Annotated in this window: 220 protein-coding genes, 3 tRNA genes, 1 other RNA gene, 1 pseudogene and 1 riboswitch (2 of these 226 only partly in view); of the genes and pseudogenes, 103 read left to right on the top strand and 122 right to left on the bottom strand. The window is 63.2% G+C overall.

The annotated features are described in order from the left end of the window. The 12 genes from ABDB87_RS04315 to ABDB87_RS04260 form a co-directional block, all read left to right on the top strand. On the top strand, positions 1–71 hold the 3' end of the coding sequence (locus ABDB87_RS04315; protein WP_428715115.1) for a GDP-L-fucose synthase family protein. It extends 937 nt beyond the left edge of the window; 71 of the gene's 1,008 nt are visible here — the last part of the coding sequence; its start codon lies beyond the left edge, outside the window; its stop codon occupies positions 69–71. A gap of 28 nt (positions 72–99) precedes the next feature. Then, on the top strand, positions 100–2,049 hold the full coding sequence (locus ABDB87_RS04310; protein ID WP_345924372.1) for a glycosyltransferase family protein: 1,950 nt from the start codon (positions 100–102) through the stop codon (positions 2,047–2,049). Next, positions 2,046–2,873 carry an ABC transporter permease gene (locus tag ABDB87_RS04305; RefSeq protein ID WP_345924371.1) on the top strand — a complete coding sequence of 276 codons (828 nt, stop codon included), beginning with the start codon at positions 2,046–2,048 and terminating at the stop codon, positions 2,871–2,873. Before ABDB87_RS04310 ends, ABDB87_RS04305 begins: the two co-directional genes overlap by 4 nt. Then, positions 2,863–4,179, top strand: coding sequence for an ABC transporter ATP-binding protein (locus ABDB87_RS04300; RefSeq protein ID WP_345924370.1), 1,317 nt, complete (start codon positions 2,863–2,865; stop codon positions 4,177–4,179). Before ABDB87_RS04305 ends, ABDB87_RS04300 begins: the two co-directional genes overlap by 11 nt. A gap of 18 nt (positions 4,180–4,197) precedes the next feature. Next, positions 4,198–5,385 (top strand): methyltransferase domain-containing protein, encoded by a 1,188-nt coding sequence (locus tag ABDB87_RS04295; RefSeq protein WP_345924368.1) that lies wholly within the window; start codon positions 4,198–4,200, stop codon positions 5,383–5,385. A gap of 27 nt (positions 5,386–5,412) precedes the next feature. Further along, a complete protein-coding gene (locus ABDB87_RS04290) occupies positions 5,413–5,880 on the top strand; it encodes a hypothetical protein (RefSeq protein ID WP_345924366.1) in 468 nt (155 codons plus the stop codon). Positions 5,881–5,907: 27 nt separating this feature from the next. Then, positions 5,908–6,912 carry a glycosyltransferase family 2 protein gene (locus ABDB87_RS04285; protein ID WP_345924364.1) on the top strand — a complete coding sequence of 335 codons (1,005 nt, stop codon included), beginning with the start codon at positions 5,908–5,910 and terminating at the stop codon, positions 6,910–6,912. Between the two features lie 2 nt (positions 6,913–6,914). Beyond that, positions 6,915–8,909: a hypothetical protein gene (locus ABDB87_RS04280; protein WP_345924362.1), complete on the top strand. Its 1,995-nt coding sequence runs from the start codon at positions 6,915–6,917 to the stop codon at positions 8,907–8,909. A gap of 14 nt (positions 8,910–8,923) precedes the next feature. Beyond that, the gene (locus tag ABDB87_RS04275; protein WP_345924360.1) at positions 8,924–9,310 is read left to right on the top strand and encodes a GtrA family protein; all 387 of its coding nucleotides are present in this window, start codon (positions 8,924–8,926) and stop codon (positions 9,308–9,310) included. Between the two features lie 10 nt (positions 9,311–9,320). Further along, positions 9,321–10,403 carry a GDP-mannose 4,6-dehydratase gene (gmd, locus tag ABDB87_RS04270; RefSeq protein ID WP_345924358.1) on the top strand — a complete coding sequence of 361 codons (1,083 nt, stop codon included), beginning with the start codon at positions 9,321–9,323 and terminating at the stop codon, positions 10,401–10,403. Between the two features lie 63 nt (positions 10,404–10,466). Then, positions 10,467–11,630 carry a glycosyltransferase family 4 protein gene (locus tag ABDB87_RS04265; RefSeq protein ID WP_345924356.1) on the top strand — a complete coding sequence of 388 codons (1,164 nt, stop codon included), beginning with the start codon at positions 10,467–10,469 and terminating at the stop codon, positions 11,628–11,630. After that, complete coding sequence (locus ABDB87_RS04260; protein ID WP_345924354.1) at positions 11,519–12,853, top strand: glycosyltransferase; 1,335 nt, start codon at positions 11,519–11,521, stop codon at positions 12,851–12,853. The genes ABDB87_RS04265 and ABDB87_RS04260 overlap by 112 nt, the downstream gene beginning before the upstream one ends. 32 nt (positions 12,854–12,885) lie before the next feature. Here ABDB87_RS04260 and ABDB87_RS04255 read toward each other — a convergent pair whose 3' ends face one another. The 7 genes from ABDB87_RS04255 to ABDB87_RS04225 all read right to left on the bottom strand — a co-directional run bounded on the left by ABDB87_RS04255 (position 12,886) and on the right by ABDB87_RS04225 (position 19,193). Beyond that, entirely contained in the window at positions 12,886–14,118 is a 1,233-nt protein-coding gene (locus ABDB87_RS04255; protein ID WP_345924352.1) for a D-amino acid dehydrogenase, read from the bottom strand. 115 nt (positions 14,119–14,233) lie between these two features. Beyond that, positions 14,234–15,025: a lysophospholipid acyltransferase family protein gene (locus tag ABDB87_RS04250; RefSeq protein WP_345924350.1), complete on the bottom strand. Its 792-nt coding sequence runs from the start codon at positions 15,023–15,025 to the stop codon at positions 14,234–14,236. A 59-nt stretch (positions 15,026–15,084) separates the two neighbouring features. Next, positions 15,085–15,834 carry a GNAT family N-acetyltransferase gene (locus ABDB87_RS04245; protein ID WP_345924348.1) on the bottom strand — a complete coding sequence of 250 codons (750 nt, stop codon included), beginning with the start codon at positions 15,832–15,834 and terminating at the stop codon, positions 15,085–15,087. A 111-nt stretch (positions 15,835–15,945) separates the two neighbouring features. After that, on the bottom strand, positions 15,946–16,443 hold the full coding sequence (locus ABDB87_RS04240; protein WP_345924346.1) for an outer membrane lipoprotein: 498 nt from the start codon (positions 16,441–16,443) through the stop codon (positions 15,946–15,948). Between the two features lie 17 nt (positions 16,444–16,460). Then, entirely contained in the window at positions 16,461–17,396 is a 936-nt protein-coding gene (locus ABDB87_RS04235; protein ID WP_345924344.1) for a carbohydrate kinase family protein, read from the bottom strand. Positions 17,397–17,492: 96 nt separating this feature from the next. Next, entirely contained in the window at positions 17,493–18,722 is a 1,230-nt protein-coding gene (locus tag ABDB87_RS04230) for a glycosyltransferase family 4 protein (RefSeq protein ID WP_345924342.1), read from the bottom strand. A gap of 102 nt (positions 18,723–18,824) precedes the next feature. Continuing rightward, positions 18,825–19,193: a diacylglycerol kinase gene (locus tag ABDB87_RS04225; RefSeq protein WP_345924340.1), complete on the bottom strand. Its 369-nt coding sequence runs from the start codon at positions 19,191–19,193 to the stop codon at positions 18,825–18,827. 109 nt (positions 19,194–19,302) lie between these two features. Here ABDB87_RS04225 and ABDB87_RS04220 point away from each other — a divergent pair, with 109 nt between their 5' ends. Next, entirely contained in the window at positions 19,303–19,902 is a 600-nt protein-coding gene (locus ABDB87_RS04220) for a DUF4254 domain-containing protein (RefSeq protein WP_345924339.1), read from the top strand. 42 nt (positions 19,903–19,944) lie between these two features. Here the strand turns inward: ABDB87_RS04220 and ABDB87_RS04215 are convergent, their stop codons facing one another. Next, a complete protein-coding gene (locus tag ABDB87_RS04215; protein WP_345924338.1) occupies positions 19,945–20,964 on the bottom strand; it encodes a glycosyltransferase family 9 protein in 1,020 nt (339 codons plus the stop codon). Positions 20,965–21,084: 120 nt separating this feature from the next. Between ABDB87_RS04215 and ABDB87_RS04210 the strand changes: the two genes are divergently transcribed. Beyond that, a complete protein-coding gene (locus ABDB87_RS04210; RefSeq protein ID WP_345924337.1) occupies positions 21,085–22,338 on the top strand; it encodes an O-antigen ligase family protein in 1,254 nt (417 codons plus the stop codon). Further along, the gene (locus ABDB87_RS04205) at positions 22,335–23,306 is read left to right on the top strand and encodes a glycosyltransferase family 9 protein (protein WP_345924335.1); all 972 of its coding nucleotides are present in this window, start codon (positions 22,335–22,337) and stop codon (positions 23,304–23,306) included. The genes ABDB87_RS04210 and ABDB87_RS04205 overlap by 4 nt, the downstream gene beginning before the upstream one ends. A 10-nt stretch (positions 23,307–23,316) precedes the next feature. On the opposite strand, the gene ABDB87_RS04200 is transcribed toward ABDB87_RS04205, so the two are convergent. Further along, the gene (locus ABDB87_RS04200) at positions 23,317–24,507 is read right to left on the bottom strand and encodes a class I SAM-dependent rRNA methyltransferase (RefSeq protein WP_345924333.1); all 1,191 of its coding nucleotides are present in this window, start codon (positions 24,505–24,507) and stop codon (positions 23,317–23,319) included. 118 nt (positions 24,508–24,625) lie between these two features. On the opposite strand from ABDB87_RS04200, the gene ABDB87_RS04195 reads away from it, so the two are divergent. Then, positions 24,626–25,132, top strand: coding sequence for a 3'-5' exonuclease (locus ABDB87_RS04195; protein WP_345924331.1), 507 nt, complete (start codon positions 24,626–24,628; stop codon positions 25,130–25,132). Between the two features lie 11 nt (positions 25,133–25,143). On the opposite strand, the gene xerC is transcribed toward ABDB87_RS04195, so the two are convergent. Genes xerC through ABDB87_RS04170 form a run of 5 tightly spaced genes read right to left on the bottom strand, consistent with a single transcriptional unit; the run spans position 25,144 to position 29,421 of the window. After that, on the bottom strand, positions 25,144–26,076 hold the full coding sequence (gene xerC, locus ABDB87_RS04190) for a tyrosine recombinase XerC (RefSeq protein ID WP_345924329.1): 933 nt from the start codon (positions 26,074–26,076) through the stop codon (positions 25,144–25,146). Between the two features lie 6 nt (positions 26,077–26,082). Continuing rightward, entirely contained in the window at positions 26,083–26,733 is a 651-nt protein-coding gene (locus ABDB87_RS04185) for a DUF484 family protein (RefSeq protein ID WP_345924327.1), read from the bottom strand. Between the two features lie 18 nt (positions 26,734–26,751). Beyond that, a complete protein-coding gene (dapF, locus tag ABDB87_RS04180; protein WP_345924325.1) occupies positions 26,752–27,582 on the bottom strand; it encodes a diaminopimelate epimerase in 831 nt (276 codons plus the stop codon). A 49-nt stretch (positions 27,583–27,631) separates the two neighbouring features. Further along, the gene (locus ABDB87_RS04175) at positions 27,632–28,504 is read right to left on the bottom strand and encodes a lysophospholipid acyltransferase family protein (protein WP_345924692.1); all 873 of its coding nucleotides are present in this window, start codon (positions 28,502–28,504) and stop codon (positions 27,632–27,634) included. 5 nt (positions 28,505–28,509) lie between these two features. Then, the gene (locus ABDB87_RS04170; RefSeq protein ID WP_345924323.1) at positions 28,510–29,421 is read right to left on the bottom strand and encodes a lysophospholipid acyltransferase family protein; all 912 of its coding nucleotides are present in this window, start codon (positions 29,419–29,421) and stop codon (positions 28,510–28,512) included. Positions 29,422–29,573: 152 nt separating this feature from the next. Here ABDB87_RS04170 and metK point away from each other — a divergent pair, with 152 nt between their 5' ends. The 5 genes from metK to ABDB87_RS04145 all read left to right on the top strand — a co-directional run bounded on the left by metK (position 29,574) and on the right by ABDB87_RS04145 (position 33,602). After that, positions 29,574–30,734, top strand: a complete 1,161-nt coding sequence (gene metK, locus ABDB87_RS04165) for a methionine adenosyltransferase (RefSeq protein ID WP_345924321.1) — start codon at positions 29,574–29,576, stop codon at positions 30,732–30,734. 126 nt (positions 30,735–30,860) lie between these two features. Beyond that, positions 30,861–30,961, top strand: a riboswitch (S-adenosyl-L-homocysteine riboswitch). A gap of 82 nt (positions 30,962–31,043) precedes the next feature. After that, positions 31,044–32,444: an adenosylhomocysteinase gene (ahcY, locus tag ABDB87_RS04160; protein WP_345924319.1), complete on the top strand. Its 1,401-nt coding sequence runs from the start codon at positions 31,044–31,046 to the stop codon at positions 32,442–32,444. Between the two features lie 34 nt (positions 32,445–32,478). Next, positions 32,479–33,357 (top strand): methylenetetrahydrofolate reductase [NAD(P)H], encoded by an 879-nt coding sequence (gene metF / locus ABDB87_RS04155; protein WP_385918171.1) that lies wholly within the window; start codon positions 32,479–32,481, stop codon positions 33,355–33,357. A gap of 63 nt (positions 33,358–33,420) precedes the next feature. After that, positions 33,421–33,496: transfer RNA gene (locus ABDB87_RS04150), tRNA-Lys, on the top strand. Between the two features lie 30 nt (positions 33,497–33,526). Beyond that, positions 33,527–33,602 (top strand) — tRNA-Lys (locus ABDB87_RS04145). Between the two features lie 43 nt (positions 33,603–33,645). Here ABDB87_RS04145 and ABDB87_RS04140 read toward each other — a convergent pair. Beyond that, positions 33,646–33,873, bottom strand: a complete 228-nt coding sequence (locus tag ABDB87_RS04140; protein ID WP_345924317.1) for a hypothetical protein — start codon at positions 33,871–33,873, stop codon at positions 33,646–33,648. Positions 33,874–34,005: 132 nt separating this feature from the next. Between ABDB87_RS04140 and ABDB87_RS04135 the strand changes: the two genes are divergently transcribed. Continuing rightward, complete coding sequence (locus ABDB87_RS04135) at positions 34,006–35,199, top strand: beta-propeller fold lactonase family protein (protein WP_345924316.1); 1,194 nt, start codon at positions 34,006–34,008, stop codon at positions 35,197–35,199. A 28-nt stretch (positions 35,200–35,227) separates the two neighbouring features. On the opposite strand, the gene zapD is transcribed toward ABDB87_RS04135, so the two are convergent. From zapD to glnA, 9 genes are all read right to left on the bottom strand, one after another. Further along, positions 35,228–35,986, bottom strand: coding sequence for a cell division protein ZapD (gene zapD / locus ABDB87_RS04130; protein ID WP_345924315.1), 759 nt, complete (start codon positions 35,984–35,986; stop codon positions 35,228–35,230). Positions 35,987–36,054: 68 nt separating this feature from the next. Then, positions 36,055–36,681: a dephospho-CoA kinase gene (coaE, locus tag ABDB87_RS04125; protein WP_345924313.1), complete on the bottom strand. Its 627-nt coding sequence runs from the start codon at positions 36,679–36,681 to the stop codon at positions 36,055–36,057. Further along, positions 36,665–37,378, bottom strand: coding sequence for an SPOR domain-containing protein (locus ABDB87_RS04120; protein ID WP_345924312.1), 714 nt, complete (start codon positions 37,376–37,378; stop codon positions 36,665–36,667). Before ABDB87_RS04120 ends, coaE begins: the two co-directional genes overlap by 17 nt. A 45-nt stretch (positions 37,379–37,423) precedes the next feature. Continuing rightward, positions 37,424–38,137, bottom strand: a complete 714-nt coding sequence (locus tag ABDB87_RS04115) for a type III pantothenate kinase (RefSeq protein ID WP_345924310.1) — start codon at positions 38,135–38,137, stop codon at positions 37,424–37,426. A 2-nt stretch (positions 38,138–38,139) separates the two neighbouring features. Further along, a complete protein-coding gene (locus tag ABDB87_RS04110; protein WP_345924308.1) occupies positions 38,140–38,934 on the bottom strand; it encodes a biotin--[acetyl-CoA-carboxylase] ligase in 795 nt (264 codons plus the stop codon). Between the two features lie 90 nt (positions 38,935–39,024). Beyond that, on the bottom strand, positions 39,025–40,446 hold the full coding sequence (gene ntrC, locus ABDB87_RS04105; RefSeq protein ID WP_345924306.1) for a nitrogen regulation protein NR(I): 1,422 nt from the start codon (positions 40,444–40,446) through the stop codon (positions 39,025–39,027). Positions 40,447–40,492: 46 nt separating this feature from the next. After that, positions 40,493–41,569, bottom strand: a complete 1,077-nt coding sequence (glnL, locus tag ABDB87_RS04100) for a nitrogen regulation protein NR(II) (protein ID WP_345924688.1) — start codon at positions 41,567–41,569, stop codon at positions 40,493–40,495. Between the two features lie 36 nt (positions 41,570–41,605). After that, positions 41,606–42,088 carry a DUF4124 domain-containing protein gene (locus tag ABDB87_RS04095; RefSeq protein ID WP_345924304.1) on the bottom strand — a complete coding sequence of 161 codons (483 nt, stop codon included), beginning with the start codon at positions 42,086–42,088 and terminating at the stop codon, positions 41,606–41,608. Between the two features lie 157 nt (positions 42,089–42,245). Further along, positions 42,246–43,655: a type I glutamate--ammonia ligase gene (gene glnA / locus ABDB87_RS04090; RefSeq protein WP_345924302.1), complete on the bottom strand. Its 1,410-nt coding sequence runs from the start codon at positions 43,653–43,655 to the stop codon at positions 42,246–42,248. Positions 43,656–43,979: 324 nt separating this feature from the next. Here glnA and ABDB87_RS04085 point away from each other — a divergent pair, with 324 nt between their 5' ends. From ABDB87_RS04085 to clsB, 4 genes are all read left to right on the top strand, one after another. Then, a complete protein-coding gene (locus tag ABDB87_RS04085) occupies positions 43,980–44,432 on the top strand; it encodes a rhodanese-like domain-containing protein (RefSeq protein WP_345924300.1) in 453 nt (150 codons plus the stop codon). 96 nt (positions 44,433–44,528) lie between these two features. Beyond that, a complete protein-coding gene (nadA, locus tag ABDB87_RS04080) occupies positions 44,529–45,629 on the top strand; it encodes a quinolinate synthase NadA (protein WP_345924298.1) in 1,101 nt (366 codons plus the stop codon). Positions 45,630–45,645: 16 nt separating this feature from the next. Then, the gene (locus ABDB87_RS04075; RefSeq protein WP_345924296.1) at positions 45,646–46,392 is read left to right on the top strand and encodes an endonuclease/exonuclease/phosphatase family protein; all 747 of its coding nucleotides are present in this window, start codon (positions 45,646–45,648) and stop codon (positions 46,390–46,392) included. Then, entirely contained in the window at positions 46,389–47,555 is a 1,167-nt protein-coding gene (gene clsB, locus ABDB87_RS04070) for a cardiolipin synthase ClsB (RefSeq protein ID WP_345924294.1), read from the top strand. Before ABDB87_RS04075 ends, clsB begins: the two co-directional genes overlap by 4 nt. Here clsB and gluQRS read toward each other — a convergent pair. The 14 genes from gluQRS to ABDB87_RS04000 all read right to left on the bottom strand — a co-directional run bounded on the left by gluQRS (position 47,552) and on the right by ABDB87_RS04000 (position 59,853). After that, positions 47,552–48,472 (bottom strand): tRNA glutamyl-Q(34) synthetase GluQRS, encoded by a 921-nt coding sequence (gluQRS, locus tag ABDB87_RS04065; protein WP_345924291.1) that lies wholly within the window; start codon positions 48,470–48,472, stop codon positions 47,552–47,554. The two genes, clsB and gluQRS, sit on opposite strands and share 4 nt — an antisense overlap. A gap of 9 nt (positions 48,473–48,481) precedes the next feature. Then, positions 48,482–49,063 (bottom strand): response regulator, encoded by a 582-nt coding sequence (locus ABDB87_RS04060; protein ID WP_345924290.1) that lies wholly within the window; start codon positions 49,061–49,063, stop codon positions 48,482–48,484. A 353-nt stretch (positions 49,064–49,416) separates the two neighbouring features. After that, positions 49,417–50,553 (bottom strand): helix-turn-helix domain-containing protein, encoded by a 1,137-nt coding sequence (locus tag ABDB87_RS04055; RefSeq protein ID WP_345924289.1) that lies wholly within the window; start codon positions 50,551–50,553, stop codon positions 49,417–49,419. A 4-nt stretch (positions 50,554–50,557) separates the two neighbouring features. Beyond that, positions 50,558–51,151 carry a hypothetical protein gene (locus tag ABDB87_RS04050; RefSeq protein ID WP_345924287.1) on the bottom strand — a complete coding sequence of 198 codons (594 nt, stop codon included), beginning with the start codon at positions 51,149–51,151 and terminating at the stop codon, positions 50,558–50,560. A 256-nt stretch (positions 51,152–51,407) separates the two neighbouring features. Beyond that, the gene (locus tag ABDB87_RS04045) at positions 51,408–52,361 is read right to left on the bottom strand and encodes a hypothetical protein (RefSeq protein ID WP_345924285.1); all 954 of its coding nucleotides are present in this window, start codon (positions 52,359–52,361) and stop codon (positions 51,408–51,410) included. A 611-nt stretch (positions 52,362–52,972) separates the two neighbouring features. Then, the gene (locus ABDB87_RS04040) at positions 52,973–54,205 is read right to left on the bottom strand and encodes a type II secretion system protein GspD (RefSeq protein ID WP_345924283.1); all 1,233 of its coding nucleotides are present in this window, start codon (positions 54,203–54,205) and stop codon (positions 52,973–52,975) included. After that, a complete protein-coding gene (locus ABDB87_RS04035) occupies positions 54,202–55,296 on the bottom strand; it encodes a zonular occludens toxin domain-containing protein (RefSeq protein WP_345924281.1) in 1,095 nt (364 codons plus the stop codon). Before ABDB87_RS04035 ends, ABDB87_RS04040 begins: the two co-directional genes overlap by 4 nt. Before the next feature lie 24 nt (positions 55,297–55,320). Next, positions 55,321–55,608: a DUF2523 family protein gene (locus ABDB87_RS04030; protein ID WP_303563100.1), complete on the bottom strand. Its 288-nt coding sequence runs from the start codon at positions 55,606–55,608 to the stop codon at positions 55,321–55,323. A 9-nt stretch (positions 55,609–55,617) separates the two neighbouring features. Continuing rightward, on the bottom strand, positions 55,618–56,973 hold the full coding sequence (locus ABDB87_RS04025) for a hypothetical protein (RefSeq protein WP_345924278.1): 1,356 nt from the start codon (positions 56,971–56,973) through the stop codon (positions 55,618–55,620). 175 nt (positions 56,974–57,148) lie between these two features. After that, positions 57,149–57,379, bottom strand: coding sequence for a major capsid protein (locus ABDB87_RS04020; RefSeq protein ID WP_303563104.1), 231 nt, complete (start codon positions 57,377–57,379; stop codon positions 57,149–57,151). A 51-nt stretch (positions 57,380–57,430) separates the two neighbouring features. Then, positions 57,431–57,802, bottom strand: coding sequence for a hypothetical protein (locus tag ABDB87_RS04015; protein ID WP_345924274.1), 372 nt, complete (start codon positions 57,800–57,802; stop codon positions 57,431–57,433). A 12-nt stretch (positions 57,803–57,814) separates the two neighbouring features. Further along, positions 57,815–58,201, bottom strand: coding sequence for a hypothetical protein (locus ABDB87_RS04010; RefSeq protein ID WP_303563108.1), 387 nt, complete (start codon positions 58,199–58,201; stop codon positions 57,815–57,817). Between the two features lie 11 nt (positions 58,202–58,212). After that, positions 58,213–59,418, bottom strand: a complete 1,206-nt coding sequence (locus tag ABDB87_RS04005; protein ID WP_345924270.1) for a rep family protein — start codon at positions 59,416–59,418, stop codon at positions 58,213–58,215. A 234-nt stretch (positions 59,419–59,652) separates the two neighbouring features. Continuing rightward, positions 59,653–59,853, bottom strand: coding sequence for a helix-turn-helix transcriptional regulator (locus ABDB87_RS04000; RefSeq protein ID WP_345924269.1), 201 nt, complete (start codon positions 59,851–59,853; stop codon positions 59,653–59,655). Positions 59,854–59,977: 124 nt separating this feature from the next. Between ABDB87_RS04000 and ABDB87_RS03995 the strand changes: the two genes are divergently transcribed. Further along, the gene (locus ABDB87_RS03995; RefSeq protein ID WP_345924268.1) at positions 59,978–60,700 is read left to right on the top strand and encodes a hypothetical protein; all 723 of its coding nucleotides are present in this window, start codon (positions 59,978–59,980) and stop codon (positions 60,698–60,700) included. Here the strand turns inward: ABDB87_RS03995 and ABDB87_RS03990 are convergent. The 9 genes from ABDB87_RS03990 to ABDB87_RS03950 all read right to left on the bottom strand — a co-directional run bounded on the left by ABDB87_RS03990 (position 60,687) and on the right by ABDB87_RS03950 (position 68,749). After that, entirely contained in the window at positions 60,687–61,889 is a 1,203-nt protein-coding gene (locus ABDB87_RS03990) for a tyrosine-type recombinase/integrase (RefSeq protein WP_345924266.1), read from the bottom strand. The genes ABDB87_RS03995 and ABDB87_RS03990 overlap by 14 nt on opposite strands. 227 nt (positions 61,890–62,116) lie before the next feature. Then, the gene (ychF, locus tag ABDB87_RS03985; protein WP_345924265.1) at positions 62,117–63,208 is read right to left on the bottom strand and encodes a redox-regulated ATPase YchF; all 1,092 of its coding nucleotides are present in this window, start codon (positions 63,206–63,208) and stop codon (positions 62,117–62,119) included. After that, entirely contained in the window at positions 63,205–63,798 is a 594-nt protein-coding gene (gene pth / locus ABDB87_RS03980; RefSeq protein ID WP_345924264.1) for an aminoacyl-tRNA hydrolase, read from the bottom strand. Before pth ends, ychF begins: the two co-directional genes overlap by 4 nt. Next, positions 63,798–64,415: a 50S ribosomal protein L25/general stress protein Ctc gene (locus ABDB87_RS03975; protein WP_345924263.1), complete on the bottom strand. Its 618-nt coding sequence runs from the start codon at positions 64,413–64,415 to the stop codon at positions 63,798–63,800. Before ABDB87_RS03975 ends, pth begins: the two co-directional genes overlap by 1 nt. Before the next feature lie 90 nt (positions 64,416–64,505). Further along, positions 64,506–65,462, bottom strand: a complete 957-nt coding sequence (locus ABDB87_RS03970; RefSeq protein WP_345924262.1) for a ribose-phosphate pyrophosphokinase — start codon at positions 65,460–65,462, stop codon at positions 64,506–64,508. 86 nt (positions 65,463–65,548) lie between these two features. Further along, positions 65,549–65,622, bottom strand: a tRNA-Gln gene (locus tag ABDB87_RS03965). Between the two features lie 55 nt (positions 65,623–65,677). Further along, positions 65,678–66,553: a 4-(cytidine 5'-diphospho)-2-C-methyl-D-erythritol kinase gene (ispE, locus tag ABDB87_RS03960; RefSeq protein WP_345924261.1), complete on the bottom strand. Its 876-nt coding sequence runs from the start codon at positions 66,551–66,553 to the stop codon at positions 65,678–65,680. Beyond that, positions 66,541–67,107, bottom strand: coding sequence for a lipoprotein insertase outer membrane protein LolB (gene lolB, locus ABDB87_RS03955; protein WP_345924260.1), 567 nt, complete (start codon positions 67,105–67,107; stop codon positions 66,541–66,543). The genes ispE and lolB overlap by 13 nt, the downstream gene beginning before the upstream one ends. Before the next feature lie 7 nt (positions 67,108–67,114). Then, complete coding sequence (locus ABDB87_RS03950; RefSeq protein WP_345924259.1) at positions 67,115–68,749, bottom strand: tetratricopeptide repeat protein; 1,635 nt, start codon at positions 68,747–68,749, stop codon at positions 67,115–67,117. 117 nt (positions 68,750–68,866) lie between these two features. On the opposite strand from ABDB87_RS03950, the gene mutM reads away from it, so the two are divergent. Together mutM and ABDB87_RS03940 are read left to right on the top strand one after the other, a co-directional pair. After that, a complete protein-coding gene (mutM, locus tag ABDB87_RS03945) occupies positions 68,867–69,694 on the top strand; it encodes a bifunctional DNA-formamidopyrimidine glycosylase/DNA-(apurinic or apyrimidinic site) lyase (RefSeq protein ID WP_345924258.1) in 828 nt (275 codons plus the stop codon). A gap of 129 nt (positions 69,695–69,823) precedes the next feature. Then, positions 69,824–71,788, top strand: a complete 1,965-nt coding sequence (locus tag ABDB87_RS03940) for a dynamin family protein (protein ID WP_345924257.1) — start codon at positions 69,824–69,826, stop codon at positions 71,786–71,788. A gap of 64 nt (positions 71,789–71,852) precedes the next feature. On the opposite strand, the gene ABDB87_RS03935 is transcribed toward ABDB87_RS03940, so the two are convergent. The 3 genes from ABDB87_RS03935 to rsmD all read right to left on the bottom strand — a co-directional run bounded on the left by ABDB87_RS03935 (position 71,853) and on the right by rsmD (position 73,207). Further along, positions 71,853–72,101 carry a YfhL family 4Fe-4S dicluster ferredoxin gene (locus ABDB87_RS03935; protein ID WP_345924256.1) on the bottom strand — a complete coding sequence of 83 codons (249 nt, stop codon included), beginning with the start codon at positions 72,099–72,101 and terminating at the stop codon, positions 71,853–71,855. A gap of 69 nt (positions 72,102–72,170) precedes the next feature. Then, complete coding sequence (gene coaD / locus ABDB87_RS03930; RefSeq protein WP_345924255.1) at positions 72,171–72,659, bottom strand: pantetheine-phosphate adenylyltransferase; 489 nt, start codon at positions 72,657–72,659, stop codon at positions 72,171–72,173. Beyond that, positions 72,656–73,207 (bottom strand): 16S rRNA (guanine(966)-N(2))-methyltransferase RsmD, encoded by a 552-nt coding sequence (gene rsmD, locus ABDB87_RS03925; protein WP_345924254.1) that lies wholly within the window; start codon positions 73,205–73,207, stop codon positions 72,656–72,658. The genes coaD and rsmD overlap by 4 nt, the downstream gene beginning before the upstream one ends. Positions 73,208–73,327: 120 nt before the next feature. On the opposite strand from rsmD, the gene ABDB87_RS03920 reads away from it, so the two are divergent. Then, on the top strand, positions 73,328–74,458 hold the full coding sequence (locus ABDB87_RS03920) for an ABC transporter substrate-binding protein (protein WP_345924253.1): 1,131 nt from the start codon (positions 73,328–73,330) through the stop codon (positions 74,456–74,458). A gap of 14 nt (positions 74,459–74,472) precedes the next feature. On the opposite strand, the gene ABDB87_RS03915 is transcribed toward ABDB87_RS03920, so the two are convergent. Then, on the bottom strand, positions 74,473–75,774 hold the full coding sequence (locus ABDB87_RS03915) for a M16 family metallopeptidase (protein WP_345924252.1): 1,302 nt from the start codon (positions 75,772–75,774) through the stop codon (positions 74,473–74,475). Further along, positions 75,771–77,123 carry a M16 family metallopeptidase gene (locus tag ABDB87_RS03910; RefSeq protein WP_345924251.1) on the bottom strand — a complete coding sequence of 451 codons (1,353 nt, stop codon included), beginning with the start codon at positions 77,121–77,123 and terminating at the stop codon, positions 75,771–75,773. Before ABDB87_RS03910 ends, ABDB87_RS03915 begins: the two co-directional genes overlap by 4 nt. A gap of 72 nt (positions 77,124–77,195) precedes the next feature. Here ABDB87_RS03910 and ftsY point away from each other — a divergent pair, with 72 nt between their 5' ends. Both ftsY and ABDB87_RS03900 read left to right on the top strand, forming a co-directional pair. Next, positions 77,196–78,188, top strand: a complete 993-nt coding sequence (gene ftsY / locus ABDB87_RS03905) for a signal recognition particle-docking protein FtsY (protein ID WP_345924250.1) — start codon at positions 77,196–77,198, stop codon at positions 78,186–78,188. Positions 78,189–78,290: 102 nt separating this feature from the next. Beyond that, entirely contained in the window at positions 78,291–79,388 is a 1,098-nt protein-coding gene (locus ABDB87_RS03900; protein WP_345924249.1) for a dienelactone hydrolase family protein, read from the top strand. Positions 79,389–79,513: 125 nt separating this feature from the next. Here ABDB87_RS03900 and ABDB87_RS03895 read toward each other — a convergent pair whose 3' ends face one another. Then, a complete protein-coding gene (locus ABDB87_RS03895) occupies positions 79,514–81,091 on the bottom strand; it encodes an AAA family ATPase (RefSeq protein ID WP_345924248.1) in 1,578 nt (525 codons plus the stop codon). Between the two features lie 115 nt (positions 81,092–81,206). Here ABDB87_RS03895 and ABDB87_RS03890 point away from each other — a divergent pair, with 115 nt between their 5' ends. From ABDB87_RS03890 to ABDB87_RS03860, 7 genes are all read left to right on the top strand, one after another. Next, a complete protein-coding gene (locus tag ABDB87_RS03890) occupies positions 81,207–81,860 on the top strand; it encodes a cell division ATP-binding protein FtsE (RefSeq protein ID WP_345924247.1) in 654 nt (217 codons plus the stop codon). Next, positions 81,857–82,765, top strand: a complete 909-nt coding sequence (gene ftsX, locus ABDB87_RS03885) for a permease-like cell division protein FtsX (protein WP_345924246.1) — start codon at positions 81,857–81,859, stop codon at positions 82,763–82,765. Before ABDB87_RS03890 ends, ftsX begins: the two co-directional genes overlap by 4 nt. Positions 82,766–82,978: 213 nt before the next feature. Further along, a complete protein-coding gene (gene xylF / locus ABDB87_RS03880) occupies positions 82,979–83,995 on the top strand; it encodes a D-xylose ABC transporter substrate-binding protein (protein WP_345924245.1) in 1,017 nt (338 codons plus the stop codon). Between the two features lie 87 nt (positions 83,996–84,082). After that, on the top strand, positions 84,083–85,654 hold the full coding sequence (gene xylG, locus ABDB87_RS03875) for a D-xylose ABC transporter ATP-binding protein (RefSeq protein ID WP_345924244.1): 1,572 nt from the start codon (positions 84,083–84,085) through the stop codon (positions 85,652–85,654). Then, positions 85,651–86,796: a sugar ABC transporter permease gene (locus ABDB87_RS03870; protein ID WP_345924243.1), complete on the top strand. Its 1,146-nt coding sequence runs from the start codon at positions 85,651–85,653 to the stop codon at positions 86,794–86,796. Before xylG ends, ABDB87_RS03870 begins: the two co-directional genes overlap by 4 nt. A gap of 197 nt (positions 86,797–86,993) precedes the next feature. Then, a complete protein-coding gene (locus ABDB87_RS03865) occupies positions 86,994–88,160 on the top strand; it encodes an S-methyl thiohydantoin desulfurase domain-containing protein (RefSeq protein ID WP_345924242.1) in 1,167 nt (388 codons plus the stop codon). Further along, complete coding sequence (locus ABDB87_RS03860) at positions 88,154–89,938, top strand: putative bifunctional diguanylate cyclase/phosphodiesterase (protein WP_345924241.1); 1,785 nt, start codon at positions 88,154–88,156, stop codon at positions 89,936–89,938. The genes ABDB87_RS03865 and ABDB87_RS03860 overlap by 7 nt, the downstream gene beginning before the upstream one ends. Before the next feature lie 59 nt (positions 89,939–89,997). On the opposite strand, the gene ABDB87_RS03855 is transcribed toward ABDB87_RS03860, so the two are convergent. The 5 genes from ABDB87_RS03855 to ABDB87_RS03835 all read right to left on the bottom strand — a co-directional run bounded on the left by ABDB87_RS03855 (position 89,998) and on the right by ABDB87_RS03835 (position 96,341). Beyond that, on the bottom strand, positions 89,998–92,850 hold the full coding sequence (locus ABDB87_RS03855) for a valine--tRNA ligase (protein ID WP_345924240.1): 2,853 nt from the start codon (positions 92,848–92,850) through the stop codon (positions 89,998–90,000). Between the two features lie 77 nt (positions 92,851–92,927). After that, positions 92,928–93,659 carry a GDSL-type esterase/lipase family protein gene (locus ABDB87_RS03850; RefSeq protein ID WP_345924239.1) on the bottom strand — a complete coding sequence of 244 codons (732 nt, stop codon included), beginning with the start codon at positions 93,657–93,659 and terminating at the stop codon, positions 92,928–92,930. A gap of 8 nt (positions 93,660–93,667) precedes the next feature. Then, entirely contained in the window at positions 93,668–94,441 is a 774-nt protein-coding gene (locus ABDB87_RS03845; protein WP_345924238.1) for a hypothetical protein, read from the bottom strand. After that, positions 94,438–94,860 (bottom strand): DNA polymerase III subunit chi, encoded by a 423-nt coding sequence (locus tag ABDB87_RS03840; RefSeq protein WP_345924237.1) that lies wholly within the window; start codon positions 94,858–94,860, stop codon positions 94,438–94,440. The genes ABDB87_RS03845 and ABDB87_RS03840 overlap by 4 nt, the downstream gene beginning before the upstream one ends. Further along, positions 94,857–96,341 (bottom strand): leucyl aminopeptidase, encoded by a 1,485-nt coding sequence (locus tag ABDB87_RS03835; RefSeq protein WP_345924236.1) that lies wholly within the window; start codon positions 96,339–96,341, stop codon positions 94,857–94,859. The genes ABDB87_RS03840 and ABDB87_RS03835 overlap by 4 nt, the downstream gene beginning before the upstream one ends. 122 nt (positions 96,342–96,463) lie before the next feature. Between ABDB87_RS03835 and lptF the strand changes: the two genes are divergently transcribed. Further along, a complete protein-coding gene (gene lptF / locus ABDB87_RS03830; protein WP_345924235.1) occupies positions 96,464–97,540 on the top strand; it encodes an LPS export ABC transporter permease LptF in 1,077 nt (358 codons plus the stop codon). Next, entirely contained in the window at positions 97,537–98,610 is a 1,074-nt protein-coding gene (gene lptG, locus ABDB87_RS03825; RefSeq protein WP_345924234.1) for an LPS export ABC transporter permease LptG, read from the top strand. The genes lptF and lptG overlap by 4 nt, the downstream gene beginning before the upstream one ends. Positions 98,611–98,622: 12 nt before the next feature. Here the strand turns inward: lptG and ABDB87_RS03820 are convergent, their stop codons facing one another. From ABDB87_RS03820 to ABDB87_RS03805, 4 genes are read right to left on the bottom strand one after another with little or no spacing between them, the layout of a single operon-like run. Then, entirely contained in the window at positions 98,623–99,078 is a 456-nt protein-coding gene (locus ABDB87_RS03820) for an RDD family protein (RefSeq protein WP_345924233.1), read from the bottom strand. 41 nt (positions 99,079–99,119) lie between these two features. Further along, on the bottom strand, positions 99,120–99,728 hold the full coding sequence (locus tag ABDB87_RS03815) for a DUF3106 domain-containing protein (protein WP_345924232.1): 609 nt from the start codon (positions 99,726–99,728) through the stop codon (positions 99,120–99,122). After that, positions 99,701–100,099, bottom strand: coding sequence for a DUF3619 family protein (locus tag ABDB87_RS03810; protein WP_345924231.1), 399 nt, complete (start codon positions 100,097–100,099; stop codon positions 99,701–99,703). The genes ABDB87_RS03815 and ABDB87_RS03810 overlap by 28 nt, the downstream gene beginning before the upstream one ends. Beyond that, on the bottom strand, positions 100,096–100,860 hold the full coding sequence (locus ABDB87_RS03805) for an RNA polymerase sigma factor (protein WP_428715120.1): 765 nt from the start codon (positions 100,858–100,860) through the stop codon (positions 100,096–100,098). Before ABDB87_RS03805 ends, ABDB87_RS03810 begins: the two co-directional genes overlap by 4 nt. Between ABDB87_RS03805 and ABDB87_RS03800 the strand changes: the two genes are divergently transcribed. The 5 genes from ABDB87_RS03800 to ABDB87_RS03780 all read left to right on the top strand — a co-directional run bounded on the left by ABDB87_RS03800 (position 100,762) and on the right by ABDB87_RS03780 (position 106,507). After that, a complete protein-coding gene (locus tag ABDB87_RS03800; protein WP_385918210.1) occupies positions 100,762–102,471 on the top strand; it encodes an acetolactate synthase 3 catalytic subunit in 1,710 nt (569 codons plus the stop codon). The two genes, ABDB87_RS03805 and ABDB87_RS03800, sit on opposite strands and share 99 nt — an antisense overlap. A 13-nt stretch (positions 102,472–102,484) precedes the next feature. After that, on the top strand, positions 102,485–102,976 hold the full coding sequence (gene ilvN, locus ABDB87_RS03795) for an acetolactate synthase small subunit (RefSeq protein ID WP_345924228.1): 492 nt from the start codon (positions 102,485–102,487) through the stop codon (positions 102,974–102,976). Between the two features lie 59 nt (positions 102,977–103,035). Beyond that, positions 103,036–104,052 carry a ketol-acid reductoisomerase gene (gene ilvC / locus ABDB87_RS03790; protein ID WP_345924227.1) on the top strand — a complete coding sequence of 339 codons (1,017 nt, stop codon included), beginning with the start codon at positions 103,036–103,038 and terminating at the stop codon, positions 104,050–104,052. Positions 104,053–104,155: 103 nt separating this feature from the next. Beyond that, the gene (gene pssA, locus ABDB87_RS03785) at positions 104,156–104,947 is read left to right on the top strand and encodes a CDP-diacylglycerol--serine O-phosphatidyltransferase (protein ID WP_345924226.1); all 792 of its coding nucleotides are present in this window, start codon (positions 104,156–104,158) and stop codon (positions 104,945–104,947) included. A 15-nt stretch (positions 104,948–104,962) separates the two neighbouring features. After that, the gene (locus ABDB87_RS03780) at positions 104,963–106,507 is read left to right on the top strand and encodes a 2-isopropylmalate synthase (protein ID WP_345924225.1); all 1,545 of its coding nucleotides are present in this window, start codon (positions 104,963–104,965) and stop codon (positions 106,505–106,507) included. A gap of 33 nt (positions 106,508–106,540) precedes the next feature. On the opposite strand, the gene ABDB87_RS03775 is transcribed toward ABDB87_RS03780, so the two are convergent. Next, a complete protein-coding gene (locus tag ABDB87_RS03775) occupies positions 106,541–106,909 on the bottom strand; it encodes a DUF2069 domain-containing protein (protein WP_345924224.1) in 369 nt (122 codons plus the stop codon). Positions 106,910–106,984: 75 nt separating this feature from the next. Between ABDB87_RS03775 and ABDB87_RS03770 the strand changes: the two genes are divergently transcribed. After that, entirely contained in the window at positions 106,985–108,193 is a 1,209-nt protein-coding gene (locus tag ABDB87_RS03770) for a YihY family inner membrane protein (RefSeq protein WP_345924223.1), read from the top strand. A gap of 9 nt (positions 108,194–108,202) precedes the next feature. Here ABDB87_RS03770 and ABDB87_RS03765 read toward each other — a convergent pair whose 3' ends face one another. Beyond that, entirely contained in the window at positions 108,203–109,690 is a 1,488-nt protein-coding gene (locus tag ABDB87_RS03765; protein ID WP_345924222.1) for a hypothetical protein, read from the bottom strand. Positions 109,691–109,847: 157 nt separating this feature from the next. Between ABDB87_RS03765 and dnaB the strand changes: the two genes are divergently transcribed. Together dnaB and ABDB87_RS03755 are read left to right on the top strand one after the other, a co-directional pair. After that, the gene (dnaB, locus tag ABDB87_RS03760; RefSeq protein ID WP_345924221.1) at positions 109,848–111,254 is read left to right on the top strand and encodes a replicative DNA helicase; all 1,407 of its coding nucleotides are present in this window, start codon (positions 109,848–109,850) and stop codon (positions 111,252–111,254) included. A gap of 127 nt (positions 111,255–111,381) precedes the next feature. Then, positions 111,382–112,005, top strand: coding sequence for a response regulator (locus ABDB87_RS03755; RefSeq protein ID WP_345924220.1), 624 nt, complete (start codon positions 111,382–111,384; stop codon positions 112,003–112,005). 65 nt (positions 112,006–112,070) lie between these two features. Here ABDB87_RS03755 and ABDB87_RS03750 read toward each other — a convergent pair whose 3' ends face one another. The 5 genes from ABDB87_RS03750 to ABDB87_RS03730 all read right to left on the bottom strand — a co-directional run bounded on the left by ABDB87_RS03750 (position 112,071) and on the right by ABDB87_RS03730 (position 117,277). Beyond that, complete coding sequence (locus ABDB87_RS03750) at positions 112,071–113,216, bottom strand: MalY/PatB family protein (protein ID WP_345924219.1); 1,146 nt, start codon at positions 113,214–113,216, stop codon at positions 112,071–112,073. Positions 113,217–113,309: 93 nt separating this feature from the next. Beyond that, on the bottom strand, positions 113,310–114,242 hold the full coding sequence (gene cysK, locus ABDB87_RS03745; protein WP_345924218.1) for a cysteine synthase A: 933 nt from the start codon (positions 114,240–114,242) through the stop codon (positions 113,310–113,312). 171 nt (positions 114,243–114,413) lie between these two features. Continuing rightward, complete coding sequence (locus tag ABDB87_RS03740; protein WP_345924686.1) at positions 114,414–115,643, bottom strand: pectinesterase family protein; 1,230 nt, start codon at positions 115,641–115,643, stop codon at positions 114,414–114,416. A gap of 169 nt (positions 115,644–115,812) precedes the next feature. Continuing rightward, entirely contained in the window at positions 115,813–116,301 is a 489-nt protein-coding gene (gene rfaE2 / locus ABDB87_RS03735) for a D-glycero-beta-D-manno-heptose 1-phosphate adenylyltransferase (protein WP_345924217.1), read from the bottom strand. A 49-nt stretch (positions 116,302–116,350) separates the two neighbouring features. Next, a complete protein-coding gene (locus tag ABDB87_RS03730) occupies positions 116,351–117,277 on the bottom strand; it encodes a MerR family transcriptional regulator (RefSeq protein ID WP_345924216.1) in 927 nt (308 codons plus the stop codon). Positions 117,278–117,402: 125 nt separating this feature from the next. Here ABDB87_RS03730 and ABDB87_RS03725 point away from each other — a divergent pair, with 125 nt between their 5' ends. The 10 genes from ABDB87_RS03725 to ABDB87_RS03680 all read left to right on the top strand — a co-directional run bounded on the left by ABDB87_RS03725 (position 117,403) and on the right by ABDB87_RS03680 (position 125,981). After that, entirely contained in the window at positions 117,403–118,752 is a 1,350-nt protein-coding gene (locus ABDB87_RS03725) for an NAD(P)/FAD-dependent oxidoreductase (protein WP_345924215.1), read from the top strand. Then, the gene (locus ABDB87_RS03720) at positions 118,749–119,513 is read left to right on the top strand and encodes a DUF1365 domain-containing protein (protein WP_345924214.1); all 765 of its coding nucleotides are present in this window, start codon (positions 118,749–118,751) and stop codon (positions 119,511–119,513) included. The genes ABDB87_RS03725 and ABDB87_RS03720 overlap by 4 nt, the downstream gene beginning before the upstream one ends. Next, entirely contained in the window at positions 119,510–120,760 is a 1,251-nt protein-coding gene (locus ABDB87_RS03715; protein WP_345924213.1) for a class I SAM-dependent methyltransferase, read from the top strand. Before ABDB87_RS03720 ends, ABDB87_RS03715 begins: the two co-directional genes overlap by 4 nt. Then, positions 120,757–121,269, top strand: a complete 513-nt coding sequence (locus tag ABDB87_RS03710; protein ID WP_345924212.1) for a chalcone isomerase family protein — start codon at positions 120,757–120,759, stop codon at positions 121,267–121,269. Before ABDB87_RS03715 ends, ABDB87_RS03710 begins: the two co-directional genes overlap by 4 nt. Beyond that, positions 121,266–122,528, top strand: coding sequence for an MFS transporter (locus tag ABDB87_RS03705; RefSeq protein WP_345924211.1), 1,263 nt, complete (start codon positions 121,266–121,268; stop codon positions 122,526–122,528). Before ABDB87_RS03710 ends, ABDB87_RS03705 begins: the two co-directional genes overlap by 4 nt. Beyond that, positions 122,525–123,058 (top strand): DUF3833 domain-containing protein, encoded by a 534-nt coding sequence (locus tag ABDB87_RS03700; RefSeq protein ID WP_345924210.1) that lies wholly within the window; start codon positions 122,525–122,527, stop codon positions 123,056–123,058. The genes ABDB87_RS03705 and ABDB87_RS03700 overlap by 4 nt, the downstream gene beginning before the upstream one ends. Before the next feature lie 52 nt (positions 123,059–123,110). After that, positions 123,111–123,884, top strand: coding sequence for an SDR family NAD(P)-dependent oxidoreductase (locus ABDB87_RS03695; RefSeq protein WP_345924209.1), 774 nt, complete (start codon positions 123,111–123,113; stop codon positions 123,882–123,884). An 8-nt stretch (positions 123,885–123,892) separates the two neighbouring features. Next, a complete protein-coding gene (locus tag ABDB87_RS03690; protein WP_345924208.1) occupies positions 123,893–124,315 on the top strand; it encodes a nuclear transport factor 2 family protein in 423 nt (140 codons plus the stop codon). A gap of 93 nt (positions 124,316–124,408) precedes the next feature. Further along, the gene (locus ABDB87_RS03685; protein ID WP_345924207.1) at positions 124,409–125,056 is read left to right on the top strand and encodes a response regulator transcription factor; all 648 of its coding nucleotides are present in this window, start codon (positions 124,409–124,411) and stop codon (positions 125,054–125,056) included. Continuing rightward, positions 125,049–125,981, top strand: coding sequence for a sensor histidine kinase (locus ABDB87_RS03680; RefSeq protein WP_345924206.1), 933 nt, complete (start codon positions 125,049–125,051; stop codon positions 125,979–125,981). The genes ABDB87_RS03685 and ABDB87_RS03680 overlap by 8 nt, the downstream gene beginning before the upstream one ends. Positions 125,982–126,059: 78 nt before the next feature. Here ABDB87_RS03680 and ABDB87_RS03675 read toward each other — a convergent pair whose 3' ends face one another. From ABDB87_RS03675 to ABDB87_RS03650, 6 genes are all read right to left on the bottom strand, one after another. After that, positions 126,060–126,674: a BON domain-containing protein gene (locus tag ABDB87_RS03675; RefSeq protein ID WP_345924205.1), complete on the bottom strand. Its 615-nt coding sequence runs from the start codon at positions 126,672–126,674 to the stop codon at positions 126,060–126,062. A 1-nt stretch (position 126,675) separates the two neighbouring features. Beyond that, positions 126,676–127,266, bottom strand: coding sequence for a phosphoheptose isomerase (locus tag ABDB87_RS03670; protein WP_345924204.1), 591 nt, complete (start codon positions 127,264–127,266; stop codon positions 126,676–126,678). 1 nt (position 127,267) lies between these two features. After that, entirely contained in the window at positions 127,268–128,224 is a 957-nt protein-coding gene (gene argC, locus ABDB87_RS03665) for an N-acetyl-gamma-glutamyl-phosphate reductase (protein WP_345924203.1), read from the bottom strand. A gap of 139 nt (positions 128,225–128,363) precedes the next feature. Further along, a complete protein-coding gene (locus ABDB87_RS03660; protein WP_345924202.1) occupies positions 128,364–129,137 on the bottom strand; it encodes an SDR family oxidoreductase in 774 nt (257 codons plus the stop codon). Positions 129,138–129,386: 249 nt separating this feature from the next. Beyond that, on the bottom strand, positions 129,387–129,767 hold the full coding sequence (locus tag ABDB87_RS03655; RefSeq protein WP_345924201.1) for an HIRAN domain-containing protein: 381 nt from the start codon (positions 129,765–129,767) through the stop codon (positions 129,387–129,389). After that, complete coding sequence (locus tag ABDB87_RS03650; RefSeq protein ID WP_345924200.1) at positions 129,767–130,207, bottom strand: YraN family protein; 441 nt, start codon at positions 130,205–130,207, stop codon at positions 129,767–129,769. Before ABDB87_RS03650 ends, ABDB87_RS03655 begins: the two co-directional genes overlap by 1 nt. On the opposite strand from ABDB87_RS03650, the gene rsmI reads away from it, so the two are divergent. The 7 genes from rsmI (at position 130,206) to ABDB87_RS03615 (ending at position 136,965) form a co-directional block, all read left to right on the top strand. Then, positions 130,206–131,072, top strand: a complete 867-nt coding sequence (rsmI, locus tag ABDB87_RS03645; protein WP_345924199.1) for a 16S rRNA (cytidine(1402)-2'-O)-methyltransferase — start codon at positions 130,206–130,208, stop codon at positions 131,070–131,072. The genes ABDB87_RS03650 and rsmI overlap by 2 nt on opposite strands. 224 nt (positions 131,073–131,296) lie before the next feature. Next, on the top strand, positions 131,297–132,289 hold the full coding sequence (locus ABDB87_RS03640) for an ABC transporter ATP-binding protein (RefSeq protein WP_345924198.1): 993 nt from the start codon (positions 131,297–131,299) through the stop codon (positions 132,287–132,289). Between the two features lie 53 nt (positions 132,290–132,342). Next, positions 132,343–133,647 (top strand): ABC transporter substrate-binding protein, encoded by a 1,305-nt coding sequence (locus ABDB87_RS03635; RefSeq protein ID WP_345924197.1) that lies wholly within the window; start codon positions 132,343–132,345, stop codon positions 133,645–133,647. Between the two features lie 71 nt (positions 133,648–133,718). Then, a complete protein-coding gene (locus ABDB87_RS03630) occupies positions 133,719–134,639 on the top strand; it encodes an ABC transporter permease (RefSeq protein ID WP_345924196.1) in 921 nt (306 codons plus the stop codon). Continuing rightward, on the top strand, positions 134,639–135,517 hold the full coding sequence (locus ABDB87_RS03625) for an ABC transporter permease (RefSeq protein ID WP_345924195.1): 879 nt from the start codon (positions 134,639–134,641) through the stop codon (positions 135,515–135,517). Before ABDB87_RS03630 ends, ABDB87_RS03625 begins: the two co-directional genes overlap by 1 nt. Beyond that, positions 135,514–136,248: a GntR family transcriptional regulator gene (locus ABDB87_RS03620; RefSeq protein ID WP_345924194.1), complete on the top strand. Its 735-nt coding sequence runs from the start codon at positions 135,514–135,516 to the stop codon at positions 136,246–136,248. Before ABDB87_RS03625 ends, ABDB87_RS03620 begins: the two co-directional genes overlap by 4 nt. 3 nt (positions 136,249–136,251) lie before the next feature. Beyond that, positions 136,252–136,965, top strand: a complete 714-nt coding sequence (locus ABDB87_RS03615; protein ID WP_345924193.1) for an aspartate/glutamate racemase family protein — start codon at positions 136,252–136,254, stop codon at positions 136,963–136,965. Between the two features lie 4 nt (positions 136,966–136,969). Here the strand turns inward: ABDB87_RS03615 and ABDB87_RS03610 are convergent, their stop codons facing one another. The 5 genes from ABDB87_RS03610 to manD form a co-directional block, all read right to left on the bottom strand. Continuing rightward, positions 136,970–137,662 (bottom strand): GntR family transcriptional regulator, encoded by a 693-nt coding sequence (locus ABDB87_RS03610; protein ID WP_345924192.1) that lies wholly within the window; start codon positions 137,660–137,662, stop codon positions 136,970–136,972. Positions 137,663–137,747: 85 nt separating this feature from the next. Continuing rightward, positions 137,748–139,034 carry a TRAP transporter large permease gene (locus ABDB87_RS03605; protein ID WP_345924191.1) on the bottom strand — a complete coding sequence of 429 codons (1,287 nt, stop codon included), beginning with the start codon at positions 139,032–139,034 and terminating at the stop codon, positions 137,748–137,750. Further along, positions 139,031–139,522, bottom strand: a complete 492-nt coding sequence (locus ABDB87_RS03600; protein ID WP_345924189.1) for a TRAP transporter small permease — start codon at positions 139,520–139,522, stop codon at positions 139,031–139,033. The genes ABDB87_RS03605 and ABDB87_RS03600 overlap by 4 nt, the downstream gene beginning before the upstream one ends. 10 nt (positions 139,523–139,532) lie before the next feature. Next, positions 139,533–140,519 (bottom strand): C4-dicarboxylate TRAP transporter substrate-binding protein, encoded by a 987-nt coding sequence (locus ABDB87_RS03595; RefSeq protein WP_345924187.1) that lies wholly within the window; start codon positions 140,517–140,519, stop codon positions 139,533–139,535. A 135-nt stretch (positions 140,520–140,654) separates the two neighbouring features. Beyond that, positions 140,655–141,860, bottom strand: coding sequence for a D-mannonate dehydratase ManD (gene manD, locus ABDB87_RS03590; protein WP_345924185.1), 1,206 nt, complete (start codon positions 141,858–141,860; stop codon positions 140,655–140,657). Positions 141,861–142,036: 176 nt separating this feature from the next. Here manD and ABDB87_RS03585 point away from each other — a divergent pair, with 176 nt between their 5' ends. Then, positions 142,037–143,509, top strand: a complete 1,473-nt coding sequence (locus ABDB87_RS03585) for a mannitol dehydrogenase family protein (RefSeq protein ID WP_345924183.1) — start codon at positions 142,037–142,039, stop codon at positions 143,507–143,509. 110 nt (positions 143,510–143,619) lie between these two features. Further along, positions 143,620–146,217: a bifunctional acetaldehyde-CoA/alcohol dehydrogenase gene (adhE, locus tag ABDB87_RS03580; protein ID WP_345924181.1), complete on the top strand. Its 2,598-nt coding sequence runs from the start codon at positions 143,620–143,622 to the stop codon at positions 146,215–146,217. 45 nt (positions 146,218–146,262) lie between these two features. On the opposite strand, the gene ABDB87_RS03575 is transcribed toward adhE, so the two are convergent. Then, positions 146,263–147,324 (bottom strand): aldo/keto reductase, encoded by a 1,062-nt coding sequence (locus ABDB87_RS03575; protein ID WP_345924180.1) that lies wholly within the window; start codon positions 147,322–147,324, stop codon positions 146,263–146,265. 186 nt (positions 147,325–147,510) lie between these two features. On the opposite strand from ABDB87_RS03575, the gene ABDB87_RS03570 reads away from it, so the two are divergent. Then, positions 147,511–148,452 (top strand): AraC family transcriptional regulator, encoded by a 942-nt coding sequence (locus ABDB87_RS03570; protein ID WP_345924179.1) that lies wholly within the window; start codon positions 147,511–147,513, stop codon positions 148,450–148,452. 9 nt (positions 148,453–148,461) lie between these two features. Here ABDB87_RS03570 and ABDB87_RS03565 read toward each other — a convergent pair whose 3' ends face one another. From ABDB87_RS03565 to ABDB87_RS03555, 3 genes are all read right to left on the bottom strand, one after another. Continuing rightward, on the bottom strand, positions 148,462–149,751 hold the full coding sequence (locus ABDB87_RS03565; RefSeq protein WP_345924178.1) for an MFS transporter: 1,290 nt from the start codon (positions 149,749–149,751) through the stop codon (positions 148,462–148,464). Positions 149,752–149,851: 100 nt separating this feature from the next. Further along, positions 149,852–150,463 (bottom strand): HD domain-containing protein, encoded by a 612-nt coding sequence (locus tag ABDB87_RS03560; protein WP_345924177.1) that lies wholly within the window; start codon positions 150,461–150,463, stop codon positions 149,852–149,854. A 72-nt stretch (positions 150,464–150,535) separates the two neighbouring features. Then, positions 150,536–151,204 carry a DUF3011 domain-containing protein gene (locus ABDB87_RS03555; protein ID WP_345924175.1) on the bottom strand — a complete coding sequence of 223 codons (669 nt, stop codon included), beginning with the start codon at positions 151,202–151,204 and terminating at the stop codon, positions 150,536–150,538. Between the two features lie 775 nt (positions 151,205–151,979). On the opposite strand from ABDB87_RS03555, the gene cyoA reads away from it, so the two are divergent. The 7 genes from cyoA to ABDB87_RS03520 all read left to right on the top strand — a co-directional run bounded on the left by cyoA (position 151,980) and on the right by ABDB87_RS03520 (position 159,696). Beyond that, positions 151,980–152,927: a ubiquinol oxidase subunit II gene (cyoA, locus tag ABDB87_RS03550; protein ID WP_345924173.1), complete on the top strand. Its 948-nt coding sequence runs from the start codon at positions 151,980–151,982 to the stop codon at positions 152,925–152,927. A gap of 3 nt (positions 152,928–152,930) precedes the next feature. Next, complete coding sequence (cyoB, locus tag ABDB87_RS03545) at positions 152,931–154,919, top strand: cytochrome o ubiquinol oxidase subunit I (RefSeq protein WP_345924171.1); 1,989 nt, start codon at positions 152,931–152,933, stop codon at positions 154,917–154,919. 13 nt (positions 154,920–154,932) lie between these two features. Beyond that, the gene (gene cyoC / locus ABDB87_RS03540; protein ID WP_345924169.1) at positions 154,933–155,547 is read left to right on the top strand and encodes a cytochrome o ubiquinol oxidase subunit III; all 615 of its coding nucleotides are present in this window, start codon (positions 154,933–154,935) and stop codon (positions 155,545–155,547) included. Further along, the gene (gene cyoD, locus ABDB87_RS03535) at positions 155,547–155,870 is read left to right on the top strand and encodes a cytochrome o ubiquinol oxidase subunit IV (RefSeq protein ID WP_345924167.1); all 324 of its coding nucleotides are present in this window, start codon (positions 155,547–155,549) and stop codon (positions 155,868–155,870) included. The genes cyoC and cyoD overlap by 1 nt, the downstream gene beginning before the upstream one ends. 11 nt (positions 155,871–155,881) lie before the next feature. After that, a complete protein-coding gene (gene cyoE, locus ABDB87_RS03530) occupies positions 155,882–156,763 on the top strand; it encodes a heme o synthase (RefSeq protein ID WP_345924165.1) in 882 nt (293 codons plus the stop codon). A gap of 474 nt (positions 156,764–157,237) precedes the next feature. After that, entirely contained in the window at positions 157,238–158,656 is a 1,419-nt protein-coding gene (locus ABDB87_RS03525; RefSeq protein ID WP_345924164.1) for a coniferyl aldehyde dehydrogenase, read from the top strand. 62 nt (positions 158,657–158,718) lie between these two features. Next, positions 158,719–159,696, top strand: a complete 978-nt coding sequence (locus ABDB87_RS03520) for a zinc-binding dehydrogenase (RefSeq protein WP_345924161.1) — start codon at positions 158,719–158,721, stop codon at positions 159,694–159,696. 19 nt (positions 159,697–159,715) lie between these two features. Here ABDB87_RS03520 and ABDB87_RS03515 read toward each other — a convergent pair whose 3' ends face one another. After that, positions 159,716–161,569, bottom strand: coding sequence for an AI-2E family transporter (locus ABDB87_RS03515; RefSeq protein ID WP_345924159.1), 1,854 nt, complete (start codon positions 161,567–161,569; stop codon positions 159,716–159,718). A gap of 420 nt (positions 161,570–161,989) precedes the next feature. Between ABDB87_RS03515 and ABDB87_RS03510 the strand changes: the two genes are divergently transcribed. From ABDB87_RS03510 to ABDB87_RS03500, 3 genes are read left to right on the top strand one after another with little or no spacing between them, the layout of a single operon-like run. Next, positions 161,990–162,424, top strand: a complete 435-nt coding sequence (locus ABDB87_RS03510; protein WP_345924158.1) for a Fic family protein — start codon at positions 161,990–161,992, stop codon at positions 162,422–162,424. After that, complete coding sequence (locus ABDB87_RS03505) at positions 162,421–162,627, top strand: hypothetical protein (protein WP_345924156.1); 207 nt, start codon at positions 162,421–162,423, stop codon at positions 162,625–162,627. The genes ABDB87_RS03510 and ABDB87_RS03505 overlap by 4 nt, the downstream gene beginning before the upstream one ends. Then, the gene (locus ABDB87_RS03500) at positions 162,624–163,058 is read left to right on the top strand and encodes a hypothetical protein (protein WP_345924154.1); all 435 of its coding nucleotides are present in this window, start codon (positions 162,624–162,626) and stop codon (positions 163,056–163,058) included. The genes ABDB87_RS03505 and ABDB87_RS03500 overlap by 4 nt, the downstream gene beginning before the upstream one ends. Before the next feature lie 2 nt (positions 163,059–163,060). On the opposite strand, the gene ABDB87_RS03495 is transcribed toward ABDB87_RS03500, so the two are convergent. The 15 genes from ABDB87_RS03495 to amrB all read right to left on the bottom strand — a co-directional run bounded on the left by ABDB87_RS03495 (position 163,061) and on the right by amrB (position 175,717). Then, positions 163,061–163,525: a lysozyme gene (locus ABDB87_RS03495; protein ID WP_345924152.1), complete on the bottom strand. Its 465-nt coding sequence runs from the start codon at positions 163,523–163,525 to the stop codon at positions 163,061–163,063. After that, on the bottom strand, positions 163,497–164,084 hold the full coding sequence (locus ABDB87_RS03490) for a hypothetical protein (protein WP_345924150.1): 588 nt from the start codon (positions 164,082–164,084) through the stop codon (positions 163,497–163,499). Before ABDB87_RS03490 ends, ABDB87_RS03495 begins: the two co-directional genes overlap by 29 nt. Beyond that, positions 164,065–165,081 (bottom strand): nucleotidyl transferase AbiEii/AbiGii toxin family protein, encoded by a 1,017-nt coding sequence (locus ABDB87_RS03485; protein ID WP_345924148.1) that lies wholly within the window; start codon positions 165,079–165,081, stop codon positions 164,065–164,067. Before ABDB87_RS03485 ends, ABDB87_RS03490 begins: the two co-directional genes overlap by 20 nt. Then, positions 165,074–165,694 (bottom strand): DUF6088 family protein, encoded by a 621-nt coding sequence (locus tag ABDB87_RS03480; RefSeq protein WP_345924146.1) that lies wholly within the window; start codon positions 165,692–165,694, stop codon positions 165,074–165,076. The genes ABDB87_RS03485 and ABDB87_RS03480 overlap by 8 nt, the downstream gene beginning before the upstream one ends. A 348-nt stretch (positions 165,695–166,042) precedes the next feature. Continuing rightward, positions 166,043–166,406, bottom strand: a transfer-messenger RNA (tmRNA) gene (gene ssrA / locus ABDB87_RS03475). A gap of 113 nt (positions 166,407–166,519) precedes the next feature. Then, complete coding sequence (locus ABDB87_RS03470) at positions 166,520–168,091, bottom strand: TRAP transporter large permease subunit (RefSeq protein WP_345924144.1); 1,572 nt, start codon at positions 168,089–168,091, stop codon at positions 166,520–166,522. Positions 168,092–168,093: 2 nt separating this feature from the next. Next, positions 168,094–168,648: a TRAP transporter small permease gene (locus ABDB87_RS03465; protein WP_345924142.1), complete on the bottom strand. Its 555-nt coding sequence runs from the start codon at positions 168,646–168,648 to the stop codon at positions 168,094–168,096. A 67-nt stretch (positions 168,649–168,715) separates the two neighbouring features. Further along, a complete protein-coding gene (locus ABDB87_RS03460; protein ID WP_345924140.1) occupies positions 168,716–169,687 on the bottom strand; it encodes a TRAP transporter substrate-binding protein in 972 nt (323 codons plus the stop codon). A 206-nt stretch (positions 169,688–169,893) separates the two neighbouring features. Next, positions 169,894–170,580, bottom strand: a complete 687-nt coding sequence (locus ABDB87_RS03455; RefSeq protein WP_345924138.1) for a FadR/GntR family transcriptional regulator — start codon at positions 170,578–170,580, stop codon at positions 169,894–169,896. Positions 170,581–170,859: 279 nt separating this feature from the next. Continuing rightward, positions 170,860–171,606, bottom strand: a complete 747-nt coding sequence (locus ABDB87_RS03450) for an arginyltransferase (protein WP_345924684.1) — start codon at positions 171,604–171,606, stop codon at positions 170,860–170,862. Continuing rightward, a complete protein-coding gene (gene aat / locus ABDB87_RS03445) occupies positions 171,606–172,316 on the bottom strand; it encodes a leucyl/phenylalanyl-tRNA--protein transferase (protein WP_345924136.1) in 711 nt (236 codons plus the stop codon). The genes ABDB87_RS03450 and aat overlap by 1 nt, the downstream gene beginning before the upstream one ends. 79 nt (positions 172,317–172,395) lie before the next feature. Further along, the gene (locus tag ABDB87_RS03440) at positions 172,396–173,505 is read right to left on the bottom strand and encodes a pectinesterase family protein (RefSeq protein ID WP_345924133.1); all 1,110 of its coding nucleotides are present in this window, start codon (positions 173,503–173,505) and stop codon (positions 172,396–172,398) included. A gap of 119 nt (positions 173,506–173,624) precedes the next feature. Beyond that, positions 173,625–174,065 (bottom strand): putative metalloprotease CJM1_0395 family protein, encoded by a 441-nt coding sequence (locus ABDB87_RS03435; RefSeq protein ID WP_345924131.1) that lies wholly within the window; start codon positions 174,063–174,065, stop codon positions 173,625–173,627. Between the two features lie 161 nt (positions 174,066–174,226). Further along, on the bottom strand, positions 174,227–174,901 hold the full coding sequence (locus ABDB87_RS03430; RefSeq protein WP_345924129.1) for an alpha/beta hydrolase: 675 nt from the start codon (positions 174,899–174,901) through the stop codon (positions 174,227–174,229). Next, the gene (gene amrB / locus ABDB87_RS03425; protein ID WP_345924125.1) at positions 174,902–175,717 is read right to left on the bottom strand and encodes an AmmeMemoRadiSam system protein B; all 816 of its coding nucleotides are present in this window, start codon (positions 175,715–175,717) and stop codon (positions 174,902–174,904) included. 133 nt (positions 175,718–175,850) lie between these two features. Between amrB and lpxC the strand changes: the two genes are divergently transcribed. Both lpxC and ABDB87_RS03415 read left to right on the top strand, forming a co-directional pair. Then, positions 175,851–176,774 (top strand): UDP-3-O-acyl-N-acetylglucosamine deacetylase, encoded by a 924-nt coding sequence (gene lpxC / locus ABDB87_RS03420; RefSeq protein WP_345924123.1) that lies wholly within the window; start codon positions 175,851–175,853, stop codon positions 176,772–176,774. After that, complete coding sequence (locus ABDB87_RS03415; protein WP_345924121.1) at positions 176,774–176,962, top strand: hypothetical protein; 189 nt, start codon at positions 176,774–176,776, stop codon at positions 176,960–176,962. The genes lpxC and ABDB87_RS03415 overlap by 1 nt, the downstream gene beginning before the upstream one ends. 12 nt (positions 176,963–176,974) lie before the next feature. On the opposite strand, the gene ABDB87_RS03410 is transcribed toward ABDB87_RS03415, so the two are convergent. After that, complete coding sequence (locus ABDB87_RS03410) at positions 176,975–177,424, bottom strand: DciA family protein (protein ID WP_345924120.1); 450 nt, start codon at positions 177,422–177,424, stop codon at positions 176,975–176,977. 154 nt (positions 177,425–177,578) lie between these two features. Between ABDB87_RS03410 and secA the strand changes: the two genes are divergently transcribed. Further along, positions 177,579–180,308 (top strand): preprotein translocase subunit SecA, encoded by a 2,730-nt coding sequence (gene secA, locus ABDB87_RS03405; RefSeq protein ID WP_345924118.1) that lies wholly within the window; start codon positions 177,579–177,581, stop codon positions 180,306–180,308. A gap of 129 nt (positions 180,309–180,437) precedes the next feature. Further along, positions 180,438–181,364 (top strand): 2-dehydropantoate 2-reductase, encoded by a 927-nt coding sequence (panE, locus tag ABDB87_RS03400; RefSeq protein ID WP_345924116.1) that lies wholly within the window; start codon positions 180,438–180,440, stop codon positions 181,362–181,364. Positions 181,365–181,368: 4 nt separating this feature from the next. Here panE and ABDB87_RS03395 read toward each other — a convergent pair whose 3' ends face one another. From ABDB87_RS03395 to ABDB87_RS03385, 3 genes are read right to left on the bottom strand one after another with little or no spacing between them, the layout of a single operon-like run. Then, positions 181,369–182,271: a ketopantoate reductase family protein gene (locus ABDB87_RS03395; protein WP_345924114.1), complete on the bottom strand. Its 903-nt coding sequence runs from the start codon at positions 182,269–182,271 to the stop codon at positions 181,369–181,371. Further along, complete coding sequence (gene rlmF / locus ABDB87_RS03390; protein ID WP_345924112.1) at positions 182,268–183,233, bottom strand: 23S rRNA (adenine(1618)-N(6))-methyltransferase RlmF; 966 nt, start codon at positions 183,231–183,233, stop codon at positions 182,268–182,270. The genes ABDB87_RS03395 and rlmF overlap by 4 nt, the downstream gene beginning before the upstream one ends. Positions 183,234–183,276: 43 nt before the next feature. After that, the gene (locus ABDB87_RS03385) at positions 183,277–184,458 is read right to left on the bottom strand and encodes an aminotransferase-like domain-containing protein (RefSeq protein WP_345924111.1); all 1,182 of its coding nucleotides are present in this window, start codon (positions 184,456–184,458) and stop codon (positions 183,277–183,279) included. 37 nt (positions 184,459–184,495) lie between these two features. On the opposite strand from ABDB87_RS03385, the gene ABDB87_RS03380 reads away from it, so the two are divergent. From ABDB87_RS03380 to ybaK, 5 genes and pseudogenes are all read left to right on the top strand, one after another. Continuing rightward, positions 184,496–184,981, top strand: coding sequence for a MarR family winged helix-turn-helix transcriptional regulator (locus ABDB87_RS03380; RefSeq protein WP_345924110.1), 486 nt, complete (start codon positions 184,496–184,498; stop codon positions 184,979–184,981). 39 nt (positions 184,982–185,020) lie between these two features. Then, entirely contained in the window at positions 185,021–185,653 is a 633-nt protein-coding gene (upp, locus tag ABDB87_RS03375; RefSeq protein WP_345924109.1) for a uracil phosphoribosyltransferase, read from the top strand. Between the two features lie 49 nt (positions 185,654–185,702). Continuing rightward, positions 185,703–186,026, top strand: a pseudogene (locus ABDB87_RS03370) (FKBP-type peptidyl-prolyl cis-trans isomerase); the annotation flags it as partial. A gap of 39 nt (positions 186,027–186,065) precedes the next feature. Continuing rightward, positions 186,066–186,413 (top strand): FKBP-type peptidyl-prolyl cis-trans isomerase, encoded by a 348-nt coding sequence (locus ABDB87_RS03365; protein WP_345924682.1) that lies wholly within the window; start codon positions 186,066–186,068, stop codon positions 186,411–186,413. 69 nt (positions 186,414–186,482) lie between these two features. Further along, positions 186,483–186,965, top strand: a complete 483-nt coding sequence (gene ybaK, locus ABDB87_RS03360) for a Cys-tRNA(Pro) deacylase (protein WP_345924108.1) — start codon at positions 186,483–186,485, stop codon at positions 186,963–186,965. Between the two features lie 8 nt (positions 186,966–186,973). On the opposite strand, the gene ABDB87_RS03355 is transcribed toward ybaK, so the two are convergent. The 5 genes from ABDB87_RS03355 to zwf all read right to left on the bottom strand — a co-directional run bounded on the left by ABDB87_RS03355 (position 186,974) and on the right by zwf (position 191,724). Further along, entirely contained in the window at positions 186,974–187,303 is a 330-nt protein-coding gene (locus ABDB87_RS03355; RefSeq protein ID WP_345924107.1) for a hypothetical protein, read from the bottom strand. 152 nt (positions 187,304–187,455) lie between these two features. Further along, entirely contained in the window at positions 187,456–188,556 is a 1,101-nt protein-coding gene (locus tag ABDB87_RS03350; RefSeq protein ID WP_345924106.1) for a DUF748 domain-containing protein, read from the bottom strand. Position 188,557: 1 nt separating this feature from the next. Beyond that, positions 188,558–189,640 carry an ATP-binding protein gene (locus tag ABDB87_RS03345; protein WP_345924104.1) on the bottom strand — a complete coding sequence of 361 codons (1,083 nt, stop codon included), beginning with the start codon at positions 189,638–189,640 and terminating at the stop codon, positions 188,558–188,560. 85 nt (positions 189,641–189,725) lie between these two features. Beyond that, positions 189,726–190,148 carry a DUF4395 family protein gene (locus ABDB87_RS03340; protein WP_345924102.1) on the bottom strand — a complete coding sequence of 141 codons (423 nt, stop codon included), beginning with the start codon at positions 190,146–190,148 and terminating at the stop codon, positions 189,726–189,728. A gap of 97 nt (positions 190,149–190,245) precedes the next feature. Next, on the bottom strand, positions 190,246–191,724 hold the full coding sequence (gene zwf / locus ABDB87_RS03335) for a glucose-6-phosphate dehydrogenase (RefSeq protein WP_345924100.1): 1,479 nt from the start codon (positions 191,722–191,724) through the stop codon (positions 190,246–190,248). A gap of 109 nt (positions 191,725–191,833) precedes the next feature. Here zwf and ABDB87_RS03330 point away from each other — a divergent pair, with 109 nt between their 5' ends. Next, positions 191,834–192,112, top strand: a complete 279-nt coding sequence (locus ABDB87_RS03330; RefSeq protein ID WP_345924098.1) for a cupin domain-containing protein — start codon at positions 191,834–191,836, stop codon at positions 192,110–192,112. 88 nt (positions 192,113–192,200) lie between these two features. On the opposite strand, the gene ABDB87_RS03325 is transcribed toward ABDB87_RS03330, so the two are convergent. Next, positions 192,201–192,632, bottom strand: a complete 432-nt coding sequence (locus ABDB87_RS03325; protein ID WP_345924096.1) for a COG4315 family predicted lipoprotein — start codon at positions 192,630–192,632, stop codon at positions 192,201–192,203. A gap of 248 nt (positions 192,633–192,880) precedes the next feature. Here ABDB87_RS03325 and ABDB87_RS03320 point away from each other — a divergent pair, with 248 nt between their 5' ends. Both ABDB87_RS03320 and ABDB87_RS03315 read left to right on the top strand, forming a co-directional pair. Next, the gene (locus ABDB87_RS03320; protein ID WP_345924094.1) at positions 192,881–193,816 is read left to right on the top strand and encodes an AEC family transporter; all 936 of its coding nucleotides are present in this window, start codon (positions 192,881–192,883) and stop codon (positions 193,814–193,816) included. Between the two features lie 9 nt (positions 193,817–193,825). Next, positions 193,826–195,508: a tetratricopeptide repeat protein gene (locus ABDB87_RS03315; RefSeq protein ID WP_345924092.1), complete on the top strand. Its 1,683-nt coding sequence runs from the start codon at positions 193,826–193,828 to the stop codon at positions 195,506–195,508. Here the strand turns inward: ABDB87_RS03315 and ABDB87_RS03310 are convergent. The 3 genes from ABDB87_RS03310 to purT are packed head-to-tail and all read right to left on the bottom strand — an operon-like array spanning position 195,489 to position 197,902. Beyond that, on the bottom strand, positions 195,489–196,181 hold the full coding sequence (locus tag ABDB87_RS03310) for a DUF4197 domain-containing protein (RefSeq protein ID WP_345924090.1): 693 nt from the start codon (positions 196,179–196,181) through the stop codon (positions 195,489–195,491). The two genes, ABDB87_RS03315 and ABDB87_RS03310, sit on opposite strands and share 20 nt — an antisense overlap. Before the next feature lie 18 nt (positions 196,182–196,199). Continuing rightward, the gene (locus tag ABDB87_RS03305; protein ID WP_345924088.1) at positions 196,200–196,703 is read right to left on the bottom strand and encodes a GNAT family N-acetyltransferase; all 504 of its coding nucleotides are present in this window, start codon (positions 196,701–196,703) and stop codon (positions 196,200–196,202) included. Then, on the bottom strand, positions 196,703–197,902 hold the full coding sequence (gene purT, locus ABDB87_RS03300) for a formate-dependent phosphoribosylglycinamide formyltransferase (protein ID WP_345924086.1): 1,200 nt from the start codon (positions 197,900–197,902) through the stop codon (positions 196,703–196,705). The genes ABDB87_RS03305 and purT overlap by 1 nt, the downstream gene beginning before the upstream one ends. A gap of 188 nt (positions 197,903–198,090) precedes the next feature. Here purT and ABDB87_RS03295 point away from each other — a divergent pair, with 188 nt between their 5' ends. From ABDB87_RS03295 to ABDB87_RS03280, 4 genes are all read left to right on the top strand, one after another. Continuing rightward, on the top strand, positions 198,091–198,762 hold the full coding sequence (locus ABDB87_RS03295; protein ID WP_345924084.1) for a MarC family protein: 672 nt from the start codon (positions 198,091–198,093) through the stop codon (positions 198,760–198,762). Between the two features lie 112 nt (positions 198,763–198,874). Further along, a complete protein-coding gene (locus tag ABDB87_RS03290) occupies positions 198,875–199,255 on the top strand; it encodes a RidA family protein (protein WP_345924082.1) in 381 nt (126 codons plus the stop codon). A gap of 4 nt (positions 199,256–199,259) precedes the next feature. Further along, positions 199,260–201,308 (top strand): ATP-dependent DNA helicase RecG, encoded by a 2,049-nt coding sequence (gene recG, locus ABDB87_RS03285; RefSeq protein WP_345924080.1) that lies wholly within the window; start codon positions 199,260–199,262, stop codon positions 201,306–201,308. Between the two features lie 157 nt (positions 201,309–201,465). Further along, positions 201,466–202,815 (top strand): tetratricopeptide repeat protein, encoded by a 1,350-nt coding sequence (locus tag ABDB87_RS03280; protein ID WP_345924078.1) that lies wholly within the window; start codon positions 201,466–201,468, stop codon positions 202,813–202,815. Here the strand turns inward: ABDB87_RS03280 and ABDB87_RS03275 are convergent. Next, positions 202,806–203,636: an HDOD domain-containing protein gene (locus ABDB87_RS03275; protein WP_345924076.1), complete on the bottom strand. Its 831-nt coding sequence runs from the start codon at positions 203,634–203,636 to the stop codon at positions 202,806–202,808. The two genes, ABDB87_RS03280 and ABDB87_RS03275, sit on opposite strands and share 10 nt — an antisense overlap. Before the next feature lie 127 nt (positions 203,637–203,763). Here ABDB87_RS03275 and ubiA point away from each other — a divergent pair, with 127 nt between their 5' ends. From ubiA to ABDB87_RS03260, 3 genes are read left to right on the top strand one after another with little or no spacing between them, the layout of a single operon-like run. Then, a complete protein-coding gene (gene ubiA / locus ABDB87_RS03270; protein WP_345924074.1) occupies positions 203,764–204,630 on the top strand; it encodes a 4-hydroxybenzoate octaprenyltransferase in 867 nt (288 codons plus the stop codon). Between the two features lie 34 nt (positions 204,631–204,664). Then, positions 204,665–206,158: a 4-hydroxy-3-polyprenylbenzoate decarboxylase gene (ubiD, locus tag ABDB87_RS03265; RefSeq protein ID WP_345924072.1), complete on the top strand. Its 1,494-nt coding sequence runs from the start codon at positions 204,665–204,667 to the stop codon at positions 206,156–206,158. A gap of 10 nt (positions 206,159–206,168) precedes the next feature. Beyond that, positions 206,169–206,591 (top strand): DUF4870 family protein, encoded by a 423-nt coding sequence (locus ABDB87_RS03260; RefSeq protein WP_345924070.1) that lies wholly within the window; start codon positions 206,169–206,171, stop codon positions 206,589–206,591. Positions 206,592–206,594: 3 nt separating this feature from the next. Here ABDB87_RS03260 and ABDB87_RS03255 read toward each other — a convergent pair whose 3' ends face one another. Together ABDB87_RS03255 and ABDB87_RS03250 are read right to left on the bottom strand one after the other, a co-directional pair. Beyond that, the gene (locus ABDB87_RS03255; RefSeq protein WP_345924068.1) at positions 206,595–207,296 is read right to left on the bottom strand and encodes a response regulator; all 702 of its coding nucleotides are present in this window, start codon (positions 207,294–207,296) and stop codon (positions 206,595–206,597) included. After that, positions 207,293–208,702, bottom strand: coding sequence for an ATP-binding protein (locus tag ABDB87_RS03250; protein WP_345924066.1), 1,410 nt, complete (start codon positions 208,700–208,702; stop codon positions 207,293–207,295). The genes ABDB87_RS03255 and ABDB87_RS03250 overlap by 4 nt, the downstream gene beginning before the upstream one ends. A gap of 126 nt (positions 208,703–208,828) precedes the next feature. Here ABDB87_RS03250 and ABDB87_RS03245 point away from each other — a divergent pair, with 126 nt between their 5' ends. The 3 genes from ABDB87_RS03245 to ABDB87_RS03235 are packed head-to-tail and all read left to right on the top strand — an operon-like array spanning position 208,829 to position 214,633. Then, a complete protein-coding gene (locus ABDB87_RS03245) occupies positions 208,829–210,022 on the top strand; it encodes an efflux RND transporter periplasmic adaptor subunit (RefSeq protein ID WP_345924064.1) in 1,194 nt (397 codons plus the stop codon). Positions 210,023–210,035: 13 nt separating this feature from the next. Further along, positions 210,036–213,167 carry an efflux RND transporter permease subunit gene (locus ABDB87_RS03240; protein WP_345924062.1) on the top strand — a complete coding sequence of 1,044 codons (3,132 nt, stop codon included), beginning with the start codon at positions 210,036–210,038 and terminating at the stop codon, positions 213,165–213,167. Continuing rightward, on the top strand, positions 213,164–214,633 hold the full coding sequence (locus tag ABDB87_RS03235; protein ID WP_345924060.1) for an efflux transporter outer membrane subunit: 1,470 nt from the start codon (positions 213,164–213,166) through the stop codon (positions 214,631–214,633). The genes ABDB87_RS03240 and ABDB87_RS03235 overlap by 4 nt, the downstream gene beginning before the upstream one ends. A gap of 114 nt (positions 214,634–214,747) precedes the next feature. Here the strand turns inward: ABDB87_RS03235 and ABDB87_RS03230 are convergent, their stop codons facing one another. The 4 genes from ABDB87_RS03230 to ABDB87_RS03215 all read right to left on the bottom strand — a co-directional run bounded on the left by ABDB87_RS03230 (position 214,748) and on the right by ABDB87_RS03215 (position 218,609). After that, positions 214,748–214,921 (bottom strand): DUF3079 domain-containing protein, encoded by a 174-nt coding sequence (locus tag ABDB87_RS03230; protein ID WP_345924058.1) that lies wholly within the window; start codon positions 214,919–214,921, stop codon positions 214,748–214,750. A gap of 204 nt (positions 214,922–215,125) precedes the next feature. Further along, on the bottom strand, positions 215,126–216,151 hold the full coding sequence (locus ABDB87_RS03225; protein ID WP_345924056.1) for a CobW family GTP-binding protein: 1,026 nt from the start codon (positions 216,149–216,151) through the stop codon (positions 215,126–215,128). Positions 216,152–216,236: 85 nt separating this feature from the next. After that, positions 216,237–216,431: a YbdD/YjiX family protein gene (locus ABDB87_RS03220; RefSeq protein WP_345924054.1), complete on the bottom strand. Its 195-nt coding sequence runs from the start codon at positions 216,429–216,431 to the stop codon at positions 216,237–216,239. Between the two features lie 111 nt (positions 216,432–216,542). Beyond that, positions 216,543–218,609 carry a carbon starvation CstA family protein gene (locus ABDB87_RS03215; protein ID WP_345924052.1) on the bottom strand — a complete coding sequence of 689 codons (2,067 nt, stop codon included), beginning with the start codon at positions 218,607–218,609 and terminating at the stop codon, positions 216,543–216,545. Between the two features lie 255 nt (positions 218,610–218,864). Between ABDB87_RS03215 and ABDB87_RS03210 the strand changes: the two genes are divergently transcribed. Then, a complete protein-coding gene (locus ABDB87_RS03210; protein WP_345924050.1) occupies positions 218,865–220,232 on the top strand; it encodes a cache domain-containing protein in 1,368 nt (455 codons plus the stop codon). Positions 220,233–220,245: 13 nt separating this feature from the next. Next, entirely contained in the window at positions 220,246–220,872 is a 627-nt protein-coding gene (locus ABDB87_RS03205; RefSeq protein WP_345924048.1) for a response regulator, read from the top strand. A 100-nt stretch (positions 220,873–220,972) separates the two neighbouring features. On the opposite strand, the gene ABDB87_RS03200 is transcribed toward ABDB87_RS03205, so the two are convergent. Both ABDB87_RS03200 and ABDB87_RS03195 read right to left on the bottom strand, forming a co-directional pair. Continuing rightward, entirely contained in the window at positions 220,973–221,506 is a 534-nt protein-coding gene (locus tag ABDB87_RS03200; RefSeq protein ID WP_345924046.1) for a hypothetical protein, read from the bottom strand. A gap of 87 nt (positions 221,507–221,593) precedes the next feature. Next, positions 221,594–221,650 carry the 3' end of a glutathione S-transferase family protein gene (locus ABDB87_RS03195; RefSeq protein ID WP_345924044.1) on the bottom strand. Its footprint extends 627 nt past the window's final position, so 57 of the gene's 684 nt are visible here — the last part of the coding sequence; the start codon falls outside the window, past its right edge — the gene reads right to left on this strand; it ends in the stop codon at positions 221,594–221,596.

Below are 221,650 nucleotides of genomic sequence, written 5' to 3'. Positions count from 1 at the left end.
TTGGTTTGAAAGAGGCTTACGCGGATTTCTTGTCCCAGCTTAACCAGCCGGAACGCTCCCGGTTGGGGTGACACCACAAACGAGTTTGAAGGATCGTTGATGCAAGGCAATTTTTCCTTGCCTGCCGGGCTTGTCGGCAGGTTTGCAATCGTAAAGCTCTGGCCGGAGCTGAAAACGGCTGAAGATGAATGCATCGCCCGAATTTCATTGGCTGCCAAGCAGCTTGGAATCGAATGCATTGAAATCGGTCCGGATGGAAAATGGATTTCTGATCCGTCTTTGAACGTGAGTCAGGGGAACGTTGATTTTGTCATCCATCTGCATTACGACACGCCTAAGAACTATGATGCGTTCTCCTTCGTTGCGCTCTGGAACCCTTTGCGTTTCTACTTTGAATGGGGCTATGAGCGCTGTTCGAGAAACCTGACCACTCACGATGATTTCATCAGTTGTGGGTCTGAGGCAGCGGATGATCATGTGTACCGAATGGTCAGGGGAGAAAAAACGCACCTTGCCCCCAAGTTCCGTGTGTATCACTCGACTCCGGGAATTGTTCATCTTCCGACCTTGGGAGATCAGAAACTGTTTTATGCCGGGATCAACTGGGAGGCTGTGAGTGGTGGCAAGTCCCGTCACCAGGAAGTTCTAAAACGGCTCGACAAAACCGGAAACCTTCGTATCTATGGTCCTCAGATGTTTCACGGCATCAAGGTCTGGGCGGGGTATCAGAGTTACGTCAAGGAGATTCCATTTGACGGGATCTCCATGATTCACGAGATAGCCAAGGCTGGCATTGCGTTGGTCTTGTCGTCGCCAGCGCACAAAAAATCCGGTCTGATGTCAACACGGCTCTTCGAGAGCATTTCAGCAGGGGCCGTGATTATTTGTGACGAAAATCCTTTTGCCAGAAAGCACTTTGGCGAAGCTCTGCTGTATATCGACAGCAGGTCTCCTGTTGACCAAATGCTCGCGGATATCGAGCGCCATATTGAATGGATAAAAACAAATCCAGCTGCTGCGAAAGCGCTTGCCGTCAGGGCTCAGGAGATTTTTACTCAGAACTTCACGCTTGTGAAAAACATTTCCGACCTTTATCTGGGACTCTCAGACAGGCGGCGCGCGCTTGACGAGCGGGCTCGGGGCGCCGGGGGCGCGATGGGCGTAAATGTGTTTTTCCTGATGCCGGAGTTTTCAAGAGATGTGCTGATTCAGCACCTAGAAAGTTCGAAGCAGACCTGCACGGACGTAAAGCCATATCTTGTTTTGGATTCGCGTATTTACGATCAGAATCAATCCGAAATTGATCAGCTGATCAGGGACTCTGGCGCTCATATTGAGCTGGATATTAGGGACTATTCTGCGGCAGCGATTTACCCAGAGCTCCGAGCGGCGAGACCACTGGGAGAAGTCATTTTTGATCTGATCCAGAAAACACCAATGGACCATGCGTTCATGGTTGTCGCGCCAAACGAGTCTCTGCAATCTCGCCATGTGGAAACCCTTGTTTCTGCTTTGCGCGCGTCGAGGGATGTGGTTTGTGCGGCCACGGCAGCTGTTCTTGATCAGGGTGAGGAGGTCGTTCGCAGCGTTCACGAACTTCTCGATTTCGGGCATGTAAACAAATCCGGTCCAACCGGCTATGGGCGCTTCATCTTTCGAAGGGGGGCAATTCCCGAGGACGTGGGGACTGCTATCCGTTACCTTCATGGGCGGCCTTTGGCGGTGTTGACTGCGGGATTGGAAATCAAACAGCTTTTGGCGGCATCGATAAAGATAGATGTTGCCCAAGAATTTCCTGCGCGCCCGTGGGATGACTCGGAAGAAAACGAAATCATCTGGTCTTACAATCCTGCAGCGTTCCGCATACAGACAGGTTTTGGACCACGGCCGGTGGCGCACCCTGTTGCAAGACCATCATGGGTCTGGAGCAAGGGGCGATTGATCAAGCAGTTCTTCAGTCCGAAATGGATCAGGGCACAGTGCATCGCGATGAAGAAGCAGGGGGTTAAGGCCCGTGTACGTGTTCTCAGGCGGAATTTCGGGCTATGAATCCCCATGCCCCGGTTTCCTTGTCCTTCCGCTCTCTGGTCAGAAGCTTATCGGCTAACAGAGCATTGATTTGGCAGTTGGCTGTGCGAGACGTTCTTGGCCGTTACAAAGGGTCAGCAATGGGGGTTCTCTGGTCATTCCTTACGCCACTTCTCCTTCTCGCAACGTACACCTTCGTTTTTTCAGGGGTGTTCAAGGCTCGCTGGGCAGGGCAAAGTGAAAGCACCGGTTCTTTTGCTGTATTGCTGTTTGCCGGGATGATTGTGCATGGTTTTTTTTCCGAAGTGTTGGTTCGGGCGCCGATGTTGGTAGTTTCGAACGTTTCATATGTAAAGAAAATTGTTTTTCCTCTTGAAATATTAGGCCCGGTTCTGGTGATGTCTTCGCTGTTTCATGCGGCAGTGAGCTCTGTCGTCCTGTTTTTCGGTGTTTTTCTTATTTTGGGCGGAATTAAATTAACTGCATTCTTACTACCCCTTGTTTTCATGCCAATAGCCATTATCGCCCTCGGAGTGGCGTGGTTCATGTGCTCGTTGGGTGTGTATGTGAGAGATGTCTCCCATCCAGTGGGGTTGATCTCGACGATGCTGTTGTTTTGCTCACCTGTCTTTTATCCCGTTTCAGCATTGCCTCCGATGTTTCAGGGGGTTGTGGCTTTGAATCCACTGAGTTTTGTTATTGAGCAGGTTCGGAATGTGGTCATCTTCGGAGTCACTCCTGACTGGCTGAGTTTGCTTTTCTACAGCCTGATTTCCCTTTCAGTAAGCTGGCTTGGGTATGCGTGGTTCCAGAAAACGCGGAAGGGATTTTCAAATGTCTTGTGAAAACGCGATTACGGTTTCAGCGGTTTCCAAGAAGTTTGAACTTTATGACAATCCGTCCGATCAGCTGAAGCAGTTTGTTTTTCCCCGTGTTGGCCGGTTTTTTGGGAGGCATGGGCGGAATTACTTCAGGGAGTTCTGGGCGCTTTCAGAGGTTAGTCTCGAGGTCAGGAAGGGTGAGTCCTTTGGTATTGTCGGCCGGAACGGAAGCGGGAAAAGCACTCTGCTTCAGATTATTGCCGGTACGCTGACCCCTTCCAGCGGGAGTGTTGAAACAAACGGAAGGCTTGCCGCATTGCTGGAATTGGGGTCGGGGTTTGATCCTGAGTTTTCCGGCCGAGAGAATATATACCTGAATGGCGCGTTGCTCGGATTGCAGAAGTCAGAAATTGACGAGCGGTTCGACGCAATTGCGGGTTTCGCAGACATAGGCCAGCACCTTGATCAGCCTGTCAAGTCGTATTCAAGCGGAATGGTAGTCCGACTCGCCGTAGCGGTTCAGACACAGGTAGAGCCCGACATTCTCATTGTTGATGAGGCCTTGGCGGTGGGCGATGCATTGTTTCAGAAACGTTGCTTCAGGAGGATTGAGCAATTGCTGGATGATGGCTGCTCGCTTCTGTTCGTCTCTCATGACCAAGAAACCGTGCGAACGCTTACGAGCAGATCCATTTTTCTCGAAAATGGTCGTGTTGCGTCCTACGGCAGAACCTCCGATGTGCTGTTCTCGTATAGGGAATACCTTCAGAAAGTAGAAGAGTCCGAATTTCGCGAGTTGCAGAGAATCAATAATGTGGCGTCTGTCAAACAGACGCCAGCCAAGTCATACGGAAATCTTGATGTAGAAATCATATCGGTCCGGGTAACGGACTCGGCGGGGGTAGAGCAGAGCACGTTTTACGCTGGGGATGACTTGCATATCCGCATTGAATGCGTTGCTCATGTTGCGGCAAAAAACCTGAATGTCGCTTTCCGGATAAGAAATAAAGAAGGAGTCAAGGTCACTACTTGGGGAACTCTTAATGAAGACATGCCCAGGAATCTTGAGCATGACCCGGATGTTTTTTGGTTGCGAGAGTTCGGGAGTGGTGAGTCTTTTACTGTCTGTTTTTCCGGCCCTTGTTCGCTTTCCGCGAATCTTTACGAAGTTCAGGCTGTTGTTGCTCTTGAGTACGACAGGTATTACGGTAACCAACGGATATTGCACTGGATCGATGAGGCGGCACATTTTTCTGTTGTGCTGAGAAACAGGGAATATGTTTTCGACGGGGTTTGCGACATGGGTCTCCGATCCTATGTTGTGGAATGAGTCTTTACAGGTGACTGTATGAACTGGATTCGCTCTGCTGTCATCAAGTCATTCAACGGGCTTCGGTCTGTCCGTAGGATTTTTGGTTTGCCTGCTTTGGCAGATCAAGCCCTCGCTCAATTGCGCGACGCGCAAATTCTTTTGCGCATCGTAGAAGAGCGCAGCAGAAGCCTTGAGAGACAGGCTGACGCCGCTCTTGAACTCGTTCGAGTTGTTGAGGAAAGAAGCCGGATTATTGAAAGCCAGTTGAATGATGTTCGAACGATTTCCGCAACTGCCGCGCAGCAGGCTTCAGCAATAGAAATTGGGATGAATACCATTAATGCTGAGCGCTGCCAGATTTCGGACTCTCTGCTTCATGTCAAGTCCGTTTCGACTGTGCTGGATCAACGAACACAGTCATTGATGCATCAATCAACGCTCCAGCAGGTTTCAATTGATTTTGTGATTGATTCTTTGCACAAGACTTACGTCGAGTCACTAAAAAGAGGATCAATAGTCAGTCTCGATATTTCAAAAAGCGTTTTGGTCGAAACAGACTATCCGGTTGCCGTGCAGAGCAACGACCATCTTTACCCGGAATCGACGGCAGAGGGCGTCGTTCGCCCCACGCCGTTTGTATTGAACAGCATCGAAATTTTAGGAAAAAATTTCCGATTCCTCGACCTGGGGGTGGGGGGCGGCGGACTTGTTTATGAAATGGCCGTTCATGGTGTCATGGCTGTAGGTGTGGATGGCTCGGATTTTTGCAGGCGTAACGAAATAGGGTTTTGGCCTCTTCTTCCCGGACGCCTTCATACCTGCGACATTACAAAGCCGTTCTGTATCAAGTCAGCAGAGGCCTCTGTAGAGATCAGGTTCGATCTGATCAGTTCTTGGGAGGTTCTGGAGCATATCGCTGAGGTTGACTTGCCGGGAGTGCTTGCCAATGTACGTAATTTATTGGCCCCAGGGGGATATTTTGTTGGAAGTATTTCCTGTGTCGAGTACCTCTCTAGGGATGGAGTTCCATATCACGTGACGGTTAAATCTAGAGATTGGTGGAGGGCCCTTTTTTGGGCGAATGGACTGGCTTTCCTGGATGACCCGCTCTTTAGGTATGATTCGTTTCCGAGAGGCAACGGCTGGAAGTTTCAGGACTTCCATAATTATGCGAATAATCCATCCGAAGGGTTTCACTTTGTTTCGCGATTGTGCGTAAGCTGACGCGCTCCGTCGGTTTTTGGAGGAAATATGAAAAGTTATTTCTGTCTTTTTATGATCGCTTCATTTTTGTCGGGGTGTTCTGGACAAACGAAGGTGGATGGGCGCCTTGATGCGAAGGGTGTCGCCGTTGCTCTGATGGTTCTTGATACAGCCAGAGCGGTAAAGACAGAGGCTGATTTCAAACTCAAGGTAAGGGTTACAAATGTTGGGGGCGCCTTGTTGCCTGCTCTTGGAAAAGAGGGGGACTATTTCAGGGTTGGTGCGAGTTATCACTGGCTGGGGACCGACAACAGGGTTGTTGTTTGGGACGGCAAGATGACTTTCTTGTCCAAGGATCTGGGGGTTGGCGATTCGCAAGACTTTCTGATGAATATCCGCGCTCCGAGCGAAGAGGGGGTTTATATTCTGGAAATTGATTTTCTGCAGAATAGCGCCTTCTGGTTTGCCGGCGTGGGCTCTCAGGTGGCGAGAGTGCTGGTTAAAGTTAATAAATAATGTTTTCTCTGGAATGTTCTAGATATTATGCCTGAACTGACAAGAATCTCGATTGTCGCGCCCTGCTACAACGAAGAGGCCGTGCTTGGCACGTCGATTCCTAAGCTTATTCAGCTTTTGGACGACTTCGTGGTTCATCACGGGTGTGCTCCATCCAGTTTTGCTGTTCTTGTTGACGACGGCTCAAGAGACTCCACTTGGGCGATTATCAGTGACGCCGTGGAAAGATACCCGGGTCGGATACATGGAATTAAGCTTTCTTGTAATGCAGGCCATCAGAGCGCGCTCTTGGCTGGATTGACATATGTGACGGGGTGTTGTGATGCAGTCATCAGCATCGATGCTGACCTGCAAGATGATTTAAATGCTTTGCCTTTGATGTTAGAGGAGTTTAGAGCGGGCGCGGAGATAGTTTTGGGGGTCAAGACAGCGCGAGATGCCGACCCCTTGTTTAAGAAGATGACCGCGGCTTTGTTTTATAAGGGAATGCGTTGGCTTGGGGTTGATTTGGTTGAGAATCACGCAGACTGCCGCCTCATGTCCAGCAAAGCTCTTGAGAATTTGGCTAAATTCGGCGAGAGGGTGTTGTTTTTGAGAGGGCTTCAGCCCCTGCTTCACGGGAAAATAAAAACCGTCAGTTATGGGATCTCGCCTCGGTTGGCAGGGGAAAGCAAATACCCGCTGAAGAAAATGCTTGCTCTTGCTTGGAACGGAGTGACATCCTTTTCTGTTACGCCTCTCCGTGTGATCTCATGGTTGGGCGGAGGAGTTTTTTTTGTTTCATTTCTTTTCTCTCTCCACGCATTCTTCTCGGTTGTCCAAGGGGAAGCCTTGCCAGGCTGGGCCTCCGTCACCATTCCTCTGTACCTTCTTGGGGGGGCAATAATGCTTGCTGTGGGCATTGTCGGCGAGTATGTCGGCAAAATCTATGTCGAAGTGAAAGGACGGCCACGATACCTCATTGATGCTGTGGTGGCGAGGGATGTTGGTGGAGTGACGGAAAACGACGCCTCATTGCGGGGCGGAAAATGAAGATGTCACGCAAAGTTTTTTGTATTTATATTGGGTGCTCGATCCTCGTATGGGCGATATTTTTATCTCCCGCCTTGTTTTCCGGTTGGTTTCCTTTGGATCTTCCTGCTTTAGTAAAAATCGGATCAAATTTCAGTGATTGGTTTGATTGGATCGTAAATCCAAATACAGGCTCTGGAAGGTATGTCCCTGTCTATTGGCTGTTCTATGCTCTAAATTACTATATTTTTGGCGCCAATTTTTCCTTGTATTTTTTGTTTGTTACTCTGTTGTATATCTCCTCTGCGGCAATTTGGGGGGCGGTGCTTTTGTCGTTGCGGCGGAGCGTCTTTTGGGGTGTTGGGCTTGTGGTTTTGATCGCAGTCGGAAGCCCCGTCGCAGAAAGTGTTTATACGCTTGGAAAACCAGAGCCCTTGGCTTGTTTTTTTGTGTCTTTGTTTTTGATTGTATTTTTTAATGGCGCTTTTGGGGTTTTAAGAGGCGCTTATAGGAATTTTGCGCTCGTTTTATTATTTTTGTTGTCTTTGTGGTCAAAGGAAACGTCTCTTGCGCTTGTTGGGTTTGCGGTGACGGGGGTTTTTGTGTCCTTGTTGGTCCGAAGAGTCCGATCTGAGGCGGGGCAGCTGATTTTTGTTGATTACCTTAGACTCTTGGGGGTGTTGTTTATTGGCGCTTTGATTTCCAGAGTGCCGTATTACTTTTTTGAGAAAGCTGGTAATGATCCAAGTTACGTAAGTTATGAAGTTTCTTGGTCTCTTGTGCGAGATAATTTTTTGTTTTATGTTGCGCAGCAACCTGATGTTTTTTTATTTGGCTTGGTGTCGGCTTTTTTGTTGGGGTACTTGTTTTGGCGGATTTATTTCTGGAGGGTTAAGTGTGAGGGAGAGGATGACCGGTCTGTGGTTTTTATGATCTCTCTTTGCTCTTTGGGGTGGGCGTTTTACCTTGCGCTCTTGATGTGGCGCTGGCCGATGCCGTATTACATGCTTTTTCCTGCGCTTCTTTTCAAGGTTTGTGCTGTGTATGCAGGCGGTAAAGTTTTAGAAGGGGCTCTTCGGTCTTTACCAAAACTTGTCTTTTATGGGATGGTTTTTTGCGCAACAGCCTATGGGATGTTGTCTATGTATTACGTGGCTTTGAGCCAAGTTCAGTATTCATTGGTTTATGAGAGTGCTCTGCGCAGTTATGTTGAAAAGTCTGGCGGGTCGGGCCGCTTGATGCTTGAGTCCTATCCTTTTTATTCTGAACAGGTTGGCGGGACGGGCGATGTTCTAGAGTTTCTGGGTGGTAGAGAGTCGGGCGTGTGGGGGCTAGCTGATGCTCTCGATCCCGCGCAAGTGGACAAACCTGATTTACTAAAATTGTTGGGCGTAACCAAGGCTGATCTCGACGGGAATTATAAAAACTTTCCTTCAAAGGGGGACTATGTCCTTGCATTTACAGGAAGAAAAGTAGGGACGTGGTTCTTGCGGGGGGTGGCCCCATACTACCAAGAGGAGTCTCTGCTTAAAAAGTGGAACTCTTACGAAATGGAGTTGGTTTCTGAGAAGGAATTAAGTGCTCCCGCGTTTTTCTTTAGTCTGTGGGATTCTTCTCCGAAAATCGAGGAGACATCGGTTGGCTATAAGCTATACAGAATATTGGGGGAAGAGCCGCGGCAGGTGTGGCGAGGCCTATATCCTGATGGTTGGGGCGGAAAAGAAGTTTCGTTGAAGGTTAATTCTTCTTTTGATTCCGACGTCGTGGCAAAAATCAGTGTTCCTGACTTCGGGCTTCCAAATACGATCTCTATTTTCAAGGACGGAATTTTGTTCAAGGAGCTTGATTTTAGGAATACAGATGAGAAGACGGTAGTGTTGGCGATGTATGGCGATCGGGAGCATGAGTTCAGATTCGTTGCAAGAAGTACTGTTTCTCCATTCGAGTTAGGAATGAACAAAGATCGTCGCGATCTTGGTTTTATGCTTTCTTTGTCTCAAGTTTCTAAAATTAAATAGGTTTAAACTGCGCTATGAGTCATTTCTGGCAGTTTGTTAGGTACGCATCCGTTGGTGTGTTTAATACAATAATCGGCTACGGTACGATTTTTATTTTGATGTATGGGTGCGGAGTGGGGCCAGAGGCGAGTAATGCCGCAGGTTATGGGGTGGGTATGGTTTTTTCGTTCTTTGCAAACAGAAAGTATACTTTTTCTAGTGAAAATTCTGTTGGGTTAGAGTTTTTGAAGTTTTTATGTGTGTTTGCAGTGGCGTATCTGTTGAATTTGATTGTGCTGATCGTGCTTGTAAGAGGTGTTGGTTTTCATGCAGGGTGGGCACAAGCAGTTTCCGGCGTAGTCTATGTTGGCGCGTCATTTGTTATGAATAAATTTTTTGTATTTTCTACACGAACACATTAAGGGAAATGAAGTGAAAAAGGCGCTAATTACAGGGGTTACTGGTCAAGATGGGTCGTATTTGGCTGAGTTGCTGCTTAGCAAAGGATACGAAGTTCATGGCATCAAACGCCGTGCGTCGCTCTTCAATACGGACCGGGTTGACCATTTGCTGACGGACCATCATGTTGAGGGCCGTCGCTTTGTTCTCCATTACGGCGACATGACAGACTCTTCCTGTCTGATCCGGATCATTCAGCAGGTTCAGCCGGACGAGATCTATAACCTGGCTGCCCAGTCACATGTAGCGGTGTCTTTCGAAGAGCCGGAGTACACCGCCAATTCAGATGCGTTGGGTGCTCTGCGTGTCCTGGAGGCTATCCGCATTCTGGGGCTTGAAAAGAAAACCCGGTTTTATCAGGCGTCGACTTCCGAGCTTTATGGGCTTGTTCAGGAAATTCCGCAGCGTGAAACTACGCCTTTTTATCCTCGCTCACCGTACGCGGTTGCCAAACTCTATGCCTACTGGATTACCGTGAATTATCGCGAGGCATACGGTATGTATGCTTGTAACGGAATTCTGTTCAATCATGAGAGCCCGGTTCGCGGTGAAACATTCGTGACCCGCAAGATTACTCGTGCGCTTGCGCGGATTTCTCTTGGCTTGCAGGACTGTTTGTATCTTGGCAACCTGGATTCCAAGCGGGATTGGGGGCACGCCAAGGACTATGTGGAAATGCAGTGGATGATGCTTCAGCAGGACAAGCCGGAGGATTTCGTGATTGCCACCGGTGTTCAGTACAGCGTGCGAGAGTTCGTTGAGGCGGCAGCTGCCGAGCTAGGCAAGACGATCATCTGGAAGGGGGCCGGGGTTGAAGAGAAGGGGTACGACGAGAATGGGCGTTGCATCGTCGCTGTTGATCCAATGTACTTCAGGCCCGCAGAAGTTGAAACACTGCTTGGTGATGCGACCAAGGCGCGCGAAAAATTAGGTTGGACGCCGAAGATCAGTTTCGCCGAACTGGTTTCTGAAATGATGCGTGAAGATCTGAAAGCTGCGCAGCGGGATGAGCTGGCAAAGAAACATGGCTACGTTGCCTACGACTACAAGGAATAAGGGGTTTCGCGCACATCATCGTAACGGGCGGGCAGGACCCGCCCGGTTTGCTCGGGGAGGAGCATGAAGGTTGCGCTCGGTGTTGATGTTATTCGGTTTCCGCTAACAGGCATAGGCAGGTATGCGTACGAGCTTGCAAAAGGACTCGGACAGAGTGAAGAGGTCGAACGTCTTTTTTTTCTGTCCGGGCGACGTCTTGGGCGCTCGTTTCCAAGCGAGCCCGGTGTTTCGCCGACGACCGCTCTTTCATCGTTGAAGCGTTTTGTCGGGCGCCGTTTTGTCGAACACCGATGTGTGCTGGATATTTATAGGTCGATTAATGATGTGCTCAGAGTCAGGGCGCTCATGAATGCCGAAGGGGCTGTGTATCACGGCCCCAATTACTATCTTCCTGCCTATGACGGCCCGAGCGTGGCGACTTTTCACGATCTTTCCGTATTGGACTGCCCTGAATTTCATCCGCCCGAACGCGTTGCCTATATGCGGAGTGAGTTGCCTGTTGCACTTGAGCGTGCCGATGTTTTGCTGACCATATCTGAGCACGCTAGACAGGCGGTTCTTGCCTATTCCGGGTTTTCGCCTGAGCGAGTACTGGCGGTTCCCTTGGCCGCTTCTTCTGAGTTCAAGCCCCGGACTGCTAAGGAGTGTGCGGAGGTGCTGGTCCGGTTTGGTCTTGGCTTCGGGCGTTACGTTCTTTATGCAGGCACGGTTGAGCCGAGGAAAAATCTGGGGCGTTTGCTTGATGCCTATGAGATCTTGCCCGCAAGGGTCAAGAATCACTTCCCACTTGTTGTTGCCGGGTACCGTGGCTGGTGCAGTGATGAAGTGCATGTGCGTCTTCAGCAGGCACAATCAGAGGGGTGGGCTTTTTACCTGGGGTTTGTTTCTGCTTCCGATCTTCCTGTTTTGTATTCAGGTGCGAGGATATTTGCCTTCCCTTCTCTTTACGAAGGGTTTGGTTTGCCGCTTCTCGAGGCCATGGCTTCGGGGGTTCCGGTGGTTTGTTCTGATTCGACTAGCCTTCCAGAGGTTGGCGGCGGCTATCCCTTGATGTGCGCGCCTGACGATGTGGATCAATTAAGCCACTTGCTCGTGCGTGCTATCGAAGATGAACCATGGCGCGAGCGTGTTATTCCTTCCGGCATCGCGCATGCGGGTTCGTTTTCATGGGAACGGACGGTGACCGGAACTTTGAAGGCTTATCGCGCAGCGATGGAGCGCAAATAAGAATGCAGGCTGAACAAAATTTTTCATCTCATCTTTCTTTGACCGGGAGCGTAACGTGCCCCCCGATTTCCGCTCAGTCCGGGGCAAAGGGAGAGCCAGAGCGACGGATTCTTCACATCTACCGTACGTATTTCCCGGAAACGCAGGGTGGCGTGCAGGAAGCGGTGCGGCAGTTGTGTATCGCGACCCAGCGGCAAGCATGTCGGAACGCCGTGTTTTCATTGGCTAAGTCTGCTAGCCCAGTCGTCTGCCGGAGGCCTGAAGGCGTTCTGGTACGCAGTCGCAGTGTGTTTGAAGTTGCGTCCTGCGATTTTGCTTCTCCAGCGGCCTTGTTCCGGCTTCGAGAATTAGCGAAGCGCTCTGATCTCATACATTGCCACTACCCATGGCCCTTTGGCGATCTGCTGGCTTTGCTTGGAAGCGCTGGCAAGCCTTTTGTTGTGACGTATCACTCCGACATTGTTCGTCAGAGGGGCCTTGAGAGAGTTTATGCCCCTCTCCGTGATGTTTTTCTTTCACGGGCCTCTGCCGTGGTGGCTACCTCCGACGCCTATCGCGCAAGCAGCCCTCTGCTTCAATCACTGGGTGACAAGGTCTCGGCAATTCCACTGGCGATGGATTGTTCCCAGATTCCTCCCTCGGACGAAGCGCGCGAAGCCTACTGGCGTGAGCGTTTCGGTCAAGGGTTCTTCCTGTTTGTAGGTGTACTTCGTTATTACAAGGGACTGCATATCCTTGTTGAAGCGGCGCGTGCGACGGGCTTGCCAGTTGTCGTCGTGGGGGATGGTCCGGAGCGTCAGCGGCTCGCGAACCAGGCTCGTGGAGTGAGCAATATTCACTTTCTGGGTTTCCGCGATGATGCAGACAAGTTTGCTCTGATCCGTCTGGCAGGGGCCATGGTCTTTCCATCGCATCTTCGGGCGGAAGCTTTCGGCGTGTCATTGCTGGAAGCGTCGGCGATCGGGCGTCCCATGATCACGACAGACATCGGGACCGGTACTTCGCTGGTCAACGCACATGGCGAAACGGGGCTGGTTGTGCCGCCCGGTGATGCAGCCGCCATGGCGGATGCGATGACCTATCTTGCTGCGCGTCCCCTGCTGCGGGATCGAATGGGTTTTGCTGCCCGAGAACGTTGTCGGCGTCTTTTCTCCGCCGATGTGGTCGGCGCCGCCTACCGGGCCTTGTATGACAAGGTGTTGGAGCAGCGAGTCCGGGTCTGAGAGGTTTTTCCGGGCGCCGCCCTGAGTTGGAGTCAGCTGACCGTCTGACTCGACAGACTGTCCGCAAGCCGCCTCGCAGAACCCGCCGCGAGCGTCCACCCCAGTGTTCCGTGCCCGGTGTTGTACCAGAGGTTTTCCTGGCGTTTGCTCTGGCCGATGATCGGGACGTTGCTCGGGGTGGTGGGGCGGAGGCCGGCCCAGTAGTTGGGTTCGCGGGTGTCGCAGGCGCCGGGGAAGATGTCTTCGGCCCAGCGGATGAGGGCGGCGCAGCGTTCGGGGTCGAGTTCGGTGTTGTAGCCATTGAGCTCCGCAGTCCCGGCGATGCGAAGGTGCTCGCCGAAGCGCGAACACACGATGCGGCGTGACTCGTCGGTGAGGCTTACGCTGGGCGCTCGGGCCGCATCCCTCAGTTTCATGGTGGTGGAGTAACCCTTGACCGGGTAGATCGGCAGTCGCTCGCCGACCTGTGCTGCCAGCGGCGTGCTGTAGCTGCCCGCTGCGATCACGTATCCATCTGCCTGCAGCGTGACGCTCTGCCCGTCTTGCAGGCAGCGCAGGCCGGTGATGCGGCGTTCCGCATGCATGATCTCCTCGACGGAGGTGTCGTAGAGGAAGCGGACGCCCGCACTCGCACAGCGTTCGGCCAACTCGCTCGCGAAGCGCTGGGCGTCACCGCTTTCGTCGTCTTCACCGAGCATGCCGCCCACCAGTCTGGATTCCACCGGGGCGAGCGAGGGTTCGAGTTCGACGCATTGCGCCGGCGTGAGCATGCGGGACGGGATGCCGAGCGCGTTCAGTACCTTGTGCTGGGCCTCGCCATGGCGAAAGTTTTCCGGCGCGAAATACAGGTGCAGCACGCCCCGCGAAAGGCTGTTGTAGTGGATGTCGGTCGCCTCGCGCAGGCTGCGCAACTGCTCGCCGCTGAAGGCGGCAAGGCGTGCGATGGCTTTGGTGTTGCGACGCGTGCGGCCCGGCAGGCATTCAATCAGGAATCTCAGGCCCCATTCGATACGCGCCGCCTCGGCAGGCCAGCGGAAGAGCAGCGGCGCGTCTTTGCGTCCGAGCCACTTCAGGATGGTCATCGGAGCGCCGGGGTTGGCCCAGGGCTCGGGGTGGCTGATGGAAATCTGTCCGCCGTTGGCGAAGCTGGTTTCCAGTGCGGGGCCGCTTTCGCGTTCGACGACCGTGACGGAGTGGCCGGCTGCCTGGAGATACCAGGCGGCGGTGACGCCGGCGAGGCCGGCTCCGATGATGAGGATCTGCATGGAGAATGCACGTCGCGCGAGCGACGCGGAGCTTTACGGCAAGCCGGCATTATTCTCCGTTTTGGCGGTCGAGGCGATGATCTGAGCCAAGACCGGTGCAGGTCCGTCGCGCAAATCAGGCGGCGAGTGCGTCCGGGCGGGGCTGTGTTGCGGTTGTACCAAGGGCCTGAGCGATCTGCGTTTCGCTGCGCTGGCAGTATTCACGCCGCGCCAGACCGGCAGGCTGCGGCGGCAGGTGTCTGATCTCGGCACGGAGTCCGCTCGATCGCGCGATGGTGAGCAGGCTCTGCACGAAGCTGATGTCGCCGTCATACGCAGGGGCGCGGGAGGATTTTCCTGCCGCGTCGACATAGCGGATGGCGGCAGCCTGGACGCCAACCTGCCCGCTCACGGCGGCTTCGAACAGCGCGGTCCGGAAGGGCAGCAGTTGCTCGCCGCCGGTCGTGGTGCCTTCCGGGAAGAGCGCAACCCGCTCCCCCGCCTGCAGTCTGGCAGCCATGGCTTCGGCCGAGTGCGCTGCCGCGACCCGGCTGCCGCGAGCGATGAAGAGCGTGCCGGTGTGCTCGACCAGCCAGCCGATGGCGGGCCAGCCGCGCACGTCGTCCTTGCAGACGAAGGTGGTGGGCGTGATGGCGTTGATGACAAAGACATCCAGCCAGGAAATGTGGTTGCTCACCGCCAGGCCCGACACACAGGCTGAGCCGATGGCGTTGATGCGTACGCCCAGCGCGCTGACCAGTCTGGCAGCCCAGGCTTGCTTCACCCGGCGCCGAGTCGGAGCCGACCAGACCGGGAAGAGCACGCGAACGATGGCGATGCCACCTGCGATCAGTGCAAGGACCTGCAGCAGGCGGAAGCCTGCGCGGATCTCACGCAGGCAGGCAGTGAAGAAGGAAAGCGGATTCATGTCGATCGGAGCAGGGCAGGCACGCGGTGGGGCCGGTGCCTGCGAGGGTCGCCGCGGGGTCAGCGTTCGATGAAGTGCTTGGCGTAGCGTGCGTCGACGCGTGACATCTGGAGCAGGATCAGCAGATCGGCGGTGTTGAAGTCGGGATCCCAGGCGGGGGCGCCGCAGACCTGCGCGCCGGCGCGCAGATAACCCTTGAGCAGCGGCGGGATCTCGGCGCGGGTTTCGGTCGAGAGTTGCTCCCAGGGTAGCGGGTGGCGCGGAAAGACGTGGTATTCCACCGGCGCCAGCTTGTCCTGCAGCGTGCGGTAGAGGTTGGCGGCATTGTGTCCGCCGTCGGCCATGCCGATCGAGGCGCAGCCCATCATGTACTGGTAGTCGTTGGCCTGCATGAAGCGGGAGAGCCCGTTCCACAGCAGCGCGATCACCGCTCCGCTGCGGTATTCGGCGTCAATGCAGGAGCGGCCGACTTCCACCAGGCCGGGGCGCAGGTGCTGGAAGCGGGTGAGATCGAATTCGGTTTCGGAGTAGTAGCTGCCGATGCGGCGGGCAGCTTCCGGCGTGAGGATCCGGTAGGTGCCGACAATCCGGCCGTGCGCTTCGTCACGCACGATGAGGTGCTTGCAGTGGGCGTCGAAATGATCGCGATCGATGCCGGGCGTGCGCGGGTTCAGGCGGGCGCCCATCTCCTCGGCGAAAACGCGGTAGCGCAGCTTCTGGGCTTCGAGGATCTCGGATTCCGAGCCGGCGAGCCCGACCCACAGCGAGCGGGTTTTGTGTTCGGCGGTTTGCGGGGCAACGCGCAACATGGTCTGTCCTTTGGTGGCCTGCAGACTGATTGCCTGCAGGCTCACTTTAGGCAGGGCGCGTTACGCGACCGTTACCCCACTGTTGCGCGCGCGTTACCGCACGCGACCGGCTTACTGTGCGGCAGAAGGGGCTGGCACTGTCGGCGCGTAGGGCGAGACGCGGGTCTTGCCGTTGCTGGTCAGCACCCGCACGCGCTCGCCGGCGACATAGCGGTCGTACTGCCCGACTTCCTGCACGACGACCAGTGATTCACCGTTGTTGAGGCGGACGGTCAGCTCCCAGGCGTCTTCACGCGTCATGCCTTCTTCGGTCGCAGCGCCGGCGACGCCGCCAACCACCGCCCCCAGCACCGCACCCACGATGGCGCCACGGCCCTGGCCGACGCCGCTGCCCGCGACGCCGCCGAGCACCGCACCGGCGCCGGTGCCGATATTGCTCTTGGTGCCTTCAAGGCGAACCTTGCGGACCTGGATCAGCTGACCTTCGCGGAAGCTGATCGGGCGCTGCGCTTCGGCGCGGGAGTAGGTGTCGCCCGAGAGGCTGCTGGCGCAGCCTGCGGAGAGCAACGTGGCCGCCAGAAGGGTGACGAGGATGAACGGCTTCTTCATGAGTGACTCCTTGTTGCTTACCACGGGCGTTCGCCATAGCCCGCCTCATGGCGGTCGGCGATTTCATCCCGTGTGAGGGTGTAGGTCTGGCCGCCGCGATGGGCGATCTTGATCGCGCCCATGGTGGAAGCCAGACGTACGGATTTCTCCAGGCTCCAGCCCTTGGCCAGACCGTACAGCATGCCGCCGCGGAAGGCGTCGCCACAACCGGTCGGGTCCACGATGGCAGTGGCCGGCACGGCGGGGACGTGCGTGACGCCGTCCCGGGTATGGATGTCCGAGCCATCCGCTCCGAGTGTGACCACCAGCGCGTCGAGACGTTCCGCAAGCTGTGCCAAGCTGAGCCCGGTCTTGTCGCAGATCAGACGGGCTTCGTAGTCATTCACGGTGCACCAGCTGGCGTGATCGAAGCATTCCAGCAGCTCGGGGCCGGAGATGATCGGCAGGCCCTGGCCCGGGTCGAAAATGAAGGGGATGCCCGCTGCGGCGAAGCCTCGCGCATGCTGCAGCATGCCGTCGCGCCCGTCCGGGGCGACGATGCCGAGCGTGACGCCGCGCGCGTCACTCACATGGTTCAGGTGAGACTGGCTCATCGCGCCCGGATGGAAGGCCGTGATCTGGTTGTCGTCCAGATCGGTCGTGATGAAGGCCTGTGCGGTGAAGGCGTCATTGAGCACACGGATGTGGCTGGCACTGATGCCATGCGCCTGCAGGCGTTCGAGATAGGGGCCGGCATCTTGCCCCATGGCCGCCATGATCTCCGGTTCGCCGCCCAGCATCTTCAGCGACCAGGCGATGTTGCCTGCGCAACCGCCGAACTCGCGCCGCATGTCCGGCACGAGGAAGGACACATTCAGGATGTGGATCTGCTCGGGCAGGATGTGGTGCTTGAACTGGGACGGAAACACCATGATGGTGTCGTAGGCCATCGAACCGCAGATGAGGACGGACATGTTGTGTGGGCGGCTTTCGCGTGAGAAATGCGCGATTGTAGCCGAGCCCCTCCGCATGGGGCTTGATCCGTGGCTGGCAGTGTGTGTCCAGCCGGTCTAGTCGGCCCTTGCGCCCAGTGCCAGCCCGCCGCTGTTGCGCTGTGCATGCTGCTCGATGACCTGCTCCTGCACATTAACCAGCCGTTGCACGATGGAGTGCCAGTCCATGTGCAGCACGCTTTCGCGCGCCCGCTGCTGCATGGCTTCGAGCTGCTGGATTTCTTCTGCAAAGCGGCTGGCGGCTGCGATGAAGGCGGTTTCGTCCGCATAGGGCACGAGCAGGCCGTTGTGCCCGTTGCGCAGGAGTTCTGCGGCAGCCGCATGCTTGAAGGCCAGAACCGGCAGACCGCTGGCCAGTGCTTCGGTGATCACGTTGCCAAAAGTTTCAGTACTGCTGGGAAAGAGGAAGCAGTCGGCCGAGGCGTAATGCGCGGCCAGGTCCTCGCCACTGCGCATGCCGGCAAAGACGTGCTCCGGATGGCGGGCCTGCAATTCGGCCCGCGCGGGTCCGTCGCCGACCAGCAGCAGGCGGGCGTCGGGCCTGATCCGGCGGATGGCTTCGAAGGCGCGGACGCCCAGCTCGAAATTCTTTTCCGGCGCAAGCCGGCTCACGATGGCGCAGACCAGCGTCTCGGGCAGGGCGCCCCAGCGCTCCCGCAGGGCGGCACTGCGTCGTGCCGGGCTGAACAGGGTGGTGTCTACGCCACGCGCCACGACTTCGACATGGCGGTAGCCACCGGCTTGCAGTTCGCTGCGCAGCGCTGCGGTCGGCACCAAGCAGAGGTCTCCCTTGTTGTGGAAGCGGCGCAGCCAGGCCGAGAGTGGCTGCTTGAGCCAGCCCACACCGTAGTAGCGGGTGTAGCTGTGGAAGTTGGTGTGAAACTCGGTGATGACCGGAATCCGCAGCTTGCGCGCCACCGCGACGGCCGACCAGCCGAGCGGGCCCTCGGTGACTACCTGGATCACATCCGGCCGCCGCACCGACCATGCCCGGGTGAGCGCCATGCGGGCCGGCAAGCCCATCTTCAGATGGTTGTATTTCGGAATCGGAATGCCGATCGACAGCATCTCGTCGAAGCCCTCGGCCGGACTGGGCTGATCCTCCGGGTTCTGGCGCGGGCGAACCAGCTGGACTTCATGTCCCTGCTGGAGCAGCCCATCGACGATGCGGCCGGTGGTCATGGCCACGCCGTTGACTTCGGGCGGATAGGTCTCCGTAACGATCGCGATGCGCAGCTGGCGACGGGCGGGGGCAAGCGTTTGCAGATGCAGGCGGGCGGAATCCATCGGCGGACCTCGGAGGCTGCCCTGCTCCGGGCGGGAGCAGGTGCGCCGCGATGATCCGGGCCGAGCGCGTCAGCCGTGTGACGCCCGCATGAAGCGCAGGTTTCAGCCGAAGAAGACCAGCGCCCAGACCGCTGCCAGATTGACCAGCGTGATCAGCACCGCAGCGCTGCCGATGTCCTTCGCGCGCTTGGCGAGCTCATGCCGCTCGAGCGAGACCCGGTCGACCACCGCCTCCACCGCCGAATTGAGCAGCTCGACGATCAGCACGAGCAGCACGCAGGCAATCAGCAGCGCCTTCTCCGGCCCGCTGCAGTGGCTCAGCAGCGCAACAGGAATCAGCACGATGGCCAGCAGCACCTCCTGGCGGAAGGCATCTTCCAGCCGGTAGGCCGCAGCCAGGCCGGCGAGCGAATAGTTGAACGCATTCCAGATCCGGACCAGGCCGGTCTTGCCTTTGAAGGGGCTTTCCATCGGGTTCTTTCTCTCTTCGGGTGCTTCAGCGTATTTGACGAGTGTTGCAGGAGGCTTACGGTGGCTCGGGCTAGAATGCGGCATCTTTTTGCTGACAGGACTCGAATTCATGACCCCGCTGATTGCCAGTTCCGAGATCATTGCATTTCACGATGCCTGCGTGGCCGATCGCCGCTGGGCGAAGCACGGCGCCGCGAGGTTTGCCGAAGGTCTCTGGTCATTCCTGGAACTCAATCATCGCTACAACAACCTGTTGTGGGACGAAGAAGACCTCGCCCGGCGTCAGGATGTGGCGGACAGCGAGATTGCGGTGAACAAGCGTGCCATCGACGGCTACAACCAGAAACGCAATGATGCGATCGAACGGATGGACGAGGTTTTCCTGTCTGCCTTGCCGCCTGCAGTGCCGGGCAGCCGGCTGAATTCGGAAACGGCGGGCAGCATGATTGATCGGATCTCAATCCTGTCGCTCAAGATTTTCCACATGGGCGAGCAGTTGAAGCGCCAGGATGTGTCGGCCGGGCATCTGGCGGCCTGTGAGGCGAAGGTGGCCCGGCTGCGCGAGCAGCGCACCGATCTCGCCGCCTGCCTTGAACAGCTGCTGGACGACTGTGCGGCCGGCCGCGCGCATTACAAGGTCTATCGCCAGTTCAAGATGTACAACGATCCGACCCTGAACCCCTGCCTCTACGGCGCCAAGAAGGGCTGAGCGTTTCTTTGGCCGGCAGGGGCCGCCCTCGGGCGGCCCCTGTCATTTCTGCAACAGCGCTTCGACGCGGGCGAGCACGAGTTCGTCACCCAACTCCGAGACAGCCTTGGGCGCTTCGAGCCAGTCCGCCTTCGGGCCGATCGGCCCCCACTGGTCCGGTGGGGGCGAGACATCTGTTTCAGCAAAGAAGCCCAGCACGCCTCCGGGGCTGGCGGCTGCAAAGTGCATCAGGCCGCTGTCGGGAAAGAGACTGGTCCGTCCATTGAAAATCAATCCGAGGGCCGGCTTGAGCGGACCACGGAAGGGCACGATCCAGGGCCGGTTTGCGTCGAGCACCGGCTGTGCGGTTTCATCGTCGCCCGGATACATCGGGTTGTCGCTCTTGCCGGGCGTCCACATGAATACAGTCTTCAGTCCCCAGGCGTCGTTGAAGTGCTGCGTCCAGCGCAGGATCTGCTCTGTCGTCGGCTGCTTCTTGGCCCGGCGTGCGCCGAGACCCAGCGTGATGTAGCCGCCGGGGGCAAGGCCTTGTTCCGCCAGCCAGGTCGTGGCGAAAGCCTGTGCATCGGCCGGCAGATGAAAGCGCAGCGGCGGCAGCGTGTCGGGCAGCGTCACGCCCAGGGGCGTGAGCAGGTTTGCCATCCGTCTGGCCTCGTGGATCCGCTTCGGGATCTCGAGCGGATGGGTCACCCGGCGGTGAGTGTTCCTTGCGTCGACGTAGGAGACCACCTGGCGCCCGCCAAGCCAGACGGCGCGCTTGATGGCGCGATGCGATGCGTCACCGTTTGCCACGATGATCCAGTCATATTCCTCCGCACGCAGGGCCAGGGTCTGGCGAGCTTGCAGGAGGGCCGCACGCCAGTGGATGCGCCCGCCTTCCTTGACGCGCTGGTAGGACCATACGCGGCTCACGTCGCTGTTGCCGTCGATCACCCAGGCGTTGTAGGTGTTGGCCAGCACGTCGATCCGGGCGTCGGGAAACTGCTGGCGAAGCAGGGCGAACATGGGCGTCGTGAGGAGCATGTCGCCGAGCTTGTCACGCTTCAGGATGAGGATTTTCATGGGGGTTCCGGTGCGCAGCACGCAGGGTGGCGACGCGGCCGCGAAGAAGATCAAAGGTCCCGATTGTACTGAACCCCTGCGGTATCATGCGGCCTGACCGTTTTCTCGCCGAGCCTGCTCATGCCCGCTTCCGAACGTCGTCTCGACAGATTCGAGTTCATTCTCCTGTGCCTGTTCGCGATTGCGCTGCCTCTGGTCGAAGCGCCCAAGAACATTTTCTGGGCACTGTTCCTGTTGTTGTGGCTGGGCAACAGCCTGCGCAGGCGTGACTTCGGAACGCTCGCGCTCCCGTGGGACTGCCTGTTCGCCGGCCTGTTCCTGGTGCCGCTGGCGAGCCTGCTCAATACGGCCTACACCCCGCAATGGAAGGAACTTGGTGATATCGCCGGCTATGTGTCGCTGGGCTGGATCCTGGCGCGCAGTCGTCTTGATGCCCGTCAGGTCCGCCTGCTTATCTACTGTCTGATCGGCGCAACGCTGGCGGGGGTGCTGCACGGCTACTGGGTGCTGGCGACCGAGCCGAAGCGGATCTGGCTGCAACTCAATTCTGTGGGCCATGTGAATCATTCCGCGCTTTATGGCGCTGGCATAGCAATTCTGGCTGCCGCGCTGGCTGCGGTATCCGGCCGTCTTCATCAGCATCGCGAGTGCCGCATCGGTCTGGTGGCGGCCCTGTTGATGCTGGGCGTCATGATCGGGTTTGCCAGCCGCGGTGCACTGGTGGCCTATCTGCTGGGTGTGTTGCCCTGCGTGCTCTTGCTGGGCGGGATGCGCCTGCGCACTTTCGCGGCCGTCTGTGTGGCAGCGGTGGTTTTCGGGGCGGGAACCCAGTGGCTGACCAGCGAGCTGACCGGAAGCAAGAACAATCAGACGCTGTTGCAGAAAACTGTGGAAGGCGTCGAGCAAGGCCATCTTTCTTCATTCCGCCTCCAGGCATTCCACACCGCAACCGAAATGGCGCGGCAGTTTCCCCTGACGGGTGTCGGCCCCGCCAACTTCCGCGCGGTGTCGCCGGAGATGCTCGAGGGATGGGTACGCGCCCGTGGGGAGCCTTTCGAACGGCAGGACTACTTCTTTGCCGATCATGCACATGGCATCTATGCGAATACGCTGGCCGAACGGGGGCTGCTCGGGATCGGTATCCTTGCAGTACTGGGCGTGAGCTGGCTTGCCGCATTGATTCGCCGTTTGCCGGGCGATCAGGGCAGCGAGCTGGCGCGTCTGGCCTGGGGCGCCGGGCTGGCGGGCTTCACGGTGGTATTTGTCGGAGGACTCTTCAACACGACGCTGCATCATGAGCACGGCATGCTGGCGATGATCTGCCTGGGTTTGCTGTTGTCCGGCGCGCCGCAGCGGAGCAGGTCCGCCGCGTGAAGATCCTCGTCATCCGTCGTGACAATATCGGCGACCTCGTCTGTACGCTGCCGATGATCCGTCGTTTGCGGGAGTCCTGGCCGAAGGCCTGGATTGGCGCGCTGGTGACCTCCTACAACGCGGAGGTGCTGCACGATAACCGCGATCTCGATGCGGTGTTCCGTTACACCAAGGCCAAGCATCTGGCTTCCGGCGAGAGCAGCTGGGGCGCCATGGCTGCGCGCCTGCGTCAGCTCTGGCAATTGCGGCGACTCGGGATTGATCTGGTGCTTCTGCCCGCAGGGGGCACGCAGGCCAGCGCGCGCCGCATGGCATGGCTCGTCGGCGCTAAACGGGTGCTGGCACAGGATGACGTCGCGCCCGATCCGGTCGGGCTGCATGAAGCCTTGCGGACGGCGAACTTCCTGCGCGAACTGGGTTTGCCGCACACCCGCCTGCCTGCTGCGGAGATCGTACCGCATGCATCCCTGCTGGCGGACGCGCGCGTAAAGCTTGGCGAGGGGCGGGTGCTGGGCATTCACATCAGTGCGCGGAAGCCTTCACAGCGCTGGCCGATCGAGCGTTTCATCGAGTTGATCCGGAAGCTTCATGCACTGGATCCGGCTTTGCGCTTCGGGCTGTTCTGGGCGCCGGGCGCTTCGGACAATCCGCTGCATCCCGGTGACGACGCGAAGGCGCAGCAGATTCTCGATGCCTGCCCGGATCTGCCGCTGGTGCCGATGAAGTCGCATACGCTGGCGGGCCTGATCGGGGGGCTGGCGGCCTGCTCGCAGGTGCTGTGCTCGGATGGTGGTCACATGCATCTGGCGGCGGCGCTCGGCAAACCGATCGTCTGCCTCTTCGGCAAGTCGGACGCCGAGCGCTGGCATCCCTGGGGCGTACCCTATCGCCTGCTGCAGCCGGCTTCGCTGGATGTGAATGACATTCCGGTGGAAGAGGTTCTGGCTGCCGTGCAGGGGCTGAGCTGAGCCGTCTGGCTCAGTCGATCTGGCAGGCGAGTCCCTTGAGGTACTCGCCTTCGGGTACGGCGAGGCCGATCGGGTGATCCGCGCCGGCCGAGAGGCGATGGATGATTCGAGCATCGACGCCGGCATCCACCGCAGCTCCCGCGACGATCTGCTGGAACAGTTCCTGGCCGATGCCGCCAGAGCACGAATAGGTCATCAGGATGCCGCCCGGATTGAGCAGGCGGAAGCCGAGGATGTTGATGTCCTTGTAGGCGCGGGCGGCGCGCTGGGCGTGCGCCGCCGAGGGGGCGAACTTGGGCGGATCAAGCACGATCAGGTCGAACTTGCGACCGTCGCTGCGCAGCTTGCGCAGGGCCTCGAATACGTCGGCCTCCCACCATTCGGCACGTGCAGCGTCGAGCTGCGGATTCAGCGCCAGATTGCGCTTCGCGGTTTCCAGCGCCGGGCCGGAGGAGTCGATGGACAAGGTGCTGGTCGCCCCGCCCGCCAGCGCCTGCAGCGAGAAGCCGGCGGTGTAGCAGAAGCAGTTGAGCACGGCGCGGCCTGCGGAGAGCTGGCCGGTGAGCAGGCGGTTGTCCCGCTGGTCGAGGTAGAAGCCGGTCTTGTGGCCGCTGACCACATCCACTTCCATCGTTACGCCGTTCTCACGAATGGTCAGCGGCCCGGTCGGGAGTTCGCCATACACCACGCCGGTACGCGGCTCCAGCCCTTCGAGCTTGCGCACGTCCGAATCCGAACGCTCATAGACGCAGACGCAGCCGGTGGCCTGAACCAGCCCGGCGACGATCGCGTCGCGCCATTTCTCGCCGCCCGCGCTGGTGATCTGCAGCACCACCACCTTGCCGAAGCGGTCCGCAATCACGCCGGGCAGGCCATCCGACTCGCCATGGATCAGGCGCAAGCCATCCTGCCCCGCGAGCTGCGGGTGGGCAGCGCGGCGCGCCACGCAGGCCGCCACGCGGCGCTTGAAGAAGCCGTGGTCGATCGACTCCTCGGCGTCGAAGCTCCACATGCGGGCACGGATCTGGGACTCGGGCGAATACGCCGCCCGCCCCATCAGCTGGCCGCGCTCGTTATAGACCTCGACCGTGTCACCGGGCTTCGAGCGGCCGGCGAGTTTGGCGACCGAGCCGGCAAAGATCCAGGGATGGCGGCGCATGACGGAGCGCTCCTTGCCGGGAGCGAGAATGAGTTCGGCCATGTGGATTCCTGCGCAAAACTGTCTGAAAGGGTGCGAATGCTAGCGGAAAGCCGCCGTGCTTGGGTGGCTGCCGCAAGTCAGGCTACATTATCCGCATTCATTTCATGGAAATCTCTCCATGCTGCAACCGCCGGCCATCATCGATATCGAGGCATCCGGTTTCGGTCCGGGCAGCTATCCCATTGAAGTGGGGTGCGCCCTCTCGGACGGACGCAGTTACTGTGCGCTGATCCAGCCGGTTTCGAGCTGGACGCACTGGGACCCGCAGGCGGAAGCGGTTCATGGCATTTCGCGCCAGATGCTCGCCGAAAACGGCCTGCCGCCGCTCTCCGTGGCCATCCGGCTCAATACCCTGCTCGGGCGCAGCACCATCTATTCCGACGCCTGGGCGCATGACTACTCATGGCTGGCGACCCTGCACGAGGCGGCGGGGGTGCCTGCCACTTACCGCGTCGAGCACCTGGTGCGGATCACGCCGATGGTCGAGGCCCGTCTCTGGAACGAGGTGCGTGCCGAGGTGGAGGGCTCGATGCAGGTCCAGCGGCACCGGGCGAGCGTCGATGCCCGCGTGCTGCAGGCTACCTGGCTGGCGGTCATGGGCGGGCAGGCGCCAGGCGAGGCCTGAGCGCTCGCCATTCAGTCCTTCTTCCTCGCGCGCGGATGGGCCGCGTCGTAGATCTTCGCGAGATGCTGGAAATCGAGATGGGTATAGACCTGGGTGCTGCGGATGCTCGCGTGGCCCAGCAGTTCCTGAACGGCGCGCAGGTCTCCGGATGACTGCAGCATATGCGAGGCGAAGCTGTGGCGAAGCATGTGCGGATGCACGTGCTGCGCCATGCCTTTCTCGCGTGCCCAGCGCGCCAGCCTTGCCCGGATCGTGCCGTGCGAGAGGCGATTGCCTCGCTGGCTCACGAACAGTGCGGTTTCGCCGGGCGCAGCAATCGTGGCGCGCACACCGAGCCAGGCCTGCAGGGCTTCGAGGGCCTTGCCGCCAACCGGCACGCGCCGTGTCTTGCCGCGCTTGCCGAAAACAGTGACTTCGCCTTCGCGGATGCTGTAGGTGCCCGCCAGATCGAGCCCGGCGAGCTCGGCAAGGCGCAGTCCCGAGGAGTACAGCAGTTCGAACATCGCCAGATCACGCTGCTCGAGCAGATCTTCGGCTTGCGAGTCGAGCAGGGCGCTTGCTGCATCAACCGACAGGGCGCGGGGCAGCGGTTTGCCCGCACGGGGCGGGCGGATGCCGGCCACCGGATTGCTGCTCACCCGCTCGCGTGCCAGCAGCCATCGAAAGCAGCTGCGCCAGGCGGAGAGCGTTCGGGCGATCGAGCGCGCTTCCAGCCCGCTCCGATGCAACTGGGCCGAAAAGCGGCGGATGTCTGCGGCGGTGATCTGCTGCAGCGGCCGACCGGCGCACAGGCTCACCAGCTTGGCGAGGTCGCGTCGATAACTGACCAGCGTGTGCGGGCTGCTGCGCTTTTGATGAGTGAGGAAATCGAGCCAGGCGAGGACCTCGTCAGGCAGGCTGACTTCAGGTCTTGCTGCGGCCGGATCGGTCCTGGCGGGCTTCATGCGCACTCAGCCGATATGTCTGAGTACCGCGGCACTGACGAGGTCGCCTATGCGTTCGACATACAGCGTTCCCATCTCGGGGAAGAAGCGCTCGGGATCTTCGCTACCCAGTGCGAGCATGCCGAAAATCTGCGCATCGCGCCGCAGGGGAATCAGTGCCATCGAGCGCAACTGGCTGGCGGACTCGCCGAACCAGGCCAGCACTTCCTCATTCTGGGCCGGCCCGCAGTAGGGATGGCGCAGGTCGGCTGCATAGAAGCGCAGCTCCTCCGAGACCTCGATGAACTCGGGTAGCGGACGCTTCAGGATGCTGTTCCAGATCCGCAGCGCCACATGCGGCACCGCGAAGTCCTCCTGCAGGTGGTTGTAGATCGCGAAATTGACCGACTCGAACTCGGGGGCGGTCATCAGCGACAGCGTGAGCCGGTGCACCCGCTCGGCAATCACGTCGTTTTCCTCGCCGAAGCTGACCAGCTCGGCCAGCTTGCCCTGGACCTGGCCGAGTTTTTCGCGCAGGTTCAGCAGCTGGCGTTCGGTCAGCGAGATGGCCTGGCCCGACAGCGGATGCGGCACGGTCAGCGTGCTGAGCAGCTCGGGATGGTCGACGAAGAATTCGGGTTGCTGACTGAGGAAGTCGACGATGTCTTGCGGGGTCATGGTCATGGATGTCCGGGTTCAGAGGTCAAGACTGCCTTCGAAAACGCTGACGGCGGGGCCGGTCATCAGAACGGACGTTCCCGGTCCGCGCCAGGCGATCGACAGTTCGCCGCCCCGCGTTTCGACGCGCACCGGTGAGTGGAGCAGGCCGCGCCGGATACCGGCAACGACCGCCGCACAGGCGCCCGTGCCGCAGGCCAGGGTTTCGCCCGCTCCGCGTTCGAACACGCGCAGGCGGATCGCGTGTTCGTCCACGATCTGCATGAAGCCGGCATTGACCCGGGCAGGAAAGCGGGGATGGTGCTCGATGAGCGGTCCCTGCTGTTCGACCGGGGCGCTGTCGACGTTCGCGACGACCTGGACGGCGTGAGGGTTGCCCATCGAGACCGCACTGATTTCGATCGTTTCGCCGGCGAGTGCCAGCGGCTGGACGGCTGCATCGCTCTCCGAAACAAAGGGGATGCGCGCGGGCTCAAAGACCGGCACGCCCATGTCGACCGTCACGAGGCCGTTATCGACCAGGCGCGGCGTGATGACACCCGACTTTGTTTCGACGCGGATCTCGTGCTTGGTGGTCAGCTTGTGGTCGACCACGAAGCGCACGAAGCAGCGCGCACCGTTGCCACACTGCTCGACTTCGGAGCCATCGGAATTGAAGATCCGGTAGCGGAAATCGATGTTTTCACCGCTCGGGCGTTCAACGATCAGGATCTGGTCGCAGCCGACGCCGAAGCGACGGTCGCCCAGGCGCCGCGCCAGGGCGGGCGTCATCTCGACGGTCTGGCTGATCGCATCGATGACGACGAAGTCATTGCCCAGTCCCTGCATTTTCGTGAAGTTGAGCTTCATGTCCTGATTATCCTGCTTCGGGAGCCGGCGGCGCCGTTTGCCCTGCACATTAGTAAAACTTTGCCTCGCCGGCAGGCCGTGTCTTGAAGCGCTTGTGCACCCAGTAGTACTGCTCGGGCAGCTTGCGCACCTCGGCTTCGATCCAGGCATTCATGCGGGCGGTGTCTGCCTCGACATTGTCGGTCGGGAAGTTGTTCCAGGGGGGCTGGAATTCACCGACGTAGCCCTGGCCCCAGGGCTTCATCCGCACGACCAGCGGGACGACGGCCGCGTCTGCCAGCCGCGCGATGCGGGGCAGGCCGGGTACGGTGGCGGTCTGGATGCCGAAGAACGGCACGAAGATGGACTCCTTCGGGCCGAAGTCGAGGTCCGGCAGATAGTAGAAGGGGCGACCGCGTTTCATGGCCTTCACTGCACCGCGAATGCCGTCCTGCCGCGAGAGCAGCTCCTGCGAGCCGAAACGCGTACGGCCATGCAGCAGCATCTTCTCGATGAGCTTGTCGTTCTGGGCGGAATACATGCTGACACAGTCCATCTCCATCGCCATGCGGCTGCCCGCCATGTCGAGCCCCACGAAATGCGGCACCAGCATCACGACGGCCTTGCCCTCGGCATGAAGCCGCCGGATGGTCTCGACGCCGTTCAGCTCGACGAGACGACGGATGCGGGTTTCGGAGGCCCACCACAACACGCCCCGCTCAAGCATCGAGCGGGTGACAGCCACACAGACTGCGCGCGCAAGCTTCCGGCGCTCGGCCTCGGGTTTTTCCGGGAAGCACAGGCGCAGGTTGGTCAGCAGCACGCGCCGCCGCGGCACGACAGCGAGATACAGCAGATGCCCCAGCATCCAGCCGAAAAAGGCCTGAACGGGAAGCGGCAGCCAGTGGAAGCACCACAGGCCGGCGAGAAAGATTCGGGTCAGAACAGTCATTGCGCAGGCGGCGGATTGGCACCCGCCGGAGTCTTGTAGCGGTTGTAGCCCCAGAGGTACTGGGTCGGACAGCGCAGGATGAGGGCTTCCAGCGCGCGATTGATGGCGGCGGCGCGCTCTTCCAGCGTGCCGGTAATGGCCTCCTCCGGCTCGAAGCAGTGCAGGCGCCAGCCGCGTCCGCTCACCCGTTCGCCCCAGAACAGGAGCACGCGGGTCTTCTTCACTTCCGAGAGGCGGGCGGCGAGCGTCATCGTGTAAGCCGGCTTGCCGAAGAAGGGCAACCAGATGCCTTCGCCCTTGCCGGGAGCCTGATCCGGCAGCAGTCCGGTGGAGACGCCCTGGCGCAGGCCCTTGATGATGCTGCGCACGCCGGAGAGGTCGGCCGGCGCGAGACTCAGCTGACCGCGGGTGCGTCCGGCACGCAGGATCGGTTCGATACCGGCCTGCTTGGGTGGCCGGTAGAGGATGGTCATCGGCATGAAGGTGCCGGCGTGCAGCGAGGTGATTTCGAAGCAGCCCATGTGGGGCGTGAGGGCGATCATTGCATCACCCTCGGCGAGCATCTGATGCACTTTCTCCCAGCCGACGAGTTCGAGGATATGTGCCTGGATGTCTTCGAACGGCCGCTGCCAGATGAAAGGCAGTTCGAGCATCATGCGGCCGGTTTCGGCTGCGTTGGCATGCAGTTCGGCACGCGTGGGCGTACGGCCCAACCCGCGTGCCATGTTCTCCTGCAGGCGATGCCGGTAGCGCGGAGAAAGCCAGTAGGTGGCAAGCCCCGCCCAAGCCCCGAAGCGGTGCAGGGAGGCCAGCGAGCAGCGGCCCAGCAGGCGGAACAGCGGCGGGAGCAAAGAAGTGAGTGTCAAGGTGCGTGGCTCGAAACGGGCGCTTGCATTATAAGCGGCCATTCCTATAATTCCCTGACCGCCGAGTTAAAGACAACTTGCAGGGCGGCGCGGACCGCGAGGTTCGCCAAATACTGCTAAAGCGTCGTCCGCTCGAACCCCGGAGTTGGCCGCGCCAACGTTATTCCGGGGTTTTTCATTTGCGGAGACCATTCATGGCGGACTACCTTTTTACTTCCGAGTCGGTTTCGGAAGGCCATCCCGACAAGGTTGCGGATCAGATTTCCGATGCCATTCTCGACGCGATCTTCGAACAGGATCCGCGATCGCGTGTAGCAGCCGAAACGCTGTGCAACACCGGTCTGGTGGTGCTGGCGGGCGAAATCACCACCAATGCGCACGTCGACTACATCCAGGTCGCGCGCGACACCATCCGCCGCATCGGCTACGACAACACCGAGTACGGTATCGACTACAAGGGCTGTGCGGTCATGGTCTGCTATGACAAGCAGTCCAATGACATCGCCCAGGGCGTGGATCACGCCTCCGACGACCATTTGAATCAGGGCGCCGGCGACCAGGGTCTGATGTTCGGCTATGCCTGCGATGAAACGCCCGAGCTGATGCCCGCGCCGATCTGGTATGCGCACCGTTTGATGCAGCGCCAGAGCGAGCTGCGCAAGGATGGCCGCCTGCCCTGGCTGCGTCCGGACGCGAAGAGCCAGGTCACATTCCGCTACGTAGATGGCAAGCCGGTCGAGATCGATACTGTGGTGATCTCCACCCAGCATGCGCCGGACGTGTCCCAGGAAACGATCCGCGAAGCGGTGATCGAGGACATCATCAAGGCGGTCATTCCAGCCGAGCTGCTGAAGAATCCGAAGTACTTCGTGAATCCGACCGGCCGCTTCGTGATCGGTGGCCCGCAGGGCGATTGCGGCCTGACTGGCCGCAAGATCATCGTCGACACCTACGGTGGCGCTGCGCCGCACGGTGGTGGCGCTTTCTCGGGCAAGGATCCGTCCAAGGTCGACCGCTCCGCAGCCTACGCGGCCCGTTATGTGGCCAAGAACATCGTGGCGGCCGGTCTGGCTCGTCAGTGTCAGGTGCAGGTGGCGTACGCGATCGGTGTCGCCCACCCCATGAACGTGACGGTGTTCACCGAAGGCACCGGCATCATCTCTGACGAGAAAATCGCCGCGCTGGTCAATGAGCATTTTGACCTTCGTCCGAAGGGCATCGTGCAGATGCTCGACCTGCTGCGCCCGATCTATCAGAAGACGGCGGCTTACGGCCATTTCGGCCGTGCCGAGCCGGAGTTCAGCTGGGAAGCGACCGACAAGGTCGAAGCGCTGCGCGCTTCCGCAGGCCTCTGATTCAAGGTCTACGCGGCGTCCGGAAAGGGGAGCGCAAGGCTCCCTTTTCTGTTTTCAGGCGCAGGCACCGCGTTGTGTGATGCGGTTTTGCACTGGCGATGCGGATTGTTCCGGCTATAATCCGGCCATTCCGAGGAGCGCTGCGAGACCGGACCTGACATTCGCTCAGGCCATCCCAGGCTCGGATTCCCGGCCAAGCCGGGCTGCTTCAACTGCGCTCACCTGATCAACCGTGCCGGCACGGGATGATGGTGAGCTTCCTGCAAGTCCGCTCCCCTCCTGCCCGGCCACCTGTTCAAGGAGAACACCGTGGCTCAATTCAATGATTACGTCATCACCGATCTCACGCTGGCCGACTGGGGCCGCAAGGAGATCCGCATTGCCGAAGGCGAAATGCCCGGCCTGATGGCCATTCGCGAAGAATTCGCGAAATCGCAGGCCCTCAAGGGCGCCCGCATTACCGGCTCGCTGCACATGACGATCCAGACCGCCGTGCTGATCGAGACGCTGACTGCGCTCGGCGCCGAAGTCCGCTGGGCTTCGTGCAACATTTTCTCGACCCAGGATCACGCCGCCGCCGCGATCGCCGCTGCCGGCATTCCCGTGTTCGCCAAGAAAGGCGAGACGCTGGTCGAGTACTGGGATTACACCCACCGCATCTTCGAGTGGGCCGACGGCGGCTACTCGAACATGATCCTCGACGACGGTGGCGACGCGACCCTGCTGCTGCATCTTGGCGCCCGCGCCGAGAAGGACATCTCCGTGCTGGCCAATCCGGGCTCGGAAGAGGAAACCATTCTCTTCGCCGCGATCAAGGCCAAGCTCGCCACAGACCCGACCTGGTATTCGGTGCGTCTGGACAAGGTCCGTGGCGTGACCGAAGAGACCACCACCGGCGTGCATCGCCTGTATCAGATGCATGCGCGGGGCGAGCTCAAGTTCCCGGCGATCAACGTCAATGACTCGGTCACCAAGAGCAAGTTCGACAACCTCTACGGCTGCCGCGAATCGCTGGTCGATGGCATCAAGCGTGCAACCGACGTGATGGTCGCGGGCAAGATCGCCGTGGTCTGCGGCTATGGCGACGTGGGCAAGGGTTCCGCCCAAGCGCTGCGCGCCCTGTCGGCGCAGGTGTGGGTCACCGAGATCGACCCGATCTGTGCGCTGCAGGCGGCCATGGAAGGCTATCGCGTGGTGACGATGGAATACGCAGCCAGCCAGGCGGACATTTTCGTGACGACCACTGGCAACTACCACGTGATCCGACACGAGCACATGGTGGAAATGAAGAACAATGCCATCGTCTGCAACATCGGTCACTTCGACAACGAGATCGATGTCGCTTCGCTGGAAAAGTACCAGTGGGAAGAGATCAAGCCGCAGGTCGACCACGTGATCTTCCCGGATGGCAAGCGGATCATCCTGCTGGCCAAGGGCCGTCTGGTGAATCTCGGCTGTGCGACCGGCCATCCGAGCTACGTCATGTCGTCGTCCTTCGCCAACCAGACCATCGCCCAGATCGAGCTGTTCACCAAGACGGCAGAGTATCCGGTTGGTGTCTACACCCTGCCGAAGCATCTGGATGAGAAGGTTGCCCGTCTGCAGCTCAAGACCCTGAACGTGCAGCTCACCACGCTGACCCAGCAGCAGGCCGACTACATCGGAGTGCCGGTGGAAGGCCCCTACAAGGCTGACCACTACCGTTACTGATCGACGGGCCGGTCGAGCGCCGGCCATCACGAACATGGCCTGCACCCTCGCGTGCAGGCGTGAGGAAAGCGATATGAGCAAAAAGCTCGATTTCAGTCTCGAGTTCTTTCCGCCGGCCACGGCGGAAGGGGTCGAGAAGCTTCGCGCTGTGCGAAGTGAATTGGCGGTGCTGGGGCCGGATTTTTTTTCCGTGACTTACGGAGCGGGCGGCTCCACCCGCGACCGCACCCTGCAGGTCGTACGTGAAATACGTGAGGCTGGCATTGAGGCTGCACCTCATCTTTCCTGCATCGGCGCTACTCAGCAGAGTATCCGCGATCACCTCGCCGAGTTCCGTTCAATGGGGGTGAAGCGGATCGTGGCCTTGCGAGGCGATCTGCCCTCCGGCATGGCGGACCCGGGCGAGTTTCGCTATGCCAGCGAACTGGTTGGATTCATTCGCCAGGAGACCGGGGATGAGTTTTTCCTCGAGGTTGCTTCGTACCCTGAGGTGCATCCCCAGGCACGCAGTTATGACGCCGATGTGCGGGCATTTGCCAACAAGGTTCAGGCGGGAGCGAATTCCTCGATTACCCAGTATTTCTACAACGCGGACGCCTACTTCAGTTTTGTCGATGCCGCGCGGAAGGCGGGCGTGACGATTCCCATCGTGCCGGGCATCATGCCGATCGCGAGTTTCAGCAAGCTCGCCAGGTTTTCGGAGAGCTGCGGGGCGGAGATTCCTCAATGGATGCGCCGCAGGTTTGAAGGCTTTGGTGACGATGCCGAGGCTATCCGTGCGTTTGGACTGGATGTTGTCACGCGCCTGTGCGAACAGCTGATTTCGGGTGGCGCTCCCAGCCTGCATTTCTACACGCTGAATCAGGCCGGCATGACGCGCGAACTTGTTCACCGGCTCGGGCTTGCCAAATAAAATTCAGAAAGTGCTTGACGGTTCTTGGTCTCTTGCCTACAATGCTGATTCTTCGCTTCCGGCGGGTCGTTAGCTCAGTTGGTAGAGCAGCGGACTTTTAATCCGTTGGTCGCAGGTTCGAATCCCGCACGGCCTACCACCAATAGGGAAGAAAAGCGAAGCAGGTTTCGGGGGTATAGCTCAGTTGGTAGAGCAGTTGACTCTTAATCAATTGGTCGTAGGTTCGAATCCTACTGCCCCCACCAAATAAACCGTCTGCATGCAGGCGGTTGAAGCAGAAAGCCCGACTCAATCGAGTCGGGCTTTTTGCTTTTCAGCGTGCGGCTGCTCGGGAAATCTGCTGGAAAACCGGCTCTGTTTGGTTAAAGAAATGTCAATTGCATTTTTCAGGGCATTGTTCTGGAAGGCTTTTTTGTGATGCTCCGGTAAGCCGGATAAAGACGGGGCATTTCCGTTCATTGCGCCGGGAGGGGCGTCAATAAGGTGAGCCTTTTTGTTCTGGGGTTCATCATGCATTCTCGTTGCAGGAATTTCGCCGCAGCTGTTTGCGTCGGCACTGTCCTCGCTGCATGTGGTGGTGGGGGCGGAGGGGGTGGGGCTTCCGACTCAGGAAGTTCATCGTCTGCCAGCCATACGCTGGGAGGAACGGTGAGCGGACTGACAGCAAGTGGCCTCGTGCTTGGAAATGGAGATGCCACCTTGTCCGTCGCGGCGGGGGCGTCGAAATTCAGCTTTGGCACGGCTTCCGGGAGTTATGCGGTCAGCATTGTCACTCAACCGGATGGCCAGACCTGTTCGGTTGCCAATGGCACCGGGACGATCGTGTCCAGTGTCAGCGATGTGGCAGTCAGTTGTCGCGGCTACATGGCCTACGTGACCAACTCGGGCAGTAACACCCTGGCCCAGTTCAGCGTCGCGGCAGGCACTGGCAGCCTCTCGGCGCTCTCGACTGCCGTGATGGCGGCAAATTATTCTCCCTATGCCATCGTCCTGAGTCCGGATGGAGCTCGGGCTTATGTGGCGCATCAGGACAACAAGCAGATCGGCGCGTACAAGGTCGGCGCGGACGGTTCGCTGACCAGCCTGGGAGTGGCCAGTGCGGGGAGCAACAGCTATGCTCTCGGAATGGGGGCGGCGGGAACGACGCTGTATGTCGCAAACTACGGAGCAGCGAGTGTCTCCCAGTTTTCAATCGCAGACTCGGGTTTGCCTGTCATGCTGACGCCCGCGACCGTCACCGCGGGCGTAAATCCTGCCGCGCTCTCCGTGACGCCTGACGGTCGGTTCGCCTATGTCGCGAATGCCAGTGACAACACCATTTCCCAATACGCGGTCAGCAGTACCGGTGCGCTTGTCTCGTTGGGGGCGGTCGTCAGCACGGGCAGCACCTCTTCCCCGATTGCGCTGGCCGTGGATCCGGATGGTTCGCATCTGTATGCCGTTCTCGCGGATGCCCAATTGGTGGCGCAATATGCGATCGGAAGCGCTGGCACACTGAGCAGTCTGTCACCCGCCAGCGTTGCGACGGGGCTTGTGCCCAGGTCGATCGTCATTACTCCGAACGGGAAGTACGCCTATGTTGCGAATTCGGGCAGTGGTACGGTGAGTCAGTACGCCATCACGTCCGGTCGATTGACGGCACTTGCAACGGCGAGCGTGATTGCAGGGCAGGGAGTGAATGCGCTCGCGGTGACGCCGGACGGGCGTTATGTCTATGCGGTCAATGGTGTCGACGCGACCGTGTCGCAATATGCGATCCAGTCGGGCGGCGGCCTGTCGGCACTGTCGAGCGGCGCCGTCTCGACCGGTGGGCAGAAACCGAGCGCGATTGCCGTGCGCTGAGTGGAAGCGAGGCCTGCCCCGGCGGGCCTCAAAGGCTGCAGAAGGTCAGTTCGAAGGGAATGTCGTGTTCGGACTGGCGAGCACGAGATACGACGTCCGGCGCGACGAAACGAATGTTGAATGCATACTTGTTGGCGCTGATCTCCGGAACGGCGGAGACGTCACGGGCGAGGCGCACGCGAACAAGCTGGGCGCTTCGCCCTGCCATCATGACCTGATAGCTGCCGCGTTTGGCGGTCTGGTTTTCAGGGCGGCCACTTTCGCGCAGCAGTCGGAGCACGATGGTCAGCCCGTCACGGATCGGCAGCATCGGCGCGAGCCAGCCTTCGATGTCCTGACGGCGGCGTGAAATGTCCCGATTGAGCCAGAAGTGATACGAAGGCAGATCGAATTCGCAGACTCCGCCAGGAATCGCGGTGCGTGACCGGATGGCCATCAGCCACTCGGATTCACGCAGGTACTGGCCGATGCGGCCGGCCATGGCGAGCAGGGCACTGCTTGCCTGCTCGATTTCATACAGGGCGCCCGATAGTGCTTCTTCCGATATCTGGGGATTGTCGCGGAAAGCCAGCAGGATCTGGCGTTGTCGTTCGAGTTCCTGAACCAGATCGACCTTCAGGTCGGCGCGGCTCGCGACATCAAGTATCTCGAACAGCGCGAGCAGCGCCGTGTGGTGTTCATAGGCGCCGTCTGCGAGCGAGAAGTGGAGGACCTTTTCGAACAGGTCTTCCAGTCTGAGCAGTGTGCGAATGCGTTCGCCGAGAGGGTATTCGTATGTAATTACCACTACCAGTCGCCGGATGGAGGTTCTGCATCGGGTTATTTTGACCGTGCATCATATCACCTGCGATTCTGCTAAAGGTTCCGGGCTGCAGTGATATAGCGCTGATGCAATAGTGAAACCTGTGCAGGCAATGCCAGGGGGCTGCCGCTGTTGTCGATGACATCATCTGCTGCCGCCAGTCGGGCCTCCCGTGTGGCCTGACTGGCGATGATTTTCAACGCCTCGGTGCGCGACAGTCCGCTGCGCTGCATGACCCGTTGCAGTTGCGTGGCTTCGTCGCAGTCGACGACCAGAACGCGCTGGCACCAGGGCAGGTAATGCCCGGTTTCCACCAGCAGCGGCACGATCAGTAGCGCATAGGGCCCGGCAAGCTCTTGCAGGGCAGTCTGGCAGGCCGTCCGGATCATCGGGTGAAGGATGTCTTCCAGCCTTTTTTTTGCGGCCGGGTCAGAGAAGACTCGGGCCCGCATGGCAGAGCGATTCATTGCACCGTCTTGGGTGATGAATCCGGGGCCGAAGTCTGCCGCGATGCGAGGCATGGCCTCGCCGTCCGGAGCAGTGAGCGCGCGGGCGATTTCATCGGTATCGATCAGGGTCGCGCCGAGGGCGCCGAACGCATTGGCGACAGTTGTCTTGCCGCTCCCGATGCCGCCCGTCAGGCCAACCACGAGGCGGGCAGAGTCAGCCGCCTGCGCCACACTCTTCGCTCTGTGCGGACTTGAGCCGGGACCGGATCTCGCTGCCGGTCGCCTGCAACTGTGCGCTCATGCCGTGAATCTCGATTCGCGCGGCTTTGCCTGTGTTGTCACGCGTGGTGATGATGGCGGTCTTGATGTTCTTCTTCTGCAGTTGCTCGACGAGCCGGTGTGCCGCGTCTTCATTGCGGAACAGCCCCAGCGAAATGGCGTACTGGTTCGGGCCGGACTCGCGGATGATGATGAAATCGGTGATGCCTGCCTTGGCCAGGATTTCGCCGCGCCGGTTGGCGCCGTCCTTGCCACCGGAGGCCGGTATGTTGACCCAGTACGAGCTGGGCTGTACGCCGTTGACCTTGAGCTTGAGCGCGCTGCCGGAAGGGGCGGTCAGCGATTTGATCGCTTCGACATCAGCGTTGCCCAGGTTGGCAAACGCAATGCAGGCCGGGGTGTCGGTAGCGGGCAGGGGCGCTGGTTGCGGGGCGGGCGGTGCTGTCGCGGCGACCGTATCGTTGTTGCTGGTCGTTTTTGCCTCCTGAAGCAGCACGATTTTCTCGGGGACGAGCTGGCGCTTGATGCGCTCGGACTCGCCTGGCGCCTGCCAGGGCGCGTGGAGGCCCGCGAAGCTCATGCCGCTGAGAACGGCCAGCACGATGTTGCCGGCCAGGAGGAGATAGAAAAACGTCCGGAAGAGATGCATGGGCGCATTATCCTGCGAGCGCGCGGAGTGTCCAAGCCCTGTCTGTCAGCTCGTACTCGAATCGAGCGCCACTGCAAGCAAACCGTCCAGAACCAGCCCCGGCCGCAGGCTTGCGGCAATCTGCAGGTGTGGCTTGATGCGCTCGGCGTTCCCGCCGGTCAGGATGATCTGCGCACCGTCCCCGAGCAGTCTGGCCATGCGTTCGATGGCTCCTGCCTGAGCCAGGAGGCAGCCGGTGGCGATGGCGTCATGCGTGTTGCGCGGAGGAAGTTTCAGGTTCCCGGTGCTCAGCGGGAGCCCGGCAGTCCGGCGCACGAGGCTGTCCAGCATGGTTTGCAAGCCCGGCAGGATGCAGCCGCCGGCGAAATGGCCGTCTGCGCGCACGATATCGATTGTCGTAGCCGTGCCGCAGGAGACGACCAGGCATTCGGATTGCGTGAGGCGCCGTGCCGCAATGGCGGCGGCCCAGCGATCGCTGCCCAGCGCTCCAGGCCGCTCGTAGTCGTTGATCAGCCCGCAGCGGCTGGCGCTGGCGCTCAGCCATTCCACCGGTGCCGCAAAACTGTCGATGACCTTGCTGATCTGCTGGCCGACTGCGGCACCGGCAACGTTTGACACGACAATCCCAGTCGGAATCAGGCCGTCCGGCAGCAGGAGCTCGGGCGCCAGACCGTTGGTGTCGTTCTGCAGGATCCACTGCCGGCCATCGTGAAGGCCATATTTGAGCCGACTGTTGCCCGCGTCGATGAGCAGATGCATGGTCAGTGGGTTTCCGTCCGGATCCGGAGACTCAGGTCTCCGGCGTTGAAGGAGATGAGGCCGCTGGCGGTTTCCAGCCGCAGCGCGCCCTCGTCGCCCACTCCACGACAGATGCCTTCGATGCGTTCGCGATCCCCCGACAGCTCGACGGGCTTTCCGGCGAATGCGTCCCGGCGGTTCCAGTCTTCTCGAAAGGGCGGAAACCCCAGCATGCTGAACTGATCGAGCGTTGCGGCGAGGCGCAGCAGAACGGATGCGAGGACGGCTTCGCGTGCAATGAGATGGCCCGAGGCTTCGATGGACGTGACGGCCCGGCCCGCATCATGTGTCCAGCCGGGATTCTCGCGCAGATTGAGACCGATGCCGATGACGAGCGATTCACCGCCTGACGCGGTTTCAATCAGGATGCCACCCAGCTTGGCGTTCTCCCGCCAGATGTCATTCGGCCACTTGAGTCCGATGCCGGTGACTTCGAGCGCTTCGAGTGCCTGGGCGACAGCCAGGCCAACCACCAGGCTGAGCCCGGACAAATCCTGGCGCTCAGGTCGTCTCCAGAGCAACGAAAAGGTCAGGCTGTCGCCCGGGGCGGAGAGCCAGTGCCGCCCGCGCCGCCCGCGACCGGCATGCTGCCGGTCACAGATGACGACAAGCCCGGAGGGGCCGCCGTTGGCGGCGCGCCTGAGCAGCTCGCTATTGGTCGAGTCGCACTCCGGGAGATGGTCGACGTCAAAACGCGCCGCGGTGGCGCCAAGCAGGCCAAGGAGGGCAGGGTAGTCAAAACCCGGAGCGGAAGACATCGGCGTGACAGAAAGCAAATGGCCGAGTCTAGCTGATTTGCCCCGGGCTTCACGCCGGTTCGGCGCGTGCCGGGGCTGATCGTACGTGTTTCAGTCGTCGCCGCGCCCGGCGTCAATGCCGAGCTCCTGGATCTTGCGGGTGATCGTGTTGCGCCCGATTCCCAGCAGCTGCGCGGCTTCGACGCGTCTGCCGCCCGTGTTGGCCAGCGCGCGCAGGATAAGGTTCTTCTCGAATTCCCGGTTGAGGCGATCAAAGACTTCGCCGGGTGATGAGGCGATGAGCCGGTCAACCTCCGAATTCAGCGAAGAAAGCCAGTCGCCGCCCGCAGCATGGTGCCCTGAGGTGCCGGGCGTGTGTTCGCGCATTTCCACCGGCAGGTCCGCGACGTCAACGGTCTGGCCGGGGGCCATGACGGTCAGCCAGTGGCACAGATTTTCCAGCTGGCGAACGTTGCCCGGAAAGTCGAACGCCTGAAGGCGCTTGAGTGCCGCCTCCGTCAGGCGCTTGCTCTCGACATTGAGCTCCTGGCTGCTGTGCGCGAGAAAGTGCTTGGCCAGCAGGGGGATGTCTTCGCGGCGCTCCCGCAGCGGGGGCAGGCGCAGGCGGATGACGTCCAGACGATGGAAAAGGTCTTCGCGGAACAGCCCGTCACGGACACGTTGCTCCAGATGCTGGTGGGTGGCGGCAATCACGCGAACGTTTGCCTTGACCGGGGTGTGTCCGCCCACACGGTAGAAGTGGCCGTCGGAGAGGACGCGCAGCAAGCGGGTCTGAAGCTCGGCCGGCATGTCGCCGATTTCATCGAGGAAGAGGGTGCCGCCCTCGGCCTGCTCGAAGCGGCCGCGACGCTGGGCGGCTGCGCCGGTGAAGGCGCCCCGCTCATGGCCGAAGAGTTCGGACTCAAGCAGATCCCTCGGGATCGCGGCCGTGTTGATGGCGATGAAGGGGCCGTCCTTGCGTGGGCTGTGACGGTGCAGCGCTCGTGCGACAAGCTCCTTGCCGGTGCCTGACTCGCCATTGATCATCACGGTGGCGGAAGACTGCGACAGGCGGCCGATTGCGCGGAAAACCTCCTGCATGGAAGCCGCGTGGCCGAGGATTTCAGGCACCGTGCTGCTCTCGACTTCCGCACCATCCTGGGGCGTGGCTTCCTTGAGCGCACGCTGCAACAGGTCCAGCGCCTGGTCCACATCAAAGGGTTTGGGCAGGTATTCGAAGGCGCCACCCTGGAAGGCCGATACTGCGCTGTCCAGGTCCGAGTAGGCGGTCATGATGATCACCGGCAGGTTCGGGTGTCTTTCCTTGACGCGCTGGAGCAGCACGAGACCGGAGTCGCCCGGCATGTGGATGTCGGAAATCAGGACCTGGGGCGGCGCACCATTGGCGTCCAGCACGGCCAGGGCTTCGGTGGCGGAGGAGAAGCTGCGGAAAGCGATGTTTTCTCGTGCAAGGGACTTTTCAAGGACCCAGCGGATGGAGCGGTCGTCGTCAACGATCCAGACAGCATTCATGTTGAGCATTTCCGTTCATGTCTTTTTTGGTATCGGACTTCAATTCTCAAGCCTGGGTGATCGGCAGGAGGATGGTGAAGCAGGTGCGGCCGGGATGGCTCTCGAGTTCGATGGTGCCCTGATGCTGTTCGACAAAGCTCTGTGCAATGGAGAGACCCAAGCCCGTGCCGCCTTCCCGACCTGAAACCAGGGGGTAAAAAATCTTGTCGCGGATATCCACGGGGATTCCCGGTCCGTTGTCGATGACTTGCAATTCCAGTGCCAGTTTGTGGCGTCGCTTGGCCAGGGTGACCTGACGGGCAGCCCTCGTCCGCAGCGTCACCACGCCATGCTCGTTCATGGCCTGGGCTGCATTGCGCGAGATGTTCAGCACGGCCTGGATGAGCTGTTCCCGGTCCGCGGTCAGCATCGGCAGGCTCACGTCATAGTCGCGTCTGACGGTTACCTGGGGGAACTCGGCCTGGATGAGCCGCAACACGCGTTCGAGCACGTCATGAACGTTCACGACGGTCGGATGCATCATGCGATGCGAGTTGAGCAGACGGTTCATCAGATCCTGGAGGCGGTCGGCCTCGGCGATGATCACCTGCGTGTATTCGCGCCACTCCGGATCGTCCAGCTCGCGCTCCAGAAGCTGGGCGGACCCCCGGATGCCGCCGAGCGGGTTCTTGATTTCGTGCGCCAGGTTGCGGACCAGCTCGCGATTGACCTGTTGCTGCTCGGCCAGGCGCTCTTCGCGCGCGACCTTCAGTTGGGCGTCAATGGGGCGGAACTCAAGCAGCAGGCGTGCAGGGGGCAGGTCTACCGGGGTGGCCGTGCAATCGAGATGCAGGGATTGCGCGCTGGGTCGGGTCACCGTGAGGTTCTGGCCGGTATGGCTCCAGTTGTTCGCCAAGGCGTTGTCGAGCGCTGCCCAGAGTCCGGGAAGGTCGCCGATCAGGGCGGACAGATGGTGCCCGAGGCACTGTCGGCTGCTGGTGGAAAACAGATGTTCGGCAGACGGATTCACATAGCAGATCGAGCGATCCGCACTGATCAGTACCACCGCGGAGGAGAGCAGTTCCAGCCCGGCGGTGGAGCTGCTCAGCGGACTGGGATTCGGAGTCGGGCGTGAAGGGCTCATAAGGAGACCAGTCATGCAAGAATCGAGCCGTTCACCTCAGCGCAGACGTGACAGTTCCTTTGTCAGCGCCTCGATGTTGCGTTCATGAAGCGCGACCCTGTCCTTGTAGGACTGCAGTCGATCGAGATACTTCTGGTAGTTGCGCTCATCCCCGTTGCGCACGGCTTCCTGTTCGGCCAACTCCTTGCGCGCCGTCGCCAGCAGTTTCTGTTCCGTTTCGAGTTCGTTCTGGAGAATCTGGCGACGATCGGAGTCGCGGCTCTTCTGGGTGTCGTCCGTGACCCGCGGGAAGGAAGGCGGAGTGGCATTGCCGGCGCTGCCGGGCTTGCGTGCGGCTGGAACCGAATTGACCGGCTGCTCCTTGGTCATCAGCGTGCAGGAGCTGGACTTTCCGGAGGCGGGCTTGTTGTTCGTGTAGGTCGTGTGCCCGCTGTCGTCGACGCACTTGAAAACGTCGGCGTGAGCCGCCGGCACAAGCATGCAGGCGCAAAGGACGAGCGCGTGCTGGATCGGTTTCATCTTGACTTCCATGATGGATACAGTGGTCAGTGTACGGCCGGCCGGACAAAACGCAATATCCGGGGAGACCAGCGTCATGCCGGGCTGAAGGATGTCCGAGGTAAAAAAAAGGACGGGCAGCGCCCGTCCTTTCATGCTTCCTGAATTTCAGGCCGCGTTACAGCGAGTAGTACATGTCGAACTCGACCGGGTGGGTCGTCATACGGGTGCGATTCACTTCACCCATCTTCAGTTCGATGTAGGCGTCAATGAAGTCGTTGCTGAACACGCCACCGCGGGTCAGGAACTCGCGATCCTTGTCCAGCGCTGCCAAGGCTTCTTCCAGCGAAGCGCAGACGGTCGGGATGGCTGCATCTTCTTCCGGCGGCAGGTCGTACAGGTTCTTGTCAGCCGGATCGCCCGGGTGAATCTTGTTCTGCACGCCGTCCAGACCGGCCATCATCAGGGCCGAGAAAGCCAGGTACGGGTTGGCCAGCGGATCCGGGAAGCGGGTCTCGATGCGGCGGGCCTTGTCCGACTGCACGTGCGGGATGCGGATCGAGGCAGAACGGTTACGGGCCGAGTAAGCCAGCTTGACCGGTGCTTCGAAGTGCGGAACCAGACGCTTGTAGGAGTTGGTGCCCGGGTTGGTGATCGCGTTCAGTGCCTTGGCGTGCTTGATGATGCCGCCGATGTAGTACAGCGCGAACTCGGACAGGCCGGCATAGCCGTTGCCTGCGAACAGGTTCTTGCCGTCCTTCCAGATCGACTGGTGAACGTGCATGCCCGAACCGTTGTCGCCAACGATGGGCTTCGGCATGAAGGTGGCGGTCTTGCCGTACTGGTGCGCAACGTTGTGCACCACGTACTTCAGGGTTTGCGTCCAGTCGGCGCGCTGAACCAGCGTGCTGAACTTGGTGCCGATTTCGTTCTGGCCAGCGGTGGCCACTTCGTGGTGGAACACCTCGACCGGGATGCCCAGTTCTTCGAGGATCAGCACCATCGAAGCGCGGATGTCCTGGTGGCTGTCGACCGGGGGAACCGGGAAGTAACCGCCCTTGACGCTGGGGCGGTGACCGATGTTGTTGCCGTCCTGGTCTTCAGCGGTTGCCCAGGCACCTTCGTCAGACTTGATCTTGACGAAGCAGCCGGAGATGTCGGCAGCCCAGCTCACGCCGTCGAAGATGAAGAATTCGGGTTCCGGGCCGAAGTAGGCGGTGTCGCCCAGGCCGGAGGACTTCAGATAGGCTTCAGCGCGCTTGGCGATGGAGCGCGGGTCGCGGTCGTAACCCTTGCCGTCGGACGGTTCGATGACGTCACAGGTGATGAACACGGTGGTTTCGTCGAAGAAGGGGTCAACCTTCGCCGTCGAAGCATCGGGCGACAGCAGCATGTCGGAAGCCTGGATGCCCTTCCAGCCAGCGATGGAGGAGCCATCGAAAGCGTGGCCGTGCTCGAACCACTCATCATTCACGATATGCGACGGGATGGTGACGTGCTGTTCCTTGCCGCGGGTATCGGTGAAGCGCAGGTCCACGAACTTAGCGTCGCTTTCCTTGATGAGCTTGATTACGTCTTGAGGGGTCATTTCACTCTCACTCCTGGTGTGTTGAACCGAGTTGTCGAACCTGTCCGCTACCGGGTTACGGTTGCGCGTGAACGTGGGGTTGAAAGCACTTTGCATGCCATTATTAGTGGCAGACTGGCTAAAACACGGGTTCCGGCCGGATGGGCAGCGGGGCGCAGGGCCGGCTGATTGTGCCATAAAGCCGGAGTCGTCCGTGCGTTCGCTTGTTTGCACCTTTGTGGTGCCTTCGATGGTGCGTGATGCACCAGAATGCATCTGCCGTGATTTGACTCCGGACGGGCCTTATACTTTCGGCTCTTGTTCCGTACCCCTTGCAGGCGTCCCATGCAAACCTTGAGCGATACCCTGAAGCTCGGCCGAGAACGTGCCGAGAAAACGCGCCTGCCGTATGACGGCGCCCTGACTCCGCACGAGGCGCATCTTGTACTGGAGCATGCTCCCGGTGCGCGGATTGTCGATGTTCGCACACGTGCGGAGCTTGATTGGGTCGGGCGCATTCCCGGAGCGGTCGAGATCGAGTGGAATGCGTGGCCTGGCGGCGTGCCGAATCAGCATTTCATCGAGGAGTTGCGCCAGCAGGTGGATCCGGAGTCCCTGTTGTTATTCATCTGTCGAAGTGGTGCACGTTCGCATAACGCCGCGATGGCTGCTGCAGCGGCCGGTTTCACGGCGTGTTACAACGTGCTTGAGGGCTTCGAGGGCGACAAGGATGCGCACGGGCACCGTGGCCGGATCGGTGGCTGGCGTCATGCGGGCCTGCCCTGGTTCCAGTCCTGAGTCCGTCGGTCGCCCTCTCCGTTTTTCCTTGATCAACAGATTTCCATTCAGCAGGGCCCAGGGGGCTCTGTTTTGCCTGAAAGTGGTTTCCGAAGCATGCAGACAGCCGTCATTTCCTTCGATCAGTTCAACAGCCTCAAGGATGAGGATGCTCACGCCCGTATCCGGGCTGCCCGCCAGAAACTGGGCGAGCGCGTGGTCTTGCTCGTCCATCACTACCAGCGTGCCGATGTATACCAGCATCGCGACCTGACCGGCGACTCGCTGAAACTCTCCCGTCTGGCTGGCGAGGCGAATGCGGAGTACATCGTATTCTGCGGCGTGCATTTCATGGCGGAAGTGGCTGACATCCTATCCAAGCCGGAGCAGATCGCGATCCTGCCGGATCTGGCCGCAGGCTGTTCGATGGCGGACATGGCCAATCTCGCCAAGGTCGAACGTTGCTGGCGCGAGTTGCGTGAAGTGCTGGGCAAACCGGACGAGTTCGTGACGCCGGTGACTTACATCAATTCGGCCGCTGACCTGAAGGCCTTCTGCGGCGAACATGGCGGCATCGTGTGCACCTCCAGCAATGCGCCGAAGATTCTTGAGTGGAGCTTTGCGCAGCGCGAGAAGATCCTGTTCTTCCCGGACCAGCATCTGGGGCGCTGGAGCGGCTACAAGATGGGCATTCCGCTGGAGGACATGGCGGTCTGGGATCCGGACCAGCTCTATGGCGGCCTGACGCGCGAGCAGATCAAGCGCGCGAAGATGCTCCTGTGGAAGGGACACTGCGCGGTTCATCAGATGTTCCAGCCCTCGCACATTGCCAACTGGCGCAAGCAGAATCCGGACGGTATCGTCATCTCTCATCCGGAATCCGCTTTCGACGTCTGTCTGAATTCCGACTATGTCGGCTCCACCGAATACATCCTCAAGGTGGTGAAGGAAGCGGCACCGGGCACCAAATGGCTGGTGGGGACCGAGCTGAACCTCGTCAATCGTCTCGCCGAAGAGGTGAAGCACGAGGGCAAGCTGGTGCAGTTCATGTCGCCCATGGTGTGCATGTGTTCGACCATGCAGCGCATCGATCCGCAGCATCTGGCCTGGACGCTGGAGAACCTTGCCGAAGGACGTGTGGTGAACCGGATCACCGTACCGGCTCACGAAGCCGGGCTGGCCAGGCTTTCGCTGGAGCGGATGCTGGCCGTTTCCTGACATTGCCTGGGGGCTCATGACAAGCCGACTGTGCGTTTGCAGCTACAACATTCACAAGGGCTTCTCGCAGCTCAATCGCCGCATGGTGATTCACGAGTTGCGCGAGCGTCTGAGGGAGCTCGACCCTGATGTGGCGCTGCTGCAGGAGGTTCAGGGCCTGCACCTGAAGCACGGCTTGCGTCACGCGAACTGGCCCGCTCAGCCCCAGCATGAGTTCCTCGCAGGCTCCGCATTGCATGCGGCCTACGGCGGCAATGCGGCTTATGACCACGGGCATCATGGCAACGCGATCCTGTCGCGCTACCCGATCCTGCGCAGCAGCAATCACGACGTCACCCAGCACCGCCTTGAGCGGCGCGGGATTCTTCACTGCGAGATCGCGTTGCCGGGGGCTCCCGTGGTCCACTGCCTGTGCGCGCATCTTTCGCTGACCGAAGGCCAGCGCAGGCGGCAACTGATTGCGCTGGCTGCGTACATCGAGAAAGTGATTCCGAGCCGGGCGCCTTTGATCCTGGCGGGCGATTTCAACGACTGGCGCCAGACCGCCAGTGATTGGCTGGCCGCTCGTCTCGGGCTGAAAGAAGCCTTCGTCGAGCTGCATGGACAAGCGGCCCGTTCCTTTCCGAGCCGCATGCCGGTGCTGTCGCTTGACCGCGTCTATCTGCGTGGCCTGCAGCCGCTGACGGCCCGTGTGCTCTGGGGGGCGCAGTGGTCGGGCTTGTCTGATCACGCGCCGCTGGCGGTGGAGCTGCAGCTGCCATGAAGCTTCGCCCGCTTGGCGGCAACCGGATCGATCTGCTCTGTTGCGGTGCGGAGTATTTCCCCGCACTGATTGCCGCAATTGATGCCGCCAGACATGAGGTGTTGCTCGAAACCTACATCTTCGCGCGCGATGACACCGGCGCTGCGGTGCTGGCGGCCTTGCGGCGCGCGGCATCCCGTGGCGTGGATGTGCGCTTGCTGGTGGATGGCTTCGGGGCGAAGGGGTTTGTGGATGAGATGTTCGGTTCGCTCGAGGCGGAGGGCATCCATCTGCGGGTCTTCAGGCGCGAGCTCACGAAATTCTCGCTTCAGCGTCATCGCCTCCGCCGCATGCATCGCAAGCTGGTGGCGATCGATGGGCGAACTGCTTTCGTGGGCGGCATCAACATTGTTGACGATGTTGATCCGCGTTCGCCGGCCCCGCATCGCTTCGATTTCGCGGTGCGCATCCAGGGGCCGCTGGTCACGCGCGTCCACGCAGCCATGACGCGCCTGTGGCGTCTGGTCTCCTGGGCGAGTTTCCGCGCCCGCAGGCCGGACTTCGAGTCCGGTATCGTGCCGGCACGCGCGCGCGCCGGAGCGCTTCGGGCGACTTTTCTGGTGCGGGACAATCTGCGCCACCGCCGCGATATCGAGAGCGCCTATCTCGATGCCATCCGCAAGGCGCGTGCTGAGATTGTCATTGCCAACGCGTATTTCTTTCCTGGCGGTGCTTTCAGGCATGCGCTGATGGATGCCGCGAAGCGCGGTGTCAGGGTGACGCTGCTGCTGCAGGGGCGCATCGAGTACTGGCTGCTGTATCACGCCTGCCGGGTGTTGTATCCGCACCTGATGGAATCCGGCGTGCGCATCGTCGAATATCGCAAGAGCTTTCTGCATGCCAAGGTGGCCGTGATCGACAATGCCTGGGCGACCGTGGGCTCCAGCAATATCGACCCTTTCAGTCTGCTGCTGGCGCGCGAGGCCAATGTGGTGGTGTTCGACGAGGGGTTTGCGGTCCGCTTGCGTGCCCGGCTTGAGGAAGCCATCGACGATGGCGGTGCGCTGCTGGAACCGGATCACTGGGTGCGTCTGGGCTGGTGGCAGCGTACGCTCGACTGGTGCTGCTTTGGCTTGCTCCGTTTCCTGATGGGGGTTGCCGGCCTGGCTCGCCGGGCTGCCTAGTCGGGATTTGGCGCTGCCGGAGCCAGCGTGCGCTGACGCGGGATGCGGGCCAGCGACCAGTTCGCGCGCGCCCAGGCCCAGACCGCGGCCAGACCCTCGGCTTCCAGACCCGCCGGCGCGGGTTGTCCGAGTCGTCTCAGTGCCATCGCCAACTGGTCTGCCGCGCGTGTCGACTCGATGGGGGCCGCAAGGGTTTGCTTGGAAAGCTTTTCGCCTGCGGCATTCGTCAGTACCGGAAGGTGGGTCCAGGCCGGGTGGGGCAGCTCCAGCAGGCGCTGCAGATGATATTGCCGGCCTGTCGAATCGAGCAGATCGGCGCCGCGTACGATGTGCGTGACGCCCTGCCAGGCATCATCCACGACGACGGCCAACTGATACGCGAACTGGCCGTCGGCACGCAACAGCACGAAGTCGCCCGTGCTCTCGGCCAGTCGCTCATGCTGCAAGCCCTGGAGAGCGTCCTGCCATTCGATGAGCGCCGCATCCGTTCGGCAACGCCAGGCGCGTGGCGAGCGCCCAGCGGGCAGGCCCTCGCGACAGGTGCCGGGATAACGCAGTGAGCCGTCGGGCGCACGCAGGGCGGAGTCCGCGATTTCGCGACGGCTGCAGCCGCAGGGGTAGGCGAGGCCGCGCTGACACAGCTGGTCCAGGCTGTGCTGATAGGCCTCCAGCCGTTGGCTTTGCCAGAGCACCTCACCGTCCCACTCGAAGCCGAAAGCCTCGAGCTGGCGGAGGATGTGGTCTGCTGCGCCGGGCTGCGTGCGAGGGGCGTCGACGTCCTCCATACGCAGCAGCCAGCGGCCATTATGCGCACGCGCTTCCAGGCAGGAGGCGAGCGCGGCAAGCAGTGAGCCTTCATGCAGGGGCCCGGTGGGCGAAGGGGCAAACCGGCCGGTGTAGACGGCTGTTGTCGTCATCCCGGAGGCTCAGTCCTGGCGAGCTTCCTGCGTGGAATCGTCGCCCAGAAGCAGCGACTGGATGACGGAGACGAGATGTGAGGCTGTCTGCCGGGTTTTCTGCATGTAGCCATTGACCGGGAAGCGCCCGGCAAGCCCGCTTTCCTGTTCGCTGCCCGGCTGGCCCGAGCGGATCAGGATTTTCAGATCGGTCAGGCCCATTCTGCCGCGCAGCGTGTCGACCAGTCGAAGGCCCGCGTCCGGCGTTTCCATGATGACGTCCAGCAGGACGAGATCGATCCGGCCCGTTTCGCGGATGAGTGCTTCGGCGCCTGCTGCCGAGTAGGCGTGCAGGAATTCCAGCGGCCGGCCGCCGATCCGGATCCTGCGCAGCGTCAGCGTCGTGGCTTCGTGCACCTGGGGCTCATCGTCCACGATGAGCAGCGTCCAGGGCTGAATCGACTCCATGGCGCGATCTTCCGGCGCCGGCTCGTCCTGAAAGCATATGAATGTGTCGCTGCCGCTGCTCAGCAGGCCGGTGGCGGCATACCAGTCGAGATGGGTGATGCTGCCGCATGACTCGTGCGGCGTACTGAAGTTGTCTTTGCTCATGACGGTTCATCCCGCAGGTGGCCCGGCTTGAGGCCGGTCCGCCTGCTCCAGGGCGGCTCAGACGTTAAACAACAAGTCTGACTGAAAAGGCTTGCCAGTTCTACGTGTGGGCGCTTGCGTCATTGATTTGTACCCGTTTTCATACCCGCAATTAAAGACACTGCCTTGAAAACGAAACCGCGGGGGTCTGCATGGGCTGCGGGGCGATGAGGCTGCCCGCACCCCATGCAGGATGATACGGTTGGTGTGCCGTCAAGGCCAAGCCCTAGCGGGCGCCTGCGGCGGCCTTGACGGAATAGCGACCGGGGGGGTGAAAACGAAGAAAAACCCTGGGTTGCATAAAATATTAGTTTTTAGGAAGCCAGAGCCCTGGCTCGCCGAATTTTTTCCAGATCAAAAACCTTACCGAGACGAGAAAAATCTTCCTTTATCTCTCCGTCCAAGTCAGGCAGAAAATGCCTTAGAAGCTCCATTTTCATATGGACATTTTCAGCGACATCAAAGGAGCTCAGCCCAAGTTGAGTCCTAAGGATTTTAAGTGCGTTATATATAAGCTCGGGCTTTTCAAAAGGGATGAGCTTGTCTTCGTCTTCGGACGTCGCCTGACCTTTGCGATTCAATCCATAAATAATGCCGCTCTTATACTGACTCTCAGTGATAAGGCCAAGTTGACGGGCTCTATACAAAATCGCAGCCTTACTAACCTTCCATTCCATCTTGAGCTGAACAATGCCCGGCCAGTTCAGTGAGGACCCTTTTAGCTTAGGGAAGGCTTTTACGAAAGTTCCACGTGGAAGCAGAAAAGCCCCAGCAAATCTGTTTGCCTCTGATTCTGTAGTTCGATCTCCCGTCAACTGAGATTCATGCATAACAAAGTGCCCGATTTCATGGGCCAAGTCGAAACGAACCCGACAGGCAGAACCTTTTGAATTATTCGTAACAATAATAGGACGTTGAGACGATATAGATAGCGCGTCTACTTTTTCTGAAACGTCATGGAAAGTAGTAACAACAGCCCCTGCATTCTCGGCGACACGAATAACGTTGTCGATCGGACCCAGCCCTAGCTCCCATAAGCTTCTGCAACGCTCTGCAGCACGTTCTATATCATCTGGCGACGAAACTTCAAAAGACGGGAAGTTGCATTCTGGCAAACGCAACTTCTGATCGATAAATGCTACAAACCTTCTAAAAAGCTCACCTTTTGCTTGGGCGGCCTGTTTCATCGTTACTGGAGTGCTGGCAAGCTTACGGAAATGATAAGCATCGTCACACAACATAACACCCGAGCGCTCGAAAAAGAACTCGGGTGCCACATTCAAGAATTTTGCCAAACCTCTGATTAGATCAGGTGTAGGTTGATCCCGCCCCATCTCAACTCGATGGATGTACTGGCGGGATTTTTCTACGGCATCCCCAACTTCATTCAGGGATAGTCCTTGACACTGCCTAGCAAGCTTGAGGTTTGTGCCATTGAATTCAATATTCATACCCTCACTTCATTGTTCCTGTGTCACTTTGACGGTCATTTTCGTCATTGCGAACACCGATGTGTGCAGGTTGTTGCTCAACAGCCGCAGGGATTGTTTCATCCAGCGACTGCAAGACCACAACCTGACCGTAACGCCATTCAGTAACTGCAATTTCCGTACTGTTATACCCGACGAAATAAATTTCGGGGTCATTTTCATCGTTGACTGGTCTTTCCACGATGAACCGAAAAATCACAGGAGTTTCATCATCTGGCGCAAACAGCTGGTCTGACGCATTGCGGCGCCAAAACCCTTTTTTCTTTGGTGATTCATGATCGTCACGAAAGAAACGAAATGGAACCCCAGAAATCTCACAAGTAATATCCATGCCTCCGGCACCAAGCGTTAGCCATGGATAGCTTGAACTCTGTGCCATAGAAATCAACCGATTTCTGCATCTTCCAAAAAAGGTAGCTCCGCGAGTGTAGTTACAATCATCACTTGTGCTTAAACGCTCGATGACTCCGTTGTGCACTTCAAGAAACGCGCGGGCAATGGTATTCAAGCGATCTTCTGTAAGAGCTGCTTTGTGCTGCCAGGGAAGCGATTTGTTCACGGAGTCACCTTTGGTGCAGATGGACGATTTTGTCACCTTGGATTCTGGTGCAAAAAATCAACTACGTCAACCAACTTCGCTATGTGGGTGAAACCCGCAAGAAGTCTGCATGGGTTGCGGGGCGATGAGGCTGCCCGCACCCCATGCAGCAATGATGCGTTTCAGTGCGCCATCAAGGCCAAGCCCTGGCGGGCGCCTGCGGCGGCCTTGACGGAAGAGCGTCAGCTGGGTGCTGAGAGGATGTACAGCCATACCGTCACCGTTCTGGTCGAAACAGAGCGGCGTCATATCGCCAAACATCTGAAAGTCTTAGAGAGTCCGCGGCTGAGAAATCAATATAAAGCAACCTCACCTCTTGATCAGTCATAAAACGCGCTTCATCAAGATCAATGATTACTTCCCATCTTGGAGAAGGGCGAACCCACGAAACTAATTTCTCCATGAATAGGTGCGGTCGCACGCCAACCCGCCGTGGAAAGAACTCTTTAACCAGAATGCGGTCTGGCGCCTCAAGCGCAACGGCCCACCGCAGCATGCTTAGCGGTAGGTGCCCAAGCACTGCCAACTCTCTCTCAACCAACTCCGCTAATCCATTGCTGAAATTGATGAGTGCCGTACCCTGAGAAGATGGCTGCCGCAATAAGATCCAGACGTGACGTCCGCTTTCAGTGTAACGCGCTCGGTGCTGAACATAGGCCATGCAAGGGCCTCCGCCCCAGCCTACAATGAATCGGCGATTCCATCCGAGATACCCATGATCTCCGCCGAGAAAGTCCGCCGAATCCAGAGGCTGCCAGTGGCCGTTGGGATGGAGCGCTTCAATGGCCCAGTGAGGAATGCCGTCTGGCGACCATTCAGGTTGGTTCGGTGGAACCGGCACAGACTGCCAATAAATCCAAGCATCTCCTACAAGGTATTCATCGTCATCACGAGAGAACCGATCAAATCCAGGCGCATCGGAGCGGATACGCTGCAAGACAATAGGGTCGCCTGCGGAATTTGTCGCCGCAGCGTGCTTGAGGGCCGCTTCCCACGTTCTCCAAACGCAAAATCGGTATACCCCGTGATCCGCAGGCAGGCGCTCCAGAGCGGACAGCACTTGTTGATGGTCAAAAGAACCGGCAGGCCCTTTCACTCGCCTGCCCCGTAAAACCGGGTCTGCACGCTGATTTTGAAGACATTTCAAACGATCATAGCGATATACGTACATAAGCTCGTTCCCACATTGAAATGAAAATCACCGAGACAGAGCGCTTACGTCGGCGAGACGCCATCAACTTCGCACGAGGTAGCATGCGCTTAGACGGATGCATTCTGGACGAAGTGGTAGAACAACTGAATGCCGCCTTCATCGAGGGCGAGCTCAGCAACGAAGAGCATTCCCGCGCTTGTCAGATGCACATCCTCAATAGAGCCTCTCACTCCAGCTTGAGGCGACCCGACGATCCCGAAGCTTTAGAGGGGAATGAGATAGATTAACCGAGTGCGTGAATGCGCCGGTCAAACTACGCAAATGGCGAGCGGCTGACAGGAAAAGCATCAGGAATGACGGGTTGAGTTCTCGAAGCAACCTCAGTTACGAAGTTTGACCGGCAAGCTTTTGCAAGGTGCTTGCCAGGGTACCCAGACAGTACGGGATAGGACGCGGACAACGCTTTGTTGTGGCGGTTCAGGAAAGCTACACGCCCTCTTCTTGGCGCGAGCTTCCGAATACGCTCCCTGCTATCGTTTTACATGGGGATATGCCCACTCAAGTAACGTCCAGTACAGCGGCGCGACGATGATGAACGTGAGAAACGCGACCATATGGCCTCCTAAGGGCTAAAGGCGCTGGACTTGAAGTACCAGCAGGATTTCCGACCGAGATGCTTCGGTGCCGGATGTATGCAGAAACTTCGGCAGGAACGTCAGTCCGTCCCTGCTGTTGCTGTCCTTGTTTTCGGCCAAGCCGCCCAGAATGATCAGATCACCATCCTTCACGCTGATTGAGGTCTTGAGCGAACGTTTAGTCAGGGTCGGTGAGTTGTTGACGCCAGTTGTGGTTGCGATGAAGTTGGAGAGCTGCTGGTCAATGTTCAGGTCGATCACGCCTTCACGAACAGTCGGCTGGATGTTGAAGATGACGCCGCTGGATCGGTACTCGACGCTCTGAACCGCCTGGCCGCTACTCGGATAGCTGACGGCGCCGAGCACGGGCACGTCCTGCCCAACGGAGAAAACACCTTGGGCGCCAGAACGGATGCGCAGTGACGGGCTGGATAGCACCTTGAAGCGGCTGTCCTGGTTCAGCAGAGAGTAGATGCCTTCAAGGTTCGTGCCCTTGAACTGGATAAAGCTGTTGGCCTTGGAGAGTGCGCTAATACCTATTGAAAAGCGACCGTCCAGCAAACTGGCAAGCAGGCCAAATGCTGAGCCTTCCTTTTCAGACGTGCTGACCTCATAGACCACGCCGCGTGCCATGACCTCGCCAAACGCGACATCGACCTGAGAGAGTGCCTGTTGCAAGCGGCCAATCTCGTCTGGTGTGCCTGTGAATACCAAAAGGTCTGACGCACGATCCACCAACGCAGCGGCGCTGTTGGGCGGCGGTGTTTGTCCCTGGGGAATTTTTGCAGAGTCGGAGGCTTTCACCGTGCGGTTTGCCGTAAAACCGCCGCCGAACAGTGGTGTAAGAATTTCCGTCAGAAAGCCGACTTCACGGAACTTGGGGCGATAGACGAATACCTCAGGGGCAGGGGCATCGCGACGTGTCTTGCGAGCGACGAAATCCACGCCGGCACGGTTTTCAAGTGCGTAGCCAAGGCTGTCCAGAAAGCTGGTCAAGAAAGGGCGCAAATCCCCCTTGTCGCTTTGCCAGCGGAAAGAAATGATCCGCTGATCTGCGGCCACCTCGGGATCGAACATATAGGGCGTGTGCAACGCATCGCCAAAGATCAGTTGAAGTGCGTCAGCCACCTTGACGCCTGTCAGATCGAACCCAGTTGGGGCATTTGCGGCATGAGCGGCCCATGAAAGAAATGCGGCCGTCAGAAAGGTGGCAATAAGCTTTATCATGGCATCGCTCCCGCGATAGATGGGACCGCAGGCGGAGGGGCAACTGTGCCGCTGTAGTAAGTCACCGTTTCGCCATCAATTTTTCCAGCCATCGCTTGCCCAGCGTTCGCGAAGTTGGAAGGGCTTTCAAAGCGCAGGCGCCCTGTTGGACTGGCGAGCACCACGTACTGTTGATTGCCGGAGACGAACCGCCCAGCAATGCGCCAGGCTGTGCTGAAACTGATAGGCGGCGGAAGCCTCGTACCTTGTGCATGCAGCGGGCCACCAGGAGCCTGTGCTGATGCCGGCATGGCTGTAGTCCCGGAGTGGGGGGCGTGGTTCTTGAGGTGTGTTTCCGGCTGGAAGAAACGGTAGATCTTGTAGAACGAGAAAAAGACCGCAATGGTCACGCAAATGATTACCGGCAGAAGCCACCAGCGTTTGAAGATGTTGGTTCGATCATCAATCGCTTTTTCGTTTCCGTTTCCGCCCGCGTAGCTCTTGTACATTGGGAAAAATACTTTGTCATACTCTTTCTGGTAACGGCTAATCGCATTCGTCCGCGTCTGCTTGTAGCCTTCAAAGACCTCGACGCGGTAGCGCTTACCAATGCCCAGGGCTTTGTGCTTGGTGGTCCTGAAGCTGAACTCCACGACATTCTTGACGCTCCGATGCAGGCCCGAAATATCCTGAATCATCAGTGCCACATCACAGCTCACGCCCGTCTCGGGGTGCGTGTAATGGCGGTGCATGCGGAAGAACTGCATGTGCTCATGGGTGAGCTTTCCTCCGTCAGCAGGCCAGAAGCGCCACGCTTCATCAATGGCGACCAAGTCACCAGGTAGAACAACTGACACGACCTCAGGGTGTTCTTCGTCGGGAAAGAATGCCGGCTGAAGGATACGTTCGTTGGTGACATGAACGACCGTCCCGAGCTTGCCTGCTTGTGCCTTGTTCTTGGCTAGCAGGTATTCGTGGATTTTCTCTTCGTTGATGCCGTCAATATTGGTGATGACCCGGCGACCTGCGGCAATGGCCGATACGATCACTGAACTGGTGACTTCGTAGGACTTACCGCTGCCTTGAAGGCCGGTATACGCATTGATCGCCATGGGTCACTTTCGCATTTGCGAAAATCAGCCGATCACGGGGATGCGGCGGATGATGAATCGAGTGGCGTAGGCCGACAGAACCATGGGCACGCCGACGTTGAACTGCATGATGTTCATCAGCCACCACATCGAACCGGGCAAACCGCCAAACGCGCTGCGAAGCGATGATCCATCAGGCAGGATGGTCGTCAGGATCTGGATGAACTCTGTTGTGATGAAGAACAGGCCGAAATAGAGAACGAACTTGACCAGGACAGATCGGGCGACCCATGCCAGCGCCGACCAGAGAGCGGAGAGAAGGATTCCGTACATGGTTGTTCCTCAAGCGCGAAGCAGGACAAGCAGCGCCAGCACCGACCAAGCAACGAACATGAATGCCTGGATAATTTGCTGGTTCTGTCCAATGACGGTGCAGTGCGCGTCTATTTGAAAGCTGTGACTCCAAACACTAAAGCTGGCAACCGGGCATGTCCCGGCGCCTGTTGGCATCATGAAATTGCGCAGGCTTGGCAACAGGTTCAACACAGGCGCCAAGATCTGTTGAGCAGTGGGCGTAGGCTCAAGCTCAGGCTGAGGAATGGCTGGATCATCCCCAAGATTGACCTGTGGTTGCTCGGCAGCAGGATTCACAGCATTTGGATTCGGATTCGTCGTTTGCTGGAGCTGTGACGCAGGGGCGGTAGGGTTGAACGGAAGGGAGTACGAAGTAGGATCGGTCGTCGGTTGAGGCTGAACGAAATCACGCACTGTTGGCCAGTAGCTTGGGTTTTGGTCCATCCATGTCTGCGCTTCTGATGCAGTGATGGGGTTTGCCTGCTGGTATGGCAGGCCCCGGTATCCCGGCTGCGTAGCTGCTTGCTGCCAAAGTTGGTTGGCAAGATCAGCGACAATTTGCGGATTCAGGGGCTTTGCAAGCTCACTTTCAGGTAGCGCCGCTACCGCTTGTTGCAAGGTTCGCCCCGGAACGTTCTGGACGGTGCTTTCGAGAGGATAGCTATAGCTGGTGCAGACATTTGCCACCGCAAGCATGCCCCTGCCGCACGAAACCTCAGCCCTTAGGCCATAACTTACTGAGGTATTCCCACAGTAGTAGGTAATCGAGTTTGCGGAAAAGCAATTGGGCTTACTCGGCTGAGCAATCCCTTGAGCTCGCTTGGCCGCGTAATACAGTTCTTGTGCCAACGCATTCGGATCGCTTCCATATACTTGCCGACCGGCCGGGTCCCACCCGCTCCAAACAATATCGCCGACACCGAATCCGTCGGCGCTATACGACAGGTTGGCCGCCTGGTATTGGTCAACCTTCATTGTGTCCTTGTGGAAGAGCCAGTTCACGAGCCCATCGATGGCAAGCGTGACACCGTATCCAACGGCGGCAGCTGCTGCCGTCGCGAGCATGGCGGTGGCCCAAGCAGGCGCTGTGGCGCCAAGCATGACAACGACACCAGCCCCGGCCGCAGAGCCTACCGCCGATCCGGCAACGCCAGACATACCGGACAGTGTGTCGTAAAAGCGAGGGTCATTCGCAGCAAAACCACGTGACCTCATTGATTGCTGAGTAACGCCGCTGACTGCACGATTGACACCTCTGGAAACCGGCAATGCTTGAGCGCTCGCTGATGCCGCATGAAGGGTCAATATCAATGCCGCCAGCAGTGCGAACGCACGGGCGATCATAGTGACAGTCCTTTGATGACAGCCCATGCACACAGCTGTCCCCAAGCAAAAACGAAGATGTACCAAATCTGAGTGCTGGTCATGGTGAGAGCCTTCGATGGAAATTTTCGCGGGCGCGAAAAAGTGAAAAGGGGAGTGCTAGCCCTCCCCATGTCATGGCGACAAAGGGGGCTGATCAGGCACCCTTGAACATGCGCCAGACGATCTTCACGCCCTTGATGGCGAGAAGCAGACCCATGGCCGAAACGCCGATAGCCATGATGGCGGTGATGGTGGTCGACAGATCGATCTGGCTGGTCAGGGTCGAAAAGTCGGGGCCGGTATTGGTGGCCGTTTGCGCAAACGAAACCATCGGAGTAACCAGAGCCACCATTGCGGCGACGAAAATTGCGAAGAGTTTTTTCATGTTGCTTCCTTTCAAAGAAATGTCCGGGTGCGCCGGACGCGCTTGTTTCGATTACGCGCCTCGGAAGAAGCGCAGAATCGTTCCAACCTTGAGTGCCACGAGATACAGACCCACCGTGACGCAAAATGCTGCCGCCCATACTTGTTCGGCATATGTGTAATCGAAGGACTCCGGGGTACAGCTCGGGCTGATGGCTGTCATAGATGAGACTGGGTTATTCACGACCGCCGTAATGACGCCTTGCCACGTACTTGTCCCTGAGGCGAAAGTGATGATGGTGTTGGCTTGAACCGGGTCTGATGTGCATGACTGTGCGGACCAGCCACTTCCCCAGCCGAGCGCAGCGGAAACCGCCGGTTTGACGTTGGAACACGTCAGGTCAGTTACCGCGACGGTCGTATTGTTGAAAGTGACTGTAGCCATGGAGAGAAAACCTTATGCAGCCTTGGCAACCTTCACATCGACAAGATCAACTTGGCAGATGTACTCAATGCCAACGACAACGAGCTTCTCAACGTCGCTGGAAACCTCGCGACCATCCATGACCTTCTTTTCAACCGCCGTCACCCGGCGATAGGTGATGAAACAGCGAGCCGGAAAGAGCTTGTCTTTCATGCTGCGGCCCACATCGGCGTCCGCAATCTTTTGATCCAGAGCGGTGAAGCCCGTCCAGTTCTTGCTGGCAGGCGTCGATACGATGCAGATCTTGGTCGATTCGATCCCCTCCATCCTGGTGCCCTTCTCGCCCTCAAACCCGGTCGAGACCCCCAGCACGAATTCCTCACTCTTCAGTTCTGCAACGTGACGAGACAAAAGCGACATTTCTTTCTCCTTTACGAAAATGACCAATCAATGTTTTGAGCGATGTGCTCGACTGCTTCTGCACCGCCAGATCGAGCGGCTTCCAAAAATTTGCCCATGCCGCCAGCCTTGACGATGCTCTCGAACTCGACACGGCCAACTCGGGTGATGATTGAGGACTCGCCCTGCGCATTCGCATCCTCGATGTCGTCAAACGTGACGGGCAGATCGAAGCGCCGGAGAAGAGGGGCCGCAGCCTTCATCGAAATGCAGGACTTGCCTTTGGTCGCGCGCAGGTATTCGAGCCAGAGCGTGAAGGCTTGCGATTCGCGCCCGCGCTGAATGGCGTCTTCCAGAATTGCCCAGGGAGTCAGCGATTGCGATCCACCGGTTTTCAGCCTGCCGGCAGTCATTTCGGCAGACAGGCTCCAGTCCCGCTCTCGGTCAAATTTGGCGAGATACTCACTGGCGTCCCATGCCGGCCGTACATCAACGCCAACACGCCGATCTTTGAAAAACTCGCGGCAGTCCAAACCATGCTTGAGCAGCGCGCTTTGCCAAACAGGGAATAGCGAAGCTGAAAGCAGCTCGGTCTCGTCAGATGACAATGGGCGCGGAAAGAACCACGCCTGGTGCTGGTGAGGGTGCCAGCCATTACGCGGGCTCCACTTAATTTCAGTGGCAACACATGCACCGCTTCGAGACTCGGCCAAGGCACGGAACTGACGTGATTGACTGAGCGTGCGTTGGGCTGATTTGAACTTTTCCAGCATCAGGGCCAAAGAGTCGTCCAGCCGATGCGCACACGTGAACGTGACCATTACTGCGCCTCCGCCTTCCGCATGTATGGCCTCGAATAGCGCGCCGATTTGCTCCGCCCGTCGTCGCATAACCTTTGCGCAGCAAAAAACGCAGCCCCAAACGTTCCCGCAGCGAAGAACCCCTCCGATGCCGACCCCACCCTTAGCATTCCGATAGACGGGCACGTCGTGCTCAAGCGCGGTTCTGCCACATACGCTGACCCTGAACTCACTCCTCTTGCCCGTGATTTCACCGGTGTCGCGATCAACAACATCCCGCCAGAATGGATAGAGCAAGTCCTGACTGCCCTGAAGCAGAATGTATCGATAGACCCGAAGCGCAGCTTCTGACGGCGCTGGGATGGCAACACCATCGCGGATGTGACGGACCCCGACAGGCAGGGTTTCAACAAAGCGAAGGTCGGCAAGTCGGGACACATCACGAACCTGCCTTTGCCGGCGTTGACAACAAAATCCGTATAGATTTACCTAGAGGCGCCGACTCGGCTGCGCCCTCGTCCTCGCGCTGGCGCGCTGCGGGCGTTGCGCTGCCGGTCGGCTGTGTCGCTGCGTTTTCTTTGGCGACGCCTGCCATGGCTCGCGCATAGAAGTTCATCCCCGGGGCAAGCGCCTCGGGGAACATATCGAGCTGAACGAGCGGCCGCCGCGCTTTCATTTCTGCGCCCCGCTCGCAGTTCCCCGCGAAAGAACCCAGGAATCGACCTCGGCTACAACGAAGCCAAGCTTTCGCTTGCCAAGCCGGACAGGGCGCGGAAAGTCATTGCTTTCATCGCGCAGCCAGCGCCACAAGGTTGGGCGGCTGATCCCGATGCGGGCCAGAACCGATGCGTAACTTTCGATGGTTGTTGCCATAAACCCCCTCCGCTGGAACCAAACTGCCTGCCACGCTTGAAGACCTCAGCTACAATCGGATGGTCTCAATCGCGCCGCAATACGTTCAATTGAACGTAAATAAGCGTATGTGAAAGGATTTGGCATGTCAAGCGAAGTCGCCGGCAAATCGGCAATTGGGGATCGGCTCCGATTGCTTATCTCCAGCCAGACGCCAGAAAAGCGCAGGTTTCCACTGCTCCGGGAACTAACCGGGGTAACAGAAAGCACCTGGCGAACTTGGTGGAGCCGAGGTGGGGTACCTAGCGGGGCGCTAGTGGAAGGCGCTGCAAAGACCTGGCCTGAATATGCTTTTTGGATTTCCACGGGCGTGGAAGATCAGCAATTCGGCCACTTTGCGCCAAAAGGATGTGGGTTTCCGACCGCTACTCGTGCCTCGGAGGAGGTCGTCAAAACGTACTTCGAGACGCTACTGAAGGCGAATCAGGAGCTGGAAACGTACGTGGATATGTTTTGGGAGGATGGGTTTGATCTGCCCGTTGAGGCGCGTGACCTCACAAAACGCAACATCGGTAGCTTCGTAGATGAAGCATCGGAAAAGGAGAGAGCTCAGCGGCTGCTTGCAAATTTGCTTTTGTGCCGCAAGCTGAGGCATGTCGAAATTATGCTCGATGTACTTCTGCCTATCCTGAGCCTGAAAAGCAGGGGTGTCGTGCTAGACGATCTGACTGAGAAACTGCGGGCCATCAATCTTGACGCGAAGAAGCTTGAACTACCCATTTCCTTACTTGCAGTAAGGGAAAAGCTAGAGAGTGCGCGACAAGACTATCTAGGATCTGTGGATTTGATGAAATCTATTGAGCAGTAGCAGCAGGCTCTACGCTTTCAGAGATTTTCTGCCAGCCATCTAACAGGTCTGCCCACCTTTGCATCATCTCGCGTCGCTCATCGAGGTACGTCGCATGGTTGTACGTTCGACGCACCGAATTGGGCTCGGTGTGCGCCAGTTGCGCTTCAATCACGTCACCTCGGTGGCCGAGTTCGTTAAGTCTCGTCGATCCTGTAGTTCGCGTGCCGTGAGGGCTATATTTTGTTGCCCAGCCAAGTTTCTTCAGTGCTTGGCGAATCGTGGCATCAGCCATTGGCTTGTTCCGATCATCACGGCACGGAAAGACAAACGGCGTAGAACCCGTGATTGGGTGCAAAGCCTTTAGTAGATCGACAGCTTGGCGAGGCAAGGGAACCACATGCTCTCGCCGATTTTTCATGCGGTGAGCTTGAATTTTCCATAGGCCGGACTCCAAGTCGATCTCGGACCATTCTGCCCGGACTGCTTCATTGGGGCGCGTTAGCGTGAGCCACATGAGTCGGAAGGCATATATCGTCTGGAAATGACCGCCGTGCCCGGAGAAGTCTTTCAGGAGTTGCCCGATTTCTGCGGTACTCAAGGCACGTTTATGCTGGGTCTTGTTTTTCGGTAGTGCCTCGCGCCATTGATGAACCGGGTTCGCGTCAACCCTGAAAGTCTCACAAGCAAGCTCAAAGATGCCGAACATGGTGCGCTTTGCTTCGGCGGCGACTGTGACTCCATTTTCCTTTGAGCTCTTCAGAAGAATGCTGAGGATGATCGGAGGGGTGATCTGCTTGATTGGCAATTTGCCAATGGTTGGGAAAACCACTCGCTCAAGCATGTTTAGCCGTCGAGCTTTGGTGACGGTTTCCCAGCTCTTGAGTGCCAGCCATTCCGTCGCGAGAGCTTCAAAAGTGTCAGCCGCTTCCTTGATGAGGCGGGCCTTTTCCTGCTTGCGGTGCACGACGGGGTGAATGCCCTGCTTGACCTGCTTTCGCACTTCATCACAGCGTTCGCGCGCGTCGGCCAACCCCATGTCTGGATAGTTGCCCAGAGCGAACATGGATTCTTTGTTGTTCAGCTTGTATCGGTAGCGCCAGGCTTTGATGCCGGAGGGCTTGATTTCCAAGTACAGGCCATTGAAGTCCTTCAGCCGATATAGCTTTTCGCGGGGTTTGGCGTTGCGGCAATGGGCGTCTGTCAGCATGGCATGCCTCTGAAGGAGTGGACGCTTCGATTGTACCCGCTATATCAACATCAAAACTCTGCCTCGTACCCGCTTTTGTACCCGCCTGTCTATTGAAAGCAAGTGAAATTTCATGATGTTTCACGAGCAGTCAATAGACGTAAAAAAGCCCGCCAGAGCTAGTCTTTGCGGGCTTCTGTATGGCTTCAGTATGTTTCAAGCCATTTCTGATTGTTGCATCTGCTGGATTAGACGTTGAACAGGAAGTTCAGAACGTCTCCGTCGCGGACGACATATTCCTTGCCCTCGGCGCGCATCTTGCCGGCTTCCTTCGCGCCTTGCTCGCCCTTGTACTGGATGAAGTCGTCGAACGAGATGGTCTGGGCACGGATGAAGCCGCGCTCAAAATCGGTATGGATCACGCCAGCGGCTTGCGGGGCGGTATCGCCCTTGTGGATGGTCCAGGCGCGCACTTCCTTCACACCGGCGGTGAAGTAGGTCTGCAGTCCGAGCAGGTCGTAGCCCGCACGGATCAGGCGGTTCAGACCCGGCTCGTCGAGCCCCAGGTCAGCCAGGAAGGCCAGCTTGTCTTCGTCATCGAGATCGGCCAGTTCCTGTTCGATCTTGGCGCAGACGGCCACGACCGGCGCGCCTTCCTTGGCGGCGTGCTCGCGGAGGCGATCGAGGTGGGGATTGTTTTCGAAGCCGTCTTCCAGCACGTTGCCCACGTACATGGCGGGCTTGAGCGTCATCAGGCACAGGGGCTTGAGTTGCGCCTTTTCGTCATCGGAGAGCTTGAAGGTGCGTGCGGGTTGGCCTTCGTTGAGGTGCGGCATCAGGCCTTCGAGCAGCGCGACGAATTTCTGCGCTTCCTTGTCTCCGGCGCGGGCTTTTTTCTGCTCGCGCTGGATGGCCTTCTCGACGGCCGTCATGTCGGCCAGTGCCAGTTCGGTCAGGATGGTCTCGATGTCGGCGAGCGGATCAACACGGCCTGCCACGTGGATCACGTTTTCATCGTCGAAGCAGCGCACCACGTTCACGATGGCATCGGTCTCGCGGATGTTGGCCAGGAACTGGTTGCCCAGGCCCTCGCCCTTGGAGGCGCCGGCCACCAGACCCGCAATGTCGACGAACTCGACGATTGCCGGCTGGATCTTCTGCGGCTTCACGATTTCAGAAAGCTGGGCCAGGCGCGGATCTGGCACTTCGACAATGCCCACGTTCGGTTCGATGGTGCAGAACGGATAGTTTTCCGCAGCAATGCCCGATTTTGTCAGGGCGTTGAAGAGCGTGGACTTGCCGACATTGGGCAGGCCGACGATGCCGCACTTGAGACTCATGCTTGTTCCTTGGGCGCCGCAGGGCGCGCGTTGATGTGTTGGGTGGCCGCGTTCCAGTCGCCTGCTGCGATCTTTGGCCAGGTAGCCAGCGCGCGGTCGATCGCGCGGTCGATCTCGTCCTGCTCTTCGCGGCGCGGGCGGTTCAGCACGTAGTTTGCCACGGCATTCCTGTCGCCCGGATGACCGATGCCGATCCGCAGGCGCCAGTAGTCCTGGCTCGAGAGGCGCGACGTGATGTCCTTCAGGCCATTGTGTCCGCCGAGTCCGCCGCCGAATTTCAACCGGAGCTGACCCGGCGGGATGTCGAGTTCGTCATGCACGACGAGAATTTCGCCGGGCGGGATGCGATGAAAGTGCGCCAGGGCAAGAACGGACTGCCCGGAGCGGTTCATGAAGGTCTGCGGCAGCAGAAGCCAGGTGTTGCCTGCCTTGCCGACGAAGCCGTGAAAACGGCTCTCATGATTGAGGCGGGCGCCCAGATCCTGCGCCAGGCGCTCACAAAACCAAAACCCGGCGTTATGCCGGGTCTCGGTGTATTCGGCCCCGGGATTCCCGAGGCCGACGATCAGGCGCGGAGCCGGTTGGCTCATCAGGCCTTGGCTTCGCCTTCAGCGCTGCCTGCGTCAGCGGCTTCAGCGGCACCACGCGGCATGAAGATCGACGCGGCAACCTTGTCGGCGTCCGTCGCATGAGCCAGTTCGACACCGGCCGGCAGCTTCAGGTCGCGCAGGTGGATCGCCGAGCCGGCTTCCAGAGCGGACACGTCCACTTCGATGAACTCGGGCAGGGCGGCCGGCAGACCCTTGACGTCAACTTCGGTGACGTTGTGGGAGAACAGGCCGTGTTGCAGCTTCACGCCCGGGCACACGTCGGCGCCGACGAAGTGCAGCGGCACCTTGATGTGGGTGGCGTGGGTGGCGTCGACGCGTTGCAGATCGACGTGCAGCACGATCTGGCGGAACGGATGCCATTGCACGTCACGCAGGACGGCGGTTTCGATGGAGCCTTCGACATCGATGCTCAGCACGGAGCTGTGGAAAGCTTCCTTGCGCAGAGCGTGGTAGAGGTCGTTGTGATCCAGATTGATCTGGACGGCTTCCTTGCCGGCGCCATAGATGATGCCGGGAGTGACGCCTTCACGACGCTGGCGGCGGCTCGCACCCGTACCCTTGGCGTCGCGCTTGGTGGCTTTGACGTTGAATTGCATGTTGTACTTCTCCAGTTGAGCGATGCCGATCCGCGACCAGAGCGGCATCCGGTAAAAAGGCCACGCCAGTCGGCGCAGCCTTGAAAGCGATCAGTCGTCCATGAACAGCGAGGACACGGACTCTTCGTTGCTGATGCGCAGCATGGTGTCCGCCAGCAGCGAGCCGATCGAGACCTGCTTGATCTTGGGACAGGCGCGGGCTTCGTCGCGCAGCGCAATGGTGTCGGTCACGACGAGTTCGTCGAGCTCCGACTCGGTGATGCGGGCAATGGCGGAGCCGGACAGCACGGCGTGGGTGATGTAGGACACCACGCGCTTGGCGCCATGCGCCTTCAGTGCCTGGGCGGCCTTGCAGAGCGTGCCGGCGGTGTCGACGATGTCATCGACGATCACGCAGGTACGGTCTTTCACGTCGCCGATGATGTTCATTACTTCGGAAACGTTGGCCTTGGGACGGCGCTTGTCGATGATGGCCAGTTCGGTTTCGAGCTGCTTGGCGACCGCACGTGCGCGCACCACGCCGCCAACGTCCGGCGAGACGACCATCAGGTCGCTCGACTGCTCGGTCTTGCGCAGATGCGAGAGCAGCAGCGGGGTAGCGTAGATGTTGTCGACCGGAATGTCGAAGAAGCCCTGGATCTGGTCAGCGTGCAGATCGACGGTCAGCACGCGCTGCACGCCCACGGCCTGCAGCATGTTGGCCACGACCTTGGCGGTGATCGGCACGCGGGCAGAGCGCGGACGACGATCCTGACGGGCGTAACCGAAATAGGGAATGGCTGCGGTGATCCGGCCGGCAGAAGCGCGCTTGAGCGCGTCGACCATGATCATCAGCTCCATGAGGTTGTCGTTGGTGGGAACCGACGTCGGCTGAAGAACGAATACGTCCTTGCCGCGAACGTTTTCCAGCAGTTCGACGTTGACTTCACCGTCGGAAAAACGACCGACTGTGGCAGATCCGATGGAAATTCCCAGGCGTTTGACAACATCAGCTGCCAGTTTGGGGTTGGCGTTTCCGGTGAAGACCATCAGGCTGCGGTAAGCCATGACTACCTCTTGCTATTTTTGCGCTGGCAGAAACAACTCGGGCAGGCCGACAGCCTCGGCTGTGACCTGCCCGACTTTATGTAGGGCTGGGGAAGAAGGACTCGAACCTTCGAATACCGGAATCAAAATCCGGTGCCTTAACCAACTTGGCGACTCCCCAACAAACCTTCAACTGCCCGGCGGAGCCAACGCGTGAACCGCCGTTCAGATAAAACTCAATCTTCAACCCAGGCATGCATCGGATGCCTGTCGAGCGAAGGGGCATGCCACACCCGCCACTCGCTTCTTACCGCTTCCGCAACTCCCGCCGCCTGTTGCTCTGATGTGCAAGGAAGGAACACGCACGCCCCTGATCCGCTCATCCGCGCTGCCCCGAATTTGCCCAGCGCGTCAAGCGCTGACTGGACTTCCGGATACAGCCTGCAGGCTACTTTCTGCAAATCGTTGCGTCCCTGTTGTTCGAGAAGCGCATTTGTTTGCTCAGCTGCGAAGCCCGGCATTATGAGCATCGGAGTGTCTCTTGTCAAATCTTTTGCACGAAATATTTCTGGGGTCGGTACGGAAACCGGGGGCTCGATGATCACGTACCACGCCGGCGGCAGTGCCAGGGGGCGGAGTGCTTCGCCCACGCCTTCTGCCCAGGCGGTCTCGCCGAATATGAAGAAGGGAACGTCTGCGCCGAGCGCGAGTGACCAAGTCTGGAGCTCGCTGCGGGTGCAGCCCAGTTGCCAGAGACGGTTGAGCGCAAGCAGTGTGGTGGCCGCGTCAGAGCTGCCGCCGCCCAGCCCGCCCCCCATCGGAAGGTGTTTGTCGAGGCGGATGTCGGCGCCGAGGCGGCAGCCGGTTTTTTGCTGCAGCAGTCGGGCAGCCCGCACGACGAGATCGGTTTCTTCCGGCACACCCGGAATGTCCCGGGTGCGACGGATTTCTCCATCCTGACGGAGGCTGAAACCCAGGGTGTCACCCCGGTCGATCATCCGGAATGCGGTCTGCAGCAGGTGATAACCATCCGGACGGCGTCCGGTGACGTGCAGGAACAGGTTGATCTTGGCCGGAGCAGGGCAGTGCAGGAAATCGTCTAGAGCAGCCATTCTTCCACAATGATCTTGAGCCGCAGGCCGGGGTATTCGACCTCGAGATTGCGCGGCAGGGCGTTGGGCAGTTCGGATTCATACGCGGTGATGCGGACCTCCCAGCCCTCATCGCGTGCACTCTGGATGCGTCCGAACGGGTCACGCAGGATGTTTTCCGCTCGGCCGCCCACGCGACCGGTAATCCAGAGGATCAGCGAGTCGATGGGCACGGGGGTGTCGGTCAGCCGGGTAATGAGCCGGTCTGCCGTGCGCGCTTCATAGCGCTCACCATCTGCGGTGAGCCAGATGGCTCCGGTACGCGTCCGCTGCAGTTCGGCGAGCAGCGAGCCCAGCGGCGAGGCAAACCCGATCGCGTCACTCTCGCCGGCGTGCTCCCACGCCAGCCTGACGGTGTTGGATTTCGTGCCCTGCAGGATGGCGACCCGGCCGTTGAGGGCGAACTTCTGCAGGCTTTCCCGGTCCGGGCGTGGCGGGATTTCCTTCGGTGCGGGCGGGGTGCTGGCGCAGGCGGCGAGCAGTCCCGCCAGGGCGAGAACAAGGAGTCTTTTCATCGGATTCTCAGAGGCCGAGGCGTTTGCCGGTGCGATTCAGGACTGCGTCATCCGCGTGCCGGCTCAGCGCTTCGCGATATTGCTGGCGCGCTTCGTCCTTCTTGCCGGCAGTCCAGAGCACTTCAATCAGGTGGCTCGCGACCTCGGGATCGGGAAACAGCGCAAAGGCCTTGCGCAACAACTCCTCCGCTCCGGGCAGCTTGCCCTGACGGAAATACAGCCAGCCGAGGCTGTCGAGGATGGCGGGGTCTTCCGGTTCGAGCTGGATGGCACGCTCGAGCATTTTTTCCGCTTCACCGAGGCGCACATTGCGCTCGACATAGGAATAGGCGAGTGCGTTCAGGGCGTGCGCGTGGTCGGCGTCGAGCGCCAGCAGCCTGCGCAGACGTTTTTCGAGTTCGGCGGGCTTGCCGGTCTGCTCGGCGAGGAGGGCGCTGTCGTAGAGCGCGTCGATGTTGTCGGGGTGTTCGGCAAGGACTTCGTCGAGCACGGCGAGCGCCTCTGCGCGGCGGTCAGCCTGGCGCAGCAGCAGCGCTTCCTGCATCAGCAGGCGGGCGCGGTCGTCCGGCGAACGCTGTGCCGCATTGCGCAGGGCGGCACGGGCTTCGGGCCACTGTCCTGTTGCAGCGAGCAATCGGGCGCGTCGCCCCTGGGCGGCTACGAACTGCGTGCCGACCGCGATGCGGTCGTAGCCGGCCAGTGCCAGCGCGGTCTTGCCCTGGGCTTCCTGCACCTGGGCCAGTACCAGCTGCAGACGATCGGCTTCCCCCCAGTTGTCGTCGATCAGCCTCTGGAGCTGCGCCTCGGCATCTGCATAGGCTTCGGCTTCCACAAAAACGCCGACCATGGCAAAACTCAGGGCCGGGTTTTCGGGCTGGGTGGCCAGCAACTTGCGCGCTTCGTCGGTTGCTTCCTGCGTCTGCCGGGTCTGCACCAGCCAGCGGGCGAGGGCCACCCGGGCGTCGATGGCTTGCGGGTTGCGCTGGCAGAACGCTTTCAGCAGATCGGCCGTTTCGGCCTGGCGCGCGTCTGGCGTGGTTTCCAGCAAGACCAGCATGGCCGGCTCCCAGTCAGGCTTGAGGGACTGGGCCAGGCGTGCGGCCGCATAAGCCTCGGCGGCGTGGTTGGCGTCGCGTTCGACCGAGGCGATCGCGTACTGGGCTTCGGCTGTCTGGACATAGGGTTCGGCGAGGCGGCGAACGATGGCGACGGTGGCGTTCTTGTCCTGATTGCGGGAGAAGATGTCCGGCAGCTGGCTCAGCACCTTTTCCCGTGCGGCAGGCGTCTGCGCCAGCGTCTTGCGGATCGCGGCCTCCGCTTCCTCTGGTTTCTGCTGGGCGTGCAGCATCACACGGGCCAACTCGATCTCGTTGGCGCGCCTTATGATCCGCGTGTCGTTCGTCTGGCGGGCCAGGTCGCTGTAGCCAAAGGCCGCATCATCGAGCATGCCGCGGGCGAGCGCGATTTCGCTGAGGAACATCTGCGCGAGCAGTTGCGCACTGTTGAGCGGCGGCCTGGACGTGCGCGAGGTTTCCTCGATGCGCGGCTTGCGGGCATCCGCCGCCGCCGCGGGCAAGGTCAGCAGGGCGCCAGCCAGGCCGAGGGCCAGCAGGCAGGGGTTCGGGCGAAAGGGGAGTGGCATTGGGGGTCCCTGCAGTGCGCGAGAGCGCGTCATGGGCTTGGTCTTGCGTTGATCTTATCAGCAGTCCGGACTTGTTTTGGGGCTCGATTGTCGTAATGGGGAAAGGCGGGGAAGAGCATGCCGGAGTTGCCTGAGGTCGAAATCACACGGCGAGGGATCGAGCCCTGGCTGCTGGGCAGTACGGTCAGCGGGGTCAGGATTCGCCAGCCACGCCTGCGCTATCCGGTGCCCGAGGCGCTGTCCGCCCTGCTCGAGGGGCGACAGGTGCTGGCGGTGCGGCGCCGGGCGAAGTACCTGCTGATCGATTTTGCGCAGGGGGCGCTGCTGATTCATCTGGGCATGTCGGGCAGTCTGCGCGTGCTGCCGCTTGGCAGTGTGCCGGAAAAGCATGATCACTTTGATCTGGAGCTGGGGTCGCACGTTCTGCGCCTGCGCGATCCGCGGCGCTTCGGTGCCGTACTCTGGCTGCCAGCCGGTGAGCTCACGCATCCGCTGCTGGCTTCCCTCGGGCTGGAGCCGCTGGAGGAGGGGTTTGGCGGCAAGGCGCTGGCGCAGCTGCTGGCCGGGCGGAGAACGCCCGTCAAGCTGGCGATCATGGATAGCCACCTGCTGGTCGGCGTGGGCAACATCTATGCTTCGGAGAGTTTGTTCCGGGCCCGCATCCATCCGGCGACGCCGGCCGGACGGCTCGGTCCGGCGCGATGCGCGCGTCTGGCCGAAGAAATCCGGCTGACGCTGGAGGATGCGCTGGCTGCCGGCGGCAGCACGCTGCGCGATTTTGTCCACAGTGATGGCTCGCCGGGCTACTTCCAGCAGCAGTACTTTGTATATGGTCGCGACGGTGAGCCCTGTCGGGTGTGCGGGCGAGGCATCGAGCGCACGATCATGGCCCAGCGGGCCACTTTTCATTGCCCGCGCTGTCAGCGGAAACCGTCCGGCAGCTGACTGACGGCATTTGTCCAACACTTGACGCCGGGCAGTGAATGCAATGGACAAAAGGGCGTTATGCTAAAGACCAATAGTGCCGGTAAACACCGTAGCCACCGTTGATTCGAACCCTTACGGAGCCTGATCATGGCCCTGATTGAAAATTATTCGGCCTATACCCGCTGGCGCGGGGATGTGGCCAATTCCGTCCAGCACCTGCGGTCCTGGCTGAACCAGAACGAGATCGGCGATGCGCAGACTGACGCGCGCCTGCAATACGTGCTGGACCGCCTGCGCGAGGACAAGCTGGTCGTGGCTTTTGTGGCCGAGTTCTCGCGCGGCAAGTCAGAGCTGATCAACGCCATCTTTTTCTCGCATTACGGCAGCCGAATCCTGCCGTCGAGCGCCGGCCGCACTACGATGTGCCCGACCGAGCTGCAGTGGGAAGACGGCCAGCAGCCCGGAGTTCGTCTGCTGCCGATCGAAACGCGCAACCGCCAGGAAAGCATTTCGGAACTGCGCCGTACGGCGAGCGAATGGGTGTTCGAACCGATTGCGCTGGACGACGCCGAGAGTCTGCAGCGCGCCTTTGCACGGGTTGGCGAGACGCGCCTGGTGCCGCGCGACGAAGCCGAACAGCTGGGTTTTCCGATCGATGACACTGGCGTGAATGGCACGCGGCCTGATGCCAATGGCATGGTTGAGATCGCTGCCTGGCGTCATGCCATCGTCCAGTTTCCGCATCCCCTGCTGGAGCAGGGGCTGGTCATCATCGACACCCCGGGGCTCAACGCCATCGGTTCCGAGCCGGAGCTGACGCTCTCGCTGCTGCCGTCGGCACATTCGGTGCTGTACATCCTGGCGGCCGATACCGGCGTGACCCACAGCGATCTGCAGGTCTGGCAGAAGCATGTGAATGTGGGGCACGGTCAGCGTCGCGGCCGGATCGTGGTGCTCAACAAGATTGACGGCCTTTGGGACGGTCTGCGCTCCGAGCAGGATGTGGAAGGCGAAATCGGCAAGCAGGTCCGCAGTGTCGCCTCCATCCTTGAAGTGCCCGAGACCCAGGTTTTCCCGGTGTCGGCGCAGAAGGCGCTGCTTGCCAAGGTCAATCGCGACGAGGCGCTGCTCGAGCGTTCGCGCATTGCCGATCTCGAAGCGGCGCTGTCGGCCGAGCTGCTGCCGACCCGGCAGGAGATCATCCGCGACAACACCCTGCTCGAATGCGGCGAGATCGTCGGTCGCGTAGGCGAGCTGCTGCACACGCGGCTGGTCGGGCTGCGGGAGCAGCTCAAGGAAATGGCCGACCTGCGCGGCAAGAACCAGAGCGTCATCGAATACATGATGCGCAAGGTGCGCGCCGAGAAGGACGAGTTCGACCGCGGCCTGCAGAAATACCACGCGGTGCGCAGCGTGTTCACCAACCTCTCGAATCGCGTGTATTCGCACATCGGCATGGATGCGGTCCGCGTCGAGACGCGCCGCACGCGCGAAGCGATGACGGGCGCGACGCTGTCGCGCGACCTGCGCAACGCCATGGTCGAGTTCTTCGATGCGCTGCGTGCCAAGCTGCGCAACTCGTCGGGCGACATCAACGAAATCACCTCGATGCTCGACGCGATGTACAAGCGCATGGCAGTCGAGCACGGCCTGAAGCTTGCGCCGCCCAATGGCTTCTCGACCCTGCGCTACGAGCGGGACATCCTTCGTCTGGAGCGGTCCTTCAACGAGGAAATCAATACCCTTACCGCGATGGTGACCCACACCAAGGGTTCGCTGACGCAGCGTTTCTTCGAGACCGTGGCGCTCGAAGCGCGCAAGACCTTCGAGCTGGCCAACCGTGATGTGGAGCAGTGGCTGCGCGTCGTGATGTCGCCGCTCGAAACCCAGGTGCGCGAGTACCAGCTCCAGCTCAAGCGCCGCCTTGAAAGCGTGAAGCGGGTGCACGAGGCAACCGGCACGCTGGAAGATCGCATCAAGGAACTCTTCCAGGCGGAAGCCGCACTGCTGCGCCAGATGAAGGAAATCGACGCGATGCGTTTCATGATCGAAAAGGCGCTGGGCAGCGAGATGCGGCCGCTGGCCGATGCGGCCGAGGGCAAGGCTGCCTGAAGCGCCTGCGCCGCAGAAAGAAAAAAACCGGGCCGTGGCCCGGTTTTTTTCTGGTAAGGCCGGATTACTTCTGGGTCAGGCGGATGAACTTGGTCATCAGCTGATCGTGGCTCTCCACGATGTCCGGGTTGTGCGGGATGCAGTCGACCGGGCAGACCTGCTGGCATTGCGGCTCGTCATAGTGGCCGACGCATTCGGTGCACTTATTCGGGTCGATTTCATAGATTTCCTCGCCTTGGGAAATCGCGTTGTTGGGGCATTCCGGCTCGCATACATCGCAGTTGATGCAATCGTCCGTGATCATCAGGGCCATGGGTCAATCCTTTCGGTAATGCGCGGGCCGTCCGGTCGGATGCCGGGCTGGCCGGGTGGAACATTCAGGTCAGAGTTCGAGCAGTTTCTGGCGGATGCGCCGGGCAACGGCCGGATGCACGAAGGTGCTCACGTCGCCGCCGAGCAGGCCGATCTCCCGCACCATGGTGGCGGAGAGGAACATGTTTTCTTCGCCCGGCGTCAGGAACATGGTTTCGACGTCGGGATGCAGGCGGCGGTTCATGCCCGCCATCTGGAATTCGTATTCGAAGTCGGACACGGCGCGCAGGCCACGCACGATCACGCTGGCCCCCTGGTCCCGCACGAATTCGATCAGCAGGCCGGAGAAACCCACGACCTGCAGGTTGGGCAGGTCACCCAGCACTTCATGGGCCATTTCCACCCGTTCGGCGAGCGAGAAGAGCGGCTTCTTGCCGCGGCTTTCAGCCACGCCGAGGATGATCCGGTCAAACAGCCGGGCACTGCGGCGCAGGAGATCCTCGTGTCCGCGGGTGAGCGGATCGAAGGTTCCCGGATAGACGGCGATGCGCTGGTTCATGCGGCAATCCCTGGGGCTGGTTTTTCGAACAGCGCGTAGTGTACCTGACCTGCCTTGCCTTGCCTGATCCGTGTCAGGCCGGCGAAAGATTCCTGCGGGTTCTCGGCTTCGAGGTAGAGCCGGGCGCCCGGTTTGAGCAGCGTCGGGATGGCGGGCTCGAGCCGTTCCAGCCAGCCCTGGCGGTAGGGCGGGTCGAGCAGGACGAGGTCGTACCGGGACACGGTGCTCTGCACGAGTTTCAGCGCGTCGGCCGCGACGAGCTTCACGTTGCCGAAACGGAGCTTTTCCTGCGTACTGCGCAGATGCGCCATGACTTTGGGTGCCAGCTCGACCATCGTGACGCTGGCCGCGCCGCGCGAGGCGGCTTCGAAGCCCAGCGCGCCGCTGCCGGCAAACAGATCCAGGCAGTCCAGCCCATCGAGCTCCTGGCCGAGCCAGTTGAACAGCGTTTCCCTCACCCGGTCGGGCGTGGGGCGCAGGCCGATGGCCTCCGGCACTTCGATGAGACGGGAGCGGTGGCTACCACCGACGATGCGAACCTTGCTCACAATGTCCGGGAAATTCGTTGAAAGCGGCATTTTCGCACGCTCACGGCGCCTGACCCAGCCTGACCGTCACAATTCCCTAATCCACGCTCGCCATCATCAAGGGCTTTCATGGAGGCAGGTATGAACAGGCGGGCGTTTCTGGCGGGGTCTCTTTCGGCAGCGGTGTTGCAGGCCATGCCGGGTCGTGCATGGGCGCAGGACGGAGGCAACCGGCAGGCCATCGTGGTGGGGCAGAGCGTGGATCTCTCCGGCCTCATGCAGAACATCGGGCGGGACTATTTCACCGGGGCAAAGGTCGCTTTCGACCAGCTCAACCAGTCCGGCGGCATCGGCGGCCGCAGCATCCGCCTGCTGCAGCTCGATGACGGCGGCGAGCCCGCCCGTGCAGTGGCCAACGCCACCGAGCTGATCGAAAACTCGCGGGCCGACGTGCTCTTCGGCTTCTGCTCCGAAGCCTGTGTCGAAGCGGTGAGTCGCAGCGAGGTGTTCCGCAGGTCCGGCGTCGATCTCTTCGCGCCCCTGAGCGGGCTGGATCACGATGCGGCGCGCGGCCGGGCGGTGTACCTGCATCCGGGCAGCGCGGAAGAAATGCAGCAGATCATCCGCCGTCTCTCGAACATGACGCTGTCCCGGCTGGCCATCATCCACACCGAGTCCGCGTCGATGCTCGCCTCGGTCAAGGCTGCGGTGGCGGGCTTGCCGGCACTCGGCATCGAGAAGCCCCGCGACTATGTGCTGAAGGACGGGGCGAGCAATGCGGCCGCCCTGATCAAGGCGGTGGCCGCAGATCGCATCCAGGCGGTGATCATCATGGCGGATGCGTTTTCGGCCAGCCAGCTCCTCAAGCCGATGCGCGCGGCCAGCCCGGCACTGTTCATCTGCCTGGGGTCGATGGTGGATGTGGCCACGGTGCAGCAGATTCTCGGCGCCGGTGGTGCGCAGGGCATGATGGTGGCGCGTGCCGTGCCGGACCCGGCCAACACGCTGATTCCGGTGGTGGCCTCATTCAAGAAGACGCTCGCGCGCTACATGGATGAAGCGCCGACCGCGATGTCGCTTGAAGGCTATATGGCGGCCCAGGCGCTGATTGCCGTGCTGCGCAAGTCCGACAGCCCGAGCCGTCTGGCGCAGAACGCCCGCAACCGCATCGGCACGCTGGATCTGGGCGGCTGGAAGGTGGAGCTGGCGAACGAGCGGGCGAGCGAGCGCATCCAGCTCGCCATGCTCACGCGGGACGGCCGCTTCATCTAGCCCGCCGCGCGTTGCTACCTGCCACCGACGATCACGGTGACCAGCTGCTCCGGATTGACATGCCGGGCGAAGGCGGCCCGGACCTGCTCGAGCGTGACGGCGCGGACACGGGCCGGATAGGTTTCGAGCGAGTCCGCCGGGCGGCGGTAGAAACCCAGGTCCGCAAGCTCGCCGAGCAGCTTGGCGTTGCTGTCGAGGCTCAGGGCCAGGCTGTTGATCAGATTCGTTCTGGCGGCTTCCAGCTCGGCCTCGTCGGGCCCTTCGCGCAGGAATCGCGCCAGGGTTTCGCGGACCACCTTGACCGCCTCGTCGGCCTGAGTGGCACGCGTTTCAAGCTGGATCGCGAATACGCCGCCAAAGGCCTGGGCGTCGAAGCCGCTTGAGACGCCATAGGCCAGACCGCGGGCGTCCCGGATTTCCTTCATCAGGCGCGAATTGAAGCCTCCGCCTCCCAGCACATGGTTGCCGACCGACAGGGCCAGCAGATCGGGGTCGTCGCGCGGGACGGCCGGCAGGCCGAGCGCGATATGCGCCTGGCTCGAATCCATCGCCAGCCGGAGCATCCGGCCCGCGGACGGGTTCGGGCGGGGGAGGGCGGTCGGCGTGCTGCCGCGAGGCAGGCCGGCCAGCAGGGTCGAAACCAGCGCTTCGGCTTCGCTGCGCCGGATGTCGCCCACCAGCGTGATCAGTGCGTTCGCACGCGTGTAGTAGCGCTGGTGGAAGTCGAGCAGATCACGGCGGCTGATCCGGGCAAGCGAGGCTTCATTACTGACCCGGCCATAGGCGTGGTCGCCATACACCGCGGGTGCGAAAGCCTCGGCCAGGCGCCCGCCCGGTGTGCTGCGCGACTCGCGCAGGGCTGCGATCGAGCGCTGGCGCTCCCGGTTCAGCACGCTCGCCGGAAAGGTCGGCCGGGCCAGGACGAGACTCATCAGCGCGACCGCGCGATCGCGCTCTGCCGGCGTGCTCAGCACGCGCAGGCTCAGGCTGGCGCGGTCGTCGTCAATGCCGCCACCCAGCTGTGCGGCGATATCGGCAAGGCGATCGGCCAGCGCGTGTTCATCGAGCTGCTCGCCTCCCTGACCGGCGCCGGCATCGAGCAGGGCATTGGTCAGCGCGGCCACGCCGCTCTTGCCGGGCGGATCCCAGGCGGCGCCGGCGGCGAAATCGATGCGGACGTCGAGCATCGGCAGCTCATGGTTTTCGGCCAGCTGGATGCGGGTGCCTTCGGGGCGGGTCCAGCGCTGGACCTCGGGAGCTGCCGCCGCAGGGGCGACGAGCAGGGCGAGCAGGAATGCGGCGAGCGGGCGTGTCATGGGCGGTCTGCGGGAACGGGAATCAGCGTGGCGACGGTGAGACGGGTGTTGTCGAGCAGCAGGCGGGCGGCCGCGCGGACTTCCTCGGCGCGGACGCCACGCAGGGCTTCGGTGAGCGGATCCGCGTCACGCCAGGAGAAACCGGCCATCTCGAGTCCGCCGATCTGCATGGCCTGGCCCATGTTCGAGTCACGCGCGAACACCTTCCCGGCGAGCAACTGCGCCTTGATGCGGGCGAGCTCGTCGGCGCTCACGCCCTTGTCTGCCACCCGGCGGACCTCCGCCCGCAGTGCGCTCTCAAGCTCCGCGAGGCCGGTATGGCCTGCCGGTACGCCTTCGAGAATGAACAGATTCTCGCGGCCACGTGACACCGGGTCGGACGACGCGCCGACCGATTGTGCAAGCCGGCGCTCGCGCACGAGGTGGCGGTTGAGCCGGGCACCGTCGTAAGCATCGAGCACTGCTGCCAGTACCTGCAGGGCGAGTGCCGAGCGGGCCGCCGGCGAGGTGGTGTCCGCACTCGCGAGCGCCGGCACGCGCCAGGCAAGCATCAGATAGGGCAGTTCGGCAGGCGCTTCGAGCGTGACACGGCGAATGCCATGCTGCGGCGGTTCGGCCGGCAGCTTGCGCGCGGGCAGTGCGCGTGCCGCAAGCGGGCCGTAGAGGGATTCCGCGAGCCGGAAAACTTCCTCGTGTGCGACATCCCCCACGATCACGACCGTTGCGTTGCCCGGGCTGTACCAGCGCTGGTACCAGTCGCGCACATCCTGCGCATCAAGCTGATCGAGATCGGTGGGCCAACCGATCACCGGGTGGCCATAGGGATGCGCCTGGTAGATCGACGCCATCAGTGTCTCGGCCAGGCGGGCGCGCGGCTGGTCCTCGATGCGCAGCCGGCGCTCCTCTCGGATGACAGCGAGTTCCTTGGCGAAAAGTCCGTCATCAATCCGGAGATGAGCCATGCGGTCGGCTTCCAGCGTCATCATCTCGGCCAGGCCTTCACGTGGTACCTGCTGGAAATAGGCGGTGTAGTCCTGCGTGGTGAAGGCGTTGTCCGCGCCGCCGACGGCAGCCACCCGCCTGTTGAATTTGCCGGGGCCGACGGTCTCGGTGCCCTTGAACATCATGTGCTCCAGCGCATGGGCAACGCCGGTCGTGCCGGTGGTCTCATCCATGGCGCCGACGCGGTACCAGACCATGTGGGTCACGGTGGGCGCGCGATGGTCTTCCTTCACGATCAGCCGCAGGCCGTTGGCCAGCGTGGTCTCGAAAGGGTTGGCGCGGGCCGGCAAGGCCGTGGCCAGCAGCAGGCCCGACAGGGTCAGGCCCAGAAGGCGAGGCAGGTGCATCTGTTAGACTTCCTCTTCATTTTCACCGGCCGGCGCATGCGCGCCGGACACGCATCATAGAGCCGCACGCCCATGTTTAGTTTCTTCAAGAAATCCGAAGCCGGCGAGGCCGCGCCGGCCACGCAGACGAGCCCGGCGCAGGACGAAGCGCCGAAGGCCTCCTGGCTGCAGCGCCTGAAAGCCGGCTTGTCACGCACCAGCTCGCAGATCGGTGGCATCTTCTCGCGTCGCCGCATCGACGAAGAGCTGCTCGAAGAGCTGGAAGCCACGCTGCTGATGGCCGATTGCGGCGTCGAGGCCACCCAGACCCTGCTGGCCGAGCTGCGCCGGCGCTGGAAGCACGACAAGCTCGAAACCGGCGAGCAGCTGCGCGCGGCGCTGGGCGAGATCCTCGTCAAGCTGCTCACTCCGCTGCAGCAGCCGATGCAGCCTGACGCGCACAAGCCTTTCATCATCATGCTGGCCGGCGTCAATGGCGCCGGCAAGACCACCTCGATCGGCAAGCTGGCCCGGCATTTCCAGAGCCAGGGCAAGAGTGTGCTGCTCGCTGCGGGTGACACTTTCCGCGCGGCGGCGCGTGAGCAGCTGATGGAGTGGGGCCGGCGCAACGACGTCTCGGTGATCGCGCAGGATGGGGGTGACCCGGCCGCCGTGGCTTTCGATGCGGTCAGTGCGGCGCGGGCGCGCGGCATCGACGTCGTCATGGTCGACACCGCCGGCCGCCTGCCGACCCAGCTGCACCTGATGGAAGAAATCGCCAAGGTGCGTCGCGTGGTGCAGAAGGCCGAGCCGAGCGGGCCGCATGAAGTGCTGCTGGTGCTCGACGGCAATGTGGGGCAGAACGCACTCGCCCAGCTCAAGGCTTTCGACCAGGCTATCGGCGTGACCGGGCTGGTCATCACCAAGCTCGACGGCACGGCCAAGGGCGGCGTCATTGCCGCGATCGCCCGCACCCATCCCAAGCCGCTGCGTTTCATCGGCGTAGGCGAAGGCATCGACGACTTGCAGGCGTTCAACGCTGTGGAGTATGTTGATGCGCTGCTGGATACCGGTAACACGACATAAGCCGGCCGACGCCAGCATCCATAAGAACCAAGGAGACAAAAAATGGATATGCGCTGCAGATTGCTGGCGGGTATTGGTGCGTTGACTTTTGCCGGAGCCGGAATGGCTGCAAACCTCGAATATCAGACAACGGGTGTCACGAAAGACAACCTGCCGGCGATCGCCGCACAGCTCAAGCAGAAGATGAGCCCGGTGCAGGGCTGGAGCCCTGCGGTGAAGGACATGGCGGCCTGGCGCAAGGCAGGCCGGGCCAAGGCCTGGGAGCTCACCTGGCAGGCGCCCGACGCCACGCCTTTCGATTCGCAGGTGATCTCCGAAGTCGACCGCGGCAGCTATGTGGCGCGCAAGCTGATCTTCAACCTGACGGCCGAGAGCCGCGTGGCCGGCCTGCTGCTGGTGCCCAAGGGCAAGGGGCCTTTCCCCGCGGCGGTGATGTATCACGACCACGGCTCGAAGTTCGACATCGGCAAGGAAAAGTGGATCGAGCCGTGGAATGACGAGGCGAAGCTCGCGTCCGCGCAGGGCTGGGCCAAGAAGTTCTTCACCGAACGCTTCCCGGGCGATGAACTCGCCAAGCGCGGCTATGTGGTGTTCGCCACCGATGCGCTCGGCTGGGGCGATCGCGCCGGCATGACTTACGAGGCGCAGCAGGCGCTGGCCGCCAACATGTTCAACATGGGCTCCTCGCTGGCGGGCCTGATGGCGCTTGAAGACACGCGTGCGGCGGAGTTCGTCGCCAGCCTGCCCGAGGTGAACAAGAAGCAGGTGGCAGCCGTCGGTTTCTCGATGGGCGCTTTCCGCGCCTGGCAGGCCGCGGCATTGAGCGATGCGGTGACTGCATCGGTTGCCGTGAACTGGATGGCGACCGGCGAAGGCCTGATGGTGCCGGGCAACAACCAGCTGCGTGGTGGCTCGGCCTGGCAGATGCTGCATCCGGGCCTGCTGCACTACCTCGACTACCCCGATGTGGCCGGTCTGGCCGCACCGAAACCGATGCTGATCTATGCTGGCGAGAAGGATGTGCTCTTCCCGATGGATTCTGTGAAGCAGGCGTTTGCCAAGATGGAAGGCATCTGGGGCGCCTGGAAGGCTGGCGAGAAATTCGAGAGCAAGGTCTGGCCGGGCGGCCATGTGTTCGAGGCCCCGCAGCAGGACTATGCCTACGACTGGCTGGATCGCCAGTTCGGCATCAAGCGCTGAAGGCCGAAGGCGAATCCGTTGCGCGGGCCCTGCTCGAGGCGGCGGCGTTCAGCGGATTGATCCGCTCGCGACAACTTTCCTTCCAGCTTTGAAGCTGCAAACGAGGGCGCCTTCTGGCGCCCTTTTTACGCCAGTACGGTGCGCGCCTGCGCCCAGCTGCGCAGCTCGGCCATCGACTCCGCCATCAGTATCGACAGGGGCCGAGTGCGGGCCATTTCGGCCGCGAGCTGAGCGCTGTCCAGAGGGCTTCGCGCGGCATGGGCTTCGTACATCGCAGCCACGATCGCCTGCTCGATTTCGGCGCCGGTGAAGCCCTCGCTCGCACGGGCGAGCTGATCGAGGTCGAAGCGGGCGGGGTCATGCTTGCGACGTGCGAGGTGGATGCGCAGGATGTCGCTGCGCGTGCCGGCATCCGGCAGATCGACGAAGAAGATTTCGTCGAAGCGCCCCTTGCGCATCAGTTCGGGCGGCAGCGCGCGCACGTCGTTCGCGGTGGCGGCGATGAAGACCCGCGCATCGTGCTCGGCCATCCAGGTCAGCACGGTGCCCAGCACCCGCCGGCCGAGGCCGCCGTCGGTGTCCGCCGAGCCTTGCGCGAGCGCCTTCTCGACTTCATCGAGCCACAGCACGCAGGGCGCGAGCGACTCCGCCGCCGCGAGTGCGGTGCGCAGCTTGCGCTCGGTTTCGCCCTGGAACTTGTCGAACAGACTGGCCATATCAAGGCGTGCGAGCGGCACATTCCAGGCGCCTGCAATCGTGCGGGCGGCGAGGCTCTTGCCCGCGCCCTGCACGCCGAGCAGCAGCACGCCACGCGGCCATGGCAGGCCGTTGTCCTGCCCGGAGAACGCCGCCTTGCGCAGCGTGAGCCAGCGCTTGAGATGAGGCATGCCACCCACCGCGGCGAGGTCGCCGGCGGTGAATTCGATTTCGAGCGCGGATTCGGCACACATCTCGCGCTTGACCTGGATCACCCGGGCCACGTCAGCGCGGGTAATGGCGGCGTCATCGCGGATGGCGAGCCGCAACAGGCGTCGCACATCCTCTTCGTTGAGGCCGACCAGATGCTGCACCAGCAGATCGGCTGCGGCCTGCTCGCCCTGCACCTTGCGGCCTTCCCGCGAGCGCGCGAAAAGCTCGATTTCCTCGGCGAAGATGGCGCGGATGCGCGTGGCGTCCGGCAGGCTCAGGCTCAGGAAGATCGCATGGCGGGCGATCTCGGGCGGCAGCGTGATGCGCGGCCCGATCAGTACCAGGGTGCGCGAGCGCTCGGCGTGACCGAAGGCGATCTCGCGCATCAGGCGTTGCACGGCCGCTTGCTCCAGGAAGGGGTGAGGGTCGAACATCAGATAGAGCCCGGCTTCGCCATGCTTGTCGACATGCTGGAGCGCGGCCTGGATTTCGTGGGTATCCGGGATCTCCTGACGCTGCCCGCTGCGCCCGCCGGACTCCGGCTTCCAGCCGTCCACAGTTTGCCAGGCCGGCTGGCGCTCGCTGCCATAGCGAAAATTCTGATGCACCAGGCCATCGGCCACACTCCATTCATGCAGCGCCAGATCCTGCTCCGCGGCGAGCCGCTGCAGCAGCGTGCGGGCACGAGGCTCTTCATGGGTTTCGATGCAGAGGATCGGGAAACGGGAGGCGAGGGCGCTGCCGAACTGGTCGAGGTCTGTCATGGCAAGGCGGGGGATGAGCGGAAATGCCATTGTATTCATCCCGCGGCCGACGGCTTCCGTTTTCCCGCCCGTGCTTGATTGGTGGCGGCATCGGGTCGGGTGTTTGCGGCTAGAATTTCCGCTTTCCCGCAGGACTGGCTTTGAGATGATCCGTTTCGAACGCGTGACCAAGCGTTATCCCGGTGGCCATGAGGCGCTGTCGGATGTGAGCCTGGAAATCCGGCATGGCGAGTTGCTGGTACTGGCCGGCCATTCCGGTGCGGGCAAGAGCACGCTGATCAAGCTGATTGCCGGGCTCGAGAAGCCGAGTGCGGGCAAGGTGTGGGTCAGCGGGCAGGAGGTCGGTGCGCTGCGCGCGAACCAGCTGCCCTATCTGCGCCGCAGTCTCGGGCTGGTGATGCAGGAGCATCGCCTGCTGCACGACCGCACGATTTTCGACAACGTGATGCTGCCGCTGATCGTGACCGGCTATCCGCCGCGCGACGCAGCCAAGCGCGTGCGCGTGGCGCTCGAGAAGGTCGGCATGGCCGAGTTCGAGAAAGCCATGCCGCTGACGCTCTCCGGTGGTGAGCAGCAGCGGGCCGCGATTGCACGCGCCATCGTCAACAAGCCTTCGGTGCTGATCGCCGACGAGCCGACCGCGCATCTCGACCCGGCCTATGCGCGCGAAATCGCGGCGCTGTTCCGCTCCTTCCATTCCGCCGGCGTGACCATCCTGCTGGCCACGCACGACGAAACGCTGTTCTCGCCCTATGGCGCACGCCGGGTCGAACTTTCACGCGGGAGGCTGCTGGCATGAGCCCGTCCTTTCATCCGCATGGCATCGCCCTGCGCCAGGCCTTGTCCCGACTCGGCGCGAAGCCGCTGGCAACCTTTCTTTCCGCGCTGGTCGTGGCCATCGCACTGAGCCTGCCGGTGCTGGGACTCGTGCTGGTCGATAACGTCGGCAGCCTGGCCCGCGGGGTCTCCGGCAAGCCGGAGATCAGCGCCTTCCTGAAGCGGGGCACTGATCCGGTGCAGATCCGTGCCATCGAGTCCCGCCTGCGGGCGGATCCGCGAATCGCCGCGCTGCGCTTCGTGCCGCGGGACGAAGCCCTGCGACAGCTTGCCGAGCGGGGCGGCTTTGCCGACGTGGCCGGCGCCCTGACCGAGAATCCCTTGCCGGATGCCTACATCATCGAACCCAAGGGCGATGAACCCGAGGTGTTCGAGAAGCTTCGCACCGAGCTGGCAGCCCTGCCCGAGGTGGATGTCGTGCAGCTCGATTCGGCCTGGGTCACGCGGCTGCATGCGGCGGTCAGCCTGGCGCGCCAGGCCATGCTGCTGCTGGCATTCCTGCTGGGGGCGGCGCTGGTCATCGTGACCTTCAACACGATCCGCCTGCAGATCCTGACCCAGCGCCACGAGATTTCGGTGAGCCTGCTGCTGGGCGCCACGCGCAGCTTCGTGCGTCGTCCCTATCTCTACTTCGGTTTGCTGCAGGGGCTGCTTGGCGGGCTGGTGGCCTGGGCGCTCGTTGAAGGACTCGTCAGGCTCATTGCGCCGGGCGTCGAAACGCTGGCGCGCAGCTACAACATCGTGGTCGAGATCCAGGGGCCCACGCCGCTTCAGGCCGTGCTGCTGCTGCTCTTCTCGGCCGTGCTTGGCTGGGTGGGCGCGGGCCTCTCCGTGCGTCGCCACCTTCATGATGGACCGGTTGATTGAGGCAGCTGCCTTGCAGCAAGTGGAAACTGCGTATTGCGAAAGTTTTGTTTTCGCACTAGCTTTTCCGGCGGACACCTCCGGGCAGGAATCAGGCTTGCCCGGTACCGCTGTCATAACAACAAGTTCGAGATGCAAGAGCCCGGTTCCGCGCATGCGGAGCGGATAACTGGCGCGGCAGTCCTGCTGCGACCCATCTGATGAAGGAGACAATGAATGAGCCTTTTTTCCACTCGCCGTACGCTGCTGGCTGTTCTCGCCGCCTGTACCGCCGTCGCTTCCGTTCCCGCATTTGCTTCGAAGGACAAGCCTGTCATCGGCTTCTCGATTGACGACCTGCGCGTCGAGCGCTGGACGCGCGACCGCGATTATTTCGTCGAAGCAGCCAAGGCGCTGGGCGCCGAGGTGAACGTCCAGTCGGCTGACGCCAACGAGCAGCGTCAGATCTCGCAGATCGAGAACCTGATCGCCAAGAAGGTCGATGTCATCGTCATTGTTCCCTACAACTCCAAGGTGCTGACGAACACGGTGCGCGACGCCAAGAAAGCCGGCATCAAGGTCGTGTCCTATGACCGCCTGATCCTCAATGCGGATGTGGACGCCTACATTTCCTTCGACAACGAGCGCGTCGGCGCGATGCAGGCCGAAGGCGTCGTGAAGGTCGTGCCCAAGGGCAACTACTACCTCCTCGGTGGCGCGCCCACCGACAACAACGCCAAGCTGCTGCGCGCCGGCCAGATGAAGGTGCTCAAGCCGCTGGCCGACAAGGGCGACATCAAGATCCTGGGCGACCAGTGGGTGAAGGACTGGAACCCCGAGGAAGCGCTCAAGATCACCGAAAACGTGCTGACCAAGAATGCCAACAAGATCGACGCGATCATCGCTTCGAACGATGGCACGGCCGGTGGTGCGATCCAGGCGCTGGCCGCCCAGAAACTCGCCGGCAAGGTTGCCGTGTCGGGGCAGGACTCGGAGCTCGCTGCCGCCAAGCGCGTGATTGCCGGCACGCAGACCCTGACGGTCTACAAGCCGATCCGCCAGATCGCCGCAGGCGCTGCCAAGCTGGCAGTGCAGTTGGTGAAGGGCGAGAAGCCTGACTACAACGCCCAGCTCGACAATGGCAGCAAGAAGGTGGATTCCGTGCTGCTCTCGCCGACGACGATCACCAAGGAAAACGTTGATCTGCTGGTGACCGACAAGTTCTTCACCAAGGAACAGCTCGGTCTGAAGTAAGCGTGAGCCGCATGCGGCAAGGCACGCCTGCCACACCGGTGGCATGCGCCTTGCCGCTGCACGTTTCTGGATGCAGCTCACGGAGGCATGGTGGCTGAATATCTGCTGGAAATGCGTGGCATCGTCAAGGCATTCTCGGGCGTCAAGGCGCTCGATGGCATCAGCCTTGCCGTGCGCGCCGGAGAGTGTGTGGGCCTGTGCGGCGAGAATGGTGCCGGCAAGTCCACGCTGATGAAGGTGCTGTCGGCGGTCTATCCGTACGGCAGCTGGGAAGGCCAGATCTTCTGGGATGGCGCCGAGCTGCGCGCCCGCGGCATCCGGGAAACCGAAGCCGCCGGCATCGTCATCATCCACCAGGAGCTGATGCTGGTGCCGCATCTGTCGGTCACCGAAAACATCTTCCTGGGCAACGAAATCACCGGGTTCGGCGGTCTGCTCGATTACGAGGCGATGCACAGGCGTGCTGCCGAGCTGATGGCCGAGCTGAAGATGCCGCATGTGAATGTGGCGCTGCCTGTCTCGCAATACGGTGGCGGGCATCAGCAGCTCATCGAGATCGCGAAGGCGCTGAACAAGAAGGCGCGTCTGCTGATTCTGGACGAGCCGACTTCCTCGCTGACCCGGTCCGAAACCGCGATCCTGCTCGACATCATCCGCGACCTGAAGCGCAAGGGCGTGGCCTGCGTGATGATTTCCCACAAGCTCGACGAGATCGAGGCGGTGTGTGACACGATCACCGTGATCCGCGACGGGCAGCATATCGGCACGCGGCCGATGGGCGAGCTCTCGGTCGATCAGATCATCACGATGATGGTCGGGCGCGAGATCAGCAATCTCTTCCCGCGTGAGCCGCATGACATTGGCGAGGTCATTTTCGAAGCCCGCAACGTGACCTGCTTCGACGTCGACAACCCCGCCAGGAAACGGGTAGACGACGTGTCCTTCCAGTTGCGCCGTGGCGAAATCCTTGGCGTGGCGGGGCTGGTGGGGGCCGGGCGCACCGAGATGGCGATGGCCATCTTCGGCAGCTATCCCGGTCGCTCGTCACTCAGCATGACGCTCGAGGGCAAGCCCCTGCAGGTTTCTTCACCGCAGGAGGCGGTGGAGGCCGGCATCTGCCTGGTGCCGGAAGACCGCAAGCGGCACGGCATCGTGCCGCTGATGGGCGTGGGCCACAACATCACGCTCTCCGTGCTGCCCGAGTACGCCCGTCACGGCGTGCTGGATGATGCGGGCGAGATGCGCGTGATCGAACGCATGATCGAGCGCATGCGGGTCAAGACCGCCACGCCGCTGCTGCCGATCAAGGGGCTCTCCGGCGGCAATCAGCAGAAGGCCGTGCTGGCCAAGATGCTGCAGCCCAGGCCGAAGGTGCTGATCCTCGACGAGCCCACCCGTGGTGTCGATGTGGGCGCCAAGTTCGAGATCTACAAGCTGATGATGGAGCTGGTGAAGGATGGCATGTCCATCATCATGATCAGCTCCGAACTGCCGGAGCTGCTCGGCGTGAGTGATCGCGTGCTGGTCATCGGCGAAGGTCGCCTGCGCGGCGACTTCATCAATGACGGCCTGAGCCAGGAGACCGTGCTGGCCGCCGCGATCGGCCAGACGAGTCCGGCAGCGCAGAACGGGAACAAGACGGAAGAGACACAGACATGAGCACGCTACGTGATATCCAGCAGGTATTTTCCCGCTACAAGATCCTCGCCCTCCTGATCGCCATCGCGCTGATCTGGGCCTTCTTTGCCTGGCAGAGCGACGGTGCATTCCTGACCGCGCGCAATCTCTCCAACCTGCTTCGCCAGATGGCGATCACCGCCATGCTCGCCTGCGGCATGGTTTTCGTGATCATCTCGGGCGAGATCGATCTCTCGGTCGGCTCCATGCTGGGCCTGCTCGGCGGGGTGGCGGCCGTGCTGGATGTGAGCTTCCACCTGCCGTTCTGGCTCAACCTGCCCATCGTGCTGCTGCTGGGGCTCCTGCTCGGCTTGTTCAACGGTTACTGGATCGCCTATCTGCGCGTGCCTTCCTTCATCGTGGGGCTGGCCGGCATGCTGGTCTTCCGCGGGGTGCTGCTCGCTGTAACCGATGGTTCTACGATTGCGATCGAGTCGGAAAGCTTCGTCGATTTCGGCCAGGCCTATCTGCCTGTGACCGCCGGTTATGTGCTCTCGGTGCTGCTCTTCGGCCTGATGATCTTCTTCAATCTGCGCAGCCGGGCCAACCGCAAGCGCTACAACCTGGCGGTTGCGCCCTGGTGGCAGGAATGCGCCAAGCTCGTCGCCATCGGCATCATCATTGCGGGCTTCGTCACGCTGCTCAACAGCTACGAAGGCATTCCGCTGCCCGTGCTGCTGATGCTGGTGCTGCTCGGCGCCTTCTCGTTCATGGCGCGCAGCACGGTGTTTGGCCGCCGGATCTACGCGGTCGGCTCCAACCTCGAGGCGACGCGTCTTTCCGGCGTGAATACGCGTCTGGTAAAGATGTCACTCTTCGGCCTGATGGGCCTCATGTGCGCGCTGGCGGGCCTGACCAACACCGCGCGGCTGGCCGCCGGCTCGCCTTCGGCCGGCAACATGGGGGAGCTTGACGCGATCGCATCCTGCTTCATCGGCGGCACCTCCATGCGCGGCGGTTCCGGCACGGTGCTGGGTGCCATCATCGGCGCGCTGATCATGGCGAGCCTGGACAACGGGATGTCGATGATGAGCGTGGAGAGCTACTGGCAGATGATCGTCAAGGGCTCGATCCTGCTCCTGGCCGTGTGGCTTGACGTGATTTCGAGCGCTGGGGAGCGCTGAGTCCCGACCGGCTTCGACCGGTGCGTGCCCCTCCGTGGCCGCTCCCGGAGCGGAGGTGCTCCGCAGCGTGGGCATTGCCGGAACTTTGATGTGTGCTTCGTGAAATTTTCACGCATGCAGGAATGCGTTGGCTGGATACTCTCTGTGAAATCAATTCCAGCGGCATGCACGCCGCGTCCCAAGGGGAGAGAGGCGATATGTCAGGGCAATACTGGGGGCTCGAGGATTTTCGCGATGCGGCAGCTGGAGCGGCCGTTCTCGGCAGCGGCGGTGGCGGCTCCTATCAGGATGCGTTGTACATCCTGAACCAGTTTTCCGGCTGGACGGGCAGCGTTCCGGTGCTGCCCTATGATGGCCAGAGCGCCTGCAGCGTCATTGCCATGATGGGGTCGCCCGACGCAGCAGGTGCCATGAGTCTCGATGAGCTTGCGCACTCGATCGGCAATACGCTGAGTGTGCAGGCCCGCGTTTGCGGCTTCAGTCCGGTCTGCGCGATTCCGATCGAGATCGGCCCGATCAACTCGCTGGTGCCGTTGCTGGCCGCGGCTTTGCAGCTCAATGGCATCACGTGGGTGGTGGACGGCGATGGCGCTGGCCGTGCCGTACCCGAGTTGCCGCAAACGACCTATGCCGGCGCCGCCGGGCTGCCGGCGAGCCCGTGTGTGGTGGCCGACAATGCGAGTGATCCGGCGCAGGTGCAGTCCGGCGTGCTGCATGCTGCCGATGCGGCGAAGATTGAAACAATCGGTGGCGCACTGGTGAAGTCCTTCGGTGCCTTTGCCGGTATCTCGATGTGGCCCTCCGGCCCCATGAACGGATTCGCGCTCAGTGGGCAGTACATCCCCGGCACGCTCGAGCAGATCCGCCTGCTTGGCAGTTTCCTCCGCGAGCGCCCTTCGGACCTCGAGCTTGCGGAATGGATCCGCGCCGTGACCGGACGGGAAACCGGGCTCGTGGCCAGCAACCTGTATGTCACGGGCGTGACTCAGGCAACCAGCGCTGCCTCGCTCGATGCGGGTGTCATCGAGTTGAGCGCGACGCCCGAGCCCTCCCCGGCAGGGGCCTGCGTCCGCATCTGCAACCTCAACGAAAACCTGATTGCATGGTCCACCACGTCGCCGGCTCCGCTTGTTGTTGCGCCGGACTCGATCTGCTACTACTCAGCGGACGAAGGCGCGGGGTTTTCCAATGCCACGGATGATCTGTCGGTGTACTACGACTTTTCGGCCGGGCGCAGTACCGGCAAGCGGGTGAGCGTGATCCGGGTGGCAACGCTGCCGCAGCTCAGCGCAAGTCCGGGCGTCATGCAGTCCTTTGCCAGCCTGCTGCGTTCGCTCGGCTATGGTGGAGCGCTGCCTTGCTGAACGGCGGGCCTGCCAGTGACGACCACGAAAGACTGCTTCTGGCCATCGAAGCGGCGGGCCTGGATCTGTGGGAGAACGACCTCGTCGCAGGCAAGGCAACGCTTCCCGCAACGCGCACCTTTCGCGAACTCGGTTATTCGCGGGAGGAGGTAGGGGACACACTGGCGTTCTGGCTCGAAATCATCCATCCGGATGACCGCCCGGCCATCGAGAATGCGCTCGTTGCCTATCGTGACGGTCGCTCCGACAACTATCGTGCCGAGTTCCGCCTGCGCGCCAGAAGTGGCGAGTGGGTCTGGTATGCGAACTATGGCAAGGTCATGAGCGGTTCGGTGGAGACCGGTCTGAACCGGTTCATCGGCGTGACCTTCAACATCAACGAGCGCAAGCATCGCGAGGAAGAACTCGCGCGCATCAATCGCCTGCTGTCGGCCCAGAACCAGCAGCTCGACCAGATGAATGCCCATCTGGAAATGCTCTCGGGCACCGATCCGCTGACCGGACTTTTCAATCGGCGGGCGATGAATGAATGCCTGCATCGCCTGACGCGCAGCGCCGAGTGCGAGGCGGGCGTCCTGTTCGTCGATCTGGATGACTTCAAGAAAACCAACGATATCTACGGCCACGATATCGGCGACATCCTGCTCTGCCAGGTCGCGCAACGGCTGCAGAGCTGCATCAGTGCCGATGACATGATTGCGCGCTTTGGCGGCGACGAGTTCGTGGTGCTGATCCACGGTCGTGGCGAGGGAGGCGTCAGGACGATTCTGGAGGCCGCTTGCGAGCGCATCCTGAACATTCTCGGCCAGCCGTATGTCATCGGTGATCTCTTGCTGAATGCCTGCGGCAGCATCGGCGTGGCCTGTTTCCCGACCCATGGCACCACGGTCGAGAGCCTGACCAAGCGTGCGGATATTGCACTCTATCGTGCCAAGCGCCAGGGGCGCAGCCTGTACCGGTTTTTCGACTCGGGCATGGAGCTCGACCTCTACAACCGCGACAGCCTGGAAAAGGCGCTTCGCGCAGCCCTCAAGACACGTCAGCTGGAGCTGCGCTTCCAGCTCCAGGTGGACCGCAACCTGCGCCCGATCGGGGCCGAAGCCCTGTTGCGCTGGCATCATCCGGTGCGCGGTCTGATCGGCGCCATGGAGTTTCTGCCGGACGCCGTGGCCAGCGGCCTGGTTCATGACATTGACAATCTCGTGCTCGAGAATGCCTGCGCCACGCTCGGAAAATGGCAGCATGACCCTGAGCTGCGGGGGCTTTCGCTGTCGGTGAACATCACCGCGCGGGCCTTTGACTCGCCCTCCATTGCGCCGGCCATCCTGGCCTTGCTCGCCAAGTTCGGCGTGCCGCCGGAAAAACTCTGTCTGGAAATTACCGAGCAGCTGGAGACGCGTTCCTTCGTCACCGCCAACACGGCCATTACCCATCTGCGCGAGCAGGGCGTGCGTATTGCGCTGGACGATTGCGGGACGGGCTTTTCCTCGCTTGAGAGCCTCAAAAGCCTCAGCTTCGATCAGGTCAAGATCGACGGCGTCTTCATCCGCGACATCAACACCAATACCGTCAGTCAGGCGATCGTTGCCGGGTTGATCGGCATCTGTCGAGCCATGGGACTCCAGGTGCTGGCGGAGTGTGTCGAAACACCGGACCAGATGGAGTATCTGCTGGAGGCCGGCGTGGACGGTTTTCAGGGCTATCTGTTTGGCATGCCGCTGCCCTGCGCGGTGCTCGAGGCTGGCGTGCGCGACGCTCCCCAGTCTCAACGCGGCTGATCCGGCCAAAAAAACAGGGCCACCCGAAGGTGGCCCTGCATGTCGCATCTCGCAGACGCTCAGCCCAAGCGGGCAAGCTGCTCCTTGAGCTTCACCAGCGTGGCGCTCATGTCGGCGAGGCGCTTCTTCTCCTGCTCGACCACGGCAGCCGGCGCGCGGGCGACGAAGCCTTCGTTGCCGAGCTTCACTTCGAGCTTGCCGACTTCGATCTCGATCTTGGCGACCTCCTTGCCGATGCGGGCGCGCTCGGCGTCCACGTCGATCTCGATCTTGAGCATCAGGCGGAATTCACCCACCACCTGCACCGGGGCTGGCGATTGCGGCAGCTCGGCACCGACGGCAGTCACTTCGGAGAGCTTGGCGATTGCAGCGAGGTAGGGCGCGTAGGCGCGCACCGTGGCCTCGTCGCCAGCCACCAGCAGCGGCACGCGCTGGCCGGAGAGATTCATCTCGGCGCGCAGGCTGCGGCAGGCGTTGATCAGGGCCTTCAGCTCGGCGACCCTGGCTTCACTGGCTTCGTCGATGCGCTCCGGTGCGCAGGTCGGGTAGCTTGCCGCGCCGATGAAGTCGCTGGCCTTGCGCCCGGCGACCACGCTGACGGTCTGCCACAGCTCTTCGGTGATGAAGGGGATCAGCGGGTGAGCCAGGCGCAGGATGGTTTCCAGGACGCGCACCAGGGTGCGGCGGGTGCCGCGCTGGGTGGCTTCGTCGCCGGTCTGCAACTGCACCTTGGCGAGTTCCAGATACCAGTCGCAGTACTCGTCCCACACCAGCTCGTAGATCGTGCGGGCGGCCATGTCGAGGCGGTAGTCGGCGAAGTTCTGCGCCATATCGGCTTCGGCGCGCTGCAGGCGGCTGGTCATCCAGCGGTCGGCGAAGGAGAAGCGCAGGTACTGGCCGTCGCAGGCGTCGACCTTGTGGTTGTCCAGCCCGCAGTCCTTGCCTTCGCAGTTCATCAGCACGAAGCGGGTGGCGTTCCACAGCTTGTTGCAGAAGTTGCGATAGCCCTCGCAACGCTGCATGTCGAACTTGATGTCGCGGCCCAGTGAGGCGAGCGAGGCGAAGGTGAAGCGCAGCGCGTCGGTGCCGAAGGCGGGAATGCCTTCCGGATATTCCTTGCGGGTCTTCTTCTCGATCTGCGCGGCCTGCTTCGGGTTCATGAGGCCGGTGGTGCGCTTGGCAACCAGTTCTTCCAGACCGATGCCGTCGATGAGGTCGATCGGGTCGAGCACGTTGCCTTTCGATTTGCTCATCTTCTGGCCTTCCGCGTCGCGGATCAGGCCGTGCACATAGACGTGCTTGAACGGGATCTTGCCGGTGATGTGCTTGGTCATCATGATCATCCGGGCGACCCAGAAGAAGATGATGTCAAAGCCGGTGACCAGCACCGAGGAGGGCAGGTAGAGGTCCATCGCGGGGTTGGACTTTTCCGGCCATTTCGGCGTCCAGTCCAGCGTTGAGAACGGCCACAGCGCGGAGGAGTACCAGGTGTCGAGCACGTCGTTGTCGCGCGTGAGCTCGCCGCTGTAGCCATCCTTGGCGGCCAGCGCTTTCGCTTCGGTTTCGTCGTGGGCAACCCACACGCGGCCATCCGTGCCATGCCAGGCGGGAATCTGGTGGCCCCACCACAGCTGGCGCGAGATGCACCAGTCCTGCAGGTTGCGCATCCACGAGTAATAGGTGTTCACCCAGTTCTCGGGCACGAACTTCACTTCGCCGGATTCGACCACTTCCAGCGCCTTCTGGCCGATGCTCTTGCCATCCGGGCCGGGCTTGTTGACGGCGACGAACCACTGGTCGGTGAGCATCGGCTCGATGACCACATTGGTGCGGTCGCCGCGCGGCACCTGCAGCTTGTGCGGCTTGATCTCGCCCAAGAGGCCCAGGGTTTCGAAGTCGGCAACGATCTGCTTGCGGGCTTCGAAGCGATCCAGGCCGTGGTACTTGGCGGGCGCGTTGTCGTTGATCTTGGCGTCCAGCGACAGCACCGAAATCATCGGCAGGTGATGGCGCTGGCCGACGGCGTAGTCGTTGAAGTCATGCGCCGGGGTCACCTTCACGCAGCCGGTGCCGAATTCCTTGTCGACGTACTCGTCGGCAATGATCGGGATCTCGCGCCACTGCTTGGCGTCCAGCACGTCGCCGCTCATCGATGACAATGGCAAGCGGATCATCTGGCCGATCAGGTGCTTGTAGCGCTCGTCTTCCGGATGAACCATCACGGCGGTGTCGCCGAGCATGGTTTCCGGGCGGGTCGTTGCTACGGTAAGAAAGCCCGAGCCATCGGCGAGCGGGTAGTTCAGGTGCCACAGGTGGCCGTCTTCTTCCTCGGACACCACTTCGAGGTCAGACACCGCCGTGCCCAGCACCGGGTCCCAGTTCACCAGACGCTTGCCGCGGTAGATCAGGCCTTCGTTGTAGAGGCGCACGAAGGTTTCGGTCACGATCTTGGAGAGGCCAGAATCCATCGTGAAGCGCTCGCGCGACCAGTCCGGCGAGGTGCCCAGCCGCCGCATCTGGCGCGTGATGGTGTTGCCCGAGAATTCCTTCCACTCCCACACCTTCTCGAGGAATTTCTCGCGGCCCAGATCGTGGCGCGACACGCCCTGCGCATCGAGCTGGCGCTCCACCACGATCTGCGTGGCGATGCCGGCGTGGTCGGTGCCCGGCTGCCACAGCGTGTTGGCGCCGCTCATGCGGTGGTAGCGGGTCAGCGCATCCATGATGGTCTGGTTGAAGCCATGGCCCATGTGCAGCGTGCCGGTCACGTTTGGCGGCGGCAGCAGGATGCAGAAAGACTGGTCGGCGGGCTTGCTGGTGTCGGTGCCGGCGGCGAAATAGCCGGACTGCTCCCATTGCGGGTACCAGCGCGATTCGATATCGGCCGGTTCAAAGCTCTTGGCGAGTTCCATGCGGAAACCTGGGGAAAAAGACTGGGGAAAGGCGCAATTATACCGGCTGGCGCCGGCTTTCCCCTGCCAAATGCGGCTCAGCGATGGGCAAGCATCTCGTCGAGGAGCGGTTGCATGGCTTCTGCCCAGATCTGGTAACCCTTGCGCGAGGGGTGGAGCTGGTCCGGCATCAGCTCCGGAGGAATGCGTCCATCCTGCAGAAAGCGCCCGCCGAGGTCGAGAAAGCGAGTCTGGTCCCCATCGTCGAGTCTGGCCAGTTCCGCGTTCGCTTCGCGGATGGCCTGCATGCGTTGCGCGCTGTCGTCCCGCGCCGCGCCTGGCCTGGGGCCGCGCGGCAGGATCGCCAGCAGCAGGATGCGCGCCTGGGGTTGCCGGCTCCGGATCAGGCTGAGGATCTGGCGCACACCGGCCGCGATCTGGCTGCCGCTGCGGCTGGCGCTGTCATTGGTGCCGATCATCAGCACGATGACGCGCGGGCGGATGGTCTCCAGTTCGCCGTTGTCGAGGCGCCACAGCACATGATCGATGCGGTCGCCGCCAATCCCGAAGTTGGCGGCCTGGAAGGCGGCGTAGCGTTCACTCCAGATGTCGGCGGCATGCCGTGCCCAGCCTTCTGTGATCGAGTCGCCGATGAACAGCAGTCCGACCGGCCCTTGCCTGCCGCGCTGCAGGAAGCTCTCATGGCGAGCGAGAAAGTGGCCGCCATCCTGTTTCGGGCTGCCCAGCCCTTGCGGCGGGCGTGATTCCGTTGCCGGTGGCAGGGTGGTGCAGGCGCCGAGCAGCAGGAAGCAGAGGAGCAGGGCGCGCATGGGCGGCTTCAGTGCTGATCGGGATCTTCGGCGCGCAGTGCGCTTTCGAGGACTTTCGAGACCTGCTCCGAGAGCTCGGGCAGCAGCGTGGCCCGCATATGGGCAGCGGTCTGCACCCGCAGTCGTTCAGACAAGCCCAGCAGTTCGCTGGCGATGATCGGCGGCAGTTCCTTGGCCAGCCATTGCTGGAGACTCTGGGCGATCTGCGCATCCAGCTCGATGAGGCGTTCGCTCATTGCCGAGGCGGCTTGCTGGACGGCCTCCTGCCGGGCGGCCTGGATGGCTGGCCACTGATTGATTTCGGCTTCTTCGCGACCCTGGCGCACCGCGGCCTGGATCGCATGCTGGTTCATCTGGCGTGCTTCGTTCAGCGCGTCGGCGCGGGCACGGGCAACCGCGTCATGGAGGGCGTGCTGGTGCTCGGCGCGCATTTCCGCGCGCGTGCGCTCGACGGCTTCGTCCACCGCCTTCTCGATGACCTGCTTCGGCGGCAGCGGGCTCAGCTGCTGGAACTGGCCGCGCGGGGTCAGGTCGTCATCTTCGAGGTCGAGCGCCAGCAGCACCTTGTTGTCTGCCGCAGAGAAGGCGGCCTGCTGTGCGGCCGTGGGGACGACGAGTGTTTCGGTGAGTTCGGGCAGGTCGTCTTCGACCACATCGGTCAGCATCGGGAGTTCTTCCGCATTGGGCGCTACACCGTCGGTACGGTTGCGACGGATCAGCGCATCAGCCTTGTTCAGCAGTGCGTGATCAAAACTCGGGTCGTCACCAGCGTGTGTACTCATGTTCGGGGCGGGGCGAGGTCAAATCCCTGGACGGTGTGCGAGCGTTCCTTGTAGAAGCGCCAGCGGGAGCGGGCGGCCAGGCGTCCAGCTTCGTCTCCGGCCACGATCTCGACGAGATTCCTGAATTGATCAAAGCCTTCCGGCAGATCATCCGCCAGATTGAGCAGAAGGTCATCATGCGGCAGATCAGCGAGCCGGGTGGTGATGACGATTGGCGTCCGGGCCGCCAGCGGCGACTGGATGCTGACATGAGGGAGGAAGGCGTGCTGCTCCCACAATTGCAGATCAAAGCTGCGCGCAGCGGCCGCGTCGGGGGCAAACACCACCACCCGATGGCCCTGCGCGACAGCCTTGCCCGCAATCACGCCAGCCGCCCTGAGGCGGTCCGGCGCGTTGTAGTAGAACCTGACGGCGGTCACTGACCTGCCCGGTTGATCAGGAACTCGGTGAGCAGCGGTACCGGGCGTCCGGTAGCGCCTTTCTCCGCGCCGCTCTTCCAGGCCGTGCCGGCGATGTCCAGGTGTGCCCACTTGTAGGACTTGGCAAAGCGCGACAGGAAGCAGGCGGCGGTGATGCTGCCCGCCGGACGGCCGCCAATGTTGGCCATGTCGGCGAAGTTGCTCTTGAGCTGATCCTGGTATTCGTCGAAGAGCGGCATGCGCCAGGCGCGGTCACCTGTTTTCTGGCCGGCGTTGAGCAGCGATGCGGCCAGATCGTCGTCGTTGGCATAGAGGCCGCTGGTCTGGTGGCCCAGCGCGATCACGCAGGCGCCGGTCAGCGTGGCGATATCGATCACCAGGGCCGGCTTGAAGTTTTCGGCATAGGTCAGCGCATCGCAGAGGATCAGGCGACCTTCGGCGTCGGTGTTGAGGATCTCGATGGTCTGGCCCGACAGCGAGGTCACGACGTCGCCCGGCTTCACCGCGAGCCCATCCGGCAGATTTTCCGTGGCGGGGATCAGGCCGACGAGGTTGATCGGCAGACCGAGCTTCGCCACGGTGCGGAAGGTGCCCAGCACGGAGGCGGCGCCGCACATGTCGAACTTCATTTCGTCCATGCCTTCACCCGGCTTCAGCGAGATGCCGCCGGCGTCGAAGGTGATGCCCTTGCCGACCAGCACGACCGGTGCTTCCTTGGCTTTGCCGCCCTTGTATTCCAGCACGATGAAGCGCGGCTCCTCGCGGGTCCCCTGGGCGACCGACAGGAAGCTGCCCATGCCGAGCTCTTCGATGCCCGCACGGTCAAACACCTTGACCTTGAGCTTGTATTCGCGAGCCAGGCTCCTGGCCGTATCGGCCAGCGTCGTCGGCGTGCAGTAGTTGCCCGGCAGGTTGCCGAGGTCGCGGGCCAGTGCCTGGCCCGCCGCAATCGCGCTGCCCTGTTCGATGGCCAGGCGCGCAGCGGCGTCGCTCTTGCCTTGCAGGATGAACTCGAACTTCACCGGGCCGGCCGGCTTCTTTTCGGTCACGGACTTGATCGCATCAAAGCGGTAGCTCGCGTCGGCGAGCAGCGTGCTGGCCGTGCGCAGGCTTTCCGGCAGACCGAGGCCTGCCGCGACCAGATCACTGGCGCAGAGGGCGGCATGGGCCGACTTGCCATTGGCCAGCGCCTTGCCGGCGGCGCTCAGTGCGGTCCGCAGGGCCTTGGCATCCAGCTCTGCACGCTTGCCGAGGCTGACGACCAGAACGCGCGCAGCCGCGGCGCCGGGCAGCGTGGGCAGCAGCAGCGTGCTGCCGGCCTTGTCGTCCAGATCCCGCCGCACGATCTTTGCCAGCAGGCCTTCGCTTGCCGCATCAAGGGCGGCGAATTGCGGGCCGTTCTCGCCGTCGGCACAGCGCGGCACGACCAGGCAGTCGGTTTTCAGTTTCTCGGGGGAGCTGGCTTTTATGCTAAATTCCATGACCTTTTTTTCCTTTTGGGATCTGCGGTGAACGGGGCTGGCACATGGTTTTGCCGGCCAGCGCCCAGACTCCGGATTATCCCCGCAGCGGCTTGATGCCGTCAAAGCGAGTCTGCCCAATCATGATTTTTCGCCGTGCAGCAATGCGCGAATTCGCAGGAACGGCCGCCGCGATTTTCGTGGCCCTGTTCTTCATTCTGGTAACCGTGATTCTGGTGCGCCTGCTCTCCCAGGCGGCCGGCGGGCGCCTGCCTGCGGATGCCGTGCTCGCGCTGATCGGATTTTCGGCGCTCAATCACCTGCCGGTAGTGCTGGCGCTGTCTGTTTTCATCGCCATCCTGCTGTCGATCACGCGCAGCTATCGCGACTCCGAAATGGTGGTCTGGTTCTCTGCCGGCCTGCCGCTGACGGCCTGGCTGCGGCCCGTGCTGGGCTTTGCGCTGCCGATCGTGCTGGTTGTCGCCGGGCTCTCGCTCTTCCTTTCGCCCTGGGCTCAGGGCAAGGCGCTGGAGTATCGCAAGCGGCTGGAATCCCGTGATGAAGTGTCGCGTGTCGCGCCAGGGGTGTTTCGTGAGTCCTCGGGGTCGCAGCGCGTGTTTTTTGTCGAAGCGGTCGATCGCGAGAGCGGGCTGGTGCGCAATGTGTTCATCAACTCGGTGGAGTCCGGCAAGCAGAGCCTGACGGTGGCGAGCGAGGGGCATGTCGAAAGCGCAGCCAATGGCGACCGTTTCGTGGTGCTGCGAAATGGCTATCGTTATGAGGGCGAACCCGGGACCGCGGCTTTTCGCGTGACCGAATTCAAGCGCTATGACGTGCGGATCGAACCGCGCGAAATCGGCGTGCTGGAGATGACGCCCCGTACCGAGGCGACGATCACGCTGCTGACCGAGTCTTCCGACTCCAACAGGGGAGAGCTTGCCTGGCGCTTCGGCATTCCGCTGGCAACGCTGATCCTGGCGCTGCTTGCGATTCCGCTGGCCTTCGTGAATCCGCGGGCGGGGCGTGCGAACAATCTTGTTTTCGCTGTGCTGGCCTTCTCGATCTATTTCAACCTGCTGGGAGTGAGTCAGGCCTGGATCTCCAAGGGACGTCTCGATCTGCTTGTCGGGGCCGGCGTGGTCCATGGCGGCATGCTCCTGCTGCTCCTGCTGCTTTTCTTGCTGCGCATGGCACCTGACTGGCGACGCTTTACGCGATGAAAACTGCACGCGCCTATCTTCGTCGCGAAATCGTCGCGGCTACCCTCCTGGTGCTCGGGGCCTTTCTGTGTCTCTTCGCCTTCTTTGATTTTCTGGCTGAGCTCGAAGAGCTCGGCAAGGGCGGCTACCAACTCAAGCACGCGCTTATTTTTGTTGCATTGTCGATTCCGAGCCGTGCTTACGAGGTGATGCCCATTGCGGTGCTGATCGGCACGCTCTATGCGCTGACCCAGTTCGCCCGCAACTCCGAGCTGACCGTCCTGCGGGCCTCGGGTGTTTCGACCCGGCAACTGCTGACGGCGCTGCTGAGCATCGGCCTGATCTTTGCCGCGGCCACCTTCGTGATCGGTGAGTATGTCGCGCCGCCGCTTGAGCGTATCGGTCAGAAATGGCGCCTGCGCAGCACCAATGCCAGCGTGCCGCAGGAACTGCGGACGGGCATGTGGATGCGCGACGGGCGTCTCTTCGTCAATGTGCAGCGTGTGTTGCCGGATGCCTCGCTGGAGCGTGTCAAGATCTTCGAGTTCGACGAGCGTAGCCGGCTGGTGTCTCTCAACGTGGCGCAGAAAGGCGTGTATTCGCGCACAGATGGCTGGATGCTGAGCGATGTGGTGCAGACGCGGTTTCATGCCGAACGGACCGAACTGCTCAGGATGCCGACACTTCGCTGGAGCTCCGAGCTGACGCCGGAAATGATCAGCGTGGTCATGGTGACGCCGGAGCGCATGGCGCTGGGCAGTCTTTACCAGTACACCCGCCATCTGGCTGCGAATGCGCAGCGCACCGGGCGTTACGAGGTTGCCTTCTGGAAGAAGCTGATCTATCCGCTGGCGGCGCTCGTGATGATGGGGCTGGCGCTGCCGTTCTGTCTGGGCAACCAGCGCTCGGTGAATGTGGGGGCAAGAGTGCTGACGGGCGTGATGCTGGGTATCGGTTTCTATCTGCTCAATGCGCTGATTTCCAACATCGGCATTCTCAATGCCTGGCCTGCGCTGCTCAGCGCTTCCCTGCCCAGCGTGGTGTTCTTCCTGCTGGCCGTCGGTCTCATGTGGACGGTCGATCGGCGCTGAGTGATGCGGGCGTCAGTCCGCTTCCTGGTTGATGCGGGGATTGAAGACGATTGCCGTGCCGCAGAGGCGGTCGTGAATGAACTGGCGATCGCGATCGACAAAGGCCGCCCAGATCAGACCGAAGCCGCTCAGTGTCAGCAGGGTTGAGGGCCAGGACAGTGCATAGCGCAGGGCACATTGCCCGAGGCCGGGCGCACGGCCGCTTGCAACATCCACCAGCTGGAGCTGCCAGGTCTGCATCGCAAGCGTCTGACCGTTCCGGCGCCAGAGCCAGACAAAATACACCCCCAGCAAAATGAAGATATAGAGCCACTCGAGCCAGCCAGCGACCTGGATGCCGGTCATCATGCCCAGCGCCATGAGCGGAACAAGAAAGCCAGCGGCCAGGACGCCCAGAAGGAGCAGGCTCTCATAGAGAAGGCTGGACAGGCGGCGGCGCAGCGAGGCGAATTCAACGATGGCAGGCATCGGGCAGCTCGGTGGGTTGGCTGACGACACCAGGAGCGTCGTCAGAAGTCGCTGTCGTCCGGCTCTTCCGGTTCTTCAGCGGGCGGGGGCGCCGATATTACCGCAACCGGCGCGGGCCGGGTCGGCGCACCCTTGAGTGTCAGTGCCTTGGGCGGGCGCGCCGGGGCCGGTGTGCCGGCCGGAGCGGAGGCTGCGGGCACCGGCGTGGGCGCAGGGGCCTTGACGACGGGGCGTCCACCGCCGCGAAGCCGCTGCTTTTCTTCCTCGGGCAGCGCAGAGTACTCGCGCCATTTTTCTTCGAGGAGTTTCTGCTGGTCGGAACTGCCGGTGTGCAGTTGCTTGTACTGGATGCGCGCCAGATCGCGTTGTGCGGGCGTCAGCAGAACCCAGTCCCGCATGCGATCCTGCATCCGGGCCTGCTCGATGTCGCTCATGCGGGCAAAGCGCTGGGCGATCCCGAGCCATTTTTCCCGGCTGGCGTCCGACATGCGGTTCCACTCGCGCGCAAGGGGCGCCAGTGCGGTGCGCTGCTGAGCGTTGAGCTGTTTCCAGCTGGGCTGTGCGTCAGACAGGAAGCTGCCGGTCTCTGCGAAGACCGGTCCGCTCAGACTGAAGAGAAGGATCAGTGCTGCGAGGAGTCTGCCAGCCATGTCTGGAAGCCGCTGTCGAGGTAGGCGCTGATCGGGAGGTCGTCGCTCAGCAGCGCAGCATCGATATCTTCCTGGTTTTCCATGTGCTGGACCGACATCAGGTGATTGCCGGCGGAGAGGGCTGCGACCAGGATGCCGGCCATCAGTACCGGCCGCAGCTTGCCTTCCATCCAGCCGCGGCTGATCTGGCCGAAGCCCGCAGCAGAGAGGACGGCGGCCGGGGCCATGTGGTGCTGCAGCGCGGCTTGCCGGGCTTCGAAAAGACGCGTGGAAGCGCGCGAAGAAATGCCGGACAGGCTGGCATTGAGCTGGTGACGGACGAAAAGTCCGACGGCCCGTTCATCCCGATCCTGGAAGTCTGTGGTGTTCATAGTTCGATTCCTTTGGCACGCAAGGCCGCCGCCAGGGTGTGGCTTGCTCTGGAGCAGTGGGTTTTCACGCTGCCCTCCGAGCAGCCCATGGCGGCAGCAGTCTCGGCAATATCCATTTCCTCCCAGTAACGCATGAGGAATGCTTCGCGTTGACGTGCCGGCAACTTTGCAATTTCCGCCTCGATGATGGAGAGCGTCCGCGATTGCTCGAGTCGGCCCAGCGGGCTTGCTGCCTGCATGCCCGTGTCTTCGTCGGCCATGCTCTCGAGCGGATCATTATCGTCGTCTTCGCTGTTGTTGCCGAAGGCGGATAAAAGGGTGACCCAAAGGTTCCGCACCTTGGAGCGGCGCATGTGGTCGCGCATCGCGTTCTGCAGAATGCGCTGGAACAGCATGGGGAACTCTTCGGGCGGACGATGGCCGTAGCTTTCCGAAAGCTTGAGCATGGCTTCCTGCACGACGTCGAGCGCAGCATCTTCGTCGCGCAGGGCGAATTGCACCTGGCGGAAGGCCCTGCGTTCTACGGAAGCAAGAAAATCGGAAAGTTCTAGTCGGGTCGCCAGAGTCGGACCTGTCGGGGCGTTGGACCGTGCGGCGCCTTGACCAATCCTGATGGCGCCGGTAAGGTATCGGGTTCTTTTATGGGGTCTCTGGGTGCTGGAATGGTCTTGACCGGTGCGGAAATTGTAGTGAGGTGCCTGCAGGAAGAAAAGGTCGAGTATGTTTTCGGCTATCCCGGCGGCGCAGTGCTCTTCCTTTATGACGAGATCTTCAAGCAGGACGCCGTGCGTCACGTACTCGTCCGTCATGAGCAGGCCGCCGTGCATGCAGCCGATGGTTATGCCCGCTCGACCGAAAAGGTCGGCGTTGCGTTGGTGACCTCTGGCCCGGGTGCAACGAATGCCGTGACCGGCATTGCGACCGCCTACATGGACTCCATTCCGCTGGTGATCATCAGTGGCCAGGTGCCGACTGCGGCAATCGGCCTGGATGCATTCCAGGAAGTCGATACCGTCGGCATCACGCGTCCCTGCGTGAAGCACAATTTCCTGGTGCGGGATGTCCGTGACATCGCGGCCACGATCAAGAAGGCGTTTCATATCGCGCGCACCGGCCGCCCCGGCCCCGTGCTGGTTGATATTCCCAAGGATGTTACCGCCCAGCGCTGCGAGTACGCCTATCCCGAGTCGGTCACGCTCCGATCCTACAATCCGGTGCTGAAGGGCCATTCCGGTCAGATCCGGAAGGCGGTTCAGCTTCTGCTCGAAGCACGGCGACCGATGATCTATACCGGTGGCGGCGTGGTCCTTGCGAATGCTGCGGAAAAGCTGACCAGGCTCGGCCGCATGCTGGGTTTTCCGGTGACGAATACCTTGATGGGCTTGGGGGGCTACCCTGCTTCCGACAAGAACTTTGTTGGCATGCTGGGCATGCACGGCACCTATGAAGCCAACATGGCCATGCATTACTGTGACGTGCTGCTGGCAGTGGGGGCGCGCTTTGATGATCGCGTGATCGGCAATACCGCGCATTTTGCGCAGGAACCCCGTCGGATCATCCATGTCGATATCGATCCGTCTTCGATCTCCAAGCGGGTGAAGGTCGATGTGCCCATCGTGGGCGACGTGGGCGACGTCTTGGACGACATGATTGCCTGTCTCGAAGCCGAGCAGGCGAAGCCCGATCCCGCGCGGGTATCGGACTGGTGGCGCCAGATCGGCGAGTGGCGCAGCCGTGACAGTCTGGGCTATCGCAACTCCGACGAAATCATCAAGCCGCAGTTCGTGGTCCAGAAATTGTGGGAAGTCACCGAGGGCGATGCCTTCGTCACGACTGACGTCGGCCAGCACCAGATGTGGTCCGCGCAGTATTACCGGTTTGACAAGCCGCGCCGCTGGGTGACCTCGGGCGGGCTCGGAACGATGGGCTTCGGTTTGCCCGCAGCGATGGGCGTTCAGCTTGCCAATCCCGGCTCACCAGTGGCCTGCATCACCGGCGAGGGTTCCATCCAGATGTGCATCCAGGAGCTCTCTACCTGCAAGCAGTATCGTCTGCCGATCAAGGTACTGTCGCTCAACAACCGCTATCTCGGCATGGTTCGCCAGTGGCAGGAAATTTTCCACGGCAACCGCTACTCGGAGTCCTACATGGACTCGCTGCCTGATTTCGTGAAACTGGCCGAAGCCTATGGCCACATCGGCATCCAGGTTACGAAGCCCGGTGACGTCGAAGGTGCGCTGCGCGAGGCATTTGCGCGCAAGAATGATCTGGTGTTCATGGATTTCCAGATCGACCAGACCGAGAATGTCTATCCGATGATCCAGGGCGGAAAGGGTCTCAACGAGATGATCCTGTCGTCCGAAGACCTCTGAGCGAGCCGAAACCATGCGCCATGTCCTGTCCCTTTTGCTGGAGAACGAAGCCGGAGCGCTGTCGCGCGTGTCCGGGCTGTTCTCCTCGCGCGGTTACAATATCGAATCGCTGACGGTCGCGCCTACCGAGGAGGCCTCGCTTTCCCGGATGACGATCGTGACCAGCGGTTCGGATGAAGTCATCGAACAGATCACCAAGCAGCTCAACAAGCTCGTTGACGTGGTCAAGGTGGTCGATGTGTCGGAAGCTCCGCACATCGAACGCGAACTCATGCTCGTCAAGGTGAGGGCCGTCGGACCGGCACGCGAGGAAATGAAGCGCATGTCCGATATTTTCCGTGGCCGCATCGTCGATGTGAGCGAATCGAGTTATGTCATCGAGCTGACCGGCACCCAGGACAAGCTCGACTCCTTCATCGCAGCCATAAGCAGCGAACTGATACTCGAAACGGTACGTTCCGGAGTCTGCGGCATCGGTCGCAGCGACCGGGTATTGAAGATTTAGTGGATCGCGATACGTCATCCGGATGCGTATCGCGTGTCGCCTGTCACATGGAGAAAACAATGAAGGTTTATTACGACAAGGACGCTGATCTCTCGCTGATCAAGGGCAAGCAGGTCACTATCGTCGGTTACGGTTCGCAAGGTCATGCCCACGCCCAGAACCTGCGTGACTCGGGCGTCAATGTCACCGTTGGTCTGCGCAAGGGCGGCGCATCCTGGGCCAAGGCCGAAGCCGCCGGCCTCAAGGTCGCCGAAATTGCTGAAGCAGTGAAGGCGGCTGATGTCGTCATGATCCTGCTGCCGGATGAGAACATCCCCGGCGTCTACAAGAACGATGTCGAGCCGAACATGAAGGCCGGTGCCGCGCTGGCCTTCGCGCACGGTTTCAACGTGCATTACAACCAGGTCGTGCCGCGCGCCGACGTGGATGTGATCATGGTTGCGCCGAAGGGCCCGGGTCATACCGTTCGCTCCGAATACCTCAAGGGTGGCGGCGTGCCTTCGCTGATCGCCGTGTATCAGGACAAGACCGGTCGTGCTAAGGACATCGCGCTCTCCTACGCTGCTGCCAATGGCGGCACCAAGGGTGGCGTGATCGAGACCGACTTCCGTGAAGAAACCGAAACCGACCTCTTCGGCGAACAGGCCGTGCTGTGCGGTGGCGCGGTCGAGCTGGTCAAGGCGGGTTTCGAGACGCTGGTGGAAGCCGGCTATGCGCCGGAAATGGCCTACTTCGAGTGTCTGCACGAGCTCAAGCTGATCGTGGATCTCATGTATGAAGGCGGCATCGCCAACATGAACTACTCGATCTCCAACAACGCCGAATACGGCGAGTACGTGACCGGGCCCGAAGTGATCAATGCCCAGTCGAAGGACGCCATGCGCGCTGCGCTCAAGCGCATCCAGACCGGTGAATACGCCAAGATGTTCATCCTGGAAGGCCGCACAAACTATCCTTCGATGACGGCCCGTCGTCGCCTGACCGCTGCACATCCGATCGAGCAGGTCGGCTCGCAGCTGCGCGCGATGATGCCCTGGATTGCCAAGAACAAGCTGGTGGACCAGAGCAAGAACTGATCGCGCGGGCGATGGTATAAAGGGGGCTTGGTCCGGGCGTTTGCCAGGGCCGACCCCCTTCTTGTTTTTGCAGTGCCTGAGTATCAATGCACGGACGGACTTCATGAACGAACAGATCGCCGACTCGGACGAACAGGAAACCCGGCACCGCTCGCGGGCCATCTACATCCTGCCCAATCTCTTCACCAGCGCAGCGCTGTTTTCCGGTTTCTACGCCATCGTCCAGGCGATGAACATGCATTTCGATCTTGCCTGCATCGCGATTTTTGTCGCGATGGTGCTGGACGGTCTGGATGGTCGCGTCGCCCGGATGACGAACACGCAGAGCCAGTTTGGCGCCGAATACGATTCGCTGTCGGACATGGTTGCCTTCGGCGCGGCGCCAGCGCTGGTCGCCTACGAATGGGCCATGAAGGATCTTGGCAAGCTGGGCTGGATTGCCGCTTTCATCTACTGCGTGAGCGCCGCATTGCGCCTGGCGCGCTTCAACACCAACATCGCGGTGGTGGACAAGCGTTATTTCCAGGGGCTGCCGAGTCCGGCCGCAGCGGCGCTGGTGGCTGGCTTCATCTGGATCATGAATGACAGCGGCGTATCGGGCAGCGATCATCTGCTCGGGATTCCGCTTGAATGGCTGACGTTTGTCGTGGCCGTTTTTGCCGGGCTGTCGATGGTCAGCAACGTGCTGTTCTGGAGCGGCAAGAGCATCAACCTGCGCCGTGCCGTACCTTTCTCGGTCACGCTGGTTTTCGTGGCCGTGCTGCTGGCTGTGCATTACGATCCGCCCGCCGTACTGTTTGGCCTGTTCGTCTGTTACGGGCTGTCGGGCTATGTGATGAGTGGCTGGCGCCGCCTGCGCAAGAGCCGTGCGTCATCCACACCGAAACAAAGCTGAAAGCGGAGAATCCGAATGTCTGATCGTCTGGTCATTTTCGACACCACCCTGCGCGATGGCGAGCAGAGCCCCGGCGCGTCGATGACGCGTGACGAGAAGGTGCGTATTGCGCGCCAGCTCGAAAAGATGCGGGTGGATGTGATCGAGGCCGGTTTCGCGGCCGCATCGAACGGCGACTTCGAATCAGTCCGGGCAGTGGCCGAAGCGGTGCGTGACTCCACCATCTGCTCGCTCGCGCGTGCCAGCGAGAAGGACATCGCTCGTGCCGGCGAAGCCATCCGGCCTGCAAACGCCGGCCGCATCCACACCTTCATCGCGACCAGCCCGATCCACATGGAGAAGAAGCTGCGCATGACGCCCGACCAGGTCGTCGAGCAGGCGGTTCGTGCGATCGGCTGGGCACGGCAGTACACCGATGATGTCGAGTTTTCCGCAGAGGACGCGGGGCGCAGCGAGATCGATTATCTCTGCCGCGTCTTCGAGGCCGTCATCAAGGCCGGTGCAAAGACCATCAATGTGCCGGATACCGTTGGTTACAACACGCCGGAGCAGTTTTCCGGCCTGATCCGGCAGCTGATCGAGCGCGTGCCCAATTCCGATCAGGTCGTCTGGTCAGTGCATTGTCATAACGACCTCGGCCTTGCGGTGGCCAATTCGCTGGCCGCCGTCATGGTCGGCGCACGGCAGGTGGAGTGCACGGTCAACGGGCTGGGCGAGCGGGCCGGCAATGCTTCCATGGAGGAGGTCGTGATGGCGGTGCGTACCCGTGCCGACATCTTCCCGGTCACGACGCACATCGACACCACCCAGATCGTTCCGGCTTCCAAGCTGGTGTCCCAGATCACCGGTTATCCGGTGCAGCCGAACAAGGCTATCGTCGGGGCGAACGCCTTCGCGCATGAGTCCGGCATCCATCAGGACGGCGTGCTCAAGCATCGCGAAACCTACGAGATCATGCGCGCCGAGGATGTGGGCTGGACGACCAATCGCCTGACGCTCGGCAAGCTTTCGGGCCGCAACGCCTTGCGGGCCCGCTTGCTGGAGCTGGGCGTGGTCATCGAGTCCGAAGAGCAGCTCAACGCGGCTTTTGCGCGGTTCAAGGATCTGGCCGACAAGAAGCAGGAAATTTTCGACGAAGACCTGCAGGCACTCATGTCGGACGAAGTGGTGACGCCCGAAGTCGAGCTGTACAAGCTGCTCTCCCTGCGAGTGAGCTCGGAGACCGGCGAAGTGCCGCATGCCGGCATCACGCTCTCGGTCAGCGGTCAGGAGCAGCGTGCCGATGCCAATGGCTCCGGTCCGGTCGATGGCGCCTTCAAGGCCATCGAAAGCATCGCGCAGAGCGGCGCACAGCTCCTGCTGTATTCGGTGAATGCCATTACCGGCGGAACGGATGCCCAGGGCGAAGTCACGGTGCGTCTGGCGAAGGACGGACGGGTCGTTAACGGGCAGGGCGCGGATACCGACATCATCGTGGCTTCGGCCAAGGCCTACATCAATGCGCTCAACCGTCTTGCATCCGGCCGGATGAGGGCGGATCCGCAAGGCACCATGGTCTGATCGCCCGGGCCTCGCCAGCAGGCGGGGCGGCTTTCAGGACGGGCTGTTGCTGCGCTGGCGTGACGGAGCCGAAGCGCGCGCATAGGCCGCGCAGACTGCAAAGAGCAGCGCGGCCAGCAGCGCCTCGAGTGCTCCCAGCGGAATGCTGTTGCCTTTGCCCGAGCATGCGCTGACCATGCCCCAGGCGAAATAGACCCAGATTGCCAGGCTGAGCCACTGGAAGGTGTAACGGCGCGCGTTGAGAATGCCGGGGAGTGCCGCGAGCAGCGGCAGCACCTTGAGCACCAGCCACGAGCCCCCGGGGCGCAGTGGTGCGAGCCAGAGTTCGGTGACAAGGCAGCATGCAATCAGTGCCAGCAGCAGGCTGCAGGTACCGAGTTGCAGGGTTTTGAGTTTCGGCATCGTGAGGTTCCGGCGGCATGTCTGCCAGACGGCAGCGCGCCATTATACGGGCAGCAAACAGACGGTTTCCCCTCCATGAAACAACGATACCAGGATCACTCCGCCTACCATCTTCTCGAACTCGTGCGGCGCAAGTTCGCCGAGGTCCGCGGCATGCAGACGGCGGGTTCGCTGACCTACACCACCCTGCTTTCGCTGGTGCCTATGGTCACGGTCGTGCTGACCATGATGCGGCAGTTCTCGCCCTTCATGAAACTGGGCGAAGGCATGCGCGGCTTCCTTCTGCAGAACCTGTTGCCGGAGAAGGCTGGCAAGGTCGTTGCGACCTATGCCCTGCAGTTTTCGGAGAAAGCCTCCAGCCTGACCGTAGTGGGCACCGTCTTTCTGGTTGTGACCGCCATCATGCTGTTTGCAACCATCGACCGTACGATCAACAGCATCTGGGTCGTTCGCAAGCCGCGCCCCTGGTATGTGCGCATTCCGGTCTACTGGCTGGCGCTGACGCTGGGCCCGGTGATTTTCGCGGCAGGCATCGCGGCCACCAGCGATCTGATGAACACCGACCTGGTCCGTCACAGCGGGCTGGCCGGTGGTCTGGCTGACAGGGCCGGCACCGCGCTGCTGCTGTCGGCCCTGTTCGTTTTCCTGTTCCATGTCGTGCCCAACCGCAGCCTCACCTTCTGGCATGCAGTGGCAGGAGGGCTGGTGGCCGGCATCGGTGTCGTGCTCGTGCAGCGCCTGTTCGGCTTCTATCTGGCCAAACTGCCGAATTTCACACTGATCTACGGCACCTTTTCCGTGCTGCCGATCTTCCTGATCTGGGTGTATCTGACCTGGCTGGTGATCCTGCTCGGCGCCACGGTGGCCGCCGTGATGCCGGAGTTCACGTCGCGTCGTCAGTTGCTGCCGGCCACTCCGGCGGGCAAGGTGGTCGCTGTCGTGCGGCTGGTTCAGGCGCTGACACTTGCCCAGCAGACCGGGCGTGCCTGCGACACGAACAGTCTGGCCAGCACCTGCAGGCAGACGCCGGAGCAGATCGAGCAGATCCTGGGAGACATGCGGGATGCAGCCTGGGTGGTGCGGACCGAGGAAGGCGCCTGGATGCTGGGCATTCCCGGCGATCGTCTGGCTTTCGGCGATTTGCTGACGCGGATCGTGATCGGCATTTTGCCGGAAGACCTCAAGGCGCCGGGGCTCTCGGGCGCGGATGCTGCCTTGCTGGAGGAGCGTCTGGGCGTGATGCGCGCTTCGCTCGGGGCGCCGGTCAGCGGGTCGGCTGCGTGAGCCAGCAACTCAGAGCGGATAGGGGTCGATTTCGAACTGGAACAGTTCCACGCCTGAGGTCTGCAGGTCGAGACTCAGCAGTCGGCATTGCGCGACATAGACACGATCGATGTCTGACACCAGCGTGAAGCGGCGCGAACTGTAGGTGCCGGCAGGCGCCATCACGGCCTGATGCTGGCGCAGTGCGGGCAGCACCGGCAGTACCAGCGCCCGCACGATGCCTACATCGCGCTCGGCACCGCGGAATCCGACATTGACCGGAATGGCGCCGCGCGAGAGCATCTGCAGCCCGATTTCGATCTGGTTGATCGCGTCACTGCGGATCCAGCGCACCACGCAGAGGCTCCAGGTATCCCTCGGATCGCGTCGCAGCGCGATCGCCATGCCGGCTTGCAGCCCGGCAGCACGCCCCTGGACATTCATGATCGCGTAGCCGCCCGGACTTTCGTTGATGACCGACCACTCGGTGATGAGGTCTGCGTCGTTGCCGTAACGGAGCGTGTTCCAGATCGCACTCAGGCCGACGCAGGCCTGAACCGGGTAATCCTGGCGGCGGCGGGACTGTTCCCTGCGCGGCGGAACCGACCATCTCGCATGCAGCTTTTCCAGCAGCGGAACAGGTAGCACGCCGGGAAAGTCCGGGTGGGTCATGAGCTCCGGCAGCTCGCCCGGGCTGGCGTGGCGCAGCAGCAATTCGCTTGCGCGGCGGGCGAGCCCGGTCGTCGAGAAAAACAGCAGGCTCCTGCCCTCTGGCGCTTCGCGGCGCACGCAGGCCTGTGGTTCGGCGCTGCCCGCCGGGTCCAGCCAGTACCAGGCTCCGTCGAGTGAAGGAGGTCTCGTCTCCTGCACATGCACCAGGTTCGTGACGCGGCCGAGAAAATCCGCAGCCCAGTCGAGCTCGGCCGGCGCGAGCTCGGCCGGAGCCAGCGAGGGCATCGCGAGCAGGCGCTTGTAAGCGAAGAGGGCGGTTTCGACCGGGTTGGCCGCGGGCTCCACGGCGCCATTGGCATTGCGCGAGATGGAGTAGAGCCGCCAGGCGAGGCGCCACAGCTCCGGGTCTGGCTCAAGCCCCGCCTGGCTCATGACCAGGAAGACCTCGCACAGCAGGCGAAGGGCCCGTGCAGGCGTGGTTTCGTCAAGGCGCTTCTGCGGCAGGCCGGATCGGGCATCCGCGTCGGTGAGGACGCGTTCGAAGCCCTGGGCGACACGCATCAGCGATGCCGACACGGCGCGAGCGCGGGTCAGGACTGGCGAAGGCAGCGGCAGGGCTTCGGCACGCAGTGCGTGGCGGTGGGCTACCGCAAGCGCCTGGGCTCGCGCATGAAAGAGTTCGATGCAGTGGTGGAACTGCTGACTGCTGATGCTCGGGCCGTGGAGGGCGTCGAGCTGTTCGTCCAGCGCGAGGATTTCGGTGGTGATGTCGCGGGAAGGTGGCGCGTTGAGCCACTCAACGATCGGGCGAGTCGGATCTGCAGTGTTCAAGGGGTCAGTCGACATGCCTCTATCGGCCATCAGCAAAGATAAGCAATTCTAGCCCGGATAGCGCTGGCGCTCAGCCGGCTTCAAGGCCTCATGATGCACGTTTGTCGGAGATTCTTGTGGGATCAATGCGAGGCTCTGCATTAAACTTCACGCTTTTGCAGTTCAGGAAATCATGGCACGCACTCGTGAGGAACGCTCCAGCGGTCCGCAGGTAATGGACCCGCAAATCGGGGCACTCAAGCTGCCACCCCACTCGATCGAGGCCGAGCAGTCCCTGCTGGGCGGTCTTATGCTCGACAACTCGGCCTGGGACCGCATTGCCGACCTGGTGACCGAGGTCGATTTCTACCGCGACGAGCATCGCCGCATCTTCCACCACATCGCCCGCCTGATCGAGCAGGGCAAACCGGCCGACGTAGTGACCGTTTTCGAGTCGCTCGACAAGAGTGGCGAGGCGCAGAATGCGGGTGGTCTGGCCTATCTGGGCGAGCTGGCGAACAACACGCCCTCGGCCTCGAACATCCGGCGCTATGGCGAGATCGTTCGCGAGCGTGCCATCCTGCGCAAGCTGGTGACCGTGGGCGACGAAATCGCGGCCGGTGCGCTGGCGCCCGCCGGACGGGACGCGAGCCTGATCCTGGATGATGCCGAATCGCGGATCCTGGCGATCCGGGACGAGGGCGCCCGTCAGGAGGCCGGCTTCATAGCGATCCAGCCTGTGCTGAGCCAGGTGGTCGAGCGCATCCAGGAACTGTACGACCGCGACAGCCCGGCCGCGGTGACCGGCGTGCCGACCGGTCTCGCGGATCTCGACAAGATGACGTCCGGCCTGCATGGCACCGACATGATCATCGTGGCAGGCCGCCCCGGTATGGGCAAGACCTCGTTCGCGCTCAACATCGCCGAGGCGGTGGCGCTGGAAGGGCAGTTGCCGGTCGCGATCTTCTCGATGGAAATGCCGGCCACCCAGCTCGTCATGCGCTTCATTTCCTCGGTCGGCCGGCTGGACCAGCACCGGCTCAAAACGGGGCAGCTCAATGACGACGAATGGCAGCGGCTTTCCTATTCGCTGGGCAAGCTGCACGAAGCGCAGATCTTCATTGATGAAACGCCCGGCCTGAACCCGATCGACTTGCGCGCTCGCGCCCGCCGTCTGCACCGGCAATGCGGCGGCAAGCTGGGGCTCATCATCATCGACTACCTGCAGCTGATGCAGTCGCACAAGGAAAGCGACAACCGGGCGGCCGAACTGTCGGAAATCTCGCGTTCGGTAAAGGGGCTTGCCAAGGAGCTCAACGTGCCGATCATGGCGCTCTCTCAGCTCAACCGCAGCCTGGAGCAGCGTGCGGACAAGCGCCCGATGGCCTCTGACCTTCGTGAATCCGGCGCGCTGGAGCAGGATGCCGACATCATCATGTTCGTGTACCGCGACGAGATCTACAACCCGGACACCCAGGACAAGGGCAAGGCCGAGCTGATCATCGCCAAGCACCGTAACGGCCCGACCGGTATGGTTCCGATGACCTTTATCGGCGAGTACACCCGTTTCGAGAACTATGTTCAGGGCGCTGGCTACTAAGGGCTTTCCCTTGTTGCATTCGCGCGGTCGTCGGATAAGACATGAGGGCTTACGGGCGTGCGTTACAATCGGTGCGCTTGCCCTGCAAGGGCGTGAAACGAACGTTCAATTACACCGAGGTTCATGAATGTCTGACGCCCTGCCGGCCAATGGCAAACCGGATCGCGAATTCTGCAGTACCAGCGATGCCGCACAGATGCTTGGCGTGTCTCTGGGTACCGTCCAGCAGATGGTCGAAAACGGTTTGCTCGATGCCTGGAAGACCGCCGGCGGCCACCGCCGCATCCGGGTGACTTCCGTCGAAGCCTTCCTGCGCAAGCGCCAGGCCGGGCCGGCCCAGCGCGCTGCGGCCAAGGTGCCCGAGCTGCGGGTGCTGATTGCCGAAGATGACCGCCTGATGCAGGCGCTCTACGAAAAAACCGTTGCGACCTGGGACATGCCGGTCAACGTCAAGATCGTCGCGTCCGGCTTCGAGGGCCTGATGGAGATCGGCCGCAACACGCCCGACCTGCTCGTGGCCGACCTGGTAATGCCCGATCTCGACGGCTTCGCGATGATCCGCAAGCTGCGCGCCGATCCCCAGTTGGCCGGCATGGACATCATCGTGATTACCGGCCTCTCGCAGGAAGACATTGACGAGCAGGGCGGGCTGCCCGAAGACGTCCTGATCTACGGCAAGCCGATTCCCTTCCGCGAACTCAAGGGCTACATCCAGGCGCGTCTGATGCAGATGCAGCGGCGTGTGGGCTGAGTCCCGGCGGGTGAATGCAAACGGCAGCTTTCGGGCTGCCGTTTTCTTTTGGCACGCGGCCGCCTTCAGGCGGCGCGCACTGCCAGCTCGAGGCGACGGATGGCTTCTTCGAGCAGGGTCGGGCTGCAGGCGAAGTTGATGCGCACGAAACCCTCCATGCCGAAGTCGCGTCCGTCGGAAAAGCCGAGGCCGTGGGTTTCAAAATATTTCTGCGGACCGGACTGGCCCAGCCCGCGGCAATCGATCCAGGCGAGATAGGTAGCTTCCACTGGCGTCATGCTCAGTCCGGGCAGCGCATTGACTGCTTCCAGCAGGCGTTTTGCGTTGGTGCGCAGCTGAGCGAGCAGTGCCTGACGCCACGCGTCGCCCTCGCGGTAGGCGGCTTCGCAGGCGACCAGACCGAGGATGTTCACGTCCGGCATGAGTCCTCGGCCCGCGGCAATGTACTGCTTGCGCAGCCCGGCATTCGGGATGATCGCAAACGCGCAGCCGAGGCCCGGGATGTTCCAGGTCTTGGAGGGCGCCATCAGCGTGATCGTGCGTTGTGCGACCGCCTCGTCGAGCGAGGCGATCGGCGTATAGGGATGCGCCGGATCGATCACCAGACCGCAATGGATGTCGTCGGAGCAGATCAGCCAGTCGTGTTTTTCGGCGTACCAGGCCAGGCGGGTCAGCTCCTCGCGGCTCCAGCTTCGTCCGACCGGATTGTGCGGGTTGCACAGCATCATCGCGCGTGCGCGGCGGGTTTCGAGCAGGGTGTCTAGCCCGGCCCAGTCATACTCCCAGCGACCGCCGGCGAGCACGAGTTCGCTGCGCAGCAGGCTGCGCTCCTGGTTGCCTGCGGCGGTCAGGATCGGCGGATAGACCGGCGGGAAGGCCAGGATGTTGCTGCCCGGCTCCCCGGCCAGGCGTGCCGTGAGGTTGAAGCCGCTGACCACGCCGGGCAGGAAGACCAGCCAGTCGGCGTCGATCCGCCAGCCATGGTCACGCTCGATGCCTTCAACGATGGCTTGCCGGAGCGATTCGGAGGGATGGGCGTAGCCGAACACGCCATGTGCGACGCGGTCCTGCAGGGCCTGCTGCACCGGCTCGGGGATGGCGTAGTCCATGTCGGCGACCCACATCGGCAGGATGTCTCGGCCTGCGTAGCGCTGCCACTTGATGCTATCGGAATGGCGCCGGTCGGGCGGTGTCAGGAAATCTGCGGTCATGAGCGTCTTTCTTGAAGCAAAACGGAAGTGTAGGGGGCCGGCAAGCAAACAGGGCGCCGAAGCGCCCTGTTCCGGTTGCGGGGCTGATATCGATCAGACCGCGAGATGCTCGAAAAGTGGCGTCGACAGATAACGTTCGCCGAAACTCGGAATGATCACCACCGTGGTCTTGCCCGCGTTTTCCGGCCGACGCGCCAGCTGCAGCGCAGCCCAGACCGCCGCGCCACTCGAGATGCCGACCAGCAGCCCCTCCTCGGTCGCCATGCGACGGGCAATGTCGAAAGCATCCGCATTCGCCACGCGAACGACTTCGTCATAGACCGCGGTGTTCAGGATTTCGGGCACGAAGCCGGCGCCGATGCCCTGGATCGGGTGCGGGCCACGTGCGCCACCGGAGAGTACCGGGCTCGCATCCGGCTCGACCGCGAAAACCTTCACGCCAGGCTTCCTCGCCTTGAGTACTTCACCCACGCCGGTGACCGTGCCACCGGTACCGACGCCCGCCACGAACAGGTCGACCGTGCCATCGGTGTCCCGCCAGATTTCCTCGGCGGTGGTGTTGCGATGGATCGCCGGGTTGGCCGGGTTCTCGAACTGCTGCGGGATGAAGTAGCGCGAATCGGCTGCGGCAAGCTCCTGGGCCTTGCGGATCGCGCCCGGCATGCCTTCCGGGCCGGGGGTGAGGATCAGCTCGGCGCCATAGGCCTTGAGCAGCAGGCGACGTTCGCGGCTCATGGTCTCCGGCATCACGAAGGCGCATTTGTAGCCGCGGGCGGCGCAGACCATGGCGAGGCCGATGCCGGTGTTGCCCGAGGTCGGTTCGAGGATGATGCTGTCAGCCGTGAGTTTGCCGGCCTTCTCCGCGGCTTCGATCATCGCGGCGGCAATACGGTCCTTCACGCTGTGAGCGGGATTGAAGAACTCCAGCTTGGCGAGCACGCGGCCATCGATGCCGGCTGTGAGGCGATTGAGCTGAACCAGCGGGGTATTGCCGATCAGCTCGGTGACATTGGCTGCAACCTTCATTCTGCGTCTCCTCAGAGGGTATTGATCGCCCGATTCTAATTCGGCCGTCCTGCTCTATGTAAACAGTCGTTCGGCATGAAAAACGCCTCGCAGAGTTTGCGAGGCGCTTGGGGACTGGCCAGCCGGCAGTGGCCTGAAGGCTCTGCCGGCCGGCCTTTTGCCGTCAGGTGCTTACTTTGCCGCGCCCGGACCGCTGTTGCCCGACTCGTACAGGCGATTGGCCGGAAACTCGGTATCCACCTTCGGATTCCCGAACTGGATAGTGACCGGCTTGTCAGCGCTGAACGCGCGGTTGGTGGAGGCCGCGCCGCTCCAGGGCGAGACGGCATTGATATGCGTGCCGATCACCGAGTTGCGGATGACCGTCATCCCGTTGGGGAGGTAGGTCTTGCCATCGGCGGCCTTGAAGGCGCCGGAGGAGTCGTCCCAGGCACGGCCCAGCGAAGCGCTGCCGGCGGCGAGCTTGCCATCGGACGTGAACTTGCTGTTCATGGCGAGGAAGCCGTAGGGATACAGCTGGGCATGGCTCGGTGCGAAAACGTAGCCGCTGCCTTCGGCACGTTCGCGGGCAACGCTCTTGAACTCGGCCTTGTCGAACACGGCGATGCCGCGACCGAAGACGTAGTCGACGTCACCTTCGATATAGACATTGCTGAAGTAGCTGCGGGCGATCACGCCGACGCTGGGCGAGGAAACCTGCAGGGTGTCCTGGTTGCCGAGGAAGCGCACGTTCTCAAAGATCAGCTTGTCGCCGCGGGTGGTGATCGCCACGGCCTGCAGGCCGCGCTGGGCGGATTGCTCGTCAAAGTCGTTCGAGAAAGTCAGGTTCTTGGCCTGGAAACCGTCTGCATAGGCGAGGAAGCTGGAGCTGCCGCTGGTGCCGTAGCTGTCTGCGCCCGAGCGGCCTTCACAGGCATTGAGTGTCACGGCCTTGTCCTTGGGCGTGCCATTGGACTTGTTGTCCACGATCACGACCTTGCCGGCATCGTCGTCCAGACCGTAGAGGGTGACCGGTGCGCCGCCCTTCAGGCAGGTCTGGCCGCGGTAGGTGCCAGGCTTGACGAGGATGTAGAGGCGCTCCGTGCCACCCTTTGCCACGGCGGCGTCGAGCGCTTCCTGCACGCTCTTGTGGGTGCCCGAGCCATCCGCGGCAACGGTGAAGGCGGGCTTGAAGCCCTTCACGTCACCAATGCCGTTCGCGACCGGGTCCCAGGCGTCTGCCTTCAGGGCATCCACGCTGCCGCTGCGAGCGAAGTAGGCTGCCGGGGTGTGTTCTGCTGCCTGCGAGGCGCTCAGCTGCGGGCGGGTTGCCGTGGATGCTGCGGGCGCAGAGCCGCCGGAGGTGGCACAACCAGCCACCAGGAGCGTGGACAGGACGGCAAGACCCAGCATGGATTGCATGTTTTTCACTCGTTTCCTCCTCAGATGCCGGGGGAATATTCCCCCGGCGGTGTAACCGGGAACAACAATCTACGCGGGGCGCTGTCCGCATGCCAAGTGTGAATCTTTTTCATGTTGGCCCCGCGCAACGAACATGAGTTGTCCGGCCGCCCGGCGGGCCGGACCGCGGTCAGAGTGCGCGGATCTTGCCCAGCAGCGCCGTGGTGGAGCGGTCCACCTCAAAGGGGATGGAATGCACCGAGCCCCCCCAGCCGAGCACTTCGGTGTAGCCGACGATTTTTTCCACCGGCCAGTCGCCGCCCTTGACCAGGATATCCGGCCTGCATTCGAGGATGCGTGCAATGGGCGTGTCCTCGTCGAACCAGGTCACCATGTCGGCGCAGCGCAGCGCGGCCATGACTGCGGCCCGGTCGGCCAGGCTGTTGATCGGGCGATCGTCCCCCTTGCCCTGGCGTTTCACCGAGGCGTCGGTATTCAGCGCCACGATCATCGAGGCGCCGAGCGCGCGCGCCTGCGCCAGATAGGTGACATGGCCGCGGTGGATGATGTCGAAGCAGCCGTTGGTGAAGACCAGCGGGCGGGGCAGTTCCGCAATGCGGCGGGCGAGATCCTGCGGAGCGACGATGCGGTTTTCGAACTCGGGGCGGGCGTAGTCCATGGTCGGGCGGCCTGAAGTGAGGGAGTGGCGATTCTAGCAGCCGGACTCCTCACCCCGCCGCCGGACCGGCCGGCGGATGCGCGTCCCGCCAGGTTTCGAGCGCACTCAGGGTGTCTTCCATGCGTGCAAGGTAACGTACGCCGGGCAAGGCTTTGGGCTTGGCCGCCAGTACCGCGCTGCCCACCCAGATCTCGCTGCCCTCGCGCAGCCGCGCGGCCAGTTCCTGCAGGCCGCTGAGCGCCTGCCGCGCCGGGAAGGCCGCGCTGAACGAGAGCGCCAGCACGTCGAAATCGCCATCGAGCATGGTGCGGGAAATGTCTGCCAGAGGGGTACTTGCGCCGATCGATGAGCAGCGCGCACCTGCCGGCGCGAGCAGGGCTTCGGCAAAGAGCAGGCCGAGGGTGTGCTGCTCGTCCGGAAAAGTGGTGAGCAGGATGCGCGGCCGGCTCGCTTCAATGTCGGTCTGGCTGATCGCTTCGCGCAGGCAGTTCTGCAACTGTTCGGTAAACAGGTGTTCCTGCCCGACATCCAGATCGCCCCGCGCCCAGGCTTGACCGATTTCCACACAGACCGGAATGGCGTATTCCAGGACGAAACGGGCAAGGCCGTCGCGGGCGAGCCTGTTGCCCAGACACCGGCGCACGGCGACGGCATCGCGGGCGGCAAGCGTGTCGAGAATGGCCGTCACCTCGGGCGGGGGCGCCGCGCCGGCCGAGGAGGCGAGCAGGGCCTGCAGCGCCGCTTCGCTCAGCGCCATGAGCTTGCCGGGGCGCCAGCCCTGGTCCATCAGCCGGCGGAACTGGAGCAAACGCTCGACCTGCGCGCGCGGATAGACGCGCTCGCCCAAGGCGTCGCGCTGAGGCATGGGGAAGCCGTAGCGGCGTTCCCAGACGCGCAGGGTTTCCTTGAGCAAGCCGGTGTCGCGTTCGACCGCGGAGATGCCCAGCAGATCTTCAGGCTTGTCGGAGCGAGTCATGAATTCGGGAGTTGACCTGGATCAATCTGATGCCTATCGTAGGAACAAGCCGCATTTTTGTCCAGGACAAAACTATGCGACCACCTCAAGACCGAATATTGCCCGAACCCGCTCCGGAGCCCGACATGAAACTGGATGACCTCGTCCCCTCGAACGCCGCTGCCAGCCGTCAGGATCGCGCCTTGCGCATTGCCGTGGTCGGTGGCGGGATTGCCGGGCTGGGTGCGGCCTGGCTGCTCGGCCGGCAGCATCGGGTGACCCTGTTCGAGGCCGGTGCGTATGCGGGCGGCCATGCCAACACGGTCGACGTGACGGTCGACGGCATCCGCCATCCGGTCGATACCGGCTTTCTGGTCTTCAACCGGCGGACCTATCCCGAGCTCTGCGGGCTCTTTGCTGCACTCGATGTACCGGTGGCCGCCAGCGACATGTCTTTCGGCGTGAGTCTTGGTGCCGAAGATATCGAGTGGGCGGGCACCAGCGTGGCCACGCTGTTTGCCCAGGGGGCGAACCTTGCCCGTCCCGCGTTCTGGCAGATGCTGCGCGACATCCGACGCTTCAATGCCGAGACCACCCGCCTGGCGCGCGAGCATGCCGCGCCTGATGTTCCGCTGGGCGTGTATCTGGACCGGAACGGTTACAGCGAGTCTTTCCGCAATGGCTATCTGCTGCCGATGGCGGCCGCCATCTGGTCGTGTCCGACCGAGCAGATGCTGCATTACCCGCTGAACACCTTCCTGCGCTTCTGTCACAACCACGGTCTGCTCCAGATTCTCGACCGGCCGCAGTGGCTGACCGTTCGTGGCGGGTCGCGCGAATATGTAAAGCGCATGCTGGCGGGCATTTCAGACCTGCGTTTGAACTGGCCGGTGCGCCGGGTGATACGCGATGCAGGCGGGGTAACGGTGGTGTGCGATGCAGGCAGCGAGCAGTTCGACGCGATCGTGTTTGCCTGCCACAGCGACACCACCCTCGCCATTCTGGGCGAGGAGGCGACCGCAGCCGAGCGCGCCGTTCTGGGGGCCGTCCGCTATCAGCCGAACCGTGCCGTGCTGCACACGGATCCGGCGCTGCTGCCGCGCCGGCGCAAGGTGTGGTCGGCCTGGAACTACATGGCCGGCGAGGGCCGGGCCGATCAGCGTCCGGTCTCGGTCAGCTATCTGCTCAACCAGCTGCAGCCGTTGCCCTTCCATTCCCCTGTCATGGTGACGCTCAATCCTTTCAAGGAGCCGTCTGCCGGGCATGTGCTGGCCGAGTTCGACTACGACCATCCCGTTTTCGATCAGGGCGCCATTGATGCGCAGGCCCATCTGCCTGCATTGCAGGGGCGTCATCGGAGCTGGTTTGCGGGCGCCTGGACCGGCTACGGTTTTCACGAGGACGGTTTGCGCTCCGCGGTGAATGTGGCCGCGATGTTCGGCGTGGCGGCACCCTGGCGGGCACGCCAGCTCATGCTCGACGAGGTGCATGCGTGAAAACGGTCGCGACCGTGCTGCGCGGCGCCGTCATGCACGAGCGGCATCTGCCGGTGAACAACCGCTTCAGTTATGCGCTCTTCATGCTGTGCCTGCCGCTCTCGCGCCTGAAGGAGTCAGGTAACGCCTTGCTCGGCATCGAACGCTGGCGCCTGTTTTCCTTTTTCAACCGCGACCATGGCGCGCGTGACGGTTCGCCCCTGGAGCCCTGGATCCGCGCGATCCTGCAAAGGCACGGTCTGGCAGCGGCCTGCAATGGTGACGTCCTGCTGCAGACCCTGCCGCGGCTCTTCGGCTTCGTCTTCAATCCGGTCAGCTTCTGGTACTGCCTTGATGAGGAAGGGCGGGTGAGGGCGGTGCTGGCCGAGGTGAACAACACCTTCGGCGAGCATCACAACTACCTCATCTGCCATGAAGACCATCGCGAGATCCGCGCAGGTGACGAACTGCGCGCGCGCAAGGTGTTTCACGTGTCGCCCTTCTACCCGGTGCGTGGCGAGTACCGCTTCCGTTTCAGTACGCACGGCAGCCATCTCGCCGTTGCCATCGATTATCTCGACGGCGGCCTGCTCCAGCTTGCGACCCGTGTGTCCGGACGCCATGAAGTGCTGTCTGCCGGCAGCCTGCTGCGCGCCTGGATAGGGTGCCCGCTGCTCACTTTCGGCGTTGTAGCCCGCATCAATCTGCAGGCGCTGCGCCTTGTGCTTCGTCGCGTGACGATATTCAGAAAACCTTCTCCGCCCGTCCAGGAACGAACATGAACAGCCAGAACAGCAGCGCAAGCATTACCGCCGATGGCATGACGCAAGCATCAGGTTCCGCTCGCCGGAAGCCTTCGCGAGCCATGCGCCTCATGCTGTCGATGCTTGACCGCATCGAGGGAGGCAGCCTGATGCTGCGTCTGCCCGACGGCAGCGCCCGGCTCGTAGGGCACGGCGAGCAGTGCGCCACCCTGACCCTGCATGACGAGGCCGTGTTCGGGCGAATCCTGGCCAGTGGCTCCATCGGCTTTGCCGAAGCCTTCATGGCAGGGCAGTGGGAGGCAGACAGGCTGCCCGCATTGCTGAGCCTGCTGGCGCGCAACCGCCCGGTGCTCGAGCGGGCGATTCACGGCAATGCCTGGCGACTGGCAGGGCACTGGCTCTGGCATCGGCTGCGCGCCAACACCCGACGCGGCTCGAAGAAAAACATCGAGGCCCATTACGATCTTGGCAACGATTTCTATCGGCTCTGGCTCGATGACACCATGAGCTACTCCAGCGCGATGTGGTCGGAGCCGGAGGCCAGCTTCGAATCCGCACAGCTCGAGAAGTATCGCCACGCCCTGCGCAGTGCCGGCGTACAGCCGGGTCAGCATCTGCTCGAAATCGGATGCGGCTGGGGCGGGCTGGCCGAGGTGGCTTGCCGCGAGTTCGGTGCGCGGGTGACCGGTGTCACGCTTTCTCACGAGCAGCTGGCCTGGGCCCGGGACCGCGCCGAGCGCAACGGGTTTGCCGATCGCGCCAGCTTCATGCTCTGTGACTACCGGGATCTTCGCGGGCAATACGACCACATCGTTTCCATCGAGATGATCGAGGCGGTAGGCGAGGCCTTCTGGCCCTCCTACTTCTCGCAGCTGCAGGCGCTTCTGAAACCGGGCGGCCGGGCGGTGATCCAGGCGATCACGATTGACGATGCGCTCTTCGAGCACTACCGCAAGGATGTCGACTTCATCCAGCGCTATATTTTCCCGGGCGGCATGCTGCCCTCGCCGTCCGCGTTTTCAGATCAGGCCGATCGCGCCGGGCTCCGCATCGTGGCCAGCAAGGCTTTCGGTCTCGACTACGCGCGCACGCTGAGTGAATGGCTGACACGCTTCGACGCGAAGGCGGACGCAGTGCGCGCCCAGGGCTTCGACGAAACCTTCATGCGCATGTGGCGTTTCTACCTGGCCTATTGCGAGGCTGGCTTCAATGCCCGCAACACCGACGTCTGGCAGTACGTGCTGAGCGCGCGGGGCACGCCGTGAAACCGCTGCTGGCCTGCCTGCTGCTCCTCGCCGCCACGCTCGCGGCAGCCTCGTCGCCGCCCGGGCTGCCGGGGGCGGAGCGCTGGCATCTGCTGGGCCAGGGCGAGATGCGCTGGTTCGGGCTTCGCCTCTATCAGGCCAGCCTCTGGTCCGGTGCGGAATCCTTCGCGCTGGAACAACCCTTCGCCCTCACCCTGACCTATGCCCGCAGCATTCCGTCGGCGCGCATCGTGGAGGCCAGCATGGACGAGCTGCGCCGGCTCGGTACGAACGACGAAGCCAAGCTCGCACGCTGGCGTGCCTGGATGGAACAGGCGTTTCCGGACGTGCGTGAAGGCGACAGCATCACCGGCGTCAGCCTGCCTGCCGGACGGGTGCAGTTCTGGTCCGCCGGACGCCTGCGGGCCGACATTCCGGATGCCGATTTTGCGCGGGCCTTCTTCGCCATCTGGCTGGACCCACGGACCCGCGAGCCCGCTCTCAGGGCCCGCCTGCTGGGGCTCCCATGAGTGTGCTTTCGGCGGCCGTCCCGGCGTCCGGAGGGGCCATCCGGACGGGCGCGCTCGTCAGCTACGGCCTGCTCGGCATGCCTCTGGCATTTGTCGCGCTGCCGATCTACGTTCATCTGCCGGGCCTGTATGCCGAGGCGGGGCTGTCCCTGGCGAGCATCGGCACCTTGCTGTTGATCGCGCGGGCATGGGACGCCTTTACTGATCCACTGATCGGTTGGTGGAGTGATCGCCGTGGGGTTCGCCGCTACGCAATTGCCGCCGCCGTTCCGATGCTGATCACCGGTTACGCCGGCTTGCTGGCGCCGCCGCAGGGACCGTCCGCGAGCCTTTGGCTGCTTGGCATGCTCTTCCTGGTCTATCTGGGCTACTCGCTGGCCAGCGTGAATCATCATGCGCTGGGGGCCGAGCTTGCGCTCGATCCGCATCAGCGCACACGCCTTGCCGCGGCGAGGGAAGGCTTCGCGCTGGCGGGAGTGCTGCTTGCGGCGATTCTGCCGGGCATGCTTTCGTCATCACTCTCGGAGGGGCTGGCCCAGTTGAGAGTCGTATTCGCCCTGGGCCTGCTGGCCGGTGTGATGGCGATCTGGCGTTTGCAGCCGGTCGCACGACCGGTGAGTCAGGCAACAGGGCAGGTCTTCGACGCCCTCCGGGCTCCGGCGTTTCGCAGCTTGCTGCGGGTCTTCGCCTTCAGTGGCATCGCCGCGGCGATTCCCGCTTCACTGGTGCTGTTCTTCGTTGCAGACGTCCTTCAGGCCGGCAACTACACCGGTCTCTTTCTCGGTCTGTACTTCGTTGCCGGCGCGGCGGGCCTGCCGTTCTGGGTCTGGTTTGCCCGGCGACGCGGCAAGGCCTTTGCCTGGGGGGCGGGAATGCTGCTGGCGGTCCTGAGCTTTGCGGGCGCAGGTGCGCTCGGGCCGGGGGATACCGTGTCCTTCGCCATTGTCTGCCTGCTCTCCGGGCTGGCCCTGGGCGCCGACCTCGCTTTGCCGGCCTCGATGCTGGCAGACCTGGTCGAACGCGAGCGGATCGGTGCGGGAAGCTGTTTCGGCTGGTGGAATTTCATGGCCAAGCTGAATCTCGCGCTGGCGGCCGGTTGCGCGCTGCCCTTGCTGGGCTGGCTGGGATACGTGCCGGGTGCGGCAGGTCAGGCCGGGCATGCAGCCCTGGCCTGGGTATATGCCGGCGTGCCGGCTTTTCTGAAACTCGTCGCGCTGGGGCTGCTCTGGCGGCTGGCGCGCAGGGAGCGTGAATCATGAAGCTGAAGAAGATGCTGGCTGCGGCGTTCGGAGCGCTGCTGCTGACCGGTTGCGCCGGCGTGGAAGTGAGCGACTACCGCGCAGAGACGCCACGCCTGGACCTGCAGGAATACTTCAAGGGGCGGCTCGATGCGCAGGGCATGTTTCAGGACCGCTCCGGGCGTGTGGTCAAGCGATTCAAGGTGATCATCCAGGCGTCATGGAAAGGTGATGTTGGTACGCTGGACGAGGATTTCACGTATTCCGACGGCACGAAGCAGCGCCGCGTCTGGACGCTCGTGCGGCAGGCCGATGGCAGCTACACCGGGCGGGCGGATGACGTGGTCGGTGAAGCCCGCGGCGAGCTCGCTGGCAATGCGCTGCGCTGGCGATATGTGCTGGCCCTGCCGGTGGACGGCAAGGTCTATCACGTCGACTTTGATGACTGGATGTTCCTGATGGATGACAAGGTCATGCTCAACAGGTCGGCCATGAGCAAGTTCGGTTTCGAGCTCGGGCAGGTCACCCTCTCCTTTACCCGGCAGGATTGAAGAGCCGGCATGCCGGGGTTCGCACCCCGGGAGTTCCGACGGAAACGCAGCAATGAAATCGCTCAATCCGAAAGTGCCTGACTGGCAGGGGAAAAGAGTCTGGATCGTGGGAGCTTCGACCGGTATCGGCGAGGCACTGGCACGCGAACTGGCGTCCCGCGGCGCAAGACTGCTGCTCTCTGCACGGGGCAGGGAGGCGCTGCAGAGGCTGGCGCTGGAGCTTGGGCATGCGGAAGCCGTGCCCTTTGACGTGACCGATTCTGCGGCTTGGGCGGCCGCGGCCGGGCAGGCCTGGCCGGAAGAGGGAGGGCCGGAGCTGGTCGTTTTCAATGCGGGCACCTACGAGCCGCTGCGCGCCTGGGAGCTGACGCCGGAGACCATCCGCCGCACGCTGTCGGTCAATCTGCTCGGCGTCATGGATGGCGTCGCGACGGTCCTGCCCGGCATGCTGGCTGCCGGACGGGGGCATCTGGTCATCGTTGGCAGCGTGGCCGGCTATCGCGGGCTGCCGAATGCGGCAGTCTATGGCCCCTCCAAGGCTGCGCTGATCAGCTTCGCGGAGACGCTGTACATGGATCTTCTGCCGAAGGGGATAGCGGTCAGCCTGGTCAGCCCCGGGTTCGTGGCAACACCGCTGACGGCGCGCAATACCTTTCACATGCCTGCCCTGATCAGTGCCCGGGAGGCCGCCTGCGAGATCGTGGCAGGGCTCGCGCGTGGCGAGTTCGAAATCCATTTTCCCAAGCGCTTTTCCCGTTTCCTCAAACTCTTGCGTATCCTGCCGGTGCGCATCCATTTCGCCCTTGCAGGAAGGCTTGGTCAATGAGCGATGCAATGCTGGCGGATCTGATCGACTGGTATCAGACGCTTTCGCCCGGCTCGGTGAGCCGGGCGGCCGTGTTTTACGCACCGGATGCCCGTTTCATCGACCCCTTCAATGATGTGCGAGGGGTGAAGGCGATTGAAGGCATTTTCCTGGCGATGTTCGAGGAACTCGACGCGCCGCGCTTCAAGGTGGTCGAATGCTGCCGGGGTGAAGCGAGTGCAATGCTGCGGTGGCAGATGAACTTCCGGCGCCAGGACGTTGCTTTCGAGATACAAGGAGTGAGTTGTATCGGGTTTGACCCGAATGGGCAGGTTTGCCGCCACGAAGATTACTGGGACCCCGCAAAGGCCCTGTTCATGGGCATTCCGCTGCTTGGCTGGGTGCTCCGGAAGCTCTATTCGCGTTTGTCGGCGACAGTGAAGTCCCTATAGGCGTTCCTGCAAATTGCGGTAACCTTTCGGGCATATATTCAATGCGGGTTGCAAAGTACAGCCCGGCTCGGCAAAGACAGACTGGTGGAGCTTATGAACGTATTTGCGCGCAACATCCTGCTGGTCGACGACCATGCACTTCTGCAGCATGCACTCAAGTCCATGCTCGAACCGCTGCTTGCCGGCGGGGAAATCGTCTGTGCTGCATCGGCTCAGGAGGCGGTATCAGCGTTGCGAGCCGGTCGTACCTTCCATCTGGTCCTGCTGGACCTGAAGCTTCCCGACAGCGACGGGTTGCGTCTCATGAGCCTGTTGCGTCGCGAAGTGCCCGGCGTGCCGGTCGCGATCTTCTCCGGTCAGGATGCGCCGATCTATCGCCAGCTGGCACGCGAGGCGGATGCGGATGGCTTCCTCTCCAAGTCCATGGATCCCGCCGCACTGGTCGATGGTGTCCGCGCGTTGCTGGCGGGCCGTCGCTTCTATGACGATCATGCCGAGCGTGCTCGCGGTAACGGCGAGTCCCGTCCTCGCCCGAAGCTGAGCCCCAAGCAGGAGCGGGTGCTGTGCTGCCTGATGGAAGGTCTTTCCAACAAGGAAATCGCGCAGCGTCTCGATCTTTCCGAGCGCACCGTGAAAATGCACCTGACTTCGGTCTACCACGTGCTGGGCGTCAATACGCGCTCGCAAGCGATTTTGGTCGGTCAGACCCTCAATCTTTCGATGCCACCGGAAGATGCATGACACACGTGCCGCGATTGCGGCACGCTTCATGACCCGCATGCGCTGCCTCCTTGCCACCGGCCTGGCCTTGTCGGTGCTTGGTTTGCTGGCCGCGCTTTTCGATCGGGCGAGTGGTGCGCTGCCGCTTGCGCTCTGCGGGGCGCTTTTCGGAGTAGTCTGGTTCTTGCTGGAGCAGCAGCTTGCGGGCTTGCAAGCTGCTCCCGCCGTCACGCCCGCCGTACCCCAAACGGTGCAGCCGGTTCAGGCTGCCGCAATATCCGATCATCGTGCCGATGCCGGCGTGTTGTTTCTGAGCAGCATGTCGCACGACCTTCGCCAGCCGGTCCAGGCGGCCGGACTCTTCGCGGCGACGCTGTCTGCACACGCTTTGCCCGAGGCCTCGCGCAAACTCGTGAGTGGCATCGAATCGGCGGTCGAACAATTGTCCGAACAGATCGAAGCGGTCTTTGCGATAGCACGTCTCGAGTCGGGCAGGCAGACCCCGGCCATCGAGGTGCTGGTGGTCGAGGCGTTCATGTCTGCGGTGGTGAGTGCGCATCTCGATGACGCGCAGGAGCGCGGGCTGCATGTGCGGCACATCCCCAGCCGGCTGGCGGTGAAGGCTGACGCGGTTCTGCTCGGGCGGGCGCTTGAGCGTTTGGTCCAGCATGCCCTGCGCACAACGCGGGAAGGTGGCGTGGTCGTGGGGTGCAGGCGTCGGCACGGCAAGGCCGTAATTGAAGTCTGGGACAGCAGCCCCGGCATTCCGCCCGAGCTTTTCGGCGACGTTCTCAAGCCTGGCGGGCGTTATGGTCAGGAGCTTGTTGATCGCGGGCTGGGCCTGGTGGTGGCTGAACGCTGTGCAAGCTACATGGGCGGGCGTCTTGGTTTTGCGTCCCGTGCGGGGCGGGGAAGCGTGTTCCGGCTGGAGCTGGACAGGGCCTGAAGACGGCGCCCGGAAGGTTTCCGGAAAAACAAAGGGCGCTCAGGCGCCTTTTGTTTTTCTCTTCAATCCGGTGCCGGTTCAGTTCTTGGCGGGCTCGGTCTGCATCGTGCGCTGACGCGCGACCTCAGGCGTAATGATCTCGATCAGGCTCACGACCTTGGCAACGCCCTGCGTGCTGCGGGCGATGGTGATGGCGACACGTGCCTCGGCGTCGGTCAGCATGCCCATCAGATATGCCGTGCCTCCTTCACAAATGACGTTGACATGGATGGCCGAGACTTCCTTCGCGTCCAGGAGGCGGGCCTTGAGATTGGACGCTACGAGACGGTCATTGGCTCGGGTGGTGAAGGAGGCCGGGTAGCCGATGGTGATCTCGTTGTAGACCTCGCGGACATTCGGCACGCTGCGCGCAAGCGCTTCGACTTCAGCCTTCGCCTTTTCATCGATGGCCTGACCGGTCAGGAGCATCCATCTATTGAAGGCATGACCGGATACCGCGGTCCTTGCTTCGAGCTCCTTCGAGAAATTGTGATTGAAGGTGCGTTCGATTTCGGTGTCGCGGAACTGTTCGCCATAGGTGCGGCGATCGATGGCGGTGACCACGCCACCGGCCACGCCGCCGACGATCAGGGGAACACAGGCCTGGAGCAGGCTGGCCGTTGCCACGGCCAGGATCAGGGGGCGCAGTTTCATCTCATTCTTCTCCCATCAGCAAACAGTCGATGCCATCGCAGATGCAGTGGATGGCAAGAATATGGATTTCCTGGATGCGCGAGGTGCGTTCGTGCTGTACGCACAGGTGGATGTCACCCTCGCGCAGCATGCTGCCGATGCTGCCACCGCCCTTGCCGGTGAGCGCGACGACACGCAGGTCGCGCTCGTGCGCAGCCTCGATGGCAGCCATCACGCTGCTCGAGTTGCCGCTGGTGGAAATGGCGAGCAGCACGTCACCCGGCTGACCGAGTGCGCGGATCTGCTTGGCAAACACTTCATCCCACGCATAGCTGTTGGCGACCGCACTCATGGTCGCGCTGCAGGTATTGAGCGCGATCGCGGCCAGTTCGGGCCGTTCGCGTTCATGCCGGCCGATGAGCTGTGATACGAAATGCTGGGCGTCGGAAGCGGAGCCGCCGTTGCCACACGCGAGGATCTTGCCGTTCGCGAGCAGGCTGCGGACCATCAGATCCGTCGCCTCCGCGATGGGCACGGCCAGCATCTCGGAGGCCGACATGATGGTGTGGGCGCTGTCTTCGAAGTGCAGCGCGATGCGGGAAGCCAGATCCATGTCAGATCGCCAGGCCGGTCAGTTCATCGCAGCCGAGTGCAATGTTCATGCACTGGATGGCCGCGCCCGAAGCTCCCTTGCCGAGATTGTCGAAGCGGGCTACCAGCAGGATCTGCTCACCGTGGCCGAACACGAAGAGCTCGGCACGATTGGTGTCATTGCAGCGCGTTGCAGGAAGGAAGCCGGCTTCGACGCCCTCGCTGCCGCCCAGGGGCATGACTTTCACGCAGGCTTCGCCGGCATAGGCCGCAGACAGTGCGGCATGAACCACTTCCGGCCCGGGCTGGCCGGGCAGCAGGCGCGGCAGCAGCGGGACCGAAACCAGCATGCCCTGAGCAAACGGACCGACGACCGGACTGAACACCGGTGCGTGAGCCGCACCGGTCAGCGCCTTCATCTCGGGCAGATGCTTGTGGGCGAGCCCGAGCGCATAGATGCGCGGGCTCAGCATGTGATCCGGCAGAGCGCCCTGCGTTTCATAGTCGGCGATCATTTCCTTGCCACCGCCGGAATAGCCGGTCAGCGAGGTGCAGGTGAGCGGATAGTCCGCCGGCACGATGCCTGCCGCGATCAGCGGTGCGACCTGCAGGATGAAGCCGGTGGCGTGGCAACCCGGTACGGCGATGCGTTGGGAGTGGCGGATGCGTTCGCGCTGGCCGGGCAGTTCCGGCAGGCCATAGACCCAGTCCGGATTCGTGCGGTGCGCGGTGCTGGCGTCCAGAAAGCGCGTGCGGGTGTTGCCCGGTGCCAGCAGCGCGACGGATTCCCTTGAGGCTGCGTCGGGCAGGCAAAGGAACACGATGTCGGCACGGTTGATGAACTCGGCCTTGACGCGCGGATCCTTGCGCTGGTCGTCGGGAATCGTCAGCACTTCGATGTCGGCGCGGCCGGCCAGACGTTCGTCGATCTTGAGACCGGTGGTGCCGTGACGGCCGTCGATGAAAACCTTGAAAGTCATGCTTGCCTCGGGGTGCGTTTGACGCAGGGGAGAGCGGATTGTAAACGAGGGACCCAAAAGAAAACCCCCTCCGATCACCCGGAAGGGGTTTTTTCAGCTCAAGTCTCAGGCCGGGTCTGGAAGACCCGGCAGCTTGGGCTCAGCGTGCCTGCCAGCCACCATCAACGTTGATGATGGTGCCGTTCAGGTAGTCGGAAGCGGCGGAGAACAGGAACACGGCAGTGCCGGCCAGATCTTCCGGCTCGCCCCAGCGACCAGCGGGGATGCGGTCCAGGATGGCCTTGTTGCGTTCTGCATCGGCACGGATCGGGGCGGTGTTCGCGGTGGCGATGTAGCCCGGGGCGATGCCGTTACAGTTGATGCCCTTGGTGCCCATTTCGTTGGCGATCAGCTTGGTGATGCCGGCGATACCGTGCTTGGACGCGGTGTAGCCCGGCACCAGGATGCCGCCCTGGTAGGAGAGCATCGAGCAGATGTTGATGATCTTGCCGGTGCCGTTGCGGCCCACAACGTGGCGGCAGAAGGCTTGCGACAGGTACATCGGCGCGTACAGGTTGATCTGCATGACGAAGTCGAAATCGGCTTCGGTGTGCTCGAGGAACGGAGCACGGCGGATCGTGCCGGCGACGTTGCCCAGCAGGTCGACCTGGCCGGCCAGCTTCACGGCTTCGTCGATGACCTTCTGGGGAGCACCCTTCTCGGTCAGGTTGGCTTGCAGATACCACCACTTGCCACCGGTCTTGGCGACGGCAGCGTCCATGGCGGCGGTGGATTCGGCAGCCATCGGTGCGAAGTCGGCACAGATGACATTGGCGCCGGCTTCAGCGACCTTGGCGGCGATGGCTGCACCGATACCCTGGGCGCCGCCGGTGATGAGGGCGACCTTGCCGGTCAGATCGAAAGGATTGCTCATTCTGTAACTCTCCCATTATTGAAAAAGCCCGTCCGCAAGGGGGAGTGGGCCGTCGGTGTTCAGTGGCGCCCGCCAGGTCCGGATTCCGGTTCGCGATGCGAGGCCCGACGTGTCATCGGGCTGTCCGCCGGAGGCGATCCGGGCCGGTGCGTGCGGCACAAAAGCCTTTGGAGTTTACCCCAATCCATGGGCAGGCGCACTTGTGCAGCGCCGCACAGGGGCGGCTTCCCGCGCGGCTCTTGCTCAGGGTCAACCGCCATGCGCGGCGAGTGCGCTGACCTCGATCTCGATGCGCTGCCGCGGGTCGGGATGCGGGCGCAGGCGGCTGATCCGGGCCTCCAGCGGCAGGCCCTGATGCAGGGCGCGAGCGAGGGCGCCGTTGTCCTGCCGTGGCAGGTAGCCCAGCAGCCGGCCTTGCCAATGCACCTGTACGGCCTGGCTGTCATGCGGATTCCTGCTGTCCAGCGCCAGCTCGACCCGGTCCCCTTCGCTCAGCCGGGCCCAGACTTCCGGGGCTGCGTGGTGGGTGAAGCCGGCCAGCGGGCTGCGCTGGATGATCATGCGCGCGGCCGGCAGGCTGGCACTGCTCAGCACGAGCAGGCAGGGCAGGAGGCGCCTGGCGAAGCGCATCAGCTCGTGCGCGCGTCGAAGGCGGAGCGAAGCCATTCGACGTGATTCTCGTCCAGGCTGTCGTAGAGCATGGCGTCGAAGCGGCAGGGCTTGTGGCGGTGCATCTGGCCCGCATCCCGGAGCCAGTGGCGCGCGGCCAGCACGATCCGCCGCTGCTTGGCGATGGTGATGCTGGCAGCGGCTCCACCGTAGTCGGTGCGGCTGCGCAGACGGACTTCGACGAAAGCGATGCAGCCCTCATGTTCGGCGATCAGGTCGATCTCGCCGCCCCGATAGCGGGCGTTGCGTGCCAGGATGCGCGCGCCGTGGGTGCGCAACTCCCGCTCGGCGAGCATTTCGGCGCGGGCTCCACGCGTGGGCGCCACTTGCGGTGGCTGTCCGTGCAGCAGACAATCGAACGCCTTCCTGACCCACGCGACTCCCTCGCTCAAGCTGCTCATGGCCTCTCTCCTGTCCGACGACAATCCGCTCCATGCTTCTCCAGCGCTGTATGTTGTGGCGACTCCGCTCGGCAACCGTCAGGACATCACCTTGCGGGCATTGTCCGTGTTGGCCGCGGTCAACGTGATTGCGGCCGAAGACACCCGGCACAGCGTGAAACTGCTTGATGCTCATGGCATCAGCGCCAAGATGCTTGCGCTGCACGAACACAACGAGCAGGAGGGCGCGACGCGCATCATCGCGATGCTGGAGGCCGGGCAGCATGTGGCGCTGATTACCGATGCGGGCACGCCGGCCGTGTCGGACCCCGGCGCGCGACTGGTGGCCCGCGTGCAGGAAGCCGGGCATGTCGTCGTGCCGGTGCCCGGGGCCTGTGCGGCCATTACGGCCCTGTCGGCCTCCGGCCTGACTGCGGCGCATTTTCATTTTCATGGATTCCTGCCGCCGAAGTCCGCAGCCCGGCGCGCGGCACTCGACGCACTCCGCAGCGTTGATGCCACGCTGGTGTTCTACGAGGCGCCGCATCGCGTGCTGGAGACTGTCGAGGATCTTGTCGCTACGCTCGAGCCGGCCCGTGAAATCGTGTTTGCGCGCGAGCTCACCAAGCTTTTCGAGCAGATCGCCCGCATGCCGCTGGCGGAGGCCCGCAGCTGGCTCGCGGAAGATGCCAACCGGCAGCGCGGCGAATTCGTGCTGCTGGTCGGGCCTGCCCCGCGGGCCGAGGGCCTGCCGCCGGAAGCCGGACGCATCCTCCGGCTGCTGCTGGCCGAGTTGCCGCTCAAGACGGCCGCTCGCCTTGCGGCGGACATCACCGGTCTGCCGAAGAACGCCCTCTACGAAGAAGCCCTGAAACTCAAGGGCTGAGTTCCCTCGCGGCCTGGTCCTGCGCATCACTTTTCGGGTGAGGCAGCGTTGCGGATGCCGCATGTGCCGCCACAGTGCCTTTTGCCCGGATTGCGTGCATTCCGTTTCTGGATTGTATGCAAAAAATGGCCGGATGTTTTTGCATTGCCTTGTTTTGTAATGGATTTTTCTCTCGCCATTTTTCTGGCATGTGAAGTGCTAGGTGTTGTCATGAAAGGGCGATCATGGACAACAAGGCATCCCAACTCGAACTCATCAAGCTCAGCAAGTGTTACGGCAAGGTCACTGCCGTCGATGCGATCAACCTGACGATTCCTTCCGGCAGCTACTGCTGCCTGCTGGGGCCGTCGGGCTGTGGCAAGACCTCCACCCTGAGAATGATTGCCGGGCATGAAAGCGCCAGTGATGGCGACATCCTGCTGGGTGACCGCAACATCACCGAACTGCCGGCCGCCGAGCGGGGCACTGCAATGATGTTCCAGAGTTACGCGCTCTTTCCGCATCTGTCGGTGCTCGACAATGTGGCCTTCAGTCTCAAGATGAAGGGCGTCGACAGGCAGGCCCGGCACAGCCGCGCGCAGGCGCTTCTGGAGCGCGTGGCGATGGGGCCATACGCATCGCGAAAACCTTCCGAGCTCTCCGGTGGTCAGCAGCAGCGCGTGGCGCTGGCCCGCGCGCTGATCACCGAGCCGCGCGTGCTGCTGCTCGACGAGCCGCTCTCCGCGCTGGACCCCTTCCTGCGCATCCGCATGCGTGCCGAACTCAAGCGCTGGCAAAGCGAGCTTGGTTTCACCTTCGTGCATGTGACGCACTCGCAGGAGGAGGCCATGGCGCTGGCCGATCAGGTGGTGGTCATGAATGCCGGTCGCATCGAGCAGGTGGCTACGCCGCACCAGTTGTTCAACGCGCCGGCCACCGAGTTCGTGGCCCGCTTCATGGGTGGGCACAACGTGCTGACTCTGGGAGCGCAGCGGATTTCCGTGCGTGCCGACCGCATGCAGCTGACGCGCGAGCCTCTGGTTGGCAGCGAATGCGTAAGGGCGCAGGTCGCGGCGGTGGAATACCAGGGGACCTATGTGCTGGTCGAACTGGCGCATGACGCGATCAGCGAGTTTTCCGTGATGGTGCCCGAGCGCGAGTTCTTTGCCGCGCCCTGGCAACCGGGTGACCAGGTTCATGCCAACTGGGTGAGCACTGACGTTCACGCGCTGGCCTGATTTTTCTGCCGGTCAGACCGGCTCTTTCAGTGCAGTTCCGAATGGAGATGACGATGGCGAAGAATGAATCCGGCCGGGCCGGGCAAGACCAGGCTCCCGAAGCGAACGAAGGGGTCAGCCCCACCCGGCGTCTGCTGCTCAAGGGCACCGCAGGCATTCTGGCGGCCGGGGTGTTTCCGGCCATTCATGCCCAGGAAAAACTGGTCCTGCGCTACCTGGGGACCGCGGTGAACCAGGACAAGGCGATCGCGGAAAAATTCAAGGCCGACACCGGCATCGAGATCCAGTACATCCCGGTCACCACCGATGAAGTGACCAAGCGCGCGGTGACCGCGCCGAACAGTTTCGACCTGATCGACACCGAGTACTTCTCGCTGAAGAAGATCATGCCGACCGGCAATCTGCTCGCGATTGATGCCAAGCGCATCAAGAATGCCGACAGGATCACGCCGCTTTTCACCAAGGGCGAGATCGCAGGCAAGAAGGTGGGCGACCAGGGCACGGCGCCCAAGAAAGTGATGTTCCTCGAAGGCCCGGCCTCGAAGAAATTTTCGGCCACGCCCACCGAGTGGATGACGCTGATCCCGACCGTCTACAACGCCGACACGCTGGGCATCCGGCCGGATCTGATCAAGCGCCCGATCGACTCCTGGAAGGAGTTGCTGAACCCCGAGTTCAAGGGCAAGGCCGCCATCCTGAACATCCCCTCGATCGGCATCATGGATGCGGCAATGGTGGTGGAGGCAATGGGCCTTCACAAGTATGCCGACAAGGGCAACATGACCCGCGCGGAGATCGACCTCACGATCAAGACCCTGATCGAAGCGAAGAAAGCCGGCCAGTTCCGCGCGCTGTGGAAGGACTTCAACGAGAGCGTGAACCTGATGGCGTCCGGCGAAGTGGTGATCCAGTCGATGTGGTCGCCGGCCGTGACGGCCGTGCGCACCAAGGGCATCGCCTGCAATTTCCAGCCGCTCAAGGAAGGCTATCGCGCCTGGGCTGCCGGTTTCGGCGTGCCGAAGAGCGTCAAGGGCAAGAAGGCGGATGCGGTCTATGAGTTCATCAACTGGTTCCTCGATGGCTGGGCCGGTGCCTACCTCAATCGCCAGGGCTACTACAGCGCGGTGCTCGACACGGCCAAGGCCAGGATGGAAGCCTACGAGTGGGCCTACTGGATGGAAGGCAAGCCTGCCGCGAAGGACATCAAGGCGCCCAACGGCGAACTACTGGCCAAGGCCGGTGCGGTGCGCGATGGCGGCTCCTACGAGCAGCGCATGGGCGGCATTGCCTGCTGGAACGCGGTGATGGACGAGAACGAGTACATGGTTCGCAAGTGGAACGAGTTCGTCGCGGCCTGAGCTTCAACTGAGTAGCGAAGCGCCCGGCCGTGGCCGGGTGCTTCATTGATCGATCCCTGCCGGAAACCGAGATGGCCAACAGCTTCATGACTCCCTCTGCCAGCCCGATGCGCGCCAGATGGCGCACGCACGGCATGCCAGGCTGGGCGCAGGCCACGCCCTATTCGCTGGTCTTCCTGCTCTTCTTCATCATTCCACTGGCATTGATCGTGGCGGTAAGTTTCTGGGATGCCACCGAGTACGAAATGATCCCCGCCTTCACCGGCAAGAATTACATGTCCATCTTCGAGGGCTGCAGCAATACCGCGGAGATGTGCGTCACCTTCAAGACCTATCTCTCGACGCTCAAATTCAGCTTCCTCGCCTGGTTCTTCACGCTGCTCATCGGCTTCACCGTGGCCTATTTCGTGGCCTTTCACGTACGCAGCACGGCCATGCAGACGCTGCTCTTCGTGCTGTGCACAATCCCGTTCTGGACCTCGAATGTCATCCGCATGATCTCCTGGATGCCGCTGCTCGGGCGCAACGGGCTGGTCAATGACGCACTGATGCATCTGGGCATCGTGTCGCAGCCCGTCGAGTGGTTGCTCTATTCGCCTTTTTCGGTGGTGCTGGCCTTCGTGCACCTCTTCACCGTGTTCATGATCGTGCCCATCTTCAACTCGATGATGCGCATCGACCGCTCGCTGATCGAAGCCGCGCTCGATGCCGGCGCCAGCGGCTGGCAGATCCTCTGGAACGTGATCATTCCGCTCTCGCGCACCGGCATCATCATCGGCTCGATCTTCGTGATCACCATCGTGATGGGGGATTTCGTGACCATCGGCGTCATGGGCGGTCAGCAGATCGCCTCGGTCGGCAAGATCATCCAGGTGCAGACGAGCTATCTGCAGTTTCCGCTCGCCGCGGCCAATGCGGTGATCCTGCTGGCGGTCGTACTGATGATCATCTGGGGCCTGACCCGGCTGGTCGATATCCGGAAGGAGCTGTGATGAACGAACGCCGCACGCCGGCCTTCTGGTGCCTGGCCGCTTTCTTCGCGCTGTTCCTGCTCTTTCTCTACGGGCCCACGCTCACGATCTTCGTGCTGAGCTTCCAGGGACCGGAGGGCGGGCTCACCTTCCCCCTCAATGGGCTGTCGCTGCACTGGTTTCATGTGCTGTTCGAAGGCATCGGAGTGATCGACATCGGCGCGGCACTGATGCGTTCCTTCAAGCTCGGCGTGCTGGTCACCGCCTTCACGGTGCTGCTCGCCGTCAGTGCCGCGCTGGCCTTCCGCAAGAACCTGCGCGGTGGCGGGGCGCTGTTCTACGTCACGGTGGCGAGCCTGATCATGCCCTCCATCATCGTGTCGCTCGGTATCGGTCTGTCATTCCGCCTGCTTGACGGTGCGCTGCGCCAGTTCTTCGAGTGGGCCGGCTGGGCCGGCACGGCCGAGAATTTCAACACCAGCATGGGGCTCTATACTTCGGCCCTTGGCGCCCAGCTGACCTGGACGCTGCCTTTCGGTCTCCTGATCATGTTTGCCGTCTTCAATCGCTTCAATGCCGCCTACGAGGAAGCCGCGCGCGACCTCGGCGCCACGCCCTGGCAGACGCTGCGTCATGTCGTGATGCCCCTGATCGGGCCTTCGGTGGTGGGCGTGGCGATGTTCGGTTTCACCCTCTCGTGGGACGAGATCGCGCGCTCCTCGCAGGCCATCGGGGATCTCAACACCCTGCCGCTCGAGCTGCAGGGGCTGACCACCACGGTGACCACGCCGGTGATCTACGCCCTGGGCACGGTGACCACGCTGGTCTCCATTCTGGTCGTGTCGCTGGCGCTCGGGCTGGCTGCACTGGGCCGGCGCCGCAGCGGAGCCGGCCGATGAATGCACCGCTGGCCGGCTTCTCCGGCGAAGAGAGCAGCCTCACCGATGCCGACATCTATGACCGCATCGTCGGTGCGGTGCTCGATCACCGCCTGCCGCCCGGCACGCGGCTGGCCGAGGAGAAGCTCGGACGGGCTTTCGGCGTGTCGCGGACGCGCATCCGTCAGGTGCTGGTGCGGCTGGCGGCCGAGCAGGTCATCGTGCTGGAGCACAACCGCGGCGCCACCGTGGCGAGCCCGACACCGCAGGACGCACAGGAAGTCTTCGGCGCCCGCATGCTGATCGAGCCGCCACTGATCGAAGCCTTCGTCCAGCAGGCGGACGATGCGGCGCTCGACGCCCTGATCCGCTCGCTGCATGACGAAGAAGCGGCCAACGAGGCGGGCGACCGCCGCGCAGCGATCCGCCTCTCGGGCGAATTCCATCTGCTGATCGCGGAGGGCTCGGGTAATGCGACGCTGGCCAAGATCCTGCGCGAACTCGTGTCCCGCACCTCGCTGATCCTGATGACCTTCGGCCAGAAACCGGGCCGGCGCGGCGCCGCCCATCCGCATGACGGGGGCTGCGGATGCGATGAGCATGCCGGGCTGGTGGGCGCCATCCGCGAGCGTGACGCTCGCCTGGCCGGCCGCCTCATGAAGAAGCATCTGGCCCATCTGCTGGCCGGCATCGCGTTCGAGCAACCGGCCGATGAGGCACCGGACATCGAAACCCTGTTCCGTTCGCACTGAGTCATGCCCCGTTTGCTGATCATCAACCCGAATACCAGCGCGCAGGTCACCACCATGCTGCATGAGCACCTGCAGCCCATGCTGGGTGAGGCCTGGCAGATCGATACCGTCACGGCACGCTTTGGCGGAGCCTATATCGCCTCTGAAGCGGCCTATGCGATCGCCGCGCATGCCGTACTGGACGCCTGGAGCACGCAGCCGGCCGGATATGACGCCATCCTGGTGGGCTGCTTCGGCGACCCCGGCCTTGAAGCACTGCGCGAGCTGGCGGGCTGCCCGGTCGTCGGCCTCGCAGACGCCGCGATGCGCGAAGCCGCGCAGGCGGGGCGTTTCGCCATCGTGACCGGCGGCGAGCGCTGGGAACCCATCCTGCGTCGCCTCGCCGCTTCCGCCGGCTTGCTGGATCACCTGTGCGGGCTGAAGGTGCTGAAGGAGTCCGGCGGTGAGCTGCTGGCCGATCCGGATCAGGCGCTGCTGAAGCTGGAGGCGGCCGCGCGCGAGGCGCAGACCGAGACGGAGGCGGATGCGATTGTCATTGGCGGCGCCGCGCTGGCAGGCATGGGCGAATCTCTCGCCGCACGCCTGCCCTTTGCGGTGATCGACAATGTCTCGGCCGCCGCCCGCGCACTGCAGGCGCTCGCTCCGGCGAAGGGCTGGGGGCCGGACGGCACGCGCTACACCGGCCTGTCACCGGAACTGATGGCGCGCCTGGGCTGAACGCCTATTCGGCTTCGAACCAGTCGGGGTTGCGTTCGCGTACCGGGTCGAAGGAGAGGTTGATCTCGCGCAGATGGGCGCGCATCGCGTCGGCCGTTCGTTCCGGATCGTGGGATTTCAGGCCTTCGAAAATCGCGCGGTGCTGCGTGATGAGGAGATCCAGCGGCGAGATCTCGCCCAGGCTCAGGTAGCGCACCCGGTCCATGTGGGCCTTGATGTCCTCGATCATCTCCCAGGCTTCGATGCAGTCGATGCTGCGCGAGATGGCGGTGTGGAATTCCTCGTCCAGCGACAGAAAGCGGGCCGTGTCCTTGCGCCGGGCCGCGAGTTCCTGCTGATCCAGATTGGCCGAGAGGTTGATCAGATCGTCTTCGCTGATGGCGGCCGCCGCGCGCGTGACCACGGCGACTTCGACCGCTTCGCGGATGAAGCGCCCGTTGAGCACGCGCTTGGGCGAGATCTTCATGACGAAGGTGCCGCGCTGCGGCAGGATCTGGATCAGCCCTGCACCGGCGAGCTTGATGAAGGCGTCACGCACGGGCTGGCGTGACACGCCGAAGTGCTCGGAAATCTCCTTGTCGGAGATCGACTGCCCCGGCAGCAGCGTGCAGTTGACGATCGCCTGCCGCAGCGCATGGTAGATCTGCAGATTGACGGGTTCGTTCGTGCTGAGCGTGAGCAGATCGGCAGGAAGCATGGGCGTGGGCCGGAGACGATGGAGAGTTGCCGGTGATTATCCCGCAAAGCTGCCGGGCCTGCCGCAGCAGACCCGGCAAGACGGCTCAGCCCGCGCCGAACACCAGATTGGGCAGATAAAGCACGCTGGTCGGCCACACGATCATCAGTGTTACCAGCGCAATCACGGCGAGAAGCAGCGGCAGGGCTTCGAGCGTGTACTCGTCCATCGGACACTTGAGCATGCCGCACACGGTGAACATCGCCACACCGACAGGTGGCGTCATGCCGCCCAGGGTGACGCAGGTCATCATGACCAGACCGAAGTGCACCGGATCGATGCCGACCGCGCGGATGATGGGCATCAGGATCGGCGTGAGCAGCAGCACGATCACGGTGGACTCCAGGAACATGCCCAGCGCGATGATCAGCGAAATCAGCAGCAGCATCAGCGCGATCTTGTTGCTGGTAATGCCGACCAGGAACTCGGCTGCGCTCTGCGGCACGGATTCCAGCGTGATCATGTAGCCGATCATCGACGAGAGCATGATGATCAGCATGATCATGCCAACGTCGGACACGCTGTGGCGCAGCGCATCGAGCAGCTTCGCGATGGTGAGCTCGCGGAACACGAAGAGGCCGACGAAGATCGCATAGGCGACGGCGAAGGCGCCCGCTTCCGAAGGCGTGAAGATGCCGTAGCGGATGCCCACGATCAGCAGGATGGGGAACATCAGCGCCCACTTGCATTCCCAGGTGCGCGAAGCGATCAGCTTCAGCGAAGGAAAATGCGCCATTTCGGCCTCATAGCCACGCTTGCGGGCGATCAGGTAGGCGGTGCCCATCAGCACGATGGTCATCAGAACGCCCGGCACGATGCCGCCCACGAAGAGTCGGCCGATCGATACATTGCCCATGAAGCCGTAGAGGATCAGGCCGATGCTGGGCGGAATCGTGGCGGTAATCAGCGAGCCGACCGAAATCACCGCGCTGGCATAACCGCGGGTGTAGCCGCGCTCCAGCATGGCCGGGCCGAGGATGCGGGCTTCCATTGCGGCGTCTGCCACGGCGGAGCCGGACACCCCGCCCATCAGCGCACTGAGCATGATCGCGACCTGCGCCAGGCCCCCGCGGATCCAGCCGGTAAGCACTGTCGAGAGCGAGATCAGCCGGCTGGTGATGCCGGACTCGTTCATCAGATGGCCAGCGAACACGAAGAGGGGAACGGCCAGCAGCGGGAAGGACTGCGTGGAGGTGGCGATCTTCTGGATGGCGATGTTGGCAGGCACCGGGCCGAAGAGATAGAACATCACGGCCGAGATGCCGATGGCGAATGCCACCGGCATTCCCATGAACATCAGGAAGAGGAAGAGCAGGGTGAGGATGCCGGTCATATCACTTTCCCGTCAGTGCCTTGCAGGGTGAGCGCCGCGCGGCCAGTGAAGGCCTGCCACAGGCGGGTGAGGGTGGTGCAGAGCATCAGGAAGCAGCCCACCGGAATCGCGCCGGTGACCCAGCTGTAGCTGATGCCGACGTCGCCGAGCTCGCGTTCGACATTCATCGTGGTAAGGCCGATGCCATACCACACGAGCATCGCGAGGAAGGCTGCGATGGCGATCTGCCAGACGGTGGCGATCACTTGGCGGACCTTGTCCGGGAAATAGCGCACCAGGATGTCGATCTCGATGTGCTGGCCCTTCTTCATCGCGAGATCGGCCCCCAGCACGCAGGCCCAGACGAAGCTCAGCTGGGCGAGGTCGACCGCCCAGATCACCGGTGAGCCGGCGGTGCGGGTGGCGGCGCCGATCAGCACGAAGATCGACGTGCCGGCGAAGAACGCCATGGCCAGGCGCTCTTCAAGCTTGAACAGGAAACTGGCCATGGCGGGCTCCTTACTTCTTGCCCAGCGTGGCGTTGACCTGCTTGCGCAGTTCGCCATAGCCCAGCTTGTCGTACACCGCCGCCGTCGAGGCCACGAAGGGCGCCACGTCCACCTCGGTGATCTTCACGCCTTTTTCGCGCATCAGCTTCTCGTAGTTCGCCAGCGAGTCGTTGGTGGCTTTCGATGCGGTGTCGCCGGCTTTCAGGGACTCCTCGCGCACGATGGTTTGCAGGTCGGCCGGCAGCTTGTCGAACCAGGCCTTCGAGCCGACCAGTCCGGTGATCAGGTAGATGTGATGCGTTTTCGTCACATGCTTGATGACTTCGAACAGGCGCGAGCCGTAAGTGGCAGGGTGCTGGGCTTCGGCCGCATCGATGGCCTGCATCTGCAGGGCGGAATACACCTCGGCCCAGGGCATGGGCGTGGGGGTGGCACCCAGTCCGCGCACGGTTTCCAGCCAGACCGGCGCGCCCGGTGTACGCATGCGCACGCCGGCGAGGTCGGCGGGTTTGCTGACCGGCTTCATGGTCAGCAGGTGACGCTCGCCCTGATACCAGTTGAAGGACAGGATCTGGTGACCGGAGGCGGCGCGCAGCTTCTGGTTCCAGGTTTCCAGCAGCGGTGAGGTCACCAGCTTGCGCATCTCGTCGTAGCTGTCGACGACATAGGGCGCGCCAAGGATGCCGAACTCCTTCACGAACGGCGCGAGACGACCGCCATCCACGAGCACGGCCACGCCGGCACCGGAGCGCGCCTGCTCCAGTACGTCCTCATCCGGACCGAGCTGCGAGCTGGGGAACAGCTTCACAGCGATGCGGCCACCGGATCGGGCTTCGACCTGTTCCTTGAACTGGTTGAGCCCCTTGAACATCGGGTCGTCGACGGTCAGCGAGGAGCTGACATTCAGCGTGTAGGCCGGGCTGGCTGCCTGGGCCAGTGACGGGATCAGGGCTGCCGCGATGGCCAGCAGGCCGGATGCGATCAGGGTTCTCTTCATGTGCTCCTCCTTTTTCAGACTTCGGATCCGGCGCCGCTGCCGGTGTGGCGCGGTGCCGGGAGTTCAGGGTGGTCCCTGTTTGATTCATGTGCGGGGCATGGGCAGCAGGCTGCCCGCCCGGTGGCGGTTCGGGCCTTACCAGTTCCAGAGCGTGCCGTCCTCGAGGCGCGCGACCGGCAGGTAGGCGGGTTCGTAGGGATATTTCGCGGCGAGCTTCTCGTCTATTTCCACGCCGAGGCCCGGCGCGTCGCCCGGGTGCATGAAACCGTCATGGAAGCTCCAGGCGCACTGGAAGACGTCCATGGTTTCGGCGTGGTAGCCCATGTATTCCTGCATGCCGAAGTTCGGCGCCCACAGGTCGAAGTGCAGGGCCGCGCCCATGCATACCGGCGAGAGGTCAGACGGCCCGTGGCTGCCGGTGCGCACCTGGTACATCGCGGCAAAATCCGCAATGCGGCGCATGTGCGAAATGCCGCCGGCATGGGTGATGGTGGTGCGGATGTAGTCGATCAGCTGCTCTTCGATGAGCTGCTTGCAATCCCAGATGCTGTTGAACACCTCGCCCACCGCGATCGGGGTGACGGTGTGCTGGCGGATCAGGCGGAAGGCTTCCTGATTCTCGGCCGGGGTCGGGTCTTCCATCCAGAACAGACGGTAATCCTCGATCGACTTGCCCAGGCGCGCGGCTTCGATCGGCGTCAGGCGGTGATGCACGTCGTGCAGCAGGTGGGTGTCGAAGCCGAACTTGTCGCGGATCGCTTCAAAGAGTTTGGGCGCGAAATCGAGATACTTCTCGGTCGACCAGGACTGCTCTTCCGGCCAGCCCTTGGTGGCGGGCTCATACGCGCCGCCCTTGGACACGCCATACACCGACTTCATGCCCGGCACGCCGCATTGCGCGCGGATCGCCTTGAAGCCCTTGGCCTGATATTTCGCGAACGCATCCAGCGTTTCCGGGATGTCGCGGCCGGTGGCGTGGCTGTAGACCATCACGTGTTCGCGGGAGGCGCCGCCCAGCAATTGATAGAGCGGCATGTTGGCCATCTTGCCGGCGATGTCCCACAGCGCCATGTCGACCGCGCCGATGGCCGACATCGTGACCGGGCCGCGGCGCCAGTAGGCACCCTTGTAGAGGTATTGCCAGGTGTCTTCGATCCGGCGCGGATCGCGGCCGATCAGCAGCGGGCAGACGTGATCCTTCAGATAGCTGGCCACGGAAAGCTCACGGCCATTGAGCGTGGCGTCGCCCAGGCCATGCACGCCCTGGTCGGTGGTGATCTTGAGGGTGACGAAGTTTCTGCCGGGGCAGGTGAGAATGACTTCGGCATGGGTGATTTTCATGGCGGTTCGGCTTTCGCTTTGAGTGAGCAGCTACGGGAAATCCCTCGGGTACATCAGGCGGTGAGCCCATGTGCCTGTCGTTGGACGCATGATACGATACTAATATATTAGTATGGTTACTGGGGTTTGTACCTACCTCGGCCGGCTCTCATCACTTCTCAAGAAAGGTCTGTGCGATGAACTCCCTCCTTCCCCGTCTCGATGCCTCGCAGCTGCCCCGCTTGCAGTCTTTCCTGCCGGAGGCGCCGCTTGCCGAGCCCGCCATCGGCATCGTTCACCTGGGTCTGGGCAACTTCCACCGCGCCCATCAGGCGATCTATACGGAAGAGGCCATGCTGGCCGCCGGCGGCGATTGGGGCATCTGCGGCGTGACGGTGCTGGACGAGCCCGCCATGCAGGACGCGCTCGCCGCCCAGGACAATCTCTATACCGTGCTCACCAGTGACCGCGACGGGCTGCAGGCCCGCGTGGTCCGCTCGATCCGGCGTGTGCTGGTCGCGCCCCGTCAGCAGTCGGAGGTGATCGCGCAGATGTGTGATCCGCGCGTGCGCATCGTGTCGCTCACGGTCACCGAAAAAGGCTATTGCTACGACGCCCGCACCGGCGGCCTGGATTTCGCGCACCCCTTCATCGTGCACGACCTGGCGCATCCGGATCAGCCGAAGAGCGTGCCGGGCTATCTGGTCGCCGCACTGCGGCAGCGGCGCACGAACCCCTTCACCGTGCTGTCGTGCGACAACCTCGCGCACAACGGCACGATCCTGCGCAAGGTGGTGCTGCAGTTCGCGACAGCACTCGACCCCGAGCTGGGCGAGTGGATCGCCTCCAGCGTGCATTTCCCGAGCACCATGGTCGACCGCATCGTGCCGGCCACCACCGATGACACGCGCGAGCGGGTGGCAGCCATGACCGGCGTGTTCGATGCCTGGCCGGTGCCGGGCGAGGCCTTCCGTCAGTGGGTGATCGAGGATGATTTTCCGCTCGGCCGCCCGGCCTGGGAGAAGGCCGGCGCGATGCTCGTGGATGACGTGATTCCCTATGAGCTCGCCAAGCTGCGCATGCTCAACGGAACGCACTCCACGATGGCCTATCTGGGCGTGCTGGCGGGCTTCGAGACGGTGGATGCTGCGATTGCCGACCCCGACATGCACCGCCTGATCCATCACATGATGACGCATGAGATCGCGCCGACGCTGACCGTGCCGGCCGACTTCGACCGCCTGGCCTACCGAGATCAGCTGCTCACCCGCTATGCCAATCCGAACCTCAAGCACCGCACGATGCAGATCGCATCCGATGGCAGCCTCAAGCTGCCGCCCCGCCTGCTGGGCGTGATCAGCGAGCGTCTGGCCGCGGGCCTGCCTTGCGGGGGCGCGATCCTGGCCGTGGCGGCCTGGATGCGCTTTCTGCTGCGGCGGACGGATGCGGGCGAGCGCTATGAGATCGCCGATCCGATGGCGGCGCGTCTGACCGCGCTGGCCGACGCGAGCGAGGGCGACAACGCCCGGCTGATGGAGGCCTTGCTGGGCGTGGCAGAGATCTTTCCGGCGGCGCTCTCGGCCCGGACTGATCTTCGTCAGTTGATTGGTCAAAATCTCGAACTATTGTCAAGACAAGGGGCCCGCGAGGCGCTGGCCCGTTTCCGCTGAGTGCATTCCAGATGTGGTCCCCGGCCGTGTGCCGGGGCGATGCGGCAATCCCTCGAAGCCCATGGCCCGGAAGGATTACCGGATCGATTTACCACTTCAAGGAGTCAGTCATGGCTGTGACGAACATCAAGGAGCTCGACGAGCTCGTCGCCCGGGTCAAGCTTGCCCAGCAGGCTTTTGCGCAATTCACGCAGGCGGAGGTTGACCGGATCTTCCGCTCGGCCGCCCTCGCTGCCGCCGATGCGCGGATTCCGCTGGCGCGGCTCGCGGTGGCCGAAACCGGCATGGGCGTGCTGGAAGACAAGGTGGTCAAGAACCACTTCGCCTCCGAGTACATCTACAACAAGTACCGCGACGAAAAGACCTGCGGCATCCTGTCCGAAGAAGACAGCATCATCACGATTGCCGAGCCGGTGGGCATCCTCTGCGGCATCGTGCCGACCACCAATCCCACCTCCACCGCGATCTTCAAGGCCCTGATCGCGCTCAAGACACGCAACGGCATCATCTTCAGCCCGCATCCGAGAGCCAAGCGTGCCACCTGCGAGGCCGCGCGCATCGTGCTGGACGCAGCGGTGGCCGCCGGCGCGCCGGCCGGCATCATCGGCTGGATCGACGAGCCCGGCGTGGAACTCTCCAATGCCCTGATGCATCACCCCGACATCTCGCTGATCCTCGCCACCGGCGGGCCAGCGATGGTGCGGGCCGCGTACTCCTCAGGCAAGCCTGCGATCGGTGTGGGCGCCGGCAACACGCCGGTGGTGATCGACGAAACCGCCGACATCAAGCGCGCGGTGGCCTCCATCCTGATGTCCAAGACCTTCGATAACGGCGTGGTGTGCGCCTCCGAGCAATCGGTCATCGTGGTCGATGCGGTGTATGACGCCGTCAAGGAGCGTTTCGCGAAGGTCGGCGCGCATGTACTGGGCCGCAAGGAGGCCGATGCGGTGCGCAAGGTGCTGCTGGTGGAGGGGCATCTGAATGCCGACATCGTCGGTCAGTCGGCGCTGAAGATTGCGGAGATGGCCGGCGTGAAGGTGGCGGCGCACACCAAGGTGCTGATTGCCGAAGTCAGCTCGCTGGGGCTGGAAGAAGCCTTTGCCCATGAAAAGCTCTCGCCCACGCTGGCCATGTATCGCGCGAAGGACTTCGCCGACGCGGTGGGCAAGGCCGAGGCGCTGGTGGCGCTGGGCGGCATCGGCCACACCTCGGTGCTCTATACCGACCAGGATCAGCAGGGCGAGCGTATCCACCGCTTCGGCGAGCGCATGAAGACCGCGCGCATCCTGATCAACACGCCCTCATCGCACGGCGGCATCGGGGATCTCTACAACTTCAAGCTGGCGCCTTCGCTCACGCTGGGCTGCGGCTCCTGGGGCGGCAACTCGATTTCGGAGAACGTCGGGCCGCAGCATCTGATCAACAGGAAAACCGTCGCCAAGAGGGCCGAGAACATGCTCTGGCACAAGCTGCCGAAGTCCATCTACTTCCGCCGCGGTTCGCTGCCGGTGGCCCTCGGTGACCTGGCTGGCCGCAAGCGCGCGGCCATCGTGACCGACACCTATCTCTACAACAGCGGCGCCTGCGAGGAAGCGATCCGCATCCTCAAGCAGCAGGGCATGGCGGTGGAAATCTTCTACGAGGTGCAGGCGGACCCGACGCTGGAGATCGTGCGTCGCGGCGCCCATGTGCTGCATGCCTTCCAGCCGGACGTGATCATCGCCATCGGCGGCGGCTCGCCGATGGATGCGGCGAAGATCATGTGGGTGATGTATGAGCATCCGGATGTGCATTTCGAGGAACTCGCGCTGCGCTTCATGGACATCCGCAAGCGCATCTACACCTTCCCGAAAATGGGCAGCAAGGCCATGCTGGTCGCCGTGCCGACCACCTCCGGCACCGGCTCTGAAGTGACGCCTTTCGCGGTGGTGACCGACGAGAAGACCGGCGTGAAGTATCCGATTGCCGACTACGAGCTCACGCCGCACATCGCCATCGTGGACGCCAATCTGGTCATGAACCTGCCGAAGAGCCTGACCGCCTTCGGTGGCATCGATGCGGTCACGCATGCACTCGAAGCTTATGTATCCGTCATGGCGAGCGAATTCTCCGATCCTTCCGCGCTGCAGGCGCTGCGCCTGCTCAAAGACTATCTGCCGGCGGCCTGGCGCGAAGGCGCGAAGAACCAGAAGGCGCGCGAGGAAGTGCATAGCGCGGCCACGCTGGCGGGCATCTCGTTTGCCAACGCCTTCCTCGGCGTCTGTCACTCGATGGCTCACAAGCTGGGCGCCGAGTTTCATCTCGCGCACGGCCTGGCCAACGCGCTGCTGATCAGCAATGTGATTCGCTACAACGCCTGCGACATTCCGACCAAGCAGACGGCCTTCAGCCAGTACGACCGGCCGCAGGCCAAGTGCCGCTACGCCGCGATTGCCAAGCACCTCGGGCTCGGCGGCAGCACGGATGACGAGCGCGTGGCACGGCTGATTGCCTGGGTGGACGGGCTCAAGGCCGAGCTGGGCATTCCGCCCTCGATCCAGGCAGCGGGCGTGGCCGAGGCGGATTTCCTCGCCGCGGTCGACACCCTGGCCGAGCAGGCTTTTGATGACCAGTGCACCGGCGCCAACCCGCGCTTCCCGCTGATCTCGGAGCTTCGCCAGCTGCTGCTCGACAGCTACTACGGCCGCGCTTACGAAGAAGCGCTGTGAGCGCAGCGGCCGCAGCGCGGGAAGCCCTGCGCTGCGGTGGCACGCTCAGCTGCCGGCGTCGGCGAGCTGCTGGCGCCGGTAGCCGCCCTGGCGGGCGAGCATCCAGCCCGGGTATTCGGCGGGCAGGGCGCTCACCGCGTCCAGCGTGGCGAGCTCTTCGGCCGAGAGGCGCACGGCGCAGGCGGCGAGATTGTCGTCGAGCTGATCGATGCGTTTGGCGCCGATGATCACGCTGCTGACCACGCGCTGGTGCAGCAGCCAGGCCAGCGCGATCTGCGCGACCGACACGCCATGCGCGGCCGCGATCGGACGCATCGCGTCGATGCAGTCGAAGGCGCGTGGTTTGTCGACCACCGGAAAATCGAATGTCATGCGCCGCGCGCCGGCTTCGCCGCCGCCATCGCGGGAGTATTTGCCAGAGAGCAGACCGCCGGCGAGCGGGCTCCAGACCATCAGACCGACTTTTTCGCTGCTCAGCATCGGTGCGATCTCGCGCTCGAGATCACGCCCGGCAATCGTGTAGTAGGCCTGCAGGGATTCGAAGCGCGCCAGCCCGAGGCGCTCGGAAATGCCCAGGGCTTTCATGATCTGCCAGGCCGCCCAGTTCGAGACGCCGATGTAGCGCACATGCCCCTGGCGGACGAGATCATCGAGCGCCCGCAGGGCTTCTTCCATCGGCGTGGCCGGGTCGAAGCCGTGGATCTGGTAAAGGTCGACATGGTCGAGCTGCAGCCGGCCAAGGCTCGCCTTGAGCGAATCAATGATGTGGTAGCGCGACATGCCGCGTGAATTCACGCCACGCGTGCCGGATTCGCCGAAGACCTTGGTGGCCACCACCACGTCTTCCCGCGCCACGCCGAGATTCTTCAGCGCCTGGCCGGTGAGCCGCTCCGACTGGCCGGCGGAATACACGTCGGCGGTGTCGATGAAGTTGATGCCGGCCTCGAGCGCGCGGGCCATCATGCGGTCGACTTCATCCTGCTGCAGGCTGCCGATCTGGCTCCAGGTGATCTGGCCGCCCATGGCGCCCTCGCCGCCGAAGGTCATCGTGCCCAGACACATTTCCGACACGAACAGCCCGGTGTTGCCGAATTTCCTGTAACGCATCCTGCTCTCCTGATCTGCGCAGCGCGGGAAGCGCTGCGATGACTGAAGTATGAACAGGCCGTCGGCTGCGAGCCACGCACGATCCTGCAAGAGGCATGCACGATCCTGCAAAGACGCGTGATTTACAAGGGGCCGGATGTTCGCCGGCGTGTATGCTTTTCCGCTCCGGATCGAGGGAGTCCTGCGATGAAAACGTCAGCCGAAAGCCGCCTGCCAGCGGGCCTTGAGGCGCCCACTGCGGCGCAGCGGGCAAAGCTGCTGAGCCTGCTTGAGCGCCATGCCGGCGCTGTCGAGGGCTCGCTCGAAACTCCGGTGCCGGGGCTTTTCCTGAGCCGCCTCACGACGGCTCACGCGGCGCGCCATGTGCTGCAGCAACCCGCCTTCGGGCTGATCGCGCAGGGCGCCAAGACGCTGCTGGCGGGCGGCGAGCGGCATGCCTACGACCCGTTCCATTATCTGGTCTCCTCCGTTCATCTGCCGGTGCTGGCGGGCGTGACCGAGGCGACAACGGCCTGCCCGTATCTCGGGCTGCGCCTGGAGCTGGATGCCGGCGTCATCAGCGAACTGATCCCGGCGCTGGGGCCGGGGGCTGCGCGGGAGTCCGCCGCGCTTCGCGGCATCCGGGTGAGCCGGCTCGATCACGAGCTGCTCGATGCGGTGCTGCGCCTGCTTGCACTGCTCGACACGCCGCAGCATGTGCCGGTGCTGGCGCCGCTGATCCGGCGCGAGATTTTCTACCGCCTGCTGATCGGCGAGCATGGCGAATCGCTGCGCCAGCTCGTGCAGCAGGACAGCCAGACCCATCGCATCGCCCGCGCGATCAGCCATCTGCGCGAGCACTACCACCAGCCGCTGCGCATCGAAGCCCTGGCACGCAGTGTGCACATGAGCAACTCGTCGCTGCATCACCACTTCAAGGCGGTCACCGCGATGACACCACTGCAGTTCCAGAAACAGCTGCGCCTGCAGGAAGCGCGGCGCCTGATGCTGGCGGAAGGTCTGGAGGTGGGCGCGACCGCGCATCGCGTCGGCTACGAGAGCGCATCGCAGTTCAGCCGTGAATACCGCCGCCTGTTCGGCCGGGCTCCGGCGGCAGAGCGCAGCCAGACGCCGGCCGAGGCGGGCTGACGGCCGCGCTCAGGCGCTGGCCAGAGCGGGCCGCGGCCGGTTGATCCGCAGCACCATGACGGCGGCCACGAGGCACAGCGCGCCGGAAATCATGGTCGCGACGGTGTAGGTGCCCAGGCTGTTGCGCAGCACGCCGCCCAGCAGCGCGGCGAAGGCCGCACCCAGTTGATGGCCGGCCACGACCCAGCCGAACACGATCGGCGCTTCGCGCGGGCCGAACACGTCATTGGCGAGCCGCACCGTCGGCGGCACGGTGGCCACCCAGTCCAGTCCGTAGAAGAGCGCGAACACCGGCAGGCCGAAGTAGGAGAGGCCGAAAGCCCAGGGCAGGTAGATCAGCGCCAGGCCGCGCAGGCCGTAGTACCAGAACAGCAGCACGCGGTTGTTGAAGCGGTCCGACAGCCAGCCGGAAAAGGTGGTGCCGAAGAGATCCAGCACGCCCATCGCGGCGAGGATGGAGGCGCCCTTGACCGGGTCCAGGCCGTAGTCGCCGCACATCGCGATGAAGTGGGTGCCGATGTAGCCGTTGGTGCTCGCGCCGCAGACGAAGAAGCTGAAGAAGAGCAGCCAGAAATCGCGTACTTTCACCGCGCGGGCCAGCGTGCTGAAAGCCATCCGGATCGGGTTGCGATGCGGTTCGCGGGGCGTGAGCGGGGCGTCGGCCGGCTCGCCATAGAGCGGCAGACCCAGCTCGGCCGGGCGCTCGGGCAGGAACAGGAAGGCCAGTGCCAGCACCACTGCAATGCCCGTGGCCACCGTCAGCACGACCGGTTGCCAGCCCTGGCTTTCGACGATGCTGGCCAGCAGCGGCAGGAAGACCAGCTGGCCGGTGGCGGTGCTGGCGGTGAGGATGCCCATCGCGAGCCCGCGCCGTTCCTTGAACCAGCGCGAGACGACGGTCGCGCCCAGCGTCATCGCGGTCGCACCGGTCGCGCAGCCCACGATGAAGCCCCACAGCAGGGTCATCTGGAAACTGCTTTGCATCAGCGCGGACGCACCGACTGCCGCACCGAGAATGCTCAGCGCCACCAGCACCGTGCGGCGCAGGCCGAAGCGCTCCATGGCTGCGGCGGCAAAAGGCCCCATCAGGCCGAAGAGGGCGAGGTTGATCGAGAGCGCGAGCGAGATCGTGGCGCGGTCCCAGCCGAAGTCACGCTCGAGCGCCACCATCATCACGCTGGGCGTGGCGCGCGTGCCGGCGGTGATCAGCATCACGAGAAAGGTCAGCGCGATCGCGATCCAGGCGTAATGGAAGCGGCCGTCCAGGCGCTTGCGCGTCCACAGGGCAATGGCCTGCATGAGAGTCTCCTTGGGGCGGAACGGTCTGCGCGCCGTGCGCCGGGCAGGTAAGGGGGCGAGGCCTGAATCATGCCGCAAAAATCCGGCGCGGCGCGAGGGCTCAGGCGAGAGCCCGGCGGAGGTTGGCGCGCGCGGCGTCTTCGAAGCGGGCGGCCAGCGCCGGGCAGCAGAAGAGCTGCGGGCGATCGAGGAAGGTCTGCAGGATCTCACGGCGCTTGCTGCGGAAAAGCGCCTCCGGCACCGCCTGGTATTCGCGGCGGATCTGCGCTTCGTATTCGGCGAAGCGGGCCGGGTCCGCGCCGAGGATGGCGAGGTCGATGTCGACCAGCAGCGCGGCGTCGGGGCCGGCAGGCGCAGCGGCATGCCGGGTCGCCAGGATCAGCTCGCGGATGCGTGCCACCGCATTGGCCGGCACACCGGCGGCGGCGAGTTCCGTGGCAGCCAGGGCGGCACTGCGCTCCTCGTTGTCGGACGCGGGAATGTCGTAGATCGCGTCGTGATACCAGAGTGCCAGACAGACTTCGGCCGGCTGCTGCGCGAGAGACCGGTACTGCTCGAAGAGCGCGAGGCACTCGGCCAGGTGCTGGCGGGTATGGTAGGCGCGATGCGGCTCGGCGTAGCGGGTGAGCAGGGCGCGGTATTCGGCAAGGCCGTCGCCCTGCGCGCCAAGGGCGGTCCAGGCGGTCGTCCAGCTGGTTTCGAAAGCGGGCATCCGGGCTCCGTCAGATCGGGAGGAGGGCTGAGCCTAACCCGATCCGGGCGGAATTGTCGCGTGCAGGCCGGCTCAGTCGGCGTAGCCGCCACGTGCCGGACTGAAGCTCACATGGTGTGCCGGGTTCTGCAGGTCGGCTGCCTCGAAACCATTGCCGTTCGGGCTGATGCTGAAGCTGTGACGGCCGAGCTGCAGCGAGTCGGTCGTGACCTGGCCTTCGAAGCTCCGTGAGCCGGCATGGCCGCGCACATGCCCCGTGCCGTCCACGGTGAAGTCGACCGGGGTGCGCTCCATGCGGTCATAACCGCTGAAGCTGCCTTCGGGCAGGGCGAGTGTCTGGGTGCTTTCATTGCCGGACTGGTCCTGCGAATGCTTGCTCAGCAGCATCGCGCCCAGTGCGGCGGCTCCCAGCACCGCGGCGCCGATGGCGATGGCCTTGGTGCGCGGGTGATTGTTCTTGTGCTGGTCTTCCTGGCCGACGCGGAAATCGGCCGAGCAGCCCCGATCGACCCAGACGCCATGCTCGTCATAGCCCCAGGAGCGACCCTGCTCGCAATCGGACCAGGAGTTCTTCTTCACCAGCTCGACATGATTGGCGGTATCGACCTGGCAGTAGGTGTAGTCGTGTCCGCGGCTGTTGCAGCTGATGGTCTGCTCGGCCGCGAAAGCGCCCTGGAAGGGGGCTGCGGCGAGCGTGAAGGCGAGGGTGCTGACGAGGATGCGGGTGGTGTAGCGGGACATGGGGTTCTCCTTGACGAGGGCGGGCCGTCTGGCGGGGCTCGGCCCGGGATGGCGAAGACGTCCGTCGGTGCGCGGGACTGCTCGGGAGCGGGGCGGGCGTCGGTGAATGACAGGCCCCAGCATAGCCAGCCACTCGCCGGATAACTGTTTCGAAGTGCCTGATTTGACTGACTGAAACAGTCCCGCGCGACGCGGCATCGATGCCGGGCTGCCCTTGCCGGATGCCTGTGCTCAGCAGCCCTTCAGGGGTATGCCGTTGGCATTTTCGCGGAGCTGGCGGACGCGAGGCCCGGGGTGCGTGGCGGTGAAGCTGTCACCAAGCTTGCAGAAGGCTTTGCGCAAAAAGCATTTTCAACAAGATGGTTTTTCGCAAGTGACTGTTTTGGCTAGCAGAAACAGGTGGCGCTGTCCTTGTCTGGCGCCAGTTCCGGGTGGCTTTTGGCTTGATGCGAATCAACAAAGTGCTTGTTGTTCGGTGGAAACTGTTTTGTAATGTGTCGTCCGATACCTTCGGGCTGTCGAGTTGCCGTAAGGGTTTACGCCTGCTAAAGGCGGGGCCGCCGCGGTGGCCCGCATCCCTACAAGAGCCGGCGGAGCAGGATGGACCTGACTACCGCGAGGCCGCCGGGCTAGCCTTCCAGCGGAGTTTTTGCAGTGCCCCCACAGTCATTCCCGTCGCGCGAGCGTGTCGCGACGTCTTGCCTCCTGCGCAGCGCCGGCTGCCCTGTCCGCCTTGCCGCAGGAGCGACACCGGTTTTTCAATCGAAGATCCCGCATGATGAAAAGCGATAGCACCTCCCGTTTGCGGGGGCTCTTGCCGCTGCTGCTTGTCCTGCTTTCGGGCTGTCAGGGAGGAATCCTTGATCCGAAGGGCCAGGTCGCGGCGGACGAGAAGTCCCTGATCATCACCGCCACGCTGCTGATGCTGCTGGTGGTGATTCCCGTCATCGTGATGACGCTGGTGTTCGCGTGGAAATACCGCGCGAGCAACACCGAGGCCGAGTACCGGCCGAAGTGGGCCCACTCGAACCGCATCGAGGCAGTGGTCTGGATCATTCCGGTCCTCATCGTGGCCGCGCTGGCGGTGGTGACCTGGAAGACCACTCACAAGCTCGATCCCTATCGTCCGCTGGACTCGGACAAGCCGCCGATCAATGTGCAGGTGGTGGCGATGAACTGGAAGTGGCTGTTCATCTATCCGGATCTGGGCATCGCGACGGTCAATGAAATCGCCTTCCCGAAGGATGTGCCGGTGAATTTCCGGATCACCTCCGATGCGGCGATGAACTCCTTCTTCATCCCGCAACTGGGCGGCCAGATCTACGCCATGGCTGGCATGGAAACCAAGCTGCATCTGGTGGCCAACGAGCCGGGTACCTACAAGGGGATTTCGGCCAACTACAGCGGCGCAGGCTTTTCCGGCATGAAGTTCAACGCGATTGCCACGCCGACTTCGGCCGAGTTCGAGGCCTGGGTCAAGAAGGCCCGCGAGACCGGCACGAAGCTCGATGCGCAGGCCTATCTGGCGCTGGCGGCACCGAGCGAAGCGAATCCGCCTGCCTTTTACACGCTGGGCGAGCCGCGCCTGTTTGACGCCGTGCTGCACAAGTACATGGCCGGTCGCCAGTCGATGGCGGCCACCGATGAAGAAATCAAGCTTGCCGAGCTGACGCGGATCCTGTGTGAAACGCCGCCCTCGCTCACGCTGGTCAAGGAGCACTGAAAGATGTTCGGAAAACTCACTCTGGACGCCATCCCCTTCCACGAGCCGATCGTGATGGGCGCGCTGGCCGGCGGCGGTCTCGTCGGCCTGCTGGTGATGGCGCTGATTACCAAGTTCGGCAAGTGGGGCTACCTGTGGCGCGAATGGCTGACCACGGTGGACCACAAGAAGATCGGCGTGATGTACATCATCGTGGCGCTGGTCATGCTGCTGCGCGGTTTTGCCGATGCGCTGATGATGCGCACCCAGCTGGCGATGGCGACCGATGGCGCGATGGGTGTGTTCCCGCCTTCGCACTATGACCAGATCTTCACCGCCCACGGCGTGATCATGATCATCTTCATGGCCATGCCGTTCATGACCGGGCTGATGAACATCGTGGTGCCGCTGCAGATCGGCGCACGCGACGTGGCCTTCCCCTTTCTGAACTCGCTGTCCTTCTATCTGCTGGTGGCGGCTGCGGCGCTGGTGAATATCTCGCTGGGCGTGGGCAATTTTGCCCGCACCGGCTGGGTGGCCTACCCGCCGCTCGCAGGCATTGCCTTCAGCCCTGACGTGGGGGTCGATTACTACACCTGGGCCTTGCAGATATCAGGGATAGGCACAACGCTCACTGCGGTGAACTTCCTGGTCACGGTGATCAAGATGCGCGCGCCCGGCATGAAGCTGATGCAGATGCCTATCTTCACCTGGACCTGCACCTGGGCCAACGTGCTGATCGTCGCCTCCTTCCCGATCCTGACCGGCGCGCTCGCGATGCTGAGTCTTGACCGCTACCTCGACTTCCACTTCTTTACCGCGGAAGCGGGCGGCAACGCCATGATGTATCTGAACCTCTTCTGGGCCTGGGGCCACCCCGAGGTCTACATCCTCGTGCTGCCGGCCTTCGGCATTTTCTCGGAAGTGGTCTCCACCTTCACCGGCAAGCGGCTCTTCGGTCATACCTCGATGATCATTGCCAGCGGCGTGATCTCGATCCTCGGTTTCATGGTCTGGCTGCACCACTTCTTCACGATGGGCTCCGGTGCCAACGTGAATGCCTTCTTCGGCATCATGACGATGGTGATTTCCGTGCCGACCGGGGTGAAGCTCTTCAACTGGCTGTTCACGATCTATCGTGGTCGCCTGCGCTTCGAGCCGCCGATCCTGTGGACCCTGGGCTTCATGGTGACCTTCTCCATCGGCGGCATGACCGGTGTGCTGATGGCCGTGCCGGGGGCGGACTTCGTGCTGCACAACAGCCTGTTCCTGATCGCCCACTTCCACAACACCATCATCGGTGGTGCGGTGTTCGGCTATCTCGCCGGCTTCGGCTTCTGGTTCCCCAAGGTCTTCGGCTTCAAGCTGGAGCCCAAGCTGGGCAAGGCTGCGTTCTGGTTCTGGCAGATCGGCTTCCTGTTCGCCTTCATGCCGCTGTATGTGCTGGGCTTCCTCGGCATGACGCGCCGCCTGAACCACACCGACAATCCCGCCTGGAACATCTGGCTGTATGTCGCGCTCTTCGGCGCGCTGCTGATTGCCTGCGGCATTGCCTGTCAGCTCCTGCAGCTGGCGGTCAGCGTCATTCAGCGCAAGAAGCTGGCGGACACCACCGGCGACCCCTGGAATGGCCACACGCTGGAATGGTCGACGTCCTCGCCGCCGCCGTCCTACAACTTCGCGGTCATCCCGCAGGTGCATGACATCGATGCCTTTACCGACATGAAGGAAAAGGGCGTGGCCTATGCCGCTCCGGCGCATTACGCACCGATCCACATGCCGCGCAACACGGCGGCCGGAATCTGGATCGGCGGCTTCTCGCTGATCCTCGGGTTCGCATTGATCTGGCATATCTGGTGGCTGGCCATCGTCGGCCTGATCGGCATTGTCGGCAGCATGCTGGCGCGCGCCTATGAAAAGGACCGCGATTTCTACGTGCAGCCGGATGAAATCGAGAGCACCGAACGCGCCGCCCGCCTGCAGCGCGAATCGACCGTGGCCACGCCCGCCTGAGAGACGAAGCGACATGAACAGTTATGTAGAACACGCGCACGGCGCGCATGACGAGCAGCACGATCATCACGACAGCGACAAGCAGACGCTGCTGGGCTTCTGGCTCTACCTGATGACCGACTGCATCCTGTTCGCGACGGCGTTCGCGGCGTATGCCGTGCTTTACCGCAATATCGCGACCGGCCCGGCCGGGCACGAGATTTTCGAGCTGCCCTATGTGGCGATCGAGACGGCCGCGCTGCTGCTCTCGTCCATCACCTACGGCTTCGCGATGATCGCCGGCTACCGCGGCAACAAGTCCGCGGTGCTGGGCTGGCTGGCCGTCACCTTCGTGTGCGGTGCGGTCTTCATCGGCATGGAAGTCAACGAGTTCCACCATCTGATCGCCGAGGGCCACGGCCCGCAGGTGAGTGCCTTCCTGTCCGCCTTCTTCGGGCTGGTCGGTCTGCACGGTCTGCACGTGACCGCCGGCCTGATCTGGATGGCGGTGATGATGATCGAGGTGGCGCGCCGTGGTCTGGGCTCGGTCACCATGCTCCGCCTGAACTGCCTCTCGCTCTTCTGGCACTTCCTCGACATCGTCTGGATCTGCGTCTTCACCGTCGTGTACCTGAAAGGAGCCATGTGATGAGTCACGCACATGAGCAGGCTGCCGGTCACGGCAGCGTCAAGAGTTATGTCATCGGCTTCGTGCTGTCGGTGGTCCTGACGGCGATTCCGTTCTGGATGGTCATGGATGGCGGCTTCGGTCGCCAGGCCACCCTGGCCGGCATCTTCACGCTCGCCATCGTGCAGATCCTGGTGCATCTGAAGTTCTTCCTGCATCTGGACTTCACCAAGGACGGCCGCCTGAACAGCTTCTCCTTCCTCTTCACCGCGCTGATCATCGTGATGCTGGTCGGCCTGTCGATCTGGATCATCACCACAGCTGACGCACTGATGATGCGCTGACGGGATTTGCGGTGAAACTCAAGCGTTACCTGTCCGTCACCAAGCCGGGCATCATCTTCGGCAATCTGATTGCCACGGTCGGCGGCTTCCTGCTGGCCAGCCAGGGGCGGCCGGACTGGCTGCTGCTGGTGGCCACGCTGGCCGGCGTGTCGCTGGTCGTGGCCTCGGGCTGCGCGATCAACAACTGCATCGACCGCGACATCGACGCCCGCATGTCACGCACCCGCAGCCGGGTGATCGTGACCGGCGCGATGAGCGTGCGGGCGGCGCTCGCACATGGTCTCGTGCTGGGCGTGGCGGGCTTTGCCTGCCTCGCCTTGTGGACCTCGGCGCTCACCGTGGCCTGCGTGGCCTTCGGTTTCGCGATCTATGTCGGCGCCTACAGCCTGTGGATGAAGCGCAGTTCGGTGTATGGCACCCTGGTCGGCAGCCTTTCCGGCGCCGTGCCGCCGGTGGCCGGGTATTGCGCGGCCGCCGGTCACTGGGACAGCGGCGCGCTGATCCTGCTGGTGATGTTCTGCCTCTGGCAGATGCCGCACTCCTATGCCATCGCCATTTTCAGGCTGGCTGACTACGAGGCCGCCAACATCCCGGTGCTGCCGGTGGTGCGCGGCATTTCGGCGGCCAAGCGGCAGATCGTGCTCTACATCCTGGCCTTCGCCATGGCCACGCTGATGCTGGCCGCAGGCGGCTACGCCGGGCACGGTTACCTGATCGTCGCCTGCGCCACCAGTCTGTGGTGGCTGCGCATGGCGCTGGCCGGTAAGACTGCGCCGGATGATCGCGTGTGGGCGCGTCAGGTCTTCGTTTTCTCGATCATCACCATCACCGCGCTGAGCGTCAGCATGGCCGTCGACTGGCAGGTGCCGGTCTACACCACTGCCTGGCTCTGAGTCTGCATTCCGGCGGGAGCGCGCCCGTGCGACGGCGGCGCTCCCGTTTTCCCCTGCCACCATCACGACGGCTGCCGGCCAATGCGCTGAATGGCGGACTGAACCGGCGGAGCAGGGCAGGGCCGACATCCGCTCATGGGCATGCCACGCCCGGGACGCAGCGGCTGATCAAGCGCATCGGGCTTGCCTGACTCGGGCTTGTCGCCGCATGCACACCACCGCGTTTCGCAAGCGCGCCCGAGGCCGTTCCGGCTGCGCCGTCGCGCGTGGCACTCAGGCTTCCGTCTCGTTCTCCGCCCCATCCTTCCTGCGCCCGGCATTGCACGCGCGAGTACGTCTCGGCGATCTTCGGATTGACACTAGACGACCGGTCTAATATGAGTTAGTCTGTGTCCGTGTCGAGCCCTGCTCGTCTCCCTCCTGCACCCGGCCGGCATCGTATTTGCCGGTGTTCCAAGAAGAAAAGGATCTCCCATGACCCCGAACGAACAGATTGCAGCCTTGCCCGGGCTGGTTTCCGACATGAAGCAGGCCTGGCTGAAGGCCGGCCCGGCGAGCCCCGCGCTGCGGCGCGACCGGCTGGAGCGCGCGGTGCGCCTGCTGCTGGATCATCGTGCCGAACTCATCGAGGCGGTCAGCGCCGACTTCGGTCATCGCAGTGGCTACCAGACCCTGCTGGCCGACGTGATGAGTTCGGTGGCAGCCCTGCGCCATGCCCAGACGCATCTCGAAGACTGGATGCAGCCTGACGTCCAGGCCGCGCCGGCGCCCGGCATGGAAGCGCGGGTGGAATACCAGGCGCTGGGCGTGGTGGGCATCATCAGCCCGTGGAATTTTCCGCTCAACCTCGCCTTCAGCCCGCTCTCCGGCGTGTTTGCCGCGGGCAACCGGGCACTCATCAAGCCATCCGAACTCACTCCGCGCACGGCCGAACTGCTCGCGAAACTGGTCGCGCAGTATTTCGATCCGATGGAGCTCGGCGTGGTGCTGGGCGACGCTTCGGTCGGCGCCGCCTTCAGCGGCCTGCCGTTCGATCATCTGGTCTTTACCGGCAGCACCACGGTGGGCCGGCATGTGATGCGGGCGGCAGCCGAGCATCTCGTCCCGGTCACGCTGGAGCTGGGCGGCAAGTCGCCGGTCATGGTCGATACCGATGCCGACATTGCCACCGCGGTGGAGCGCACGCTCGCGGTGAAGACCTTCAATGTCGGCCAGATCTGCCTGGCGCCGGATTACGTGCTGCTGCCCGAGTCTGCGGTGGAGGCTTTCGCGAATCACGCCCGGCGCTTTGTCGCCAGCATTTTCCCCGGCATGCAGGACAATCCGGACTACACCTCGATTGTCAGCGATCGTCACTACCAGCGACTGCTGGGCCTGCTGGAGGACGCCCGTGCGAAAGGTGCAACCCTGGTGAGTCTTGCGCCGGCCGGCGAGCCGGACAGTTCGGACGCCACCCGCAAGATGGCACCGGTGCTGGTGCTGGGCGCTCGCGACGACATGAAGGTGATGCAGGAAGAGATCTTCGGACCGATCCTGCCGGTGCTGGCGTATGCCGACCGCCAGGAGGCGCTGGATTACATCAACAGCCATCCGCGTCCGCTGGCCGCGTACTACTTCGGCCCCGATGCGGACCGTCAGCAGGCTTTCGCGCGCCACACCACCAGTGGCGCGCTGGTGGTCAATGACATCATGACGCATGCATCGATCGAGAGCGTGCCCTTCGGCGGCGTCGGCCCGGCCGGCATGGGCGCCTATCATGGCGTATATGGTTTCCGCCGCTTCAGCCACGCCCGCGCAGTGGTCGTGCAGAGCCCGGGCGGTGAATCCAACCTGCGTTTGCGGGCGCCCTACGCGGCCAGTCAGGCCCGTATCGAGGCCATGCTGGGTGCATGAAGCAGGCTGCAACCGGACAGACAGAGGCCGGCGGGGCCGGCAGGGAGCAAATGATGAAATGCGTGCAGTATGAAAGTTTCGGCAAGCCTGCCGAAGTCCTGGCGCTTGCCGAGCGCGCCTTGCCGGCACCCGGGCTTGGCGAGGTCCGCGTACGCGGGCTGATGGCGGCCATCCACAACCATGATCTGCTGACCGTGCGCGGCGTGTATGGTGACAAGCCGCCGCTGCCGGCTCTGGCCGGCAGCGAAGGGCTGGGGATCGTTGATGCGGTGGGTGAGGGCGTGAGCGGTTTCATGCCGGGCCAGCGCGTTGCCGCCTCGTCCGTGCGCGGCACCTGGGCGGAGTATTTCGTGGCGCCGGCTTCGATGCTGATCGCCCTGCCCGACGAGATTCCCGATGAGCTCGCGACTCAGCTGCTCGCCATGCCGCTCTCTGCCTTGATGCTGCTGGAATTCATGGAGGTGAAGCCGGGTCAGTGGGTCGTGCAGAACGCGGCCAGCGGAGCCGTCGGCAAGGCGCTCGCGATGTTGGGCAGGGCGCGCGGCGTGAAGGTCCTGAGCCTGGTCCGGAGTGATGAAAGTGCCGCCGAGCTTCATGCGCTGGGCATCCCCGATGTGCTCTCCACCGCTGCGCTGGACTGGAAGGAGCGCGCACGCGCGCTGATCGGCGACGGCCATGTTGCCGCGGCGGCCGAATCGGTGGGCGGCAAGGCTGCGGCCGATCTGGTCGAGCTGCTGGGCGAGCGCGGTACGCTGGTGGCTTTCGGCAACATGAGCGGCGAGCCGATGGCGATTCCGGCCGGCGCGCTGATCTATCGGCAGGCCACGATCAAAGGCTTCTGGGGCAGCAAGACCAGCCGCGAGATGAGTCGCGAGAACAAGCTGCGGCTGGTCGGCGAGCTGGTCGAACTGGCGCTTGGCGGCGGACTCCGGCTGCCGGTGGAGGCCGTATTCGACCTCGCCGACATCCGTGAGGCCGCGAAAGCCGCGCTGACGCCGGGCCGCAAGGGCAAGGTGCTGCTGCGCACCGGCACGCGCTGAGCAAGCGGCGTCGGCTGCCTCAGGGCAGGGCGTCCACCCGTTCGGGTTTGAGCATGGCGCATTGCAGATAACAGGTGTCAACGACGTCCTGATAGGTATGCACCATGCCATCCGCATGGCACTCGTGGGATTGCGGCAGCTCGACGCCACTTGCGATTTCCTCGAGTACGCGCATCACGATAAGGCGCGCATCCGGCAGCCGGCCACGCAGTTCGGCCACGGCCGAGCGCAGCGCGGCCGCATGGTCTTCGGGGGCGACGCAGGCAATGAAGACCAGCGGTGCGTGAAGATGGGGGCCCAGCTCCCCAAGGGTTTCGACCGGCTGGAAATGCGCCTCGATGTTCTCGCTGTGCAGCACATTCACGAGGACGCGCGCAATGAGCGGCTCTACGGCGCCTTCGCCACCGACGCAGGTGACCAGAACGGTGTGTTCGAGCCGTGCGCGGGGGCGCACGGGCTGCGCGCTGCCGGTCGCGACCAGCACCGAGCCTTTGCCGCTGTTCTTGCGCAGTTTGCGCTTGCGCGACATTTCGTCGGTGAGCGCGTCCATGGCATGGCGCATCCGTTCGCGCTCGCCCTGGGTGATTTCGTGCTCGGTAAAGTCGATATAGGCCAGACGGATCGAGGCCAGCATGACCTGATCGGCATACTGGTGGAGCGGCTTGTCTTTCAGGAAGTGCTTGAGCCCGCGCACCAGTTCGGCGGCGTCGCCCGACAGGGCGCGCTGGTAGAAGCGCTCGGCATGGCTCAGTGCGGAGAGGTCGCCCAGCAGGATCTCGAGGAAGTTCAGCGCCTGCACATGGCGCCCAGCCACCACCAGGCAGAGTGTCAGCGGCGTCGACAGGATGAGGCCGACCGGGCCCCACATGGCACTCCAGAAAATGGCCGAAATCACCACCGAGAGCGGGGACAGCCCGGTGGAGTGACCATACAGCCGCGGCTCGAAGAATTGCGCGATGACGATTTCGACGAAGGCGTAGATGGCGACGGTCTGGATCATCAGCGCCCAGCCGTCCGACATGGCGGCGGCCATCAGCGTGGCGGAGCCCGCCGCGAGCCAGATGCCGATATAGGGGATAAAGCGCGAAACCGCGGTGAGCGCGCCCCAGAAAATGGAGCCGGAGAGGCCTGCCAGACCGAGACCTGCCGCCACCAGTCCACCCACCAGCAGGTTCACCGCGAATTGCGACACGAAGAAGCGTGACAGGCGCTCGGTCGCGTCGGTGATCGCGTGTGTCGTCGCGCGCAGGTTGCCGCCGCTGACCAGCCGGATCAGCCGGTCGCGCAGCGAGTCGTAATCGAGCAGGATGAAGATCAGCACGATCAGCACGATGCCGGCCGTCTCCAGCGGCGGCAGTACGGTTTCCGCCACCCGCGAAAGGATCTCGAAGGGCTTGGGATGGTTGTCCACCTGAACGTGCACCGGCTCGGGCCGATTGACCAGCGTAGCGCTCCCGCTGCCGCCTTCGCCGGGAGCAAGTTTGCTGACCATGCGGTCGGCCTGCCCGACCAGCGTGTTCATCTTGCCCAGTGTGAGCTTGTCGAGCGTCTGCAGCTTGTTGCGGATCGTTGTTTCGTATTTCGGCAGGCTTGCTGCGAGCTTCACGGCCTGGGTGCCCAGCATCAGGCCGGTGGCCGAGACGGTCAGCAAGAGCAGGGCGACCGATACGCTCACCGCCTGCACCTGACCCAGCCCCCACTGACGCAGCCACCGGATCAGCGGGGCGATCAGCAGTGCCAGGAAAACCGCCAGCACGATCGGGATCAGCACATCACGGCCATAGGCCAGCAGGAAGAGCAGGATGGCCGCGCCCACCAGGCGGGCAAGCTGATCGGGTGGTGTATTCAGCGTCTTGTTCGGAAGGCCTGACATGGGAAACCGTGTGGGGGAGCAGAAGGCGGGAGGCCGGCAGAATGCGCCGGGGCCGGGAAACGGGCGAACAGGCACCGCCAGACAATGATGAAGCAATATCGGGCACTACGCGAGATGCACGCACGCGTACGCTGGCAGACGACGCAAAAAAGGCCAGAAACCTCGCTTTGGCTCGGTTGGCTGGCCCGGTCTGCACTGCCTTGGACTAACTTTTGGTGGTGGGGCGGAACCCTGCGCCAAACCTATGTAACTTAGCGCCTTACGACCGCTGCGAACTTCTGCGGAAAGGTGCGGAATCCAGCCCCGACTGCCTTCAATCCTATCAAAGGCCTGACAGGCCTGTCTGGGCCAGCCGCATTGGCTCTTGTTCAGCGGCTTACAGTACAAGCCTTGCTGGCCCCCCTGACCGAAGGCACCCACTTGTACACTCTGGCAGAGCATTTGAGGCAGCAGTTCTTGCCGTCCGGTGCAGTTGTCGCCTCGCAAGATCAACCAGTTACAGCCCCTGCCTTGCTGGGAGCGGTGACTGAACAAGTCACTGTACAAGTCGCGCAGGGGTCAACTGAACAAGTCCCTGCACTTGTTCAGTTGACCCCCATTCAATGGCTGATTGTTGAGCATACCGATACTCCGCGCACGCTCAGCGAACTGCTCAGCATTTCCGGATACAAACAGCGCCCCCACTTCAAGGCCCAGCATCTGGAGCCATTGCTAGCAGGTGGCGTGATCCGCATGACAGTGCCGGACAAGCCCACATCTTCCAAACAGCAGTATGCGCTCACCGATACCGGCGTAAAACTCAAAACCCTGCGTATGCAAGGTAAACCTGCCACCGAACAGGAACCTGAACAATGACATCATCCAGCTCCCTTTTTAATGATTCAGCCAAACCATCCGGTCCGGTGGAATGTTTGGGCCAGACGTTCCCGAGCGAGGACGCGCGCCGCGAGCATTTTTTGAAATTGCTGGCTGAAAATCTCAAAGATCCGGTATTCCGCAAAATCGAAGGCTTCCCGATGACAAAGATTCGGTCACGTTCGTTGAGAATTTTCAAATGACGGAGACGTTGTTCGAGGCCGCGATGGGCGCACGCAATCGCGGTTGCGATGAAATTGCGAGAGAAATTGGGGAGAGCCTCTTGTCCTGGACGTTCAAAGCCGGGCGGTATCAAACAGGCTGGGGAGTTCTTGAGAGGGGGCTTTGTGGCCTCGCTGCATTTGCCGTCAATGGTGGGGATGAAGATATCTCACTACTCAGAACCGCAGTCGTATCCAGATTAACCGGCAAGTCTGCCCCGGAGCAGGAAATCCGCGATCGAACTGCCAGAGACGTCTTGGAGCGTGTCGCGAACCTGTACAGGCGAGGACACTGGTCGTCACGGATTGAAATCGCAATTGCTCAATCCGACCATGCGAAATTGCGCCCTCTTCTTGAAGAAATTGCCGGCCTGCTGTCGCCAGGCATGGCCCACCAGAAGTCGACGATTTGATGTTAGCCGGGAATCAGCAAAAGGACTTCGGCTTCGCGGCGAGCCACCAGCCCAGGCAGCACCTTTCCGCCGCCGAACACCCAGCGCCGCAGTTCCTGGCTCGCAGAAAGCCAGTCTCGCTGGTTGATCCTCCGTCGCAGCGTTGATGTCTGCAGCCGCCCCACGCCGAGGTTGAACGTGAAGTCCACAACGGCCGCGAGCCGCCCCTCCGGCTCAGTGGCCAGCACTGGGCAGAAGCGCAGCGTCGCCGCCAGTGCAGTCTGCAGATCGCGCACCAGATACACCTCGGCTTCTGCCTCCGTGATCGGCGGATGCTTGGGATCACAGAGATGGCCATACCCAATCGTCCAGAAGCCTGCTGGGCAGATATAGGGAACAGCAGTGATCTCGATTCCGCGTTTCACCTTGCGCTCGAATCCCTCAAAGCGCATGGCCAGCTCAATGGCCGCTTTGGGTACCTCGATCACGGCCGCACCCGGTCGAACACGCGCCGTCGCTGAGAAATTTCACGTGCCGCAACTCATGAAGAAAGACGTAGGCGGTCGCCAGACAGACCAGATCGAAGGCCACCATTTCTTGATGGCTGCCGAGAGTTTCTCTATCGGCTTCAGGACGCGGCACATCTTGAGGCCAGGTGGTGTGAACCGAACTTTTCTCTTCGATGATTGATCGAGCTGAATTTGCACGAGACCTGTAATCCATCTCGAAAGCAGCAAGCTCGTCATCGGCGCACAGTATGTCTTCAATGGCCCCGTCAGTGATGCCGGCCAGAATGATCGCTGGAGAGTAGGTCTCGATCGATCTCCAGCCGTTGAAGCCAAGCAGCCAGATTGCTTCGAGTGTCTTGTGGTCAAACTGGATGCGACCCTTGCCGGCCCTGATGTTCACGCCTCGAGCGTCTTCGACTACGCAGACCTTGGGTGCATAGTGATTCCATAGGTCCTCAATTTCTTGTTTTCGCTCGGGCGCGGCGCCTTGCAGCAGAGCTTTAACAGCGACGCCTGCTTCAACCATTGCTGCACCCATTGATCGCTGTTTCCAGCGCGCGCAGGCGATCGACGATGGCATCGAAGGCGGGAGGCTCGCCGATGAACATGCCGGCACCGATCATGCGCTGGAAGTCATCGCGCAACGCGGCTAGTGCGGTGTCTTCCGGAATCAGTTTGAGCTGCCCGGCCAAGCATGCGTCGTAGTTGGCGTAGCTCGCGTTGTAGAAGATCTTCTTGTGTTTGACGACGTCTGCAAGCAGAGCGCGATCGACCACTGCGGCCTGCCCATGTTCAATGTCGGCCAACATCGCCAAGTCGTACCAATGGCGTGACAGACGTTCGGCGCCTGTGCGGAACTCTTCGCGCTGACATTCGACATGCATCAACGTCGCCTTCTCCCAGAAGGTACGTGCTGGGGACAGCACACTGACCGTCGGCTGCGGGAATTCGAGTTCAGCGACATGTTCCGCAATGTCGGGCCGCACCACATGCTCCTCATTCGGCTCGGTGATGTTGCGGCCACCGAACTCGATCAGAACGCTGTTACCGACGTAGTCTCCGGATTTCTCCAGCACGGTCGGGTAGTGCACGCGCAACTGCTCGCCGTCATCGCTGATTTCAAGACGGAATGCGTCGGCGCTGAACTCGGTGGCCAGCATCTTCTGGAAGTGCGGCGCCACTACACCGTGAGCATGGTCGCGCACGAAGGACTTGAGATCCTCGCTGAATTTCTTCAGCCGATTGCGCGAGACCCCTTCGGCAAATGGATCGAAGGTTCCGTCCAGTCCTCGATAGTCGAGGGTGATGTCTACGTCCTCGGAGAAGCGTGCGATGGCTCCGAAAACTTTGGATAGTGAGGTGCCGCCCTTGAAGGCCATCGGAAGTCGATCGGGCATGGTGAACAGAGTCTGTAGCACCCAGCAGACCCATACATCTTTTTCCAGTACAACAGGTGAGCGTGCAAGCTGCGGAGCAAGCGCCCGGTAAATTTGGGACTGCTCCTCTCGTTCGAGATGCAGGAAGGACTCAGGCATGAGCTGCCATCCGCTCGTTTCGGAAGATGGCGTCGCTCATCCACGCAGGCATCGAGCTGGTGGCTGACTTCAGCACCTCGAACTCGCTCGATCCCAGCTTGCGCCGAATCTTCTCGACGAGAGCTGGAGTCACTTCCTTCTTGCCGAGGTACCACATTGCCGCAAGCGCGAGCCCCGCAGGTCGGCCGGCTAGGGCCAGCTTGCGCTGACAGACGTGCTGCAGTCGGATCTCCATCTTGCCCACGCGGATGCGCTTTGACGGGCCCGATGTCACGAATACAGATTGGGTTGGAACCTGAGTGGTCAGTTCGAGCCGACGCGCAGCTTCGGCACCGTGAATCTGGACAACCGCCCCAGTGGTCTTGGCAACGGTCTCGGCCACCTTCAGCGGTTCAGGCATCACCTTGCCGACGAAACGGCTGACCTCAGGACGCACAAAGACGCCGCGCGTCACTCGCTTGATCGACCCTGCCTTGACGAGGCGCGACAGAGTCTGATCGACGGACGCACGCGTGCCGCACTCAAGGAATGCCGTCGGGGTGAAAGGCTCCCCAATCGGCATCGCCTCGATGCGCTCGCGAATCAGCTCGGCGGTCTTGGTCGTCGTGTTCATGTCTGAAAATATATGAGAGTTTCTGACAAGCTGCAAGTGCGACAGCTCGCTGGGGTGAGCGTGTGTCCCCTCTGGCAGCCAATGCTGCAATCCAACCGCTTGATTCGTCCGCGCGTAACTCGTGGATATGTAAGGCTCAGAATTCGGGCCTTTGCGGACTTCGGGCCAGTTCCAGGGAGCGAGGTCGGAGCGAGGAATGGCCAGGAGAGAGTGGAATATGGCCGGGAACGGGCTGGAAGGCTGAGCGGTGCAGTCCGCAGACTTCCGCAGAAACCCCCAAGAACACGCGGGAACCGGCGCGATCGGGCAAGAAAAAACCCCAACCGAGAACGGTTGGGGTTTCATTATTGGTGGAGGCGGGGGGAATCGAACCCCCGTCCGCAAGACTTCCACGACTGGATCTACATACTTAGCCGATCAATTTCAGTTTGACCCTGCGCTTAGCCGGTCGGCAGGCCGACGCAGGGCGAGTCACCTATGTTTTAGCTCCGCACCAAGTAACCCGATGCGGCACGAGTCCCTGTGAATGACGCTGCTGCGGGTTTTACCCCGCCTGACCCAGAGACCAATCAGTGCAGCGGCTTAGGCCTTAAGCGGCCAGAGCGAATTGCTCGTCGTTGGCGAGTATAGATTTCCAGTTTATTTACGAGGTGACTGGTCCTCGGTATGCACCAAGTCGCTTCTTGACCCACGTCGAAGCCAGGTCGCCCCCGGTTCCGTGTCCGATGCCAACGCGCATCGGTCAAACAAGCCGTTCCATTATAGCCGCGAAGGCATGAAAAAACCCGGGCGGACCCGGGTTTCTTTACGCAGCAAGACGCTCGATCAGGGACTGACCGTGATCGTGATCTTGCCCGGTACCGTGCCACCGAGAAAATCGGTGACCTTGTAGCGCAGCACGGCTTCGCCGGTGAACTCAGCTTCCGGCGTGAAGGTCACGATGCCGGTCGGATCGAAATCAACCGTGCCCTTGCCGCTGAGGACGGTGACGTCTTCGAGCATCAGCGGGTTGTTTTCGTTGTCGGTGTCGTTCTTCAGTGCGTCGATCTTGACCGGCTGACCCTTGGTGGTCTTGCCGATGTCGTCCATCGCGACCGGCGGCGCGTTCACCTCACCCAGCACTGTCGGCAGCCACAGCGAGAGCTTGGGCACATAGGTCACCAGCATCAGCACCGCGAACAGGGCGCCGAAGAAAGGCAGCATCGCCTTGGTGACTTCCTCCATCTTGCGCCCGGAGACCGCGCTGGCGACGAACAGCACCGAGCCCACCGGCGGGGTGATCAGACCGATGCCGAGGTTCACCATCATGATCATGCCGAAGTGCACCGGATGGACGCCGAGCGGTTCCACGACCGGATACAGGATCGGCGACATGATCATGATCAGCGGCGCCATGTCCATCAGCGTGCCGAGGATCAGCAGCAGCACGTTGATGGCCAGCAGGATCATGATCGGGTTGTCCGACAGGCCGGTGAAGAAGGCCGAAATGTGCGCCGGAATCGACAGGATGGTCAGCACCTGGCCGAAGGCGGCCGCGAAGCCGATCAGGATCATCACGATGGTGACGGTCTTGACGGTGCGGTGCACCAGGGTCGGCAACTGGCTCCACTTGTAGTCACGGTAGATGAACATCGTGACGAAGAAGGCCCAGACACAGGCGACGGCGGCAGACTCGGTGGCCGTGTAGAGCCCCGAGAGGATGCCGCCCAGGATGATGACCACGGTGAAAAGCCCGGGGATGGCGTCCAGCATCTGCTTGAGTGCCTGCTTGACCGTCAGCACGTCACCCTTGGGGTAGCCGCGGCGGGTGGCAAAGTAGATACACAGGGCCATCAGCGTCACGCACAGCGCCAGGCCCGGCAGGATGCCGGCCAGGAACAGCGCGGGGATCGAGGCCCCGCTGACATACAGCGAGTAGATCACCGCATTGTGGCTGGGCGGAATCAGGATGGCCTGAACCGAGCCGGACGCGGTGACTGCTGCTGCATAAGGGCGCGGGTAACCGTGCTTTTCCATCTGCGGGATCATCACCGAGCCGATCGAGGCGGTATCTGCCACCGAAGAGCCGGAAATGGCACCGAAGAAGGTGGACGCCAGGATGTTGACCAGTGAGAGACCGCCGCGGATGAAGCCCACGAAGATCGAGGCGAAATTCACCAGCCGGGTGGCGATACCGCCCTCTGCCATGATGGCGCCTGCCAGCACGAAGAAGGGAATCGCCAGCAGGCTGAACTTGTTAACCCCATCGCCCATCTTGAGCATGATGGTGGTCATGTAAGACATGTCGCCTGCGAAATAGACCGCACCGAACATCGCGGTGAGCCCCAGCGTATAAGCGACGGGCAAGCCCACTGCAAGCAGCAGGAAGAAGACGCCCATGATGATGACTGCATCCATGCTCAGGCTCCTTCGGCGGGTTTGATGTGATGCTCTTCTTCGCTGCCCGGATTGCCGATCATGACGATCGGGCGTTTGGCCTGGGAGCCGAAGAAGAAGGTTTCGATCACGAACAGCAGCGTGGCGGCGGAGCCGATGGGCAGCGGCAGATAGGTCCAGCTCACCTTGATCTGAGTGAAGTCGGACAGGGTCTGCCCGGTGCTGTTGAAGAAGATGATCCGGTCAGTGGCATACCAGATCACGAACAGCGCAACCAGTGCCATCAGGATGTCGACCAGGCGTGCGCAGGCGAACTGCAGCTTCGGAGGCAGGCGATCGGTCAGCATGGTCACCGCGATGTGCGAGCCGGCGCGATAGGCTGCGGCAGCGCCGACGAAGGTAAAGACAATCATGCACATCAATGCGAGAGGCTCGGGCCAGGAAAGGCCGGCGTTCAGCCACTTGCGGGCGACGACCTGAATCGGGATGACCAGGGTCATGACGACCATGGAGAGGCCGGCAACCCAGATGCAGAGCCAATACACCGCATCCATTGCCTTGCAATAGGTTTCTTTCATTTGATGCTCCGGAACTTCAGGAGTAGGGCCGGCGGACGAACGCCCGCCGGCGTGCCGCGAGAGGGGCTTACTTGACTGCTTCGATGCGCTTGATCAGGTCGGCATAGGCTGCGCCGTACTTGTCACGCACCGGCTGGGTGGCCTTGAAGAAGGCTTGTTTGTCGACGTCGGAGATCAGCGTCACGCCGGCAGCCTTCAGGCGGGCGCTGTCCATGGCGACGCGCTTGTCCCACAGGCGGCGTTGTTCCATCTGGGTTTCCTTGGCCAGCTTCTTGATGAGCGCCTGATCTTCCGGAGAGAGCTTGGCCCACTTGACCTTCGAGTACACGAAGATCTCGGGGATGATCAGGTGGCCGGTCAGGCTGTAGAACTTGTTCACAGAGAAGTGGTTGGCGCTCACATAAGACGGCACGTTGTTTTCAGCACCGTCGACCACGCCGGTCTGCAGCGCGCTGTAGACCTCGCCCCAGCCCATCGAGATGCCGCTGCCGCCCATGGCGTTCATGGTGTCGACGAAGAGCGGGTTGCCCATCATGCGGATCTTCTGGCCCGCGAGGTCAGCCGGCGTACGGATGGCCTTCTTGGCATACAGGTTGCGGGTGCCGCCGTCCATCCAGCCCAGTGCGACCAGGTTGGCGGAGCTGTCGGTAATCTTCTTCAGTAGTTCGTCGCCGATCGGGCCGTCGATGACCTTGCGCATGTGCGCTTCATCACGGAACACGAAGGGCATGTTGAACACGTTCACTTCCGGCACCACGGTGCCGACCGGACCCAGCGAGGTCCGCAGGATGTCGATGCCGCCCGCCTGGGTCTGCTCGATCATGGACTTTTCATCGCCCAGAACGCCGCCGGGGAACATCTTCAGCGTGAAGCGGCCCTTGGATTCGGCTTCGAGCTTCTTGCCCATGCTCTGCATGGCCACCACGTTCGGGTAGCCGTCGGGGTGAACGTCGGCTGCCTTGATTTCCACGGCTGCTACCGGTGCTGCAGCAAAGACTGCGGTGGCCATCAATGCTGCAAGTTTCGAAAGACGCTTCATCGTTTTGTCTCCTGATGAGTGTGGATACATGCGAGTCGTGCCGGGGCCCGACTCCTGCTGCAAGAGCAGGTCCGGGCAGCAGCGCTTCATGCGCCGCCCTTCCCGGGGCCTGCGGACCATAACATCGGCGCCTCCTCGTTACCGATGCCATGCTCTTTCGCCTTGCGCCCTGCCGTTGTCCCACGGCAACAGCGCAAATTCCTGGCTCAGCCGTGCTTCTGGCTGGGGCCTTCAAACAGTCTTCGCCGTGCGTTCCCGAGGTGGAAACGCATCGCCTCGGCGGCGTCCACCGAGGATCCTTTTTCGATGGCGGTCAGGATTTCGCGGTGTTCGATCTGGACCATTTCGCGCCAGACTCGTTCCCGTTCGAGCGAAAGATTCAGTGCGAGCCGCATGCCGACGCGCATCTGCTCGATGATGAGTTCGAGTGCCGTTACAAAGAAAACGTTCTGTGAAGCGCGCGCGGTGGCGAGATGAAATTGCAGGTCATGCTCGACAAAGGCCGCGTTGTCGTCCTGACTGCGCGCGGCTTCCATCGCGTCGAAGCAGCGCCGGATCTCTTCCAGGTCGCGCGGCGTGCGAAGGTCTGCGGCCAGGCCTGCGCCTGCCGACTCCAGCGCGATGCGGAAAGCAAAGCAGCGCTGCACATCGGCAATGCTTTCGATCGGGGCGAAGCGCTTGATGTTGCGGTCCGGCCGCCGCAATACATAGCTGCCCGAGCCGCGGCGCGAAGCAATCAGTCCGTCGAGGCGCAGGCGCGAGAGCGCCTCGCGCACGGTCGGCCGCGACACGCCATAGTGCGTGGCGAGCTCGGCTTCTGTCGGCAGGCGGGCGTTTTCGCTGTACTCCCCGCTCGACATCGATTCGACGATGCCGGCATAAACCGTGTCCACCCGGTTAATGCCAGCGGGTCTGTGCCGCCTGTCTGGCTGCCCATCAACCATTACTTGTCTCCTTTGTTTGCATGCATTTTGCCTTACATCTTTTTCAGGCTGTCAGCCTTTTTTGAACAAGTTGGCAAAAAAGCCAATTTCTTTTGATCTGACAAGGGGTTAGTAGGCGTTTACCCGCGCTGTCATGCCTAGGGTTTGCCCGTATTTGTCTGGCAGAGAGGGGTAAAAAAATACAGGTTTACCATCTTGCTGCCGACGCTTGCGTCAGAGACTCCGCGCTCAGCCGAGCTCGATGTAGTCCTGCTCGGTCAGAAGTCGCCACTGACCCTCGACGCGACCTTCAAGCGGCAGGAAGCGCTGCTTGTAATTCATCTTGTTGCAGTCCCGGATCCAGTAGCCCAGATAGAGATAGGGGCGCCCGATCATGGCGCAGCTGGCAATCTGCCACAGGATGCCATAGGTCCCGAGGCTGGCGCCGGGAATGTCAGGGTCATAGAAGGTGTAGACGCTCGAAAGACCGTCGGCGAGGCAGTCGATCAGGCTGACCATGCGCAGCGTGCCCTGCTCGCGGAATTCGACCAGGCGCGTGTCGACCTGACTGTCGAGCAGGAAGTGCGCGTATTGCTCCCGGTCATCCTGATCCATGCCGCCGCCTTCGTGGCGGCTGTGCTGATAACGCCGGTAGAGATCGAAGTGCTCTTCCGAGAAGCCCAGCTTGCATTCGATGGCATCAAGATGCTTGTGCCGTTTCCAGGCGCGGCGCTGGCTTCGGTTTGGCTGGAACTGCTGAACAGGCAGCCGGACCGGGATGCAGGCCCGGCAGTTGTCGCACCAGGGGCGGTAGGTATAGATGCCACTGCGGCGAAAGCCGTCCCGCACCAGCTGGCTGTAGAGCAGCGTGTCGATGAGATGGGCCGGGGTGGCGACCTGGGAGCGTGCCTGCCGGCCCGCGATGTAGGAGCACTCGTAGGGCGCGGTGGCGTAGAACTGGAGCAGGGAATAGGGCAGGTCGTGCAACCGGGACATCATCGGCTCCAGTCTGCTGCGGCAAAGTCCGGACGCCAGCGGCCGGGTGTGGCGTGCCGCGTCCAGACGGAAAGCCCGGCCACGAAATGGCTGCGGGAGACTTCCACGGCGCCCAGCGAAGCCAGGTGCCCGGTGCTCATCTGGCAATCCAGTATGGCGTAGTTTTCCCGGGCAAGCAGGCGCGCCAGATGGGCAAAGGCTATTTTCGAGGCATCCGTCCGGCGATGGAACATCGACTCCCCGAAGAAGGCGCGGCCAATGGCCATGCCATAGAGACCACCGACCAGTTCGCCGTCCATCCAGGTTTCGACGCTGTGGGCCCAGCCCAGTTCGTGCAGGCGGCAATAGGCCGTCCGCATTTCCTCCACGATCCAGGTGCCGCTCGCGCCGGCCCGCGGGGCGGCACATGCGTCCATGACATCGGCAAATGCCGTGTCGCAGCGTATTTCGTAATGGCCGCGACGCAGGGTCTTGCGCAGCGAAGCGGTGATGCGCTCCTCGCCCGGCACCAGCACCATGCGCGGATCGGGGCTCCACCAGAGGATGGGGTCTTCGGCCGAGAACCAGGGGAATATGCCATGCCGGTACGCGGTGAGGATCCAGTCAGGGCTCAGGCTGCCTCCGGCCGCCAGCAGGCCGTCCGGGTCGCGCAGCGCGCGATGCACGGACGGAAAGTGCGGGGTCTGATCAGGTCGGAGGCAGGGAATCATGCGCTTGGCCGGGCCGCGAGGTTGCATTCATTGTAGGGCAGAACGAAGGCAGGGCGATCCCGGTCCGTCATGGCCGGGCTCAGGCCTGCCAGCCAGCGAGTACCTTTTCCCGGCTGAACTCTGCACGCTTCGATTCGTCGAGCTGGCGACGCTGCGGATTGATTGCCGCGCCCGGGCCGGTGCTGCGATATTCGAAAAAGCGCGAGTCCTCCGGCAGGAAAGTCACCTTGCTGCCGGACTTTGTCGTCGAGCTCATGGCGTCCCAGCCTTCGCTGGCGATGTGGGCATCCATCCAGCAGTCGAGGAAGACGGACTGCCCGATGGCATCCGGATCGCCACTCGGATGCCAGGGGCGGCCAAGGCGCACGCTGGCGTCGGGAACGTCTGCTTCGCGCGTCATGCGGCAGCGGTTGAAGACGAAGCCATACTTCTTGCTGATCGGGGTGCTGGGGGCGGTCAGCCAGCCGATCGGCTTCTGCTTGCGACCGCCGCTGCGGACCGAAATCTCGCAGGTTTCGAACCAGGCTTGCCCGCTGCCGAAAATGAAGTCGACGTTACCGTTGATGAAGCAGTTCTCGAAGAGACTGCGGCCGGCATGAGCGAAGAGCGTGTCCTGGTAGCCGGTGAGCTTCACGTTGCGGAAGAGGCTGCGGTCGGCGGGCTCCGCGATGTAGACGGCCACCGCCTGGGCGTTGCGGATGTAGGTCGGATCGGTGCTGCCCTTGGCGAGGTTGGCCGGGTAATCGAAGCTGTTTTCGATGCTGAGATTTTCGGCGGTGAAGTCGCGCGCAAGCAGGGTCAGCGTGGCGCTGCCTGCCGTGCCCCAGGTTCCGGTTCCGCCCGGGCGGGTCTGGCCGGCGTAGGCGTCAAAACTCAGGATGGTGCGGTCGCGGTCTTCGCCGAGAAGATGGATGCCGGACTGCGAGACGTTCAGCTTCTCCACGTAGCGGCCGGGGCGGACGAGGATCTGCCAGCCGCTGGCGGCAGCTTCCAGGGCATCGCCGATGCGCGAAAATACAGGCTTGCCGTCGACCGGCGTGCCGGGCTTGCCGGTGAACGCGGCGTCGACGATGGCGTCCGGGCCCGTGCGCGGACGGGCAGGGGCGGGCGTGGAGGCACAGGCGCCCAGGCCGAGTGCGGCGATGCCCAGTGAGGTTCGGGTCAGGAACTGGCGGCGTTTCGGGTTCATCGTGTGAGTCATTCGAGTTGATCAGGGGAGTGCAGAGCATAACCGCGCCAGATACGGTATGTGACCGGTCAACACGTCATAAGTTGCAAGTCTGGACGAGCGGGCTCCGCCAACCCGCTTCAGGCGTGGGTGTCGAGCTGGCTGCCGAGTGACGAGCCGGGCTGGGTCGAGGCGAACTGCTGGCGCAACAGTTCGCTGCGCGCCTTGCTGGCCATGGCGTCGGCCTGTGCGGCCACGCTGCGGTCCTGACCCGACGGGTCGGCAGGCGCCAGCGCGGCGCGCCGGACCTGCTCGGCAAGGCGAAGGGTTTCGGTGGCATCCCGTCCTTCGCGAATCGAGATGCTGACTTCGCCGGAGACCGCATATTGCCGGCCATCGGGGCCACGGGTGTAGCCGAAACTTGCGCCGCTGACCGCCAGGTCACCTGCTGCAGCGAGGTGCGCGGCTTCGTGAGCGCGAACCTTGCGGTCGGTTTCGGCCAGCTGGCGGAGGGTCGCCTCGGTGGCCGCCGGGTTGCTCCCCGTTCCGGAAGCGGTCTGCGTGCCGTTTTTTGTGCGCAAACCGCTCGTGCTGACCTGTGTGGTCAGTCCGGTATTTGCAAGGCCCGAAGCGGAAAGCGCATCAAGCATGTGGAGCCCAGCCAACGCAGCAGGCGCAGAGGCGCCCACCCTGCCTGCAGCCTGGAACGTGCGGTTCCGTCTCGCCAGGGTGCGAGGGGGTTTCAGGCGGCCGTGCTGTCGGGGGCGGGCAGGTGGGTGTTGAACCAGGTGCAGGCCGCGCGGGCGGCTGCATCCAGCGCGCCCGGCTCGATGAAGCCGGCGCTGGCACCGGCGAACTCCTGCCAGTGATGTGGGGCGCGGAGGAGCGAGCAGGCCTGCCGGCTCGCGGCGAGTCGCTCCGGTTCATCGCCGGGCATGAGCAGCAGCAGGGGGCTGACGAGATTCCGCAGTGGGGCGGCACCGGTCAGCTCGGGCCGGCCGGCGCGGCAGCACAGCGCAAAGGCACTGGCCGGCTCGCGCGCCAGAAGGCGGATGGCGGCGGCGGCGATGGTGTCGGTCACGAAGAGACCCAGCGGCAGCAGATTGAGCACCGGCTGATGCGAGATCCAGAGCATCACGGTGGCCAGACGCTTGTCGAGCAGGCTGATGTCGTAACGCAGGTCGGGGTCACGCGCATCTTCGTAGGCGGACAGCATGTTGATCTGCAGTGTGCTGAATCCGGCCGTGTGCAGCACGGCCGCGGTGCAGTGCTCGCGCGAGTCGGCAAGATGCTGCGTATGGAGCTGGGCCAGCAGGATCAGCCCGCGGGCCTCCGGCACCGGGGTGAGCAGGGCGTCAAGCCAGGCCCGGTCCGCCTGGATGCGCAGTTCGGTCCGGTGCAGGGGGGCGGTGTTCATTCAGTGGGTGTAGCGCAATGCCGGCGTGAAGCAGATGGCGGCATAGCCCACCACATGATTCCGCTCGCCCGCGGTGTCGCCGGAGTTGCGCAGATCCAGCACCCGGGGCATCAGGCCGCGGGCCTGGGCCACACGCTGCAGCGCATTGATGGCCGTAGCGGCGCAGGCCTGATCCTGCAGGACTTCATCCGTGCCGCCGAGCAGGCGGTCCATGGTGTCCGAATCCTTTTCGCAGGCTTGCGGGTAATCGTGATGGTGCGAGAGGTCGGAGCTGATGACGATCAGCGTTTCCGGGCCGCCCCAGAGTTTGTCGAGCAGCGCGGCAACGGCTTCCGGCGTGACCGTGCCGATGGCCAGCGGCAGCAGCTTGAAATGGTCCAGCGTGGTTTGCAGGAAGGGCAACTGCACTTCCAGTGAGTGTTCGCGGGCGTGTGCCGCATCGTCGAAGACGACGGCGGTGTCGTTGGCGATCGAGAAAATGGTTTCGCTGTCGAGCTCGGTGCGGTCCAGCGGGGTTTCGAACGCCGCGCAGCAGGGAATGGCGATGCCGGCAAAGGCGTGGTGATGACTCGGGCCGATGAGGATGACGCGGCGAACCGTCGAGCGGAGCGATTCGAGCATGGCATAGGCGCTTGCCGCGACCGCGCCCGAATACAGATAGCCTGCATGCGGCACGATGATCGCCTTGGGAGGCGGCAGGCCGGGCTGGCGTTCGGCCCGGGCCAGCAAGCCGTGGATCTGCATCGTGAGGGCGGCGGGGTCGGCCGGATAGAGCAGGCCGGCAGCGGCCGGCGGGCGAACGGGCTGGGAAGGCATGATGCGTCCGGAAGCGGTGACTATCCTGATTATAGGCACGACGACGGGGCGCGCGGGGTGGTCGGGCGGCCCGGCAGCACGAGGCGCGATGCTAGAATCGAAGACAATCAAGTCGTGCAATCAGGGATTTGCGGTGATCAGACAGAAGACTCTCAAGGCTGTGGTGAAGGCAACCGGTGTCGGGTTGCATGGTGGCAAGCGCGTCGAAATGAGCCTGCGCCCCGCCGCGCCGGATACCGGCATCGTCTTCCGCCGTGTGGATATCGATCCGCCCGTCGAGATGCCGGCTGACCCCTATGCCGTGGTGGATACGCGGATGTGTTCCGGGCTGCAGAACGGCACGGCCAAGATCGGCACGGTGGAGCACGTCATGTCCGCACTGGCCGGGCTGGGTGTCGACAACTGCTATGTGGATGTCGATGCGCCCGAAATCCCCATCCTGGACGGCAGCGCGTCCCCCTTTGTCTATCTGCTCCAGTCGGTCGGACTCGAGCTGCAGGATGCGCCCAAGCGCTTCCTGCGCGTGAAGAAGATGGTCGAGTATGTGGAGGGCGACAAGTTTGTCCGCCTGCATCCGCACGACGGTTTCAAGCTGAGCTTCGCGATCCATTTCAATCACCCCGCGATTGACGGCACCGCGACCTCGGTCACCATCGATTTCGCCCGTCAGAGCTACACCCGCGATGTGGCGCGCGCCCGGACTTTCGGTTTCGTGCAGGATCTCGAAGTGCTCATCGGCATGGGGCTCGCCCAGGGCGGGAGCCTGGAAAATGCCATCGTGCTGGATGAGTACCGGGTGCTCAATCACGACGGCCTGCGGTACGAAGACGAGTTCGTGAAGCACAAGGTGCTCGACGCCATCGGCGATCTCTACCTCTGCGGCCATCCCCTGCTGGCCCATTACGAGGCGAACAAGGCCGGCCATGCGCTCAACAACCAGATCCTGCGCGTGTTGCTGGAAGACCGCGAAGCCTGGGAGATCGTGACCTTCGAGGACGAGGCCCAGGCGCCCGAGAGCCTGCGCGGCCAGATCCGTTCGCAACTGGCCTTCGCCTGATGCTGCTCCTGCGTGCGGCCGGTCTGCTGCTGGTTCTGGCGATCGGCGTGTGCGCCGGTCTGGGGCTTCTCACCCGGCAGCCGCACTTTTTCCGCTGGGCCTGGAGTCTGTGTCGCTACGGTCTGGTGCTGCTGGTCGTTGTGCTGATCGTCTTCGTGCTGGAGCGCGCGCTCGTCCCGCTGGTCTGACGGCGCAAGGCCTCAGTCACGACCCGGCGCCGCGCGATCCACCATCCGGCGCAGGGCCCGCGCCAGCGGGTCGTCCTGACCGAGTCCGTCAGCGAGCGACTGCAGGGCGTCCCGACCACCCTTGCCGATCGGTCGCACGGGCGTTTCCTGTGCGGAATGATTGCCGCGAAAGGGATTGGCCCGCACTTTCACCTTGATGCTCGTCACGGGCTCGCCTGCGATCTGCAGGGCTGTCTTGAGGCTTTCCTGACTCAGCCTGAGCCGGGTGGACATGGCCGGCGAGGCGACATGCAGAATGAGCTCGCCGTTCTGGAAATTCGCAACCTGGGCCGCCCCCTGGCTGCCGCGGGGCAGGGCGGCATCGAGCTTGCGCTGCAGGCGGATCAGGTGGTTCGCATGCTCCTGCAGGCGGGCGAGAACATCCGATCGGCCGAAAATTCTGTTGAGGGGGCTTGTTTTCATTCGCTTGAACCCGATGTGAGGAGCTGGTCTGGCGCGGTTTTGCGCCGCCGCAAAGCCACATCGAACAGTGCGGCCCGCGGGCAAAAGCACTCCGGGCCGGGTGGGGCTGCGTGATAGAATGCCCCTTTTGCCGCGTTAGCTCAATCCGCTCATCATGATCGCAGGCCTCCTCAAGAAAGTGTTCGGCAGCCGGAATGACCGGCTGGTTCGCCAGTACATGCACAAGGTGCGTGCCATCAATGCTCTCGAGCCGCAGATGCAGGCGCTGAGCGATGTGCAGCTGCGCGGCAAGACGGATGAATTCAAGGCACGGCTGGCCAAGGGCGAAACCCTGGACGCCCTGCTGCCCGAAGCCTTTGCCGTGGTTCGCGAAGCAGCGGTCCGCGTGCATGGCATGCGTCACTTTGACGTCCAGCTGGTGGGCGGCATGGTGCTGCATGACGGCAAGATCGCCGAAATGCGCACCGGTGAAGGCAAGACGCTGACCGCCACGCTGCCGGTGTACCTCAATGCGCTCTCCGGCAAGGGCGTGCATGTGGTCACGGTAAACGACTACCTCGCCAGCCGCGATGCCGAGGGCATGGGGCGCGTGTATCGCTTCCTCGGCATGTCGACCGGTGTCATCTATTCTCAGCAGCCGCAGCCCGAGAAGCTCTCGGCCTACGCTGCCGACATCACCTACGGCACGAACAACGAGTTCGGCTTCGACTACCTGCGCGACAACATGGTCTACGAGCTCGGCCAGCGTGCCCAGCGCGGCCTGAACTACGCGATCGTCGACGAAGTCGATTCGATCCTGATCGACGAAGCCCGTACGCCGCTGATCATTTCAGGCCAGGCTGAAGATCACACCGACCTCTATGTGCGCATGAATGCCGTGGCGCCCTTGCTGACCGTTCAGGAAGGCGAGGACGACAACATCACCAAGCCGGGTGATTACACGGTCGACCTCAAGCAGCATCAGGTGCTGCTGACCGAGCAGGGCTACGAGCATGCCGAGGAAATCCTCGAGCGTCTGGGCATTCTGCCTGCCGGCAGCAGCCTCTACGAGCCGGGCAACATCCTGCTGATCCATCACCTATATGCCGCGCTGCGTGCCCACGCGCTCTTCCACAAGGATCAGCAATATGTGGTGCAGAACGGCGAAGTGGTGATCGTCGATGAGTTCACCGGCCGCCTGATGACCGGTCGCCGCTGGTCCGATGGCCTGCACCAGGCGGTGGAAGCCAAGGAAGGCGTGAAGATCAATTCCGAGAACCAGACGCTGGCCTCGATCACCTTCCAGAACTACTTCCGCATGTACGGCAAGCTCGCCGGCATGACCGGGACGGCCGATACCGAAGCCTACGAGTTCCATTCGATCTACGCGCTGGAAACCGTGGTGATCCCGACCAACCGTCCGATGATCCGGAAGGACATGAACGACCTGGTCTACCGCACGGCTGACGAGAAGCATGCCGCCATCATTGCGGACATCAAAGACTGCCACGAGCGCGGTCAGCCGGTGCTGGTCGGTACGACCTCGATCGAGGCTTCCGAGCTGCTCTCCAGCCTGCTGGATCGCGAAAAGCTGCCGCACAACGTGCTCAACGCCAAGCAGCATGCCCGCGAAGCCGAGATCGTTGCCGACGCCGGTCGCCCTGGCGTCATCACCATCGCGACCAACATGGCCGGCCGCGGGACCGACATCGTGCTCGGCGGCAACATCGACAAGCAGATCGCGACGATCCGTGCTGACGAGGCCCTGAGCGACGAGCAGAAGGCCGCGAAGGTCGCCGAGGCCCGCGCGGCCTGGAAGGTGGTGCACGAGCAGGTGCTGGCGGCAGGTGGTCTCAAGATCATCGGCACCGAGCGCCATGAATCCCGCCGCATCGACAACCAGTTGCGCGGCCGCTCAGGTCGCCAGGGGGATGCCGGCGCGTCACGCTTCTACCTCTCGCTTGAAGACCCGCTGATGAAGATCTTCGGCGGCGAGCGGCTTTCGGCCATCATGCAGCGCCTGAAGATGCCCGAAGGCGAGCCGATCGAGGCCGGCATGGTCAATCGCTCGCTCGAATCCGCCCAGCGCAAGGTCGAGCAGCGCAACTTCGATATCCGCAAGCAGCTGCTCGAGTACGACGACGTCGCCAACGACCAGCGCCGCGTGATCTATCAGCAGCGCAACGAGCTGCTGGAGTCCAACGAGATCGGCGAAACCATCTCGGCGATGCGCCAGGGCGTGGTGGCCGAAACCTTCCGCAGCCATGTGCCGGCCGAGTCGGTCGAGGAGCAGTGGGATCTGGAAGGCTTCGAGAAGGCGATCAAGGCCGGCTACGGCCTGGATGTGCCGCTGGTCGAGTGGGCCAGGGGCAATACCAGCCTGTCGGATGAGGATCTGCTCCGCAAGGTGCTGGAGGTGGCGGACAAGACCTACACCGACAAGGTTGCCGAAGTGAATCCGGAAGCCTGGGCTGGCTTCGAGCGCAATGTCATGCTCAACAGTCTCGACCAGCACTGGCGCGAGCACCTTGCCGCGCTCGATCATCTGCGTCAGGGCATCCATCTGCGCAGCTATGCGCAGAAGAACCCCAAGCAGGAATACAAGCGTGAAGCCTTCGAGCTGTTCGAAGCCCTGCTTGATCGTGTGCGTGAAGACGTCGTGCGTCTGCTCATGACCGTGCAGATCCGCTCCGAAGAGCAGATCGAGGAAGTCGCCGAGCAGCATCCGGGCGTTGAAAACGTGCAGTACCACCATGCCGATTACGACGAGGCCCTGGCCAGCGCGGCCACGGCCGAGAAGAAGCAGGTACCGGTTGAAGACAACGGCCTGCGTGTGGGCCGCAATGATCCCTGTCCCTGCGGCTCGGGCAAGAAGTACAAGCACTGCCACGGCACGCTCGCCTGAGAACGCTGCCTCCGGCATCGAAAAAACCGGCCCGCGTGGCCGGTTTTTTTCGCTCTGCCTGCGCGTGGATTGCCGGCGACCGGGCGCTGCAGTGGCACACTCGGTTTTTTTGCTGAGAGGGGAGGAAGCATGCGATTCCTGATCCTGGGCGCCGGTGCGCTTGGTGGCTATTTCGGCGGCCGTCTGGCCGAGGCGGGTGAAGACGTTACTTTCCTGCTGCGGCCGCGGCGCGCCGCGCAGATCGCGCAGACCGGGCTGGTCATCCGCAGCCCGGCGGGCGAACTGCATCTGCCGTCGCCACAATGCGTCCAGGCCGACGCGCTGACGCCGGAGTATGACGTCGTGCTGCTGGGCTGCAAGGCTTATGACCTCGATTCGGCGATGGATGCGATCGAGCCCGCGCTGGGTCCGCAGACCATGATCCTGCCGCTGCTCAACGGCTTGTGTCATCTGGACGTGCTGGCCGCGCGCTTCGGACACGAGCGCCTGCTCGGGGGGCTGTGCCAGATCTCCGCCGCGCTTGATGCGCAAGGTGCCATCGAGCATTTCACGCCCTTGCACAACCTGATTTTCGGCGAGCTGGACGGCGGCACCTCGCCCCGTGTGGAAGCGCTGGCCGCAGCGTTTGCACGGGCGCGTTTCGATGAACGCCTCAGTCCGGACATCGTCCAGGAGATGTGGGAGAAATGGTGCACCATCGCCTCGCTGGCAGGCATGACCTGCCTGATGCGGGCGACGGTGGGCGACATCGTGGTGGCGGGAGGCGCCGAGATTGCGCTGCAGCTGTTTGCCGAGTGCCGTGCGATCGCCGCACATAACGGCCATGCGCCCCAGGCCCAGGCCATCGAGCGGACCACCGCGATGATCACGGCGAGCGGCTCGCCGGTCACGGCCTCGATGTACAAGGACATCCTGCGCGGCGCGCCGACCGAGGCCGACCACATCGTGTCCGAACTGCTCAGGCGGGGAGACCCCGCGCAGAGCTATCCGCTGCTGCGGGTGGTGCAGGCGCATCTGCTGGCCTACGAGGCCCAGCGCAAACGCCTGGCGGGCTGAAGACTCAGCCGGGCAGGCCGGGCCGGTCTTCGAGCAGCTTCACCAGTGCGTGCAGCATGCGGTTGGCCGGCACGGGAATGCCATGCGCATCGGCGCGACGCAGGATGGCGCCGTTGATGAAGTCGATTTCGGTGCGGCGGTGGCGGGCGAGATCCTGCGCGGTGGAGGAGGTCTGCTGCGGCATGCGTTCGGCAATGCCCTCGATGCGCGACCACAGCGCCGCATCCAGTTGCACGCCTTCCGCTGCCGCGACCGCGAGGCATTCATTCATCACCGCGCGCATCGTTTCGACGATACCCGTCGCGGCGTGCAGCGCGCGATAAGGTATCTGCGTGATCGCCGAGAGAGCATTCCAGGCGCAGTTCAGCACCAGCTTCGACCACAGTTCTTCCTCGATGGCCGGGCTGATCCGCACCGCGATGCCGGCGTCATCGAACGCGCGAAAGCCGGCTGCGTCGAGCGCGTCGCCCGCCATGACCAGCTCGCCGCCACCGCGATGCTCGAGCTGTCCCGGTCCGGCGAGGCCGACTGCGGCATAGACGACGGCAGCCGATACCGTGTGCGGCAGCAGGCTGCGCAGCGCGGCGAGATTGTCGATCCCGTTCTGCAGGCTCAGGATCCGGGCCTCAGGCGCCAGATGCGGCCCCATCTCGCGTGCGGTCTGCAGGGTGTCGGGCGACTTCACGCAGCACAGCACCAGCGTCGCATCGACCAGCGCGGCAGGCGAGGTGTCAGCATGCAGCGGGATGGTGTGCGTTTCGCCCTGCGAGCTCAGTTGCAGGCCTTGCTGGCGGATGGCGGCTACATGGGCTTCACGGCCGATCAGCACGACTTCATGGCCCGCCCGGGCGAGCAGCGCGCCATAGAAGGAGCCGACCGCGCCGGCGCCCATCACGCCGATCTTCATGCGCGCCAGCGTCCGCGAGCCCAGCGCTGCGCTTGCGCTGGCGTGTGGAAGCTCCAGGCGACGGCGCGGCTGATCTTCTGCCCCTGCGCCATGTCGAGCACGCGCCACTGGCGGGCGCCGATGCGTTCGATCTGCCCGAGGATCTGCGGCAGATGTTCCTGGCGCGAGACCAGCGTGCTGAACCAGAGGATGTTGTCGGCCAGCGGTCGGCTCTGGTTGATCATCTTGCGGATGAACTCGCGTTCGCCGCCGCTGCACCAGAGCTCATGCGCCAGCCCTTCGAAATTGAGCCGGGGGGCACCGGGCGCTTCCCGGCCGAGGTTGCGCAGCTTGCGCGTGCTGCCCTCGGCTGCCTCGGCAGCCGAGGCATGGAAGGGCGGATTGCAGAGGCTGAAATCGAAGCGCTCGTCGTAATCGACGGTTGCCGCGAGAATGTCATCGGCATGCTGCTGGCGACGCAGGTCGAAGGCCCCGGCGTCGCGCGCGTTAGCGGCAAATAGCGCGGCGGCATTGTCTGCCGCGAGCGGATCGAGCTCGGTAGCGGCGAAATGCCAGCCGTACACCGCATGCCCCAGCAGCGGATAGATTGCATTGGCGCCGGTGCCGATATCCAGTCCGCGCACTTGCGCGCCGCGCGGCAGATGGCCGCGATGGCTCTCGGCCAGCAGGTCGGCGAGGTGGTGCAGGTAGTCCACCCGCCCGGGAATCGGCGGGCAGAGATAACCCTCCGGGATGCGCCAGTCCCGGATGCCGTAGTGATGGGCGAGCAGCGCCGCGTTGAGCGTGCGAACGGCGGCCGGGTTGGCGAAATCGACCGACAGCTCGCCGAATGGATTGGGCCGAACGAAGGCTTCAAGCGCCGGATGGCTGGCGATCAGGGCGGGAAAGTCGTAACGGCTGCGATGCAGGTTGCGCGGATGCAGGCCATGCTTTACCGCGGGCGGGATTTTCTTCTCGGACATGGGGCGAGCTTAGCAGGCCGGGCGGCCTGCCGTGCAGGCTTGCTCAGACGGTGGCCAGGGCGTGTTCGTGCAGGCAGCGCGCGAGCAGCGCCAGGCCGCGCTCCATTTCTTCCGGTGTGGAGCGGCTGTAGTTCAGGCGCAGGCATTGCCGCCCGAGCTCGGGCTCGGCAAAGAAGGCTTCGCCCGGCATGAAGGCCACGCCTTGTGCCAGGGCCTGATCCAGCACCGCGCGCGTGGCTTCGAGTTCGCCGCGCAGGCGCAGCCAGAAGAACAGCCCGCCGCGCGGCACCGTCCAGTCGGCGATGTCGCCGAAATGACGCTGGAGTGCTGTCTGCATTGCGTCCCGGCGCAGGCGGTAGCCGCTGCGCAGGCCGTCGAGGTCGGCCGCGCGGCCTTCGCTGCCCAGCCAGTGGGCGACGGCCATCTGGCCCGGGCGCTGGGTGTGCAGGTCGGCCGCCTGCTTGAGGCGGACCAGATGGGGCATCAGCGCCGGATGCGCCGCCAGATAGCCCATGCGCCAGCCCGGCCAGAGGATCTTGGAGAAGGAGCCGAGGTAGATCCAGGGCGCGCGTTCAAGCAGGGCGCAGATCGGCGTCATCGGCTGATCGACGTCCAGCGCCACGCTGCGGTAGGGCTCGTCTTCGATCAGCAGGGTGTCGTAGCGGTCGAGCAGGGCGGCCACCGCGCGGCGGGCATCCATGCTGTAACAGGCGCCGGAGGGGTTCTGGAAGCAGGGGATCAGATAGACCGCTCGAGGGCGGTCTTCACGCAGGCGGGCTTCGAAGGCGGCGAGGTCGGGGCCGTCAGCCGAGAGCGGCACGCCGAGGATTTTCGCGCCGAACAGTTCGAACACCTGCAGGGCGGCGACATAGCTGGGTGCTTCGCAGAGCACTGGCGTGCCTTCGTCGATCAGCAGCTTGGCGGCGAAATCGAGGCCTTGCTGGGAGCCCGCCAGTGCCAGCACCTGATCCGGACTCACCTTGAGGCCGGTCTCGCCGATCCAGCCGGCGACGGCTTCGCGGAAGGCCGGTTCGCCCTCGCTGCTGCCGTACTGGTAGAGTCCCGCGTCGGCGGTCGCCGCCAGCGGCAGGGCCGGCATGAGGTCGGCGGCAGGCAGGCCGCCCGCGAAAGAGATCATTCCGGGCTGCACGGCCGCCGCGAGAATGTCCCGCACCAGCGAGGATTTCAGGCGTTCGGTGCGACGGGCCAGTTGCAGTCTTGCCATGATGGAGCATCCAGAAAAGTCAGGTATATTGACCAATATGAGCGCGCCGGAAGTTAAAGTCAACAAACTTGACTCAAATGATCCTGACCAGGCCCAGGCCTGGTACGAGGCCTTCGAGCTGTTTTTCCACGCCTACAAGGCCTTCACTGCTCGTCCTGACGCGATCCTGGCCGAACGCGGGCTTGCCCGGTTGCATCACCGCATCCTGTATTTCGTGGCACGCAAGCCGGGTCAGCGGGTCAGCGAACTGCTGCTCACGCTGGGGGTGAGCAAGCAGGCCATTCACGGACCCCTGCGTCAGCTCGTCGAGCTGGGTCTGGTCTCGGTGGTCGAAGACGAGCAGGACCGGCGCGGGCGCTGCCTCTCGCTGAGCGCCGAGGGCGTGGCGCTTGAAGCGCGGCTCTCTGAAACCCAGCGCGAACTGCTCGCTGGCGTGTTCGCGGACAAGGGCGAAGCGGCAGAGCTTGCGTGGCGGCAAGTCATGAAGGAGTTGGCGGGCAGGGGCCGCGCGCAGCAGGCATAATCGCGGGATTGCATCAATCGCCGCAGAAAGGCCGCATCCATGCCCGTCATCGCCGTCAAACACCCCCTCGTCCAGCACAAGATCGGTCTCATGAGGGAGGCCGACATCTCCACCAAGAAGTTCCGCGAACTCACTGCCGAACTCGCGCGTCTGCTGGCCTATGAGGCAACGGCGGATTTCGAACTCGCTCCGGTCGAGATCGAATGCTGGAGCGGTCCGGCCACGATCCAGCAGATCAAGGGCAAGAAAGTGACCGTGGTGCCGATCCTGCGTGCAGGTCTGGGCATGCTCGATGGCGTGCTGGACATGATCCCGAGCGCCAAGATTTCGGTGGTGGGTCTGGCCCGCAACGAGGAAACCCTGCAGCCGGAGCACTACTTCGAGAAGTTCGTCGGCAACCTCACCGAGCGCACCGCACTGATCATCGATCCGATGCTGGCAACCGCCGGCTCCATGATCGCGACCATCGACCTGCTCAAGCGCCGCGGCTGCAAGGACGTGCGCGCGCTGGTGCTGGTTGCGGCCCCCGAGGGGATTGCCGCCATCGAGAAAGCGCATCCGGACGTGCGCTGCTGGACGGCTGCGATCGACAGCCATCTCAACGAGAACGGCTACATCATCCCCGGCCTGGGCGACGCGGGCGACAAGATCTTCGGCACCACCCACAAGTGATCCACGCCGCGCTTGCTGCGCGGCCCTACATCCCGCAAGAGAGAACGCAATGAGCGAAACCATCACCACGGCCAGCGGCCTGATCTATGAAGACATCGTCATCGGCAGCGGCGAGCCCGCAGCAGCCGGCCGTTCGGTGCGCGTGCATTACACCGGCTGGCTCACGACCGGCGAGAAGTTCGATTCGAGCAAGGATCGCAACGAGCCCTTCGGCTTCCCGCTGGGCGCCGGCCATGTGATTCCGGGCTGGGATGAAGGCGTGCAGGGCATGCAGCCCGGCGGCCGCCGCAAGCTGACGATTCCCTCGCATCTGGCCTATGGCGACGAAGGTGCCGGCGGCGTGATTCCGCCGAATGCCACGCTGGTGTTCGAAGTCGAACTGCTCGAGATCGAGCCGGGGCTGGACATGAGCATGCAGAACCCGATCACCACTTCCAGCGGGCTCGTCTATGACGATAGCGTGCTCGGCACCGGCGCCGAAGCCAAGGCCGGTCAATACGTGTCCGTGCATTACACCGGCTGGCTCACCAGCGGTGAGAAGTTCGATTCGAGCAAGGATCGCGGCGATCCCTTCAGCTTCCCGCTGGGCGGGCGTCGCGTGATTGCGGGCTGGGATGAAGGCGTGGCCGGCATGAAGGTGGGTGGCACGCGCAAGCTGATCATCCCGCCGGAGCTGGGCTATGGCGCACGTGGCGCCGGCGGCGTGATTCCGCCGAATGCCACGCTGGTGTTTGAAGTCGAGCTGCTGGCAATCCAGTAAGCATGCAGAGCGGGGCGGGCCGAGGCTCGCCCCTCTGCCGAACAGGGCCGCGCAGGCGGCGGCAGAACCATGAAAGACAGCAAAACCCCCGTCACCGCAGCCATCCGTGTGCTGCGGCAGCACAAGGCCGAATTTACCGACCACCTCTATGACTACGAGGAAAAGGGCGGCACGGCCGTCAGCGCGCGCGAACTCGGCGTCGACGAGCATTGCGTGATCAAGACGCTGATCATGGAAGACGATGCAAAGCATCCGATGATCGTGCTGATGCACGGTGATCGCGAGGTCTCCACCAAGAATCTCGCCCGCCATCTCGGCGTGAAGCAGATTCATCCCTGTGTGCCGGATGTGGCCAATCGCCATTCGGGTTACATGGTGGGCGGCACCAGCCCCTTCGGCACCAAACGCGCGATGCCGGTCTACATGCAGCAGAGCATCCTCGAGCTGCCGAAGATCTATATCAACGGCGGCAAGCGCGGCTATCTGGTCGGCATTGCGCCGGCCGTGGTGCAGGCCATCCTGAAGCCGGAGCTGGTGGACGCGATGGCCTGAGCGCGGGCTCAGTGCCGCACGCGTTCGCGCCCCGCGCTCTTGCGGGCGCTGCTGACCAGGGTTTCGAGCAGGCGCTGGCGGTCTTCGGTGCTGGCCACATTGAGCTGCGGAATCGTTTCTTCCGGCAGCACGATGCTGGCGCGCCGGTCATGGCGGACCGGAATGGCGCGCCATCCCGAGAGCAGCAGCCAGTCCCACAAGTCGGAACGGCAGGGCTGAGTGACCTTGATGCGATAGCCGTTGCGTACGATGCTGGCGCCGACTTTCGGCGGCGGCGTGATCGGCAGTGGCTGACGTTTCGTGCGGATGCCGAACAGCGTCCTGAAAAAGTTCTTCATGATCTCCCCTGTTGCCTTGCGTCCGGGGCGCCCTTCACCTGCGCGCCCGCATGCGGGGACCATGCCCCGCCGTGATTGGAGTTCAGGCGACGTCGGGCGGCAAGGCAGGGGGGCATGTGAGGCACATCTAGGCCGACCTCCGGCAGGGCGCGTCAGTTGAAGAAGCCCTTGATCCGGTCGCCGAGGCTGCTGCCCGACTTGCCCTTGTCATCGGTGCTGCCGATGCCGACCAGCTTCAGCGCGGCGACGCCGGCCTGGCGGTAGATCGCGTCATTGAGCGAGAAACTGCCGTCATCCAGGTTACCCTGCAGGGTGAAATCCATGTCGACCGGGCGGCTGGTGTCGGCATCGACGCCGCGCGAGCGGGCGAAGGCTGCGGTGGCCTCGCGGGTCAGCCCGGCCAGCCCGCCCAGCTCCACATTGCTCAGGCGCATGTGCCCCGGCGCCTTCAGCCGGCGCTTCTCGACGCGGGCATCGAGTTTCAGGGCCAGCCGGCCCGCCTTTACTTCGCCGATCTGCTGCTTGAAGAGATAGGGCTCGACCAGCTTCAGCGGCACCTCATCGAGTGTCAGCGACAGATCGGATTCGAGGTCTGCCGGGACCAGCCAGCCCTTGATGGCGAGCTTGCCGCGCCCGGCCACGCGCGCCTGCAGGCTGAGCGGCGTGCGGTTCTTCATCGCGGGCAGGTTCAGGTCGTCCAGCGTGAGCGCCAGTTCGTCGAGCGGAATGCGTTGCGGCCGTGCCAGCGTGGTGTCATGGAAATCGATCCGGCTGTCGACCAGCTCGATTCGCCCGATGCGCACGGCGATGCCGCTTTCGTCCGCGGTGTTCCGCGGGCCGCTCTGGCTGGCGCTGTTTGCGGTCTTTTTCGAGCCGAGCAGGGCGGGCAGGATCTGCATGCCCTGACGCGTGCGCAGCACGGTGAGCGAGGCGTCTTCGATGCGGATGCTGCTGAGGATGATTTCGCCGGCGAAAAGCATGCGCAGGTCCGGGCGGATCAGTACGCGCCGCGCCGAGAGCTCGTCCTGGCCGGGCCAGCCGCGCTGACTGGCGCGGATGTGCAGCTGGTCGATCTCGATGCCGGTCAGGGTGGCGCGGATTTCGCCCACCGTGCCCGTTTCGCCCAGCGCGGAGACCAGTTTTGCACGGGCGAGGTGGAGGGCGCCGAAGTAGAGACCCACCAGCAGCGCGCAGCCGGCAAGGGCGATGAGGGTGTAGCGGAGGGGCGTGTTGTGGATGAGGCGGGAGAGCATGTCAGGGTTCGGTTTGACTCAGTGATTGCAGCCATTGTGCGAAACCGGGGTCGGAGATTTCGTACTGGCCGCGTTCGCGACGGGTGATGATTTCGTCGCGCAGCAGCCGTTCTGTGGCCGACTGCACGGCGGTGGTTGTCGGGGGGCGGCTGCCGAGGCGGGCGCCGATGCGTGTCCGGGTGTCTTCGGCAAACAGCGCTGCGGCTTCCAGCACGGCCAGCAGCACCTGGCGGTCGAGCACCGGCAGCGCCTTCACGATCCGTGCGTACTGGGCTTCGTCATGCAGGTCGTGCAGCTTGAGCGCCACCGCCTGCTCAAGGCCCAGTTCGGCGTTGAGCACCATGGCTTCGACCACGGCACGCAGGCGGCCGGGCACGCATCCCATGGATTCGAATTCTGCCCAGAGTTTCCATTCATCGAGCCGGCGCCCGGTCGAGCGGTGAAAGGCTTCTGCCAGATGGGTGCAGAAGCCGCGGTCGAGTGTCGGCAGCTCGATGTTGGTGCCGAAATGGAAGAAGGGCGCCCGCGCTTCGGAGAACATCCGCCGCAAGCCCTCGCGGGAAGAGCCAGTGAAGAGGACCTTGAGCGTGTCCTTGTTGATGTCCAGCCCGGTGCGCAGGCCGCCCAGCAGCTCTTCGTTGCGGGCCTGGCGCGTCAGGATCTGGGCTTCATCGAGCAGCAGCAGGCAGCGGCCACCGCTCGCCACCGCCTGGACGACTTCGGTGAGCGAGTGGGGCGGCGTGGTGTCTTTCGTGCCGAGTTCGGCCTTCACGCCCAGTACTTCTGCGCTGACGCGGGCCGTCAGCGGCTTGAGCCAGGTGCGGACCTTGCCGGTGGCGAACTCGCCGAGCGAGAGGCGGAACACCTCGCCGGCCTCGTCGCCATCGGTCATGAAGGAGTGGTAGAACACGCGCCAGCCATGTTCAGCCGCGCGGGGCGCGATGTCCTTGAGCAGAAACTCGGTCTTGCCCATGCGTCGCGGGGCAAACATCGTCAGCGCATGGGAGAGGCCGCTGTCAAAGGCCATCAGGACCGAGTCGGCCAGCTGGGTGCGCGGGTAGTGCCAGTAGTCGGGCGTCGCCATGTTTTCCGCTTTTATGATCAATTACGTGGATTGATCATAATTACGGAGAAGGGCGAAATCCAGCCTGAATGCCCGGAGGGCGGATTCAGCCCTGGCTGCGCAGCCGGTACCAGGCCGTCCGGGCCCAGCAGGCCACGCAGAACGAGAAGGCCCACTCCAGAAATGAGAAAACCAGCAGCACGCTCACTGGCACCACCCACATGCCGCTGCCGGCGAAATACAGCACGCTGGCCATGCTGCTGGCGATGAAGAGCAGTTTGCTGGCGAACATCTTTGCGCCGGCGTTTTCCTTCTTCCCGGCGAAGCCTGCTTTCTGCAGCAGCAGCGCGAACAGGCGATGCGAGGGGCAGCGCTGATGCCCGATGAAGCCGCGCACGAAGCCCTGTACGATCAGCAGGGGCACCAGCCACACCACGTTCAGGAGTGCCAGGGCGGCGATGAGGAAGGTCAGCAGGCCATCTGCACGGGCGGCATTGGCAAGGACGGGCGGCAAGTCGAAGCGAAGCATGGCAGGTCTCCGGAAAGGAATGATTGATTTATATAACTATGTAGTTATTAAGTCAATCACGTCCTTCCGGCAGACGCTGATCGGGGCGGCGCCCGGCTCACTCCATGTCTTCGGTCCAGGTGCGGCCGTCGCGCTCGATCAGGGCGATGGACGCCGACGGGCCCCAGGCGCCGGCGGGATAGTGATGCACGCGCTGGGCATTGCCTTTCCAGGCGTTCAGGATCGGGTCGATCCAGTTCCAGGCCGCGGTGACTTCGTCCAGGCGCATGAAGAGCGTCTGGTTGCCGCGGATCACGTCCATCAGCAGGCGCTCGTAGGCGTCCGGGTTGGAGACGCCGAAGGTCTCGACGAAGCTCATGTCGAGCGGGATGCGGCGCAGACGCATGCCGCCGGGGCCCGGATCCTTGATCATCACTTCCAGGGTCATGCCTTCGTCGGGCTGGAGGCGGATGATCAGCCGGTTCTGGCTGATGCGGCCGGCCGTGTGGTCGAAGATCGAATGCGAAATCGGGCGGAAATTCACCACGATTTCAGAGGTGCGGGCCGCCAGGCGCTTGCCGGTACGCAGGTAGAAGGGCACACCCGCCCAGCGCCAGTTGGCGATTTCGGCGCGGATCGCGACGAAGGTTTCGGTATCGCTGTCTTCCGCTCCGAGATCTTCCAGATAGCCCTTGGTCGGCTGGCCGCCCACCGAGCCCTTGCGGTACTGGCCGCGCACCGTGGCGGCTTCGGCATTGCGCTCGTCGATGCGCTTGAGGGCCTTGAGGATCTTGAGCTTCTCATCGCGCACCGCGTCGGCTTCGAAAGCGTCCGGCGGCTCCATCGCGGTCAGGCAGAGCAGTTGCAGGATGTGGTTTTGCACCATGTCGCGCAGTGCGCCCGAGGTGTCGTAGTAGCCGCCGCGATCGCCTACGCCGAGGTCTTCGGCCACGGTGATCTGGATGTGGTCGATGTGGGTGCTGTTCCACAGCGGTTCGAACATGCGGTTGGCAAAGCGCAGCGCCATGAGGTTCTGCACCGTTTCCTTGCCGAGGTAATGGTCGATCCGGAAGATCTGGGATTCGTTGAACACCTTGCCGACCGCTTCGTTCACCGCGCGGGCGCCTTCGCCGTTCTTGCCCAGCGGTTTTTCAAGCACGACCCGGCTTTCCGGCGTGACCAGGCCGAAGCGGCCGATCTGCTCGCTCAGCGGCGCGAAGAGGTCGGGCGACACGGCAAAGTAGAAACTGCGCACATGCTCGCGCGCGGCGTTCAGCAACTCGGCGAGCTCGGCCCAGCCGCCGTCGCCGGTGGCGTCGGCCGCGCAGTAATGCACGCGGGCGACGAAGCGCTCGAGCACGGTGGCTTCCAGTTCGCTGGATTTCACATGAGAGCTCAGGGCGTCCCGCACGAAGCCGTGATAGGCCTCACGGGTCTGCGCCCGGCGGGACACACAGATGATCCGGCCCGCCTCCGGCAGCTGCCCCGCCCGATCCCGCTGATACATCGCCGGCAGCAGCTTGCGCGCCGCCAGGTCACCGGTACCGCCGAACACGACAAGATCGAAAGGAGAAACCTGGATGGTGCGCGGAGACATTGAACCAACTCCTTAGTGTGTGCAATGGACAAAGTGTAGCGCCGAAAATGACGCAGCGATGTGCCGGCGGCGCTTGCTATGCTTGCCGGCCCAATGAAAGGAGCAGCTCATGGACAAGCCGATCGTGGTTGAGCGCTGCATCGACGAGGCCCGCAAGCAGGCACTCGGCACAAGGGCGTGGCCGGTCTGGAGCAAGGAAGCTTCGCGCTTTGCCTGGTATTACGACAGCAGCGAAACCTGCCTGCTGATCGCCGGCGAGGTCACGGTGACGCCGCGGGAAGGAGAGGCGGTCACGCTGCGTGCGGGCGACCTCGCCACATTCCCTGCCGGGATGCACTGCGAATGGCATATCACCCGGGATCTGTCCAAGCATTACCGCGTTGGCTGAGTGCCGGACAAAAAAATGCCCGTCACCTTGCGGTGACAGGCATCAGGGCTTGTTGCCAGCCTTGCATTGCTGACAGCGGGGAAATTGTTCAGGGCCTGGCGGCGACCCAGTCACCTCCGGCCGCCTTGGCACAGGCTTCCGCTTTCCTGGCGGCGGCCTGGACGAGCTTGGCGGGCGCGTCCTTGGCGACCGTCGGCACCGGGCAGACGTAGAGCGGGGCACCCTTGTAGGTCCATTGGCTCATGCCATCCGGGCGGTCGATGGTTGCAAAGTGGCCGCTCGCCTTGTCATCCGGAGTCGAGAACATCGGCCGGAAAACCTTGAGGCAGTCGCGCACGCAGTGGCTCTGGCCGGCCGCATCCTTCTTGTAGACAAACAGCTTGTCGCCGGTGTGGCTGACCAGATGATCACCCTTCTCCAGCGCGGGCAGGGCGGCGGTGGGGATGTCCGGCGTCGTCGAACAGGCGCTCAGCAGGATCATGGTCAGGACGGGCCCGGCGAGCGCGAGCTTCTGCTTCATGGATTTCCTCCGGGTGTCGTGTCATTCGGGTGACGTGTCAGGATGTCCGGACGGATTATTCAGGCTTTCTGCCGCGAACCCCGCGAACGTTTTTCTTTCGTAAACCTTTCCTGCAACAGACCCGCAGCAGACCCTTTCCGCCGTGATTCCTGCTGTGGTCCTGATCTGCGGCAGGGCGTCGCAAGCCCGCGGGACGCAGAGTGGGCGGCCCGACTAGAATCCGTCCTTCCCCCCGAACCGAGCAGCACATGTCGCTTTTCATCGATCGCCTGGCCGCGTCATCGCCATTGTTCATCCTGATCTTCGCCGGCTTCGCGATCGCACGCTGGGCGAGATGGCCTGCCGGCGTCTCGGAAGGGCTGACCCGGGTGGTCTTCAATCTCGCATTGCCCGCCATGCTGTTTTTCACGCTGAGCGACTTCTCCCGCCTGCCTGCGGTGGATGCCCGCCTGCTGATCGCCTTTTTCGGCGGCATCTTCGTCGTCTTTCTGCTGGCGAGGGTGGCGGGCCGGCTCCTGTTCCGGCTCGACGGGGTCAGCGGCTCGATCTTCGCGCTGGGCACGATCTTCTCCAACAACGCGATGCTGGGCCTGCCCCTGGCGCGCGCCACGCTTGGCGAGGGCGCGATTCCCTCGGTCGCCCTGGTGCTGGCCTTCAATTCGCTGACCCTGTGGACGCTGGTCATGGTGTCGATCGAATGGGCGCAGCACGGCGAGCTCTCGGCGCGTGGCTTTGCCAAAACGGCCCGCGGCGTGCTGACCAATCCGCTGATCCTCGCGATCATGGCCGGGGCGCTGTTCGGCTTGACCGGCTTGCCCTTGCCGCATCTGGTCAGTGAGCCGGTCTCGATGCTGGCCCAGGCCGCCACGCCGCTCTCGCTGCTGGTGCTCGGCATGGGCCTGGCCGAATTCCGCATCCGCGAGGGGCTGGTGCAGAGCCTGACGGTCTGCTTCCTCAAGCTGCTTGTCCTGCCGCTGGTCGTCTGGGGCATTGCCCTGCTGCTGCACCTGCCGCCGATGGAAACCCGGGTCGTGGTGCTGCTGTCCTCCATGGCGATGGGGGTCAATGTCTACCTCATGTCGCGCCAGTTCCGTGCGTTCGAGGGGCCCACTGCTGCGGCAATGGTGCTTTCCACGGTATTCTCGGCGGCGGTAACCCCTCTCGTTCTCACGCTCATTTCCTGAACCGCACACATGAATCTGGACCAAGCCCGCGCCCTCTTTCTCGAGTCCCTCGTCTATCACGAGGCCGGGGACTTCCGTCGTGCGGAAGCCTTGTTGCGCCGGGCGCTGGAGCTGTCTCCCGATCGCGTCTCCATTGTTTCCAACCTCTGCGGCGCCTTGCTGGCGCAGGGGCGCTTCCGCGAAGCCCTGCCTTATGCCGAGCAGGCGTGCCGGCTCGAACCGGGCAGCCTGCTGAGCTGGGATCACGCGGCCATGTGCCACGAAGAAACCGCCAACTGGCCTGCCGCGCTGGGTTGCCTCGATCGCGCGCTGGCGCTGGGCGCCACGCAGGACATCCAGCGTCGCCGCGTAACCTGCCTTCTCGCGATGGAGCGCCGGGACGAGGCCCGTTCGGTGCTCGAAGCCCTGTGTGCCGCGGGCGAAGCCTTGCCGGACGACTTTCAGCTGCTGGCGGCCATGCAGTTCGAGCAGGGCGAACACGCCCGGGCGCTGGGCAATTCGAACCGGGCGCTGGAGCTGGCACCGGACTTCGCGCCCGCCGCCCTGATGCGGGCGGACGCGCTGCTGAAACTGGGCCGTCCGGCCGAGGCGCGTGAGGCCGCCCTGCATGCCACACGTTGTGGCGCAGGCTTCTGGCAGACCTGGTTTGCGCTGGGCAACGCCCGTGTCGAATGCAATGACGCCGACGGTGCGCTGGAGGCTTTCGAGCGCGCGGCCGAGCTCTGCGGCGATGATCCGGCCGGCTACCGCCTGCGCTGGAACCGTGCGCTGGCGCTGCTGCAGAGTGGCGACCTGGCGCGCGGCCTGCCCGCCTTCGAGTGCCGTCGCGAGCGGCCGGAAGCTGCCAGCCAGCAGTGGCCGGCGAGCCCGCGCTGGGACGGACGGCGCGTGGCGGCCGGGCAGACGCTGCTGCTGGTGTCGGAGCAGGGGCTGGGCGACACGCTGCAGTTCGTCCGCTATGCGACCTTCCTGGCCGGGATGGGCGCGCGCGTGCTGCTCTGGGTCGAGCCGGCCCTGATCCAGGTGCTGGCGGGCTGCCCCGGTGTGGCAGGCCTATTTTCCAAGGACGAGGCCGCACCGGCCCATGACCTGCATGTGCCGATGATGAGCCTGCCGCTGCTGTGCGGCACCACGCTCGACTCGGTGCCGCCGCCCGCCGGGCTCAAGCCCGAGGCCGGCCGCCGGGAGCACTGGAACGCCTTTCTCTCGATGCTCGGCCATCCGCGTATCGGTCTGGTCTGGTCGGGCAATCCGCGGCACATCAACGATCAGGCACGCTCGATGCCCTTGCAGGCGCTCGCGCCGCTGTTCGGGCTGCGGGCGGATTTCGTGTCACTGCAGAAAGAGGTCCGCGAGCAGGACCGGCCCGGCCTGCTGCGCCATCCGCTGCTGGATGCCACCGATCAGCTCGAGGATCTGGCCGATACCGCCGCGCTGATCGCCAATCTCGATCTGGTGATCAGTGTGGATACCTCGGTGGCGCATCTGGCGGCGAGCCTGGGCAAGCCGGTCTGGTTGCTGCTGCCGCACGCGGCCGAATGGCGCTGGCTGCGGGAGCGCAGCGATTCGCCCTGGTATCCGTCGATGCGCCTGTTCCGCCAGTCGGTGCCGGGCGACTGGTCTGGCGTGGTGGAACGCGTGCGCGAAGCGCTGCAGATCGCGCGCGGCGACTTCAGCGTCCCAGCGCGCTGAAAACCTTCTTCGCCAGGGCACCGGCTGCCTGAGCCGGGTTCTGGCGAATTTCGCGCTCCTGCTCGGCAATCATCAGGAAGAGGCCGTCGAGCGCCTTGCGCGTCACGTATTGCTCCACGCTGGCGTCTTCCGCCCGGAGCAGACCGAAGCTGGCGGCCTTGCCGGCCAGCGCGTTGTACTGCTGAGCGAGGGCGAGGCGGCCGGTCACCTTGCTGACCACCGGCAGGAAGCGCTGGGTCAGCTGGGCTGTGGTCTTTTCGCGGAAGTATTGCGTGGCCGCATCCTCGCCGCCGCCCAGCACCTGTTTGACGTCCTGCACGCTCATCTGCTTGACCGCCGACACCAGCAGGGCCCGGGCTTCCGGTACGGCCTGTTCGGCCGCGCGGTTCATGTTGGTCTTGAGCTCATCGACCACTTCGCCCTGACCCATCATCCGCAGCGCGGTTTCGGCCTTCTGCAGGGAGCCGGGCAGCTCGATGCGCACCGCCGGATTGCCGAGGAAGCCATCCTGCCGGCCGAGGGATTTCACCGCGATTTCGGCGCCCTGGGAGAGGGCTTCGCGCATGCCGCCGGCGGCGTCCCTGTCGGAGAGGGCATCGAGCAGACCGGCCTGGGCCAGCGGCATCAGACCGCAGAGCAGCAAGGTGGTGAGGGCGCGGAAGGGGTGTGACATGGAGTTCTCCGTGATGAATCAGGCGCAGATGGCGAAGGCCGGGTGAAAGCCCAGCCGCCCGGTGGGCAGGGTCTGGTCGAGGCTGCGAACGAGCAGGAATTCTTTCGGAATGCCTTCCAGCAGCAGGCCGTGAGCCGGCACGAAGCCGGACTGGCGGTACCAGACCGGATCACCGACCACCACGCAGGCCTGGGCGCCGCGCGAGGCGAGGCTGGCCAGCCCGGCTTCGACAAGCTGGCGCCCGATGCCGTGACCCTGCCGATCCGGGCTCACCGCCAGTGGCGCCATCGCATGACAGCCACAGTCAGCACCGTCCACGGTGACCGGCGAAAATCCCGCATAGCCGGCCAGACCGGCGTCGTCTCGGGCCACCAGCGAGAGGCTCAGCGCACCGGCCGCCCTCAGGGTGTCGACCAGCAGGTGCTCGGTCTGGTTGCTGTGCGGATGGTGGGCGAAGGCTGCCCTGAGCAGTGCCTCGATGGCTTGTTCGTCAGCCGGAGTCTCAGGGCCGATCTGCAGCATCAGCGCCCTGCGACCGGTTTGACGCGCGCGGCGCAGGCCGTAGCCCTGGCGCGGGCGGTGTCGGTGTCATCGGCACTGGCCACGGCCACCCCCATCCGCCGCCGCTCGAAGGCTTCCGGCTTGCCGAACAGGCGCAGGTCGGATTCCGGCACCTGCAGGGCCTGGTCGACGTCCTCGAATGCGATGCCGGTGGCATTCATGTTGCCGTAGATCACCGCGCTGGCGGCAGGGCGGCGCAGGCTGGTATCGACCGGAAGGCCGAGAATGGCCCGCGCATGCAGCTCGAATTCCGACAGGCGCTGCGAAGCGAGCGTGACCAGCCCGGTGTCATGCGGCCGGGGGCTGACTTCGGAGAACCACACCTCGTCGCCGCGCACGAAGAGCTCGACGCCGAAGAGACCGCGCCCGCCGAGCGCGGTGGTGACCTTGTCCGCAATCTCGCGGCTGCGCGACAGGGCCAGCGCCGACATCGCCTGCGGCTGCCAGCTCTCGACATAGTCGCCGCGCACCTGGATGTGGCCGACCGGCGCGCAGAACGCCGTTTCGATCTCGCCGGCGGCGTTGCTGGCGCGCACGGTCAGCAGCGTGATCTCGTACTCGAAATCGATGAAGCCCTCGACGATGACCCGTCCGCCCTTCACCCGGCCACCGGTTGCGGCATAGTCCCAGGCCGCGGCGATGTCGGCCTCGCTGCGAATGACCGACTGCCCCTTGCCTGAGGAGGACATGACCGGCTTGATCACGCAGGGATAGCCCACGGCGGCGATGGCCGCGACCAGTTCGTCGAGCGAGTCGGCAAAGGCATAGGGCGAGGTGGCGAGCCCGAGTTCCTCGGCGGCCAGGCGGCGGATGCCCTCACGATTCATCGTGAGCTGGGTGGCGCGCGCGGTGGGCACGACGACGGCGAGACCGTCCGCCTCGATGCGGGCCAGTTCATCGGTGGCGATCGCCTCGATCTCCGGCACGATGAAATGCGGCCGCTCCTGCTCGACCAGGCTGCGCAGCGCCCGGGCGTCCGTCATGTCGATTGCATGCCAGCGGTGGGCCACCTGGTGGCCGGGGGCGTGCGGGTAACGGTCGACGGCGATCACTTCGCAGCCGAAACGTTGCAGGGCGATGATCACTTCCTTGCCGAGCTCTCCCGAGCCCAGCAGCATGACGCGGGTGGAGGAAGGGGAGAGCGGGGTGCCGATTTGCATGGTGAAGGCGGAGAGAGGGCAAAAAGGCATTTTAACCCGGGACGAAAGCAGGGGCTTGCTGGCGTGACCTTGCGACCATCCGGCCCGCGACCACGGGGCGGCAGGCTGCCCGCTGGCCGACTTCCGTGGCATGCTTCTCCGGCCCGGCGCCGGGAACCCCATCGCGTCCGGACATTCCAACGCACACCATGAACTCACTCATCGAATTCCTTCAGGCCACGCTGGTCGTGCCGCTTGCCCTCCTGCCCATCATCAATCCGCTCGGTGGCGCAGCCCTTTTTGCCAGCATGACCGGCGGCAGCGAGCGGCTGGCCGCCCCGATGGCGCGGCAGGTTGCCATCAATGTCTGGTTCATCCTGATGACGGCGATGCTGATCGGCAGCTATGTGCTGGATCTCTTCGGCATTTCGCTGCCCATCGTGCGCGTTGGCGGCGGTCTGCTGGTCGCGGCGACGGGCTGGCGCATGCTCCACAGTACCGGCGAAGACGAGATCCGCTCCGCGGTGGAGAGCGACACCTCGGAACTCTCGGCGCAGGAGATCGCCAAACGCGCCTTCTTCCCGATGAGCTTTCCGCTCACCTCCGGCCCCGGTTCGATTGCCACCTCCATCGCGCTGGGGACCCGCTTTCCGCATTCGCCTTCGCACTATGTCATGGGGGTCATCGTGGCCGCGATCGGTGCCGCCCTCACTGCCGCGATCGTCTTCCTCTGCTACCGCTATGCCGTCCGCCTGCAGAAGAAGCTCGGCGACATCGGCGTGATGGTGGTGGCCCGCCTGTCGGCTTTCATCCTGCTCTGCATCGGCATCGAGATGGTCTGGGCGGGCTGGGTCGATCTCAATCAGGCGATTGCTCACTGAAGCGCCCGGCGGCCGACTTACCCGAAGGCGCAGTGCCCGGCGGGATAGCCCGGCTGGCGTGCGCGCGCTAGACTCTGCGCCGCCCCTTCCCAACGACCGCCGGAGTTCTCTCATGACCGCAAAAGTGATCAGCACCGCTTCCGCACCCGCCGCCATCGGCCCGTATTCCCAGGCCATCCGCGCCGGCAAGACCGTCTATCTCTCCGGTCAGATCGGGCTCGATCCTGCCAGTGGCGAGATGGTGAGCGGTTTCGATGCCCAGGCCAAGCGCGTTTTCGAGAATCTCAAGGCAGTGGCCGAAGCTTCGGGTGGCTCGCTCGTCAATGTGGTCAAACTCAATATCTACCTGACCGACCTCGGCAAGTTCGGCCAGGTCAACGAGCTCATGCAGCAGTATTTCCGCGCTCCCTTCCCGGCCCGCGCCACGCTGGGTGTCGCTGCCCTGCCGCGAGGCGCCGAAGTCGAGATCGACGCCATCCTGTTCCTCGACTGAACGCTTGAAGGCCGGCGCTCCGAAATCCTCCGCAAAGTCGCAGTCTGCCCTCACCGACAGACTGCACAAGCTCGGCATCTACAATGACGCCGACATGCTGCTGCATCTGCCGATGCGCTACGAGGACGAGACGCGTGTGGTCAGCATCCGCGAAGCCGCCCCCGGCTTGCCCGCGCAGATCGAGGCCGAGGTCGAGCATTCGGAGATCACCTTCAAGCCGCGCCGGCAGCTGGTGGCAAAGCTGCGCGACGACAGTGGCGTGATCTACCTGCGCTTCCTGAATTTCTATCCGGCGATGCAGAAGCTGCTGGAGCCGGGGCGCCGTGTGCGCGCCTTCGGCGAAGTGCGCAGCGGTTTCTGGGGCGAGGAAATGATCCACCCCCGGGTGCTGGCGGTGAAGGAGGGCGAAGCCCTGCCGCAATCGCTCACCCCGGTGTATCCAGCCACCGCCGGGCTGGCCCAGGCCGCGCTGCGCAAGCTGGTGTTGCGCGCCTTCCAGCGCGCCAGCCTTGCGGACTTCCTGCCCGAGGTCTTGCGCAAGAACCTGAAGCTGGCGGGCTGGGAGCGCAGTCTGCGCTTCCTGCACCAGCCTCCGCCCGAGGCCAGCCAGAGCGCGCTGGAGTCGCGCAGCCACCCGGCCTGGCGGCGGGTGAAGTTTGACGAGTTGCTGACCCAGCAGATCCAGCTGCGTCGTGCCTGGATCGAGCGCCGCGCGCATGCCGCGACCCGTCTGCCGCCGCAAGGGCGGCTCACCGCACAGCTCTTGGCAGCGCTCCCTTTTGCACTGACCGGCGCGCAGGCCCGTGCGGTGGACGAGATTGCACGCGACCTGAGCCAGGCGTATCCCATGCAGCGCCTGCTGCAGGGCGATGTGGGCAGCGGCAAGACCATCGTGGCCGCGCTGGCCATGCTGCAGGCCGCCGAGAACGGCATGCAGGCCGCCCTGATGGCGCCGACCGAGATCCTCGCCGAGCAGCATTATCGCAAGCTGGCCGGCTGGCTCGAACCGCTCGGCATCGGCGTGGCCTGGCTCTCCGGCTCGCAGAAGAAGAAGGAGCGCGCGGCGATGCTTTCAATGATCGCGGACGGCTCCGCCTTGCTGGCCGTCGGCACCCATGCGCTGATCGAGGACACGGTGGGGCTGGAAAACCTCGGCCTGGCAGTGGTCGACGAGCAGCATCGCTTCGGCGTGCGTCAGCGCCTCGCGCTGCGCGAGAAGGTCGCCGGGCGCTTGCCGCACATGCTGATGATGAGTGCCACACCGATCCCGCGGACGCTGGCCATGAGCTACATGGCCGATCTGGATGTGAGCGTGCTGGACGAATTGCCGCCAGGGCGCACGCCGATCGTGACCAAACTCGTCGCGGATTCGCGCCGCGAGGAAGTGATCGAGCGGGTGCGCGACGCCTGCCGCGAAGGGCGCCAGGCCTACTGGGTCTGCCCGCTGATCGAGGAGTCCGAAACCCTGCAGTTGCAGACGGCGGTCGAGACCTTCGAGGTGCTTTCTGCCGAGCTCGCCGAACTGAAGGTCGGGCTGGTGCATGGGCGTTTGAAGCCCGCCGAGAAAGCGGCAGTGATGGAGGCTTTCCTGCGCAACGAGACCCAGGTGCTGGTGGCGACTACCGTGATCGAGGTCGGCGTGGATGTGCCGAACGCCAGCCTGATGGTGATCGAGCATGCCGAGCGCTTCGGTCTGGCGCAGCTGCACCAGCTGCGCGGCCGTGTCGGGCGCGGTGCGGCGGCCTCCACCTGCGTGCTGGTGTATGCCCAGCCGCTGTCACCCACCGGGCGCGAGCGCCTGAAGGCGATTTTCGAGACGACCGACGGCTTCGAGATCGCGCGGCGCGACCTGCAGCTGCGCGGCCCTGGCGAATTCGTCGGCGCGCGCCAGAGTGGCGTGCCGCTGCTGCGTTACGCCGATCTGGAAACCGATGTGGATCTCATCGAACTCGCGAAGCAGGCGGCTGAAACGCTGCAGTCGCAACACCCCGAGGCGGCGGATGCGTTGATCGCGCGCTGGTACGGCGGGCGCTCCGAACTGCTCAAGGCCTGACATCGCAGTGCCCGGTCTGACGCATGCTGTCTGATGTCTTGTGCAAGACATCGCACGCTGCGGTTCTGCTTCCTGCGGCGCTGCGGTAGCGCGGCGCTTTCGCCCCCCGGCCGCAGCCCTCACAATATCGGGCTGTCGCCGTCCTTCTGTCGCCAAGATGATTCCCGTTCTGTTCCAGCAAGCTTTCCAGGCTTTTCAGCGAGGTGATGCCGCCACCGCCGCGCCCTTGCTCGATACGATCCTGAAGCTTGCACCGGGGCAGGCGGACGCGCTGGCCCTGTATGGCCTGCTCAGACTGGAGCAGGGCGAGCCCGGCGAGGCGGCGCGCCTTCTGACTCAAGCCACCGCGGCCCGTCCGCGTGATGGCGCGCTGCTCTTCAATCTGGGGCGGGCACGCCGCGCCGCAGGGGATGCGGCAGGCGCGGTGAACGCCTATCGCGAGGCGCTTGCGCTGCACCCGGAGGAGGCGGCCCTGCATTACAACCTCGGCAACGCGCTCGCCGACCTTGGCGCTGTCGAGGCGGCGCTGGCCTCGATGCAGACGGCGGCCAGACTCGATCCGGCAGATCACGATGCGCCGTGGAACGCGGCCCTGCTGCAGCTGCAGCTGGGCCGCCTTGATGAAGGCTGGGCGGGCTATGAACATGGCTGGGCGAGCGGCGGGCGGGGCGAGCGCTTCGGCAGTGAGGCGCCGTGCTGGGATGGCAGCCAGGCGCTGGCGGGCCGTACCGTGCTGGCCTGGGCGGAGCAGGGTTATGGCGACACGCTCCAGTTCGCCCGCTACCTGCCTTTGCTGGCGGCGCGAGGTGCGCGGGTCTTGCTGCAGTGCCAGCGCACGCTCGCGGACCTGCTCTCCGGCGTCGAGGGCGTGTCGCAGGTGTTCGCGCGCGGTGAGCCCTTGCCGCCGCATGACTTCCAGTGCCCCCTGATGAGTCTGCCGCGGGCCTTCGCGACCCGTCTCGACACGATTCCGGCGCCCATGCGCCTGCCGGTTGATCCGGCCCGTGTGGCGGCCTTCGCGCAAACCCTGCCCGCGGGCCCCAAGCGGGTCGGCATCGTCTGGAGCGGCAGCATCGTGCATCAGGACGATGCCCGCCGTTCCTGGCCGCTGGAGGCCTTGCTGCCGCTGCTGCAGGCGCCGCCACCGGGCGCGGCTTTCGTGTGCCTGCAGAAGGATCTGCGGCCACATGACGCCGGTGCGCTGGCCCGCCTGCCGGCGGATTTCTTCCGCGGTGAGTCGCTCGGCAGCTTTGCCGACACGGCAGCGCTGCTTGCCTCGCTGGATCTGGTGATCGGTGTGGATACGGCCGTGCTGCATCTGGCGGCCGGGCAGGGCCTGCCAGCCTGGCTGATGCTGCCGCCCCGGCCGGACTGGCGCTGGCTGCTCGATCGCGACGACAGCCCGTGGTATCCGTCGCTGCGCCTCTTCCGGCAGCAGACCGGAGAGCCGAAGTCAGCGCTTCTCGAGCGCGTGGCCGCGGCGCTCCGGGCGCACTTTCAGGCGTAGAGCGTTTCGCCCGCGCCGGCGGCTTCCCGCATCTTCGCGAGTTCTTCCGGCCAGTCGACCTCTTCCAGACCGAGCTGGGTCACCACACGGTGGTTGATGTGGGAGAGGATGACCTCGTCCGGTTGCCCCTTCTCGATGCCGAAGGCGATCGAGGCTGCGAGATTCACGATGCCGGCATAGGGCGTGGCGCCTTCCTGCTCGGGCCGGGTGTAGAACGCCAGCGCGCCGACGATCTCTTCCGGGAAGAACCATTTGCGGGCGAGCTCGGCGCTGACCTGGCTGTGGTCGAAAGTCAGGTGCAGGCGCTCCAGCGCGGCGAGTTCGCCGACCGAGAGATTGCGGCATTCGGCCAGAACCTTGTTGCCGATTTCCGGCACCACGATCTGGATCAGCAGTTGCCCGATGCGGTGGAGCAGGCCGGCTGCATAGGCGAATTCCTTGTTCAGGCCGGCGAGTTTCCCCAGCGAACTGGCGAGTCGGGCGGTGAGCTGGGAGTGTTTCCAGAAGTCCGGCAGGCTGATGCCTTCCACCTTGCTGATCGCGCCGGCGACGCCGGATGCGATCACGATGGCGCGCAGGGCGTTGAGGCCGATCATCGCAACAGCGTCCTCGATGCTGCCGACCGACTTGCGGCCGGCGTAGTAGGGCGAGTTGGCCAGGCGCAGCACGCGCGCGGAGAGCGACTGGTCTTCCCTGACCTTGGCGATCAGGCTGGCCAGATCCACATCGTCACGGCCCAGCGAAGCAATCAGCTCCTGCACGATGGCCGGAATGGTGGGCAGCTCGGGAAGGCGTTCGAACAGGCGCTCGATGGGGGTCATGGGGATTCTCCGCTCAGGTTGTCGTTGGGGGCGTCCCGGTGTTCACGGCCGGCATTTGCCACGCTTGACTGCCCCTAGGTGTTTCCCCGGGGCTATCATCGCGGGATTCTGGATATGAGGAAGCGGCATGCGTCTGATCGAGCGTCTGGATGCCTGGGAAAAGCTGATGCGGCTCGACAAGCCGATCGGCATCCTGCTCCTGTTGTGGCCCACGCTGTGGGGGCTGTGGCTGGCTGCCGAAGGCCGGCCAAATCCGTGGGTCGTGGCGATTTTCGTGCTGGGTACGGTGCTGATGCGCTCGGCCGGTTGCGTGATCAATGACTGGGCCGACCGGGATTTCGACGGTCATGTTGCCCGCACGAAAAACCGCCCGCTGGTGACCGGCCTGGTTTCGCCGAAAGAGGCGCTCGGGCTGGCGGCCGGGCTCGCCCTGCTGGCCTTCCTGCTGATCCTGCCACTCGAGCGGCTGGTGATCTGGCTGTCGGTGCCGGCCTTGCTGGTGGCTGCGAGCTATCCCTTCTTCAAACGCTTCTTCGCGATTCCGCAGGCTTATCTGGGGGTGGCTTTCGGTTTCGGCATCCCGATGGGCTTTGCCGCGGTGCAGGGCGAAGTGCCGGCGCAGGCCTGGTGGCTGCTGCTGGCCAATGTGTTCTGGGCGGTGGCTTATGACACCGAATACGCGATGGTGGACCGGCCGGACGACCTGAAGATCGGCATCCGCACCTCGGCCATCACCTTCGGCCGTTTCGATATCCTGGCGGTGGCGGTCTGCTACGCCGCCTTTCTCGGCATGATGGCCTGGCTGGGGCTGCAGGCCGGGCGCGGCCTGCCGTATGCCTGCGGACTTGCCCTCGCCGCCGCGATGGCGGTGAGCCATCTTTTCATGATCCGTCGCCGCGAGGCAGGCCCCTGTTTCAAGGCCTTCCTGAACAACAACTGGCTGGGCGCCGCGATCTTTGCCGGCCTGCTGGCCGATTATCTGCTCAATCCCTGACACTTTCCCGCCTGACGGGCGAGGGACCGACGACATGCAATACAAGGATCTGCGCGACTTCATCGCGCGCCTCGAAGCCATCGGCGAACTCAAGCGCATCCGCGTGCCGGTGGATACGCATCTGGAAATGACCGAGATCGCCGACCGCGTGCTGCGCGCCGGCGGCCCGGCGCTGCTGTTCGAAAAGCCGACCACGCAGGGCGTGCCGCAAGCGATGCCGGTGCTGGCCAACCTCTTCGGCACGCCGGCGCGGGTGGCGATGGGCATGGGCATTGAAGCGGACGCCGCGCGCGACTGGCAGACCCCGCTGCGCGAAGTCGGCAAGCTGCTGTCCTTCCTCAAGGAGCCGGAGCCGCCGAAGGGCCTGCGCGACGCCTGGGAGAAATGGCCGGTCCTGAAGCAGGTGCTGAACATGGCGCCGAAAACCGTGAGCCGTCCGGCCTGTCAGGAAGTGGTGTGGGAGGGCGACGCAGTCGATCTGGCGAAGCTGCCGATCCAGCACTGCTGGCCGGGCGACGTGGCGCCGCTGATTACCTGGGGCCTGGTGGTGACGCGGGGCCCGCACAAATCCCGCCAGAATCTCGGTATCTACCGCCAGCAGGTGATCGGCAAAAATCGCGTGATCATGCGCTGGCTCGCGCATCGCGGCGGCGCACTCGACTTGCGCGACTTCCAGTTGGCGAACCCGGGCAAGCCTTTCCCGGTGAGCGTGGTGCTGGGCTGTGACCCGGCGACCATTCTCGGCGCGGTCACGCCCGTGCCGGACTCCCTCTCCGAATACCAGTTCGCCGGCCTCCTGCGCGGCAGCCGCACCGAGCTCGCGCAGTGCGTCGGCAATGATCTGCAGGTGCCGGCGAATGCCGAAATCGTGCTCGAAGGCGTGATCCATCCGGATGATCTCGCGCCGGAAGGCCCGTATGGCGACCACACTGGCTACTACAACGAAGTCTCGGAATTTCCCGTTTTCACGATCGAGCGCATCACGATGCGCCGCGACCCGATCTACCACAGCACCTACACCGGCAAGCCGCCGGACGAGCCGGCGATGCTGGGCGTGGCGCTGAACGAAGTGTTCGTGCCGCTGTTGCAGAAGCAATACCCGGAGATCACCGACTTCTACCTGCCGCCCGAGGGCTGCTCCTACCGCATGGCGGTGGTGAGCATCAGGAAGGCCTATCCGGGGCATGCCAAGCGCGTAATGTTCGGCATCTGGAGCTTCCTGCGGCAGTTCATGTACACCAAGTTCATCATCGTGGTGGATGAGGATGTGGACGTGCGCTCCTGGCAGGAAGTGATCTGGGCGATCACCACGCGCATGGACGCCACGCGCGACACGACCCTGGTCGACAACACCCCGATCGATTATCTCGACTTCGCCTCGCCGGTGGCAGGCCTCGGCAGCAAGATGGGGCTGGACGCGACCAACAAGTGGCCGGGCGAAACGCAGCGCGAATGGGGCCGGCCGATCGTGATGGACGAGGCGGTGAAGCAGCGGGTGGATGGGCTGTGGCAAAGCCTGGGTCTCTGAGAGGACGAAAATGAACGACAGGAATACGCTCGACATGATCGGCGAGAATGCCTACGTCATGGCTTCGCCCTCGCAGACGCGCTTGCTGCATCTGCTCTATCTGCTGCACGCAATCGGGCTGGTGATCGGGGCCTGGTCGCAGGCGGTCACGATGATCGGCGCCTTTGCCTTCGGCTGGACTTCGATTATTGCGATCATCATCAACTATGTGAAGCGTGACGAGCTCAAGGGCACGATCCTCGAGAGCCATCTGGCCTGGCAGGCCGATACCTTCTGGCGCTGCGTGGTGGTGATGCTGATCGGCCTCGTGCTCTACCTGCTGCTGGTAGGCTTCCTGATCAACTGGCTGGTTTTCGGCCTGACCGGTCTCTGGGCGGTGTATCGCATCGTCAAGGGCTGGCTGGCGCTGCAGGAAGGCAAGCCGGTCCGCTGAGCATCAGGCGCCGGATTCGTCCGGCCACTCGAAGCGGTAGCCCACGCCGTAGACAGAGTGGATCGGATCGGCACCCGCCGTCAGCGCTAGTTTGCGGCGCAGGTTCTTCACATGCGTGTCGACCGCGCGGTCGGTCACGATGCGATGGTCGTCATGCAGCTGGTCGAGCAGTTGCTCGCGCGAGAACACGCGTCCCGGCGCTGCGGCGAAGGTGCGCAGCAGGCGGAATTCGACCGGGGTGAGATCCAGTGCCTGGCCGTTCCAGGTGGCACGCCAGGCCGTGTCGTCGATCTGCAGACCGGCGGGTTTGCGCGTGTCATACAGACCCTGCACGCGGCGCAGGCGGGCGCGCACGCGGGCCATGATTTCGCGCGGGCTGAAGGGGGCTTTGGCGATGTAGTCGTCCGCACCGCCGTCGAGCCCGGCGAGACGGTCGGCCTCCTCGGCCAGCGCCGTCAGCATGATCACCGGCACGGCGGAAAAGCGGCGCAGCTCGCGGCAGACCGAGAGGCCGTCAAGCCCCGGCAGCATGATGTCGAGCAGGATCAGGTCGGGCTCGGCTTCGCGCACGGCCTCGAGTGCAAGGGCGCCGTCGGCGACATGACGCGGGCGATGACCTTCGGCGCGCAGGTAGTCGACCAGCAGCGCGGCCATGCGGGGTTCGTCCTCGACGATCAGCACGTCTGCCGGCTGGATGTCGTTCATGCGCGCTTGCCCTCGGCCGGCAGGCGGATCGTGATGGCGAGCCCGCCCAGTGGTGAAGCTGCGGCTTCAATGCTGCCGTCATGTGCCTGGACGATGTTGCGGCAGATCGAGAGGCCCAGCCCGGCGCCGCCCGAAGCGCGGTTGCGTGAGGCCTCCACCCGGTGGAAGCGATCGAAGAGGCGCGTCAGATGATCGGGCGGCACACCGGGGGCAGAGTCTTCGCAGCACAGCTGCAGTGCGCTGCGCCGCGTCGAGTCGGTCACCGCCGCGAGGCTCACCCGGACCTGCCCGCCGGCGTCGGTGTAGCGGCAGGCGTTCTCGAGCAGGTTGGCCAGCAGCTGGCGGATGCGTGAGGGGTCGGCGAAAGCCTGCAGCGGAGCGTCGGGCAGCGCTGTTTCCAGCGTCAGTCCCTGGGCCGCGAGGCGCGGCGAAAATCCCGCGCAGGCCTCTGCCACCAGGCCTGTGAGGTCGATGTTTTCCTTGCGGTAGGCGAGGGCGCCCACATCGGTGAGCGCGAGGTCATAGAGGTCGCTGACGAGCTTGTTGAGCTGTCGTACCTCGCCCTGCAGGGTCTTTACGGTGTTCAGGTCCAGCGGCCGGATGCCGTCTTCCACCGCCTCGAGTTCGCCATGCAGCACGCCCAGCGGCGTGCGCAGCTCATGCGCCACATCGGCCATGAAGCCGCGCCGCATGGCCTCATTGCGCTCCAGCGTGGCCGCAAGGTGATTGAAGTCGCGCGAGAGGCGGCCGACTTCGTCGTCGCCGAGCTCGGGTACACGCCGGGTGTAGTCGCCGCCGGCCAGCTCATGGGTCGCGCGCGCCACCGAGCGGACCGGGCCCAGCACCGCGAGCGAAACCCACCAGGCAATCGCGGCCGCCAGCACGATGGCGGCGGAAAAGATCGTCCAGCGCGCGCGCAGCTGGGCCTGCTCGAAGCGCACGGCGCCCGCTTCGCTCACGGTCTGGAAGGGGGTCAGCGAGAGCCAGCCCACCACACGGTCGTTCACCCGCACCGCGCGTTCGATGCGCGATTCGGAATCGCCGTGATAGCCCATGACAAATGCGTGATTGGTGTCGAGCAGGGTCACGCGCAGAAAGGCGCCGGTGAGATCGGAGACCGGCGGCCTGCCGCGCTGCCGGTCTTCGTCGCCGCGCACCATGATGTCGATCCATTGCCGCGGCTCCTCGCGCAGGAAGTCCCAGCTGCCGTGCCGGGCGTAAGCCGCGGTGAGGCGGGGCATGGCGGACTCCATGCGATCGATGGCCAGCTGGTTGAGGTAGCCGAGAAAGCCGTGCTGAAAGCTGCGATGCGAGGCGATACCCGCTGCGATCACCGCTGCCGCGGCCACGGCGAGCACGGCCAGGAAGAGGCGGGTCGAGAGCGAGAGGCGGAAAAATCTTTTCATGCCGGCATTGAATACGCAGGTCCCCGTGATGGCAAGCCGTTGCGCCCCTGCGGCATGAAACTTCAATTTTCCTCCACATTCGTGCCGCAACCTGCGCTCATCCCCTGATCCCAGGATTGCACGGACATGAACATGACAGGTCTCTCCCTCCCCCGTTTCCTTCCCGGCCTGCTGGCCTGCTGTGTGCTGGCCGCCTGCGGTGCCGACAAGCCCGCCGGCCGCCAGGAGGGCGACAAGCCCCAGGTCGGCGTGCTGGTGGTGGCACCTGCCGCCGTGCCGCTGACCGTCGAGCTGGCCGGCCGCGTAGCGACCCGCGGCGTGGCGGAAATCCGTCCGCAGGTCGGCGGTATCCTGCAGAAGCAGCTCTTTGCCGAGGGCAGCCTGGTGAAGGCCGGACAGGTGCTCTACCAGATCGACCCCTCGACCTATGAGGCCGCCTTCCGCAGCGCCAAAGCCTCGGTCGAGAAGGCTGAAGCGACCTGGAAGGCCGCCGAGATCACCGCCAAACGGAACGGGAACCTCGCCAGGATCGACGCGGTGAGCCAGCAGACGGCGGACGACAGCCGTGCCACCGCGGACCAGGACCTCGCCGCACTTGAAGTGGCGAAGGCCGAGCTCGAAACCGCCCGCATCAATCTGGAGCACACCCGTATCACCTCGCCGATTGCCGGCCGCGTCGATGTGTCCGCCGTTATGCCGGGGGCATTGCTTACCGCGAGCCAGACCACCGCGCTGACCACCGTGCGCCAGCTCGATCCGCTGATCGTGGACGTGAAGCAGTCCAGCACCGAGCTGCTGCGTCTGCGCCAGGAACTCAAGGCCGCCAGCCAGCGCAAGCGGGGCGAGGCGGTGCCGGTGCAGCTGGTGCTGGAAGATGACAGCGTCTACGCTCGCCAGGGGCATCTGCAGTTCGACGGTGTGGCAGTGGACGAGAGCTCCGGCATGGTCACGCTGCGTGCGGAAGTGCCGAACCCGGACGGCGTGCTGCTGCCCGGCATGTATGTGCGTGCGCGCATCCAGGAAGGCACGCTGCAGGACGCGATCCTGGTGCCGCAGGAAAGCGTGACGCGCCGCCCCTCGGGGGACGCGATCACCACTGTGGTCGGCGAGGATGGCCGGCTTGCCGAGCGCAAGCTGGTGCTGGGCCGTGCGATCGGCAACCAGTGGCTGGTCACCGCCGGGCTCAAGGCGGGAGACAGGGTCGTCGTCGAAGGCCTGAAGAAGGCCACGCTGGGCGATGTGGTTACGCCGGTACCGGCACATGCCAGTGCCGCGTCATCGGCCGCCGCCCCCTCCGCGGCCGCCAGCGCCGGCCTCTGAGGAGCACGCAGCCATGGCACGTTTCTTCATTGACCGCCCCATTTTTGCCTGGGTCATCGCCATCGTCATCATGCTCGCCGGTGCGGCCGCGATCCGCGACCTGTCGCTCGAGCAGTATCCCGACATTGCGCCGACCAAGGTCACCATCCGCGCCACCTACAGCGGTGCCTCGGCCGACACCATCGAGAACTCGGTGATCCAGGTCATCGAGCAGCAGATGACCGGGCTGGATCACCTGACCTGGATGACTTCGAAGAGCCAGTCCGACGGCTCGGCCCGCGTCGAGCTCACCTTCGACGCCGGCACCAACCCCGACGTGGCTCAGATGCAGGTGCAGAACAAGCTGCAGCAGGTGCTGAGCCAGCTGCCGGAGTCGGTGCAGGATCAGGGCGTGACGGTGGCCAAGGCCAGTACCGATACGATGATGGTGGTGAATCTGATCTCGGACGACGAGGCGGTGACCGCCACCGACATCGCCAACTACATCGCCAACAGCCTCAAGGACACCATCAGCCGCATCGATGGCGTGGGCGATGCGCAGGCCTATGGCTCCGGCTATGCCATGCGCATCTGGCTGGATCCGGCGAAGATGCAGAAGTACGCGCTGATGCCTTCCGACATCTCCAGCGCACTCACCGCGCAGAACACCGAGGTGTCGGCCGGTCAGGTCGGCGCCTTGCCGGCGGCCGCGGGCCAGAGCCTGAACGCCACGATCACCGCGCGCAGCAAGCTGAAATCCATCGACCAGTTCGAGAAGGTGATCATCAAGTCCGCGGCCGATGGCTCGGCCGTGCATCTTTCCGATGTGGCGCGTCTGGAAATCGGCCGCGAGAGCTACACCATCAGCACCCGCTACAACGGTGCGTCCTCAGCCGGTCTGGGCATCTCGCTGGCTTCCGGCGCGAATGCGCTGAAAGTGGCCGAGGCTGTCCGCGCCAAGCTCAAGGAGTTGGAGCCCTACTTCCCGAACCACATGAAGGCCGTGGTGGCCTATGACACCACGCCCTTCGTGCAGGTCTCGATCGAGGAAGTGGTCTACACCCTGATCGAGGCGCTGATCCTGGTGGTGCTGGTGATGTATCTCTTCATGCAGAACCTGCGCGCCACGCTGATTCCGGCGGTTGCCGTGCCGGTGGTGCTGCTGGGGACTTTCGGCATCCTCGCGGTGTTCGGCTACTCCATCAACACGCTGACCATGTTCGGTCTGGTGCTGGCCATCGGCCTTCTGGTGGATGACGCGATCGTGGTGGTCGAGAACGTGGAGCGCATCATGAGCGACGAAGGCCTGTCGCCACGCGAAGCCACGCGCAAGTCGATGGGCCAGATCACCGGCGCACTGATCGGCATCGCCCTGGTGCTGTCTGCCGTGTTCATCCCGATGGCATTCTTTGGCGGAGCCACCGGCATCATCTACCGCCAATTCACGATCACCATCGTGTCGGCCATGGCGCTCTCGGTGCTGGTGGCCCTCACGCTCACTCCTGCGCTCTGCGCCAGCCTGCTCGCACCGATCGCCCAGGGCGGGCATGTGAGCCCGCGCGGACCGCTGGGGCGTTTCTTCCGCCGTTTCAACAGCCTCTTCCAGCGCGGCACCGAAGGCACGCGTGACGGAGTGCGGGGCCTGCTCGGCCGGCGTGCAGCGGGCATGGGCGTGTATGCCGCCCTGTTCGTCGCGGCGGCGCTGATCTTCGCGCATCTGCCCACCTCCTTCCTGCCCACGGAAGACCAGGGCGCACTGATGGCGCAGATCAAGCTGCCCGCCGGCTCCACCAATGAGCGCCTGCTCAAGTCGATGAAGACCTTCGAGACCTATCTCGCGAAACAGCAGGATGTGCTGGCGGTGATGACGGTGTCGGGCACCGATGGCGACCAGGCCTCGGCGCGCGCCTTCATCACGCTCAAGGACTGGAGCGAGCGCAAGGGCGAGGGACAGGATGCGACCAGTCTGGTGCATCGCTTCTCGAAGGAGCTCTCCGCACAGCTGCGGGACGCTACGGTTTTCGTGATGCAGCCGCCGGCCGTGCGCGGCCTGGGCTCCAACTCCGGCTTCGACGTGCAGCTGCAGGATCTCGGCGGCGTCGGCCATGACGCGCTGACGGCGGCGCGCGACCAGTTCCTGCGTTTGGCCCGCCAGAGCCCGCTGCTCTCCCAGGTGCGCACCAACAACCTGGATGACACGCCTCAGCTGGAGATCACGATTGATGACGCCAAGGCGGCTGCGCTGAGGGTATCGGCGAGCGACATCAACAGCACGATGTCATACGCGATGGGCGGCAAGTATGTGAACGATTTCATCTACGGCGGCCGGGTGAAGAAGGTCTACATCCAGGGGGACGCGCAGTTCCGCATGTCGCCCGAAAGCTTCAAGAACTGGTATGTGCGCAACGCCAACAGTGACATGGTGCCTTTCTCTGCCTTCGCCAGCGCCAGGTGGAAATACGGCTCGCCGCAGCTTGTGCGCTACAACGGTCTCTCGGCCTACGAGCTGGTGGGCGAGCCCGCCCGCGGCGTGAGCTCGGGTACGGCGATGGCCGAAGTCGAGCGCATCATCAGCCAGCTGCCGACCGGCATCAGCTATGAATGGACGGGCTCTTCCTACCAGGAGCGGCTCTCCGGCCAGCAGGCGCCGATGCTGTATGCGGTGTCGGTGCTCTTCGTGTTCCTGTGTCTGGCGGCGCTCTATGAAAGCTGGTCGGTGCCCTTCTCGGTCGTGCTGGTCGTGCCGCTGGGCGTGCTGGGCGCAGTGCTCGGCACCTGGATGGCGGGGCAGAACAACGACGTCTACTTCCAGGTCGGGCTGCTCACCACCGTCGGCCTTTCGGCGAAGAACGCGATCCTGATCGTCGAGTTCGCCAAGACGCTGGAGGAACAGGGCAAGGCGCTGATCGAAGCCACGCTGGAGGCGGTGCGCCTGCGCCTGCGGCCGATCATCATGACCTCGCTCGCCTTCATGTTCGGTGTGCTGCCGCTGGCATTGTCCACGGGCGCCGGCTCGATGAGCCGCCGCGCAATCGGCGTCGGCGTGCTGGGCGGCATGATCTCCGCAACGCTGCTCGGCGTGTTCTTCGTTCCCCTCTTCTATGTGATCGTGCGCAGCCTCTCGGCCAAGCGCAAGGCGGCCACTGCCGCCGTGGAGCAAGCATGATGAAGTCATTCAAATTCACCCTTCGCCCCCTCGCGCTCGCCAGCTGCCTGATGCTGGGCGCATGCATGAACCTCGCGCCGCGCTACGAGCGTCCGGCCCTGCCGGTGCCGGCCACGCTGGCTGCGTCTCCGGTGCAGGGCAGTGCGGGGCTGGGCGCCGGTCCGGTGGCCGATACCGGCTGGGAAGCCCTGATCGCCGATGAGCGCCTCAAGGCGGTGATCCGGCTTGCGCTCGACAACAACCGTGATCTGCGGGTGGCGGTCGCCAATGTGGACAAGGCCCGCGCCACCTGGCGCGTGGAGCGTGCCGACGAACTGCCCGCGCTCAAGGCCACCGGCAGCGAAACCCGCGAACACACCTCGCGCACAGCCAGCAGCAGCGGGGTGGCCAGCACCAGCAGCAGCTGGAAGGCGCAACTGGGTGTCAGCGCCTATGAGCTCGACTTCTTCGGTCGCGTGGCCAACCTCAGCGAGGCCGCGCTGCAGAGCTACCTCGGCACCGAGGCCACGCAGCGCAGCGTGCAGCTCACGCTGATCTCCAGCGTCGCATCCTCCTGGCTCACCCTGGCCGCGGACCAGCAGCAGCTCAAGCTCGCGCAGGACACTCTCGCCAGCCGCGAGCGCACGCTCGACACCGTGCAGCGTGCGCATGCGCTCGGCGGCTCGTCCGGCCCCACGCTGGCGGCCGCCCAGGCCAGTCGCGAAGCCGCACGCGCCAGCGTCGCAAGCTACAGCAGCACCGTAGAGCAGGATCGCAATGCGCTCGAGCTGCTGCTCGGCGCGCCCTTGCCCGAGCGCCTCCTGCCGCCGCAAGGGCTGATCGGCGACGAGACCCGCGCCGCCCAGCTGCTCGACGTGCCCGAGGGGCTGTCGTCCGAACTTCTGCTGCAGCGCCCCGATGTGCTGGTGGCCGAGCACACGCTGCGGGCGGATAACGCCAACATCGGCGCCGCGCGGGCCGCTTTCTTCCCCACCATCACGCTCACCGCCGCGGGCGGCAGCACCAGCCGCAGCCTGGGCGATCTCTTTGCCAGCGGCAGCGGCGCCTGGAGCTTCGCGCCCTCGATCAGCCTGCCGATCTTCGACGGCGGCAGCAACCGCGCCACCCTGGACGCGAAGAAGGCGCAACAGACCGCCGACATCGCGACCTACGAGAAAACGATCCAGACCGCCTTCTCCGAAGTTGCCAATGCGCTGGCCGTGCGCCGTCACATCACCCAGCAGATCGAGGCGCAACGCGCCCAGGTGGCCGCACTCGAAAAGAGCCTCGGCTACGCCCAGGCCCTGCAGGCCCAGGGCAGCGGCAGCGCGCTGGATGTGCTCGATGCGCAACGCACGCTCTTCACCGCCCAGCAGACGCTCACCACGCTGCGGCTCGCCGAGCAGACCAACCGCATCACGCTCTACAAGGTGCTGGGCGGTGGTGCGCGCAGGGAGGCTGGGTCTGCCGGCAGGCAAGACGCCTGACGCGCAGCACAAACGAAAAAGGCCCGTTCCGGCTGGCGTGAAGCCAGATCCGGAACGGGCCTTGCTGTTTCAGTGGGCACCCGGTGCGCGGCGAAGTTCAGGCTGTGCGGGCGCTCATTCCTGTTCGCCGCGTGACCATTCGATCCAGTCGTCGCCGAACCATTCGACCGGGTGAGCCGTGCGTTCGGAACCGTTGCCGCAGGCCATGTCGTTGGCGGCGCAGTATTTGTCGCAACCCCAGCAGATGCGTTCGGGGTGCTTCGGATGTGTGGGGAATTTCTTTGCCATGCGGGGCTCCAGCTTGCAGCCACTTCATGGGCTGCTGGCTGTCATGATCGTCCTGTTGTGTGACAGCCGCCTGATCATGGATCAAGGATTGCCCATTCGGCGATGGATTCCCGCCCGGCGTGCGGATGCCGCGACGACAGGCAGGGCGGCCGGCACAAACGGAAAGTGGACCGTGTGGTCAGATGCCCGCAGGCGGCGCAGCGCTCAGTGGCCGCTCGCGAGGCTCATGCCTTCGCAGCAGGCGGCGAAGCTCGCGCGCAGGGCATCTTCCGGCAGGTCGCGACCGATCAGCACGATGCGGCTGCGCTGCGATTCATGCTCGCCCCAGGGACGGCCGTAGTCGAAGCCGGCCAGGCGGTGTACGCCCTGGAAGACCAGGCGGCGCGGTTCGCCGGCGATCGCGAGGATGCCCTTGTAGCGCAACAGATCGTTGGCGTGTTCGGCGATGAGCCGGTCTACGAAGGCGGAGACGGCGTCGAGGTCGAGCGCTGCGTCGGCTTCGAGCAGCAGGCTGCCGATGGCGTCGTCCCAGGACCGTCGCGGCATCTTCTGGCCGAAGGCGTTGCGGCGTTCGTTTGCCGCGCGCGCCACGCGCAGCCCCTGTTCCGGCAGCAGGCCCTTTTCGCCGAGCGAGAAGCCGCCGGTGGCGAGCAGCGCGGGCCAGTGTGCGTCCAGCTCGCGCACGTCGATCAGCGGTGCGCGCGCGTTGATGGTGGCTAGGCGCTCGGGCACCGAGTGCAGTCCGGCGAGATCGGTCTTGGTGATGATGATCCAGTCGGCATAGGCGACCTGTGCGCCGGCCACGGCTTCGCGGTCGAGCTGGCCGGTGATGTGGCAGACGTCGACCAAGGTGATGACCGCGTCAAGCTGGAAGGCCTCGCGCAGGCGCTCTTCCCAGAAGAAGGTCTGGATGACCGGGCCGGGGTCGGCGAGGCCGGTGGTCTCGATGACCAAGCGGTCGAACGCGAGGCTGCCGGCTTCACGCTGTGCGAGCAGGTCGGTGAGGGCCGTGGCCAGTTCGCCACGCACGCTGCAGCAGATGCAGCCGTTCGATAGCTCGATGATCTGCGTGGCGCCGGGTGAGATCAGGCTGCCGTCGATGCCGGCCGCGCCGAACTCGTTTTCGATGATGGCAAAGCGCTGATCGGGGTGAGCCGCCATCAGGCGATTCAGCAGGGTGGTCTTGCCAGCGCCGAGGAATCCGGTGAGCAGGGTGACGGGGATCATCATGTTTGGGTGCTGGGTGCTTAGTGCTGAGTGCTGAGGTGGGGCTCGGTTTGACTCCGACCTTGGTCTTCCGTGCCCCGTTCCGTGTTCAGCAGCATTTGCCCTGGGCGCCGCCGAAGCGGGCTTCCTGGCGTTCGCGGAAGAACTCCTCGTAGCTCATCGGGGTCTTGTCCGGATGCTTGAGGCGGGTGTGCTGCACGTAGGCGTCATAGTCGGGCAGGCCCACCATCAGGCGGGCGGTGTCGCCGAGATATTTGCCGAGTCGGGCCAGATCGTTGAACACGGTGCGGTCCTTTCAGGGGCTTGTTCCGGTCTGCCTCCGCGAAAGGCAGGGGCAGGGCGGAAAAAGCCGGCCGGAGGCGCGGGGGCACCTCCGGCGGCAATGGGAGACAACTCAGACGGTGACCTTGCCGCCGTGCGCCTCGTAAGGCGTTTCGTTGGCGGTCGGGTGATTGGTGGCATAGGCCTTGAAGCAGGCGCGGATGCCGAACACGGCGATCGAGATGACGACCAGCATGAAGAGACCGCACAGAGTGGCGTCCAGATACTGGTTGAAGATCACCTGCTGCATCTGCGCCACGCTCTTGGCCGGGGCGAGGATCTCGCCGCGGTCAGCCGCTGCGCTGAAGCGGGCCGCGTTGGCCAGGAAACCGATCTTCGGGCTGGCGTCGAAGATCTTCTGCCAGCCGGCGGTCAGCGTGCAGGCCAGCAGCCATACCGTGGGCACGATGGTGACCCAGACATGGCGCTCGCGCTTCATCTTGAACAGCACCACCGTGCAGAGGATCAGCGCACAGGCTGCCAGCATCTGGTTGGCCACGCCGAAGAGCGGCCACAGCGTGTTGATGCCGCCGAGCGGGTCGACCACGCCCTGATACAGGATGTAGCCCCAGGCGGCCACGCAGAGGCCGGTGCCGATCATGTTCGGGATCAGGCGGTCGGTGCGCTTGAAGGCCGGCACGAAGGCGCCGAGCAGATCCTGCAGCATGAAGCGGCCGGCACGGGTGCCCGCATCCACCGCGGTCAGGATGAAGAGCGCTTCGAACAGGATCGCGAAGTGATACCAGAAGGCCATCATCGCCTTGCCGCCGACCACGCCGGAGATGATGTGGGCCATGCCGACCGCCAGCGTCGGGGCGCCACCGGCACGCGAGATGATGGTGTGCTCGCCCACGTCTTTCGCGGTCTGGACCAGCACGTCAGGCGTGATCACGAAGCCCCATTGCGAGACCTTGGCCGCGACTTCGACCGCTTCCTTGCCGATCACCGCGGCCGGGCTGTTCATCGCGAAATACACGCCCGGGTCGATCACCGAGGCGGCGACCAGCGCCATGATCGCGACGAAGGATTCCATCAGCATGCCGCCGTAGCCGATGAAGGCGGCGTGGCGCTCGTTGTCGAGCAGCTTGGGCGTGGTGCCCGAGGCGATCAGGGCATGGAAGCCGGAGACCGCACCGCAGGCAATCGTGATGAAGAGGAAGGGGAAGAGGTTGCCCGACCAGACCGGGCCGCTGCCGTCGACGAACTGGGTGACGTGCGGCATGTGCATCGTGGGGGCGACCACGACGATGCCGACGGCCAGGCCGAGGATGGTGCCGATCTTGAGGAAGGTGGAGAGGTAGTCGCGCGGGGCGAGCAGCAGCCATACCGGCAGCGAGGCGGCGATGAAGCCGTAGCCGATCAGCATCCAGGTGAGCTGGGTGCCGGTGAAGGTGAAGGCCGGGCCCCAGTACGGGTCGGCTGCCACCTGGCCGCCGAGCAGGATCGCGGCGATCAGCAGGATGAAGCCCACCACCGAGATCTCGCCGATGCGGCCCGGGCGGATGTAGCGCATGTACACGCCCATGAAGATCGCGATGGGAATCGTGGCGGCCACCGTGAAGGTGCCCCAGGGCGATTCGGCCAGCGCTTTCACGACGATCATCGCCAGCACGGCGAGAATGATCACCATGATCAGGAAGGCGCCGAAGAGCGCGATCATGCCGGGCAGGGTGCCCAGCTCGCTCTTGATGAGGTCGCCCAGCGAGCGGCCGTCACGGCGGGTCGAGACGAAGAGCACCATGAAGTCCTGCACCGCGCCGGCCAGCACCACGCCGGCCACGATCCAGAGCAGACCGGGCAGGTAGCCCATCTGTGCGGCCAGCACCGGGCCCACCAGCGGGCCGGCACCTGCGATGGCGGCGAAGTGGTGACCGAAGAGCACGTTCTTGTCGGTCGGCACATAGTCGAGGCCGTCGTTGTGGCGCATCGCCGGCGTCATGCGTGAAGGATCCACGCCGAGCACGGTGTTGGCGATATAGAGGCCGTAGAAGCGGTAGGCCGCGAGATAGATGCCGACAGCGGCCGTCACCACCCAGAGGGCGTTGATGGTTTCGCCGCGGCTCAGGGCCACGTAGGCGAGGCAGATGGCGCCGAGCACGCCGACAGCCGCCCAGCCCAGATGAGGCAGGATGCGATTCATGTGTCTCCTCCGTTGTCGTCGCCCGGGGGCGATCGCAAAGGGTTTTCGGACGGGCCTCGCGGCCCTTGCTTGCCGGACGCTGCCGGACTGCTCCGAAGTATGGAGAACGTCACCCGCTCGCACATCAGCGTCACTACGCAGCGCGACTCCGTACGATTACATAAGGACTAACCATGAGTGGCAGTGCGGCATGGCACGGTGTCGCCGCGGAAAAGCCTGATGGCTCCTGCCGGCAGCCCTCGCTAGCATGGCGGCATGCTGCTCCGTTTGAAGGTCCTCCTGCTCGCCGTCGCGCCGCTTCTGCTCGCCATTGCCGCCATCGCGGCGGTGGTGCGGATCGAGGCGCGTGCGCTCGCCGACGCCGAAACGGCAGCCGTGCTGCCGGTGCTCGAAGGCTCGCGCAAGGCCGAGATCCGCCACTATGTGGATCTCGCGCTTGGCGCCATCGAATACCTGCATGACGAGCCGGACCAGAAACTCGCCCGCGACCGCGCGCTGCGCATCCTGCAGCAGCTCGATTTCGGCGACGACGGCTACTTCTTCGTGTATGACATGCAGGGCCGCAACCTGATGCATCCGCGCCTGCCGCAGCTGGTGGGGCAGGACCTCTGGGACATGCGCGACGCCACCGGGGCGCCCACCATCCAGCATCTCGTCGAGCAGGCGCGCCAGGGCGGCGGCTATGTCGAATTCATGTGGAACCGCCCCTCCACCGGCCGTACCGAGCGCAAGCTGGGCTATGTCACCACCGAGCCGGTGTGGGGCTGGATGATCGGCACCGGCATCTATCTCGACGACATCGCCGACGCCCGTACCCGGCTTGATGAAGCCGCGAGCCGGGCGATTTCCTCCACCATGACCCTGATCGTGGTGATCGCCGGCGCGGCCACGCTGATCGTGGCGCTGTGCGGTTTCGCGCTGAACCTCTCCACCCAGCGCAGCGCCGAGGCGCGCATGCGGGCGCTCGCACATCAGGTGGTGCTCTCGCAGGAAACCGAGCGCGCTCGCGTGGCGCGCGACCTGCACGACGGCGTGAGCCAGCTCCTGGTGTCGGTGAAGTTCATTTTCGAATCGGTGCAGGAACGCGTCTCGCGCCTCGTCGGCGAGGGCGCCGGCGAAGCTTCCGAGCTGACCGGCAAGGGCGTGACGCGGCTCAACGATGTGCTGCGCGAAGTGCGCAAGATCTCCCACGATCTGCGCCCCACCGCGCTCGATGACCTCGGCCTGCAGGCCGCGATTGCGCAGACGCTGAACGAGTTCGGCCAGCGCAGCGGGCAGCGGGTGGAGCTCAAGGCCGACCCCAGCCCGGACCTGCCGGGCCCGGTCGCCACCGCCCTGTTCCGCGTGGTGCAGGAGGCGCTGACCAACATCGAGCGCCATGCCGGCTCGACTGCGGTTACGATCAGCCTGATGAACCGGCCCCATCTGTTGCGCCTCCTGATCGCCGACAATGGCCGTGGCTTCGCGCCCGAGCTGCTCGCCCTGCAGCCGCGCGGCGGCCTCGGGCTCACCAGCATGCGCGAGCGGGTCGAAACCCTGGGCGGCATGTTCAACCTGATCAGCAGCCCGGGTGCGGGCACCCGCATCGAGATCGTGCTGCCCGCGAGCAGCCTGAAGAACTGAGGATCCTCCCGAGATGAGCCAGACCGTCCGCCTGATGCTTGTTGATGACCATCCGCTGGTGCGCGACGGGCTGCGCGTCCGCCTCTCCACCGTGCCGGGTTTCGAGGTCGTGGCCGAGGCGGGCGAGGGCGAAGAAGCGCTGGCCCTGCTGGGCCGGGCAGCGCCCGATGTGGTGCTGATGGACATCGCCATGCGTGGCACCAGCGGCATCGAGCTGGTGCGGCGCGTTCATGATTGTCATCCGCAGGTGCAGGTCATCATGCTGACCATGCATGACCAGCCGCAATACGTGATCGAAGCCTTCCGCCAGGGCGCGCGAGGCTATGTGCTGAAAGACAGCCCGGCGCAGGAAATCGTTGCCGCGGTCAATGCCGTGATGGCTGGCAAGCGCTACTACTCGGCCGGCGTGGCCGATGCGCTCGCCGCCGGCGCTGTGCCCGCGCCCTTGCTGACGCTGCGTGAAAAGGAAGTGCTGGCGCTGATCGCCGAAGGCCTCTCCAGCAAGGAAATCGCCTCCCGCCTGAGCCTCTCGGTGCGTACCGTCGAGACCCACCGGCTCAACATCAAGCGCAAATGCGAACTCGAAGGGCCCTCGGCGCTGGTGAAGTTCGCGGTCGAGCGCAAATGGGCGGGGATGTAGGCGGCTGATGGCCGGTGCGAAGCTTTGCCTCATGATCATGCTGCAATGCGAATGGCATTTCATGGAGCGTGGCTGAACTGCCGTCCGCTTGTGCCATCGCTCAGATTTCGCTGCGGGCAGGCGTGTGGGCCGGAGCCGGAGTGGCGGCCAGCGCACGGTCCCGCTCGCGTTGCCAGCGGCGCTGGATGGCGCCGAGCTCGCGGCCCGGCGCGCGCAGTGATGACTGCGCGTCGTCCCGTGCTTTCTTCAGCAGTTCGATGCGTGCCCGCAGCAGGCCGATGGCTTCGTCGGTCGCGCTGTCGAGCTGCCCGGCCAGCTGCCAGGCTTCATCCCCGGCATAGCTCTCACGCACCGCATGGTGAGCGCCCACCCGCAGGTTGTAGACCAGGCCCAGCTTCACTTCGCAGGCCACTTCCTGCGCCGGCCAGTTCGCCTCGCTGAAAGCCAGGATGCGGCCACGGTAGCTGGCTTCATGCGGGTCCAGCGTCAGCCCGGCGTAGTCATGCGCAGCCTGTGCGCAGGCGAGGATGTTGTCGGCGTCGCCGGCCCGAGCGAGTGCCGGCAGGCTTGCGAGCGCGAGGCACAGCAGGCCATGCAGGAGGTGGGGCCTGAGGACTTTCTGTTGGCAGGGCATGGCACAGCGGAGCGATGTCGATCCGCCCAGTCTGCGCGGTCGGCCCGCCGCGCGCTGTAACGATCTGTGCCGGCCTGCTTCCGCGCTTCAGCCCAGCACCGGGCCGCCTTTTTCCACCGCGCGCTGCCAGGCCGGGCGGGCGCG

Source organism: Uliginosibacterium paludis, assembly GCF_039631355.1.
GTDB lineage: Bacteria > Pseudomonadota > Gammaproteobacteria > Burkholderiales > Rhodocyclaceae > Uliginosibacterium > Uliginosibacterium paludis.
Note: the sequence above shows the minus strand (reverse complement) of the source record. Positions and strands in the feature narration are given on the sequence as shown.

Excerpts from the sequence above, each read along its gene's own strand:
- rsmI (WP_345924199.1), top strand. The coding sequence starts at position 130,206 with ATGGCCTCTCTCCTGTCCGACGACAATCCGCTCCATGCTTCTCCAGCG.
- ABDB87_RS04300 (WP_345924370.1), top strand. The coding sequence starts at position 2,863 with ATGTCTTGTGAAAACGCGATTACGGTTTCAGCGGTTTCCAAGAAGTTT.
- xylG (WP_345924244.1), top strand. The coding sequence starts at position 84,083 with ATGGTGGCTGAATATCTGCTGGAAATGCGTGGCATCGTCAAGGCATTC.
- ABDB87_RS03750 (WP_345924219.1), bottom strand. The coding sequence starts at position 113,216 with ATGACCGCAGATTTCCTGACACCGCCCGACCGGCGCCATTCCGATAGC.
- ABDB87_RS04045 (WP_345924285.1), bottom strand. The coding sequence starts at position 52,361 with ATGTACGTATATCGCTATGATCGTTTGAAATGTCTTCAAAATCAGCGT.
- ABDB87_RS03410 (WP_345924120.1), bottom strand. The coding sequence starts at position 177,424 with ATGAAAACAAGCCCCCTCAACAGAATTTTCGGCCGATCGGATGTTCTC.
- ABDB87_RS03975 (WP_345924263.1), bottom strand. The coding sequence starts at position 64,415 with ATGCAATTCAACGTCAAAGCCACCAAGCGCGACGCCAAGGGTACGGGT.
- ABDB87_RS03610 (WP_345924192.1), bottom strand. The coding sequence starts at position 137,662 with ATGCTTCCTGCCGATCTGCTCACGCTCAGCACGAACGAACCCGTCAAT.
- ABDB87_RS03305 (WP_345924088.1), bottom strand. The coding sequence starts at position 196,703 with ATGCTGCAGATCGGCCCTGAGACTCCGGCTGACGAACAAGCCATCGAG.
- coaD (WP_345924255.1), bottom strand. The coding sequence starts at position 72,659 with ATGAACCAGCGCATCGCCGTCTATCCGGGAACCTTCGATCCGCTCACC.
- adhE (WP_345924181.1), top strand. The coding sequence starts at position 143,620 with ATGGCTGTGACGAACATCAAGGAGCTCGACGAGCTCGTCGCCCGGGTC.
- ABDB87_RS03290 (WP_345924082.1), top strand. The coding sequence starts at position 198,875 with ATGACCGCAAAAGTGATCAGCACCGCTTCCGCACCCGCCGCCATCGGC.
- ABDB87_RS03575 (WP_345924180.1), bottom strand. The coding sequence starts at position 147,324 with ATGCGTTACAGGAAATTCGGCAACACCGGGCTGTTCGTGTCGGAAATG.
- ABDB87_RS03895 (WP_345924248.1), bottom strand. The coding sequence starts at position 81,091 with ATGGCATTTCCGCTCATCCCCCGCCTTGCCATGACAGACCTCGACCAG.
- ABDB87_RS03675 (WP_345924205.1), bottom strand. The coding sequence starts at position 126,674 with ATGAAACTGCGCCCCCTGATCCTGGCCGTGGCAACGGCCAGCCTGCTC.
- ABDB87_RS03600 (WP_345924189.1), bottom strand. The coding sequence starts at position 139,522 with ATGGCCAGTTTCCTGTTCAAGCTTGAAGAGCGCCTGGCCATGGCGTTC.
- ABDB87_RS03255 (WP_345924068.1), bottom strand. The coding sequence starts at position 207,296 with ATGAACGACATCCAGCCGGCAGACGTGCTGATCGTCGAGGACGAACCC.
- ABDB87_RS04305 (WP_345924371.1), top strand. The coding sequence starts at position 2,046 with ATGAATCCCCATGCCCCGGTTTCCTTGTCCTTCCGCTCTCTGGTCAGA.
- ABDB87_RS03935 (WP_345924256.1), bottom strand. The coding sequence starts at position 72,101 with ATGGCCCTGATGATCACGGACGATTGCATCAACTGCGATGTATGCGAG.
- argC (WP_345924203.1), bottom strand. The coding sequence starts at position 128,224 with ATGACTTTCAAGGTTTTCATCGACGGCCGTCACGGCACCACCGGTCTC.
- ABDB87_RS03800 (WP_385918210.1), top strand. The coding sequence starts at position 100,762 with ATGGTCTTGACCGGTGCGGAAATTGTAGTGAGGTGCCTGCAGGAAGAA.
- dnaB (WP_345924221.1), top strand. The coding sequence starts at position 109,848 with ATGGCACGCACTCGTGAGGAACGCTCCAGCGGTCCGCAGGTAATGGAC.
- ABDB87_RS03560 (WP_345924177.1), bottom strand. The coding sequence starts at position 150,463 with ATGCCCGCTTTCGAAACCAGCTGGACGACCGCCTGGACCGCCCTTGGC.
- ABDB87_RS04025 (WP_345924278.1), bottom strand. The coding sequence starts at position 56,973 with ATGATCGCCCGTGCGTTCGCACTGCTGGCGGCATTGATATTGACCCTT.
- ABDB87_RS03690 (WP_345924208.1), top strand. The coding sequence starts at position 123,893 with ATGCTGGCGGATCTGATCGACTGGTATCAGACGCTTTCGCCCGGCTCG.
- ABDB87_RS03570 (WP_345924179.1), top strand. The coding sequence starts at position 147,511 with ATGAAAACGTCAGCCGAAAGCCGCCTGCCAGCGGGCCTTGAGGCGCCC.
- aat (WP_345924136.1), bottom strand. The coding sequence starts at position 172,316 with ATGATTCCCTGCCTCCGACCTGATCAGACCCCGCACTTTCCGTCCGTG.
- ABDB87_RS03450 (WP_345924684.1), bottom strand. The coding sequence starts at position 171,606 with ATGTCCCGGTTGCACGACCTGCCCTATTCCCTGCTCCAGTTCTACGCC.
- gluQRS (WP_345924291.1), bottom strand. The coding sequence starts at position 48,472 with ATGACGACAACAGCCGTCTACACCGGCCGGTTTGCCCCTTCGCCCACC.
- ABDB87_RS03280 (WP_345924078.1), top strand. The coding sequence starts at position 201,466 with ATGATTCCCGTTCTGTTCCAGCAAGCTTTCCAGGCTTTTCAGCGAGGT.
- ABDB87_RS03725 (WP_345924215.1), top strand. The coding sequence starts at position 117,403 with ATGAAACTGGATGACCTCGTCCCCTCGAACGCCGCTGCCAGCCGTCAG.
- ABDB87_RS03815 (WP_345924232.1), bottom strand. The coding sequence starts at position 99,728 with ATGGCTGGCAGACTCCTCGCAGCACTGATCCTTCTCTTCAGTCTGAGC.
- ABDB87_RS03465 (WP_345924142.1), bottom strand. The coding sequence starts at position 168,648 with ATGAAAGAAACCTATTGCAAGGCAATGGATGCGGTGTATTGGCTCTGC.
- ABDB87_RS03635 (WP_345924197.1), top strand. The coding sequence starts at position 132,343 with ATGGCGAAGAATGAATCCGGCCGGGCCGGGCAAGACCAGGCTCCCGAA.
- ABDB87_RS03765 (WP_345924222.1), bottom strand. The coding sequence starts at position 109,690 with ATGTCGACTGACCCCTTGAACACTGCAGATCCGACTCGCCCGATCGTT.
- ABDB87_RS04110 (WP_345924308.1), bottom strand. The coding sequence starts at position 38,934 with ATGTCTTCCGCTCCGGGTTTTGACTACCCTGCCCTCCTTGGCCTGCTT.
- ABDB87_RS03250 (WP_345924066.1), bottom strand. The coding sequence starts at position 208,702 with ATGAAAAGATTTTTCCGCCTCTCGCTCTCGACCCGCCTCTTCCTGGCC.
- ABDB87_RS04230 (WP_345924342.1), bottom strand. The coding sequence starts at position 18,722 with ATGGATTCCGCCCGCCTGCATCTGCAAACGCTTGCCCCCGCCCGTCGC.
- ABDB87_RS04290 (WP_345924366.1), top strand. The coding sequence starts at position 5,413 with ATGAAAAGTTATTTCTGTCTTTTTATGATCGCTTCATTTTTGTCGGGG.
- manD (WP_345924185.1), bottom strand. The coding sequence starts at position 141,860 with ATGAAAATCACCCATGCCGAAGTCATTCTCACCTGCCCCGGCAGAAAC.
- ABDB87_RS04030 (WP_303563100.1), bottom strand. The coding sequence starts at position 55,608 with ATGTACGGAATCCTTCTCTCCGCTCTCTGGTCGGCGCTGGCATGGGTC.
- ABDB87_RS03275 (WP_345924076.1), bottom strand. The coding sequence starts at position 203,636 with ATGACCCCCATCGAGCGCCTGTTCGAACGCCTTCCCGAGCTGCCCACC.
- ABDB87_RS03670 (WP_345924204.1), bottom strand. The coding sequence starts at position 127,266 with ATGGATCTGGCTTCCCGCATCGCGCTGCACTTCGAAGACAGCGCCCAC.
- ABDB87_RS03650 (WP_345924200.1), bottom strand. The coding sequence starts at position 130,207 with ATGAGCAGCTTGAGCGAGGGAGTCGCGTGGGTCAGGAAGGCGTTCGAT.
- ABDB87_RS03640 (WP_345924198.1), top strand. The coding sequence starts at position 131,297 with ATGGACAACAAGGCATCCCAACTCGAACTCATCAAGCTCAGCAAGTGT.
- ABDB87_RS04040 (WP_345924283.1), bottom strand. The coding sequence starts at position 54,205 with ATGATAAAGCTTATTGCCACCTTTCTGACGGCCGCATTTCTTTCATGG.
- metF (WP_385918171.1), top strand. The coding sequence starts at position 32,479 with ATGGCCTGCACCCTCGCGTGCAGGCGTGAGGAAAGCGATATGAGCAAA.
- mutM (WP_345924258.1), top strand. The coding sequence starts at position 68,867 with ATGCCGGAGTTGCCTGAGGTCGAAATCACACGGCGAGGGATCGAGCCC.
- ABDB87_RS03350 (WP_345924106.1), bottom strand. The coding sequence starts at position 188,556 with ATGCTCTCCCGCCTCATCCACAACACGCCCCTCCGCTACACCCTCATC.
- ilvC (WP_345924227.1), top strand. The coding sequence starts at position 103,036 with ATGAAGGTTTATTACGACAAGGACGCTGATCTCTCGCTGATCAAGGGC.
- ABDB87_RS03700 (WP_345924210.1), top strand. The coding sequence starts at position 122,525 with ATGAAGCTGAAGAAGATGCTGGCTGCGGCGTTCGGAGCGCTGCTGCTG.
- ABDB87_RS03515 (WP_345924159.1), bottom strand. The coding sequence starts at position 161,569 with ATGTCAGGCCTTCCGAACAAGACGCTGAATACACCACCCGATCAGCTT.
- ABDB87_RS03440 (WP_345924133.1), bottom strand. The coding sequence starts at position 173,505 with ATGAACCCGAAACGCCGCCAGTTCCTGACCCGAACCTCACTGGGCATC.
- ABDB87_RS03620 (WP_345924194.1), top strand. The coding sequence starts at position 135,514 with ATGAATGCACCGCTGGCCGGCTTCTCCGGCGAAGAGAGCAGCCTCACC.
- ABDB87_RS03605 (WP_345924191.1), bottom strand. The coding sequence starts at position 139,034 with ATGACCGGCATCCTCACCCTGCTCTTCCTCTTCCTGATGTTCATGGGA.
- ABDB87_RS03235 (WP_345924060.1), top strand. The coding sequence starts at position 213,164 with ATGATGAAGTCATTCAAATTCACCCTTCGCCCCCTCGCGCTCGCCAGC.
- ftsX (WP_345924246.1), top strand. The coding sequence starts at position 81,857 with ATGAGCCCGTCCTTTCATCCGCATGGCATCGCCCTGCGCCAGGCCTTG.
- ABDB87_RS03315 (WP_345924092.1), top strand. The coding sequence starts at position 193,826 with ATGAATCTGGACCAAGCCCGCGCCCTCTTTCTCGAGTCCCTCGTCTAT.
- ABDB87_RS03385 (WP_345924111.1), bottom strand. The coding sequence starts at position 184,458 with ATGGCAAGACTGCAACTGGCCCGTCGCACCGAACGCCTGAAATCCTCG.
- ABDB87_RS03295 (WP_345924084.1), top strand. The coding sequence starts at position 198,091 with ATGAACTCACTCATCGAATTCCTTCAGGCCACGCTGGTCGTGCCGCTT.
- ABDB87_RS03715 (WP_345924213.1), top strand. The coding sequence starts at position 119,510 with ATGAACAGCCAGAACAGCAGCGCAAGCATTACCGCCGATGGCATGACG.
- ABDB87_RS03810 (WP_345924231.1), bottom strand. The coding sequence starts at position 100,099 with ATGAACACCACAGACTTCCAGGATCGGGATGAACGGGCCGTCGGACTT.
- ntrC (WP_345924306.1), bottom strand. The coding sequence starts at position 40,446 with ATGAATGCTGTCTGGATCGTTGACGACGACCGCTCCATCCGCTGGGTC.
- ABDB87_RS03995 (WP_345924268.1), top strand. The coding sequence starts at position 59,978 with ATGTCAAGCGAAGTCGCCGGCAAATCGGCAATTGGGGATCGGCTCCGA.
- ABDB87_RS03215 (WP_345924052.1), bottom strand. The coding sequence starts at position 218,609 with ATGAATCGCATCCTGCCTCATCTGGGCTGGGCGGCTGTCGGCGTGCTC.
- secA (WP_345924118.1), top strand. The coding sequence starts at position 177,579 with ATGATCGCAGGCCTCCTCAAGAAAGTGTTCGGCAGCCGGAATGACCGG.
- ispE (WP_345924261.1), bottom strand. The coding sequence starts at position 66,553 with ATGGCTGCTCTAGACGATTTCCTGCACTGCCCTGCTCCGGCCAAGATC.
- glnA (WP_345924302.1), bottom strand. The coding sequence starts at position 43,655 with ATGACCCCTCAAGACGTAATCAAGCTCATCAAGGAAAGCGACGCTAAG.
- ABDB87_RS03380 (WP_345924110.1), top strand. The coding sequence starts at position 184,496 with ATGAGCGCGCCGGAAGTTAAAGTCAACAAACTTGACTCAAATGATCCT.
- ABDB87_RS03355 (WP_345924107.1), bottom strand. The coding sequence starts at position 187,303 with ATGAAGAACTTTTTCAGGACGCTGTTCGGCATCCGCACGAAACGTCAG.
- ABDB87_RS03865 (WP_345924242.1), top strand. The coding sequence starts at position 86,994 with ATGTCAGGGCAATACTGGGGGCTCGAGGATTTTCGCGATGCGGCAGCT.
- ABDB87_RS03205 (WP_345924048.1), top strand. The coding sequence starts at position 220,246 with ATGAGCCAGACCGTCCGCCTGATGCTTGTTGATGACCATCCGCTGGTG.
- lptF (WP_345924235.1), top strand. The coding sequence starts at position 96,464 with ATGATTTTTCGCCGTGCAGCAATGCGCGAATTCGCAGGAACGGCCGCC.
- ABDB87_RS04000 (WP_345924269.1), bottom strand. The coding sequence starts at position 59,853 with ATGGCAACAACCATCGAAAGTTACGCATCGGTTCTGGCCCGCATCGGG.
- ABDB87_RS04240 (WP_345924346.1), bottom strand. The coding sequence starts at position 16,443 with ATGAAGAAGCCGTTCATCCTCGTCACCCTTCTGGCGGCCACGTTGCTC.
- ABDB87_RS03660 (WP_345924202.1), bottom strand. The coding sequence starts at position 129,137 with ATGAGCAATCCTTTCGATCTGACCGGCAAGGTCGCCCTCATCACCGGC.
- ABDB87_RS03855 (WP_345924240.1), bottom strand. The coding sequence starts at position 92,850 with ATGGAACTCGCCAAGAGCTTTGAACCGGCCGATATCGAATCGCGCTGG.
- ABDB87_RS03685 (WP_345924207.1), top strand. The coding sequence starts at position 124,409 with ATGAACGTATTTGCGCGCAACATCCTGCTGGTCGACGACCATGCACTT.
- ABDB87_RS04200 (WP_345924333.1), bottom strand. The coding sequence starts at position 24,507 with ATGGCCGAACTCATTCTCGCTCCCGGCAAGGAGCGCTCCGTCATGCGC.
- ABDB87_RS03485 (WP_345924148.1), bottom strand. The coding sequence starts at position 165,081 with ATGCCTGAGTCCTTCCTGCATCTCGAACGAGAGGAGCAGTCCCAAATT.
- ABDB87_RS03490 (WP_345924150.1), bottom strand. The coding sequence starts at position 164,084 with ATGGGTGCAGCAATGGTTGAAGCAGGCGTCGCTGTTAAAGCTCTGCTG.
- ubiA (WP_345924074.1), top strand. The coding sequence starts at position 203,764 with ATGCGTCTGATCGAGCGTCTGGATGCCTGGGAAAAGCTGATGCGGCTC.
- ABDB87_RS03695 (WP_345924209.1), top strand. The coding sequence starts at position 123,111 with ATGAAATCGCTCAATCCGAAAGTGCCTGACTGGCAGGGGAAAAGAGTC.
- ABDB87_RS04035 (WP_345924281.1), bottom strand. The coding sequence starts at position 55,296 with ATGGCGATCAATGCGTATACCGGCCTTCAAGGCAGCGGTAAGTCCTAC.
- cyoD (WP_345924167.1), top strand. The coding sequence starts at position 155,547 with ATGAGTCACGCACATGAGCAGGCTGCCGGTCACGGCAGCGTCAAGAGT.
- ABDB87_RS03395 (WP_345924114.1), bottom strand. The coding sequence starts at position 182,271 with ATGAAGATCGGCGTGATGGGCGCCGGCGCGGTCGGCTCCTTCTATGGC.
- ABDB87_RS04185 (WP_345924327.1), bottom strand. The coding sequence starts at position 26,733 with ATGACCCCGCAAGACATCGTCGACTTCCTCAGTCAGCAACCCGAATTC.
- ABDB87_RS04280 (WP_345924362.1), top strand. The coding sequence starts at position 6,915 with ATGTCACGCAAAGTTTTTTGTATTTATATTGGGTGCTCGATCCTCGTA.
- ABDB87_RS03615 (WP_345924193.1), top strand. The coding sequence starts at position 136,252 with ATGCCCCGTTTGCTGATCATCAACCCGAATACCAGCGCGCAGGTCACC.
- ABDB87_RS04220 (WP_345924339.1), top strand. The coding sequence starts at position 19,303 with ATGACCCCGCTGATTGCCAGTTCCGAGATCATTGCATTTCACGATGCC.
- ABDB87_RS03990 (WP_345924266.1), bottom strand. The coding sequence starts at position 61,889 with ATGCTGACAGACGCCCATTGCCGCAACGCCAAACCCCGCGAAAAGCTA.
- ABDB87_RS03240 (WP_345924062.1), top strand. The coding sequence starts at position 210,036 with ATGGCACGTTTCTTCATTGACCGCCCCATTTTTGCCTGGGTCATCGCC.
- ABDB87_RS03595 (WP_345924187.1), bottom strand. The coding sequence starts at position 140,519 with ATGAAGAGAACCCTGATCGCATCCGGCCTGCTGGCCATCGCGGCAGCC.
- ABDB87_RS03260 (WP_345924070.1), top strand. The coding sequence starts at position 206,169 with ATGAACGACAGGAATACGCTCGACATGATCGGCGAGAATGCCTACGTC.
- ABDB87_RS03910 (WP_345924251.1), bottom strand. The coding sequence starts at position 77,123 with ATGCACCTGCCTCGCCTTCTGGGCCTGACCCTGTCGGGCCTGCTGCTG.
- pth (WP_345924264.1), bottom strand. The coding sequence starts at position 63,798 with ATGAGCCAACCGGCTCCGCGCCTGATCGTCGGCCTCGGGAATCCCGGG.
- ABDB87_RS04210 (WP_345924337.1), top strand. The coding sequence starts at position 21,085 with ATGCCCGCTTCCGAACGTCGTCTCGACAGATTCGAGTTCATTCTCCTG.
- ABDB87_RS03630 (WP_345924196.1), top strand. The coding sequence starts at position 133,719 with ATGGCCAACAGCTTCATGACTCCCTCTGCCAGCCCGATGCGCGCCAGA.
- ABDB87_RS03950 (WP_345924259.1), bottom strand. The coding sequence starts at position 68,749 with ATGCCACTCCCCTTTCGCCCGAACCCCTGCCTGCTGGCCCTCGGCCTG.
- ABDB87_RS04250 (WP_345924350.1), bottom strand. The coding sequence starts at position 15,025 with ATGAATCCGCTTTCCTTCTTCACTGCCTGCCTGCGTGAGATCCGCGCA.
- lptG (WP_345924234.1), top strand. The coding sequence starts at position 97,537 with ATGAAAACTGCACGCGCCTATCTTCGTCGCGAAATCGTCGCGGCTACC.
- ABDB87_RS03565 (WP_345924178.1), bottom strand. The coding sequence starts at position 149,751 with ATGCAGGCCATTGCCCTGTGGACGCGCAAGCGCCTGGACGGCCGCTTC.
- cyoB (WP_345924171.1), top strand. The coding sequence starts at position 152,931 with ATGTTCGGAAAACTCACTCTGGACGCCATCCCCTTCCACGAGCCGATC.
- ABDB87_RS03325 (WP_345924096.1), bottom strand. The coding sequence starts at position 192,632 with ATGAAGCAGAAGCTCGCGCTCGCCGGGCCCGTCCTGACCATGATCCTG.
- ABDB87_RS03365 (WP_345924682.1), top strand. The coding sequence starts at position 186,066 with ATGCAGAACCCGATCACCACTTCCAGCGGGCTCGTCTATGACGATAGC.
- ftsY (WP_345924250.1), top strand. The coding sequence starts at position 77,196 with ATGTTTAGTTTCTTCAAGAAATCCGAAGCCGGCGAGGCCGCGCCGGCC.
- ABDB87_RS03500 (WP_345924154.1), top strand. The coding sequence starts at position 162,624 with ATGACGGAGACGTTGTTCGAGGCCGCGATGGGCGCACGCAATCGCGGT.
- ABDB87_RS04095 (WP_345924304.1), bottom strand. The coding sequence starts at position 42,088 with ATGAAACCGATCCAGCACGCGCTCGTCCTTTGCGCCTGCATGCTTGTG.
- ABDB87_RS03680 (WP_345924206.1), top strand. The coding sequence starts at position 125,049 with ATGCATGACACACGTGCCGCGATTGCGGCACGCTTCATGACCCGCATG.
- ABDB87_RS04215 (WP_345924338.1), bottom strand. The coding sequence starts at position 20,964 with ATGAAAATCCTCATCCTGAAGCGTGACAAGCTCGGCGACATGCTCCTC.
- ABDB87_RS03900 (WP_345924249.1), top strand. The coding sequence starts at position 78,291 with ATGGCTGCAAACCTCGAATATCAGACAACGGGTGTCACGAAAGACAAC.
- ABDB87_RS03770 (WP_345924223.1), top strand. The coding sequence starts at position 106,985 with ATGAAACAACGATACCAGGATCACTCCGCCTACCATCTTCTCGAACTC.
- ABDB87_RS04020 (WP_303563104.1), bottom strand. The coding sequence starts at position 57,379 with ATGAAAAAACTCTTCGCAATTTTCGTCGCCGCAATGGTGGCTCTGGTT.
- ABDB87_RS03835 (WP_345924236.1), bottom strand. The coding sequence starts at position 96,341 with ATGGAATTTAGCATAAAAGCCAGCTCCCCCGAGAAACTGAAAACCGAC.
- glnL (WP_345924688.1), bottom strand. The coding sequence starts at position 41,569 with ATGAGCCCTTCACGCCCGACTCCGAATCCCAGTCCGCTGAGCAGCTCC.
- metK (WP_345924321.1), top strand. The coding sequence starts at position 29,574 with ATGGCGGACTACCTTTTTACTTCCGAGTCGGTTTCGGAAGGCCATCCC.
- ABDB87_RS04055 (WP_345924289.1), bottom strand. The coding sequence starts at position 50,553 with ATGAATATTGAATTCAATGGCACAAACCTCAAGCTTGCTAGGCAGTGT.
- ABDB87_RS04285 (WP_345924364.1), top strand. The coding sequence starts at position 5,908 with ATGCCTGAACTGACAAGAATCTCGATTGTCGCGCCCTGCTACAACGAA.
- ABDB87_RS03730 (WP_345924216.1), bottom strand. The coding sequence starts at position 117,277 with ATGACTCGCTCCGACAAGCCTGAAGATCTGCTGGGCATCTCCGCGGTC.
- ABDB87_RS03920 (WP_345924253.1), top strand. The coding sequence starts at position 73,328 with ATGAACAGGCGGGCGTTTCTGGCGGGGTCTCTTTCGGCAGCGGTGTTG.
- cysK (WP_345924218.1), bottom strand. The coding sequence starts at position 114,242 with ATGAAGGTTGCAGCCAATGTCACCGAGCTGATCGGCAATACCCCGCTG.
- ABDB87_RS03470 (WP_345924144.1), bottom strand. The coding sequence starts at position 168,091 with ATGGATGCAGTCATCATCATGGGCGTCTTCTTCCTGCTGCTTGCAGTG.
- ABDB87_RS03820 (WP_345924233.1), bottom strand. The coding sequence starts at position 99,078 with ATGCCTGCCATCGTTGAATTCGCCTCGCTGCGCCGCCGCCTGTCCAGC.
- ABDB87_RS04260 (WP_345924354.1), top strand. The coding sequence starts at position 11,519 with ATGGCGCGAGCGTGTTATTCCTTCCGGCATCGCGCATGCGGGTTCGTT.
- ABDB87_RS03940 (WP_345924257.1), top strand. The coding sequence starts at position 69,824 with ATGGCCCTGATTGAAAATTATTCGGCCTATACCCGCTGGCGCGGGGAT.
- ABDB87_RS04255 (WP_345924352.1), bottom strand. The coding sequence starts at position 14,118 with ATGCAGATCCTCATCATCGGAGCCGGCCTCGCCGGCGTCACCGCCGCC.
- xylF (WP_345924245.1), top strand. The coding sequence starts at position 82,979 with ATGAGCCTTTTTTCCACTCGCCGTACGCTGCTGGCTGTTCTCGCCGCC.
- ubiD (WP_345924072.1), top strand. The coding sequence starts at position 204,665 with ATGCAATACAAGGATCTGCGCGACTTCATCGCGCGCCTCGAAGCCATC.
- rlmF (WP_345924112.1), bottom strand. The coding sequence starts at position 183,233 with ATGTCCGAGAAGAAAATCCCGCCCGCGGTAAAGCATGGCCTGCATCCG.
- ABDB87_RS04075 (WP_345924296.1), top strand. The coding sequence starts at position 45,646 with ATGACAAGCCGACTGTGCGTTTGCAGCTACAACATTCACAAGGGCTTC.
- ABDB87_RS04085 (WP_345924300.1), top strand. The coding sequence starts at position 43,980 with ATGCAAACCTTGAGCGATACCCTGAAGCTCGGCCGAGAACGTGCCGAG.
- ABDB87_RS03970 (WP_345924262.1), bottom strand. The coding sequence starts at position 65,462 with ATGGCTTACCGCAGCCTGATGGTCTTCACCGGAAACGCCAACCCCAAA.
- ABDB87_RS03345 (WP_345924104.1), bottom strand. The coding sequence starts at position 189,640 with ATGGCGACGCCCGACTACTGGCACTACCCGCGCACCCAGCTGGCCGAC.
- ABDB87_RS03850 (WP_345924239.1), bottom strand. The coding sequence starts at position 93,659 with ATGCGCGCCCTGCTCCTCTGCTTCCTGCTGCTCGGCGCCTGCACCACC.
- ybaK (WP_345924108.1), top strand. The coding sequence starts at position 186,483 with ATGAAAGACAGCAAAACCCCCGTCACCGCAGCCATCCGTGTGCTGCGG.
- ABDB87_RS03655 (WP_345924201.1), bottom strand. The coding sequence starts at position 129,767 with ATGCGCTTCGCCAGGCGCCTCCTGCCCTGCCTGCTCGTGCTGAGCAGT.
- pssA (WP_345924226.1), top strand. The coding sequence starts at position 104,156 with ATGAACGAACAGATCGCCGACTCGGACGAACAGGAAACCCGGCACCGC.
- ABDB87_RS03870 (WP_345924243.1), top strand. The coding sequence starts at position 85,651 with ATGAGCACGCTACGTGATATCCAGCAGGTATTTTCCCGCTACAAGATC.
- ABDB87_RS03740 (WP_345924686.1), bottom strand. The coding sequence starts at position 115,643 with ATGCAATCCATGCTGGGTCTTGCCGTCCTGTCCACGCTCCTGGTGGCT.
- ABDB87_RS04120 (WP_345924312.1), bottom strand. The coding sequence starts at position 37,378 with ATGCATCTCTTCCGGACGTTTTTCTATCTCCTCCTGGCCGGCAACATC.
- rfaE2 (WP_345924217.1), bottom strand. The coding sequence starts at position 116,301 with ATGGACTACGCCCGCCCCGAGTTCGAAAACCGCATCGTCGCTCCGCAG.
- ABDB87_RS04140 (WP_345924317.1), bottom strand. The coding sequence starts at position 33,873 with ATGCATGATGAACCCCAGAACAAAAAGGCTCACCTTATTGACGCCCCT.
- lolB (WP_345924260.1), bottom strand. The coding sequence starts at position 67,107 with ATGAAAAGACTCCTTGTTCTCGCCCTGGCGGGACTGCTCGCCGCCTGC.
- ABDB87_RS03230 (WP_345924058.1), bottom strand. The coding sequence starts at position 214,921 with ATGGCAAAGAAATTCCCCACACATCCGAAGCACCCCGAACGCATCTGC.
- ABDB87_RS04015 (WP_345924274.1), bottom strand. The coding sequence starts at position 57,802 with ATGGCTACAGTCACTTTCAACAATACGACCGTCGCGGTAACTGACCTG.
- ABDB87_RS03585 (WP_345924183.1), top strand. The coding sequence starts at position 142,037 with ATGAACTCCCTCCTTCCCCGTCTCGATGCCTCGCAGCTGCCCCGCTTG.
- upp (WP_345924109.1), top strand. The coding sequence starts at position 185,021 with ATGCCCGTCATCGCCGTCAAACACCCCCTCGTCCAGCACAAGATCGGT.
- ABDB87_RS03200 (WP_345924046.1), bottom strand. The coding sequence starts at position 221,506 with ATGCCCTGCCAACAGAAAGTCCTCAGGCCCCACCTCCTGCATGGCCTG.
- ychF (WP_345924265.1), bottom strand. The coding sequence starts at position 63,208 with ATGAGTCTCAAGTGCGGCATCGTCGGCCTGCCCAATGTCGGCAAGTCC.
- ABDB87_RS04115 (WP_345924310.1), bottom strand. The coding sequence starts at position 38,137 with ATGCATCTGCTCATCGACGCGGGCAACAGTCGGCTCAAATATGGCCTT.
- ABDB87_RS03330 (WP_345924098.1), top strand. The coding sequence starts at position 191,834 with ATGGACAAGCCGATCGTGGTTGAGCGCTGCATCGACGAGGCCCGCAAG.
- nadA (WP_345924298.1), top strand. The coding sequence starts at position 44,529 with ATGCAGACAGCCGTCATTTCCTTCGATCAGTTCAACAGCCTCAAGGAT.
- ABDB87_RS03890 (WP_345924247.1), top strand. The coding sequence starts at position 81,207 with ATGATCCGTTTCGAACGCGTGACCAAGCGTTATCCCGGTGGCCATGAG.
- dapF (WP_345924325.1), bottom strand. The coding sequence starts at position 27,582 with ATGAAGCTCAACTTCACGAAAATGCAGGGACTGGGCAATGACTTCGTC.
- ABDB87_RS03310 (WP_345924090.1), bottom strand. The coding sequence starts at position 196,181 with ATGTCACACCCCTTCCGCGCCCTCACCACCTTGCTGCTCTGCGGTCTG.
- ABDB87_RS04235 (WP_345924344.1), bottom strand. The coding sequence starts at position 17,396 with ATGTCCGTCCTCATCTGCGGTTCGATGGCCTACGACACCATCATGGTG.
- ABDB87_RS03845 (WP_345924238.1), bottom strand. The coding sequence starts at position 94,441 with ATGAGTACACACGCTGGTGACGACCCGAGTTTTGATCACGCACTGCTG.
- panE (WP_345924116.1), top strand. The coding sequence starts at position 180,438 with ATGCGATTCCTGATCCTGGGCGCCGGTGCGCTTGGTGGCTATTTCGGC.
- ABDB87_RS03245 (WP_345924064.1), top strand. The coding sequence starts at position 208,829 with ATGAACATGACAGGTCTCTCCCTCCCCCGTTTCCTTCCCGGCCTGCTG.
- clsB (WP_345924294.1), top strand. The coding sequence starts at position 46,389 with ATGAAGCTTCGCCCGCTTGGCGGCAACCGGATCGATCTGCTCTGTTGC.
- cyoA (WP_345924173.1), top strand. The coding sequence starts at position 151,980 with ATGATGAAAAGCGATAGCACCTCCCGTTTGCGGGGGCTCTTGCCGCTG.
- ABDB87_RS03525 (WP_345924164.1), top strand. The coding sequence starts at position 157,238 with ATGACCCCGAACGAACAGATTGCAGCCTTGCCCGGGCTGGTTTCCGAC.
- ABDB87_RS04245 (WP_345924348.1), bottom strand. The coding sequence starts at position 15,834 with ATGTTGCGCGTTGCCCCGCAAACCGCCGAACACAAAACCCGCTCGCTG.
- ABDB87_RS03505 (WP_345924156.1), top strand. The coding sequence starts at position 162,421 with ATGACATCATCCAGCTCCCTTTTTAATGATTCAGCCAAACCATCCGGT.
- ABDB87_RS04265 (WP_345924356.1), top strand. The coding sequence starts at position 10,467 with ATGAAGGTTGCGCTCGGTGTTGATGTTATTCGGTTTCCGCTAACAGGC.
- ABDB87_RS03210 (WP_345924050.1), top strand. The coding sequence starts at position 218,865 with ATGCTGCTCCGTTTGAAGGTCCTCCTGCTCGCCGTCGCGCCGCTTCTG.
- ABDB87_RS04195 (WP_345924331.1), top strand. The coding sequence starts at position 24,626 with ATGCTGCAACCGCCGGCCATCATCGATATCGAGGCATCCGGTTTCGGT.
- ABDB87_RS04275 (WP_345924360.1), top strand. The coding sequence starts at position 8,924 with ATGAGTCATTTCTGGCAGTTTGTTAGGTACGCATCCGTTGGTGTGTTT.
- ABDB87_RS03460 (WP_345924140.1), bottom strand. The coding sequence starts at position 169,687 with ATGAAGCGTCTTTCGAAACTTGCAGCATTGATGGCCACCGCAGTCTTT.
- ABDB87_RS03415 (WP_345924121.1), top strand. The coding sequence starts at position 176,774 with ATGCTGCTCCTGCGTGCGGCCGGTCTGCTGCTGGTTCTGGCGATCGGC.
- zwf (WP_345924100.1), bottom strand. The coding sequence starts at position 191,724 with ATGTCTCCGCGCACCATCCAGGTTTCTCCTTTCGATCTTGTCGTGTTC.
- ilvN (WP_345924228.1), top strand. The coding sequence starts at position 102,485 with ATGCGCCATGTCCTGTCCCTTTTGCTGGAGAACGAAGCCGGAGCGCTG.
- ABDB87_RS03705 (WP_345924211.1), top strand. The coding sequence starts at position 121,266 with ATGAGTGTGCTTTCGGCGGCCGTCCCGGCGTCCGGAGGGGCCATCCGG.
- ABDB87_RS04295 (WP_345924368.1), top strand. The coding sequence starts at position 4,198 with ATGAACTGGATTCGCTCTGCTGTCATCAAGTCATTCAACGGGCTTCGG.
- ABDB87_RS04170 (WP_345924323.1), bottom strand. The coding sequence starts at position 29,421 with ATGGCCGCTTATAATGCAAGCGCCCGTTTCGAGCCACGCACCTTGACA.
- ABDB87_RS03915 (WP_345924252.1), bottom strand. The coding sequence starts at position 75,774 with ATGACACGCCCGCTCGCCGCATTCCTGCTCGCCCTGCTCGTCGCCCCT.
- ABDB87_RS04310 (WP_345924372.1), top strand. The coding sequence starts at position 100 with ATGCAAGGCAATTTTTCCTTGCCTGCCGGGCTTGTCGGCAGGTTTGCA.
- ABDB87_RS03480 (WP_345924146.1), bottom strand. The coding sequence starts at position 165,694 with ATGAACACGACGACCAAGACCGCCGAGCTGATTCGCGAGCGCATCGAG.
- ABDB87_RS03780 (WP_345924225.1), top strand. The coding sequence starts at position 104,963 with ATGTCTGATCGTCTGGTCATTTTCGACACCACCCTGCGCGATGGCGAG.
- ABDB87_RS03625 (WP_345924195.1), top strand. The coding sequence starts at position 134,639 with ATGAACGAACGCCGCACGCCGGCCTTCTGGTGCCTGGCCGCTTTCTTC.
- ABDB87_RS04060 (WP_345924290.1), bottom strand. The coding sequence starts at position 49,063 with ATGAGCAAAGACAACTTCAGTACGCCGCACGAGTCATGCGGCAGCATC.
- ABDB87_RS03320 (WP_345924094.1), top strand. The coding sequence starts at position 192,881 with ATGTCGCTTTTCATCGATCGCCTGGCCGCGTCATCGCCATTGTTCATC.
- ABDB87_RS04010 (WP_303563108.1), bottom strand. The coding sequence starts at position 58,201 with ATGTCGCTTTTGTCTCGTCACGTTGCAGAACTGAAGAGTGAGGAATTC.
- purT (WP_345924086.1), bottom strand. The coding sequence starts at position 197,902 with ATGCAAATCGGCACCCCGCTCTCCCCTTCCTCCACCCGCGTCATGCTG.
- ABDB87_RS03755 (WP_345924220.1), top strand. The coding sequence starts at position 111,382 with ATGTCTGACGCCCTGCCGGCCAATGGCAAACCGGATCGCGAATTCTGC.
- amrB (WP_345924125.1), bottom strand. The coding sequence starts at position 175,717 with ATGCCTTCCCAGCCCGTTCGCCCGCCGGCCGCTGCCGGCCTGCTCTAT.
- ABDB87_RS03340 (WP_345924102.1), bottom strand. The coding sequence starts at position 190,148 with ATGCTTCGCTTCGACTTGCCGCCCGTCCTTGCCAATGCCGCCCGTGCA.
- ABDB87_RS03775 (WP_345924224.1), bottom strand. The coding sequence starts at position 106,909 with ATGCCGAAACTCAAAACCCTGCAACTCGGTACCTGCAGCCTGCTGCTG.
- ABDB87_RS04225 (WP_345924340.1), bottom strand. The coding sequence starts at position 19,193 with ATGGAAAGCCCCTTCAAAGGCAAGACCGGCCTGGTCCGGATCTGGAAT.
- xerC (WP_345924329.1), bottom strand. The coding sequence starts at position 26,076 with ATGAAGCCCGCCAGGACCGATCCGGCCGCAGCAAGACCTGAAGTCAGC.
- ABDB87_RS03430 (WP_345924129.1), bottom strand. The coding sequence starts at position 174,901 with ATGAACACCGCCCCCCTGCACCGGACCGAACTGCGCATCCAGGCGGAC.
- ABDB87_RS03225 (WP_345924056.1), bottom strand. The coding sequence starts at position 216,151 with ATGATGATCCCCGTCACCCTGCTCACCGGATTCCTCGGCGCTGGCAAG.
- ABDB87_RS03555 (WP_345924175.1), bottom strand. The coding sequence starts at position 151,204 with ATGTCCCGCTACACCACCCGCATCCTCGTCAGCACCCTCGCCTTCACG.
- cyoC (WP_345924169.1), top strand. The coding sequence starts at position 154,933 with ATGAACAGTTATGTAGAACACGCGCACGGCGCGCATGACGAGCAGCAC.